This window comes from Cronobacter sp. 153480017-3, assembly GCF_053627815.1.
Genome location: NZ_JBSEYN010000004.1, coordinates 110,231 through 339,680, shown reverse-complemented (window position 1 = coordinate 339,680; position 229,450 = coordinate 110,231). Strand labels below are relative to the sequence as shown.

Here is a 229,450-nt window from a genome sequence, read left to right as displayed (position 1 = left end):
GTGTGACCCACGCCAGCGTGCGCGTGGGAGACGAAGTGACGGGTGAGATCGGGCCGGGACTTTTAGTGCTGTTAGGTGTCGAAAAAGACGACGACGAGCAGAAAGCGAACCGCCTGTGCGAGCGCGTGCTCGGCTACCGAATTTTTAGCGACGAACAGGGCAAAATGAACCTGAACGTGCAGCAGGCGGGCGGCAGCGTGCTGGTGGTATCGCAATTTACGTTACCGGCAGATACCGAAAAAGGCCTGCGCCCGAGCTTTTCGCGCGGTGCGCCGCCAGAGCAGGCGCAAGCCCTTTACGACTATTTTGTCAGCCGCTGCCGGGCCGCGGGCATGACCACCGAAACAGGACGTTTCGCCGCCGATATGCAGGTCTCACTGACGAATGACGGCCCCGTGACGTTCTGGTTGCAGATATGAACCAGATGCCATCGTGGCCGCGCACAACAAGAGAGAGTACCGCTATGTATCACCTTCGTGTACCCGAAACAGAAGAAGAACTTGAGCGCTACTACCAGTTCCGCTGGGAGATGTTACGCAAGCCGCTGCATCAGCCGAAAGGCTCAGAGCGGGACGCCTACGATGCGATGGCTCACCATCAGATGGTGGTGGATGAAGAGGGCAATCCTGTCGCCATCGGGCGGCTCTATATCAATGCCGATAACGAAGGCTCGATCCGCTTTATGGCGGTCGACCCGGCGGTGCAGGAGAAAGGTCTCGGTACGCTGGTGGCGATGACGCTGGAGTCGGTCGCGCGCCAGGAAGGCGTGAAGCGCGTGGTCTGTAGCGCGCGCGAGGATGCCGTGGAATTCTTCGCCAAGCTGGGGTTTGTGAATGAAGGCGAGATAACCACGCCGCAAACCACGCCGCTGCGCCACTTTCTGATGATTAAACCGATAGCCTCGCTGGATGATATTCTCCACCGCGCCGACTGGTGCGCGCAGTTGCAGCAGGCGTGGTATCAGCATATTCCGCTCAGCGAAAAGATGGGCGTGCGCATCCTGCAATATACCGGGCAGAAATTTATTACCACGATGCCGGAGACCGGCAACCAGAATCCGCACCATACGCTGTTCGCAGGCAGTCTGTTTTCCCTGGCGACGCTGACAGGCTGGGGGCTTATCTGGCTGATGCTGCGCGAGCGGCACCTGGGCGGGACGATTATTCTGGCCGACGCGCATATTCGTTACAGCCGACCGATTACCGGTAAGCCCGGCGCGGTGGCCGATTTAGGGTCGCTCAGCGGCGATCTTGACCGTCTGGCGCGCGGGCGTAAAGCGCGCGTGCAGCTGCAGGTGGAACTCACAGGCGACGAGACGCCCGGCGCGGTGTTTGAAGGCATTTATATTGTGTTGCCCGCCAAACCTTTCGGGCCACTGGAAGAGGGCGGCAACGAGGAGGAGTAGGCGTCAGGGCCGGGTGTTTTTTGATCCGGCGGGTGCGCTGCGCTTACCCGCCCTACGAGGGTTGATGCTGGTGGGTTTGGCGGGTGCGCTGCGCTTACCCACCCTACGGGAACTGGTGCTGGTGATTTTGGTGGGTGCGCTGCGCTTACCCGCCCTACGGGAACTGGTGCTGGTGGGTTTGGTGGGTGCGCTGCGCTTACCCACCCTACGATCCCTGACATTAAGGCGATAACGTAGGGCAGGTAAGCGCAGCGCACCTGCCGTCGCTTCCTACATGCCCTACACCATAAGGGCCATCAAGCCCCCGGCACCACGCCGTTCTGCATAATTTGCTGGACCTGCTGCCCGCTTTTCCCTGTTGCCTGCAACTGCCCGTTAACGCTCGGGCGCAGCGGCGCGTCTGCCGCCAGACTGCCGCTCGCGGTGAGCTGTAAATTACCGTCGCCCTCCAGCGGCACCTGCGGCCATCCCCAGTTATGCAACACGTTGACCGGCACCGCGCGACCATTCAGGCTCACCGTCGTCATTCTCTGCGGTAACTGAGAAATCGTCGCGGTGGCCTGCAACATGCCCTGGCCCGCAAATGCGCTCAGCTCGCTAATGGCGATGGTGGAAGGGTTCGCGTTCAGCGTCAGCGACGGGCGGCGCACATCGACGCGGTTAAACGTCGCGGCGGCGGCGTTCAGCGTGGCGTTGCCGCCCCAGATCCCCCATTCGCCGTTACGCGCCAGCTGCAGGTTATTGCCCCACGCGTCCAGCGCGGTGAGCTGGAACGGCCAGTCAGGATCGATGTCGATAATCAGATTGCGGCTGCCGGAGAGCTTTTTCACCGTCACGGTTTGCAGCCACGCGGGCAGCTTCTCCTGCCAGCGCTTTTTCCAGTCGGCAGGCAGCGTGTATTCAAGCCCCGCCAGGGCCAGCTCGTCGAGCGTCAGCGCGTTACCTGCCCGCTGCCAGACGCCGGAGGTTCGCACCATGCCGCCTTCCCAGCGCGAGCTAAACTGTCGCAGCGCCACGCCCTGCGCTGACAAATCGGCGTTCACGATAGGGTCGAGGAAATGCAGCGAGCCGTAAACCACCTCGCTGGCGTTCATCGACACCTTGCCGTCATCGCTCTGCCAGCTGCCGTTCACGAGCGTCAGATTGCGCAGGCTGATATCCAGATCGGTTGCCGCCCAGCTTGGCCCTTCAAGCCGCGCGTCGGTCACGTCAACGCGGCCAAGCGCAAGCGAGGGGAGCGTCGTCAGCGGTTGCAGCAGATCGCTTACCGATTTCGCGGTTTGCAGACGGATATCGCTTAAGCGCAGGTTATCCACCACCCAGCCGCCGTTCGCTAACCGACGCGCGTTACCGGTAAGCGCGCCGCGGGCGATATCGGCACCGAGATTGGTGATAGTCACTTCGTCATTGTTAATTTCGCCCTGCACCAGCACATTGCTGGCGGGCATGCCATTTAGCGTCAGCGAGCCTGCGCTCAGGGCGATGTCCGCTTTGCTGCCGAGGATTTTCCCGGCCTCCGGCAGCCACGGGCTGATACCGCCGCTAACGCGCTGCGCGCTGAGATCCCAGCCGGTTTTCGGGCTGTTAAACGCCATATCGCTTAGCTGAAGGCGGTCGGCACGAAACGGCAGCGGCGCGGTGGAAGGGGATAAATTCAGCGTGCCTTTGTAGAGCAAAATGGTATCGACGTGCATCGGCTCGGTGACCTGGCGGCTACTCAGCCCGATATCGACCTTTTGCGCCACCAGCGTGGCGGGCTGGCCGTTGCGCCCGAACGTCACATTTTTGAGCACCAGATGCGAAGGCGCGGAAAAGCTGTGGTCCATTTCATCAAAGGTGATGTGATAGCCGCTGTGCTGGTTCACCCAGCCGGTGAGCCAGCCCGCGCCCCAACGCGTCTGCAACAGCACGTAAAGCACGAGCAGAATCAGCAGAACGGCGGCGATCAGCGCAATGATGAGCTTTCCGAGAAATTTCATTGTCTTCCATCCTGTGAACTTCCGATGATGGATTTATGCACTATTCAGGCGAATTGCTCAAGGCGGGGATTGTCAACGGAGGTGTCAGCGATGGCGGCGTGGCGCCGCCATCGGCAGGGGATCAGTCGTTAGTCTGTTTTTCCGGCGGGAAAATCAGATTCAGCACAATGGCGGTGATGCCGCCCGCGGCGATGCCGGAGGAGAGCAGGTTTTTCACCCAGTCCGGCGCGAACTGCAGGATCAGCGGCTGCTGAGAAACGCCGAGGCCCACCGCCAGCGACAGCGCGATAATCATGATCGCGCGGCGGTTTAACGGCTCGCGGGAGACGATACGCACGCCGGACGCCGCAATGGTGCCGAACATCACAATCGTCGCGCCGCCCAGCACCGGCTCAGGGATATGCTGAACGAAACCGCTGACCGCCGGGAACAGGCCGAGCACAATCAGCATCAGCGCCACCACAAAGCCGACATAGCGGCTGGCGACGCCTGTTAACTGGATAACGCCGTTGTTTTGTCCGAAGCAGGAGTTCGGGAAGGTGTTGAACACGGCGGAGACAAACGAGTTCAGACCGTTCGCCAGCACGCCGCCTTTCAGGCGCTTCATATACAGCGGGCCGGAAACGGGCTGTTCGGAGACGTCAGAGGTGGCGGTGATATCGCCGATGGTTTCAAGCGACGTGATCATAAAGACCAGCATCAGCGGCAGCAGCAGGTTCCAGTCGATGCCAAGCCCGTAATGCAGCGGGGTGGGGATCATGATCAGCGCGCTCTGCGCAGGTGCCACGCTTTGCGGCAGCATGTCCATCGCCCAGGCCAGCAGATAACCCACCGCCATTGCAATCACCAGCGACGCGACGCGCAGGTACGGGTTACGCTGGCGGTTAAGCAGAATGATCACCGCCAGCACCGCGCCTGCCAGCAGCAGGTTTTTCGGCGCGCCGAAGGTGTGATCGCTCATCGCAGCATAGCCGCCGCCAATTGACGTCAGCCCGACCTGAATCAGCGACAGACCGATAATCATCACCACCACACCAGAAACCAGCGGCGTGATAATGCGGCGCGCCAGGTGCAGCACGCGGGAGATGACCATTTCGGTGCAGCTTGCCAGCATCAGAGTGCCGAACAGTGCGGCCATCATGGTTGGCACGTCCGCGCCGCCGGTCTTCAGCGCCGTCCCGCCCATAATGAGCGGTGCCACAAAGTTAAAGCTGGTGCCCTGAATGGAAAGCAGCCCGGAGCCGACCGGCCCCCACGCTTTAATCTGGATAATCGATGCCACACCGGAGGCAAACAGCGACATGCTGATGATGTGCTGGGTGTCCTGCGCGGGCAGCCCCAGAGCCTGACAAATCAGCAGCGCAGGCGTAATCACCGCAACGAACATCGCCAGAAGATGCTGGCAGGCGGCAAACAGCGTTTGCGGCAGCGGCGGCCGGTCTTCCAGGCGATAGATGAGTTCGCTATTTCGCGCGGGCGCAACCGATTGCGCGTTTTCAGACTCAGGGGTGTTAATGGACATCGACATAATCCCACGGTGGAAAAGCGGACATTCTAGCGAAGTGCATCACAAAAGCAAACGATTGCAAACGGCGAGCATACCCGTCTAAAAAAACGGAAATCCGTATCCACGACGCGATTTACCGCCATCAGTCTGTGCTGCCTGACAGATATTCATGACACGAACAAAGTTAATGTCTGCGCATCGTTACTGCTGACACGCATTAAAAAATGAAGTGAGTTTTAGGGCGAACAGGAAAAACCGCCTTTCCACTGGAAAGGCGGTAAAAAATTAAAGCCGTTCGATCTGTACCGTGACTGCGCCTGAAACACCGCCAGCGGTGACATTTTGGTTAGCCAGCTTAACCGGCTGGACGCCGAAGCTGACTTTACCTAAATGCGATAAAGTGATTTTGCTGACCTTTAACAAGTCATTATTAATAGCAAGAGGCGTGTCATCTTCTGCAAAAAAACCAATGCCCACACCGCTGGCTGCGTTCCCTGAGGACGCATATTGATTTGCTAAAGTTGTGCCTTCAGCATTATCAGCTTGCCCCATAAATTTCACCGCGATATGACCGTTTGAAACGGCATCGGCGCAGGCCCCGTCTTTATCAGCACCATTGATAAAAACGGAAATGGCCTGGGGAGCGGTAGCGTTATCTCCCTGCGATACCAGTTGTGACGCGTCAACCGTAAAAGAAACACTCTCCTGAGAAAGTGAAACTCTGCACCCTTGATTTACAGAAGAGAGTTTTCCGGTGACAAACAGTGAGGCGGGCACATCCTCAGACGAAACACTTGCCTGAGCCGCGCCTGCGAAGAGCAAGCCAGTAATCATTAATCCTGTGATTTTATTTAATTTCATGATTTTCTCCTTGACATGAATCTCAATAGGTAAATATGTATTTCAGTAAAAAATGGATTAAAGACGCTCTATCTGGAACGTAATATTGCCTGTGACGGAGCCGGAAGTAACCGTCTGGCCTTTCAGTTTTACTAACTGTATCCCAATGATGTTGGTGGAATCATTTGTCTTATCCGCAATGGTATAAGTTTCACGTACATCAATAGGCGTTTTATCACCCTTAAATAAACCAATACCTACACCAGAGGCGGCATTTCCACTTGTGTCAGTATTCGAAAAAACATTACCGTCAGCATTGTCAAAGCTGCCGGTAAATTTAACGGCAACTTTTCCGTTGTAAACTTCTTCACTGCATTGCGTAAAGTCAGCCGAACCCTTAACTGAAAAGGTGATGAGAGCGGGATCGGTGGCATTTTGCCCTTGTTCAATCAGGCTGCCGGATGTTGAGTTAAGAGTGATAACGTTTTTTGACAAAGTCACCTGGCAGGCTGCCGAAGTATTACTAACTTTGCCTGTGACAGCGAGGGTTGCGGATTGATCCTGTGTTTCTGCTATAGCATGAGCTGTACTTGCCAGCAGCAGAGCAGAAAGCGTTATTTTAAAAAATTTTTTTTCATGTTGTTCCCTTACAGTTGTTTATACAGATGGTAAACGTATTCAAATATTCGAAATTCAATGCCGGTCAGGCGTGAGATCCTCCATGTTTAACTTTTGAATTTAACATTTTGAAAATAAGTCATGTTTAATCATGTAAATATGTTAGGGTATTTACCTGGCTTCTAAGGCTGTACGGCATCAACGCTAACGTCGCCGATACATTGCAGTCATACGGATGTCTGCATAAATTATTCGCGTTCTTTTAAGTATGGGTGTTAAATTCTGGTAATAAGACGGCCACGGGACGAATCGCCTTAGATGATGCTTAGAATCTATGGCTCAACAATGCCCCTGAAATACTATCTTCAGCAGTAAGTCGGAAATCTTTAACCCTTGCTTCAGAGTGCCTTGCCCGGGGTGTCGTCTTTATACAAGAAGGTAGAGAGCGTTCCGGGAAAATCGCTTGCTCTTAATGCTTTAAGGCGGTGTATTTTCTTAATCTGCTGCCAGATTACTTACATTATACATTGGAAGTCAGGCACTTCCGGCCATCAGTTGTCAGCCAGTATAATTGTTTTATATGCTGCAGTTGCTGACCTAAAAATTAAACGAATTTATTAAGTGCAACCTTAAAAATGCAGTGCACCCCTGTAAGGGTGCCTGCATTATTATATTTTCAGAATAGTTTAAAACTTAACTACACTGCGCTGTAATTAAATCACAGACGTTCAATTTCAATCGTTAAGGAACCCGCTACGTCACCCGCAACGGCTTTCTGACCATTCAGTTTAACCATATTGATGGCCAGAATGTCGCCACCTACGTTAGACGTTGCAGCCATGGTGTCCTGGTTAATTTTGATTGGCGTGTGATCAACCGTAAACAGGCCGATGCCTACACCCGTCGCTGCGCCAGTGGAAACATTGCCATTGGCCAGTACGGTGCCATCAGCGTCATCTGCAGTACCGGTGAATTTATATGCCATTTTTCCCTGAGCAACCTGATCCTGGCATTCGCTACCGCCATTAATAGACAGACGAACGGTTTTCACACCGGCCGCATTGATCAGCGTTGCGTCGCCCTGGTTGACCAGGTCAGCTACATCGCTTTCAAGGTTAATGCTGTTGGTAGAAAGGTTTACGGAACACAGTTCGGAAACACTTTCTACAACTGTACCGGTTACGCTCAGTGTCGCGGAAACATCGTTCGGGTTAGTTTCAGCCTGAGCTGCGCCAACCATAAACAGTGCAGAAACGGCTAATCCTAATACAGACTTTTTCATAATTTTATATCCTTTAAAATTTTCAGATTGAAATAGGCGAAAAGCAATCCTGCACACAACGCGCAAGAATACTTTTCCATATTTCTGGTAAATAAATGCTATAGATTCATTGGCATAATTAAAGATAGTTTATACGCAAGGTGATTTGCGCTTTTACTTTACCTCCTGTCAGATTGTTACTGGTTTTTGCATAACGAACAGAAAGCGGTAATGGATAACTGTTTTGGTTAGGCAATGATAAATCCAACGGTGAATTAGGACGCATTACTGTGCCATTAAATAACATTTCAATACCGACATTCTCGGCATGACTATCTGGCGCTACGTTTTTGAATACGGTCGGGTTGTTCGCATCGGTTAAACCTTCAATATTGATGCTGGCCCTGCGTGTATTCATACACAATAAATTTACATTGACCGATTGCGCTGTTATTCCGCTATTAGACTTGAGCTCGCTGATTTTGACAGGCGGCAAGTCAATCTGAGGGTTCACCACCTGAATCATGCAGTGCGCTTTCGGTGAAATAAGGGCCATCGCCAGATTGACGACAAAAGAGTTGTCATTAAGCGTTATTAGAGAAGGAATACGAAAACTGAGTATGCCGCCCGACGTTATCGTCCCCGTTTTTATCGCTTCCAGCCGCAGTTTAATATCATCAGACGTAATCGTTTTATTACTTAAGTCACGCGTTTGCGCTGAAAAGGGCAATATCCACTCTCTGTGTGCGGATCCCGGTTTGTCATAGATCATCGTGATGCGAATACCCAGGCCTGGTAATGCCGTGGCATAGGTGTCTTGCCCATTTTGTCGGCCTGGCATCTTTCCATTAAGGAGCTGACTAATTTCAGCTTTGCACGCTGTGCTAATAATATCGTGCGATCCACTGAGTTCGGCCAGACTCGCTTCTTTTTTATAAATAACGCTGCCGACCGGCATCATTGTGATGTTGTCTGGCAACTGGACCGTAACAGGTATTGTCACATTCGAAGGATTTTGTTTCAGGTTACAGTCGCTGGCATATACTGGCGCTATCAGACCTTTTATTAACATGGCTATTGCGGCGCTTTTCGCCAGTCGAAAATAGATGTTCATAATCTTTACTGACAGTTGAGAGTGAGTAAAACAATCGGTAATGCTGGCGTCTGGTTTACCGGCATCTCAAAGGGAGTAGAACAGCTTTTATCTTCACCCCATTTAAAAGTTAATATGCCTTTATCCGGTACGGCGTTGAGATAAACCTGGCCTTTATCGCCTACGTAATAGGCGTTATCCATACCTTCAATACGCGCTCTTGTGCCAAAGGGCAGAACTTCACCTTTATAATTAATCGTAAATACCGCTTTTCGACCGCGGATAGCGGTAAATTCAGCCAATACAACGGCGTCTTTTGTAGGTACAAGTTGAGTTGACGTACTGGCGAAATCGATATCTTTACCTGCCTTTTGCGTATCAACGCTCAGGCTGTTGCGGTGGTAAGAACGTAAATCCGTAGCCAGCGCATAGCCACGTGAGTCAGTATGTAAATCCTGTCCACCTTCCAGCGGTACGTCTGGTACACCAGGTATAGATACCAGCGCCATACTGCCTGTGGAGTTACGCCCAAATGTCACGCCATGACGATGCCCTACCACGCTGCCCGAGGCATTCCAGGAAATATAATTATTTTGATCGGCGTTGTAAGTAACGTTTAGATCGCCGTAGTTGCCCTGGTAATCGAACCCGGCAGAGCCAGATTTTGTGCTCGATTCGCCATGTTTTGCCGCATACGAGAGTTGGGTGTTCCAGTGCATATCCTGGCTATCGCCAACTTTTCCGTTAATGCCCAACTGATTATTAAGGTCCCTTTCCAGGCCTGAGGTTGCCGTGTAATTGACCATTGGCTGCGTCGTCGGGAAGGTTTCGCTCAGAGGGATCGACAGCGTTAACGCCAGTTGTTTATCCCAACGGGTTTCACTCTCGCTACGAGACATACTGTAAGCTAACGAAAAGCTCACCGTTTTTAATGAACCATTCCAGCCGATTTGCCACATGCGAGACACAGAGTTATCCATGTTTTCGCTACGACTCAGCGTGGTATAGAAGCTATTGGTGTCATCAAGCGACTGGTTAATCGACAGATTATATTCCCGACGCCTGCGCGTATCAGCAAACAAATCTTCTGCTGTTGCCCAGTCGCTGAAAGAAAGGTAATCGCCAGTGTAATAGCGGTTATCTACCTGAATCTGTGTATCACTATCAGGAATGTAATTACGGTACGTCAGGCGTATCATTTTTCCGTCGGCTTCCTGTGAATTACCACGACGACCTTTACTCTCGGTGAGATCGGCTGCGATACCTCCCAGGCTTTTCATATCCATGCCCAGACCCAGGCTAAATGCCCGGTAGCGGTCATGATATTGCGCACCACCGTAGAGCGTCGTATTCAGCGGCAAGCCACGACTTATGACCGCTTGTATAACATCAGGTTTATGCTCAAACGAACTGGTACCGGACATATAACGCCCTGCCGACAGGTTGTACTTCATCTGTCCGGTTCGTAATAACTGCGGCACACTGGAATAAGCGAGGGTGTTATGTGTCTCCGAACCATCCGCTTCCGTTACGACAACGTCTAATTTTCCGCCGTCTGACACCGAGGCGAGATCGCTGATGACGAAGGGCCCCGGCGGCACAGAGCGCTGATAAATTACGTAACCATTTTCGCGTACCGTGACTCGTGCATTGCTTTTGGCGATACCGCGAATAATGGGCGCAAACCCATTGAGTTGGTCAGGCAGCATATCGTCATCGGAAGAAAGCTGTACGCCCCGAATCAGCAAGCTGTCGAAGACGTCGCCGGGTGTGCTGGAATCCCCAACGGTCAGTTCGCTTTTCAGTATATGGATCGCAGTTTCAACGTAATTGGTGATGCTCTGCCAGCCTTCGCTGTTACTGATCGCCGAGTTATTGCGATAACGCCACGCGCCAATGTTCACGCCATTTGTCAGGTTGGCGTAGGTGGAGTCTTCCGTACCCTCGCCTTTTTTAAGGTATTGCTGGCCCGATAGCTGATAATTACTAATAAGCGCCGGAATGCCATCGTCCCACTCTTCTTCAGGAACTCCCTGAACGCTTTCATCACGTAGTACTGTTTGGGGTAGGGTAATGTCCAGCTGCAGCTTTGAGAAATCGAAAGACGATTTAGCCCCTGGAACTTGCTCTTCCATAGGCACACAGGTGTTTTTGAGTTCGTTGTCTTCTGCTTTAGAACTAACCTTGCTCATATCCACCCCAAGCTTTTGGTACGCTTTGAAAGAAAGGCAGGCAACCAGCTGCTTATTTTTATCCGGCTCAAACCGCACGCTGCTCATCATTATCGGTTTTTCGTTCACGTTGATATGAACGCGATACGTTCCGGCGGGCTGATAGCCCTGACTCAATAAGCTTGTGTCGCTTAATGCGGCTTTCCCATCAATATTCTGCAGCAGACCAGGATCAAAATACTCTCCTGCTGTCACCGTTCGGCAAAAAATGGCTGACATGACAAACGAGGCGAGCCACTTTACTTTGCTACCACGCATAGCGCCCTTTCATTTATTCAAGGTGCTGAGAATAAGTTTGAGAGGTCACGCCAAAATCGTTAATACCATCCCACTCAACGCTGGAACCGCTCGCTGGAGTATGTTTGAGCGTGTATGACTTTTCTCCAAAAGGTGGGATCACTGTATTATTATCTACAACAGAAACCTTAATAGATTCTTTATCAGCAATAATTTTGCTTAATACCAGGTAATAAGGTGATGAGTTTTTAACAGATAATTTATTACCTGAGTGGCTCCAGTGAGCATTTTTTACGCCATCGCCAGGGTCGCCTTGCAGGCCTGCGGGCCGGTAGAAAAATTTAATGCGATTATTGATTGCCAGTACCATGCGGTTGGGTACTTTCGACTCTTCATCAGTTAATCCAGGTACGCCCTTTACATCCAGCCAGAAAAGGCTTTCGCGATCGGCTGGCAAACCATTACCCAGGTAAACGATACGAATAACGTTGTCGCTTTTGGGCGCCAGGCGAAACAGCGGTGGTGTCACCACAAAGGGCAAATCTTTTTTTACCGTACTGTCGCCGGCATCCAGCCAGGACTGCACTAAATAGGCGCGATCTTCATTACTGTGAATAGTGATGGATGCATCGCCATCTTTTTCACTATAAACCAAACGATCTGCGCTCAATGTCAGGGCAGCATGGCCCATTCCTGACCAGCAGCTTGCGGCAAGAATTGTCGTCAGGATCAATTTTCTCATTTTATAAAACCTAAAATACTTATAGTGAATGCAAACCCGATGATGAATAAACATCACCGGGCCTGATGGTTTAAAAATAACGTTTTACAGTGATTCTATCTGCATGGTTAATGATGACTGAACCTGGCCCGGTGTCGGGGTAGCACCGTTAAGTTTCACCATGCCTATATAAAACATGGTGCTCTCTTTACCGGTACCTATAACAGGACTACCGTTAGGCGTAATCACATTGCCTGCATAAGAGTAAATGCCAACGCCTAATCCTGTCGCTGCGGTAGAACCGGTTGCAGTGTTAACCAGTGCATTACCTTCTGCATCATCAACGATGCCGGTAAATGAGAGGTTCGGAGCTAACTGGCCATCTTTGGTGCAGTTGCCGATAAAGTTTGCTGTGATCGCGGTGAGTTGAGCTCCATCGACATGATGTCCCTGCAATGGCAAAGAATCGATATCACGGCTTCCCATATCGACAGTCGGCTGAACAAATTCAATTGTACAACCCACGGACGCATCTTTAACTGTGCCTGATACAGAAAGCGTCGCTGAAACATCATTTTCTGCAGCCTGAACCACTCCCGCTGCGAGAATGGCATTCAGCGCAAGCACTAATGCATATTTTTTCATAATAACCACTCCCTTATTGTAAATAGCCTGAAAATTCAGACCACATATCATCCTGAATTAAAATTTGTGCGCTGGCAGGAAGGCTATAAAGCCAATATTGATTCTGGGTAGTGATATCGCACAATTAATAGTGAGGTGAATTATTGGCAGTGCGGTCTTTTTGTTTCTTGACTAATTGTGCTTTGCCATTAAATCAGAGCGGGGATGTATTATTTGACTAATGAATGTGTTGTGTTACGTGGTTATGGATTTAATCTTTATTTTCTGAAAGCGGGCAGGCAAAATTCTCATTTTTATCTCTCTTTTCCCGCTTGCAGAATAATATAAATGAAGTGATACATATAATAGATATATGGTTATGCACTTATATAAGATTTTAAATGTGAATTATTAAAAAGTGATTTTATGCATTCAATGAATGCTCACAGGGCTTTTATTGAGAAAGAATAGGTTCCGTCTTGGCGGCAGCGACAACAAGCTGAAGGGGTAAACATATAAAATTCCAGAGCATAGAACCGAAAAACGGATAAAATTAGCGATGATAAAAGTACAAGTCACTTCAGGCGTTAGAATACCGCTCGGTTTCCGGCATCCAGCGCTCGATCAATGCTGCTGCCTGCTCGGGATAACGCTCATGAATATGTCGTGCGATTCGCTGCACTTCAGGAATAACTGCCTGATCGCGTAACAGATCCGCCACTTTGAATTCGGCATTGCCCGTCTGACGAGTACCGAGCAGTTCTCCAGGCCCGCGTATCTCGAGATCTTTTTGTGCTATCACAAAGCCATCGTTGCTGTCGCGAAGCACCTGCAGGCGAATCTGCGCTGTCTTCGAGAGCGGAGATTTGTAGAGCAATACACAATGCGAGGCCACCGCGCCGCGCCCGACGCGTCCGCGCAACTGATGAAGCTGCGCAAGGCCGAGTCGCTCCGGGTTTTCGATAATCATCAGGCTGGCGTTAGGGACATCCACGCCGACTTCAATAACGGTGGTCGCGACCAGAAGATGCATCTCGCCCTGCTTAAACGCCTGCATTACAGCCTGTTTTTCGGCAGGTTTCATACGGCCATGCACCAGTCCGACGTTGAGTTCAGGCAGCGTGGTTTTAAGCTCTTCCCAGGTCGCTTCCGCGGCCTGCGCTTCCAGCAGCTCCGACTCTTCAATCAGCGTACATACCCAGTATGCCTGACGGCCTTCTTCAAGGCAGGCGCTGCGTACGCGCTCAATAATATCGCCGCGACGTGTATCAGGAATGGCAACGGTGGTGACGGGTGTGCGGCCTGGCGGCAGTTCATCGATAACGGACGTATCCAGATCGGCATACGCCGTCATGGCCAGCGTGCGGGGTATTGGCGTGGCGGTCATGATCAGCTGATGCGGATGAAAGCCTTGCTGCTGTCCTTTTTCCCAGAGCGCCAGACGCTGATGCACGCCAAAGCGGTGCTGTTCATCAATGATGACCAACGCCAGGCCATTAAACTGTACCTGTTCCTGGAAAATCGCATGTGTGCCGACGACCATAGAAACCTGGCCGCTGGCGATGGCTTCCTGCTGCGCCTGGCGCGCTTTTCCTTTCTGCTTGCCCGCCAGCCAGCCCACTTCAATCCCGAGCGGCGCGAACCAGTTGCGGAAATTGTTGGCGTGTTGTTCGGCGAGCAGTTCCGTGGGCGCCATCAGCGCCACCTGCTTGCCGTTCGCGATCGCGCGCAACGCGGCAAGTGCTGCCACCAGCGTTTTGCCAGAGCCGACATCGCCCTGAACCAGCCGCATCATGGGAATATCCAGCGCCATATCGCGCTCGATTTCCGCCACCACGCGCGCCTGCGCGCCGGTGGGTTTGAACGGCAGCGAGGCGAGCAGCTGTTGCTTAAGCGCATCACGAGCCTCAAGCGGCTGTGCGTGGTAGCGCTGTGCGCCGGCGCGAAGCGCCAGCATGCTCAGGTTATGGGCCAGCAACTCTTCCAGAATTAAACGACGCTGCGCAGGGTGCTGGCCGCTCTCTAAATCTTCGAGCTTCATATCTGGCGGCGGGCGATGCAGCGTACGCAACGCTTCCGGTAGGCTCATTAGCCCCTGTGACAGCTCTGGCGGCAACAGCTCGGTAATGGCGCACGTTTCCAGCAGCTCCAGCGCCTGATCGGTCAGCTTACGCAGCGTTGCCTGACGCACCCCTTCAGTGGTTGGATAAACGGGCGTCAGGGTTTCCTGCATTTCCGGCGTGCTGACATCACCCTGAATACGGTACTCAGGGTGAATCATTTCCGCGCCATATTTACCGCGTTTTGCTTCGCCATAGGCCAGCACGCGGCGGCCCGTCGCCAGGCTGTTTTTCATCGCGGCGTTGAAATTGAAAAAGCGCATCGTCAGGATGCCGGTGCCGTCGCTGATCTGGCAGGTCATCATGCGGCGGCCGCCAAACGTGATATTGCAGTTCAGCACTTCGCCTTCCACCGTGGCGTATACGCCAGGCAGAAGATCACTGATGGGGTAAAGATGGGTGCGGTCTTCGTAGCGCAGGGGAAAATGGAGCAGCAGATCCTGAATAGTATGCAGGCCGATTTTTGCGAGCTTTGCGCTCTGGCTGGCGCCCACGCCGGTCAGTGAGCTTAGCGGTACGGCATCCAGCAAACGGCCGCGCATCGTTTACTCCGCAGCCTGCATAGTGGCCCACCAGTCCTGTGGCGCGTCGATTTCACCGTGCTCGTTCACGCGAGGATAGGGCAGGCCTTTACGCTTCGCCACTTTCGCCAGCACCGGGTAGCCGCCTTCAAACAGCAGGCGCTGCTGTTCTTTTTCAGGCAAAGTGCTGTTGGCGCGCTGGTACATGCCCGCGTTCTGCCGCTGGCGTTGCGCTTCATAAAGGATAAGCGCGGAGGCGACAGAAACGTTCAGCGACTGCACCATGCCTGTCATCGGAATGATAATGTCCTGATCCGCGAGGCTTAGCGCCTCTTCGGTAATACCGGTTTTTTCCTGGCCCATCAGGATGCAGGTCGGGCGCGTATAGTCGATTTCACGAAAATCGACCGCTTTATCAGAAAGGTGAGTCGCGAGAATCTGCATGCCTCGCGCTTTCAGGTGGTTCACCGCATCGCTAATATTGCGATGGGTTTTCACTTCCACCCAGCTGTTGCTGCCAGCGGCGGAAGAGGCCATGGTACGCATGCGGTTGCCAGGCCAGACGGCGTGGACTTCGTGCACACCCACCGCGTCTGCGGTGCGGATGATTGCCGAGACATTATGAGGCTTATGCACCTGCTCCATGCAGACCGTGAGATCGGGCTGACGCCGGGCCAGCATCTCGCAGATACGCGCGTAACGCTGAGAATTCATACAGTTAGTTTCTGTTACGGGTGACTTTAATCACGTCCGGCATCACGCGGATTTTACGCATGATATTCGCCAGATGTACGCGATCGCGCGCCGTGAGGCGAATGAAGGCGCTGTACACGCGGCCATCTTTCTCTTCGGTATTCAGGCTCTGAATATTTGAACCGGCAGTGTTAATCGCCGCCGTCAGGTTTGCCAGCGCGCCCTGGTGGTTAAACATATCCACCTTGATCTCGGTGATAAACTCCTGCTCGGTCTCTTTATCCCATTCGACCGCCATAAATTTCTCGGGCTCTTTCTGATAGCCACGGATGTTCCGGCAGGATTCATGATGGATAACGAGGCCTTTGCCCGGGCTGACATGTGCCACGATCGGGTCGCCTGGAATCGGACGACAACATTTCGCGAAGGTAATCAACACGCCATCCGCGCCTTTGATTGGCAGATGGCTGTGGCCGGATGCGGGCACGTTCGGCTGGTTGCTGGCGGTGGCTTCACCCTGCAACAGGTTTTTCGCGACCACCACGCTCATGGCGTTGCCGAGACCGATTTCCGCCAGCAGATCGTCAAGTGTTGCGAGCTTCATACGCTCAAGCTCACGCTGGATATGCTCCGGCGGAATTTCTGCAAGCTTGCGACTGCCGCCCAGTGCATGGTTCAGCAGACGGCGACCAAGGCTCACCGAGTCATCGCGCTTGAGGTTTTTCAGCATCTGGCGAATTTTAGCGCGCGCTTTGGAGCTGACGACAAAATTGAGCCAGGCGGCGTTCGGGCGAGCTCCCGGGGCAGTAATAATTTCTACCGTCTGACCGCTGGAGAGTGACTGAGACAGCGGATAGGGCTGGCGATCGACGCGTGCGCCGACGCAGGCGTGCCCGATATCGGTGTGCACCGCATAGGCGAAATCGACAGGCGTCGCACCCGCAGGCAACTCGACAATGCGCCCTTCCGGCGTGAAAACGTAAATCTCATCCGGGAAGAGATCGGATTTAACGCTCTCGATAAATTCAAAGGAACTGCCTGCGCTCTGCTGCAGCTCCAGCAGGCTCTGCATCCAGCGCTGGGCGCGGATCTGCGCGGTAGTGCTGCTCTCGCCGTGCTCTTTATAAGCCCAGTGCGCCGCAACCCCCATCTCCGCCATCTGATCCATATCCTCGGTGCGGATCTGCACTTCGACCGGTACGCCGTGCGGACCAATCATTGAGGTATGAAGCGACTGATAGCCGTTCGCCTTGGGGATAGCGATGTAATCTTTCATACGGCCGGGACGCGGCTTATAGAGGCTATGCATCTGACCAAGCACGCGGTAGCAGGTATCAACATCTTTCACGATCACGCGAAACGCGTAGATATCCATGATCGAGTGAAAACGCTGCTCTTTAAGCACCATTTTGCAGTAGATGGAGTAAAGATGTTTTTCGCGGCCGCTGACGCGGCTCGGAATTCCAGCTTCCTGCAAACGCCCTTCGATTTCAGAAAGGATCTTCTGAATCATCTCTTTACGGTTGCCGCGCGCAGCCTTAACGACCTCTTTAATAACGCGGTAACGGTTAGGGTAAAGCGCCTCGAATCCCAGCTCTTCCAGTTCGGTTTTCAGGTGATGAATACCGAGGCGGTGAGCGAGCGGGCTGTAGATTTCAAGAGTTTCACGGGCGATGCGGCGACGTTTATCCGGGCGCAGAGAGCCCAGCGTGCGCATATTATGGGTGCGGTCAGCGAGTTTGATCAGAATGACGCGGATATCCTGCACCATTGCCATGATCATTTTGCGAAAGTTTTCGGCCTGCGCCTCTTTCTTGTCGCGAAATTTCAGCTTATCAAGCTTCGATACCCCTTCCACCAGCTCGGCAACGCTTTTACCGAACAGCTGTTCCATGTCCTGGTAGGTAGCAGGTGTATCTTCAATCACATCATGCAGTAGCGCAGCCATGAGCGTTTCATAGTCGAGCTTCATCTCGGCCAGAATACAGGCCACGGCTACTGGATGAGTGATGTAAGGTTCGCCACTTGAACGTGTCTGTCCCTCGTGAGCATCACGTGCAACGAGATAGGCCTGCTGCAGACGCTTAATCTGGTCCGCAGGCAGGTATTGTTGAATCAGTTGATTCAGGCTTTCAAACAGATACAAGGGCTACCCGCACTAGTGATTAACGACGGCCTTCAGCGATAGCGGTAACGGCCTGCAGTTCTGCGGCTTCCTGCTCCTGCTGCTCCTGGCGCTCACGCACGTCGAGGATCTGGTTGTTAATCAGACCTTCTTCGATTTCACGCAGCGCAATAACGGTGGTTTTATCGTTTTCTTCCGGTACCAGCGGATCTTTACCGCCCACCTGCATCTGACGAGCGCGACGCGCGGCGACCAGCACCAGGTCAAAACGGTTACCAATTTTCTCTACAGCGTCCTGAACAGTTACGCGTGCCATATTTAAAAAGCTCCACAGGTGAAGAAATGACTGGGCATGATACTGAAACTACGCTCAGTCTGCCAATAGTTTGGTGATTAAAGCGTCATGTCGCTGCTTCTGGCGGCTCATACGCAGACGTTCGGCGCGCAGGATGATTTTTAAGTCAGCCAGCGCGGTATCAAAATCGTCATTCACGATAAGGTAATCGTACTCCGCATAGTGGCTCATTTCCGCCACGGCCTGCGCCATACGTTTTGCAATCACCTCTTCGCTATCCTGACCACGCCCACGCAGGCGGCGGTTCAGCTCTTCCTTAGACGGCGGCAGGATAAAAATGCTGCGCGCCTGAGGCATTTTTTCACGGATCTGCCGCGCGCCCTGCCAGTCGATATCCAGGAAAATATCGACGCCGGTTGCCAGTACCTGCTCAATCGCAGCGCGTGACGTGCCGTAATAGTTGCCAAACACTTCCGCATGTTCAAGAAACGCGTCTTCAGCAATCATCGCCCTAAACTGGTCGTGATTAACGAAATAGTAGTGCTCGCCATGAACTTCGCCAGGACGCGGATTGCGCGTGGTATGCGACACCGACACCTGAGAGTCATAAAGCGGTTGCGTCTTCAAAAAAGCCTGAATAAGGCTGGATTTACCCGCGCCACTGGGAGCGGAAACAATATAAAGCGTGCCTTGAGCCATGTGGTTTTACGTCTGTTGGTATGCGAAAAGAGGTGCGTATACCGCCTTATTATACACGTCGCGCTACGCTGGCGTAGTCTTTGTCGCAGGGTTCACGTCGCTTTGCGCATTTTTGCGAGGCAATATCCAGAAAAATTGTCTCGTTTATGCAATCAGCGAAAATCCCTGGAAAACCTCTCGTAAAACGTAACAACTCCCATCGCAGCCAGGCTACGTCATGTATTACCGTCCCGGCAGAAAAGCGAAGGGGGTGAAATGTGCGTATTACGATTTTCTTACTGCTTATCATTCTGGCATCCGCAGGCGCTTATGCGGCCTGTCCTGACTGGACGCCGCAGCAGGCACAACAGGAGGTCGCGGCGCTGGAAAACCAACTGACGCGCTGGGATGAAGCGTACTGGCTGCATGGCGAAAATAAGGTCAGCGACGCGGTATATGACAGCATGCGTCAAAGGCTTCGTGCATGGCAGACCTGTTTTGCGCTGCCAGTATTCAACGACGCGCCAGTAGCGCTTGCCGCAGGACGCACGCGCCATCCTGTCGCCCATACTGGTGTGCAAAAGCTCAAAGATGCCACTTCACTTTCGCAATGGATGCACGGCAAAACGGATCTGTGGGTACAACCAAAGGTAGATGGTGTGGCGGTTTCGCTGGTGTATCGGAAAGGCAAACTGCAACAGGTTATCAGTCGTGGCGATGGCGAGCGGGGCGAGGACTGGACGGCGCGGGCCCGACATATTCCGGCAATACCTTTGCAGGTAACAGGTGAGCTGGCTGACAGCGTGTTACAGGGCGAGCTTTTCCTGCGCCAGACAGGGCATCGTCAGCAGCAGGATGGTGGCATCAACGCACGAGGGCAGGTGGCGGGGGCAATGATGCGTAGTACGGTGTCATCAGTGCTAAACGATCTGGATCTGTTTATCTGGGCGTGGCCGGATGGCCCGAAAGCGATGGAGGCGCGGTTGTCCACGCTGGCGGAAGGTGGGTTCCCGCTGGCACAAGCCTGGAGTAAGCCGGTACATTCAGTTTCGGACGTTGCACGCCTGCGGGAGCAGTGGTTCAGCGAGCCGCTGCCGTTTGTAACCGATGGTGTCGTAATTCGCGAAGGCAGGGAGCCGCCCGGAAAAAGCTGGCGTCCGGGCGAAGGCTCATGGGTTGTGGCATGGAAATATCCGCCTGCGAAACAGATAACAGAAATTAAAGCGCTGCGTTTTGCTGTTGGTCGGACCGGCAAAATAAGCGTTGTGGCCCAACTGGAGCCGGTAACGCTTGATGATAAAAAGGTGTCTAAAGTGAGTATAGGTTCGCTGGCGCGCTGGGAAAAACTCGATCTGGCTGAAGGCGATCAGGTGGAAATCAGTCTTGCTGGTCAGGGAATTCCACGGCTGGATGCGGTTATCTGGCGGCCAACGCAGCGTATTAAGCCAGTGCCGCCAACCGCACGCTTCGATACGCTGAGCTGTCTGTATGGCACTACCGGTTGCGAAGAGCAGTTTATTTCACGTCTGGTCTGGCTTAGCGGAAAGCACGTATTTGATCTCGCGGGCATGGGTGAAGCAACGTGGCGTCAGTTATCAGAGCACCATCATTTTGAGCACCTCTTTTCCTGGCTTGCGCTCAGCGTTGATGCCTTAAAACAAACGCCGGGTTTTAGAGCGCAGCGCGCGGCACAGCTCTGGCATCAGTTCAACCTGACCCGTCAGCAGCCTTTTCAGCGCTGGGTAAAAGCGCTTGGTTTACCTTTACCCGCACGGGACTGGCAGGCGCTGACAGATGATAAATGGCAACAGCTACAGGCACGTGATGAGCGAAGCTGGCAGACGCTTCCTGGTGTTGGTGCCGAACGTGCGCGCCAGCTTGTCAGTTATATCCACCACCCGGATATCGCTGCGCTTGCCGAATGGCTGGCAGCTCAGCGAATTGACGGCTTCGCGTTGCCATAAATTACGGGTGCGACGATGCGGACAGCCTCTCAGTGTGTCCCGGCGCGGTAATGAAAAACCGGTAGCCCGAGGCGAAAGCGCAGCGCTAACAGACGAGCAGTAAAGCCGAACAGCAGAGTTGCTATCACCACAACATCGTGGCTTGAGACATAGTGCTCCAGGGTGATATACAGCACCGCGGCGGCGAAAGAGATGCCTGCGTACAGCTCTTTTTGAAAGACGAGCGGGATACGTTTACAGAACATGTCGCGTAATACGCCGCCAAAGACGCCCGTTACAACAGCGGCTATCGAGGCGATGATTGGGCCTTCGCCCATATCCAGTGCGATTTGCGCGCCGATAATGGAGAAAACGACAAGCCCCAGCGCGTCCAGCACCAGAAAAAGACGCCGCAGGTGAGGCATCACGGGCGCGGCAAACGTGGTGATCACCGCAGCAGCGGCGACGATCACGACATATTCAGGGTGTTTTACCCAGCCCAGCGGGTAGTGGCCAAGTAAGATATCCCGGACGGAACCGCCGCCAAGCGCGGTTGCCGTCGCGATGATAATGACGCCGAAAGTATCCATACGGCGACGGCCGGCCGCCAGAGCGCCGGTCATCGCCTCTGCGGTAATGCCAATTAAATAAAGTACATGCAGTAACATCGGTCCCCCCAAATCGGCTGCAAAGGGTAACGATTCGTGAAGGGCATCACGATTGAGATTTTCTAAGGCAAGCGCTTTCGGATTAGTTTTTTTAAGGCAAAATGAGAAGTGAGTAAAAGGCGAGAATGGATGTGGCTGTAAGGAAAAAAGGCCCTGACGGGCCTTTTAAAAGTTATTCGATGTTCTGAATCTGCTCGCGCATCTGCTCAATTAATACTTTGAGTTCGATGGCGGAATTGGTCACTTCAGCGTTAATTGACTTCGACGCCAGCGTGTTCGATTCGCGGTTAAATTCCTGCATCATGAAGTCCAGCCGACGACCGACGGCCTCTTTTTTCTTCAGGATGTTATAGGTTTCTTTAACGTGCGCTTCGAGGCGGTCGAGTTCTTCCGCGACATCAATACGCTGCGCCATCATCACCAGCTCTTGCTCCAGGCGGTTATTTTCAAGCTGCACCTGCGCTTCTTCGAGCTTCGACACCAGGCGCTCGCGCTGCCACTGAAGGATTTCTGGCATATGCGCTCGTACTTTAGCGACTTCAGCACTGACGCCTTCGAGACGTTGTTCGATAAGCGCTTTCAGCGCCTGGCCTTCGGTTTCGCGAGCGACGATGAAATCGTCAAGCGCGCCGTCGAGCGCGGCGAGAATGTCGGCGGCGATAGCATCAAGGTCCTGCTCCTGAGCAGCCATGACACCCGGCCAGCGCAGAATATCGACCGGGTTGATTTCGCCTTCATCGCTTTGCAGTTTTACCCAGTTAGCGGCAGAAACCAGCTGCTTCGCCAGTTTTTCGTTGAGGATAAGCTCACCCTGCGCGCTGGCATCGGGCTCAAAACGCAGGCTACACTCGATTTTACCGCGTGTCAGACGGGTACGGATGCGCTCACGCACCACGGGCTCAAGGCTGCGGAACTGCTCCGGCAGACGAAAATAGGTTTCCAGGTAGCGCTGGTTTACTGAACGCAGCTCCCAGGTGGCGCTGCCCCAGTCACCCTTAATTTCTCGCCGGGCGTAGGCGGTCATACTGCGGATCATAGAAGTACCCGTTTTCTGATGTGAATGAGGGGATTATAGCTACCGCAGGTCTGACAGGATAGGAATAAGCGCTTTCAGCCCGTATAATGCGCAGCCACATTCGTTAACAAGCCGGAGATATGCCCATGCGTCCAGCAGGCCGTAGCGCATCAGAAGTGCGCCCAGTTACCCTGACCCGTCATTACACTAAACACGCAGAAGGCTCCGTGCTGGTTGAGTTTGGCGATACTAAGGTGCTCTGCACCGCCTCCATTGAAGAAGGCGTGCCGCGCTTTCTTAAAGGCCAGGGGCAGGGCTGGATCACTGCCGAATATGGCATGCTGCCGCGCGCGACCCATACCCGTAACGCCCGTGAAGCGGCGAAAGGCAAACAGGGCGGGCGTACCCTTGAAATCCAGCGTCTGATTGCCCGTTCGCTGCGTGCGGCAGTGGATCTTAAAGCGCTTGGCGAGTTTACGATTACCCTCGACTGCGATGTTATTCAGGCTGACGGCGGCACCCGCACGGCGTCCATCACGGGAGCCTGCGTAGCGCTGGCTGATGCGCTGAACGCACTGGTCGCGGCAGGCAAGCTGAAAACCAACCCGATGAAAGGGATGGTGGCGGCGGTCTCCGTGGGCATCGTCAACGGTGAAGCGGTATGCGATCTGGAATATGTGGAAGATTCAGCGGCCGAAACCGATATGAACGTTGTCATGACCGAAGATGGCCGCATGATTGAAGTGCAGGGCACCGCGGAAGGTGAGCCCTTCACCCATGAGGAGTTGCTCGACTTGCTGGCGCTGGCCCGCGGGGGAATCGAGTCGATCGTGGCGTCGCAGAAGGCGGCGTTAGCAAACTGATTTTTAAGGCGACTGAAGAGTCGCCTTTTTTATGCCTGCAATATGCTATTTGAGGAGCAAAGCCATGAAACCGTATCAGCGCCAGTTTATTGAATTCGCCCTTAACAAACAGGTGCTTAAATTTGGTGAGTTCACGCTGAAATCCGGGCGCCAGAGCCCTTACTTTTTTAATGCCGGTTTATTTAATACCGGGCGCGATCTGGCGCTGCTGGGCCGTTTTTATGCTGAGGCGCTGGTCGATTCCGGCGTCGATTTCGATCTGCTGTTCGGTCCGGCTTATAAAGGCATTCCTATCGCCACCACGACTGCCGTCGCACTCGCAGAGCATCACGAACGCGACGTGCCGTACTGCTTTAACCGCAAAGAAGCCAAAGACCACGGTGAAGGCGGCAATCTGGTCGGCAGCCCCCTTCAGGGCCGCGTTATGCTGGTGGATGATGTGATTACCGCCGGTACTGCGATTCGTGAATCGATGGAGATTATCCAGGCGAACGGCGCGACGCTTGCTGGCGTGATGATTTCCCTCGACAGGCAGGAGCGCGGACGCGGCGAGCTTTCCGCTATTCAGGAAGTGGAGCGCGATTATGGCTGTCAGGTGATTGCGATTATTACGCTGAATGATCTCATCGCTTATCTGGCGGAAAAGCCGGAAATGGCCAACCATCTGGCTGCCGTAGAGGCATATCGCCAGCAGTACGGCGTCTGACAGAAACGAAAAAGGCCGGATATCCGGCCTTTTTCTTAATTTGCTGTGTCTTTATTGCAGTTGCGCTGCCAGTAACGGCCAGCGGGCTTCGAAATCCGCCGTCGGACTGTAGCGGAATTCGCTGCGTACAAAGCGCGACAGCATCCCTTCGCAAAACGCCAGCAGCTGGCTTGCCAGCAACGCTTCGTCAGTCGTATAGCCTTCGCCTTCGCGCATTTTTTTCTCGCGCAGCACCTGACGCAACTGGGCTTCAATACGCTCAAACAGCTGATTAATGCGCCCTTGCAGACGATCCTGTTCGAACATCAACGCATGACCGGTCAGAATGCGGGTCAGCCCTGGGTTGCGCTCACCGAAACCGAGGATAAGTAACACAATCAGACGCAGACGGTTAAGCGTCTCTTTTTCATCTTTCAGAATCAGATTAATGCGGGTGATCAGGCTGTCTTCGATAAACTCAATCAGGCTGTCGAACATGCGCGTTTTACTGGGGAAGTGGCGATACAGCGCCGCTTCGGAAACGCCAACGGAGGCCGCAAGTTTCGCGGTCGTAATGCGTTGGCTGCCATCGCTGGATTCAAGCATCTGCGCCAGAGACTGAAGTATTTCTTCGCGACGGTTCCTTTTCGCGGTTTGTTTTTCTGCCATGTTTTAAAATACCCCTGAAAAATAATCACTTGCCAGGCGAGCATCCACAAAGCGTCCGCAGGCTTTCGCCTGCGGTACTCATTTCGCTTTATTTAACTTAAGGAATGCGCGGTTACGCGGGCGGCTTATTTACGCCCGGAGTGCCCGAAGCCGCCTTCGCCGCGATCGGTGGCGGTAAAGTCTTCCACCAGATTAAATTCCGCCTGCACGACGGGTACAAACACCATTTGCGCGATGCGCTCGCCGGGTTCAATCGTGAAGCTCTGCTGGCCGCGGTTCCACACGGAAACCATCAGTTGCCCCTGGTAGTCAGAATCGATAAGCCCGACCAGGTTGCCCAGCACTACGCCATGTTTATGCCCAAGGCCCGAGCGCGGCAGAATAACAGCGGCAAGCGAGGGATCGGCGATATGAATCGCCAGACCGGTTGGCAGGAGCGTCGTCGCACCCGGCGCCAGTTCAACGGACTCGTCCAGGCAGGCGCGCAGATCGAGACCTGCTGAGCCAGAGGTGGCATACGTCGGCAGCGGGAATTGCTCGCCCACGCGCGGGTCCAGAATCTTAACGTCGATTTTTTTCATCATAACGGGTAACAATCTCGTCCAGTAAACGTTGGCCAAGGAGCGCCTTCCGCTCAAGCGGTAAGACTTTATCTCCCTCCTGCCAGAAAAGATGCAAAGCGTTGGTATCACTATTAAAGCCATGACCGGCTTGCGACACATCGTTCGCGCAAATCAGATCAAGGTTTTTGCGCTGGCGTTTTTGCCGCGCATATTCTTCCACATTATTTGTTTCGGCAGCAAACCCGACAACATAAGGGCGATTTTGCGAGAGCGCCGCGACGCCTGCGACAATATCGGGATTTTTCACCATTTTCAGCGTCAGCTCATCGCCCTGTTTTTTTATTTTTTCGGAAGAAATCGTCTCGGCCCGGTAGTCCGCCACGGCTGCGCAACCAATGAAAATCTGCTGCTGCTGGGCGCGCTGCTGCACGGCGGCTTCCATCTCCAGCGCGCTCTCGACGTCGATTCTCTCAACCCCTGGCGGCGTTGCCAGCGCGACAGGCCCTGCGACCAGCGTAACGCGCGCGCCGCGGGCGCTCGCCGCTGCTGCAATCGCGAACCCCATTTTGCCGGAGCTGTCGTTAGTGATGTAGCGCACCGGATCCAGCCGCTCACGGGTCGGGCCCGCGGTAATCATGATGTTGAGATGTTGCAGATCGTTGACAGGCGCGAAGTGCTTAACGGCGAGCTCCACAATCTCTAACGGATCGAGCATACGGCCTGGCCCCACATCGCCGCAGGCCTGGCTGCCGCTGTCCGGCCCCCAGATGCGCAGACCGCGCGAGGCGAGCCGCTCAATATTCTGCTGCGTCGCGATATTACGGTACATCTGCTGATTCATCGCCGGGACGACGGCGACAGGCGACGGCGTGGCGAGGCAAATTGTCGTCACTAGATCGTTTGCCATACCCGCGGCGACACGCGCGATGAGATCGGCGGTGGCAGGCGCAAGAATCACTAAATCCGCCCATTTGCCGAGTTCAATATGGCCCATCGCGGCTTCGGCAGCCGGGTCGAGCAGGCTGTCTGACACCGGGTAGCCGGAAACGGCCTGCAGGCTCAGCGGCGTTATGAACGCTTTTGCGGCTTCGGTCATTGCGACGCGCACTTCCGCGCCGCGCTCGCGCAGACGGCGTACCAGTTCCGGCGTTTTATACGCCGCAATGCCGCCGCTGACGCCCAGAACGATTTTTTTACCGGCAAGGCCCATGGTCTTCTCTTCCTGTCACTTTCTGGAAAGCGGGCATTTTATCACAATCCCAAAACCTGCGCGGCGGTATGAAATTTAAACTTTGCGAGACGTCGCGCAGGGATGAAAACCCGCTGTCGCCAGCCTCTGACCACAAGTGGATAATGGCGGCGCGACACAGGGCAGGGAAGACCATAGTGAAAATGGACAACGGGCCGCGGGAAAAGCTCATGCGTTATGGCGCGGCCGATTTAAGCGATGAAGAACTGCTGGCGATTTTCTTGCGTACCGGGACGCCGGGCATCGATGTCATGACGCTGGCAAAACGGCTGCTGGCGCATTTTGGTTCGCTCTACGGGCTGTTGTCGGCAGATATTCGGCCATTTCGGGATATTGGTGGCGTCGGCATGGCGAAATACGCGCAGCTTAAAGCCATCGGCGAACTGGCGCGTCGCTACTATCGCTCGCGCCCTTGTGAAGAGACGGCGCTGTTGAGCCCGACCATTACGCGCGACTTTCTGGAAAGCCAGCTTGCAGAGCAAGAGCGCGAGATGTTTCTGGTGATTTTTCTCGACAGCCAGAACCGCATCATCAGGCAGAATACGCTGTTCACCGGCACGCTCAGCCATGTGGAAGTGCATCCGCGTGAAATCGTCCGTGAAGCGGTGCGGCTCAACGCCGCCGGGATTATCCTGGCGCACAATCACCCTTCCGGGCGCGCCGAGCCCAGCCGGGCGGATAAAATGGTGACCGAGCGCATCGTGAAAAGCTGCCAGCTGGTGGACATTCGGGTACTTGACCATCTGGTCATTGGGCGTGGAGAATACGTTTCTTTCGCCGAACGTGGGTGGATATAAGCCAGACGTGGCGATCCTTAGCGATCTTTATCTGTTCGGGACTTGAGCAGACGGCCCCGGCAGCGTATACTACGCCACCTTTGAGAATCTCGGGTTTGGCATGTGGGCCTGGCAATGCGAGTTCCATTGAACCGCCAGACTGGGCCATCAGGCCTGACGAGGCTGCCAACACCCTATACGAAGCTCGAGCTAATTTGATTTTTGGAGAATAGACATGTCCCGAGTCTGCCAAGTAACTGGCAAGCGTCCGGTGACCGGTAACAACCGTTCCCACGCACTGAACGCGACTAAACGCCGTTTTCTGCCGAACCTGCACTCTCACCGTTTCTGGGTTGAGAGCGAAAAGCGTTTCGTTACTCTGCGCGTATCTGCTAAAGGTATGCGTGTAATTGATAAAAAAGGCATCGATGTAGTTCTTTCTGAACTGCGTGCCCGTGGCGAAAAGTACTAAGTACTTAGAGGAAATAAATCATGGCTAAAGGTATTCGCGAGAAAATCAAGCTGGTTTCTTCTGCTGGTACTGGTCACTTCTATACCACCACGAAGAACAAACGTACTAAGCCGGAAAAACTGGAACTGAAGAAATTCGATCCGGTTGTCCGTCAGCACGTTCTCTACAAAGAAGCTAAAATCAAATAAGATTTTTGTCTGATTTGTACAAAAACCCCGCTCCGGCGGGGTTTTTTGTTTTCCGAACCGCCCTCATATCTTCTGTTACCGCTCCCTGTTAATGAACTCACGCGAGAGACGCTATGCCTGAATTACCTGAGGTGGAAACCAGCCGTCGCGGGATTGAACCGCATCTGATTGGCGAAACAATATTGCACGCCGTTGTGCGTAATGGCCGCCTGCGCTGGCCGGTGTCCGACGAAATCCACGCGTTAAGCGATAAACCCATTCTCAGCGTGCAGCGTCGCGCCAAATACCTGCTGCTTGAACTGCCGGATGGCTGGATAATCATCCACCTTGGCATGTCCGGTAGCCTGCGCATCCTGCCGGAGGAGCGCCCGGCCGAGAAGCACGATCATGTTGACCTCGTGATGAGCAACGGCAAAGTGCTGCGCTACACCGACCCGCGCCGTTTCGGCGCCTGGCTGTGGACGCGTGAACTCGAAGGCCATAATGTGCTGGCGCATCTGGGGCCGGAGCCGCTAAGCGATGCCTTTAACGGCGCGTACCTGCGTGAAAAATGTGCGAAAAAGAAAGTCGCGATTAAGCCCTGGCTGATGGATAACAAGCTGGTGGTGGGTGTCGGCAACATCTACGCCAGTGAGTCGCTGTTTGCGGCCGGGATCCACCCCGATCGGCTGGCTTCGTCGCTGTCAGAAAAAGAGTGCGAACTGCTGGCGCAGGCGATCAAAGCGGTACTGTTACGATCGATTGAGCAGGGCGGCACCACGCTTCGCGATTTTCTGCAAAGCGACGGCAAACCGGGCTATTTCGCGCAGGAGTTGCAGGTCTACGGGCGCGAAGGCGAACCGTGCCGGGTGTGCGGCACGCCGATTCTGGCGGGGAAACATGCCCAGCGCCGCACCTACTGGTGCCGACGCTGTCAGAAGTGATTAACGCAGCTTTTCGAGCAGCGCCTGATGAACATGCGCAGGCAGGAAGTGGGAGACGTCGCCCTGGTGGCGCGCCACTTCCTTCACCAGACTTGATGAGATAAACGACCATTCCTTCGACGGCATCAGAAAAACGCTTTCAAGCGTTGGCATCAGATGACGATTCATATGCGCCAGCTGCATCTCATATTCGAAATCGCCCGCGGTACGTAAACCGCGCACCAGAACATTTGCCTGCTGTGTCTGTGCAAAGTTCGCCATCAGATCGCTAAAGCCGGTCACGCTGACATTTTGCAGATGCGCCGCGGCTTGCTGCGCCAGCGCTACGCGTTCATCCAGCGAAAACATCGTCTTTTTATGCGGGCTGGCCGCGACCGCCAGGATCAGCTCGTCAAACATGCTGGCCGCACGGGTGATGATATCGAGATGACCGTTGGTTATCGGGTCGAAAGTACCGGGGTAAATCGCGCGAGTGGTCATAGCGTTACTTTTCCGTAAAGCCGCGGTTCAGCGCCCACAGCTCGGTATATTTGTTGAAGGTGTACTGGGCGTTAACAACCGCCAGCAGCCAGCCCTGGCGGCCATCCAGCACGCCAGCGCGCAGGATAAGCGTCTTGCAGAATGCCGCCAGCGTGCGTCCGAAAATGCCAGGCACCGAAACCTTTTTACCTTGCTGATGGCGCTCCTGCGCCCAGGCGGTGGCGTAATTGAGCTGTTTGCGCTGGAAGCTCGCGAAATCGCGGCAGGTCAGGTGCAGCAGATCGCCGGAAAGTGTCACCACGCGTGCACCTGGCGCATCGAGCGATTCATGCACCTGATTGTCATTATAGCGATAGCGCTCGCGCGCATAGAGGCGGGTGACGCGATCGGGATACCAGCCGCTGTGGCGCATAAAGCGGCCCAGAAACAGATTGCGGCGGGCGATGCTGTACACCGCCTGCGGGTCGGGCTGCTTCAGCACCTGACGAATCGCCTGCGCCAGCTCGGGCGTTACGCGCTCGTCAGTATCGATCATCAAAATGTAGTCGCCGCTGGCGTATTGCTGGGCACGCTGACGCTGAATGCCGTAGCCCTGCCAGTCGCTTTCGGTAAAGACTTTTGCACCGGCGGCGGTAGCGACAGCGACCGTGTCATCACTGCTGCCGGAATCCAGCACCACAATTTCATCGGCCCAGGCCACGGAAGCGAGACAATCCGGCAGCAGCGACGCCGCGTTTTTGGCGATCATCACCACCGAGAGGCGTGCGCGCATCAGTGGCTCCGCTGCGGAAGGTAAGGCTGCAGTAACTGCAACAGGCGCTGTAGCGCGCCCTGATTCTGGTGCAGCACTTCCACCGCGTGGCGGCCATACCAGAGGCGATAATCTTCGTCAGTCAGCAGTGTGGCGATCTCTTTTACCAGCGAATCGGCGTCGGTCACGGTGATAAGCCCGTCGGCTTCCTGCAATTTGGCGCAGATATCTTTGAAGTTAAAGGTATGCGGACCCATCAGCACCGGAATGGCGTGCGCGGCAGGCTCCAGCGGGTTGTGGCCGCCGCGTTCGACAAGGCTGCCGCCGACAAACGCCAGATCGGCGATGCCATACAGGAGCATCAGTTCGCCCATCGTATCGCCAATCACCACCTGCGTGCTGCCGGAGGGAATTTCGCCGGTACTGCGCATCGTAAAGCTAAAGCCTGCTTTCTGTACCATATCGCGCGCGTCTTTGAAGCGCTCCGGATGGCGCGGCACCAGAATCAGCAGGAGATCGGGAAACGTTTCCAGCAGCTGGCGATGCGCCTGCAGAATAATCGCTTCTTCACCATCATGGGTGCTGGTGGCGATCCAGACCTGGCGGCGCGGTGCCCACTGGCGACGCAGCGTAATCGCGCGTGCCGCAAGCTCAGGCGTTACGGAGATATCGAATTTCAGGCTGCCGGTAACCGCCAGCTGGTTGCGTTTCAGACCCAGCGCGGTAAAACGGCTGGCGTCTTCATCGTTTTGCGCGGCGATGAGCGTAATTTTCGCAAGCAGGCGGCGCATAAACCCGCCAAGCTTTTGATAGCCTTTAGCGGAGCGTTCGGAAAGGCGGGCATTGGCGATAACCAGCGGAATTTTGCGCTGATGCAGCGCGGAAATCATATTCGGCCACAGCTCGGTTTCCATGACGATCACCAGTTTCGGGCGCACGGTTTCCAGAAAACGGTTCATGGCGCAGGGCAAATCGTAAGGCAGATAAACGTGATGCACGTCTTTGCCGAACGCCGACTGTACGCGCTCAGAGCCTGTTGGCGTCATCGTGGTAACGGTAATGGGCAGTGACGGATAGCGGTGGCGCAGCGCGCGCACCAGCGGAATGGCCGCAAGGGTTTCGCCCACCGACACCGAGTGCAGCAGGATACCGTCCGGCAACACTTTTCCCTGACAAAAGCCATAGCGCTCCCCCCATCGTTTGCGATAGGCAGGGGCTTTACGGCTGCGGAGTAAAAGCCGCACCCAGACAAAAGGCTGTATCAGGTAGAGCAGAGCGGTATACAACGATTCCAAGCTAATATCCGTTATTTTCTTTATCGGCGGGCAAATTCTAAGCATTTCACCGGGGTAAAGCTATTGTTTTGGCGCCAACAGGAGAGTTTTGCCTGCGTGAAGTATACAGATAAGCCTGGAGAGGAAGAAGCGGGCGGCGGCCACCGCCCGCAGTGTCAGGATCTGACAGGAAAACGATCAGTGCGCAGGCGGTGCTACTGCATCCAGATGGTAGGTAATACGTTCCGAAAGACCACGAATATCGCCGCCCGTAATGAAAAAGCTGTCATCGGTTTGATTCGGGTTCGTTACAGTAAATCCGAGCGCTTTGTTAATCAGTGTCGCCAGTTGGTAGTGGTTACGCGGGGGTTGCGTGGTGAGCGCATTCAACCGATAAGCCGGATCGTTGCTGAAATAGATAAAAGGCACCTGCGCAATAGGCATCTCTACCACTGAGTGACCAAACAAGCCGCCATCGCCCACACGTTCACCGTGATCCGAAGTAATGAAGACCAGAACGGGTAGCTTCGATTTTGCCATCACGGTGCGGATAGCTGATGCCAGTTCTTTATCGTAATAGCGTACCGCGTCGTCGTACTCGTTTTTCTTTTGCGCGACATCATCGCTAAGCTTCGGTGTGGAGAATTTCGCAAAACCCTGCGGAATGTTTCTTTCATAGGGAATATGCGGCGCGCGACTGTTAAGCACCATCAAAAATGGCTTCGTGTAATCCACAGGTGAGGCTTCTACAGAGGGCGTCAGTACGCGATCGGCACCGACATCCGGCGCCGGGCGGATCTGCGTATCTTCCCAGTGATCAATATTATGAATACCGATCCAGTTGCTCAGGCCTTCCAGCCCTTGCGCGGAAATAAATGCCGTCTGATAGCCTTGCTTTTTCGCATTGGCGAACAGATTTGCTGCTTTTGATTTGTAAGCAAAATAGTTATCCGGCTCGCGCAGGTTATTCACCAGCATGGGAATAGCAACACGTGTCGACACCGCATTGGAAATCAGAATGCTTGAGGAGCCCTGATACTGTTTCATCAGTGCGGAAAGCTCTGGTGTGGTATCACGTTCGTAACCCAGGGCGCTGACATGATGAGGGTTCAGACTTTCGCCAATTGCCAGAATGACGGAATATTTACCTTGCTGATAACCCGGTACCGGCGTCACCTGATACGGCTCGTAATGCGCTATTTGCTGATTTTCGCCGGAAATCGCCTCCGGAATGAGACGAATCGAGCTAAAGCTCATCGCAGAGAGGCCGTTACGTAGCAAAGAGTGGCGCAGATCCGGGTTAAATTTATACATCTGCCCGTTAATCGCTTTGTAAAACTGCCCGCCAAACATCACTACAATAATCAGCAGGCAAGGCAAGGCTTGCCACTTTTTCCATTCCGGTGCCAGGCGGCGTGCTGCAAAGAGCGAGAACAGCACGGCTACCAGCATAATAAGAAAATAAATCCCTAACGAACTGAGGCTGTCGCTAATGCCGCTGGCGATATCTTTGGTTTCGACGAAAGCGAGCCAGACTTCGCTTGGACCATAAAATTGCCCGTAGAAGGTGTAATAAATCGCCTCGCTGATTTGCACGATAAAGGTTACTGCGAGCAGCAACCGCGTAACGAAAAAGCGGGCGCTGGCAGCCGCCAGTAACGCAATAATGAGGTATAACGCCATATCATCCGCTTTAGGGCGATAGACATTATCTTTCATCAGGATGGCGATTTCAGAGAGTGAAAACAGAACAAGAATTATCGCTGCCAGTACCAGCGTGCGCACGATATTACGCGGCGACACCGGACGAGCTCCAGAAAGAATAGAGAGCATGAAAAAGAACCTTAGGCCGTCATTACATCTTTTTGGTTAAAGGGCGAATGGCTTTACCGAACGCAAAGCGAAGCGCACGTAAGGCCGTGGGGCGCTGGTGAACGCCTTTCTGCCAGATCTCCTCAAACAGGCTGTACCAACGCGCCGCAACAGCCTGACGAGAATAAACCTCAAGGCGTTTCTCACCCTGCTCCAGCATACGCCGGAAGAGCTCAGGATCATTTTTCAGACGCATAATGGCGTTGAAAGCCTCGTCCGGCGTTTTGGCAATCAGGTAGTCCAGCTCGCTTTCGCGGATAGCGTTGAAGGAGGGTTCGTCATCGCAAATCATGACGGTTTTTCCGAGCCAGCCGTTAATCAGTTTACTGGCAGGCTTACGCGCCAGTTTATGATCGTGTGATTTCCTGAAGCTAAGGCACACGTCCACATCGCGATAATCGGTCCAGTTATTGAACGAGATACGCAGCTTAATGCCCTGTTCCGCAAGACGCTGTTTGAAGGCATCGCTGCCAAATTCCGCCGGGAAGCTATCGACACGGCCAAAATAAGCGACCGTGCGGACGTCATTATCGGTGCGTTCGCGTGGTTGTACGCCAGGCTGTGGCCAGTACGGCACAAAAACTCTGTTTCCGCGATTTTTGAATTGCGGATTTTGCTCTACAACATAGTCTGAGCCGATAACCGGCGGGCGGTCAGCACGTGCAACAACGGTGAGCCCTTTCCAGGGTTTTACGCGCGAGCCGAAATCGTCGTTATGCATTAAATTGATGGCATCGGGGCGGCACTCAGAGCCAAACGACACCTCTACCCGCTCGGGATAGTAATAATTCAGCGTCAGGGCCGTCTGGAAAGTCCAGCCGCCGCGCCCACCGCAGTAAAAGCGCTCGGGAATGGTGTCCGGGTTGACGCGGGCATCGACAAGCGACTGAAAATCGGGGTAGTTTTTAGCGATAAAATCGCTACGTGAAACGGCATGTAGTTTAATTTTATTCATCAGGAAATTGTCGTAACTAATTTTTTAAGACGGAAGTAGCGACGACCCAGACGCCAGCGCTGTTTAAAGCCGCGCGCGTTCTTCCAGATCATCTCCCAGATGCCCCGATCGAAAAGCTCGCGCGTGATTTCGCGTTTCTTCGCAGGATCTTCAATATTATTAATGCTATGTAAGATCCCAAGCCCTTCTTTGGCTATCTGCCAGTGACACGCCGGAACACGTTTCACCTGTTCGGGATAACGTTCATTAATGGCATTCAGCATCTCAAGAATTTTCATGTAGTGACGAGCTGAACGCATGCGCGTGTCATCGGTGCCCGGCGTATGGGAAACCGAGGCGGCGTGGATCAGGTAGTCATACAGCGTTTCGTCGATATATTGCACCCGCTGCGCCGTCAGCAACACTTCGGTGGTCCACGGAATATCCTGATGACGCAGGCCATGTTCGAAGCGGAAACCATGGCGTTTGATGAAGTCGTGACGATAAATATTCAGCCAGGTGACATGCAGGAATTTGCGTGAGTTCAGCGCCATTTGCAGCCAGGCAGGTCCATCCAGCACGCCGGTAGACGTCAGTCGATCCGAGGGGAAAATCTTCTTCGCCGGACGACCGTCATCATAAATGTATGTACCGTTACAGGTCGCGACATCCAGATTATTTTGCGTGGCGATATCGAGCAGGCGCGGATAAAGCGTCGGGTAGATAACGTCGTCGATATCCGGAAACGCCAGGTATTGGCCTTGCGCCAGTGCCAGTCCGGTATTACGCGCGGCGGATACGCCCTGATTTTCCTGTTTTACATGCTGAAAACGCGGAAATTGCGCGCGGTAGCTTTCGGTGATTTCAGCGGAGCGGTCGGTCGACCCGTCGTCCACGACGATGAGCTCAACGCTCTCCAGTTGCTGGCTTTTAATGCTGTCAAAAAAGGCGCTCAGGAACTTCTCGCCGTTATAAACCGCGACAATGATACTCAGAAGGGGGGTATCAGACATGCTTTCTCCGTGGGATACCGGGTCTTACAGATAAACACTTTTCACCTGGCGTAACGGCGTTTCGACAGCATGTGATGTCAGAAGTTCGCCAGGCCATTGCGCCGGTGGCTGCCTATTATCTATGAAGCGATAAAGAAAGCTACCGGCGCGAGCCTGCGTTTAAGAAGGGTTAGTTGACGCTTCTGGCGGCGTGCGCAGGGCACAAATCCCAATTAACAGCCCTGTCAGCATCATATACTGCTCCAGATAATGGTCTTTAAGGTTATGGTCAACCAGGGTACGGGAGAAGAAACCAATCGTAAACAAGAGCAAGAAAAGCCCTGGCATCGTATTACCGTGGCGGTATTCACGCCAGCCGATATACCAGCACATGACCAGCAATATCAGCCAGCCTGCGATGCCCGCGATACCATTCTGTAACCCGAATTCAATAAGCCCATAATGACTGTGCGGGATATCAATACGCTGATTATTAGTATCGTGACGTAAAAGGTAATTAAACGCCTCTTTACGCGGCCCCATGCCGAACGGATGTTCTGCGACCAATTTCCAGCCCTGATGGAAAAAGCTGGCGCGACAGCCATTGGAATGATTGATCGGCTTGCCTAAGTCATTAACGGGATGTTTTCCGGTGGCTCTGTTGTAACAGAAGCTGTTGAAGGAGGCATTCCAGCCCGTCTCGGCGTCATCTTCCAGACTGCCCCAGCGCGGGTCGGTTTTCCATGAAGTCACCACCAGCGCGCCTGCCACCACGACGATAGCCAGGAAAATGCTACCCACTCTAATCACATTGCTACGCCGCATCTTATGCAGGCTTAGCAGGAGAAAAGTCGAAAAGAGGCTGCCCACAAGGCCGATCGTGCCCCAGCGGGTGTCGACCAGTGCGGTGCATAGCAGATTGGCAAGCAACATCAAAACCAGAACCGGCGATTTTAGCGTCATAAAGCGCTGATGCAGCAGACTGCGCGTCAGTAACTCCGCCAGCAAGAAGCCGGTTATCATATTGACCTGGAAGCTCATGCGGGTGCGGTTAAACACAATTCGCGTCTCGCCCCAGTGAATGACTCCGTCACGCCAGTACAGATAAAGCGAGTCCAGTAAATGGATCAGGATAACGCCCCAGAAACACAGGATCACCGCCGTGAACAGCCTGGCGGCAGTAAGTGAAGGAAATCTGTCCTGTAAAACCGGCATCAGCAGGATGCCCGAGGTAAAAAGTAAAACGGGTCTGACCCATTGCCCGTCCCAGGTTCCGATCATTTCTTTAATATCAGGCGCAACAATAAAACCGTTGATTAAAATAAAGAACGTCAGTAACCAGATGAACAGCATCACCGGTTTGATTTTAGGTATGTTTAAATGCTGACGAGCTGAAGACGACGTAAAAAACAGGCCAACAGTGAGCGCAATAGAAAGATAGATAAAGACGTTGCGATGGAAAGGTAACATTCCATTCGGAATAGGCCATACAAAGCAAAGCGCCAGTACGGATACGAACAAAAGCCCGGACAAAGCATTACGTTTAGTGTTCATAAAAATTAACAACTTGTAAGGACAGTTTGCTTAACATGTGGTCTTAAAAATTCAGAAATATCTCGTAAGACTCTGCGAAAAAACAATAAATTGCACGGCAAAGTAGCACAGATAATATCTATAAAGAAGGATAATGTTTGTAAGTATTCATAAAGCCAAAGGTATAATTGTGCTGCCGGACACGCTGGCTAATAACAGGAAGATTATGCATATCGTTCATACCGAAGCAGACGGCGGAAAGGGTGGTCAGCCGCTGCGCATTATTAACGAATCTCTCGGCATGCAGGCGCGCGGCCATCAGGTCACTATTGTCTGTCCTGAAGAGGTACCGCTGAACACGCTGGCGCGGGACGCCGGCCTGACGGTCGTCAATCTGCCTGTCGGTCGTAAAAAAATTCCCAATCTGCTGCGCCTGCGAGCGTGGCTGAAACATGAGGCGGGGCATATTGACGTTATCAATAGCCACAACTCCGTTGACACCTGGCTTGTCGCGCTGGCCAGCGCGACGCTGCGTAACCCGCCGCCGCTGGTGCGTACCCGTCACGCTTCCGGCAAGCCGCGAAATAACCGTGGGACGCGATGGTTGTTTGGCACCGCCTGCGCGCATGTGGTGACGACAGGTGAAGCGTTGCGCCATCAGCTTGAAGAGATCGGCGTGCCGCTTTCTCACAGCACTTCTGTGCCAAGCGGCGTCGATACCGCGCGGTTTAAGCCGGGTGATAAACACGCGGCGCGTCAGGATTGCGGACTGAGTGAAGACGATTTCTGGCTTGGCGTGGTCTCGCATTTGCGTCCAAACAAAGGCCATAGCGTGTTGTTACAGGCGCTGGCGCAAATCGATAATCCGCATATCCGGCTGGCGATTGTTGGCGAAGGGCCGCACCGCGCCGCGCTGGAGCAGGAAATCGCCGCGCTGGGGATGCAAACACGTGTGGTAATGGCCGGGCATCAGCGCGAGCCGCAGAAGTGGTTTCCGGCGTTTGATATTGCACTGAGCCCGTCGCACGATATGGAAGGCGTGCCGCAGGGCGTTTTGCAGTCGCTGGCGTCGCGCGTTGCGACCATCGCCACGGACGCAGGCGGCACGGCGGATGCCGTCATTGATAATCAAACCGGATTATTAGTCGGCCAGCGGGACGCGCAGGCGTTAAAAGCCGCTATCATGCGGCTCTATGACGACGCGGCGCTGCGCGAGCGGCTGGCGCAGCAGGGTTATGAGTACCTGTGCAGCCATTTCACGCGTGACTGTATGCTGGATGCGATGGAGCAGGTGTTCCGAAACGCCAGCCGTCAGGCCAGCAGTTCACGATAAAGCGCATTGAGTTCCTGGGCCATTCTTTCCAGCGTCCAGGGCTCTGCGGTGCGTCGCGCGGCGCTGATATAATCTTTCCCGGCGGCGCGCCCTGTCAGCCACTGACCAATCGCCTCGCTATAGCCGGGCGCATCAAGCGCATCACGCACCCAGCCATTCTCGCCCTCCTGCACCCATTCCGCTGCGCCGCAGCCGTGGCTCGTTAACAGCGGCAGGCCGCAGGCGAGCGCTTCCACGCAGACATTAGGGAACGGATCGTAGAGCGTCGGCAAAATCAGGGCATCAGCGCTGCCATACACCGTTTTGATATCCGCGATCGGGCCGAGAAATTTGACACGCGCCGCGACGCCAAGCTTGTGCGCCAGCGCTTCGAAACGGCGCGCGTGTTTATCGCGTCCGGCCACCAGCAGCCAGACGGTGGGGTGGTCAACTATCGCTTTCAGCGCTACCGCAACGCCTTTACGGGCAAATCCGGAACCGACGTAAGCGAGTACCGGCGCATCATCCGGAACACCCAGCTCGCTTCGAAGTGAGTGCTCACGTACTGAGGGGTGAAACACTGACGTATCAACACCGTTATAAATTACCGTCAGTTGATTATCCGCCAGTCCGAAACGGCGGGCGATATCGTCGCGCACCATTCGGGAGTTACAAATCACTTTGCGAAGTTTCGGATGCATAAACATCTCGCGCTCCGCTTTGAGAATGTAACGATGATACGCGCTAAAGGACTGCGCCCAGCGTGCCAGCGGCGACTGAATGCGATGGTATTGTTCAAGCCAGGCGGCGTGCACACCATCGCCAGCGCGGAAAATCGTGGCACCCGGGATACGCTCGTGACTTTGCACGATATCAAATGCCGCAAACTGCGCGGCGGCGGCGGCGGCAAAACCGGCCTCACGCGCTTTACGATTGCGAAACGGCGGATCGACCGTCAGCGTCTGCCAGCCCGCGCCGCTTTCCCACTGGCGGGCAATCAGCGTGACATCCAGCTCGCCGCTTTGCGACAGCACATTCAGCGCGCGCGAAACAAAGCGCTCCGCGCCGCCGTTAGGGTTCCAGGTCTGTCTGACGATGGCCAGTTTCATGCAGGCGTTTCCAGCAGCAGAGTATCGATAGCGCTCAGCACCTGTTGAGGCGTAATGGCGGTGATGCAGTCAGAGACGCCGCTGTCGCCGCAGCCTGCTTTACCGCAGGGCTGACAGGTAAAGCCTGCGGTGATAACGCGATGCGATACGCCCCAGGGCGACCACTTAATGGCGCCGGTCGGCCCGAAAATCGCGACGGTGGGCGTGCCGACGGCGCTTGCCAGATGCATCGGCATTGAATCGACGCCGAAGTAAATCCGGGCGTGTTTCATCAGCGCGCCAAGCTGTTTCAGATTCAGCTGGCCGCTCAGATCAAATACTGGCTGTGTCAGCGCAGCGCGAAGTTTATCCATATACTCTGTTTCTTCGCGGGACGGCGCGGCGGAGAGGATAACCGGCAGCCCACGGCTCGCCAGTGCATCGACGGTAGCGGCCAGCGCGCGGGTATCCCAGGATTTAAACATCCAGCGCGAGGTGGGATGCACCAGAATGTAGTCGCCGCTTTTCAGGCCAAACGAGGCCAGTTTATCCTGGATAAACGCTTCTGCTTCGTCGCCGGGCACAAACAACGTGCGTTTGTCGTCGCTGGTGGCCGGATGAATACCGATACGACGCAGCGCGTCGAGGTTCACTTCCACCATATGACGCGTGTTGTCCTGAATCGCCGGATAGAGCGTGGTGAACGATTTTACCCAGCGGCGGCGCGCGAAGCCGCTGCGTTTGTCCGGGCGAAAGCCCACAGAGACGCGGGGTTTCAGCAGGCGCGCCAGACGAGCACCGTGCCAGTGTTCGGTCAGGTTAATCAGCACGTCATACTGGCGGGCTTTGAGAGTTTTCACCAGTCCGCGGTAAAGCTGAAACTGCTTAAGAAGCCCCTGCTTGCGCCAGTTGCGGCCAATGGTATGCACCTGGTCGATATGCGGATGGCTGGTCAGCATCGCCTGGGTGTCGTCATACACCAGCGCATCCACTTCTGCCTGCGGGTACGCTTTTTTCAGCACCGTAAAGCAGGGAGAGGTCAACAATACGTCGCCGTGGTGGCGCAGCTTAATGATCAGAACGCGCTTTGGCGGGCGTTCAGGCGTGAATAAGTCAGGCATGGGCACTCTCTGAAACGGATGTTTCCCCGCAAAGCCAGGGACGCAGTTGTTCAAAAACGGTAGCGGCGGGCAGATCGGCAAGCTTCAGCGAATCCACCGGACGACAGACAAACTGGTTTTTCCCGTAGCCCCCAATCAGGCCAGGATCGGTCGGCCCGTAGAGCGTGACGTTCGGGCGATCGAGCGCGGCGGTGAGATGGCTCAGGCCGGTATCTACCGACACCACAAACCGCGCGCCCGCCAGCTGGTGGGCCACTTGCTCAAGCGTCAGGCGTGGGAGCACCTGCACATAATTAAAACCTTCAGCAAGCCGTTTGGCCCGCGCTTCTTCGTGCGGCGCGCCCCACGGCAGACGAATCTGCAGACCCGTCGGGCCCAGCAGTGCGATAAGCTCGCGCCAGTGCGCTTCCGGCCAGTGTTTTTCATCGCGCGTGGTGGCGTGCAGGAACACGACATAACGCCCGGCGTCGTCCGCAGCCTGGCGCAAAAAGTGCTGCGCGATGGCGTAATCGCCCTGCGCGGCGGGTTTTGCATAGCCGAGGCTTTTCGCAAAGAGTTCGCGGGTGCGTTCCACCGCGTGCTGCGCTTTCGCAATATGGTGACGGCGGTGATAGAAAAGACTGGCAAGCGGCTCGCGCGCGGTCTGCCAGTCCATACCATGCTTAACGCCGCGTGCCAGGCGCGTCACCAGGGCGGCGCTTTTGACCAGCCCCTGCGCGTCGATCACCGCGTCATAATTCACGGCTCGCAGCGCGTCGCGAAAGGCCCGGCGCTCGGCTTTGACCGGCGCGGAAAACCACGCCTTGCGCCAGCGGCGGATCGCCACCGGCAGCACGCGTTCAACCGCCGGATGCCATGAAGGGATCTGCGCGAAGCCTTCTTCCACGACCCAGTCGAATCGGATATCCGGCATCGCCTGCATGGCGTCGGTTAACGCGGGCAGCGTATGAAGCACATCGCCCATTGAGGAGGTTTTCACAACAAGCACCCGCATCCGTCAGGCTTCCTCGTTCAGCAGCAGTTCGTTGAGCGTCTCCAGAACGCGGGCAGGCGTAATGTCGATAAGACTCTGGTGGTAGCCCTCAGCGGCGTCGCCTTTACGCACTTTATGGTAGCCGGTGATGAGACGAATCACTTTGGCCTTATGCGACAGCGGCGGCGTGAAATCCGGGCTGCTCGGGCCGTAGAGCGCGACCAGCGGGCGATCGAGCGCGGCGGCCACATGCATCAGGCCGGAATCATTGGTCACCACGGCTTTACAGGCGGCAATCAGCACCACGGCCTGCTCAAGCTGGGTCTCGCCCGCGAGATTGCGGCACCACGCCTGCTGTTCAACACTGAGCGCCGCGAGGATTTCATTGCCCGCTTCGTGATCTTTCGCCGAGCCAAACAGCGCCACCTGATAACCTTCGTCAATCAGCTGTTTTGCCAGCTCTGCGTAGTGATAATGCGGCCAGCGTTTCGCCGGGCCAAACTCCGCGCCAGGGCAGAAGCCGATTATCGGGCGCTCGGCGGAAAGCGCGAACTGCGCGCAGGTCTGGCTTTTTTCCGCGTCCGTGACCAGCAGTTGCGGCCAGAGTAAGGGCTGCGGCAAATCTTTTGCCGACTGCATCACGCCCTTATCGTAGGCCAGCGCGACATAACGCTCGACCATCAGCGGCCATGCCTGTTTATCCAGCACACGAACATCGTTAAGCAGGCCGTAGCGCATCTCGCCGCGCCAGCCGGTGCGGTGCGGGATACCTGCGAAAAACGGCACCAGCGCCGATTTGAATGAGTTTGGCAGCACGTACGCGCGATCGTAGCGGCGTTCACGCAGGCTATGGCCCAGACGACGGCGCTCGCCAAGCCCCAGCGCGCCGTGGCCGAGCGGCATGGGGATCGCCTCATTCACCTCCGGCATACGCGACAGCAGTGGACGGCACCACGCGGGTGCCATCACATCAATCACCGCCTGCGGATAACGTGCCCGGAGCGTGCGATAGAGACTTTGCGACATCATCATGTCGCCCACCCATGACGGGCCGATCACCAGTATTTTCATGCATCAGCCTGCTTATGCGTCGCGGTTCAGCCAGGCCATATATTCCGCGACCCCTTCGGCAACGGTTTTAAACGGCTTGTCGTAGCCCGCAGCGCGCAGGTTAGTGAGATCGGCCTGAGTAAACGCCTGATAGCGGCCTTTGAGTTTTTCCGGGAACGGGATGTATTCGATGCTGCCTTTTTTATGGAAGGCCAGCGCGGCATCCGCCACGGCCTGGAACGACTCCGCACGGCCGGTGCCGCAGTTGAAAATGCCGGATACGCCGTTCTGCCAGAACCACAGGTTTACTGCGGCCACGTCGCCCACGTAGATGAAGTCGCGCTTGAAGTTTTCGCTGCCTTCAAACAGTTTCGGGCTTTCGCCGTTGTTCAGTTGCGTATTGAGGTGGAACGCCACGCTCGCCATGCTGCCTTTATGGCCTTCGCGCGGTCCGTAGACGTTAAAGTAACGGAAGCCGGTGATCTGCGAGTTCGCTTCCGGCAGGATCTGGCGAACATATTCATCGAACAGGAATTTCGAGTAGCCGTATACGTTCAGCGGCTTCTCATATTCGCGTGATTCGATAAAGTCAGAGGTGCGCCCGCCGTAGGTGGCGGCGGAAGAGGCGTACAGGAACGGAATTTCGCGCTCCAGGCAGTAGTGCAGCAGCTCTTTGGAGTACTGATAGTTGTTGTCCATCATGTACTTGCCGTCCCACTCGGTAGTGGATGAGCAGGCGCCTTCGTGGAACACGGCTTCAACCTCGCCGAACTCCTCGCCAGACATGATCTGCACCTGGAAATCTTCTTTATCCATGTAATCGGCGATATTCAGATCCACCAGGTTGACGAACTTGGTGCCGTCTTTCAGGTTGTCCACCACCAGAATGTCGGTATAGCCGATGTCGTTCAGAGCCTTAACAATGTTGCTGCCGATAAAACCCGCGCCGCCGGTAACGATAATCATAAGCCTGTCCTTCAGAATGTGAGCCGGGAAAAATCTCCGGCGTGAATAGTATCAATCATACCATCACATTGGTTGCCCTACAGCCATTGGCCGTTTCAGCCGTAGCAAGTTTGCCCGTCTCGCGTGATTTATGCTGCAAAACAAAGAATCGGTGCTTCGTCATCTCGTCTCTGCCCATAGCTTTGGGTAATAATATGTGCCGAACTGGCTCATGTCTGGAGAATTGCAATGCGAGGGGATTTTTACCAACAGCTTTCCGCCGATTTAGAAACGGCGCGCGCCGAAGGCTTGTTTAAGGAAGAACGAATCATCACCTCCGCCCAGCAGGCGGATATCCAGGTGGCAGACGGCAGCCACGTCATCAACTTTTGCGCCAACAACTATCTTGGTCTGGCGAATCACCCTGAGCTTATCGCTGCGGCGAAGCAGGGCATGGACACTCACGGCTTCGGCATGGCCTCGGTGCGCTTTATCTGCGGCACCCAGGACAGCCACAAGCTGCTCGAAAATAAGCTGGCCGCGTTTCTCGGCATGGAAGACGCCATTCTTTACTCTTCCTGCTTTGATGCTAACGGCGGGCTGTTTGAAACGCTGCTCGGCCCGGAAGACGCGATTATCTCCGATGCGCTGAACCATGCTTCCATCATCGACGGCGTGCGCCTGTGTAAAGCAAAGCGTTTCCGTTACGCCAATAACGATATGCAGGAGCTGGAAGCGCGTCTGAAAGAGGCCCGTGAAGCGGGCGCGCGCCATATTCTTATCGCGACAGACGGCGTGTTCTCGATGGACGGCGTGATCGCCAACCTGAAAGGCGTGTGCGATCTGGCGGATAAATATGACGCGCTGGTCATGGTGGATGATTCCCACGCGGTCGGTTTTGTCGGCGAAAACGGGCGCGGTTCACATGAATATTGTGACGTGATGGGCCGCGTGGACATTATCACCGGCACGCTGGGCAAAGCGCTTGGCGGCGCGTCCGGCGGCTATACTGCGGCGCGCAAAGAGGTCGTCGAATGGCTGCGCCAGCGCTCACGTCCGTATCTCTTCTCTAATTCCCTGGCACCGGCGATTGTCGCGGCGTCCATTAAGGTGCTGGAGATGGTGGAATCCGGCGCTGATCTGCGTGCGCGTCTGTGGTCCAACGCGCGTCTGTTCCGCGAGAAGATGACGGCGGCGGGCTTTACGCTGGCGGGCGCCGATCACGCCATTATCCCGGTAATGCTGGGCGATGCCGTTATCGCGCAGGAATTCGCCCGCGAGCTGCAAAAAGAGGGCATTTACGTGACCGGCTTCTTCTATCCGGTGGTGCCGAAAGGCCAGGCGCGTATTCGCACCCAGATGTCGGCGGCGCATACTCCTGAACAAATTGAACGTGCGGTCGATGCGTTTACCCGCATCGGTAAACAGTTAGGCGTGATTGCCTGAGGGCGTGAAATGAAAGCATTATCAAAACTGAAACCGGCAGAAGGCATCTGGATGACCGATGTGCCGGAGCCAGAAGTGGGTCATAACGATCTGCTGATCAAAATTCGCAAAACCGCGATTTGCGGCACCGATGTGCACATTTACAACTGGGATGAATGGTCGCAGAAGACCATTCCGGTGCCGATGGTCGTCGGGCATGAATATGTCGGCGAAGTGGTCGGCATTGGCCAAGAAGTGAAAGGCTTTAAAATCGGCGATCGCGTCAGCGGCGAAGGCCATATTACCTGCGGCCACTGCCGTAACTGCCGCGGCGGGCGCACGCATCTGTGCCGCAACACCGTTGGCGTGGGCGTCAACCGTCCGGGCTGTTTCGCGGAATATCTGGTGATCCCGGCGTTCAACGCGTTCAAAATCCCGGACAATATCTCTGACGATCTGGCTTCCATCTTTGACCCGTTCGGCAACGCCGTCCACACCGCGCTCTCGTTTGATCTGGTCGGTGAAGATGTGCTGGTTTCTGGCGCAGGCCCGATCGGCATCATGGCGGCAGCAGTGGCGAAACACGTCGGCGCGCGTAATGTCGTGATTACCGATGTGAATGAGTATCGCTTATCGCTGGCGCGCAAAATGGGCGTAACCCGCGCGGTGAACGTCGCGAACGAAAGCCTGCAGAACGTGATGAACGAACTGGGCATGACCGAAGGCTTCGATGTGGGCCTTGAGATGTCCGGCGCGCCGCCGGCGTTCCGCACCATGCTGGACACCATGAACCACGGCGGGCGTATTGCGATGCTTGGCATTCCGCCCTCCGATATGTCCATCGACTGGAACAAAGTCATTTTCAAAGGGCTCTTCATCAAAGGTATTTATGGCCGCGAGATGTTTGAAACCTGGTACAAAATGGCCGCGCTCATTCAGTCTGGCCTCGATCTGTCGCCGATTATCACGCACCGCTTCGCCATCGACGATTTCCAGAAAGGCTTCGACGCTATGCGTTCCGGCCAGTCCGGGAAGGTGATCCTGAGCTGGGATTAATCATTACTGGCGGCGCCTATCTCTGGCGCCGCTACTATTTTCAGCGATTTGACTTTATAAAAGCGAATTGCTACCGTCTGCCTCGATTTTTATAATTCCCTTTTTTACACGCAATATCACGTCAATACCTGGCTCTCTTTGTAAAAGAGCGGTGGGCTTTTTTTTGCATGTATTTAAAAGTGTCGTCAGAAAAAATAAAATACAATCCGCGTCTTCATGTCTATTCTGTTAGAACAAAAGTCCACGAAATAGGGCCTGCGTATTTCGAGCGTTTTGTTGTTGGTAATTTCTCTGCTAATCGTTATCTACGTCACGCAAGCCCGTTATTGTTGAGCCAATCTCTTATCGCTGCAGGCCCGTGTACGCGCCCTTTATCGCCATGACAGGCTGTTCGTCAGCGTAGACAGAAAAAAATATCGTGGCTGATTCTGGACTTACGCCACATTTGCGCACTTTTTCTTTATCGTTTTTGCCTGCCGAGCCTATATTGTTTGTTCAGGCCTGGTTAAATGTTGTGAATCACTATGCTTAAACTCTCCGTTTGCGTTCTGACCTGCAACTCTGCGCGCTTGCTGCGTGAAGTGTTACCACCATTGTTGATTATCGCTGATGAAATGGTGGTGCTGGATTCCGGCAGCCATGACGACACCGTGGCGATTTGTCATGAATATGGCATTACGCCGCATTTTCACCCTTATGCTATGCACGGCCAGCAGATGAATCATGCGATTAGCCTTGCCTCGCATGACTGGGTGCTCTGTATGGACAGCGATGAAATCCTCGATGATGAAACCGTCGATTTTATTCTGGCGCTGAAAGCAGGTGACGAACCGCGCCCTGATCAGGCCTGGCGAATTTCCCGCTACTGGCATGTACTTGGCGAGCCTGTACGCACCATTTATCCCATCTCATCGCCCGATTTCCCAGTCCGGCTTTTTAACCGTCGTTCGGCGCGATTTAACGATCGCCCTGTGGATGACAAAGTGGAAGGGCAGTTACAGACGGTAAAAATTCCCGGCTATGTTCGTCACGATACGTTTTACTCGTTGCATGAAGTTTTTAATAAATTAAACAGTTATACGACGCGGCTGGTGAAATATAAAAAAGTGCGTCCGTCGCTGCTTCGCGGTGTGATAAGCGCGATCGGCGCGTTTTTTAAATGGTATCTGTTTAGCGGTGCCTGGCGACAGGGCAGGGTAGGGCTGGTAACGGGCTTATATGCCACGTTTTACAGCTTCCTCAAATACTTCAAAGCCTGGTATGCGCACGGCGATAAAAAAAAGGTGCCGGTAAAAAAACATTCTGACTCACCGCTCCCTCGCTAATAAAAAACCCGCCTTCCGGCGGGTTTTTTATTCAGGACTGTTTGCCCCATCCTTGCCATTGATGACGCAAATAACTCACCAGCGGGCTCTGGCTGACGCTTTCGCCGATCACCGTAAAGAAACGCGTGGCATAGACCGGCTCAGGCTGGCGTTTCGGCTTGCAAAGCTTCACACCACGGAACGGGTTACGCGGCGCGGTCGGCACGGTCTGTGAAGGCGGCGCGACGTTTGGTCTTGATGTATCCACCTGCGGCTCGTTCAGCAGGCTGCTCGCGCGCACCAGCGTAATGTCGGGCGGCAGACTGTAGAGCATTTGCTGGAGCACGCGTACCGTTGACGGGTGAGGGTGCCCGATAGCAATCGCCGAGCCATTACGGCGCGCCAGCGCGACCGCGCGGTTAAACTGATAACGAATATCCGCGTCGTTCTGGGTGTCGTCCAGAAAGACTTTACGCTTGATGACTTTCACGCCGGTGCCTGCGGCGGCGCGCATGGCCTGGCTGTTACCGATGGTCATGCTATCGAGGAAAAAGAGATTGTAGTGCGCGAGCGACGCCATCACTTTCTGCATACCTGGAAGACTTGATGTCATCGCGCTGCCCATATGGTTATTCATGCCGATGGCGTAAGGCACGCTGTTTACCGCTTCGCGAATAATACGCGCGATTTCATCAGCGCTCATATCCGGGCGCAGCGTGTCTTTTTCCAGCGGCTGTTTGCTGAGCGGCGCCATCGGCAGGTGGATGAGCACGTCATGTCCCTGATTATGGGCTTTAGTCGCCATTTCGCGGGCGTGCGGCGCATTAGGCAGCACGGCGACGGAGACTTCGGCAGGCATCGCCAGCACCTGGTTTTCGGTGCTCGGGCGATAGCCGAAATCATCAATCACGATAGCGAGTTTGCCGGCAAGGGCGGGAGCGGCGAGTGCCAGCGAACCGGCGAGAACAAAAACAAGACGACGCAACTGAAGCAAAACTTATCTTCCCAACCACGGTTGTGGATTGACCGCCTGACCCTGACGGCGAATTTCAAAATAGAGTGAAGGACGACCCTGACCGCCGCTGTTACCCACCAGCGCGATGGGCTGACCGGCGCGGACCTGCGCGCCCACGTTCACCAGCGCGCTCTGGTTGTAACCGTAAAGGCTCATGTCGCCTTTGCCGTGCTCAACCACCACGACCAGACCATAACCCTGCAGCCAGTCGGCAAGGATAACGCGCCCGTCGGCGATGGCTTTCACCTCGGTGCCTTCGCTGGCACCGATAACGATGCCTTTCCAACGTAGTTCACCTTGCAGCTGTTCGCCATAACGGTGTAGCAACGGACCGCGTACCGGCCAGAATGCCTGACCGTTCGGCGAGCCGAGCCCGCCGGTGCGCGCCATCAGTGAACGCTCGCTGTCGGAAGGTTTATAGGTGGTGCCTTTGCGTGAGGCTTCTTTCTGACGGGAGCGAACCTGCTCGGCTTCACGCGCCTCGCGTTCGGCGCGCGCTTTGGCCGCCGCTTCCGCACGGGCGATGCGATCGCGCAGGCGCGATTCGTTGGCGCGCAGCTCGCTTAGCTGCTGCTGCCCTTCCTGAATGGAAGAATCCAGCGCACCGAGGGTTTTCTTACGTTCGTTACGGGCCTGCTCCAGCTTCGCCTGTTGCGCCTGCTGCTCGTAAAGCAGTGTCTGCTGCTGCGTCTGCTTCTCTTCAAGCTCCGCTTTTTGCGTGGCGACTTCTTCGCGGGTTTGCTTGAGCTGGGCAATGGTTTCCTGTCGCGCTTCGTTGAGATAGCCGAAATAAACCTGTAAACGCTGGCCGCGCTGGCTCTCTTCGCCGCTCAGGATCAGCTGAAGGCCGCTGTGTTGCCCCTGACGGAACGCCGCATCAAGCTGAGCCGCCAGGTTACGTTCCTGGGCTGCTTTCTGCTTCTCAAGCTTTGCGATGGAGTCGTTCATCTGGACTATCTGACGGTTAAGCTCCGCCAGCGTATTCTGGGTTTCGCGCAGCTTGCGGCTGGCGGCGGCGATCGCCTGCTCCTGGCTTTTCAGCTGGGCGAGCAGTTTCGCGCGCTGCTGCTGTTGCTGGCGCACGGCGCGCTCTTTGGCGGCGATATCATCCTGGATGGATTTAAGCTGATCGCGGTCATCCGCGTGGGCGGAAAGCGGGCATAACAATACGCCAGCGCTGAGCGCGCTGGCGTAAAGCAGGGGCTTAAGTGAGAACCGAAACGGCCTGTTGCCCCATGTCATTGAAAAAATCGCCTTTCCCCTCATGGGGAGGGATTATTCCACGATGAACAGCGGCTTGCCAGTCATCTCTTGCGGGATTTCCATCCCCATCAGCGTCAGCAGGGTCGGCGCGATATCAGAGAGCTTGCCGCCGTCCACGGCTTTCACGGCTTTATTGCCCACGTAAATCAGCGGCACCGGCAGGTTAGTGTGCGCGGTGTGCGCCTGGCCTGTTGCCGGATCGCGCATCTGCTCGGCGTTGCCGTGGTCAGCGGTGATAAGCATCTGACCGCCTGCGGCCTCAACGGCGCGGGTTACCTGCGCGATGCAGTTATCCAGCGCTTCCACCGCCGCGACAGCCGCGTCAAAGACGCCGGTATGGCCGACCATATCGCCGTTCGGGTAGTTGCAGATAATGGCGTCATATTTGCCGCTGTTAATCGCGCCGACCAGTTTTTCGGTAAGCTCAGCGGAGCTCATTTCCGGCTGCAGATCGTAGGTCGCGACTTTCGGCGAATTAATCAGAATGCGGTCTTCGCCCGGGAACGGCTCTTCCACGCCGCCGTTAAAGAAGAAGGTCACATGCGCGTATTTCTCGGTTTCGGAGATGCGCAGCTGGGTTTTGTCATGTTTCGCCATCCATTCACCGAAGGTGTTCAGCAGCGAGGCCGGCGGGTAAGCGCAGGCGGTGCGGATATCCGCTGCATATTCCGTCAGCATGACAAAATCCGCGAACTTCACGACTTTCTTACGGCTAAAGCCTTCGAAATCGCGGTTTACAAACGCGCGGGTTATCTGACGCGCACGGTCGGCGCGGAAGTTCATGAAAATCAGCGCGTCGCCATCTTCCATTGCGGCAGACGCTTCGCCTTCACCACGAATCACAGTCGCTTTAACGAATTCATCGTTTTCATCACGCGCGTAGGCGGCTTCAAGGCCGGCCACCGCGTTTTGCGCTTCATATTCGCCTTTCGCCAGCGTCAGCAAGTCATACGCCTGCTCCACGCGGTCCCAGCGGTTGTCGCGATCCATCGCGAAATAGCGACCAATGATAGAGGCGATGCGGCCTTTACCGACTTCGGCAAATTTCGCCGCGAATTTCTCAAGCGACGCTTTTGCGCTGCGCGGCGGCGTATCACGGCCGTCCAGGAATGCGTGCAGGTAGATTTTCTCTGCGCCGCGAGCGGCGGCCAGTTCAATCATCGCCAGGATATGATCTTCATGGCTGTGTACGCCGCCCGGCGACGCCAGACCCATAATGTGTACGGCTTTGCCTGCAGCGACGGCTTTATCCACAGCGGCAGTCAGCACCGGGTTTTCAAAGAAAGTGCGCTCTTTGATTTCCACATCCAGACGCGTGAGATCCTGATACACGATGCGACCGGCACCCAGGTTGACATGACCGACTTCCGAGTTGCCCATCTGACGGTCCGGCAGGCCGACTTCAAGGCCAGAGGCATCAATTAAGGTGTGCGGACGGTTGGCCCACAGGCTGTCCATCACAGGCGTTTTGGCGGCGGAAATAGCGTTATCCTGGCTATCTTCACGGTAGCCATAGCCATCCAGAATCACTAATACGACAGGTTTTTTAGTAAGCGACATTGCAGAACCTCATGCGTCAAAGACGAAAAAATTGGCGTAATTTTACTACACCGCCTGAGGGCAAATAGCCGCAGAAGATCAAAGAACAGGCCGGAGCGTGCAAGCGTGACGGCGCATTTCATTCTTTTTTTCGTAACGCGCCGCAGAAAACACACAACCTGCCTTGTACTGGCTGTAATTGACACAGCGCGCAGGTATACTCCACACCTGGTTTTTTTACTGAGTCGGGAGTTTGACCCCCCCATGCAAGAAATTATGCAATTCGTTGGCCGCCACCCCATACTTAGTATCGCGTGGATTGCGTTACTCGCGGCGGTGATTTACACCACTTTCAAAAGCCTGACCTCTAAAGTGAAGGTGATTACGCGTGGTGAAGCGACGCGTCTTATCAACAAAGAAGATGCCGTGGTAGTGGATATCCGCCAGCGCGACGACTTCCGCAAAGGCCATATCGCCAGCGCCATGAACGTGCTGCCTGCCGATATCAAAGCCAACAACGTGGGCGAACTGGACAAGCATAAAGCGAAGCCGGTTATCGTGGTTGACGGCAACGGCCTGACGGCACAGGAATCAGCGACGGCGCTGACGAACGCCGGGTTTGAACAGGTGTATGTGCTGAAAGAAGGCGTCGCTGGCTGGAGTGGTGAAAACCTGCCGCTGGTGCGTGGTAAATAATTTTCATAAGAGGTAACGACATGGCTAATATCGAAATGTATACCAAAGCAACCTGCCCGTATTGCCATCGTGCGAAGGCCCTGCTGAACAGCAAAGGTGCCGCTTTCCTCGAGCTGCCCATTGACGGCGACACCGCCAAACGGGAAGAAATGATTCAGCGTAGTGGCCGCACCACTGTACCGCAGATCTTTATCGACGGTCAGCACATTGGCGGCTGCGACGACCTGCATGCACTGGATGCGCGCGGCGGACTCGATCCTCTGCTGCGCTAGTGCGCTTAAGCCGTGACGGCACATTTAAGGACATTACATACAAAGGGTTTTCGCTCATGTCAGAACAAAACAACACTGAAATGAATTTTCAGCTTCTGCGCATCTACACCAAAGACATCTCTTTTGAAGCACCGAATGCGCCGCACGTGTTTCAGAAAGACTGGCAGCCGGAAGTGAAACTGGATCTGGATACTGCCTCCAGCCAGCTCGCTGACGATGTCTACGAAGTGGTATTGCGCGTGACGGTCACCGCGTCGCTGGGCGAAGAGACCGCTTTCCTTTGCGAAGTGCAGCAGGCAGGTATTTTCAATATTTCCGGCATCGAAGGCACCCAGATGGCGCACTGCCTCGGGGCTTACTGCCCGAACAGCCTGTTCCCGTACGCTCGCGAATGCATCACCAACCTGGTTTCCCGCGGCACTTTCCCGCAGCTGAACCTTGCGCCGGTTAACTTCGACGCGCTGTTCATGAACTATCTGCAGCAGCAGGCTGCTGAAGGTGCGCCAAACCATCAGGATGCCTGATGAACACCATTAATGCGTCAATGACAGTCATCGGTGCCGGCTCCTACGGCACCGCTCTTGCCATCACACTGGCAAGAAACGGCCATCACGTCGTGCTGTGGGGTCATGACCCTGCGCATATCGCGACGCTACAGGCTGACCGCTGCAATGCGGCTTTCCTTCCCGATGTGCCTTTCCCGGATACACTTCATCTTGAGAGCGATTTAGCCACAGCGCTTGCCGCCAGCCGTAATATTCTGGTGGTGGTGCCAAGCCATGTGTTTGGCCAGGTGCTGCGCCAGATTAAACCGCTGATGCGCCCCGATGCCCGCGTGGTCTGGGCGACCAAAGGCCTTGAAGCGGAGACGGGCAGGCTGTTGCAGGATGTGGCGCGTGAGGCGCTGGGCGATGAGATTCCGCTTGCGGTTATCTCCGGGCCGACGTTCGCCAAAGAGCTGGCGGCAGGGCTGCCAACGGCGATTTCACTGGCGGCGACGGACGAGACATTCGCAGACGATCTCCAGCAGCTTCTGCACTGTGGCAAAAGTTTTCGCGTTTACAGCAACCCGGATTTCATCGGCGTGCAGCTTGGCGGCGCGGTGAAAAACGTTATCGCTATCGGTGCCGGGATGTCTGACGGTATCGGCTTCGGCGCGAACGCCCGTACCGCACTGATTACGCGCGGGCTTGCGGAGATGTCTCGCCTGGGCGCAGCGCTCGGCGCGGACCCGACCACCTTCATGGGCATGGCGGGCCTTGGCGATCTGGTGTTGACCTGTACTGACAACCAGTCGCGCAACCGCCGTTTCGGCATGATGCTCGGCCAGGGCGCTGATGTGCAGAGCGCGCAGGAGAAGATCGGTCAGGTGGTGGAAGGCTATCGCAACACCAAAGAGGTGCGCGAGCTGGCGGCGCGTGTTGGCGTGGAAATGCCAATAACCGAGGAAATTTATCAGGTACTCTATTGCGGAAAAAATGCGCGCGAGGCAGCATTAACGCTGCTGGGCCGTACCCGCAAGGATGAGCGAAGCAGCCAGTAAGGACGAGCGCCCGTAATGATTGATGCGTGCCGACAAACCGTTTTGTCGGCCGCTGTTTGTTTGTCTGGAGAAAGCAATGCCGTGTGAAGAACTGGATCTGGTGTGGAAGAATATTAAAGCCGAAGCCCGTCAGCTGGCCGATTGTGAGCCGATGCTGGCCAGTTTTTACCATGCGACATTACTTAAGCACGAAAATCTGGGCAGCGCGTTAAGTTACATGCTGGCGAACAAGCTGGCGTCGCCGATTATGCCTGCCATCGCCATTCGTGAAGTGGTGGAAGAGGCGTACCGGGCAGACCCGGAAATGATCGCCTCCGCCGCGTGCGATATTCAGGCCGTCCGCACCCGCGATCCTGCGGTGGATAAATACTCCACGCCGCTGCTCTATCTCAAAGGTTTTCATGCCCTGCAGGCCTATCGCATCGGCCACTGGCTCTGGAAACAGGGGCGTCAGGCGCTGGCGATTTTCCTGCAAAATCAGGTGTCGGTCTCTTTTCAGGTTGATATTCATCCGGCGGCGACCATTGGCCGCGGGATCATGCTCGATCATGCGACCGGCATTGTGATCGGCGAAACCGCCGTGGTGGAAGATGACGTTTCTATTCTGCAGTCGGTTACGCTGGGCGGTACCGGTAAAACCAGCGGCGATCGCCACCCGAAAATCCGCGAAGGCGTGATGATTGGCGCGGGCGCGAAAATTCTTGGCAATATCGAGGTCGGGCGCGGCGCGAAAATCGGCGCGGGCTCGGTGGTGCTTCAGCCGGTGCCGCCGCACACCACGGCGGCGGGCGTCCCGGCGCGTATTGTCGGTAAGCCTGAGAGCGATAAACCGTCGATGGATATGGATCAGCATTTCAACGGCATCAACCACGGGTTTGAGTACGGCGATGGCATCTGAGCCTGCAAGGTTTGCATTAAAAAGCCGCGCGGTGCGCGGCTTTGTTGTTTCTGACGGTGGCGTTTAGCTGCGCAATACCGCGCCTGGATAACCAAGCTGCCGCCAGGCCTCGTACACCACGACGGAAACCGCGTTGGAGAGGTTCATGCTGCGGCTGTCCGGCATCATCGGGATGCGGATCTTCTGATCTTGTGGCAGTACGTCCAGAATTGAGGCGGGCAGACCGCGGGTTTCCGGGCCGAACATCAGATAATCGCCGTCCTGATAGCTGACCGCGCTGTGCGCGGGCGTGCCTTTGGTGGTGAGCGCAAACAGGCGCTGCGGCTTTTCCGCTTCCAGAAACGCGGCATAGTCGGCATGGCGCATCACGGCGGTAAATTCGTGGTAATCCAGCCCGGCGCGGCGCAGGCGCTTATCATCCCAGGTAAAACCCATCGGCTCAATAATATGCAGGCGAAAGCCCGTATTGGCGCAAAGACGGATGATATTACCGGTGTTGGGCGGAATTTCAGGTTCAAACAGGACGATATTCAGCATACGGCTCCCCTTGTGCAGAGGCGCGCAGAATAACAGAATTGCCGGTGGGTAAACACTGCGGGCGCAGGAGAAACAATGCCCTCCCGCAGAGGGAGGGCGACCTCAGGAGCGGTGATAAAGCGGCAACCAGAGCGTCAGGCGCAGGCCGCCCAGCGGACTGTCGTCTGCCTTCACCCAGCCGCGATGCTGCTGAACGGCGGTTTCTACGATAGCGAGGCCGAGACCCGTACCACCGGATTCGCGGTCGCGCGCCTCGTCAGTGCGATAGAACGGCCGGAAAATCTGTTCCCGATCGGCCTGGCTGACGCCCGGACCGTCATCATCGACATTAATCGTAATCCCTTCTTTATCCACGGCAAAACTCACGGAAATCTTGCTGTGCGAGTAGCGCAGCGCGTTGCGTACGATATTTTCCAGCGCGCTTTCCAGTGCGTTCGGGTTGCCATAAAGCAGCCACGGGCCCGGCGGATACGTCACTTCAAATGATTTACCCATCTGCTCGGCTTCAAACGCGGCGTTATCAAGGACTTCGCCCCAGATCTGGTTCGCTTTCATGGTCTCGCTCACCAGCGCGTTTTTCTGCTGGTTACGCGACATCACCAGCAGATCGTTAATCATGCTGTCGAGCCGGTGCGCCTCGGTTTCGATGCGCTCAAGCTCTTTGCTCTCTCCGCTGCGGCGGCGCAGCAGCGCGGTACCCAGTTGCAGACGCGTAAGCGGTGTGCGCAGTTCGTGGGAGATATCAGAAAGCAGTCGTTGCTGAGTCGTCATCATCCGCTCAAGCGCCGTCACCATCTGGTTAAAACTCGCGCCTGCGGCGATAAACTCCTGCGGCCCGGCTTCCAGCTCCGGGTGCTGGCGCAGGTTGCCCTGAGCCACTTCATCGGCGGCGTTTTTAAGCTTACGCGCCGGGCGCGCCAGGCTCCACGCCAGCCACAGCAGCAGCGGCGAGCTGACCAGCATCGTGACAATCAGCAGTAGCAGCGGGCGGTCGAACAGCAGGTTGATAAAATCGGACTGCGAATTGCTCGCCGGGCGGATCAGGTAAAGCTGGTAATTATCTTCACCGTCGCGCACGGAAAACGGCCCGACCAGCTCCACGCGGCCATATTTTTTCTTCTGCGGATGATCGGAGTTATCAGACTGGCCGATAAAGTTGCGAATGATCTGCATTTCATTGCGCTCAGCGCCGATCACGCGCCCTTCGCTGGTAACCAGCAGCAATCGCTGCCCCGGCGGTGCCCATTTGTCGATAGCGCGGAACAGCCGCCGCCACCACATCAGATCGTTGGGCGGGTCGCTCGCAAGCTCAGCTTCGACGTGCTGCTCAATCATCGTGCCCTGACGCTGCTCGCTCTCCAGCAATTCCGTCATCTGACGGCTGTCGAGCTTAGGCAGCATCAGGACCAGCATTAACACCAGCGCCAGCGTCAGCCAGAAAATGGCGAAGATGCGGGCGGTAAGACTGCCTATCATGAAGCGGAAACCATCAGATAGCCGCGTCCGCGCAGGGTTTTAAACCACGGATGGCCGTCTTTGCGCTCCGGCAATTTACGACGCAGGTTAGAAATGTGCATATCGATCGCGCGATCGAACGGCGTAAGGCGTTTGCCGAGCACTTCCTGGCTTAAATGTTCGCGCGATACCACCTGGCCCAGATGCTGCGCGAGCAAATAGAGCAGGGTGAATTCGGTACCGGTGAGCTCCAGCGTCTGTCCATCGAAGCTCGCTTCCTGGCGGCCCGGGTTTAAGCAGAGCGCGTCCACTTCCAGCGTTGGCGAGCCGTTATCGCTGTTCTGCTGCTGTTCGCTCCAGTGCGAGCGGCGCAAAATGGCGCGAATACGGGCCACGAGTTCGCGGTCGTTAAACGGTTTTGGCAGGTAATCATCCGCGCCCAGCTCAAGGCCGAGTACGCGATCCAGCTCGCTGCCGCGCGCGGTCAACATAATGACGGGTGTCTGGTGTGTCTGGCGAAGCTCTTTCAAAGTATCAATGCCGTTTTTCTTCGGCATCATCACGTCGAGCAAAAGCAGGTCGATGCTGTCATCCAGGAGGTCAAGCGCCTGTTCGCCATCATGGGCTACGAGGACGTTAAACCCTTCCATGTCGAGCAATTCCTTTAACAGGGACGTCAGCTCGCGGTCATCATCAACTAACAGGATTTTATTCATTTTCAGTACCTCCGAGGCAGAAATTACGTCATCAAGGCGCGCTAATCCATGACTTTACGTTGTTTTACACCCCCTGACGCATGTTTGCAGCCCGAATCGTAGACTGGATTTCGTTGAACCGCAGCACATAAGTTTCCAGGAGTCAGTGATGCGCAAAGTTACCGCCGCCGTCATGGCCTCAACGCTGGCTGTCGGTGCGTTAACCAGCCAGGCAGCACAGGTCCCGACGGACGAAAGCTGGCATCCGGCGGACATGCTGACGCAGCGCAACAGTGTGCAGAGCCATATGTTTGACGGTATTAACTTAACAGAGCATCAGCGCCAGCAAATGCGCGATTTGATGCAGCGAGCGCGGCATGAGCAGCCCCCTGTTAATGTTAGCGAAATGGAGGCCATGCACAGGCTGGTCACCGCAGAAAATTTTGATGAAAACGCTGTGCGCGCTCAGGCGGAAAAAATGGCCCAGGAGCAAGTGGCTCGTCAGGTTGAAATGGCGAAGGTAAGAAACCAGATGTATCGCCTGTTAACGCCCGAGCAGCAAGCGGTTTTAAACAAGAAACACCAGCAACGCATGGAACAGTTCCGTGAGGTTGCGCAGATGCAGCGCCAGTCCGCGCTGCCGCTTTTAAGTAGCAGTACCCGTAGTAGTAACCAGTAACAACCCTGTTTTCCTTGCCATAGACACCATCCCTGTCTTCCCCCACATGATGTGGGGGTTTTTTTTGCCCTTTTTTCACGGTGCTGTAACGTTCACTGCCTTCATGCGTCAGACGAATTTCATCAAACTCCAGCGAACGGTTAGTTATACTGGCAACATGCCTTCGCAGGAGTCGTTATGAATCATGATTATGGCCGTCTGGTGAGCCGGGCGGCGCTGGCCGCAACGCTTGTGGCAACATTACTGCTGATCATTAAAATTTTCGCCTGGTGGTATACCGGCTCTGTCAGCATTCTTGCCGCTCTGGTGGATTCGCTGGTGGATATCGCCGCGTCGCTGACCAATCTTTTAGTGGTGCGCTATTCGCTTCAGCCTGCCGATGAAGAACATACGTTTGGTCACGGAAAAGCGGAATCGCTGGCGGCGCTCGCGCAAAGCATGTTTATTTCCGGCTCGGCGCTGTTTCTTTTCCTGACCGGCATTCAGCATCTGATTACGCCAGAGCCGATGCGCGCGCCGCTGGTCGGCATTGTCGTGACGGTGGCCGCGCTTATTACCACGCTGATGTTAGTCACATTTCAGCGCTGGGTGGTGCGTAAAACCCGCAGCCAGGCGGTGCGGGCGGATATGCTTCATTATCAGTCTGATGTTATGATGAACGGCGCTATTCTGGTGGCGCTGGCCCTCTCCTGGTATGGCCTGCATCGCGCCGACGCGCTGTTCGCGCTCGGGATTGGCGTCTGGATTCTATATAGTGCGTTACGGATGGGCTATGAAGCGATACAGTCGCTGCTCGACCGGGCTCTGCCCGATGACGAGCGCCAGGCGATAATCGACATTGTCGCCGCCTGGCCTGGCGTTCGTGGCGCACACGATCTGCGTACGCGGCAGTCAGGGCCGACCCGCTTTATCCAGCTTCATCTCGAAATGGAAGACAACCTGCCGCTGGTTCAGGCGCATCTTATCGCCGAACAGGTGGAGCAGGCGATCCTGTCCCGGTTTCCGGGGTCGGACGTCATTATTCATCAGGACCCATGCTCAGTCGTTCCGCGTTTCCAGCAAGGGCAATTTGAGCACTAAGCATTCGTTGTAAAGGCGTGGTTCGGTCAGGCATTTTTTGTATATATCACCCCCACGCGGGCTGACCTGAATCAATTCAGCAGGAAGCTGTTGATATACTATTTGCAGCAATAGTCGATCACCTGTCGCGCTTGCGCAGGCGGTTTCCGGCGAAAGTATTCCTTTTGCATTCTACGTTCAGAGGTAGTCATGATTAAGAAAATCGGTGTGTTGACGAGTGGCGGTGATGCGCCAGGCATGAACGCCGCCATCCGCGGTGTTGTCCGCGCGGCGCTGACGGAAGGTCTGGAAGTGTTCGGCGTTTACGACGGCTATCTTGGCCTGTATGAAGACCGCATGATCCAGCTCGACCGCTACAGCGTTTCCGACATGATCAACCGCGGCGGCACCTTCCTCGGTTCCGCGCGCTTCCCGGAATTCCGCGAAGAACATATCCGTGCCGTGGCTATCGAGAACATGAAGAAACGCGGTATCGACGCGCTGGTGGTCATCGGCGGCGACGGCTCCTACATGGGTGCTAAACGCCTGACCGAAATGGGCTTCCCGTGCATCGGCCTGCCGGGCACCATCGATAACGACGTCGCAGGCACCGATTACACCATCGGTTACTTCACCGCGCTGCACACCGTGGTTGAGGCGATTGACCGTCTGCGCGACACCTCTTCTTCCCACCAGCGTATTTCCATTGTGGAAGTGATGGGTCGTTACTGCGGCGACCTGACCCTGGCGGCCGCCATCGCGGGCGGTTGCGAATTTATCGTTCTGCCGGAAGTGGAGTTCAACCGCGAAGATCTGGTGGCAGAAATCAAAGCCGGCATCGCAAAAGGTAAAAAACACGCTATCGTTGCGATCACCGAGCACATCTGCGACATCGACGAGCTGGCGAAATACATCGAAACCGAAACCAAACGCGAAACCCGCGCGACGGTGCTCGGCCATATCCAGCGCGGCGGCTCGCCGGTGCCTTATGACCGCATCCTGGCATCCCGCATGGGCGCTTACGCCATCGAACTGCTGCTGCAGGGCCACGGCGGCCGTTGCGTCGGCATCCAGAACGAAAAAATGGTGCATCACGACATCATCGACGCTATCGAAAACATGAAGCGTCCGTTCAAAGGCGACTGGCTGGAGTGCGCGAAAAAGCTCTACTAAGCCTCTCGGTAAACGCCCGGTATGCTAACGCGCCTGGGCGTTTCTTTTGCCTGTGTTATTCCCCTTAGTTATAGCCAATTTTTTTTTATTCTTTAATCCGCGCCACGCTTTCTGGCACGCTGCTTTTATCGAAATTCACATCTGAAAATTTAAAAGAGAGCGTGCGATGAACAAGTGGGGCGTGGGCATTACTTTACTGTTGGCTTCGGCAAGCGTACTGGCGAAAGACGTGCAGTTGTTAAACGTCTCTTACGATCCGACGCGCGAATTCTATGAGCAGTACAACAAAGCGTTCAGCGCGCACTGGAAAAAAGAGACCGGCGATAACGTCGTGGTCCGCCAGTCGCATGGCGGCTCCGGCAAGCAGGCGACCTCGGTCATTAACGGTATCAAAGCGGATGTCGTGACGCTGGCGCTGGCCTATGACGTGGACGCGATCGCCGAGCGCGGCCGTATCGATAAAAACTGGATCAAACGCCTGCCGGACAACTCCGCGCCGTATACCTCCACCATCGTGTTCCTTGTTCGCAAAGGCAATCCGAAGCAAATCAAAGACTGGAACGATCTGGTGAAGCCGGGCGTGTCGGTCATCACGCCGAACCCGAAAAGCTCCGGCGGCGCGCGCTGGAACTATCTGGCGGCCTGGGGCTACGCGCTGCATCACAACAACGACGATCAGGCCAAAGCGCAGGAATTCGTCAAGGCGCTGTATAAAAACGTCGAAGTGCTCGATTCCGGCGCACGCGGCGCGACCAACACCTTTGTTGAGCGCGGCATCGGCGATGTGCTGATCGCCTGGGAAAACGAGGCGCTGCTGGCCGCCAACGAGCTTGGCAAAGACAAATTTGAAATCGTGACGCCGAGTGAATCCATCCTCGCCGAGCCGACTGTTTCGGTCGTCGATAAAGTGGCGCAGGAGAAGGGCACCCAGGCGGTGGCGGAAGCCTACCTGAAATACCTCTACTCGCCGGAAGGCCAGGAGATCGCCGCGAAAAACTTCTATCGCCCGCGCGATGCGCAAGTCGCCGCGAAATATGAAAGCACCTTCCCGAAACTGAAACTGTTCACCATTGATGACGTGTTCGGCGGCTGGACCAAAGCGCAGCAAACGCACTTTGCGAACGGCGGCACGTTCGATCAGATAAGCCAGCGTTAAATACCCCGGCCACACGGATGTGGCCAGCTTTCCTCCGTAATAAACCCCCGCTTCGTCCCGTTTTACGCTACCCTTTGCGTTTTCAGCGTTAACAGGGGAGACGCATGAAACGAGCGCTATTGATCACCGTCGCGCTTATCGCAGTACTGGCATTAACCACGCTGGTAGCGTGGCGATATCTCTTTCCACACGATCCGGACGCGTTAAGACATATCGTTATGCAGCAGTGTCTGCCCGGCGAGCGAGAACGCCAGGAGCCGGCCCCTTGCGCCCAGGTTAATCTCCCGGCAGGTTATGTCGTCCTGAAAGATATCAACGGTCCGCTGCAATATCTGCTGATGCCGACGTGGAAAATCAACGGCATCGAAAGCCCGCTCCTGCTTTCCGATAACACGCCCAACTTTTTCTGGCAGGCATGGCAGGCGCGCCGCTGGATGAGCGAAAAACGCGGTAGCCCGGTGCCCGACAGCGCGGTTTCACTGACCATCAACTCCAGGATGGGCCGCTCTCAGAATCATTTTCACATCCATATTTCCTGCCTGCGACCGGACGTGCGTGCGCAGCTTGATGCTGCGATGAACGTCATCGGCAGCCGCTGGCAGCCGTTTCCGGGCAGTCTGCGCGGTCACGACTATTTAGCGCGCCGTGTTTCCGGTGAAGAGCTGTCACGCCGCTCGCCGTTCATGATGCTGGCGGAAGAGGTGCCGCAAGCGCGTGAGCACATGGGGCGCTATTCGCTGGCGCTGGCGCCGCTTAAAGATGGCGCGTTTGTCCTGCTCGCCACGCAGCGTCAGTTATTGCCGTTCAATCTGGCGCACAGCGAAGAGCTTCAGGATCACGACTGCGCGCTGCTTCACGAAGGCACGCCATAACATTTACTTAACGGCAGGTGCGCCGTAGACTTGCTGAAAATTTCATCAGGAGACAGGTATGTCCGTCTGGCTTGCGCACCCGCTGCTCTTACCTTCACTTATTATTCTGCTGACCATCGTGCTCTGGGCGACGTCCCTGCTGCCGGAATTCATCACGGCGCTGCTCTTTTTCGCGGTGGCGATGATAGCCAAAATCGCGCCGCCGGAAGTCCTGTTCGGCGGTTTTGCGTCGTCGGCGTTCTGGCTGGTGTTCAGCGGTTTCGTGCTGGGCGTGGCTATCCGTAAAACGGGGCTTGCGGACCGGGCAGCGCGGGCGCTGTCGGCGCGGCTGACCGATTCCTGGTGGCAAATGGTAGCGAGCGTGGTGCTGCTCAGCTATGCGCTGGCGTTCGTCATGCCGTCGAACATGGGGCGCATCGCGCTGCTGATGCCCGTCGTGGCGGCGATGGCGAAACGCGCCGGTATCGAAGAAAACACCCGCGGCTGGTACGGCCTGGCGCTGGCGGTGGGCTTTGGCACGTTCCAGCTCTCTGCCACCATTTTGCCCGCCAACGTGCCGAACCTGGTGATGAGCGGCGCGGCGGAAGGCTCCTTCGGCATCCATCTCAACTATCTGCCGTATCTGCTGCTGCACACGCCGGTGCTGGGGCTGCTCAAGGGCGCGGTGCTGATTGCGCTTATCTGCTGGTTCTTCCCCGGCAAGCCGCAGCCGCCGCGCGAGCTGCCCGCCGCGACGCCGATGAGCCGCGCGGAAAAGCGCCTCGGCTGGCTGCTGCTGGTGGTACTGGCGCTGTGGGTTACAGAAAGCTGGCACGGGATTGGCCCGGCGTGGACGGGGCTTGCGGCGGCGGTTATCACGCTTCTGCCGCGCGTCGGGTTTATCACTGGCGATGAGTTCGCAAGCGGCGTCAACATGCGCACCTGCATCTACGTGGCGGGCATTCTGGGGCTTGCGACCACCGTGACCCACACGGGCATCGGCAACGCGGTCGGCGCGGCGCTGATGCAGGTCATGCCGCTCGATCCGGCGCGCCCCTTTACCAGTTTTGCCGCGCTTACCGGTATCACGACGGCGCTTAACTTTATCATGACGGCCAACGGCGTTCCGGCGCTCTACACTACGCTTGCGGAGAGCTTTTCGCGCAGCACTGGTTTTCCGCTGCTCTCGACCATCATGATTCAGGTGCTGGGATATTCCACGCCGCTATTGCCATACCAGGCGTCGCCCATCGTGGTGGCGATGGCGCTCGGCAACGTTCCGGCGCGCGCGGGCATGAAGCTCTGTCTGGCGCTGGCGATAGTCACCTTTCTTTTCCTGTTGCCGCTCGATTACGGCTGGTTCCGGCTGCTGGGTAAACTCTGAAGCAACACGACGCGGAGGCCATTATGGCGACGATGCATTTTGCGGTCTGGTATTCCACGACGGACGACGTACAGGCGCTGCGGGAGGCGCTGCCCGCGCCCGGCTGCGAGCGCCATTTTTTGCAGGATTTCGGCTTCGCGCAGGGGTACGCCGACGACGCGATCGCGCTCTGGTACGGCGCGACGCCTGGCGAAAAAGGGTCGATACACCCGCACAACCCGGCGCTCGACCCGCACTTCGCGTTTTTAACCCGCGCGGCGGGGGAGCAACTGTGTGAGCGCGGCGTCAGCGAGATCCGCTTCCTGTACGCGCTGCCCGATGTGGACTACTACGGCGAGACCGAATCCTCGCCGCTGCTCGTCTTTCTCGGCAATATTCTCTGCTGCCCGCCGCCTGGGTTTCAGCTGCCGCGATAGGTGGAATAGCCGTACTGGCTCAGCAGCAGCGGCACATGGTAGTGCTCGTCGGTGTTATCGATATGGAACACCACCGGCACTTCCGGGAAGAAGCTGGACTGCTTGTGTGAGGCAAAGTAATCGCCGGTTTCAAAAATCACGCGGTAGTCGCCTGCGGCAGCGGGCGCGTCCGGCCAGAGCGCCTTAATGCGGCCATCTTTATCGGTCGTCGCCTGGTTCAGTGGCTCCCACGCATTCCCCTGTTTTTTCTCCAGTTTTACCACCACGCCCGGCGCGGGCTTGCCGGTCTGTTCGTTCAGTACATGCACGCTCAGTAAATTCGCCGGCGCGGCAAGTGCGAGGCCCGGCAGGGCGAAAAGGGCTGCGGCGGCAAGCGTTTGAAAACGGTTCATCATCATTCCTCCTTAAGTGGTTGTGCACTCATCCTGCCACCCGCGCGGGCGAAAACGCCTGACGCGAAGATGACAGTTTTGTCATCCTGCGCATCGCTGCTGGGCAGCGCCCGCGTTCTTTGCGAGACTGTCGCCATGAAACTGCTGCTGATTGAAGACAACGACAAAACCCGCGCGTGGCTCGAAAAAGGGCTGCGGGAGGCGGGGCTGGTGGTGGACGCCGTCGCCGACGGGCGCGATGGCCTGCACCTGGCCCTGGAGCAAGACTACGCGCTGATTATCCTCGATATCATGCTGCCGGGGCTCGACGGCTGGCAGGTGTTGCGCGCGCTGCGCACCGCCAAAGCCACGCCGGTGCTCTGCCTGACGGCCAGAGATGCGGTAAGCGATCGCGTGAAAGGGCTGGAGCTGGGGGCCGATGATTATCTGGTGAAGCCCTTTTCCTTCGCTGAACTGCTGGCGCGCGTGCGGGCGCAATTGCGCCGCCATGCGCCTGCCGCCGCGACGCTACAGGTGGCGGATCTGACGCTTGATACCGCGCGTCACGCCGCCAGCCGCGGCGGCGAGCGGATCGCGCTGACCCGCCAGGAATTTACGCTGCTGTGGCTGCTGGCAAGCCGCGTCGGGGAAATTTTACCGCGCACGCTGATCGCCAGCGAAGTCTGGGGGATTAACTTTGACAGCGAAACCAACGTGGTGGATGTCGCCATCCGTCGCCTGCGCAAAAAAATCGACGATCCGTTCCCGCTCAAGCTGATAGAAACCGTACGCGGCATGGGTTACCGCCTCAATGCACCGGAGCAGAGCGATGCGTAGTCCGTCGTTAACGCTGCGCCTGACGCTCATCTTCACGCTGCTGGTGGCGTTCGCCTGCGGCGTCACAGGTATATCGCTCTACCGCTCGTTAAGCGCCGAGCTTCTCTGGCGCGATGACCAGACGCTGCTGAACCGCGCCTCACAGCTGCGCCAGCTGCTGACGGACGGCGCCGAGCCGCGCCAGCTGCCGCTCTATTTCAACCGGATGCTGGATACGCGCCAGGATCTGCTAATGATAAAACGCGCGGAGGGCGAGACGCTGGTGAACATCAACCAGGCGGGCGTCGCGCTGCCGACGCTTGCGCCGGTGCCGCCGGGGCGCGGCGTGAACGCGCAGGCGCTACACCGCTGGCAGCGGCCTGACGGCGTCTCTATCAGCGCGCTGGCGCTGACGGCGAGCGATGCGCGCGGCCCGCTCATCATCACCGTGGCGCGCGTGGCGCAGGAGCGCGCGCAGATGCTGGCCCAGTATCGCCGGGAGAGCCTGATGGTGTGCCTGCTGGCGACGCTCGCCGCCGCGCTGCTCAGCCCGTGGCTTATCCGCCGTGGCCTGCGCGCCATCGCCCGTCTCAGCGAGGCCACCGCGCGCACCGGCAGCGAGACGCTGCAACAGCCGCTCAGCCTGGAAACCTTACCGCGCGAGCTGCTGCCGCTCGGCGAGGCGCTCAATACCATGCGTCACCGTCTGGCGGAGGATTTTGCGCGGCTGACGCGCTTTGCTGACGATCTCGCCCACGAACTGCGCACGCCGGTTAACATTTTGCTGGGGCAAAATCAGGTCGCGCTGCAACGCCCGCGCAGCGTTCAGGAGTATCAGAGCCTGCTTGCCGGAAATATCGAAGAGCTGGAGCAGATGACCCGGCTGATTGAAAACATTCTGTTTCTCGCCCGCGCCGATCATCAAAACATCGCGCTGAAGCGCGAAAGGCTGGCGCTTGAGCCGTTTATCCATCAGCTGACCGATTTTCTGGAGCCGCTGGCGGAAGAGCAGGCGATAACGTTTAACGTTCAGGCTCAGGGTGATATTTTCGCCGATCGTCTGCTCCTCCAGCGAGCACTCACTAACCTTCTGACCAACGCGCTGCGCCACGCGCCTGCTGGCAGCGAGGTGCGGATTACCGCCGTTCAGGAGGCCGGAGAAACCGTGCTCAGCGTCGCCAACCAGGGCGCGCCGATTGCGGAGGCGGAAAAGCTATTTCTGCGTTTCTGGCGCGGGGATAACGCACGCCACACGCCCGGCACCGGGCTTGGGCTGGCGCTTACAGAGGCGATCGCGCGCCTGCACGGCGGGGAAACGGCAGTAGATCATGGGGCGGGCTGGAACCGCTTTCGTCTGCGGTTCCCGGCGGCCTGATTCAGGCGAGCTTCAGCGCCGCCATCATGCCGATAATATTGGTCGCCGAATGCAGGACGATGGGTGCCAGCAGGCTGCCGGTGTGAATACGCACCTGGCAGAGAATTATCGAGAAAACAAACAGCCAGACGAAGGTGGTGGGCATCTGGTACTGCGCGTGGCCGATGGCGAAAAACAGCGACGTGCCGACCATCGCGACCGTCTGGCCGGTTTTTCCCCAGCCGATGCCCGCATTCAGCAAAAAGCCGCGGCAAATAACTTCTTCAACGACAGGGGCCAGCAGGCAGATGCAGATAGCCGTCAGCGCAAGATTAAAGGATGACATCTGTGAAAGCGTCGCGCTCCACGGCTCTTGTCTGCCGAACAGCCCGTGAATAAAAGAGAGCGCCAGCAGCGCCAGCCCTGGCCATACCAGCGACTGCACGCTCAGCCCGCCCGCAGGCAGCAGGCCGAAGCGCTTCTGGTAACGCTGCCAGCAAAACAGCGCGAACGGCAGCCAGAACACGAAATAGAGCAGCGGCGTGGCGAGCCCGGCGCGGTAAATGCTCATATAGCCCGGCAGCATCGACACCACCATTGGCAGCATAAACCAGGCCAGCCCGACGGTAATACAGAGCAGGGTATGTTGAAGTCGGTCGGCGGGCGCGTTCATCGGGACGTCCTTGTGGCTAAGGAAAGGGGGCGGGCCATTCCCGCTGCCGCGGATTATACCTGGCCTTTCCCCGCCGATAAGCTTTTTTGTGGTGGCTGAAGCGGAACCCGGAAAGCGAAAAAAGGCGTGCTTCAGGCGTTCAGCCGCGCCAGCCCTGCCTTCGCCGGTGGATAATCGCCGCACTGCGTATAACAGGCCTGCGCGTCCGCCGTCATGCCGGAGATTTCCAGGATCACCCCGATGTTGTACCAGGCCTTAAAGCTGGTCACGCCCGCTTTGCTGCTCTGCGGCATGCGGGTGCAGTGTAAGAAGGTGTCTACCGCCGCCTGTAGCTGGCCGTTGTTCATCAAAATCAGCGCTTTAAGAAACAGGAAATCGGCGGAGGTATACCAGCGTTCGTAATCAAGAATGCTCATGGCCGCCGCGTAATCGCCCTGATTAATCAGCGCATAGCCCAGCGTTTCGACCATCTCTTCGACATACTCCAGCGCCACGTTCGGTTCATAGCTCAGCGCCTTGCGAAACGACTCTGCCGCCGGGGCATAGTCGCGTTTGAGAAAATGGCTTTTGCCTAGCTGAAACCAGAGATACGGATCGTCCGGCTGCGTCTGCAACGCCCGTTCCAGCAGGCGGATGTTACGGGTAATTTTATCCGTCTCCTGCAACACCGCTTTTTTGTAGCCGACATGATCGAGCGTCACGGGCACCGGGAACATGTCGCCCGGCGCGTGGCCCTCGCGCGGCGTCACCTGCTCGTGGATCACGCCCTGATAGTGATAACGCGCCTTCGGGAACAGGCGCGACACCCGCTCGCGCAGGGTGGTGACGCCCTCGCCTTCGTCAATATAGTTAATTCGCTCCACGCGCCCCACGCCCTCCGGGTGCGCGTGGATAAGCGCCTGTAGCGCCGGAATATCCACCGCTGTTATGGATTCATCGGCATCAATCACCAGCACCCACTCGTGACGGGCGTAAGCCAGCGAGGCGTTGCGCGCCGCCGCGAAATCATCCACCCACGCGAAGTCATACACCTTGTCGGTAAAGCGTTGTGCGACGGCTCTGGTGTCGTCCTGCGAGCCGGTATCGACAATCACGATATCGTCGAAATGCGCGGCGACGGAGGCGAGGGTATCGGCAAGATGCTTTGCCTCGTTTTTCACGATCATGCAGATGGAAATCATAGCGTCAGGTTCAGGCGGCTTCGGGGGAATTCACGATACCAGAGGTATCGGCGGCGGGCGGCAATTTTTTAGCGGCGCCTGCCAGCGCGTCAGCGCCGTCTATTATTAACTCTCCGTTATAAAAAAAGCCGCGCGGCATCGTAGCGGCAACACTCTTTTCACTTTGACAATACTGGAGGCCTGGCATGAGCAACCACGGCGATGAAACACACCACGGGCATCTGCGCGATGCAGGCGACCCGCCGCCGCAATATGTCCCGCTGAGGCTGACGGTGAATGGCGAAACCCGGCAGCTGGAGGTCGACACCCGCACCACGCTGCTGGACGCGCTGCGCGAACATCTGGCGCTGACGGGCACCAAGAAAGGCTGCGATCACGGCCAGTGCGGCGCGTGTACGGTCATCATTGACGGACGGCGCGTGAATTCGTGTCTGACGCTGGCGGTGATGCATCAGGATGCCGACGTCACCACCATTGAGGGGCTCGGCTCGCCGGAAAACCTGCACCCGATGCAGGCGGCGTTTGTAGAGCATGACGGTTTTCAGTGCGGCTACTGCACGCCGGGGCAGATCTGCTCCTCGGTCGCGATGCTTAAAGAAATCGAAGCGGGCATCCCAAGCCATGTGACGCACGATTTAGTTTCACCGCCGGAAATGACCGCCGACGAGATCCGCGAGCGCATGAGCGGCAATATCTGCCGCTGCGGCGCGTATGCCAACATTCTTGCTGCGATCGAAGATGTCGCCGGGAGTGAATCCTCATGAAAGCTTTCACTTACGAGCGCGCCGCGACGCCCGCAGAGGCGGCGGCCAGCGCGCAGCGCACGCCGGGCGCAAAATTCATCGCGGGTGGCACTAACCTGCTCGATCTGATGAAACTGGAGATAGAAACGCCGGTACATCTGATAGACGTTAACGGTCTCGCGCTGGATACAATTGAGCCGACAGAAAACGGCGGTTTGCGGATTGGCGCGCTGGTGCGCAACACCGATCTGGCGGCAGATGAACGCGTGCGGCGCGACTACGCCGTGCTCTCACGCGCGCTGCTGGCCGGGGCGTCCGGGCAGTTACGCAACCGGGCGACGACCGCCGGGAATCTCTTGCAGCGCACCCGCTGCCCCTATTTCTACGATACCAACCAGGCGTGCAATAAGCGTAAGCCTGGCAGCGGCTGCGCCGCCATGCAGGGTTACAGCCGCCAGTTAGCTGTGGTAGGCGCGAGCGACGCCTGTATCGCCACGCACCCGAGCGATATGGCGGTCGCCATGCGCTTGCTGGACGCGGTGGTGGAAACCATCAACCCGAACGGTCAGGCGCGCCGTATTCCGGTCGCGGAATTCTACCGTGCGCCTGGCGATACGCCGCATCTGGAAACGGCGCTTGAGCCCGGCGAATTCATTACGGCCGTCACCCTGCCGCCGCCGGTGGGTGGAACGCATATCTACCGCAAAGTGCGCGACCGCGCCTCTTACGCGTTTGCGCTGGTGTCGGTGGCGGCGATTGTGCAGCCGGACGGCACCGGGCGCGTGGCGGTGGGCGGCGTGGCGCATAAACCCTGGCGGCTCGATGCCGCAGATGCGCAGGTGCCTCACGGCGCGCAGGCGGTGTATGACGCGCTATTCGCCGATGCGCAGCCGACCGCGGAAAACGCATTCAAGCTGGTGCTGGCGAAACGCACCATCGCCTCGGTACTGACGCAAGCGAGGGCAGGCTGATGAAATTTGAAAAACCGGCAACAGAAAACCCGATCGACCAGCAGAAAGTGGTCGGACGGCCGCGCGATCGTATCGACGGCCCGCTGAAAACCTCAGGCCAGGCCACTTACGCCTATGAGTGGCACGATGAAGCGCCGAACGCCGCTTATGGTCACGTGGTAGGCTCCGCCATCGCCAAAGGGCGCATCGTCGCGATGAATATCCAGGCGGCACAACAGGCACCCGGCGTGCTGGCCGTAGTGACGGCGGAAAACGCCGCCCTGCCCGGTAAGGGCGATATGAACGCGGCAACACTGCTGGGCGGCCCGGACATTGAGCACTATCACCAGGCTATCGCGCTGGTGGTAGCGGAAACGTTCGAACAGGCGCGCGCGGCCGCCGGGCTTATCGCCGTGGAATATGAAGAAGCGCCGGGCCATTACGATCTGGCAAAGCAAAAACCGTCGGTGACCACGCCGCCGGACGATACGCCCGATAAAATCGTTGGCGATTTTAATAGCGCTTTTGAAAGCGCCGCCGTGCAGCTCGATGCCACATACACCACGCCCGATCAAAGCCATATGGCGATGGAGCCGCACGCGTCCATGGCCGCGTGGGAGGGCGATAAACTCACGCTCTGGACGTCCAGCCAGATGATTAACTGGTGGCGCGGCGATCTCGCTAAAACGCTCGATATTCCTGTTGAAAACATCCGCGTGCGTTCGCCGTTTATCGGCGGCGGCTTTGGCAGCAAACTCTTTTTGCGCAGCGACGCGGTGCTGGCGACGCTCGGCGCCCGCGCAACGCAACGCCCTGTGAAAGTGATGTTGCCGCGCCCCTTTATTCCCAACAACACCACGCACCGCCCGGCCACGATCCAACGGGTGCGCATCGGCGCGCACAACGACGGGCGCATCACGGCCATCGCCCATGAAAGCTGGTCCGGCAACCTGCAGGGCGGCCCGACGGAGACGGCGACCAACCAGACGGAGCTGCTCTACGCGGGCGCAAACCGCCACACCGGGCTGCGGCTGGCGGAGCTGGATCTGCCCGAGGGCAACTCCATGCGCGCGCCTGGCGAAGCGCCGGGCATGATGGTGCTGGAGATCGCGATGGATGAGATGGCCGAAAAACTCGGCATCGATCCGGTGGAGTTTCGCATTATCAACGACACGCAAGTGGACCCGGCGCACCCGGAGCGCTTTTTCTCGCGCCGTCAGTTGGTGGAATGTCTTCGTACCGGGGCGGCGCACTTCGGCTGGCATCAGCGCAACCCACAACCGGCGCAGGTGCGCGAAGGCGACTGGTTGATTGGGCTCGGTATGGCGGCGGGGTTTCGTAATAACCTGGTGACCAAATCGGGCGCACGCGTGCATCTGGACGCGCAGGGCCATGTCACCGTGGAAACGGACATGACGGATATCGGTACCGGCAGCTATACCATCATCGCGCAAACCGCCGCTGAAATGATGGGCGTGCCGCTGGAGCGCGTGACGGTGCGCCTGGGCGATTCCGATTACCCCATCTCTTCCGGCTCAGGCGGGCAGTGGGGCGCGAACAGCTCCACGGCGGGCGTGTACGCGGCGTGCGTCAAACTGCGCGAAGCGGTCGCCAATAAGCTCGGTTTTGACCCGAACCGCGTTGAATTTTTTGATGGCAATGTGCAGGGCGACGGGCGCATCGCGGCGCTCGCCGATGCCGCCGCTGACGGCACGCTGACGGTTGAAGACACCATGGAATATGGCGATCTCGATAAACAGTTCCAGCAGTCCACGTTCGCCGGACATTTTGTGGAAGTGGCGGTCGAGGCCAACACCGGCGAAGTGCGCGTGCGCCGGATGCTGGCGGTCTGCGCCGCCGGGCGCATTCTCAACCCGAAAACCGCGCGCAGCCAGGTGATCGGCGCGATGACGATGGGGCTTGGCGGGGCGCTGATGGAAGAGCTGTTCGTCGATACGCGGCGCGGCTTTTTCGTTAATCACGACATGGCGCTCTATGAGGTGCCGGTTCACGCCGATATCCCGACGCAGGAGGTGATTTTCCTGGAAGACACCGACCCGGTGTCGTCGCCGATGAAAGCCAAAGGCGTGGGCGAGCTCGGCCTGTGCGGCGTCAGCGCCGCCATCGCGAACGCGATTTACAACGCCACCGGCGTGCGCGTGCGCGATTATCCCATCACGCTGGATAAGCTGCTTGAAGGGCTGCCAGAGATGGCATAAGGACGTGACGGCTGGCGGCTGCGCGTCGCCAGCCGCACCCGATCGCCGTTTAACAGAAGGATGAAAAAAGGTGCTGCAACAACCCCTGCTGACAGAACAGGCGCGGCCTGAGGCGGCGTTTCTGACCGACGACAGCACCGCGATTTTACGCTTTGCGGCGCAGGCGCTGCGCGCTGGCATGGCCGCCGCGCTGGTCACGCTGGTGGAGATCCGCGGCGGCTCGTCACGGGCGCTCGGCGCGCAGATGGCCGTGCGCGACGACGGCGCGTATTGCGGCTTTGTCTCCGGCGGTTGCGTGGAGGCGGCCGCCGCTTTCGAGGCGCTGGAGGCGATAGCCTGCGGCGAGGACCGCATGGTGAAATATGGCGAAGGCTCGCCCTATTTCGATATTGTGCTGCCGTGCGGCGGCGGCATTACGCTCGCGATTCACCCGCTACGTGAGGCGACGCCGCTGCTGGCGGTGCTGAATGCCCTTTCGCAGCGCAAAGCGGCCGGGCTGCGTTATCACCCTTCCACCCAGACGCTGCAAAGCGTGCTCCCGGTACAAAAGACCGGCTGGCGCGACGACGTCTTTGACGTGCGCTACACGCCCTGCACGCAGGTCATTATTTTCGGCCGCTCCGTGGAGGCTGAGGCCACCGCCACTATCGCGCAGGCGGCAGGTTACGACGTGCTGATGAATGACGGCGTCAATCCGCAGACTGCTTGTGCGCAGATGGATGCCGATACCGCCGTCATCGTGCTTTTTCACGATCTTGATCGCGAGTTACCGGTACTTGAGGCGGCGCTTTCTGACGCGCCGTTTTACATCGGCGCGCTCGGCAGCCAGCGCACCCATGCCGCACGCACCGTGGCACTGCGCGAGCGGGGCTTTAGCGAGCAGGATATCGCCCGCATTAAAGCGCCGATCGGGATTTTCCCGAAAGCCCGCGACGCGCAGTCGCTGGCGCTGTCGATTCTTGCTGATGTTGCGGCGGCGCGACTCAACCGTGAGGCCGCAGGCTGATGCCCGAAACCCAGCCGGTCATCATTATTCTCGCTGCGGGAAAGGGTGCGCGCTTTCGCGCGGGTGGCGGGACAACGCACAAGCTGGAGGCGCTGCTGGCGGGTAAGCCGGTGCTGCAACACGTACTGGCGGCGGCGCAAGCTTCTGGCCTGCCGTGGCATCTGGTCAGGCCGGAAGGTGGCACTGACGGCATGGGCGAGTCCATCGCGCTCGGTGTGAAAGCCACGCCAGACGCCGCAGGCTGGCTGATTCTGCCGGGCGATCTGCCGCTTATAACGGCCGCGTCGCTGCAACGAGTGGCGCAGGCGCTGAATGAAAAGCCCGTCGTGGTGCCGTACTATCAGCAGCGTCACGGCCACCCGGTTGGCTTCCGGCGTGAGTATTTTGATTCTCTTGCCCGGCTTACTGGCGATGAGGGCGCCAAAGCGGTTGTGCAGGCGGCAAGAGCGCGCGCAGATGTGTTGACGCTTACGTTAAACGACCCGGGCATCGTGCAGGATATCGATGTGCCTGAGGATTTAGCAGCGGCGGAACACGATAAAAATAACGCCATACAGATTTTACGAACACGCTGGTGAAATGCGTAAAATCTGACGGCGTTTCGCGCTTACGCGGCCAGCTTATTTAACGCGTCAAGGGTTTCCTGAGAGAGCGTTAACTCCGTGGCTTTGCTGTTTTCATGGAAATGCGCGACTGATGACGTACCCGGAATTAATAAAATATTCTCGGACCGGTTCAACAGCCAGGCGAGCGCTACCTGCATCGGTGTCGCCGATAATTGCGTTGCGATAGTCTCAAGCGTTGAGGACTGCAACGGTGAGAATCCGCCTAACGGGAAAAACGGCACATAAGCAATCCCGGCGGCGGCCAGTTCATCAATTAACGCCTCATCGCGACGGTGAACGATGTTATACATATTCTGCACGCAGCTTATCGGCGTTATCTGCCGCGCCTGCGCAACCTGTTTCTGCGTGACGTTACTTAAGCCGATATGTTTAATCAGCCCCTGTTCTTTTAATTTCACCAGGGCTGTGAGCGGCGCTTCGATAGATCCTTCCGCCGGGCCGTGGACATCAAACATCACGCGAAAATTGACGACATCCAGCGCGTCGAGCTTCAGGTTGCGCAAATTATCGTGAACGGCTTGCGTTAATTCTTCAGCCGAAAATGCCGGGTTCCACGAGGCATCATTTCCGCGTGTCGCACCGACTTTAGTTACAATCGTCAGGTCGTCGCGGTAAGGGTATAACGCTTCGCAAATCAGTTGATTCGTAATGTGCGGCCCGTAAAAATCGCTGGTATCAATATGATTAACGCCCGCCTCAACGGCCGCGCGTAATACGCTGAGGGCTGCATTTTTATCTTTCGGCGGGCCAAATACGCCTGGGCCTGCGAGCTGCATCGCGCCATATCCAAACCGTCTGACTTCACGGCTGCCAAGTTTATAGGTACCGCTTTTTTCAATACTGTTCATGACGACCTGCTTGCTGTATGGGTGTGAAGGAAGTATTAGTATATGAAGCATCCTTCAGTTTAAGAATTCGCATTCCATGAAGACCTCCGCAGCACCGCTCAGCCCGCGTAAAACCCCGATCCAGCGCCGTTCCGTGGCGACGGTGGAGGCGCTTCATACGGCAACCATTCAGGTTTTAGTGACCGAAGGGCTAAGCCGTTGCACCACCACGCGCGTGGCCAGCCGCGCAGGGATGTCGGTCGGGAGCCTTTATCAGTATTACCCTAACCGCGACGCGCTGCTTTCCGGCGTGCTGGAATTACACTTAACCAAAATTGCCGATGCGCTTGAAGCCGCGTGTATTTCCGTGCGTGGCAAACCCGTCGGGGAAATGGCCTGTACGATGGTGCAGGCTTTTCTGAGCCTGAAATTAGCCAATCCTGATGAATCAAAAGCGCTGTATGGCGTGGCGGCAGAGCGTGATGGTGCCCGGCTAATGGGCGTGATGTATGAGCGAATGGTGAATGATATTGCGCAAACACTTATTACCGCCCCGGATAATACCTTCCCCGACCCGGTATTCACCGCCCATCTGGCGCTGGGCGTCATTACCGGGCCGACTAAGGCGTTTCTCGAAGGGTTTATTCCACACGACTATACCGGGCAATTTCAGGTGCATTTGTCGCGGTTGTTAGGGGGTTATTTGAAGGGATGACATGAATCATTAATTATGAAAGTGTATTAATTTATGGTTGATATCAAAACTATGAATACCTACTGCATTTTTTAATCTTCATTAAAGATAACTTAATTAAATAACAACTCCTTTTTACTTCTTGTGTCGTATAGCGGTAAATAACCGTTATTGCTGTCGTGTTCTATTCAATGACCCAATGAAAAGCTTTATGTCATCGATCTGATTTAATAAAGGAGTTCATTATGGCTGTCCCGGCACATTTATGCCTTTATGACGCCTCAGGCGCATTAATTTACGGTGGCTCAGAGGTGATGGGCCGCGAGGGAAGTATAGAGATTCAAGGGGTTAGTCAAAATGAGTATATATCTTATGCCAACTTATATTATTAAGATTTGGCCTAAATTAATTGCTATTACTGTTGCGCCACTTGGCTTTGTTATTATGGCATTTATGGCCGTATTTCGCTTAAGCTTTAGCGATTATGCTTATAGTGGATACTACCGAAGTTTTACTGATTTGGTTTTAATCGCATCCGTAGATTCCGCTGTAGCTGGTTTTATTTTTGCTCTTTTTTATATCTTTTTATTAAGATGGCTCCATTTGTCTGGAGATATTTGCTGGGGTTTTGCTTTTATTATATCCTGGCAGGTGGGTTTTGTTGTTTTTACGATGTCAGACATGGTGATACATTTGAAAAATATTGTTGAGCACTTATTGTTTATGGATAATTTTCATCTGAGCTATGCTCATGTTGAACCTCCGGTAGAAGGACAAACTATTGCGGTACGGGATTTTATCATTATCGTGGTGTTTTTTATTGGCAATGCAGTAGCCTCTGGATCACTGGCTTTTATTTTTTCCGGAGTTTTTAGCGTAATGAAGAAGAGTTATAGCTCGTAAATTTTTAATTAATATTCAAATATCAACTTTCTCAACTGTGCTTATCGCTGTGACGGGCAATATAATTAATAAAACACATGACGCGATGTTATCTAAATCGTTATGGAGTGTCGAGCCAGCATAGATGGCTATGCAAGATTGTGAATACTTCAGAAATACAGGCGATCAGCAAAAAAGATATGTCTTAGTCATTTATCTTGAACGTTGTAAAGCTCTTATGACTTTTTGTTATAGTTTTTTCTGATGACGATTTTATCTTTAACCTTGCATAATATAAAAATATTTTGACGTGTTAAGGGATAAGGGAGTGTTCATGAGCAGTCGAAAAAAATCAGGCCATATATTATGCGGATTGAATCCACTGTGGGGGAGTGTGGTGGCAACAAGCCTGAGGAGGTTTTATGGTTTCAGCAAACGCTCAGTGAGTCCGGCTATTAAGAACTAACCGGGCGAGATGTTAAGATTACTGGCCAGTGTGACAAAGATACCATTGACGGCATCCGTTGGTTTCAGAATATGCTCTCTATGAAGCCTACCGGTATGATTCACCCCGGAGACGTCTGGCTTCAGGAAGCGATAAATAATGTTGTTTTACAGCCCTGGAGTAAAACTGTCGGGGCGGTACAGCTAAGTGTGCCTGAAGGCCAGGTTACCTTTGATGCTGAAGGGAATGATTATGTCTTTCCGGATTATGCTCCCAAGAAAGCGCCTAAAAGAACGGGCTTTTTTTCCCGGATATTACATTGGCCTGGTGAGGTATCTGGAGTCACACTAGGGCGCGGTTATGACATGAAAATGCGGACTGCCGGCGAGATTTTTTCAACATTGCGAAGTATTGGTCTAGAAGAATATCGCGCAGTGATTGCGTCAAATGCTGCATACCTTAGCGGAAGGCAGGCAAAGCTTTTTGTCGAAACCACATGGCAGTTATTTGGGGAGATAAGCTATGCTCAGCAAATTGAATTATTCAAGCGTTCTTATTTAGAGAAAAAGAATTACGCAAAATACTTTTACGTCAAAACAGCAACAACAAAACCGAACGCACCATCATGGGATGATCTCGATCAGAAAATTAAAGATGTTCTTGTTGATATTTTTTATCAGGGCACACGATATCCAGCCAGCTTAGTCGAGGCGGCATTAGCGGGCAAAACAGCACTTATAAAGTTCATTCAGGAGGATTCAGCTCTGATACGTTATGAACCTACAAGGCAAAGAATCAGGTATTTACAATGAAAAAAACATTGATAACGTTTATTTTAATGACCTTAATTCCGTCAGCTTACAGTACTGAGAAATTAGACATTACAGCTGGCCCGGAAATTGATAACTGTTGGCGTGATAATGCTGACCGAGGAAAGGCTTCTGAATGCTTACGCGCTTTTAGTGACAAAAGTAACAAAGAAATGGATGAATTAATTGCCAAAACAGTCAGGCAAATTAAGGAGAACAATAGTGGTCCTGTTTTCAAAGGTGAGGATCCTCAACAGACCATTGGTGACGTCTTCAGTAACCTTTTCCTTGACTCGCAAAATTCCTGGAAGGAGTATCGTAAGAGTCTCTGTTTAGGCGTTGGTTCGCAAATTGGGAAAGATGCCTACGACTACTGGCCTTACATTTACCAGTGCCAAATCAACCTAAATAAAAGGCATGTTGAAGAGATTAAAATGATTCGTGCAGATGAAAAGTAAAGGGCTTAATAAATTGATCACGATTGTGTGCTAAGTGAATTTTTAAACTTCAGCTGGTTTAAGCGAGTTTAAGCCAGCTAATTCATTCATTTGAAGACATGATGTTATCGTAATAGTGATTGAAGGACATGCTCCCTACCTAAAAAATGGAGTAACGTCCGCTTTGAGCCCTGAGCGGTTTGATCACTTTCATGCTAAAAAGTTTTATCTACAAAATGCTCAATTGATGCTTTTGTTTTGTACTTTCATCATGTTAGCAAGAAAATAGGTTGATGTTCACTCTGGTTAGGGCGCAGTAATAAAAAAATCTGACCTGTTCTCCGTTGATTAATGCACAACGTATAGAGTTTTTTAGACTTTCTCGGATGGGTGCGGAGCAACTTTGGCGGAAGATCACAGGAGTCGAACCTGCCCGGGACCGCTGGCGGCCCCAACTGGATTTGAAGTCCAGCCGCCTCACCGGAGACGACGATCTTCCGCGCCTGCATTGCTACATGGAGGCCGGCGCATTATAGGCGCGTTTCAGACGCTTACCAATACCCCCGCCACACTCTTTTTTCGCCCTTCCGATGCCCGTTATGCGGTTTTGCTTAAGTGTTTTTCCGTTGTTACGGGCCACAAGAATTATTCATTCGTTGCATCAGCAGGTTATCGCGATCACAGAAAGTAAGAATCATAAATAAATAACCAGAAAACAGAATTTCTGGCGGTTCCGAACGGCGCTAAAAACTTAAGTGAAATTTCGCGTATCGCCGGAGGACCACCGAATGAGTGAGCAAGCGCTTTCCGTGAAGGAGAAGATTGGCTACGGCATGGGAGATGCCGCAAGCCATATTGTTTTTGATAACGTCATGCTTTACATGATGTTTTTCTACACCGACATCTTCGGCATTCCCGCCGGGTTTGTCGGCACGATGTTTTTACTGGCCCGCGCGCTTGATGCCATCTCCGATCCGGCGATGGGACTTATCGCCGACCGCACCCGCAGCCGTTGGGGCAAATTCCGCCCGTGGGTGCTATTTGGCGCGCTGCCATTCGGCGTGGTGTGCGTGTTCGCCTACAGCACGCCGGAGCTCAGTCTTAGCGGCAAAATGATCTACGCCGCTGTCACTTATACGCTGCTCACGTTGATGTACACGGTCGTGAACATTCCTTACTGCGCGCTGGGTGGCGTGATTACCAGCGATCCGCAGCAGCGTATTTCGCTGCAATCCTGGCGCTTTGTGCTGGCGACGGCGGGCGGCATGCTATCGACGGTACTGATGATGCCGCTGGTGAATTTTTTCGGCGGCGAAGATAAAGCGTTCGGCTTTCAGGCAGGGATTGCGGTGCTTGCCGCCGTGGCGTTTCTGATGCTCGCGTTTTGCTTCTTCACCACTAAAGAACGCGTCGAGGCGCCGCCGAATACTTCCACCATGCGTGAAGACCTGCGCGATATCCTGCAAAACGATCAGTGGCGCGTCGTGGGCGTGCTGACCATTCTCAATATCCTCGCCGTCTGCGTGCGTGGCGGGGCAATGATGTATTACGTCACCTGGATTATGGGCGATGCCGCGCTCTTCTCCTGGTTCCTCGGCCTTTACTGCGTCGGCAATCTTTTTGGCAGCGCGCTTGCCAAACCGCTGACGGACTGGAAGTGCAAGGTCAGTGTTTTCTGGTGGACTAACGCCGCGCTGGCCGTGCTGAGTATCGCCATGTTCTTCGTGCCAATGAGCGCCACCGTCGTTATGTTCGTTTTTATCTTCGTTATTGGCGTCCTGCATCAGCTGGTGACACCCATTCAGTGGGTCATGATGTCCGATACGGTCGATTATGGCGAATGGCGCAACGGTAAACGTCTCACCGGGATTAGCTTCGCAGGCACGCTGTTTGTGCTGAAGCTCGGCCTGGCGCTGGGCGGCGCGCTGATTGGCTGGATGCTGGCAGGTGGCGGCTATGACGCCGCCGCGAAAACCCAGAACAGCACCACGCTCACCATCATCGTTTCGCTCTTCACGCTCGCGCCGGGCATCTGCTACGTGCTGAGCGCCATCATCGCGAAGCGTTACTACACGCTGAAAACACCATTTTTGAAAAACATTCTTGCGGAGCTGGCGAAGAGCGCGCGTCATAACCAGCGGGAATTTGAAACATTGCCGGTCAGTAAGACATTCCAGAAATCGAAGGGGTAAGCCATGAAAATCAATGACGGAAACTGGCTGATTCAGCCGGGTTTAAGCCTGCTGCATCCCGTTCAGGTATTCGATGTTGAGCAGCGCGACGGCGAAATGGTGGTTTATGCCGCGCCGCGCGACGTGCGCGAACGCGCCGGACAGCTCGATACACCGCTTTTTACCCTGCGATTTTTCTCGCCGCAGGAGGGAATCATTGGCGTGCGTATCGAACATTTTCAGGGCGTGCCAGACCGCGGCCCGCGTTATCCGCTCAATGCGCAAGCGCAGGTGCCTGTTGAGCTACGTGACACGGACCGCTACGCGGAGCTGCAAAGCGGCGCGCTCAGCGTGCGGGTGACCAAAGGCGAGAACTGGGCGCTCGATTTTCTGCGCGACGGCGAGCGCATTACCGGCAGCCAGGTGAAGAACAACGGCTATGTGCAGGATAGCAACACCGGCGGCAGCTACATGTTCGAGCGGCTGGATCTCGGCGTCGGCGAAACGGTTTATGGGCTCGGCGAGCGGTTTACCGCTCTGGTCAAAAACGGCCAGACGGTGGAAACCTGGAACCGCGACGGCGGCACCAGCACAGAGCAGGCCTATAAAAATATTCCCTTTTACCTGACCAACCGTGGTTATGGCGTGCTGGTGAACCACCCGGAGTGCGTCTCTTTTGAAGTCGCCTCGGAGAAAGTCTCGAAAGTGCAGTTCAGCGTGGCGGGTGAATATCTGGAATATTTCGTTATCGACGGCCCGACGCCAAAAGCGGTGCTGGACCGTTATACCCGCTTTACTGGGCGTCCGGCGCTGCCGCCCGCCTGGTCGTTCGGACTGTGGCTGACCACCTCGTTTACCACTAACTATGACGAAGAGACCGTGAACCGGTTTATCGACGGCATGGCGGAGCGCGAACTGCCGCTGCATGTCTTTCACTTCGACTGCTTCTGGATGAAAGCCTTCCAGTGGTGCGATTTCGAGTGGGACCCGGCGACATTCCCGGACCCTGAAGGCATGCTTAAACGCCTGAAGGCGCGCGGCCTGAAAATCTGCGTCTGGATAAATCCTTACATCGGCCAGAAATCACCACTGTTTCGCGAAGGCATGGAGAAGGGCTACCTGCTGAAGCGGCCTGATGGTGCCGTGTGGCAGTGGGACAAATGGCAGCCAGGGCAGGGGATTGTTGATTTCACCAACCCGGCGGCGTGTGACTGGTACGCAGGCCACCTGAAACGGCTGGTCGGGATGGGCGTTGACTGCTTCAAAACCGATTTCGGCGAGCGCATACCCACCGATGTGGTGTGGCATAGCGGCGCTGATCCGCAAAAAATGCACAATCACTATGCCTTCATTTATAACGAGCTGGTCTGGAATGTGCTGAAAGGCACCGTGGGCGAGCAAGACGCGGTGCTGTTTGCCCGCTCGGCGTCCGTCGGCGCGCAGCAGTTCCCGGTGCACTGGGGCGGCGACTGTTACGCCAACTATGAATCGATGGCGGAAAGCCTGCGCGGCGGCCTCTCCATTGGCCTTTCCGGCTTCGGCTTCTGGAGCCATGACATCGGCGGATTCGAAAACACCGCGCCTGCGCATGTCTACAAACGCTGGTGCGCGTTTGGGCTGCTCTCCAGCCACAGCCGCCTGCATGGCAGCAAATCGTATCGCGTGCCGTGGGCGTATGACGACGAAGCCTGCGATGTGGTGCGTCACTTTACACAACTGAAGTGCCGCCTGATGCCTTATCTGTATCGCCAGTCGGTGTTAGCGCACGAGCGCGGTACGCCCGTCATGCGCGCCATGATGCTGGAGTTTCCGGACGACCCGGCCTGCGACTACCTCGACCGCCAGTATATGCTTGGCGACAGCGTGCTGGTCGCGCCGGTTTTCAGCGAGTCGGGCGACGTGGCGTTTTATCTGCCGCCAGGGCGCTGGACGCATCTGTGGCATAACGATGAGCTGGACGGTGGGCGCTGGCACAGGCAGCGTCACGATTTTCTGAGCCTGCCGGTGTATGTGCGCGACAATACGCTGCTGGCGCTCGGGAATAACGATCAGAGGCCCGATTACGTGTGGCATGAGGGCACGGCGTTCCAGCTGTTTAACCTGGCGGACGGCGCTGAAGCGCGCTGTGAGGTGCCTGCCGCGAATGGCGAGACGACCTTTACGCTGTGCGTGAAGCGCGAGGGCAAACGGATTACGGTCGAAGGGAGCGGTCACGCGACCGGCTGGACACTCTGCCTGCGTAATATTCAGCAGGTTACGAGCGTTGATGGCGGTAACAGCGTGGGCAGCGAATGGGGTGTTGTGGTGACGCCGGAGCGTGAGGCGCGAGCGTTTATCATCACGCTCTGAGAAACAAAAACGCCGCCAGCAGGCGGCGTTTTCTCTAAGGCTGCGTTACTGGCCCGCTTCCTGCCAGGCGCGCTCAATCTCTTCCGCCAGGATTTTCACGCCCGCCTCGATTTTCTCCGGCTCCGGCACATAATTCATGCGCATGCACTGGTGGGTGTGCGGCCACGGCTTATCCAGCCCCGGGAAGAAGAAATCGCCCGGCACCATCAGCACGCCGCGTTTTTTCAGGCGCTGATAGAGGAGCTCGGTGGTGATCGGCAAATCTTTAAACCAGAGCCACAGGAAAATCGCGCCTTCAGGCTTGTGAATGAGGCAGCGCTCCGGCGACAGATAACGGCGAATGATGGCAATCGTCTCCTGAACGCGCTGCTGATAGAAGGGTTTTATCACCTCCTGAGACAGACGCAGCAGATCGTTGCGCTTAATCATCTCGCAGGCCATCGCAGGCCCGATGCCGCCCGGCGCCAGACTGATTATTCCGTTCATGTTGCTGATGGCCGAGATCACTTTTTCATTGCCAATGATAATGCCGCAGCGGCTGCCCGGCAGGCCGAGCTTGGAGAGGCTCATGCACAGAATGATATTCGGGTTCCAGAGCGGGCGCGCCTCGCTAAAGATAATGCCCGGGAATGGCAGGCCGTAAGCGTTATCGATCACCAGCGGAATGTTGTGCTGGTTGGCGAGCGCGTCGAGCTTAATCAGCTCGTCGTCGGTGATCACGTTGCCGGTCGGGTTGGTTGGGCGCGATACGCAGATCATGCCGGTTTCCGGGCCGATATGCAGATGCTCGAAATCCACATGATATTTAAACTGGCCTTCCGGCAGCAGTTCGATATTCGGGCGCGCGGAGACGAACAAGTCTTCCTCAAGCCCGGAATCCGCATAGCCGATGTATTCAGGCGCCAGCGGGAACAGCACTTTTTTCGACGTGCCATCCACCTGGCGGCCGGCAAACAGGTTAAACAAGTAGAAAAATGCGCTCTGGCTGCCATTTGTCAGCGCAATATTCTGTGGTTCGACATCCCAGCCAAACTCTTTTCGCAACATGCCCGCCAGGGCTACCAGGAGCTCACTTTTTCCGCGCGGGCCATCATAATTGCAAAGCGCATCAGTCACTTTGCCGCTTTCAAGCATCGATGCCAGCAGTTCCTGGAAATAGTGGTTCATCGCCGGGATTTGCGCCGGGTTTCCGCCGCCAAGCATGATAGCGCCGGGGGTGCGTAATCCGTCGTTGAGATCTTCCATGAGGCGCGTAATGCCTGCATGGCGGGTAAATTTGTCGCCGAAAAGTGAAAACGTCATAGCGGTCTGTCTGTCGCATTCTTTTAAAAAGAGGCTAACCATAGCGCTACAGGATGGCGGGTGCAAATCGGCGGGCAGGTGCTTTTCTGATGCAAAATGTTTCGATGCTGACAGCACGTAGCATTATATGCTGGATAACGAGGCGGCGCGCCCGAAGACACGCCGCCTGGTGATTACTGCTGGCCAGCCCAGACGACCATAACGGTATCGTCACCCTGCTGGCGGATAAACCCATAGCCCTGTTTCAGTGACAGCGTCGTCTGCTTGCCGCCGCCGATGGCCGGGTGACGCGCGCGAAACTGCCCGAGCTTTTGCCAGTGCGCGAGCGTCGCCGCGCTTTTACCGTTGAGATCCTGCCAGTTCATATCGGATCGTGTGCCCTGGAGTGGATCGGAGCCGGTTGGCCCGAAAGGCCGCTCACTTTCGTCGCCGTAAAAAATCTGTACCGCGCCGGGTGTGAGCAAAAGTAATTCTGCCGCCCGCGGCCCGCCTTCGCGAAACAGCCGGGTATCGTGCGAGGAGAGGTAGCTCAGCGCATTGAACCCCTGGAGTTTTTCCGCCATCTGCTGCCAGACCATATCGATATTCGCGAAGCAGTCGGCGGCTTTCGCGGCCTGCTCCTGGTAATCGAAATTAATCATCGCGTCGAAACCGTGGCGGTAGTAATCGCTCTGCATCACGCCGTGACCCCAGGCCTCGCCGGTCATCCAGAACGGCGCGTCATCAAGCTTTTTATCCGGGTTTTTGGCTTTCCATTCGACGAGCGCCGCGCTGGCCTCGTTTTTCAGCTGTTGCCAGGCGGCCAGTTCAACATGTTTTGCCGTATCCACGCGGAAACCGTCGATACCGTAATCGCGCACCCACTGGCTGAGCCAGCGTGTCAGGTAATCGCGTGGGGTGGCACCGTCGATAAGCTGCGCCGCGGTATCCGGCTTGTGCTGGTAAAAGTTTGGCAGGCCGGAGGGCTGTGTCGATTCTGTTTTCAGGTCCGGTAAAAAGGTGAGCGAGAGCGTGAGATCGTCAAAGCCGGGGCTGTCGTAATCGCCGATATCCGTGCGGATCCACGTTTTACCCCACCATTTTTCCCAGGCGGCTTTATCGCTGAAATTAATATAGTCATTGAAGCTGTGCCAGTTCTGCCCTGCGCCAGGGCGCCAGTCGGTCCAGTTTTCACCAAGCGTCTTTTTCAGCTCGTCGCCTTTGAGGTAGAGCGCGCCAAACTGGAATTGCTGCATATCGGCGAGCGTGGCGTAGCCCGTGTGGTTCATCACCACGTCGAATAAAACACGAATGCCGCGTCGGTGCGCTTCATCGACCAGACGGCGTAAGTCGTCCGGCGTGCCCATGTTGGCATCCAGTTTCGTCCAGTCCTGCGGGTAGTACCCGTGGTAGGCATAATGTGGGAAATCGCCTTTGGTACCGCCGCCGACCCAGCCGTGGATCTGCTCCAGCGGCGAGCTTATCCATAGCGCGTTGACGCCGAGCGTTTGCAGATAATCCAGTTTGCTGGTCAGCCCTTTGAGATCGCCGCCGTGAAACGTGCCAATCTCCTGCATGCCGTCTTTATGGCGGCCATAGCTGTTGTCATTGGTCGGGTCGCCGTTCACAAAGCGATCGGTCAGGACGAAATAGACGGTGGCGTTATGCCAGTTGAACGCGGCCTGCGAAGGGGATTCTGCGCGCTCCAGCAGCAGAAGCCCGTTGCTGCCGGGCGCGGGCGTCAACGTGATTTGCCCCTGCGTGACCGTGGCGGTATTGCCGCTGTAGAAGTCGCGCACCACGCTGCCTTCCGGGAACGTCTCTTTAACGGAGACCGTGAGCGGTTTGCCGTCCCATTTCGGGCACTGGCGTGTCACTTCCGCGACCGCCTTTTGCGCTTCCTGCTCGACGCTTAACATCAGGGTCGGCGTGCCGGATCGCGTGTCTATCTGTACCTTGTAATTGCCGTCGCGAAAGCGTCGCCATTCGGGGGCCGGGTCAACGCATGGCGTCAGTGAGAGCATCTGATTCAGTTTGACAGGCCCGGCAGGTTGCCAGCAGGCGTTGTCCATCGTCAGGCGCAGCGGCTGCGTGCCTTTCGCCAGCGGCCCCTGGCTTATAAACACGCCGGGGGTTTTTTCCTGAAACGCAGGCAGGTCGGGAGCGGACCACTGCGCGAGCGCGATGCACGGCAGCAGCAATAGTGCGAGAGGGGAGAGGTTCATTATATGCATCCTGTGCGATTTTTGTTCAGTGTCGCATGGCGATATAAGGAATTCCTCATCCTTAAGCGGCAGTGAAAGGGGAGGAAACGGGAGGCTGAGCCGCGTCGTTTCAACGCCAGCATTAAATGCTAAAAATGGCATTTTTTAATGTTTATTTTCAGCGAGTTAAACTGCCTGCAAGCGCCGCGAATTCAGAATCGACTTATTTCTTTAGATGATCCAAAACGGTATTTTTGATAGGATTTAAGATTACTTTCTTAAATCCAATTAAATAATAAGGTGTTGGAATGCTTAAATCCGACCAGGAGACCTGATGATATCGACTTCAATTCGACGATTAGGGGCGGCGTTGTGTATGTTAGCCACCCTGGCATTTTCGGGTGAAGTGCTGGCAACGCAGCACACAACGAAAAAGAGCCACACAGTACACGTTACAAAGACAAGCGGTAAAAAACTGGCAAGCAGTAAAAAAGAGTATTCTCGCAATAGTGTAATAAGTGGTTCACTGCCTGATTTGCGAAAATACCCTTCCGGAACACCACGGAAAAAAGCGTTTCTCCGGACCGTCATGCCTTACATTACCAGCCAGAATGCGGCTATTTCCGCTGAGCGTAACTGGCTTATTTCAAAGCAGTATGACGCCCAGTGGTCGCCTGCTGAACGCGCGCGCCTGAAAGATATCGCGAAGCGCTACAAGGTAAAATGGAATGGCAACACGCGCCGCGTACCGTGGAATACGCTGTTTGAGCGCGTAGATATTATTCCTGCCAGCATGGTCGCGACCATGGCGGCGGCGGAAAGCGGCTGGGGAACCTCGAAACTTGCCCGTAATAACAACAACTTGTTTGGCATGAAATGCGCCAGCAAGCGTTGTAATAACGAACCAGGCAAAGTGAAAGGGTATTCTCACTTTAACTCCGTTAAAGAATCCGTTAATGCCTATGCGGTGAATCTGAATACGCATCCGGCTTATGCTTCTTTCCGCAAATCGCGTCTGCAACTGCGTAAAGCGGATCAGGAAGTGACGGCCAGTAATATGATCCATAAGCTGAAAGGCTATTCCACTAAAGGGAAAAGCTATAACAATTATCTGTTTGCCATGTATCAGGATAATCAGCACCTGCTGGCAACCAATTAATTAACAGCTGTGATGGCTCAGGCACAAAAAACGTCTTCTTCGGAAGACGTTTTTTATTGCTTTGCGCAGCGTTGTATCCAGACACTATTAACGCCTGCCAGCATAAGCGTCGCTTAACGTTTTTACGTTAAACTGCCGCGCACGCTATATCATCACCTCACTGAATCTGTCGCGATACTCCTTCGGCGTGGTGTCATACTCTTTCCTGAATACCGAATAGAAATATTGCAGCGACGGATAGCCGCACATCTGTGAAATTTCGTTAATGCTCAATGAGGTAGAAATCAGCAGGCTGCGCGCTTTTTCCAGCTTCTCCGCATGGATCACGGCGTGAATAGTTTCGCCGACTTCTTCTTTAAAGCGCTTCTCCAGGTTAGAACGGGAAATCCCTACAGCATCAAGCACCTGTTCGACTTTGATCCCTTTACAGGCGTGATTGCGAATGTAGTGCATCGCCTGAATGACGGCGGGATCGTGCAGCGAGCGGTAATCCGTAGAGCGCCGCTCCACTACACGCGCGGGCGGCACCAGAACACGCTGGAGCGGCAGGTTTTCATTATCCAGCAGGCGATGCAGCAGCTTCGCGGCCTGATATCCCATCTGGCGCGTGCCTTGCGCCACAGAAGAGAGCGCCACCCGGGAGAGATAGCGGGTCAGCTCTTCGTTATCAATGCCGATAACGCACAGTTTCTCCGGCACCGGAATATGTAAATGCTCGCATACCTGAAGCAGATGGCGGGCACGGGCATCCGTCACGGCGATAATGCCGGTCTGCGGCGGCAACGTCTGGAGCCAATCAGAAAGCCGGTTCTGGGCGTGTTGCCAGTTCTCCGGCGCGGTCTCCAGCCCCTGATAAATCACGCCACGGTATTTCTCACGCGCGACCAGTTCGCTAAACGCATGCTCGCGCTCGGCGGCCCAGCGCTTGCCGCTGGACGAGGGGAGTCCATAAAAGGCAAAGCGGTGAACGCCTTTCTCTTTGAGATGTAAAAACGCGCTTTCGACCAGCGCGTAGTTGTCTGTCGCGATGTAGTGCACTGGCGGGTAGTGCTCGGGCCGGTGATAAGAGCCGCCGACGCCGACGATCGGCACCTCGACATCTTTTAGCAACTGCTCGATTTCCGGGTCGTCAAAATCGGCGATGACTCCATCGCCCAGCCACTCTTTAATATTCTCAATCCGGGTGCGGAAATCCTCTTCCATGAAGATATCCCACTCTGATTGTGAAGCCTGCAAGTACTCACCAACGCCTTCAACCACCTGACGGTCATAAGCTTTGTTGGCATTGAACAGCAGCGTAATGCGATGACGCTTTTCAAACATAGTGTCAGTATCCGGCCTTGAACCTGTTGTTTGAATAACACATATCCCGCGAGGCAGGATAACCGCGCACCTGCAATGTGATCCATTGCAGGTTATGTTTATGCGCGTCGGCGCGTCGCGGAATCCATCCAGACCGCCAGCAGCAAAATGGCCCCTTTGACGATGTATTGCCAGAAGGTGGGCACGTCCATCATGCTCATGCCGTTATCAAGTGATGCCATAATAAATGCGCCCATCACCGCGCCCGCGACGCTCCCGACGCCGCCCGCAAGGCTTGTGCCGCCGATAACGCAGGCGGCGATGGCGTCCAGTTCGGCGATATTCCCGGCCGAAGGTGACCCGGCTCCGAGGCGCGAGCTTAAAATGAGCCCGGCGATCGCGACCATCACACCGTTTATCGCAAACACTGCAAGTTTAGTACGCTCCACGTTAATGCCGGAAAGCCGTGCGGCGTCGATATTGCCGCCGATGGCGTATATGCGGCGACCAAACGCCGTATGGAGCGCCATAAACATGCCTGCCAGCAGAAGGAACGTGAGGATGAGCACTGGTGTGGGCACGCCGCGATAATCATTCAGCAGCCAGATGGCACCCAGCACAATCACCGCCGTCAGCGCCTGCTTGCTGACAACGGCACTGGAAGGCGTTGAGGTCAACCCGAGCGCCTGACGACGCATCCGACCGCGCCACTGCCAGAAAATAAACAGCGCCAGCCCGAGCGCGCCGATTGCAAAGCCGACGCCGCCCGGCAGATAGCTCTGGCCAATCTGCGACATCGCAGGGCTTGTGGGCGACACCGTCGTGCCGTTGGTGATGCCTATCAGCACGCCGCGAAACGCGAGCATTCCCGCCAGGGTGACAATAAACGACGGGACTTTGCGGTAAGCGACCCACCAGCCGTTCCATGCGCCCAGCAGCAGGCCGAGCAGTAACGTGACGACAATCGTCAGCGGCAGCGGCCAGCCCAGCCAGACGTCAAAAATCGCCGCTGCCCCGCCCAGCAGACCCATCATTGAACCGACAGAAAGATCGATTTCTGCGGAAATAATAACGAAGACCATCCCGACCGCCAGAATGCCGGTAATCGCGGTCTGGCGCAGCAGGTTTGAGATATTACGGGCGCTCAGGTACGCGCCGTCGGTCATGAAAGTGAAGAACAGCATAATGACCACGATGGCCGCGATCATCACAAAAACCTGAACGTTAATTTTATTCAGCGCGCGGAATGAGACCGGCGAAGAGGCCGATGGCGCGGCCAGCTTGATTTCAGACGGGTTGCTTTTCGACATGGCGATCGCTCCTCAGGGCGGCTTCCATCACCTGTTCTTGTGTGAGATGGCGGTTAACGAGATTGGCTTTGAGTCGGCCTTCATGCATCACCAGCACCCGGTCGCTCAGACCGAGCACTTCCGGCAGTTCCGATGAGATAACAATGACGGCGATACCCTGCTGCATCAGCTGGTGAATGAGTTTGTAGATTTCATATTTGGCACCGATATCAATGCCGCGCGTGGGTTCATCGAGGATAAGAATGCGTGGATTAAGCAGCAGGCAGCGCGCGAGAATCGCTTTTTGCTGATTGCCGCCGCTCAGGCGGCCTATCGCCAGCATCGGCGACGCGGTTTTCACTTTCAGGCGCTGTAGCGAATCAAGAATGCACTGCTGTTCCGCCGCTGCATCCAGCGCACTGAGCGGCCCGCTGAACTCATCCAGCGCGGCGAGCGTAATGTTCTGCCCAACCGCCATCACCGGCACAATGCCATCTTTTTTGCGATCCTCCGGCACCATCGCGATCCCGTGGGCGATGGCCTGTTGGCAGTTGCGAAGCGACACCGGCTTGCCGTCGATAAAAATGTCGCCCTGCCAGCGTCCAGGCCAGACGCCGAACAGGCACTGCATCGCCTCGGTACGCCCGGCACCGACCAGCCCCGCAATGCCAAGAATTTCACCACGACGCAGCGAAAATGAGAGATCGCTGACGCGCTTGATATGGCGGTTCACCGGGTGCCAGGCCGTCAGGTTTTCCACACGCAGGATTTCATCACCAGGCGTATGAGGCTCGCTCGGGTAGAGGGCCGTCAGTTCGCGGCCTACCATCATGGAGATGATCTCTTCTTCACTCATTTGCGCAGCCGGGCGTGTGCCGACCGGTTTGCCATCCCTGATGACGCAAATGGTGTCGGATATCGCTTTTACTTCGTTTAGTTTGTGGGAGATGTAAATGCAGGCGATATCGTGCTGCTGAAGATCGCGAATGATATCCAGCAACAGCGCAGTCTCCTGCTCGGTGAGTGATGCCGTAGGCTCATCCAGCACCAGCAGACGCACCTGTTTATTCAGTGCTTTCGCGATCTCCACCAGTTGCTGCTGGCCAAGGCCGAGATCGCCCGTTCGGGTATGCGGAGAAACAAACAGGCTCACCTGCGCCAGCAGTTTTTCGCAGCGCACCGTCATGGCGTCGTAATCCAGCACGCCGTGGCGCGTGATTTCCGCACCGAGGAAGATGTTCTCCAGCACCGTCAGATTTTTTACCAGCGCCAGTTCCTGGTGAATAATCGCTATCCCTTTGCGCTCGGTATCACGGATATGGGCTGGCTTGAGCGGCTCACCGGCAAACGTGATTTCGCCTTCATAGCTGCCCCAGGGATAGATCCCGCACAGCACTTTCATCAGCGTTGATTTGCCGGAGCCGTTTTCACCGCACAGCGACATCACCTCGCCTGGTGCCAGCGCGAGCGACACGTTATCGACCGCTTTAACGGCGCCGAAGGCTTTGGTGATATTTTTCATTTCGAGTAAATAAGGCATAACAAGTCCGCCTGCACTGGTCGGAGGGCGTCACTGGCGTTTACGGCGAACCGTAAACGCCGTGGGATTACAGTTCGCTCTTCTTATGGAAGCCGTCTTTAATGACGGTGGATTCAATATTGGATTTATCCACCTTGATGGGGGTTAACAGGCGCGCAGGCACTTCTTTCAGCCCGTTATTAAGTGTGGCGTCGGATTTAGGCTGCTTATCGTTGCCAAGCTCCACCGCGACTTCTGCGGCCGTATTAGCAAGCTGAGTGATCGGTTTATAGACCGTCATGGTCTGTGTGCCAGCGATGATGCGCTTGATTCCGGCAAGGTCGGCATCCTGACCAGAAATAGCCACTTTCCCGGCAAGGCCTTGCGCGCTCAGCGCCTGAATAGCACCGCCTGCGGTCGCGTCATTAGAGGCCACCACAGCATCGATTTTGTTATTGTTCGCGGTCAGCGCGTTTTCCATAATTTTCAGCGCATTTTCTGGTAGCCAGCCATCTACCCACTGATCGCCGACGACTTTTATTTTCCCACTATCAATAAACGGCTTAAGAACTTTCATCTGGCCATCACGGAACAGGCGCGCATTATTATCGACCGGCGAGCCGCCCATCAGGAAATAATTCCCTTGCGGCACCTTGTCGACCAGGCTTTGCGCCTGGAGTTCGCCTACCTTCTCATTATCGAAAGAAATATAGAAATCGATATCGGCATTATTGATCATACGATCATAGGCCAGCACTTTAATTCCTTCTCGCTTTGCCTCGGCGACAACGTTACTTAATACCTGCCCGTTGTAGGGAATAATGACCAGCACATCAACGCCGCGGTTGATCATGTTTTCAATCTGCGACATTTGGGTTTCTTCATTGCCGTTCGCCGACTGCACAAACACTTTGGCACCCAGTGACTCTGCTTTACTGACGAAAATGTCGCGATCTTTCTGCCAGCGCTCAAGGCGCAGGTCGTCGATCGCCATGCCAATTTTGACGTCTTTTGCGATGCCGCTGAAGCTGGTCAACACCAGCGACGCGCACAGGGTAAGAATAAGCTGCTTTATTTTCATGATTTTTATACCTGTTCCAGTGTTACGAATGGGCTTAATTCATCGGGGACGAAACGGACATTCATACTTACGGACGCAGGAATTTTTAGCGCGGAAAGGCTGGCGATCAATTACAGATTTTAATCTTCGGGTTACGTTTTTTTGTTTATTTCTGATTTTATGACGCCGATCGGATTTCTAATGTTAAATCCAAAACTTTCACAAATAAAATGGAATTTATCGCGCAATGCAATATTGAAAGGAACTAACTTGGTTTTTGCGAGCCAGCGCACATTTGTGCATTCTCTTAATCGCAGTGTGAAATAACGTAATTGAGCAAAGGGAAAGTAAATTCCAGGATTAATTTATTCTCGCTGGAACAGCCCTGATTACGGAGTTAATTATGCCGACTTATTTCGACCAACTTGAACGTGTGCGTTATGAAGGCCCGAAAACCACGAATCCCCTGGCATTCCGCCATTACAATCCTGACGAGTTGGTTGCCGGCAAGCGTATGGAAGACCATCTGCGTTTCGCTGCCTGCTACTGGCACACGTTCTGCTGGAACGGCTCGGATATGTTTGGTGTTGGCGCGTTTGAACGCCCGTGGCAGCAAGCAGGCGACGCGCTGAGCCTCGCGAAACGCAAAGCCGACGTGGCCTTTGAGTTTTTCCACAAGCTCAACGTGCCTTACTACTGCTTCCATGACGTTGACGTATCGCCGGAAGGCGCGTCGCTTAAGGAGTACCTGAATAACTTCACCCAGATGGTAGAAGTGCTGGCGCAGAAGCAACAGGAGAGCGGCGTGAAGCTGCTGTGGGGCACCGCCAACTGCTTTACCCACCCGCGCTACGGCGCAGGCGCCGCCACCAACCCAGACCCGGAAGTCTTCTCCTGGGCAGCCACGCAGGTGGTCACCGCCATGAACGCGACACATCAACTGGGCGGTGAAAACTATGTGCTGTGGGGCGGGCGTGAAGGCTACGAAACGCTGCTCAATACCGATTTGCGCCAGGAGCGTGAACAGCTTGGCCGCTTTATGCAGATGGTGGTCGAGCATAAACACAAAACCGGTTTTCGCGGTACGCTGCTTATCGAGCCGAAACCGCAGGAACCGACCAAACATCAGTATGACTACGACGCGGCGACCGTGTATGGCTTCCTGAAACAGTTCGGCCTTGAGAAAGAGATTAAGCTTAACATCGAGGCCAACCACGCTACGCTTGCGGGCCACTCTTTCCACCATGAGATTGCCAGCGCCATCGCGCTTGGTCTGTTTGGCTCGGTGGATGCGAATCGCGGCGATCCGCAACTCGGCTGGGATACCGATCAGTTCCCGAACAGTGTCGAAGAGAACGCCCTGGTGATGTATGAAATCCTCAAAGCGGGTGGCTTCACGACCGGTGGGCTGAATTTTGACGCCAAAGTGCGCCGTCAGAGCACCGATAAATATGATCTGTTCTATGGTCATATCGGTGCGATGGATACGATGGCGCTGTCGCTGAAAGTCGCGGCGAAAATGCTCGAAGAGGGCGAGCTGGATAAACGCGTCGCCCGCCGTTATGCCGGCTGGAACGGCGAGCTTGGTCAGCAGATCCTCAAAGGGCAGATGTCACTGGCTGAACTGGCACAGTACGCCGAGCAGCATAATCTGGCGCCGCAGCATCAGAGCGGACACCAGGAACAGCTGGAAAACCTGGTCAATTATTATCTGTTTGATAAGTAAACGCATTGCGCTGCCTTCGGGCGGCGTTCTGCACGGGAGCGGCTATGTATATCGGGATCGACCTTGGGACTTCAGGGGTAAAAGTTATTCTGCTGGATGAGCAGGGAGCACTTGTCGCTTCGCACAGCGAAGCGTTGCAGGTCGCTCGTCCGCATCCGTTGTGGTCGGAGCAAGATCCCGAAAGCTGGTGGCAGGCGACTGACCGGGCTATGCAAGCGCTGGGCGCGCAGCACAGCCTGCGAGACGTGAAAGCGATTGGCTTGAGCGGACAGATGCATGGCGCGACGCTGCTTGATAAACACCAGCGGATTTTACGCCCGGCAATACTCTGGAATGACGGGCGAAGCGCGCAGGAGTGCGCCATCCTTGAAGAAAACGTCCCCGATTCGCGTGAAATTACCGGCAATCTTATGATGCCCGGCTTCACCGCGCCAAAACTACTGTGGGTGGCGCGTCACGAGCCGGACATTTTCAGGCAAACCGACAAAGTGCTGCTCCCTAAAGATTACCTGCGGCTGCGTATGACCGGTGTATTCGCGAGCGACATGTCCGATGCGGCCGGCACGATGTGGCTGAACGTGGCACAGCGCGACTGGAGCGATGCCATGCTGGCGGCGTGCCATCTGCAACGCGAGCATATGCCAGCGCTGTTTGAAGGCAGTGAAATTACGGGCGAGCTGAAAGATGACGTTGCCCGGGCGTGGGGCATGAATGCGGTGCCGGTGGTGGCAGGCGGCGGCGATAACGCCGCGGGTGCGGTGGGCGTTGGTCTTGCCGAACCGGGCCAGGCGATGCTGTCGCTTGGCACATCCGGCGTTTACTTTGCGGTCAGCGACGGCTTTCGGGCAAACCCTGAAAGCGCGGTGCACAGTTTCTGCCATGCCTTACCGGCGCGCTGGCATTTGATGTCAGTGATGCTGAGCGCCGCGTCGTGCCTCGACTGGGCGGCAAGGCTTACCGGCGCGGGAAGCGTACCGGCGCTGCTTACCGCGGCGCAAAGCGCGCGTGAAGACGCAGGCGCTGTCTGGTTCCTGCCGTATCTCTCCGGTGAGCGCACGCCCCACAACAATCCGCTGGCGAAGGGGGTGTTTTTTGGGCTGACGCACGAGCATGGGCCTGCCGAACTGGCGCGCGGGGTGCTGGAAGGCGTGGGTTATGCGCTGGCAGACGGCATGGATGTTGTGCATGCGTGCGGGGTGACACCACAAAGCGTTACGCTGATTGGTGGCGGCGCGCGCAGCGCGTACTGGCGGCAAATGCTGGCGGATATCAGCGGCGTGCCACTGGATTACCGGACCGGCGGCGATGTCGGCCCGGCGCTCGGCGCGGCAAGACTTGCGCAGATTGCGCTCTCACCGCAGCGTGTGCTAACCGATCTACTTCCACCGCTTGCGCTGGAACAGCAGCATCAGCCGGATGCGGTGCGCCATCAGCGTTATGGCGAGCAGCGTGAAACCTTCCGTAAGCTCTACCAGCAGCTACTGCCGTTGATGTCATAACCAAAAACGGGTGTTCAGAAAGCCGTCCTGAAACACCCGTTTTTTGTCCTTTTCTGGTCTGCCCGGCGTCACTCATGCCTGTGAGAATAGGGTTCAACCCCACTCGAACAGGTGTCCTGAAATGACGCGTACCGCACTGATCAATATCGATACTCAACAGTCCTTCTTTCACCGCAGCTACTGGCGTGAAGACGATTTTCCAGCGTTTTGCGAGGCTATCAACACGCTTATTGCGGGCTGTGAAGCGCGCAATATCCCGGTTGTCGATATCTTTCATGTCGATGAGGACGAACTGTTTACGCTTGAATCGGGCTTTGTAACGCCGATGCCTTTCCTGCGCCATAACGCCGCCGTGACATTCCATAAGCATGTCCATAACGCATTTACCGACACCGGGCTGGATTTATGGCTACGCCAAAGAGATATTAACCACCTGATTATCTGCGGTATCCGTACCGAACAGTGCTGCGAAACCACAACGCGGGTCGCCTCTGATCTGGGTTATCGGGTGACGTTTGTCAGCGAAGCGACGCTGACGTTTCCGATGACCTGGAAAGGTGTGACGCTGGACGTGGACGCATTACGCCACCGTACCGAAACGGTGCTGGCGGGGCGTTTTGCGACGATTAGCAGCGTGGCGCAATGTCTGGAGTCTTTGGGATGACCATTCCTGTCTGGTTTGTGGTGTTGCCTGGCGTCATGGCGCTCGATTTAACAGGCCCGGCGGAGACGCTCGCGCTTGCGGGTGACGCCTTCAGCCTCAATTACATCGGGCCTGAAGAGCGAGTCGTGATGTCGACCGGCTTACAGGTGGCGGGTATCGCGCCGCTGCCGGAAACATTGCCGCCAGGCAGCCTGCTCGTCTTGCCGGGTGTCGCTGATTCCAGTCGCTGGTTTTCTACGCCGCAGGCGCTGGCCGCCCGCAACTGGCTGATGCGGCTTCAGCCGCTGATCCACAGCCAGCAGCTTACGCTTATCTGCGTCTGCTCGGGCTCGCTGCTGGCGGCGAAAGCCGGTCTGCTGCATGGCGTTGAATGCACCACGCACCATGACGTACTGGCGCGCCTGAAAGCGGCCGCTCCCGGCGCGCAGGTGCGCGATAACCGCATTTTTGTGGAAGATCGGGGCATCTGGACCAGCGCCGGCATTACGTCCGGCATCGATTTAAGCCTGCACCTGATCCATCGCCTGTGCGGGCCGCGCGCGGCGCTTGACGTGGCGCGTGAAATGGTGGTCTGGTTTCGCCGCTCCGGCGACGATCCGCAGCTCTCGCCGTGGCTGCGTTACCGGAATCATTTACACCCCGCCGTGCATCGCGCGCAGGATTTGCTGGCAGCAAATCCGCAGGCGGCATGGAGCCTGACGGAGATTGCCGCGCGTGTACACGTCAGCCCGCGTCATCTCACACGACTGTTTAAAGAGCATCTGGGGATCAGCGTTCGTGATTATCTGGAACAGCTACGCGTGGCGTTTGCCAGCCAGTGTTTATTGCAGGGGCAGGGCGCGGAGCAGGCGGCCGTCGCTGCCGGGTTTTCATCCGCCCGGCAGTTTCAGCGCGCCCGATCGCGTGCCGTTAACTGACGAGTCGATGGCGGTCGACGCGCTGCAACAGCGCGGCCAGCGCCAGGCTACCCGCCAGCGTCATACTGAAAATCCAGGCGATATCCAGCGCCGGCCATGCCGTAAATTCAATATGCCGCGTGCGCAGAAAATGAATGATCAGCGCATGGAAGCCGTAAATGCCCAGCGAATAACGTGCGATAAACGCGAGCGGCGCAATGTCGCGGTTGAGTGTATTTTTCGCCAGTACCAGCAGGCTTAACGCGGCGATCAGCACCAGCGGGCCGCAGTAAAGATAAAAGGTGTCGGCGAAGTTGCCGTGGCTTTGCAGCGCCTGATGGGTGCCGCTCGCAATCGACACGGTACTGACCGCCAGCACGATACCCGCCAGCAGGCTTACGGGGCGCTGCTCCGTTTCCATCATCCCGATGGCACGGCCCATCAACCCATACAGCACGTAATAAAACGTATCGCCATTGATATAGAGATTCACCGGCAGCCACTGCACGCCGTCGAACTTTTGCGCCACGGTATTGGGATTTGCCACCACACCCAGCAGGACGATAAGCGCCAGCGCCGTCCGGCCATCGAGACGCTTTACGCTTATCAGCGGCGACAACAGATAAATGACGATAATGGCGAAGAAAAACCATAAATGGTAGAAAACGGGCTTTTGTAACAACAGTTTAAGCGAAAGCTCACCATTAATTGGCGTCAGTAGCGCGATATAGGCGAGCGCCATGGCGCTGTAAAAAACCAGGCAGAGCGCGATGCGCAGAAAATGCCGCTGCCCGGCGCTGCGTTCGCCGAAAAACAGGTACCCTGAAATCATAAAAAACAGCGGTACGCTGACGCGCGACGCAGAGTTCAGCAGGTTGGCGAAATCCCAGTTTAGCGGGCTGACCATTGAAGGATTAGTAATATACCAGGTCGTCGTGTGGATCATGATGACCATCAGACAGGCTATCGCGCGCAGATTGTCTATCCAGTGAATTTTTTGCTGCATCAGTTCCTCTGTACCATCTTTAATTATCAGCAGTGTGACTTCCTGATTCTGGATCCTGCTCCACGGAACAATCTGAGTTTCAGGGCGGCCCGTTGTCAGCCTTAGGGCGATTTCGCAGAATGCACGCCCTTTGTCCGCTGCGGTCACCCGCGCTTTGGTCGTCATTTTAACATGGAGATAACAAACTATGACGAGGCTGTTGCCCCGCACGCTTTGGCTGGTGCTGTTCACAGGCGCGCTGGCCGGTTGCAGTCACGAGGACGCGCATCCGCAGCATGCGCAAAAAGGACGTGTCAGCGCGCCGCACTCGCTGGAAATGGAGCAGCAGTGTAAAGCAAAAGCCGCTCATCGCTACAATACCGATGCGCAGAACATCACCGTCAACGGTTTCGAGGCGTATCAGGGAAGCTATGAAATGCGCGGCTATACGGCGCGTGAAGAGGGCTTTACCTGCTCTTTCGACGCGAACGGTCAATTTTTACACCTTTCCATGCGTTAATGGCGCAACCGCGCGTCAACCGCCCGCTTTTGGTCGTGGATTGAGGCTGTATATCTGGCGGTCAACGGGTATACTGACCGCTTCCAAATAAACCCACTCGTATCGCGTGCGAAATCATATGCAAAAGTTTGATACCAGGACCTTTCAGGGCCTGATCCTGACCTTACAGGATTACTGGGCTCGTCAGGGCTGCACCATCGTTCAACCTCTGGACATGGAAGTCGGCGCCGGCACCTCCCACCCGATGACCTGCCTGCGGGCGCTGGGCCCGGAGCCGATCGCGGCCGCTTATGTTCAGCCTTCCCGCCGCCCGACCGATGGCCGCTACGGCGAAAACCCCAACCGTTTACAGCACTACTACCAGTTCCAGGTGATCATCAAGCCGTCGCCGGACAATATTCAGGAGCTGTACCTGGGGTCGCTTAAAGAGCTGGGTATGGACCCGACCATTCATGATATTCGCTTCGTCGAAGACAACTGGGAAAACCCGACGCTCGGCGCCTGGGGCCTCGGCTGGGAAGTGTGGCTGAACGGCATGGAAGTAACGCAGTTCACTTACTTCCAGCAGGTCGGCGGCCTGGAGTGCAAACCGGTGACCGGTGAAATCACTTACGGCCTCGAGCGTCTCGCCATGTACATTCAGGGCGTGGACAGCGTTTATGACCTGGTCTGGAGCGATGGCCCGCTTGGCAAAACCACTTACGGCGACGTGTTCCATCAGAACGAAGTGGAGCAATCCACCTATAACTTCGAATACGCCGACGTGGATTTCCTGTTCACCTGCTTTGAGCAGTACGAAAAAGAAGCTCAACAGCTGCTGGCGCTGGAAAACCCCCTGCCGCTGCCTGCTTATGAACGTATTCTGAAAGCCGCCCACAGCTTCAACCTGCTGGACGCGCGCAAGGCTATCTCGGTGACCGAGCGCCAGCGCTACATTTTGCGTATCCGCACGCTGACCAAAGCCGTGGCCGAAGCCTACTACGCCTCCCGCGAGGCGCTGGGCTTCCCGATGTGCAACAGAAATAAATAAGAGGCTGCCATGTCTGAGAAAACTTTTCTGGTGGAGATTGGCACTGAAGAGCTGCCACCAAAAGCCCTGCGCAGCCTGGCGGAATCCTTCGCTGCGAACTTTACTGCTGAACTGGACGCGGCGGGCCTGACCCACGGCATCGTGAGCTGGTTTGCGGCGCCGCGTCGTCTGGCGCTGAAAGTGGCGAATCTGGCGGCGTCTCAGCCGGATCGCGAAGTCGAAAAACGTGGCCCGGCGGTCTCTGCGGCGTTTGACGCAGAGGGCAACCCGAGCAAAGCGGCGGAAGGCTGGGCGCGCGGCTGCGGCATTACTGTCGATCAGGCGGAGCGTCTGGTCACCGACAAAGGCGAGTGGCTGATGTATCGCGCCCATGTGAAAGGCGAAAGCGCGCAGGCGCTGCTGCCGAGCATGGTGAGCACCGCGCTGTCTAAATTGCCGATTCCGAAACTGATGCGCTGGGGCGCGTCCGACGTGCAGTTCGTACGCCCGGTTCATACCATAACGCTGCTGCTGGACGATGAAGTGCTGCCGGCGACTATTCTTGGTATTCAGTCCGACCGCGTGATCCGTGGTCATCGCTTTATGGGCGAGCCGGAATTCACTATCGACCACGCCGATCAGTACCCGCAGATCCTGCTGGAGCGCGGCAAAGTCATCGCCGACTATAACGCGCGTAAAGCCAAAATTCAGCAGGACGCCGAAGCCGCAGCGGCGAAAATTGGCGGCAATGCCGATCTGAGCGACAGCCTGCTTGAAGAAGTCACCTCGCTGGTGGAATGGCCGGTGGTACTGACCGCGAAATTCGAAGAGAAATTCCTGGCGGTGCCGGCGGAAGCGCTGGTCTATACCATGAAAGGCGACCAGAAATATTTCCCGGTCTACGGCACCGACGGCAAGCTGCTGCCGAACTTTATCTTTGTGGCGAATATCGAGTCCAAAGATCCGCGCCAGATTATCTCCGGTAACGAAAAAGTGGTGCGTCCGCGTCTGGCGGATGCGGAATTCTTCTTCAACACCGACCGCAAAAAACGTCTGGAAGATCACCTGCCGCGTCTCGAAACCGTGCTGTTCCAGCAACAGCTCGGCACGCTGCGCGACAAAACCGACCGCATTCAGGCGCTCTCCGGCTGGATTGCGAGCCAGATCGGCGCGGATGTGAACCACGCGACGCGCGCGGGTCTGCTTTCCAAATGCGATCTGATGACCAATATGGTGTTTGAGTTTACCGACACCCAGGGCGTCATGGGCATGCACTACGCGCGTCATGATGGCGAGTCTGAAGACGTTGCGGTAGCGCTGAACGAGCAGTACATGCCGCGCTTTGCAGGCGATGCGCTGCCGTCAAGCCTGGTGGCGTGCGCCGTTGCGATTGCCGATAAAATGGATACGCTGGCCGGGATTTTCGGTATCGGTCAGCATCCGAAAGGCGATAAAGACCCGTTCGCGCTGCGCCGCGCTGCCCTTGGCGTGCTGCGTATCATCGTTGAGAAAAACCTGCCGCTCGATCTGCAAACCCTGACGGAAGAAGCGGTGCGCCTGTACGGCAGCAAGCTGACCAACGCGAAAGTGGTGGATGATGTCGTGGACTTTATGCTGGGCCGCTTCCGCGCCTGGTATCAGGATGAAGGCTACAGCGTCGACACCATTCAGGCGGTGCTGGCGAATCGTCCGACCCGCCCGGCGGATTTCGATGCCCGCATGAAGGCGGTATCGCACTTCCGTTCGCTCGATGAAGCCGTGGCGCTGGCCGCAGCGAACAAACGCGTTTCCAACATTCTCGCGAAAGCCACCGAGCCGCTGAACGATGAAGTTCATGCGTCGGTGCTGAAAGAAGATCCGGAAATTCGTCTGGCGCTGCAGGTAGCTGTAATGCGCGACAAGCTGCAGCCGCTGTTCGCGGAAGGCCGCTACCAGGAAGCGCTGGTCGAACTGGCGCAGCTGCGCGAGCCGGTGGATGAGTTCTTCGAAAAAGTGATGGTTAATGCGGACGATGCGCAGGTGCGTATTAATCGTCTGACGCTACTGTCAAAATTACGTGCACTGTTCCTGCAAGTGGCGGATATTTCCCTGCTGCAGTAACGTGTTCCGTTAATAATAAAAAACCCGCCGTTGGCGGGTTTTTTTATAGCGATTTTCGCTACGTTGAATTCTTATTTTATTATCATAATACAAAAAGCGAAGGGTTATTACGCGGTCACGTAATTATTAATAAGACGGTTGCGGATAATATAGCGCGCGGGTGCTCAGGCTGGCTGGCTTGGGCATGATGCAAAGGCTGGTCAGATGAATGCCCCCCTAAGTTAATTCCATTTAACCTCGGGGGAGGCTGCAATCAAGACCCAACAGCCTGATTGTAGCCTCTTCCCTATAAGGAGGCAATTATGCCAATAAAATCCCGATATGCTTTTTTAAGCATATTAGCGCTGTGTATTACGGTGCTGTGTTTCGCCTTAATAATGCGTGACCGCTTATGTGAATTCACTATTAAAGAGGGAAGCCGGGAAATACGGGCAATCCTTGCTTACGAACCAGGGAAGTAGCCTTTGGATGGGGGAGCAATCCCCCACCCACTGGTCAGGAGGGCGGGTTGGCCTGCACGCACCCAAATGTATTCTGAAAAGCAACGCCCCCGCATTGGCGGGGGCGTTTTGTTTGCGAAAAAAAGTGTACTGGCTTGCGTTTCATTCCATGAGTTGTTTACTGAGCATGGGATTCGCCTGAATCAGGCGCATCAGCTTCAGTTCGGTGCTGGAGGGTTTCACACGGCGGGATTCCCACTCCTGAACCATGGCCACACTGACACCCATCACACGAGCCAAATCATCTGTTTTCAGGCCCGTTCTTTTGCGTAACAGTTCAAATTCTGTAAACACGTTAGGTTTCTGCGTCAGGGTAACCGTATCAGAGGCATCTTTCTTTAATACAATTTGTTCGAGGCTGCTGAGCAACTCAAACATAGGGTCTTTAGATTCCATTTTGGACTCCTAATCACACAGCGGGATCGTGAACGTCTAAGAAGCTTCTTAATCATAGTTCGGAAAAAACCAAACTGTGGGCAGGGTAGTATAAGATTTTGCGCTTGTTGACTGGCGAGCGCCGGTTGTGGCGGTTCGGTGGTGGAATATCTCGTCCTAATTGATTGATATTAGGATTAATCTTAAGAAAGTATAGTTTTGTAAAAGATCATGGCGCGATCCTTTATCCCCTGCGCGATCCCGCCATAAGCCCGGCGTTTTAGAACGCGCGCACCGCTCTTCTGACGCTCATATACAGGGTTCCAGTCATGCGATGGGAAAGCACTCATGTCGGTTTCTGAAAAGCACCGAATCACATTCTGGCAGCTTAAAAAGGCAGCGTAAAATACGCCCGGCGCTTGAGGCTTTTTGCCTCCGGCAATCAGCAAAGTTACCGCTATAGCGGATGGCAGAAAGAAGAAAGCCCCGAAGGTCAATTTTCATTAACCAACGAGGCTGTCTCCATACTGAACATATGCAGATTAGCCTCTTACCCGTCGCAAGACAAGGAAAAGAAGCTGATGAAACTACCGCGAAATGCGCTTATCTGGTGCGTATTAATCGTTTGTACCACGCTATTAATATTCACGCTCCTTATTCGGAAATCGCTGTGCGAAATCCGTTATAAGGACAGATATCGGGAGGCCGCTGCGTTTCTGGCTTACGAATCCGGTAAGTAGCGTCTGGAGGGCGGGGGAAACCCCGCCTTTTCAGGCCAGGCGAGTCTATGGGGCGGTATGGCTGTGAGCGTCTTTATTAAGGGGCGTCAGCGCAGGCTGGCGGCCCTTTTTTACGCACGGCGCGCTGCCTTTCGCATAATCGCTTTTGCAGCGCAATAAAGGGTATCCTGCGCGGCGCGTCTGAACTATCCTTGTGGGCGTTGAAGCACACTGGCAGTGGTGTGCGCGTTGATGAGTGAAAGGAGCAAAAAAATGGCGACAGGTAAGTCCTGCTCTCGCTGGTTCGCGCCGCTGGCGGCGTTGTTAATGGTATTCAGCCTGAGCGGGTGTTTTGATAAAGAGGGCGACCAGCGCAAAGCGTTCGTCGATTTTCTGCAAAACACGGTAATGCGTAGCGGCGAACGTTTGCCGACGCTGACCGCCGATCAGAAAAAACAGTTCGGTCCGTTCGTTTCCGACTATGCCATCCTTTACAGCTACTCTCAGCAGGTGAACCAGGCGATGGACGCCGGCATCCGCCCGGTAGTGGATGGCGTAAACAGCATTCGCGTGCCGCAGGATTACATGACCCAGCGTGAAGCGCTGCGCCAGGCCAACGGTTCGCTGGGCGTAATGAGCCAGCAACTGCAGAATGCGAAAATGCAGGCGGACAGCTCTCACGCGTCGCTTAAGCAGGCAGATGATCTGAAGCCGGTATTTGATAAAGCTTATGAAAAAGTGGTAACCGGCCCGGCTAACGCGCTGCAGCCGCTGATCCCGGCCGCGCAGACGTTCACTCAGCAACTGGTGCAGGTCGGTGATTTCATCGCGCAGCAGGGCACGCAGGTGGGCTTTGCGGCTAACGGCATCCAGTTCCCGACGTCGCAGCAGGCGAGCCAGTATAACGCGCTGATAGGCCCGCTCGCCGCGCAACATCAGGCCTTCACCCAGGCTTACACGGCCGCGACCAACGCGATGCAGTGAAAAAAAACGGCTCTTATGAGCCGTTTTTTATTGTGACGCTAAACCACTTCTCCGGAGGTGGTTTTTACTTCACCGCCTTCGGATTCACGCAGTTCTGCGACACGTCGCCATTAAGCGCGTTGATAAGGTTATCGACCGCGCAGGCGGCCATGTTGTAGCGCGTCTCGTGAGTGGCGGAGCCGATATGCGGCAGCGCCACTACGTTCTTCATCGTCAGCAGTGGAGAGTCTTTCGAAAGCGGCTCCTGCTCGAACACATCCAGCCCGGCCGCGTGGATCTCACCGCTTTGCAGCGCGGCAATCAACGCGTTTTCATCCACCACCGGCCCGCGGCCTGCGTTGATGAAAATCGCCGATTTCTTCATTTTGCGGAACTGTTCTGCGCCAATCATGTGATGCGTCTCGTCGGTGAGCGGCAGAATGACGCACACGAAATCCGATTCGGCGAGCAGCGTATCCAGGTCACAGTAGCGCGCGTTAAAGCGCTCTTCCGCCTCGCTGTGATGGCGACGGGCGTTGTAGAGAATCGGCATGTTAAAGCCGAAATGCGCGCGCTGCGCCAGCGCGAGACCAATACGACCCATGCCGACGATGCCCAGCGTTTTGTGGTGAACGTCGCAGCCGAACCAGTCCGGGCCGATGCTGCCGGTCCATTCGCCCGCTTTAACCCGCTCCGCCACTTCGAGTGCGCGGCGCGCGGTCGTCAGCACCAGCGTCATCAGCGTATCGGCGACCGTTTCAGTCAGCACGGTAGGCGTGTGCATCAGCGCTATCTTTTTTGCGCTCAGCGCGTCCACGTCGAAATTGTCATACCCCACGGAAACCGTCGAGGCGGCGCGAAGCGCGGGCATTTTCTCAAGCAGCGCCGCGTCTACCTTTTCGCTCGAACCCAGCAGCCCCTGCGCCTCGCTAAATGCGCTGGCATGAGCCTCAATGGTCTCCGGGCTCAGATCTGGCACGCGGGTCACGTTGAAGTGGCTCTCCAGGCGGGCAAGCAAATCGTCAGGCAGGGATTTGTAGAGAATGACGGACGGCTTCATGCAGGTCTCCAGCTTTTGAACAAAACAGAAAGAATAGACAAGCGGACGGCATCACGCCGCCCGCAGCGTGTTACGCGTGGCGCGCGCCCACCGGCAGCTGTTGGCTGGTGGCCGGTTTGACTATCAAAGTGAGCCACACCGAGGCGAAAAGCGCCACCCCCATAAAAATGTATGAGGCAGACGGGTTGCCGGTTGCGCCGTTAAGATAGCCGACCACCCAGGAGCCGACGAACGAGCCGAGCGCGCCCATGCTGTTGATAAGCGCCATCGCGCCGCCGGCCACATTCTTCGGCAACATCTCCGGGATAATCGCAAAGAACGGGCCATACGGGGCATACATCGCGGCACCGGCAATCACCAGCAGGGTGTAAGACGCCCAGAAATGGTTCGCGCCGAGCGCCCAGGAGCCGATAAACGCCAGCCCGCCAATCAGCAGCAGCGGCCAGACGAACAGCTTGCGGTTCTGCATCTTATCGGAGGCCCAGGAGACGATAATCATGGCGATGGTCGCGGCGAGATAGGGCACCGCGGAGAGCCAGCCCACTTCCACCATGCCCATGTTTTCACTGCCGCTGCGGATGATCGACGGCAGCCACAGCACAAAGCCGTAAACGCCGATGCTCCATGCGAAATACTGCGCGCACAGCAGGATAACGTTACGTGAGCGGAAGGCTTCGCCGTAATTGCGCACCGCTTTAATGCCTTCCTGCTCTTTATTCAGTTGCGCCTGCAGCGCCGCTTTCTCGTCATCCGCCAGCCACTTCACCTGCGACGGTTTATCCTTCACCAGCGCCCACCAGCAGAACGCCCAGACAACCGCCGGGATGCCTTCGATAATGAACATTTCACGCCAGCCGAACGCCTGAATGAGATAGCCCGAAACCACCGACATCCACAGCACGGTGGCCGGGTTACCGAGGATCAGGAACGTGTTGGCGCGCGAACGCTCAGACTTCGTAAACCAGTTGCTGATGTAAATCAGCATGGCGGGCATGACGGCGGCTTCCACCACGCCAAGGATAAAGCGGATCGCCGCCAGCATCGGGATATTGCTGACCACCCCGGTCAGCGACGCGCAGCCGCCCCACAGAATCAGGCAGATGAAAATGAGTTTACGCACGCTGCGGCGCTCGGCGTAAATCGCGCCAGGGATCTGGAAAAAGAAGTAGCCGAGAAAGAACAGGGCACCCAGCAGCGATGAAATGCCTTTGGTAATGCCGAGATCGTCATTAATACCAGCCGCCGAAGCGAAACTGAAGTTTGCGCGATCGAGGTACGCCAGGCTGTACGTGATAAACACGACCGGCATGATGTACCACCAGCGTTTTGGAGCGTTAGTCGGACTTTTCATCGTATTCCCTCTATGGTTGAGGTGGATGCGTCTCGTCGGTGTAGGGGACGACGGAAGCTGTTCATACTAGTGATGTTTGGGTGAGGTTTTCCTCATGCCCGCCCTCTCTCAAAGGAGAGAGGGAAAACTCGTCTTGTGATGTATCGCCTTAAAAAACCTGAAGACTTATGACTCGCCAAGCTGCGCGCGAGTCGGCAGCCCTTCGCTGTCGCCCTGAACCTGGATGGCCAGCGCGCCGATTTTGTTACCGCGGGTCGCCGCCTCGCGCAGCGTTTTACCTTCCAGCAGCGCGCTTATCACGCCCACCGCAAAGCCATCGCCCGCGCCTACCGTATCGACTACGTTTTCGACCTTCACCGCCGCCACCGTACCCTGCTCGCCGCTGGCGCTCTGATACCAGGCGCCGTCAGCGCCTGTTTTGATAACGACCGCTTTCACGCCGCGCGTCAGGTAGAAATCGGCAATCCCTTCCGGGCTGTGCTGGCCGGTCAGGATCTGGCCTTCTTTCAGACCTGGCAGCACCCAGTCCGCCATGCAGGCGAGCTGGTTGAGTTTCTCTGTCATCTCCGCCTCGCTTTTCCACAGCACCGGGCGCAGATTCGGATCGAAGGAGATCGTCTTGCCCTGGGTTTTCATGGCGCGCGCCGCGTGATCCAGCAGTTCATACGACGTCGGGGAAAGCGCTGCTGCGACGCCGCTCAGGTGCAGGTGACGGGCGCTGTAAAACAGCGGGGCGTTAAAATCTTCGCCGCTCAGATGGCTTGCGGCGGAGCCTTTGCGGAAATACTCCACGCTGGGATCGGTTCCATCGGTAACTTTCGATTTCAGCTGAAAACCGGTCGGGTAGCGGTCGTCGATCGTCACGCCGCGCGTGGCGATGCCCTCTTTTTCGAGCTGATTCAGGACGAAGCGGCCAAACGAATCGTTGCCGACGCGGCTCACCCAGCTCACCTGTAATCCGAGACGCGCGAGACCGGTGGAGACATTCAGCTCCGCCCCCGCGACGCGTTTAAAAAAGTGTTCTACCTGCGCCAGATCGCCGGGCTCGGTCGCGACAAACATCGCCATCGCTTCGCCGATGGTAATCACATCCAGTGGCTGTTCCATGTTCACTCCTCGCGCAGCAGGTTGACGTAATGGCGGGTGACGGCGGTCAGGTCGCGCCCTTCCAGCGGAAACTCAATGCCGCGCGGCGCGTCCGGCGGCAGCATATTCAGTAGCGTGCGCCAACGCGGTCCGGCGTCATCCAGCGCGATGGCGCGATAGTGGTAGTGATGCGCGGTGGCGGCTTTGACATGGATATAGCTGACGCCTGCGCAAAGCGCGCGGGCGGCTTCTTCCGGCGCATCGTCCACCCACAGCCAGTTGGCCATGTCGAACGTCAGGCGGACGGGAAGATTGAGCGTTTTGCTGGCGGCGAGAAAGCGGCGCATCGGTTCCAGGCGGCCACATTCGGTCTGATCGTTTTCCACGACCAGCGCGACGTCGCTTAGCGCCAGAAGACCCGCCAGCGGCTCCGCCTGGTGCGGATGGCTGAAATGCCCAAGTGAGAGCTTGAGCCAGCGGGCGTTGAGTTCGTGAGCTTCTGCCAGCAGCGAAGGCAGGCGCGCGTTGATTTTACCGTCGTGTTCAAACAGCGGTTCGGGTGCTGAATAGCAGGCTTTCAGGTGATGAGAGGCGATCGCCTGCGCCAGCGCGGGCAGGGTGTCGATCTCCACGGGATCGAGCAGTTCGCGGCGGATCTCCACGCCGTCAGCGCCTGCGCCTGCGATGATCGGCAGTACGGCCTGCTGGCCGCCGAGGGCTTTGATTTTGTCGTTACCGTAAGCCGCGGTGACGACGATAATTTCTCTCTCCATTAACTTCTCCGGAGTGATTACATCTGCATAACATAATTAATACGCTAGATGGAACCGGTTCCAAAGAGAAGTCCAGGATGGTGAATTTATGATCGGGGTCACGAACCGTCGTTCAGCGCGCCGTCGAGCCGCGCACGATAAGCTCGCCGGAGAAAACCTGCTCCCGTACCGCCTGCGCCTGGCCCTCGATGCGCCTGACGACTTGCTCCAGCGCGGCGTAGCCAATCTGCCAGGTCGGCTGTTTCAGCGTGGTGATCCCGACGCCCGCCAGCTCCGCCCACTCCAGCTCGTCAAAGCCGAGCAGGCCGATGTCGGCGCCCCAGTTCAGCCCGATACGCTTAAGCGAGCGCGCCACCTGGAGCGTCAGCGCGCCATTGGCGGAAATGACCGCTTTGCGCATTCCGCGAAAACGAGTGTGGAAGTGGCGCAGGGTGTTGTCGAGATGATCCGCCTCGTGCAACGGCGTTTCGGCATTTTCCGCGACGACGCCAGGGTAGCGGGCGGCGGTAGCGCGAAAAGCGGTCAGGCGCTCGCGGCGGGTATTTACCGTCCCGAGCGGCTCGCTTAAGAACAACAGCGCCTCAAAGCCCTGTTCGATAAGATGTTCCGTGGCGGTGGTCGCCGCCTGGGTGTTGTCGAGCCCGACGACATCGCAGGCGAAATCGGGGATTTTACGGTCAATCAGCACCATCGGCAGCGCCGACTGTTGCAGCCGGTTCAGCCCCTCTTCGCGCATGCCGACCGCGTTCACCACGATGCCTTCCACCTGATAGCTATGCAGGAGATCCAGATAATGCAGCTCCTGATCGAGCTCGTTATTGGTGTTACAGACCAGCGGCGTAAAGCCTTTCTCCCGACAGGCCGCCTCAATGCCGCTTAATACATTGACCGAATAGGGGTTGGTGATATCGGCGATGATCAGGCCGATTAACCGTGTACGCCCACGCTTCAGGCCGCGCGCCATCTGGTTAGGTCGGTAATCGAGCTGTGCGATGGCCTGCTCAATGCGCGCCAGCAAAGCGTCGGAAAGCAGATGTTTTTCGCCGTTCAGGTAGCGGGAAACGCTGGTTTTTCCGGTTTTCGCGGCGCGGGCGACGTCGCTAATGGTGGGGCGTGGCGCTTTGGTGGTCATGAGGCTTCCTTCTCAGGCTAAAACACCGGCGGGGCAGGTGACTGTTTTTATTATTAGATTATTTCGGTGGCTGTCGTAAAGCAGGCGTTTGCGTGACGGGCATAACTGGCACCCGTGATTTTCCGGCTCTCAATGTGTGGCATTGTTATTTATTATGTTATAACGTATCAATTTATAATTAACACAGGAGAGTGACAGAGATGAAGAAGTTAGCCTTATTACTGGGAATGGGGCTTCTGCTGGCAAGCGCTCAAAGCGCGGCGCACGGACATCACCACGGCAAGTCGTTGACGGAGGCGGAACGCCAGGCGAGCGAAGGGGTGTTCAACGATAAAGATGTCAAAGACCGCGCGCTTAGCGACTGGGACGGCGTCTGGCAGTCGATCTATCCGTATCTTATGAGCGGCGATCTCGATCCGGTGCTGGCGAAAAAAGCGAAGGAAGGCGGTAAAACCGTTGAAGAGTATCGCGCGTATTACAAAAAAGGGTACGCCACGGATGTTGAAATGATCGGCATTGAAAACAACGTGATGGAGTTTCACGTTGGGCAAACCGTGAACGCCTGCGCGTATAAATATAACGGCTATAAGATTTTGCAGTACGCCTCCGGCAAAAAAGGCGTGCGCTACCTGTTTGAATGCACCGACAGCGCGTCAAAAGCGCCGAAGTTTGTGCAGTTCAGCGATCACACCATCGCGCCGCGTAAATCCGCGCACTATCACATTTACATGGGAAACACATCCCATGAGGCGCTGCTGAAAGAGATGGATAACTGGCCAACGTACTATCCGTACCAGTTAAGCAAAGCGCAGGTGGTGGATGAAATGCTGCACCACTAAGGTGTGAAGCAGCCTCATCGGGCTTTCCCGATGAGGCTGTCGCCCGTTACTGCAGCGGGCTTAAGGTGATTTCCACGCGACGGTTCTGCGCTTTACCTTCTTCGGTGCTGTTGCTGGCGACCGGGTTCGCCGGGCCCATGCCGCTGGTGCGGATGCGGTTAGCGGCAACGCCCTGAGTGATGAGCGCGCTGGCGACGCTTTCCGCGCGCTGCTGCGACAGCTTCATGTTCAGCGCCTGTCCGCCGGTGCTGTCGGTGTAGCCCACCACGTTTACCGCGGTTTTCGGGTACTCTTTCAGCACCATCGCCACGCCGGTCAGCGTATTCGCGCCCGCCGGTTTCAGATTCGCCTGGCTGCTGTCGAAGGTCACGTTGTTCGGCATATTCAGGATGATGTTATCGCCGCTGCGGGTGACGCTCACGCCGGTGCCCTGCATTTTCTGACGCAGTTTCGCTTCCTGCACGTCCATGTAGTAACCCACGCCGCCGCCGAGCGCTGCGCCCGCCGCCGCGCCAATCAACGCGCCTTTGCCGCGATCTTTTTTCGACGAAGAAAGCACGCCGACGCCCGCGCCCACCAGCGAGCCAATGCCCGCGCCAATGCCGGATTTACCCGCTTCGCGTTCGCCGGTGTAAGGGTTTGTGGTGCAGCCTGAAAGGGCCAGTGCGCCGCTGACCATCGCGGCCACAAAAATGATGCGTTTTTTCATCGCATATCCTTATTCAATTTAATTCTGGTTCGCCTGGAGTGGCGGAGGTTGATTATGACGGGGGAATGTGATGAAAATTCCGGGAAGTGTTCTGATTTTTTATCCATAACGAATCGAGCGGCGACAAAGTAGCCATACTCACGCCGCCTCATCTGCAAACGCCAGTCAGGAGCCCGTTTTGGCTAACCCATCTGCTTTAAAACGCATCATTACCGCCGCCCACTGGGGGCCCATGGTTGTCGAGACCGACGGTGAAACCGTGCTCTCTTCTCAGGGCGCGCTGCCGACGCGCCACCCGAATTCCCTGCAAACCGCCGTACCGGACCAGGTGCACAGCAAAGCGCGCGTGCGCTATCCGATGGCGCGTAAAGGGTTTCTCGCCTCGCCGGATAGCCCGCAGGGCGTGCGCGGGCAGGATGAGTTTGTGCGTATCAGCTGGGACGAGGCGCTGCGTCTGATTGACCAGCAGCACCGGCGCATTCGCGAAAGCTACGGCCCGTCGTCGATTTTCGCAGGCTCCTACGGCTGGCGCTCCAACGGCGTATTGCATAAAGCCGCCACGCTGCTGCAACGCTATATGAGCCTCGCGGGCGGCTACACCGGTCATCTGGGCGATTACTCCACGGGGGCCGCGCAGGTGATCATGCCGTATGTGGTGGGCGGCAACGAAGTCTATCAACAGCAGACCAGCTGGCCGCTGGTGCTGGAGCACAGCGATGTCGTAGTGCTGTGGAGCGCTAACCCGCTCAACACGCTGAAAATCGCCTGGAACGCCTCTGACGAGCAGGGCATCGGCTATTTCGAGAAGCTCAAAGAGAGCGGAAAAAAGCTTATCTGCATCAACCCGATGCGCCCGGAAACCGCCGATTTCTTCGGCGATCGCATGGAATGGATTGCCCCGCACATGGGCACCGACGTGGCGCTGATGCTCGGCATCGCCCATACGCTGGTGGAAAACGGCTGGCAGGATGACGATTTCCTTAACGCCTGCACGCACGGCTACGCGCAGTTTGCGGCCTACCTGACCGGCGAGCGCGACGGCACGCCGAAAGACGCCGACTGGGCGGCGGCGATTTGCGGCGTCGATGCCGCAACCATCCGCGAGCTGGCGCACCTGTTCAGCCAGAACCGCACCATGCTGATGGCGGGCTGGGGCATGCAGCGCCAGCAGTATGGCGAGCAGAAACACTGGATGCTGGTGACACTCGCGGCGATGCTCGGCCAGATTGGCCTGCCGGGCGGCGGCTTCGGGCTCTCTTATCACTTCGCCAACGGCGGCAACCCGACGCGACGCGCAGCCGTGCTGGCCTCAATGCAGGGCAGCGTGGAAGGCGGCGTTGACGCGGTCGATAAAATCCCGGTGGCGCGCATTGTCGAGGCGCTGGAAAACCCCGGCGGCGAATACCCGCACAACGGACAGCAGCGCATTTTCCCGGATATTCGTTTTATCTGGTGGGCGGGCGGCGCTAACTTTACGCACCACCAGGAGACGCACCGACTGATTAAGGCGTGGCAGAAACCGGAGCTGGTGGTGATTTCCGAATGCTTCTGGACGGCGGCGGCGAAGCACGCCGATATCGTGCTGCCGGTGACCACCTCGTTTGAGCGCAACGACATGACCATGACCGGCGACTACAGCAACCAGCATATGGTGCCGATGAAGCAGGTTGTGCCGCCGCAGTATGAGGCGCGTAACGATTTCGATATCTTCGCTGAACTGTCGGAGCGCTGGGAAACCGGCGGGCGGGCGCGTTTCACCGAAGGCAAAAGCGAGCTGGAGTGGCTCGAAACCTTCTACAACATCGCCCGCGAGCGTGGCGCAGCGCAGCAGGTGACGCTGCCGGATTTCGCCGATTTCTGGGAGGCGAATCAGATAATCGAGATGCCGGAGAACCCGAAAAATGCCGAGTTTGTGCGTTTTGGCGCGTTTCGTGACGATCCGGCGGCCAACCCGCTCAGCACGCCGAGCGGGAAAATCGAGATCTACTCAGAGCGCATTGCCCGCTTCGGCTATGCCGACTGCCCGCCGCACCCGACCTGGCTTGAGCCAGACGAGTGGCACGGCAACGCGCAGCCGGACGAGCTGCAACTGCTCTCATCGCACCCGGCGCACCGTCTGCACAGCCAGCTTAACTATTCATCGCTTCGCGAGCGCTATGCCGTGGCCGGGCGCGAGCCGGTGACGCTGCATCCGGACGATGCCCGCAAGCGCGGCATCGCCCACGGCGATCTGGTGCGGGTGTGGAACGCCCGTGGCCAGGTGCTGGCGGGTGCCGTGGTCACGGACGGCATTAAGCCTGGCGTGATTTGTCTGCATCAGGGCGCGTGGCCCGATTTTGACTGGAACCAGCAGGGGCTTTGTAAAAACGGCGCGGTGAACGTGCTGACGCGCGATATCCCGACCTCGCGGCTCGGCAACGGCTGCGCGGCGAACTCCTCGCTGGTGCGCGTCGAGAAATACCGCGGGCCCGCGCCGGACGTTACGGCGTTTGATCCGCCTGCCAGCGCATAATCCAGGTCGGGTGGCCGGTCTCTTCCTGCCACGCGCTCTCTTCAATACGAAACCCCCGGGCGTGATAGAAATTCACCGCCCGGGTGTTTTTCTGGTAGACCTCAAGATTCAGGGTATCGTACTGCGACTGCACATGCGTCAGCAGGGCGGTGCCGATGCCTGTTCCCTCGCAGTCAGGCGCCACAAACAGCGCGCCGATAAAATTTTCATGCATCACGCTGATAAACCCGCGAAGCGTACCGCCGTTTTCGTCCACCCACGTGCAGGCACCGGGCAGATAGACGTCACGCACAACGGGCAGACTGGCGCGCCAGTAATCAGGCTGAATGAACGGATGTCCGGCGGTGGTGCTCGCAAGCCACAGCGAAAGGATGGCGTCGCGGTCAGAAGGCCGCTGCGCGCGGATCATGACCGGTTCTCCGGGTGGCAGCCGCAGCCGGCGAGATGATCGTTCACCAGCCCGCAGGCCTGCATGAAGGAGTAACAAATCGTCGGGCCGACAAACTTAAAGCCGCGTTTTTTCAGCGCTTTCGAGAGCGCCTGCGCCTCGGGCGTCGTCACCGGCACCTGCGCGAGCGTCTGCGGGGAGTTCACTTTCGGCGCGCCCCCGACGAATGACCAGACAAATGCTGAAAAATCTTCCCCCTGCGCCTGCATGGCGAGATACGCCCGGGCGTTGGCGATAATGGCTTCGATTTTACCGCGATGGCGAATAATACCTGGCTCCTGTACCAGCGCGTCGACGTCTTCTGGCCCCATCTGCGCCACCACGGCGGGCTCAAAACCATGAAAACAGCGGCGGTAGTGCTCGCGTTTTTTCAGCACGGTAATCCACGACAACCCCGCCTGCTGGCCTTCGAGACAGATCATCTCAAACAGCGTGTGGTTGTCTTTCTGAGGTTCTCCCCACTCTTCATCGTGGTAGGCGAGATAAAGTGGATCCTGAGTGACCCATCCGCAACGTTCCATCCTGCATTCCCCTCGTTTTAACAGGCACCCTGGCGATTTTCGAAAGCGGCTTGACGTGGCAAATAAAGAGACAATAGTTAATTCAGGGTTACTCGCACATCCGCTAATAACGCCAATAAAAACTGCCGGAACCGGCTCTCTTCTGGAGTCGCTTTGATGATGATAACTATCTCTGAACGCCATGCGTTACGACGCGCGGCGGTGCTGTTGTGGTCTCTGGTTTTTACCCAGGCGGCACACGCCTGGCAACAGGAATATATCGCTGTTGACCCCCAAAGTAACACTTCTGAACGTTATACGTGGGACAGCGATCGCACACCGAGTTATGACGAGATCCTGGCCGAGCGCGTAGCGCAGACGCAGCGCGACGAGGCGGCGATGCCGGCAGGCCTGAACCTGTCATGGCCGCTGCCGGTGGTCGCTCGCCCGGTGGCGGGCTGGCGGCGCGAAGCCGACGGCCTGCCTTTACAGGATAACGGTGCCAGCGCGGATAACGCCTACTGGCATGCGAGCGTTGGCTCACTCGGCTGGCGGCTCGATTCGCGTCTCGGCACGCTGCGCCCGTGGGCGCAGGTGAGCTATAACCAGCAGCATGGCGATCCGCTATGGAGTATGCAGCCGCTGCTGCCTGGCAGTCAGTACGGCTCGTGGATGGATGTTTCGGTCGGCGCGGATATGCCGATTAACAAGCATCTCGCGGCATGGGCGTCGTTCTCTCAGGCGGAAGGGCGGCTTAGCGACAACGACGCGCAAATGTACAATCTCGGGCTCAGCGCCACCTTTTAGGGCGTGCTATTCGCGCCCGTTCAAGGCCATCCATGCCTTCGCCGCGGCAGTTCATTCCGCCTCTGCGGCAACTCATACCGTTTTCCCCCGAAAAAGTAGGGGTTTCGCTATCGTTGCAGGTAGTGAAGCTTTCTTCTTATCAGTGGGACAACAACCATGAGTATTTCCATCCATTCGCGTACCCGGTGGCTCACCCTGGTGGGCACGATTATTACCCAGTTCGCGCTGGGTTCGGTCTATACCTGGAGCCTGTTTAACAGCGCTCTGTCGCAAAAGCTTGATGAGCCGGTAAGCCAGGTGGCGTTCTCCTTCGGGCTACTGAGCCTGGGGCTGGCGCTGTCGTCGTCGGTCGCCGGTAAACTGCAGGAGCGTTTCGGCGTGAAACGCGTGACGATCGCCTCTGGCGTGCTGCTGGGGTTAGGGCTGGTGCTCACCTCTCACGCCAGCAACCTGATGATGCTCTGGCTGAGCGCGGGCGTGCTGGTGGGGCTCGCGGACGGCGCCGGTTATCTGCTGACGCTCTCTAACTGCGTGAAGTGGTTCCCGGAGCGCAAAGGGCTTATCTCCGCGTTTTCTATCGGCGCGTATGGTCTCGGGAGCCTCGGTTTTAAATTTATCGACAGCCATCTACTGGCGTCCGTCGGGCTTGAGCGCACGTTTGTTATCTGGGGCGGCATGGTGATGGTGATGATTATCGGCGGCGCGCTGCTGATGAAAGACGCGCCGAATCAGCCTGCGCGCACCGGCAACAGCGCGGGCGAAGGCGATTACAGCCTGGCCGAATCGATGCGTAAACCGCAGTACTGGATGCTGGCGCTGATGTTCCTGACCGCCTGCATGAGCGGCCTGTATGTGATTGGCGTGGCGAAAGATATCGCGCAGGGCATGGTGCGCCTTGACGCCGCCACCGCCGCGAACGCGGTTACCGTGATTTCCATTGCCAACCTGACCGGCCGCCTGGTGCTCGGCATTCTCTCTGACAAAATGCCGCGCATTCGCGTCATTACGCTCGGCCAGGTGGTCTCGCTGGTGGGGATGGCCGCGCTGCTTTTCGCGCCGCTCAATGAAATGACCTTCTTCGCGGCTATCGCCTGCGTGGCGTTTAATTTCGGCGGCACCATCACGGTCTATCCGTCGCTGGTCAGCGATTTCTTCGGCCTGAACAATCTGGCGAAAAACTACGGCGTGATTTATCTGGGTTTTGGGATCGGCAGCATCTGCGGATCGATTATCGCCTCGCTGTTCGGCGGCTTTTACGTCACCTTCTGCGTTATCTTCGCGCTGCTGATTGTCTCGCTGGCTATCTCCACCACCATTCGCCAGCCGCGCCGCGAGGCCTGGGAACACGCCCGCGCCTGATGTCCTTTTGCCGCCGCGCTCTGCGGCGGCACTTTCCCCGAATGTTCTCACTTTCTCCCCAGTTCGCTCAGACGTTCTATGCTTACTAGCTGTGATTGCCAACACAAAGGAGAACAAGATGTCCTTAGAAAAAGTGGTTTATCGCGCAAAAGCGAAAGCGACGGGCGGCCGTGATGGCCGTGCGACGTCCGATGACGGCGTGCTGGACGTGAAACTCGGCGTGCCGAAAGAGATGGGCGGCCAGGGCGGTCAGGTGACCAACCCGGAACAGCTTTTCGCCGCGGGCTATTCGGCCTGCTTCCTGGGCGCGCTGAAACATGTCGCCTCCCAGGAGAAAAAGAAAGTCCCGCAGGATGCCTTTATTGAAGGTCAGGTAGGGATTGGGCCGCTGCCGACCGGTTTTGGGATCGAAGCCCAGCTGGATATTCATCTGCCGGGCATGGACCGTGCAGAAGCCGAAGCGCTGGTGCAGAAAGCCCACATCGTGTGCCCGTACTCCAATGCGACCCGTGGCAACATTGACGTTAAACTGAACGTCATCACCGACTAACCGGTTGTCCCGTTCCGTAAAATGCGGTTCCGGCCTCATATTTTTGTAAATAGGAGCCGGGCCGCTCTAAATGCCCGCACTTTTTCCCGTCGCTGTGGTCTACTACCCCGCGCCTGAGATAAGAATCGCCTGATTCCCTCAGCGTTGTCACGTATACATTATTTTTTCATTTTTTGGGGAACGGGTTTCACACCTGTTTGCCGGGCGGCTTGCATGAAATACATCCTCTCGATGACCCAACAGAAACTCAGCGTTCTGCTGGCGGTTTACATCGGTCTGTTTTTTAACTGTGCGGTTTTATATCGTCGTTTCGACGGGTATGCGCAGAATCTTTCCTGGGTTAATGGCGTGTCGATGGTCGTTGAACTGGTGGCCACGGTGCTCGTCACCTTCTTCCTGCTGCGTGTGTTGTCGCTACTGGGGCGGCGCGTCTGGCGCGTGCTGGCGTCACTGGTGGTGCTGTTCTCTGCCGCGGCAAGTTATTACATGACGTTTATGAACGTGGTGATTGGCTACGGGATTATCGCGTCGGTAATGACGACCGATATCGATCTCTCGAAAGAAGTGGTCGGCTGGCAGTTCATCGCGTGGATGATTCTTGTGTGCATCGTGCCGCTGACGCTTATCTGGGGCAACCGTTGCCGCGATACGCTGCTGCGTCAGCTACGTACCCGCGATCAGCGCCTGAAAAGCGCGGCGGTGGTGATTGTGGCGGGCCTGCTGGTCTGGGCACCGATTCGCCTGCTGGATTTGCAGCAGAAAAATGAAGAGCGCACGTCTGGGGTTGATATGCCAAGCTACGGCGGCGTGGTAGCAAACTCCTATCTGCCGTCAAACTGGCTTTCCGCGCTGGGGCTGTATGCCTGGGCGCAGGTCGATGAATCCAGCGATAACAAATCGCTGCTGAACCCGGCCAAAAAGTTTACCTGGCAGGCTCCGCAGGGTATCGATGACACTTACGTTGTGTTTATCATCGGCGAAACCACGCGCTGGGATCATATGGGCCTGCTTGGCTACGACCGTAACACCACGCCGAAACTCGCCCAGGAGAAAAACCTGGCTGCGTTCCGTGGTGAATCGTGCGATACGGCGACCAAACTCTCGCTGCGCTGCATGTTTGTTCGTGAAGGCGGCGCGGATGACAATCCGCAGCGCACGCTGAAAGAACAGAACGTATTCGCGGTGCTTAAACAGCTGGGCTTTAGCTCGGATCTGTACGCGATGCAGAGCGAAATGTGGTTCTACAGCAACACGATGGCGGACAACATCGCCTACCGCGAGCAGATCGGTGCTGAGCCGCGCAACCGCGGTAAGCAGGTGGATGACATGCTGCTGGTGGAGGAGATGAAAAACTCGCTGGCGGGGCACGATAAGGGCAAACACCTTATCATTCTGCATACCAAAGGCTCTCACTATAACTATGTGCAGCGTTATCCAAGAAGCTATGCGCGCTGGCAGCCGGAGTGCATGGGCGTCGATTCAGACTGTAGCCGTCAGGAGTTGATTAACGCCTATGATAACTCGGTGCTGTACGTCGACAGCTTTATCTCCGATGTGATCGACCAGGTTCGCAATAAGAAAGCGATTGTGTTCTACGCCGCGGATCATGGCGAATCGATCAATGAGAAAGAGCACCTGCACGGCACGCCGCGCAATGTCGCGCCGCCGGAACAGTTCCGCGTGCCGATGATGGTCTGGATGTCCGACAGCTATCTGGCCGATCCGCAGCACGCGCAGGCGTTCGCGCAGCTTAAACTGCAGGCAGAGCAGAAGCGCCCGCATCGCCATGTTGAGCTGTTCGATACCATTATGGGCTGCCTCGGCTATCAGTCGCCGGACGGCGGCATCAACCAGAATAACAACTGGTGTCATGTCCCTTCTGCCGCAAAATAGCCATATCGCTGGCTTTTCAGCCGATCGACAGGCTTTTTTAAAGTAAGGGATTGACGGGAATTAGGGTGCGCAGTAATATGCGCCCCGCATTCGGTGATTGGCGCAGCCTGGTAGCGCACTTCGTTCGGGACGAAGGGGTCGGAGGTTCGAATCCTCTATCACCGACCAAATTTAGAAAAGCCCTGCTCATTGAGCAGGGCTTTTTGCTTTCCGGCGTCTGAGAGGATGAGAACCTCCGGGGGCAGGGAGGTTCGACCCGAGCGCAGCGAGAGAGCGTTGCGCAAGCAACGACCCGTAGGGCGAAGCCGCAAAGCGGCGAGTTATCCTCTGGCACCGACCAAATTTAGAAAAGCCCTGCTCATTGAGCAGGGCTTTTTGCTTTCCGGCGTCCGGCCCTCAGGGCTGCACCTGCGCCATTAATGCTTTCAGCTCGTCGATACGCGCCTTATTCATATTGATTTCGCACTGGGTGGATAGAACCCAATAGTTGGGGGTTTTAGCACTAATCTGTGAACTGGCCACCTGACAAAACAGGGCCTTATGTTTTTCCCATGCCGCCTGATCGTTTTTCAGCGCATTGGCTGTATCTACAACGATTTGTGAATCTTCATCCTCGTAATCCGCATTAGCCTCCAGCCAGTCTTCCGACTGTACCTGCTTCAGCGCCGCCGCCAGCGTCTGTTGTAGCGCCTGCTCCGTTTGCTTGCGCTGCCTCTCAAGACATCGCGTTCCGGCGGCATAATCCGCACTCTTCGCACATATCTTTGCTGCCTCTCCATAAATGATGGACGAGGCAGCAACGCAGGTGGTCGGTTGCAACAGAAAGGGCAGAAAAAAAATTAACTTATAACCCATTGATATATTGCAACCTTTTTAAGTTTCTTCCGTGCGAGTTCATCTGAGCGCGATCTGTTTTCAGATATAAACGCACCGATTTCAGATCGTCGAGTAAAATCAACCGGGCAAATTCACCTGCTGACTCACATCCCTGATACAAACTATCGATGTATATATCTTTTAATCTGACACGCATCTTTTCCCAGCTTATGGCAGACATCATTCTCGCTTTGCGTCCATTAAAGATCCTTTTCGCCTCGGAAATATAAAATTGTATGGCAATTTCAAACAGTCTTAGCTGTTGCTGGTGCGTAATTTCACCGAAAAGCGGCCCATAAACTTTCACGAAACTGGCAGCCTCTCGTCCTTTCAGAAAAGCAGCTTTAGATGCCAGAATGGACTTGTATTCTTCTATCCCTGCCTGTCTTAGCGTTGCAAAAATTTCACCTGAGCTTCGCTTTCCCATATCGTAGCCACGTCCAAGCGTAACGCCAGAAGCAGCAGAATGCGGCCAGTGTAAGATGCGTGAGAACCAGGGATAAGGGTGCGGACGGAAAGGATCGGTGGCTGTAATATAATCCGTCCCTTCATTGTCAAAAGTAAATTGTGCTTCCCGTACATGTAGCGGCCCGGAAGTAATCCGTGGACGCCACTCGGGTTGGCTGGCATTTTTTAATGCTTCAATGAACCATTGATCAAATGGCTGTACCAGGCCTGATCGGGACAGTGTTAACAGACGTTGATACCAGATAATGGCTTCTTTGGTTTCGTTGTTGCATATGCCGTCCACTTTTAAGGAACGCCCTGTCGCTGTCTGATAGCCAGCTTTCATCATCAATTCTTGTAGCGCTTTTACGTCATCAGCATAATTTACGCCGCAAACGCCTACCGATGATTGCAAGCGCAGCACGCGTGGCTCATGAAAATTCCTTTTCATATACCTCAATACCTTTTGTCAGTTCGTAAGGGTTTCCATTTTTTGTCGACACGGCAGAGATGTGGCGAATGTCTCAGGCGTGACGCGTTAAAGAAACCAGAGCTGAAATCGTATTAAAGAGGCCCCCCATAAAACCGTAAGCGGCCAAAGGTTATTGCTTTTCACTCCCACATTCAGACTCTGTTCCAGGGAATACCTGAATAAAGTCTTCACCCGCTTAATTCGTTAATCTTATTTAGCTTCGATTTTCCCGCGCGAACGCGATTCTGTGACATATTTCATTGAAAATAGTTATGAAACATCCCGCATACTTTCCGCTCTGCTTATATATTGCCTCAGCATTTTTTGCTGCATGGCTAACAAATCGCGCCATAAACCGTTCATAAGTTCGCCACAGGGCCAGAAATTTTGCATTAAGCGGATAAAACATAAGCGCTGGATGTTACAAAATATCAAGATGATTATTCTGCGAGTGGCGGCGTAGCATAAATTTCCGTGCTGAAAACATGCCCATGAGGTTTTTTTAATCTTTGTTTGCCGTTTCTCAACCCGGTTGTAAATCCCGGATAGCTGTATTGACGTTTGCGTGTTCTGTTGACAGATTGTAGGGCGTGAGGGTCATTTTACGGACAATCTGTACTGCAACTCAGTCTCCCTTGCGAAAGGAATCCCCAGCCTCACACTTAACGATCGGACCGGGCAAAAAATAAAAAAGGTCTGACGGAAAACACAACACCTATCACATTGGAGCAGAAGAATGAGTATTTCCTTGAAGAAGTCAGGGATGCTGAAGTTTGGTCTGAGCCTGGTGGCTATGACCGTCGCCGCAAGCGTACAAGCCAAAACCCTGGTTTACTGTTCAGAAGGCTCGCCGGAAGGCTTTAACCCACAGCTCTTCACCTCTGGTACTACCTACGACGCAAGCTCTGTGCCTATTTACAACCGTCTGGTTGAATTTAAAACCGGCACTACGGAAATTATTCCGGGCCTCGCGGAGAAATGGGACGTCAGCGAAGATGGCAAAACCTATACTTTCCATCTGCGTAAGGGCGTGAAATGGCAGGACAATAAAGATTTCAAACCGACGCGCGAATTTAACGCCGATGACGTCGTGTTCTCGTTTGATCGTCAGAAAAACGATCAAAACCCGTACCACAAAGTCTCTGGCGGCAGCTACGAATATTTCGAAGGCATGGGCCTGCCGACGCTGATTAGCGAAGTGAAAAAAGTCGACGACAATACCGTTCAGTTCGTGCTGACGCGCCCGGAAGCGCCGTTCCTGGCCGATATGGCGATGGACTTCGCGTCGATTCTTTCTAAAGAATACGCAGACAACATGTTGAAAGCCGGTACGCCGGAGAAAGTCGACCTGAACCCGATCGGCACCGGTCCGTTCCAGCTTCAGCAATACCAGAAAGATTCCCGCATTCTGTATAAAGCGTTCCCGGGCTTCTGGGGCACCAAACCGAAGATTGACCGTCTGGTCTTCTCCATTACGCCGGATGCGTCCGTTCGTTATGCCAAACTGCAGAAAAACGAGTGCCAGGTGATGCCGTACCCGAACCCGGCGGACATCGCGCGCATGAAGCAGGACAAGAGCATCAACCTGATGGAGCAGGCGGGCCTGAACGTGGGCTATCTCTCCTTCAACACCGAGAAGAAGCCGTTTGACGACGTGAAAGTGCGTCAGGCGCTGACCTACGCGGTGAACAAAGACGCCATCATCAAAGCGGTTTACCAGGGTGCTGGCGTTGCCGCGAAAAACCTGATCCCGCCGACCATGTGGGGCTATAACGACGACGTGAAGGATTACACCTATGACGTCGAGAAAGCCAAAGCGCTACTGAAAGAAGCGGGCCAGGATAAGGGCTTCACCGTTGAGCTGTGGGCGATGCCGGTACAGCGTCCGTATAACCCGAACGCGCGCCGTATGGCCGAGATGATCCAGGCTGACTGGGCGAAAATCGGCGTTCAGGCGAAAATCGTGACCTACGAGTGGGGCGAATACCTGAAACGCGCCAAAGCAGGCGAACACCAGGCGGTGATGATGGGCTGGACCGGCGACAACGGGGATCCGGATAACTTCTTCGCTACCCTGTTTAGCTGCGACGCCGCGAAAGATGGCTCCAACTACTCCCGCTGGTGCTACAAGCCGTTTGAAGATCTGATCCAACCGGCGCGCGCGACCGATGACCACAACAAACGTATCGAGCTTTACAAACAGGCTCAGGTCGTGATGCACGATCAGGCGCCGGCGCTTATCGTCGCGCACTCCACCGTGTATGAGCCGGTGCGTAAAGAAGTCAAAGGCTACGTGGTCGATCCGCTGGGCAAACACCACTTCGAAAACGTCTCCGTTGAATAATTAAAACCGTCAGGGGCGCCTGAGCGCCCCGTGTCCGGCGACGCTGCGCTTATATCGGTCTACACTTGCAGACCGGGCAAGCGCAGCACACCCGGCAGCAGTGCTTTATTCCCTCGCTGAAAGGAGAGGGAATGAGATTTGTGAGCAATACAGACCACATCCCCTGGTTGTGCGTCATTACAGAGAATCCGGGTTATGTTGCAGTTCATCCTCCGACGTCTGGGGCTTGTTATCCCGACGTTTATCGGTATCACCCTTCTCACTTTTGCCTTCGTCCATATGATCCCCGGCGACCCGGTGATGATCATGGCGGGCGAACGTGGTATTTCCCCTGAGCGTCACGCGCAGCTGCTAGCCGAGCTGGGCCTTGATAAGCCGCTCTGGGAGCAGTATCTCCACTATATCTGGGGTGTGCTGCACGGCGATTTAGGCCTGTCGCTTAAAAGCCGCCTCCCGGTGTGGGACGAGTTCGTGCCGCGCTTTAAAGCGACGCTAGAGCTTGGCGTCTGCGCGATGATTTTCGCGGTTGCCGTGGGCATTCCGGTGGGCGTGCTGGCGGCCGTTAAACGCGGCTCCATCTTCGATCACACGGCAGTCGGCCTGGCGCTGACCGGCTACTCCATGCCTATCTTCTGGTGGGGCATGATGCTGATCATGCTGGTCTCGGTGCAGCTAAACCTGACGCCGGTCTCCGGGCGCGTCAGCGATATGGTGTTCCTTGACGATACTAACCCGCTGACTGGCTTTATGCTTATCGACACCGCCATCTGGGGCGAAGAGGGCAACTTTATCGACGCGCTGGCGCATATGATCCTGCCCGCCGTGGTGCTCGGCACCATTCCGCTGGCGGTGATCGTGCGTATGACCCGCTCGGCGATGCTGGAAGTGCTCGGCGAGGATTATATCCGCACCGCGCGCGCCAAAGGCCTGACCCGTATGCGCGTCATCATCATTCACGCGCTGCGTAACGCCATGCTGCCGGTCGTGACGGTGATTGGGCTTCAGGTAGGCACGCTGCTCGCGGGCGCTATCCTGACGGAAACTATCTTCTCCTGGCCCGGCCTCGGCCGCTGGCTTATCGACGCGCTCCAGCGCCGCGATTATCCGGTGGTGCAGGGCGGCGTGCTGCTGGTGGCGACGATGATTATTCTCGTCAACCTGCTGGTCGATCTGCTCTATGGCGTGGTGAACCCGCGTATTCGTCATAAGAAATAAGGGGCCATCATGACGCAAATGACTGAAAACAAAGTGGTGGCCGCACCGGTGCCGATGACGCCGATGCAGGAATTCTGGCACTACTTCAAACGGAACAAGGGCGCGGTCGTCGGGCTGGTGTATGTCGTCATCATGATCCTGATAGCCGTCTTCGCCAACTTTATCGCGCCGCACAATCCGGCAGAGCAGTTCCGCGATGCGCTGCTGGCCCCGCCGGTCTGGCAGGATGGCGGCAGCTGGGCGCATATTCTCGGCACCGACGATGTGGGCCGCGATGTGATGTCGCGCCTGATGTACGGCGCGCGCCTGTCGCTGCTGGTCGGCTGTCTGGTGGTGGTGCTGTCGCTGGTGATGGGCATTGTGCTCGGCCTGGTGGCGGGCTATTTCGGCGGCATCGTCGATACCATCATTATGCGTATCGTCGATATCATGCTGGCGCTGCCGAGCCTGCTGCTGGCGCTGGTGCTGGTGGCGATTTTCGGCCCGTCAATCGTTAACGCTTCACTCGCACTGACCTTCGTGGCGCTGCCGCACTACGTGCGCTTAACGCGCGCGGCGGTGCTGGTGGAGGTGAGCCGCGACTACGTGACCGCCTCCCGCGTGGCGGGCGCCGGCGCGATGCGCCAGATGTTCGTCAACATCTTCCCTAACTGCCTTGCGCCGCTGATTGTTCAGGCGTCGCTCGGTTTCTCGAATGCCATTCTCGATATGGCCGCACTGGGCTTTCTCGGCATGGGCGCGCAGCCGCCGACACCGGAGTGGGGCACCATGCTCTCCGACGTGTTGCAGTTCGCGCAAAGTGCCTGGTGGGTCGTGACCTTCCCTGGTCTCGCTATCCTGCTGACGGTGCTGGCATTTAACCTGATGGGTGACGGCCTGCGTGACGCGCTCGACCCCAAACTCAAGCAGTAAAGAGGCACGAGATGGCGTTACTGAATGTAGATAAATTATCGGTGCACTTCGGCGACGAAGGCACCCCGTTCCGCGCCGTAGACCGCGTGAGCTACAGCGTGAATCAGGGCGAAGTGGTCGGCATCGTGGGTGAATCGGGTTCCGGTAAATCGGTCAGCTCGCTGGCGATTATGGGCCTTATCGATTTCCCTGGCCGCGTGATGGCGGACAAACTGGAATTTAACGGCCAGGATTTACAGCGGATTTCGGAAAAAGAGCGCCGGAACCTGGTGGGCGCCGAAGTGGCGATGATCTTCCAGGATCCGATGACCAGCCTGAACCCCTGCTACACCGTGGGTTTCCAGATTATGGAGGCTATCAAAGTGCACCAGGGCGGCAATAAAAAGACCCGCCGCCAGCGCGCGATTGATCTGCTAAACCAGGTTGGTATCCCGGACCCTGCGTCACGTCTGGATGTCTATCCGCACCAGCTTTCCGGCGGGATGAGCCAGCGCGTGATGATAGCCATGGCTATCGCCTGTCGTCCGAAGCTGCTGATAGCCGATGAACCGACCACCGCGCTGGATGTGACCATCCAGGCGCAGATCATTGAACTGCTGCTGGAGCTTCAGCAAAAAGAGAACATGGCGCTGATTCTTATCACCCATGACCTCGCGCTGGTGGCCGAAGCGGCGCACAAAATCATCGTGATGTACGCAGGCCAGGTGGTGGAAACCGGCGAAGCGCGGGATATCTTCCGCGCGCCGCGTCACCCGTATACCCAGGCGCTGCTGCGCGCCCTGCCGGAATTCGCGCAGGATAAGGCGCGTCTGGCGTCGCTGCCAGGCGTGGTGCCGGGGAAATATGACCGCCCGACGGGCTGTCTGCTCAACCCGCGCTGCCCCTACGCGACTGAACGCTGCCGCGTGGAAGAACCGGCGTTAAACCTGGTGGACAATGGCCGCCAGTCGAAATGCCACTACCCCCTCGATGATGCCGGGAGGCCAACCAATTATGAGCACGCATGAGGCCACTCTGCAGCAACCGCTGTTGCAGGCTATCGACCTGAAAAAACATTACCCCGTGAAGAAGGGGCTCTTCGCGCCGGAGCGTCTGGTGAAAGCGCTGGATGGCGTGTCGTTTACGCTTGAGCGCGGTAAAACGCTGGCGGTGGTGGGCGAGTCCGGCTGTGGGAAATCCACGCTGGGCCGTCTGCTCACCATGATTGAAACGCCGACCGGCGGCGAGCTGTACTACCAGGGGCAGGATCTGCTGAAACCGGACGAAACGGCGGAGAAACTGCGCCGCCAGAAAATCCAGATCGTGTTCCAGAACCCGTACGGCTCGCTGAACCCGCGCAAAAAAGTGGGGCAAATCCTTGAGGAGCCGCTGCTTATCAATACCCGTCTCAGTAAAGAGGCGCGCCGCGAGAAAGCGCTGGCGATGATGGCGAAAGTGGGGTTGAAAACCGAGCATTACGATCGCTACCCGCATATGTTCTCCGGCGGTCAGCGCCAGCGTATCGCCATCGCGCGCGGGCTGATGCTCGACCCGGATGTGGTGATCGCCGATGAACCGGTCTCGGCGCTGGATGTATCAGTGCGCGCGCAGGTGCTGAACCTGATGATGGATTTGCAGCAGGATCTGGGGCTGTCGTATGTGTTTATCTCCCACGATTTGTCGGTGGTGGAGCATATCGCCGATGAAGTGATGGTGATGTATCTCGGCCGCTGCGTGGAGAAGGGCACCAAAGACCAGATTTTCTCGAACCCGCGTCATCCGTATACCCAGGCGCTGCTCTCCGCGACGCCGCGCCTGAATCCGGACGACCGCCGCGAGCGCATCAAGCTTACCGGCGAACTGCCAAGCCCGCTGAACCCGCCGCCGGGGTGCGCCTTCAGCGCTCGCTGCCGTCGCCGTTTTGGCCCGTGTACGCAGATCCAGCCGCAGTTGAAGGAATATAATGGCCAGCTGGTCGCCTGTTTCGCCGTCGATCAGGATGAAACCGGCGAGCCGCGCATTCCTTAACGATGAAGCAAAACGTAAAAAGCCGACGCAGAGCGTCGGCTTTTTTATGGGCGTTACGGTGCAAGGCGGTGGATGCGCTACGCTTATCCCCCCTACGAAACACGGGCCCGCCTGTGTAGGGCGGGTAAGCCTCGCGCACCCGCCGCGCTAAAAAGAAAAGCCGACGCTTACGCATCGGCTTTTTTAACATGGCCCGAAAAATTATTGCGGGTAAGGTACCCAGTCGCCGCCGCTTAAGCGCACCCACGGTTTGCCCTGATACTGCACCACCACGGCGTTGGCGTTCTCGGAAACCGGCGCGCTCTGCGGCAGATTGCTGGTCAGCTTCTGCCAGTCCACGTTATCGGCCACGAAGTCTTTGCCATCGAGTACTCTCACCACAAGCTCAGAAATCGCGAGGAAACTGCTCGGCTGATCGATATCGATAGCCGGGCCCTGATGCGGTGCCTTCATGCCGATAAACTTAATGCCCACCGGCACATGGGTGATAGACGGGCTCGGGATATCGCGCAGGCCAGACACCTGCATCTTATCGCCCTGCAGCGCCGCGCCGTGCTCCGGCACCACCACTACCATCACTTTGCGGTTCTCTTTCTCAAGCTGCGTCAGGAACGCATCCAGCTCGTCAAACAGCTTCTGCGCGCGCGCTTTGTAATCGGCGGTTTTGCTGTTGCCCGGATAGTGGTTGCCGTCGTGCAGCGGCAGCAAGTTATAGAACGTGGCGCTGCGATCGCCGCTGCCCTCGCTCTTCACGGTTTGCTGCCAGCGGTTCAGCACCGCCGTATCGTCATACACCGGCGAGCCGTCAAACGACAACAGATTCACCGGCAGGCCGGATTGATCCATCAGCGGCTCCTGCATATTGCCGTTTTCGCGCACTTCTTTCAGGAAGTCACCGAACACGCCGTTATGGTCCATCATCAGGTGGCGCTTAAAGCCAAGCTTCGCCAGGTTATCGAACAGGTAGCACTGCTCGCCTGCGGGTTGGTAGAGATTTTTATGCGACGGCTGCCCGCAGCTCGCGCGCAGCAGGCGGATAGCGGCCGGGCCGCTGTATGACGTGCCGGAGTTAAAATTCTTAAACACGATGTCGAAATGCGACCAGAGCGGATGCGACATCAAACCTGTGGCCTCCACGTCAGACCAGGCCAGCGAACAGATATTAATGACAAGCAGATCGAACGGCTGCGCATCTGCCGGCAGGCTCGCCGGGAAGGGAGTCTGACGTTTGGATTCGCTGGTGTAAAAGCTGTTCAGCCAGTCGTTAATGCTCTGGTTGCTCGCAGGCGCGGTTTGCAGCGGAATATCGCCCGCCACCACCGTACCGGCGGCGTTCGCGACGGTCGGGGCCGCGCCGCCACCGGTCGTGGTAACCGTCGCCGCCGTGGTATTCCCGGCAGGCCACAGCGAGACGACCGGGCCGGTTACGGTCAGCACGTTAAGCCAGATCATAATCGCCACCACAAATACCGTTACCCGCACCCACTGTGAGAGGAACATCCAGGCGACCAGCAGCACAAAGGCGGCGCCAATCATCTGCCAGTTAATAAAGCGTGCCACCAGATCCAGCACATAACTGGTGCTGAAGCCCGCCACCTGCGAGCCCTGACTCATAATGCTCTGCGGGCCAGGCAGCCAGGTATCATGCCAGAACAGGCCGATACCGACAGGTATGGCTATCCAGTGGCGCAGGCGATGCAGGCGCAGGTTCGGAATAGGGAACAGCAGAAACGCCATAAACACCAGGTTGGCGAGCGGGTGGAAATTCAGATAGCCCGTCCAGAGCAGGCCGAATTTCAGCAGAAAATAGTAGTTCCAGCCGGAAAGGCCGCGCCAGTTTTGCCAGCCTGAGCGGGCAAGGGGAGCGGAGTGAACGTGATTAGTCATGTTTTAAATTTGCCTTGACGGTAGAGCGGCGGCGCAACGTACCAGCGGGTTTAACAAATCGTGGGCGAAACAGCAGCGGGCGCAGCGTTTTCATCATGCGACGCTTGCCCACACACAGCGCGTATCCCAGCGGGATAAAAATCAGCGCGCACAGCGCAATAAGCTGAAGAATATCGCTAATCGACATCATAACGCGCGCTCCTGTGCGGTGTCGTTAAGCAGCGTAACGGGCGTCGGCACACGGCGCGTGACCGTTTTTGGCGTGTCGGCGAGCAGCGCGGCCGTTTCCCTTGCCTTACGGGTCATCTCAAGCGGCGCAGCCCATTGTTCCGGACGCATCGCGCTCATCTGCATGATCTCCGCCGCTATCTGTTTATCTTCATGCCACACCATACGGTTGGAAAACAGCTCGCTTATCGGCAGCGGGAAAATATGGCTCAGCGCAGTGTCGAGATCGGTAATGCGGCAGAACGATAAAAACAGCACCAGCCGGTTTTCGCCGAGCGTTACGATATCACCCATGCGGCCCGGTCGGCAGAGCGTCAGCGCCTGTTCGACACGAATGCCCGGCACCGGACGCAGCGCGACCAGAATCCCTTTATTATCCTGCGGAATCAGTACGTTATTCATCAACGCGCCGACGGCGGTGCAGAAGATATCCCACGGCTGATAGCCGCGCATTTTCAGCGGCTGCATCGCCTCCAGCAGCATATCCACATCTTCCGGCACAAAGCGGGTGAATGGCTGATTCTGCACGCTTTCAATCAGCGTCAGGCAGCGCGAGAGCGGGGCGTTCCACGGGATCACCATATTCGCGCCGCAGCCCAGCAGCAGCCGTTCGTCGGTGGCGCGCACGCTGGCTTTGTTTTCGCGCACGAGGATTTTCAGCGCGCTGCCGCGCTGACGGCGCAGGGCGTGTACATGACGCGCCAGCCCTTCAATCTGGTTATTTTGCGTGAGGGAGAAAATCACCGTCGCGGCCTGCGCCTGACGCGCCTCGTTAAACAGCGAATCGTTGTCCTCAAAGAGCGTCCAGTTTTCCGACAGCGGCGGCGCGCCTTCGAGCACCGCGATATGGCTCAGCACGCGGCGTTCGTCGCTGCGCGCCTGGAATGAGACCTCCTGGCGTGGCACCAGCGACAGGCGGTCATTAATGAATGTCACTGGCAACTGCTGACGCGCGCTCACGCCTTTATCGTTAAACCAGAATGCCACGTCATACAGCCAGGCGTCGCCCTGATAGCGCAGCGTGGCAAGCCCGGAGAGCTGCTGATATTCGGTCATCAGCATGGAAGTTTGCTGGTCGGCCTGCGCGCCGGAATTAATAATCAGCAATGTGCAGTGATGTTCCTGCGCCCAGCTTTGGCTTTTTCTTATCCAGGCTTTAATATGAGCGGGCGCTACGCCTTGCCAGGCGTTTTCCGCACACAGCAGCACAATGAAATAGTTTTCAGGTTCGAAACTGCAAAGCAGATCGTGATGCAGGCGATGAAGCGCATTTTGATTTTTCGGCATGGTAAACAGGCGTACTTCATCCGGGCCTTGCGGTGCAGCCGGCAGCGGCGTAATCACGGCTTCCGGCGCGGCGTCCATCGTAATTACAGCCACTTTGGTTTCGGGGGGTTGCGCAAGCAGCGTCTGGTTGACGAATGTAATGGCATCGCTGTGGCGGTCGCAATTTATCCAGGCTGTTCCGCCTGCGGAAATATGGCGCAGTTCATCCCAGAGCGAATCAATGCCAATTGAAAAAACAAGAGCCATGGCGCCCTCAATATATAAAGAGTATGAGTGTCAGTTTACTAGCGAAAGCCAGGAAATAAACCTAACATTGAAATTAAAGAACATGATCATTAGCATGCAAACCGGGATTGCGTAGATTCACTGTTTTCGTTTGCTGGCTTTAGTGATATTGCTCTAAGGAAAAATAGAATATATGCCTGAGAATGACGCTAAGGCCGCACGCCAGCCCGATCGTGGCTATACCTTCCAGAATGATTTTGAAGCGCTCAGCCGGGTGTTTTCACTTCCAGATCTCGACTACACCGATATATCACAACGTGAACAACTCGCGACGGCAATTGCGCGCTGGCCCCTGCTGGCAGAATTAGCGCGTCGTGACGCAGGAGCGCAAGGATGACCGTTCTGGCATTACAGGGCGTGCGCGGCGGCGTGGGGACAACCTCATTAACGGCGGCGCTCGGTTGGGCACTGCATCAGCTGGGCGAATCGGTGCTGGTGATTGATGCCTCGCCTGATAACCTGCTGCGCCTCTCTTTTAATATCGATTTCGACCACGCTGACGGCTGGGCGCGCGCGCTGCTGGACGATAAACCCTGGCAGTCCACCGCCTGGCGTTACGCACCGGGTCTGGACGTGCTGCCGTATGGCGCGCTGCGTCAGACGGAGCGGGAAAACGACGTGACGCCAGCGCTCGGCGCATTCGCGCAACATCTGCACATACTCAAGGCGAGCGGCCAGTGGCGCTGGATATTGCTGGATCTGCCGTGCGGCTTTGACGCCGTGACCCGCAGCCTGTTGCAGGTGGCGGACCGCACGCTTTGCGTGGTGCAGCCCGACGCCAACTGTCACGCCCGCTTACATCAGCAGGCGCTGCCGAGCGGCTGCGATCTGCTGGCGAATTTTCGCCTGATTTCAAGCCAGATACAGAACGACATCTGGCAGCTCTGGCTGCAAACGCAGCGTAACCTGGTGCCGGTCGCGGTGCATCGCGACGAGGCGATGATGGAGAGCCTGGCCGCCAAACAGCCGGTGGGGGAATACCGCCCGGATTCGCTGGTGGCCGAAGAGATTGTCACGCTGGCGAACTGGTGCCTGCTGCATTACAGGAGTGAGGGCGCATGATAAGCCTCTCCGCGCTGGTGCTCGCGCCGCCGGTTCGCGCGCGGCTGCGCGAGCGTTATATCACGTATCGCCGCAACGGCGCGCCGCCGTTCAGCGCGGCGCTGGGCTGTTTCTGGCTGACGCTCGCCTGGCTCTTTTTGCCGCTGGAAAACCCGCGCTGGCAGGCGATCCGCGCGCAGCACGCGCTGCTGTTCCCGCATATTCATCCCGACCGCCCGCGTCCGCTCGATACCGTGCGTTATCTGCTCCAGGCGTTGTGGCTGGTGGCGCTGCGTCCCTGGCGCGCCGTCGGTACGCCGCGCTGGCGGCCTGTTTCGAAACTGCAGGTCTGGCGCGAGCGTTTTAACCTCTGGCTGGAGACGCTCCCGCAACGCTTCAGCGATGAAACCGACCACCTTAACGAGCAGAAAGAGCTGGGCCACATTAACGAACGACTGCGACGCGTCGTGCTGGGCGTGGTGGTTATTTTCTCGCTGGTGCTGGCGCTTATCTGTGTGACGCAGCCGTTCAACCCGCTCTCGCAGTTTATTTTCCTGCTGCTGCTCTGGGGCGTGGCGCTGCTGGTGCGCCGTATGCCGGGCCGCTTCTCGGCGCTGATGCTGATTGTGCTGTCGCTGACCGTCTCCTGCCGTTACATCTGGTGGCGCTACACCTCGACGCTGAACTGGAACGATCCGGTCAGCCTGGTGTGTGGTCTGGTGCTGCTGGTGGCGGAAACCTACGCGTGGGTGGTGCTGGTGCTTGGCTACTTCCAGGTGATCTGGCCGCTTAACCGCCAGCCGGTGCCGCTGCCGAAAGATCTTAAAGTGTGGCCTTCCGTCGATATTTTCGTGCCGACCTATAACGAAGATCTGCACGTGGTGAAAAACACCATTTACGCCTCGCTTGGCATCGACTGGCCGAAAGACAAGCTCAAAATCTGGATACTGGATGATGGCAACCGCGAGGAGTTTCGCCGCTTCGCGCAATCCGTTGGCGTGGAGTATGTGGCGCGTCCGACGCACGAGCACGCCAAAGCGGGCAACATTAACAACGCGCTGAAGCTCGCGAAAGGGGAGTTCGTGTCGATTTTCGACTGCGACCACGTCCCGACGCGCTCTTTCCTGCAACTGACGCTCGGCTGGTTCCTGAAAGATAAAAAACTCGCGATGATGCAGACGCCGCACCACTTCTTCTCGCCGGACCCGTTTGAGCGCAACCTCGGGCGTTTTCGTAAAACGCCGAACGAAGGAACGCTGTTTTACGGGCTGGTGCAGGACGGTAACGACATGTGGGACGCGACCTTTTTCTGCGGCTCCTGCGCTGTGATCCGCCGCGGCCCGCTGGATGAAATCGGCGGCATCGCGGTAGAAACCGTCACCGAAGACGCCCACACGTCGCTGCGTCTGCACCGGCGCGGCTACACCTCCGCCTATATGCGTATTCCGCAGGCGGCGGGGCTCGCGACGGAAAGCCTGTCGGCGCATATCGGCCAGCGCATCCGCTGGGCGCGCGGCATGGTGCAGATTTTCCGTCTCGATAACCCGCTCTTTGGTAAAGGGCTTAAGCTCGGCCAGCGGCTGTGCTACGTCAACGCGATGCTGCACTTCCTCTCCGGCGTGCCGCGGCTTATCTTCCTGACCGCGCCGCTGGCGTTCCTGTTGCTGCACGCCTACATCATCTACGCGCCCGCGCTGATGATTGCGCTGTTTGTGCTGCCGCACATGGCGCACGCGAGCCTGACGAACTCCAAAATTCAGGGCAAATATCGCCACTCGTTCTGGAGTGAAATCTACGAAACGGTGCTCGCCTGGTACATTACGCGGCCCACGATGGTGGCGCTGTTCAACCCGCATAAAGGGAAATTTAACGTCACCGCCAAAGGCGGGCTGGTGGAAGAAGAGTACGTGGACTGGGTGATTTCACGTCCGTATCTGATGCTGGTGTTGATCAACCTGCTCGGCGTGCTGGTCGGCGTCTGGCGTTATTTCTACGGTCCGGCCAATGAAATGCTGACGGTTATCGTGAGTATCGTGTGGGTCTTCTACAACCTGATTATCCTCGGCGGCGCGGTGGCGGTGTCGGTGGAAAGTAAACAGGTGCGCCGCTCCCATCGTGTCGAGATGGTGATGCCGGCGGCGATTGCCCGTGAAGACGGTCACCTCTTCTCCTGTACGGTGCAGGATTACTCCGACGGTGGCCTCGGCATTAAGGTGCACGGCGGGGCGCAGTGGTTACAGGGGCAAAAAGTGAACCTGCTGATGAAACGCGGCGCGCAGGAGTATGTCTTCCCGGCGAAAGTGGTACGCGTCTTCGGCGACGAAATCGGCCTTAACCTCGACGGCCTGACCACGCGCCAGCACATCGATTTTGTACAGTGTACCTTCGCGCGCGCCGACACCTGGGCGCTCTGGCAGGACAGTTTCCCGGAAGACAAACCGCTGGAAAGCATGCTCGATATCCTCAAGCTCGGTTTCAGAGGCTATCGCCACCTGGCGGAATTCGCGCCAGCGTCACTTAAAATTGTCTTTCGCACCCTTACCACGCTGGTTTCCTGGATAGTGTCGTTTATCCCCCGTCGTCCGGAGCGGACGGCGCTGGGGGAGCGTGCGCTCCCGGTTATGGCTCAACAATGATGAATATGCGATGAAAAGAAAACTCTCCTGGATGTGCGCTGTGGCAGTGGGAATGAGCCTGTTGCCCGGTGCCTACGGCGCGCCTGAAGCCACTAACGATCCGAACGCCACCGCCGCGCCGACTGCGCCTGTGGTCGCGCCTGCGACTGAAGGCGTTATGACCGCCACGCCTGCGCGCACCGAGGCGTTAACGCCCGCCACGCCGCCTGTCGCGGGCACCGAGCCTGCGCCTGCGACGGAAGGCGCGGTGCTCGGCCAGGTGATGCCGGGCGTGGAAGGCGCTGGCGCGCCCGTGGTTCAGGACGGCGCGCCCGCGCGCGACGTTACGCTGAGTTTCGCCAGCATCGCGCCGCCGCCAGGCAGCATGGTTCTGAAAGGCACCCGCCCGGACGGTTTTGTCGAGTTCGGGATGCGCAGCGATGAAATTATCTCGAAAGCGACGCTGAACCTGACCTACACCCCGTCGCCGTCGCTGCTGCCGGTGCAGTCACAGCTGAAGGTTTACCTGAACGATGAGCTGATGGATGTGCTGCCGGTGACCAAAGAGCAGCTCGGCAAGAAAACCACCGCCCAGGTGCCTATCGATCCGCTGTACGTCAGCGATTTCAACCGCGTGCGCCTGGAGTTTGTCGGCCACTATCGCGACGTCTGCGAAAACCAGGCCAGCAACACGCTGTGGATGGATATCGGACGCAACAGCGCCCTGAATCTCACCTTCCAGACGCTGCAGCTGCAAAACGATCTGTCGCACTTCCCGGTGCCGTTTTTTGATTCGCGCGATAACCGTCCGCTGGAGCTGCCGATGGTCTTCGCCGCCGCGCCGGATCTTGCGACCCAGCAGGCCGCGAGTATTGTCTCTTCGTGGTTTGGCTCCCGCTCCGGCTGGCGCGGTCAGCGCTTCCCGGTGCTCTATAACCAGCTCCCCACGCGCCATGCGATCGTCTTCGCCACCAACGATAAACGCCCGGACTTCCTGCGCGACCTGCCGCCAGCCAAAGGCCCGATGGTGCGCATGATGAGCCACCCGCAAAGCCCGTGGGTGAAACTGCTGGTGATTGAAGGACGCGACGATAAAGATTTACTCCAGGCCGCCAAAGGCATCGCGCAGGGCAGTTTGCTGTTCCGTGGCGACAGCGTCGAAGTGGGCGAGGTCAAACCGCTGCTGGCCCGCCAGCCTTACGATGCGCCGAACTGGGTGCGTACCGATCGCGCCGTGACGTTTGGCGAGCTGAAAGGCTATGAAGAGCAGTTACAGGCGACCGGCCTTGAGCCGAGCCCGATTTCGCTGACGCTTAACCTGCCGCCGGATCTCTATCTGCTGCGCAGCAACGGCATCGATATGCGTCTGAATTATCGTTATACGTCGCCCGCCACGCGCGATAACTCGCGCATGGATATCAGCCTGAACAACCAGTTCCTGCAATCTTTCAACCTGCTGCCGAAAGATGAAACCAACCGTCTGCTGCTGCGTCTGCCGCTGTTGCAGGGGCTGCTGGACGGCAAAACCGAAGTGACGCTGCCGACGCTGCGCCTCGGCGCGGCGAACCAGCTGCGGTTTGATTTCAACTATACCAACCCGCTGCCAGGCGGCACGCTGGACAACTGCGTGACCTTCCAGACGGTGCCGAACCGCGTAGTGATAGGCGATGATTCCACGCTGGATTTCTCCAACTATCATCACTTTATCGCGATGCCGGATCTGCGCTCTTTCGCCAACGCGGGTTTCCCGTTCAGCCGGATGGCGGATCTCTCCGATACGCTTATCGTGATGCCGAAACAGCCGAACCCGGCGCAGCTCACGACGCTTTTGGACACCGCAGGCACTATCGGCGCGCAGACCGGTTTCCCGGCGGTTAACCTCACCATCACCAACGAGGGCGGCGACATGCAGAATAAAGACGCCGACATTCTGGTGATCGGTACGCTGCCCGCGTCGCTGAAAGATGAAAAACGCATCGATATGCTGGTGAACGCCACGCAAAGCTGGGTGAAAACCCCGACGCGCGACGTGACGCTTATCGATACCGACGACCGCGACCGTCAGCCGCAGGTGCAAACGGAAATCACCTCTTCCGGGCCAATGGCCGCAGTCGTGGGCTTCCAGTCGCCGTATCACGATCAGCGCAGCGTCGTCGCGCTGCTGGCCGACAGCCCGCGCGGTTATGAGCTGCTCAACGACGCGCTCAACGACAGCGGTAAACGCGCCGCGATGTATGGCTCGGTCTCGATTATTCGTGAATCGGGCGTGAACAGCCTGCGCGTGGGTGATGTTTACTACGTGGGCCACCTGCCGTGGTTCGATCGTATCTGGTATGCGCTGGCGAACCACCCGATCCTGCTGGCGATTTTCGCGGCCATCAGCGTCGTGCTGCTGGCGTGGGTGCTGTGGCGTCTGCTGCGTATCCTGAGCCGCCGCCGTCTTGATCCGGGCAACCATGAGTAACGCGTCATGAAGAATCTGTGCAGATGGCTTGCGGCGGGGCTGCTGCTGGCGACCGTTTCAGCCCATGCCGCCTGTGGCTGGGCTGACTGGGACCGCTTCAAAGGCGGCTACATCAGCGAAGAAGGACGCGTGATTGACCCAAGCGATCCACGCAAAATCACGACGTCCGAAGGGCAGAGCTACGCGCTGTTCTTCGCCCTCGCGGCCAACGACCGCGAGGCGTTCGATAACATTCTTCAGTGGACGGAAAATAATCTTGCGCAAGGCTCGCTGAAAAACACGCTGCCCGCCTGGCTGTGGGGCATGAAAGGGCCGGACGAATGGACGGTGCTCGACACCAATTCCGCTTCCGACGCCGATCTGTGGATAGCCTGGAGCCTGCTTGAAGCGGGACGCTTGTGGAAAGAGCCGCGCTACAGCGACACCGGCAAAGCGCTGCTGGACCGCATCGCCAAAGAAGAAGTGGTGAACGTGCCCGCGCTTGGCGACATGCTGCTGCCGGGTAAAGTGAGCTTTGCCGAGCCGACGCTCTGGCGCTTTAACCCGAGCTATATGCCGCCGCAGCTGGCGCGCTATTTCACCCGTTACGGCAAACCCTGGACGACCATCCGCGATACCAACCTGCGCCTGCTGCTGGAAACGGCCCCGCAGGGCTTTTCGCCGGACTGGGTGAGCTATGAGGCGAAGAAAGGCTGGGTGATGAAACCTGCGGCACCGCAAAAACCGCTGATTGGCAGCTACGACGCCATTCGCGTTTATCTGTGGGTCGGCATGATGAACCCGGCGGATGAACAGCAGGCGCCGCTGCTCAAAAAACTCAGCCCGATGGAAACCGCCACAATCAAAGCGGGCGTGCCGCCGGAAAAAGTACGTGTTATCGACGGTAAAACCCAGGGCAACGGGCCGGTGGGCTTCTCCGCCGCGCTGCTGCCGTTCCTGCAAAACCGCGATATCCAGGCGCTGCAACGCCAGCGCGTGGCGGACAACTATCCGCAGCAGGACGCCTACTTTAGCTATGTATTAACCCTGTTTGGCCAGGGATGGGATGAACACCGTTTCCGCTTCACCGTTGACGGTGAGCTGCAACCCGCCTGGGGAGAGTCATGCACAAGTTCGCGTTAAGTATCACCGCGCTGGCGCTCGGCGTCGCCCTCAGCGGGCCGGCGCAGGCGCAGACGGATATCCGACAGCAGTTGCTCGAACAGGTGCGGCTTGGCGAAACGGCCAAACGGGATGATCTGGTGCGCCAGTCGCTCTACCGTCTTGAGCTGATGAACCCGGACGATCCGGATTTTATCGCCGCCAAAATGCGTTATCTGCTGCGTCAGGGCGATAACGCGGGCGCGCAACAGCAGTTTGCGCGCTTAGGCAAGCTCGCTCCGCAATCTTCAGCGTATCAACAGGCACGCATCACGCTTGCGCTGGCCTCCCCGGAAGGGCGTCAGCAACTGCAACAGGCGCGTCTGCTCGGCACGACAGGGCATACGCAGGAAGCGCTGGCGGCGTATCAAAAACTGTTTAACGGCGCGCCGCCGGATGGCGATCTGGCCGTTGAATACTGGGCGCTGGTCGCAAAAGATCCGGCGCGGCGTGACGAGGCCATCCGCCAGATGCAGGCGCTAAACGACCGCGCGCCGGGCAATGACCAGCTACGCACGCAGCTTGCGCTACAGCTCTTTTCCGCCAACCGCCAGCAGGAGGGTTTCAGCGTGCTGGAGCAGATGGCGAAATCGGGCGGCGGGCGCGAAACGGCGGCAGACCTCTGGTATCAGCAGATTCAGGGTATGCCCGCAAGCGACGACAGTGTCGCCGCGCTGGAGCGTTTCTTACAGGTGTTCAGCAGCGGTGATACCGCCGATAAAGCCAAAGGGCTGCTCGCTGAACAGCAAACTAAACTCGCCGATCCGGCTTATCGCGCCAGAATGCAGGGCATCGCGCGCGTTGAGCAGGGCCAGGGCGCCAAAGCCGTTTCGGAACTGACCAGCGCCGTAAAAGCGAACCCGAATGACAGCGAAGCGCTGGGCGCGCTGGCGCAGGCGTATTCTCAGCAGGGCAACCGCGCGCGCGCCGTGCCGCTGCTGGAGCAGGCGCTCAAACAGGATCCGAACAGCCCCAACAGCGGTCGCTGGCAGAGCCTGTTACAGGTGAACCGCTACTGGCTGTTAATACAGCAGGGCGACGCGGCGCTGAAAGCCAACAATCTGGCGCAGGCGCAGCAGAAATATCAGCAGGCCGCGACGGTGGATAACACCGACAGCTACGCGGTGCTTGGCCTGGGCGACGTCGCCGTGGCGAAGAAAGACGACGCGGCGGCCGAGCGCTATTACCGGCAGGCGCTGCGCATGGATAACACCAACAGCAACGCGGTGCGGGGGCTTGCGAATCTTTACCGTCGTCAGTCGCCGGAGCGCGCCGAAGCGTTTATCGCCACGCTCTCCGCCAGCCAGCGGCGCAGCATTGACGATATCGAACGCAGTATGACGAACGATCGCCTTGAGCAGCAGGCCGCCGCGCTGGAGGCCGAAGGGCGCTTCGCCGACGCCGCCGCAGTGCAGCGCCAGCGTCTGGCGCTCGACCCGGACAGTGTCTGGATAACCTACCGGCTGGCAAACGATCTGGCTTCCGCCGGTCAGCGCCGCGACGCTGATACCGTGATGGGCCAACTGGCGCAGCGTAAGCCGAGCGACCCGGAGCAGGTATATGCCTACGGGCTTTATCTCTCCGGCAGCGATCGTCAGCGCGCCGCACTAAGCCACCTCAATACGCTGGCGCGCGACAAATGGACGCCGAATATTCTTGAGCTGTCGCAGCGTTTACAGACCAATGAACTGATGGAGACGGCCAACCGTCTGCGCGACAGCGGTCAGGAGGCGCAGGCCATCGCGCTGTTACGCCAGCAGCCGCCTTCAGACCGTATCGATTTAACGCTGGCCGACTGGGCGCAGCAGCGCGGCGATAACGCCACGGCGCGCGCGCAGTACCAGACGGTATTAACACGCTCGCCCGCCAGCGAAGAGGCGCGGCTGGGGCTTGCGGAAGTGCTGATTGCGCAAGGCGATAACGCGGCGGCGCGCGAGCAGCTCGCGGCGCTGCAAACGCCTGCCGCAGGCGGTGAACCGCGCTCGCCGGGCACGCAGCGGCGCATTGCCAATGCCGAAGCGGCGCTTGGCGACACGGCGCGTGCGCAGCAGGTTTTCGCGGTGCTTGCCGCTACTGCGAAAACGCAGCCGCCTTCGCAGGAAAGCGCGCTGGTACTGCGCGACGCGGCGCGCTTTCAGCGTCAGAACGGGCAGCCGCAGCAGGCGTTGCAGACGTATCGCGATGCGATGGTCGCCTCCGGCATCACCCCGACGCGGCCCGGTGATAACGACGCCTTCACGCGGCTTACCCGCAACGACGCCAGCGACGACTGGCTGAAACGCAGCGTGCGCGGCGATGCGGCGGATCTCTATCGCCAGCAGGACTTAAACGTCACGCTCCAGCACGACTACTGGGGCTCCAGCGGTACGCCGGGGTATTCGGATCTGAAAGCGAACACCACGATGTTGCAGGTGGATGCGCCGCTGCGCGACGGCCGGCTGTTCCTGCGTACCGACGCGGTGAACATGAATCCGGGCAGCTTTAGCGGCAACAGTTATAGCGAAACCTGGGGCACCTGCGCCGAAACGCCCTGTTACGGCAACGCGAAACAGCGCGCCTCCGGCGTGAGCGTGGCGGCGGGCTGGCGCAACGACACCTGGGATATGGATATCGGCACCACGCCGATAGGCTTTGATGTTGTCGATGTGGTGGGCGGCTTAAGCTACAGCAGCGATCTGGGGCCGATTGGCTACACGCTGAACGCGCATCGACGTCCGATTTCGAGCTCCATGCTGGCTTTTGGCGGGCAGCGCGACGCGCCTTCTAATACCGGCACGACGTGGGGCGGCGTGCGCGCCACCGGCGGCGGGGCGAGCCTCAGCTACGATCGCGGCGAGGCGCACGGCGTCTGGGCCAGTCTTAACGCCGATCAGCTCACCGGCAAAAATGTCGCTGATAACTGGCGGGTGCGCTGGATGAGCGGCTATTACTACAAGCTGATTAACGAAAATAATCAGCGCCTCACCATTGGGCTCAACAACATGGTGTGGCACTATGAGAAAGATTTGAGCGGTTATTCTTTAGGCCAGGGCGGCTACTACAGCCCGCAGGAGTACGTCTCTTTCGCGGTGCCGGTCGCCTGGCGGATGAGAACGGAAAACTGGTCGTGGGAGCTTGGGGCGTCAGGCTCGTGGTCGCACTCCCGCACGAAGACCGAGCGCCGCTATCCGCTGTCGGGGCTTATCCCGACGCCTGTGATAAACGCGCAAAATCCGGCGTTAAGCCGTTACGCCGACAAGGACGCGCTGGAAGAAGGCAGCAGCAGCAGCGGCTGGGGTTATACCGCCAACGCGCTGATTGAAAGACGCATTACTTCAAACTGGTCGGTGGGTGCCGCCATTGATATTCAGCAGGCGAAGGATTACACGCCGAGCAATTTCTCGCTGTTTATCCGCTACTCGCAGGGCGGCTGGCAGGGCGATATGGATATGCCGCCGCAGACGCTGACACCGTACGCCGACCGGTAATAAGATTAATGCGCGTTCGGCCCGCCCGCGCGGTTAAATTCCACAACAATGCAGTATACTCCCGCCCGCAATGATAATTATGAGTGATTATCATGCGGGCAGTGGCATCAGTGGAGAATCAAGTTGCGAGTCAGTCGTTCCCTCACGATAAAACAGATGGCGATGGTTTCGGCCGTTTCCGTCTTTTTTCTTTTTATTTTCAGCGTCGTTTTGCTGTTTCATTTCGTGCAGTCGCATCGCTACCACACCGCCATGCAGATGGAGAGCATCGCCCGCTCGGTGCGCCAGCCGCTCTCTGCGGCCATTCTGAAAGCCAATATTCCGGAAGCGGAGGCGATCCTTCGCGAAATTAAACCCGCCGGCGTGATTAGCCGCGCGGATGTCGTGTTGCCTAACCAGTTCCAGGCGTTGCGCATGCGCTTTACGCCTGAGCGCCCGATTCCGGTGACGCTCGCCCGCGTCTTTGAGCTGCCGGTGCAGATCTCCCTGCCGCTCTATTCGCTGGAGCGGCCCGCCAACCCGCAGCCGCTCGCCTATCTGGTGTTGCAGGCCGACTCCTGGCGGATGTACCGCTTTATCATCAATGCGATTTCGACCCTGCTGACCACCTTCCTGCTGCTGGCGCTGATCCTCTCGGTGGCGATCACCTGGTGCATCAACCGCCTGATCCTGCACCCGCTGCGTGATATCACACGCACGCTGAACGCGCTGGACGCGCATGAACTGGCGCATCATCAGCTCACTATTCCGCGTCTGCATAAGGATGATGAGATCGGTATGCTGGTGCGCACTTATAACCGCAACCAGCAGGCGCTTGCACAACAGCTCGACGAGGCGCGCACCAGCGGCACTCGTTTCCCGCTCACCGGTTTGCCGAACCAGGCGTTGCTCGTCGCACTGCTTGAGCAGGCCGTCGCGAGCGGCGGTGCGACCGCGTTGCTGTATGTGGCTTGTGAGCCGCTGCGTGATATTGATGAATCGCAGCGCGAGGCGCTCCAGCGCGCGCGCGTTGAGAAGCTACGCTCGGTACTGACGCCGCGGATGGTGCTGGCGCAGATAAGCCAGGACGATTTCGCGATTATCGCGCACGGCGTAAAAACGCCGGAACACGCGGTGACGCTGACGCAACAGCTGCTGGCGGCCCTTAACGAACCGCCGGAGTCGGACAGCGGCGCGCCAGCGTGCGCGGCAAGTATTGGTGTGGCGATGTTCGATGGCCGCCAGAGCGCCTCGACGCTTTATCAGAGCGCGATTTCCGCCGCGCTGGACGCCCGGCGCAGCGGCGTCAATCAGGTGGCGTTTTTCGGCGAATCCCCGGTGAGCGCGCAGGAAAGCGCGATGCAAAATGCGCTGGCGCGCCGCCAGTACGCCGTCTGGCTGCAGCCGCAGGTGGATATGCGCAACGGCAATATTGTGGGTGCCGAAGCGCTGCTGCGCGAGCGCCAGCCGGATGGCGAGTGGACGTTACCGGTAGGGCTTATTGATAACATTGAGTCGAGCGGGCTTATCGTTACCGTGGGCGACTGGGTGCTGGACGAGGCGTGTCAGTTACTGGCGCGCTGGCAGGCGCACGGCATTATGCTGCCGCTGTCGGTGAATGTGTCGTCATTGCAGTTGTTAAAACGCGATCTAGTACAAACGATGCTGCAACGACTGGAACGCTACGCCATTGCGCCCGGCACGCTGATTCTGGAGATGACGGAAAGCCAGCGTATTGACGATACCGAAGCCGCCATCGCCATTCTGCGCCCCCTGCGCGAGGCGGGCGTGCGCATCGCGCTGGACGATTTCGGCATGGGGTATTCGAGCCTTAGCCAGCTACAGAAAATGAAAGCGCTGCCAGTGGACAGCCTCAAAATCGATAAGAGCTTTATTGATAACCTGCCGGACGATGACAGCGTGGTCGCGGCCATCATCAGCATGGCGAAAAAGCTTAACCTTGAACTGGTGGCGGAAGGCATTCAGAACGAGGCACAGCGTGACTGGCTGTTAAACGCGGGCGTGACGGTGGGCCAGGGGTATCTTTTCGGCAAGGCGGCGACGCCTGCGGCGTTTGAAGACGCGTGGCTGACAGCGCCGTGACGTCGCTGCAAAAGGTGTAAGGCATCATGAGCTGACGCGTTTCAGCTCATAAATCTTAACATTTATGTTTCCAATTTGATGCTCTGATATATCTGACATGTTTTACGGGTGTTACTTTTAGCGCTGCAGGCGGGATTTTAACACACAATTCCTGTGGTTATTGCCTTCAAGGACACCCCTATGAAACGCTCTCTTTTCAAAAGCCTCTATTTTCAGGTCTTGACTGCAATAGCCATCGGGATATTGCTCGGTCACTTCTACCCGGAGCTTGGCGCACAGATGAAGCCACTGGGCGACGCCTTCGTGAAGCTGATTAAAATGATTATCGCGCCGGTGATTTTCTGTACCGTCGTGACCGGCATCGCGGGTATGGAAAGCATGAAGGCGGTAGGGCGTACGGGCGCGGTCGCGCTGCTCTATTTCGAAATCGTCAGTACCATTGCGCTAATTATCGGTCTGGTGATTGTGAACCTTGTCCAGCCGGGCGCGGGCATGAACGTTGACCCGGCGACACTCGACGCTAAAGCCGTCGCGGTATACGCCGAGCAGGCGCAGCAGCAGGGCATCGTCGCCTTCCTGATGGATGTTATCCCTTCAAGCGTGATCGGCGCGTTCGCCAGCGGCAACATTCTGCAGGTACTGCTGTTCGCGGTACTGTTTGGGTTTGCGCTGCACCGTCTGGGCCGCAACGGTCAGCTGATTTTCAACGTCATTGAAAGCTTCTCGCAGGTCATTTTCGGCATCATCAATATGATCATGCGTCTCGCGCCCATCGGCGCGTTCGGCGCGATGGCGTTCACCATCGGTAAATATGGCGTCGGCACGCTGGTACAGCTCGGCCAACTGATCGTCTGCTTCTACATCACCTGTATTCTGTTCGTGGTGGTTGTGCTGGGCAGCATCGCTCGCGCCACTGGCTTTAACATTTTCAAATTCATTCGCTATATCCGTGAAGAGCTGCTGATCGTGCTTGGCACGTCGTCTTCGGAATCCGCGCTGCCGCGTATGCTCGATAAAATGGAAAAGCTGGGCTGTCGCAAATCGGTGGTGGGGCTGGTTATCCCGACCGGCTACTCGTTTAACCTCGACGGCACCTCCATTTACCTGACGATGGCGGCGGTGTTTATCGCCCAGGCGACCAACAGCCATATGGATATTTTCCATCAGATAACGCTGCTGGTAGTGCTGTTGCTGTCCTCAAAAGGCGCGGCAGGCGTGACGGGCAGCGGATTTATCGTGCTGGCGGCGACCATTTCCGCCGTGGGCCATCTGCCGGTGGCCGGGCTTGCGCTCATTCTCGGTATCGACCGCTTTATGTCGGAAGCGCGTGCGTTAACCAACCTGGTTGGTAACGGCGTGGCGACGATTGTGGTTGCGAAGTGGGTGAAAGAGCTCGATGAAAAACAGCTTAATGACACGCTGAATAACAAGAATTCTGCCGCTAAAACGCAGCAAATCTCCTCCTGATCTCACTCTTTAGCCCGCCGCTGCTTGCTCTGGCGGCGGGTGCCTGCGCATAATTAACGTTTATTTCACTCTATTGCGCGACATTTCCGCTTTTTTGCGGTCTAACGAAAAGTTTAAGCGCTATCTTTGGCGACGGGCCACAGCAGCCTTTTGTCGCCATTTGACTGTTTTTAACCAGGAATGTTGATCAGGGGTACACATGCAGGGCACAAGAATTCGACTTATCGCTGGCGGTTTACTGATGGCCGCCGCCAGCCTCGTGCAGGCAGAACCGCTCCAGCCCGACCCGGCCTGGCAACAGGGCACGCTGAGCAATGGGTTTCAGTGGCAAATCCTCTCCACGCCGCAGCGCCCGAGCGACCGCATTGAAATTCGCCTGACCGTTAACACCGGGTCGCTGGCTGAAAACACCCAGCAGAGCGGCTATACCCGTTTTCTGCCGCGTCTGGCGCTCACCCAGAGCGGGAGCCTACAGGCGGTGCAGGCGCGTTCTCTCTGGCAGCAGAGCATCGATCCGAAACGCCCGATGCCGCCGGTCGTGGTTTCTTACGATTACACGCTGTTTAACCTGAGCCTGCCGAATAACCGCAACGACCTGCTGAAAGAAGCGCTGACATATCTCTCCGATACCGCCGGGCGGGTCGCCATTACGCCGGAAAGCATCACCAAAGCCCTGCAAACCCAGGATATGGTCGCCACCTGGCCGGACACGCAGGATGGCTGGTGGCGTCAGCGCCTGAAAGGCTCGACGCTGCTGGGCCACGATCCGTCCGTCGACCTGAAACAGCCGGTAGACGCCAAACAGCTCGACGCTTACTACAAGAAGTGGTACACCCCGGACGCCATGACGCTTATCGTGGTCGGCAACGTTGACAGCCGCGCGGTGGCGGAGCAGATCAACAAAGCCTTTGGCGAGCTGAAAGGCAAGCGTGAGACTCCGGCCCCGGTGCCGACGCTGTCGCCGCTGCGTCGCGAGCCGGTCGCTATCATGACCGACAGCGTGCGCCAGGATCGTCTCTCCATTATGTGGGATAACCCGTGGCAGCCGATCCGCGAATCTTCTGCGCTGCAGCGCTACTGGCGTGCGGATCTGGCGCGCGAGGCGCTGTTCTGGCACGTTCAGCAGAACCTGAGCAAGAACAACATCAAAGATATCGGCATCGGCTTTGACTGCCGCGTGCTGTTCCAGCGCGCCCAGTGCGCCATTAACGTTGAATCGCCGAATGATAAGCTCGACAGCAACCTGGCGCTTATCGCCCGCGAGCTGGCGAACGTGCGCGAAAACGGCCTGTCGGTGGATGAATTCAACGCGCTGATTGCCCAGAAAAAACTGGAGCTACAGAAGCTGTTCGCCACCTATGCGCGCACCGATACCGATGTGCTTATCAACCAGCGGATGCGTTCGCTGCAAAATCAGGTGGTAGATATCGCGCCGGAGCAGTACCAGAACCTGCGTCAGAGCTTCCTTAATAACCTGACCGCCGCGGAGCTGAACCAGGATTTACGCCAGCAACTCTCGCAGGAGATGGCGCTTATTCTGCTGCAACCGAAGGGTGAGGAAGAGTACAGCGTGAAGGCGCTTCAGGAGACCTGGAACCGCATTATGACGCCTGTCGCCGCCGCGCCTGCACCAGATGACGCGCGCCCGGATGTCACCGACATTCCGCCTCCCGCTGACAAAAGCAATTAATCATCACCCGGCTCCGGCCGGGTTTTTTATGCGCGGCGGAAATAAAAAGCCCGGCGCGCAGGCCGGGCTCGTCGAAGACGTCAGGTTTAGCGCGGCATCGCCTCGCGCGGGATTATCGCGCCGCGATACTGAATCACGGTGCTGGCGGTCAGATGGCCGCGTTTTGCCGCCGCATCGGCGCTGCCGCCGGTGAGACGCACCGCCAGATAACCGGCGCTGAACGAGTCGCCTGCGGCGGTGGTGTCGATGACGCTCTCTTTCGGTAATTTCACCGCAGGTACCTCGCACAGCGCTTCGCCCGCCACCGCGACAAGGCACGATTCGGCACCACGCTTAATCACCACTTCACGCACGCCCGCCGCCTGGGTGCGCGCAATGACCTCATCAACCGGCTTCTCGCCCCACAGCGCGTCTTCATCATCCAGCGTCAGGAAGGCGATATCGGTGCAGCTCAGCATCTGCTGGTAAACCTGCTGCGTCTCTTCACGGCTCGCCCACAGGCGCGGGCGGTAGTTATTATCGAAAATCACTTTACCGCCGTTGGCGCGGCAGGTTTTCAGCAGGCCGAGCAGTTTTTCACGGCTGTGCGGGCTTAAAATCGCCAGGCTAATGCCGCTCAGGTAGAGATAATCAAAGTGCGCCAGCTGCGCGCAGATGGCGTCGGCCTCGTCGCTCTCCAGCCAGAACTTCGCGGCGGCCTCGTTGCGCCAGTACCAGAAGGTGCGCTCGCCGCGCTCGTCGGTTTCGATGTAGTAGAGCCCTGGCAGACGGTTATCCATACGCTGCGTGAGTTCGGTGTGCACGTTTTCGGCCTGCCAGGCATCGAGCATCTGCTGGCTGAACGGGTCTTTGCCAAGCGCGGTGACATAATGCACCGACAGCGCCTGCGGGCTTACCTGACGGGCGATATAGACCGCGGTGTTGAGCGTATCCCCGCCAAAGCCGCGGTTCATCTGCGCGCCTTTTTCCGACAGTTCAATCATGCATTCGCCAATCACGGCAATCTTGTGCTCTGACATAGTGACTCACCTGAAAACGAGAAGATGGGCATTAGTGTGTGCCGCCGCGATCGCGCAGTCAAATCTTTTAAAACGCTGTTCCATTATTTTTTGAGCTGTGCCCCTGTTTCTGAAGAAAAGCATTATTCTTTATAACCCTACGGGTCGGACAACTGTGCATAAAGTTCTCAACCGCAGCGCCGATAATTCCAGGACGAGTCCGGTAAACCCTCACATCACAGGACCCTTTACCATGAATTTAAAACAGGTCACTCACCGGCTGGCGCTGCCGTCGGCGAGTGTCGAAAGCCTGCAAGAGCGGCGTTACTGGCTGCAATGCGAGCGCACCTACACCTATCAGCCGATTTACCGCACCGACGGGCGTCTGCTGGCGGTTGAGTTGCTGACTATCGTCACGCACCCGAGCGATCCCTCGCGCCGCATCGCGCCCGACCGCTATTTCGCGGGGCTGCCGGTACGCTATCGCGTGGACGTCATTGAAGAGCAGCTACAGGTGCTGTCATCGCGCGCGCCGTTTTTCACAGAAAATAACATTCTCGCCTCCGTGAACGTGGATGGCCCGACGCTCATGGCGATGCGCGACATGCCGAAAATCCGCGCGTTAACGGAAGCGTTGCCGTGGGTGCGCTTTGAACTGGTAGAGCACATCAGCCTGCCGCAAGACTCGACGTTCGCGAGTTTCTGCGAATTTGGCCCGCTGTGGCTGGACGATTTCGGCACCGGCATGGCGAATTTCTCAGCGCTCAACGAAGTCCGTTATGACTACATCAAAGTGGCGCGCGATCTGTTCATCATGCTGCGTCAGAGCAGCGAAGGCCGCAATCTGTTCACCATGCTGCTGCAACTGATGAATCACTACTGCGAAGGCGTGATTGTTGAAGGCGTGGAAACGCTGGAAGAGTGGCAGGATGTGCAACAGTCGCCTGCGCTGGCCGCGCAAGGCTATTTTCTCTCGCGCCCGGTGTCTTTCGAAACGCTGGAAACGGTAATACTCAGACTCTCCTGATGAGCTTTGCGCTTTCGTCAACTATCTTTAGTTGAGGCAGGCATCATCAGGACGAGGTGTGAGGATGACAAAAACAACCAAAATTATCAGCGTGGTAGCAGGGGTTTTCTTGTTGCTGGTCGTGGTCGCCATCATCATTATCGCGACGTTTGACTGGAATCGGCTTAAGCCGACCATCAACCAGAAGGTCTCCACGGAGCTTAACCGCCCCTTTGCCATACGTGGCGATCTGGGCGTGGTGTGGGAGCGTAATAAAGACGAACCCGGCTGGCGAAGCTGGGTGCCCTGGCCGCACGTACATGCTGAAGATGTTGTGCTCGGCAACCCGCCGGATATTCCGCAAGTCACCATGATCCATCTGCCTCGCGTTGAGGCGACGCTCGCCCCGCTGGCGCTGCTCACCAAAACGGTTTACCTACCGTGGATTAAATTCCAGAAGCCGGACGCACAGCTGATTCGTTTGTCGGAAAAGACCAATAACTGGACGTTCGACATGAAGCAGAGCGAAGGCGAAGCGGCGCAGCAGCCGTCCTCCTGGTCTTTCCGGCTCGACAATATTCTCTTCGATCAGGGTCGCGTGCGGGTGGACGATAACGTCAGCCGCGCCGATGTGGAGATCCTCATCGATCCGCTTGGCAAACCGCTGCCGTTTAACGAAGTGACCGGTGACAAAGACAAAAAAGGGAACGATAAGGTTGGCGACTATGTCTTCGGCCTCAAGGCGCGCGGCACCTATAACGATCAGCCGCTGCGCGGCAGCGGGAAAATCGGCGGGATGCTGGCGCTGAAAAGTGAAGGCACGCCGTTCCCGGTGCAGGCCGATTTGCGCTCCGGCGACACCCGCGTGGCGTTTGTCGGGACGGTTAACGATCCGATGAACATGGGCGGCGTCGATTTACAGCTGAAATTCGCGGGGAATTCGCTGGGCGATCTCTATGAGCTGACCGGCGTGCTGCTGCCCGATACGCCACCGTTTGAAACGGATGGCCGGCTGGTCGCTAAAATCAACAGCGACAAAGGCTCAGTCTATGATTATCGCGGTTTTAACGGGCGCATTGGCGAGAGCGATATTCACGGCTCGCTGACCTACAGCCAGCGCAAACCGCGACCGAAACTGGAAGGGGATCTGGAATCGCGCCAGCTGCGGCTTGCCGACCTCGGCCCGCTGATTGGCGTCGATTCCGGTGCCGGGGCGGAGAAGAGCAAAAATTCCGAGCAGAAAAAAGGCGAAAAACCGGCGCAGCCGGGCGATAAAGTGCTGCCGCACGACACCTTTGAAACCAACAAATGGGACGTGATGGATGCCGATGTGCGCTTTAAAGGCCGTCGTATCGAACACAGCACGCGCCTGCCGATTAGCGATCTCACCACCCACATTGTGCTCAACAACGGCGATTTGCATCTCAAGCCGCTGAAATTCGGCATGGCGGGCGGCACTATCGACGCCAATATCCATCTCGACGGCGACAAGCAACCGATGCAGGGCGCGGCGGAAATTCAGGCGCGACGGCTGAAGCTCAAAGAGCTGATGCCGGACGTCGAGCTGATGCAGCGCACGCTTGGCGAGCTGAACGGCGATGCGAAACTGCGCGGCACCGGTAACTCGGTAGCGTCGCTGCTTGGCACCAGTAACGGCAACCTGAAGCTGTTGATGAACGACGGCGTTATCAGCCGTAACCTGATGGAAATTCTGGGGCTGAACGTGGGTAACTTTATCGTCGGGCAGATTTTTGGCGACGACGAAGTGCGGGTCAACTGCGCGGCGGCGAACCTGAACCTGACCAACGGCGTGGCGCGCCCGGAGATTTTCGCGTTTGATACTGAAAACGCGCTGATTAACATCACCGGCACCACCAGTTTCGCCGACGAGCGGCTGGATCTCACCATTAATCCGGAAAGCAAAGGGGTGCGCATTGTGACGCTGCGCTCGCCGCTGTACGTGCGCGGCACCTTTAAAGATCCGGATTACGGCGTGAAGCCGGGGCCGTTGATTGCGCGTGGCGCGGTCGCGGCAGCGCTCGCAACGCTGGTGACGCCCGCCGCGGCGCTGCTGGCGCTGATTTCGCCATCCGAAGGCAGCGAGAACCAGTGCAGCGCGATTCTGGGGCAGATGAAGAAGTAACAGGGTTTCATGGGCCGGTGGGTGCGCTGCGCTTACCCACCCTACTCAAGAAGATAAACGCCTCAGTTTGTAGGGCGGGTAAGCATAGCGCACCCGCCATAACGTAAAGGTGGGTGCGCTGGCGCTTACCCACCCTACTGAAGAAGATATACGCCTCAGTTTGTAGGGCGGCAAGCATAGCGCACCCGCCGCCAGGCGGATGCCGTCAAATCACCCGCCATTTTCGCTCTCAAATCCAAAAACAAAAAAGGCCGCCCGCGGGCAGCCTTTTCGTTAAATGCACACCATCACAGCGACTGGTGGCGCGTCTCTTTGGTGGCAATCAGCGCGATAAGCGTCAGTGCCGCCATCGCCGCCAGATAAATCCCTACATAAAACAGCCCGTAATTCGCCTGCAGCCAGGTGGCGATATACGGTGCCACCGACGCGCCGAGAATCGACGACACGTTGTAGGAGAACGAGGCACCGGTGTAGCGCACTTCGGTCGGGAACAGCTCCGGCAGCAGCGCGCCCATTGGGCCGAACGTCAGCCCCATCAGACTCAGGCCGATCAACAGATACGCCATTACCATCGCCTCACTGCCGGAGCCCAGCAGCGGTGGGAACACAAACAGCGCGAACAGCAGAATCAGCGTGGTGATAACAATCATGCTCTTACGACGCCCGAAACGATCCGCCAGCAGGCCCGCCACCGGCACCATCAGGCCAAAGCCAATCACTGCCATCATCAGCATCCACAGCACGTCGTTACGCGGGAAGCCCAGCCCGCCCTGCGCCGCTGGCGTGGTGCTGAAGGTCATTGAGTAGACCGTCATGATGTAAAACAGCGTATAGGTGGCGAGCATAATGAACGTGCCGAGTATGGTCACGCGCATATGTTTCGTCAGCAGCGTGCCGAGCGGTACTTTCACCTGTTTCTTCGCTTTGGCGATTTTGGCGAATACCGGCGTTTCATGCAGCGACACGCGCACATACAGGCCAATCAACACCAGCACGGCGGAGAAGATAAACGGCACGCGCCAGCCCCAGCTCATAAACTGTTCGTCGGTGAGCAGCCACGACAGCAGCAGGAACGTGCCGTTAGCGAAGAAGAAGCCGATAGGCGCGCCGAGCTGCGGGAAAGAGCCATACAGCGCGCGTTTATGCGCCGGGGCGTTCTCGGTCGCGAGCAGCGCCGCGCCGCCCCATTCACCGCCAAGGCCCAGACCCTGGCCAAAGCGCGCCAGCGCCAGCAGCAGCGGAGCCATAATGCCGATAGATTCATAGCCCGGCAGCAGGCCAATCAGCACCGTGGAAATCCCCATGGTCAGCAGCGAGGCCACGAGCGTCACCTTACGGCCCACACGGTCGCCGAAATGGCCAAACACGGCCGAGCCTATCGGGCGCGCCACAAAGGCGATGGCAAACGTCGCCAGCGACTGTAGCGTGGCGGCGGTCGGGTCGCCCTGCGGGAAGAAAATGTGCGGGAACACAATCACCGCCGCGGTGGCGTAAATGTAGAAATCGAAGAACTCAATGGCGGTGCCGATGAGCGAGGCGATGACGACCTTACTGCGCGAGTTGACGGGCGCGGCGTCGTGTTCGTTGTCGATGCTGGTGGCGATGGTTGCTTGCATAGAATTTTCTTATTGTAGTCACGTCGAAACCCCATATTAGCCACAGCAAAAACGACATTTCAATTCAGCCGGCACCGCGAAAGTGCGCAAAAACCAGGCAAAAAGCGGATAGTTTTAGCGCCAGCTTATTCTCTTCTATGAAATGCTTCACAGAATTTCATATTCAGTCGATAAAACTGGTTTTAGGTTAAATAAAAGTTACACCCTGGATTTTTATACTGAAAGGGAGGCGGCGGGCTGAAAAAATGCGTTTTTCCAGGCCCGCACGGAGGGATTACGCGGGGTTTTTACCCGGCATTTGCGGATCGTCTTTGTACTGTGCCGTCGCAATCCAGGCGGAGCAGAACAGCGTCAGGCGTGCAAAGAAATAGAAAAACGCCATCAGCCCCAGCACCGAGCCGAATGCCGCGCCGGACGGCGATTTCACGAGCGACGGCAGCGTATAGGTCATAATGATTTTGATAACCTCAAAGCCAATCGCCGCAATCACGGTGCCGCGCAGCAGCGCTTTGCGACGCGGCCGGTGGCGCGGCAGACGCCAGAAGATCCAGAAGAAAAGCAGATAGTTGGCACAGAAAGAGACGGCAAGGCCAATCAGATGCCAGACCGGCTTCAGCCAGCCGATGGCGTCCAGATGCAGCAGCCGGATAATCGTCTCCTGGGCGGAACCTGCGACGGACGTAATCGACATCGTGATGACCAGCGCCACCAGCAGCCCAATCAGGGAGATAAAATCGCGCAGGTATTTCACCCAGAATTTCTCTTTGTCGTCTTCCGCGCCGCGCTCCCAGTCGTCACGGAACTGCGCGCGGATCGCTTCTCGCAGGTAGCCCATCCAGTTCACACCGGAGTAGAGCGCTACGGCAAAGCCCACAATCCCGACCGTGGTGCGCTGCTCCACCGCGGCGTTAATGCTGCTGCTGAGCGTTTTGGCGAGCGTCGGGTCACTGACGCTTTGCAGAATTTTATTAAAAATGTCCTGAAGCAGGGTCGGGTGCGAGGCGAGCACAAAGCCTGCGACCGCAAACGACACCATCAGCACCGGGATCATCGATAAAAACGAAAAGTAGGTGATCGCGGCACCAAACTGGTTGCCCATACGTTCGTTAAACCGCTCAAAGGCGCGAAGCAGATGCGCGACTGCGGGACGGCGCTCTACTTTTTCCACCTTTTGTTTCACCGTACCGATAACGCCCTCGGCGGGTTTATCGTCGGCGTTTTTCTCCTCGGGGCGCGTATCCAACTGCGGGACAGGCTGATATTTCAGATCTTCGGTCGGGCGTTTAGCAGGCTGCTCCGGCGTGGTCATTAGCGTTGATTCCTTTTATTTTTTACAACTTGCTTCCAAGTATAGCCCGCGGCTAGTCAACGTAACCTTTCATGACGGTCGCCAGCCACTCCATAAACAGGTGAACGCGCCGTGAGAGGTGCCGACGGTGCGGATAAATCAGCGAGACCGGCATCGGCGCGGCGCGGTATTGCGGCAGCACTTCCACGAGTTTGCCGCTGCGCAGCGCCTCACGCACGCCGATGCGCGGCACCTGAATAATGCCCAGCCCGGCGAAACAGGCGGCCTGGTAGGTTTCGGTGCTGTTGACCGTCAATACGCCACCGGTTGGTATCCACTCACTACCGCTTTCACGCCCGATTTCAAAGCCCGCCGGACGCGTGCCGAGCGTTGGCGTGTAATGCACCAGCGCGTGCGAAGCGAGATCGTCGAGCGTTTCAGGAATGCCGAAGCGCGCAAGATAATCCGGGCTGGCGCAGTTGACCTGGCTTAATTTGCCAAGCGGGCGCGCCACCAGCCCGGAATCTTTCAGCTGGCCGACGCGTACCACGCAGTCGAAGCCTTCGCGCACCACATCCACCAGCCGGTCGCTGCTGCTCAGCTCAAGGGCGATGCCGGGGTAGTGGTGAAGAAACTCCGGCAGACGCGGGATCACCACGTTTTGCGCCACCGCGACCGGCATATCGACACGCAGCCGCCCGCTGACGCTCGCCGGATCGTGCAGAAACAAGCCGTCGAGTTCGTCGAGATTCGCGAGCAGATCGCGCGCGCGCTCGTAATAGACCTGGCCGTCCTGGGTGAGATGCACCCGTCGCGTCGTGCGGTGCAGCAGGCGCGTGCCGAGCGCGCTTTCCAGCGCCTGCACCTGCCGCGATACGCTGCCTTTCGGCAGGCTCAGCGTCTCGGCGGCGCGGGTAAAGCTCTCCAGTTCCGCCACTCGCACGAATAAACGCATTGCGTGAATTTTATCCATCGCTGCCCCTCATTGTTGTTATATATGAAACAGTAAAGCGTATTTTGCGATCTTTATCGTTCTGTTGTCAGCTAATAAGCTCTTTTTTAATCATCACCCAGACCCTGACGAGGTATTTATGACGCAACGTATCGCAATCATCACCGGTGGCAGCCGCGGGCTTGGTAAAAACGCAGCGCTGAAGCTCGCAGAGCGCGGAATTGGCATTTTGCTGACGTACCAGCGTCGGCGTGAAGACGCCGAGGCCGTTGTGCGTGAAATTGAACAAAAAGGCGTGAAAGCGGCAGCACTGGCGCTGAACGTCGCCGATAGCGCGTCCTTCCCGGCATTCGTTGCGCAGGTGAAGGCGCAACTGCAACAGACCTGGCAGCGCGATAGTTTTGATTATTTAATCAACAACGCGGGTATCGGGATTTATGCGCCGTTTGGCGAGTTCAGCGAGGCGCAGTTTGACGAGTTAGTGAACATTCACTTCAAGGGGCCGTTCTTTCTGACGCAGCAACTGCTGCCGCTGATTAATAACGGCGGACGCATCCTGAACGTCTCCAGCGGGCTGACGCGTTTTGCGCTGCCGGGCTATTCCGCATATGCCTCAATGAAAGGCGCGATGGAAGTGCTGACGCGCTATCAGGCCAAAGAGCTTGGCAGCCGGAATATCGCGGTGAATATTATCGCGCCAGGCGCGATTGAGACGGACTTCGGCGGCGGACGGGTGCGTGATAACGAAGAGCTTAACCGTTTTATCGCCTCGCAGACGGCGCTCGGGCGCGTGGGGCTGCCGGATGATATCGGCGCGGCGATAGCGGCTATTATCGGCGACGAGCTTGGCTGGATGAACGCGCAGCGGATTGAAGTTTCCGGCGGGATGTTCCTGTAAAGCGTTGCCTTGCCCGGCGCAACCGGGCAAGGCGTTCTGGCAGGTTACTCTTTCTGAAAGTGCGTCACGCGAATGCGGTACGGCTGCTGTTTTTTATCAAGCGTACCGCTGATGCCCACCAGTTCATCCGGGCTGACCTCTTTGCCCTGAAAAACCGCATGCGGAATCATCACGTCGATATCACCGCCTTTATCGCGGAACTGATAGACGTCATCGCCTTTTTTCTTGATCAGATAGCCACGCAGCGTCACGGAGGCGCCGTCGTGCATCTCTTTCGCCTGCTTCACGTCGATCGAGCGGGCGTCCGTAATGCCGCGGTAGCCCTCTTTAAGCTGATGCGGCGGCGGCGGGGCTTCATCGTTCTTGAAGCCGCCTTTCTCTTCTGCCAGTGCAGGCAGGGCCAGTAACGCGGAAAGCGTGGCGATAATCACTGTTTTTTTCATACGTCTCCCTGTGTTGTTGCAGGTTTATGTTCTTTAAGCCTGGCACAAGGAAGCAAAAACGTCTTTCGGCGGAGTCGCATGTGGGGGCAGACGGCGGGTGCGCTGTGCTTACCCGCCCTACGGGCTGAAACCGGCGTATCTATTTTTGCGTCATGGCGGGTGCGCTACGCTTACCCGCCCTACGGGTTAAAATCGGCGTATCTATTTTTGCGTCATGGCGGGTGCGCTGTGCTTACCCGCCCTACGGGAGGCAGGTGGTCAGACGGCAGGTGAAAACCGGCGTATATATTTGTGCGTAGGGTGGGTAAGCGCCAGCGCACCCACCGTGCGTCAGAATTAACTCTCCGGTGAAGAGTCGCGTGCCAGCAGGCCAAACAGCCAGTCGTCATGCCAGCGACCGCCGATAAAGTAACTTTCCCGCAGCGTGCCCTCCTGAATAAATCCCGCTTTTTCCAGCGTCTTTTTCGAGGCAATATTGCCGCCGGTGACGGTCGCCACCAGACGCCGCAGGCCGCAACCCTCAAAAGCGAGGCGGCAGATGGCGCGCAGCGATTCATAGCCGTAGCCCTGGCCCTGAAAGGCGCTCGCCAGCAGAAACCCGACTTCAGCAATCCCTTCACCGCGCATCACAAAGCCCGTCACGCCGACCGGCTGCCCGCTGTGCCTCTCGCTAATCAGTAAACAGAGCCAGCGGGTGCTTGCGGGCGTCCAGGGCGGCAGGCGCGACGCGAAATCCTGCATCCGCTGCGCGTCAGAGCGCGGGTCGGCCACGAAACGCATCACCGTATCGTCACGTTGCAGGCTTAAAAAGAACGGCCAGTCGTCGGGCGTGAGGGGCCGGTAATCGAGGCGTGTGGAATTAAACGTCAACAACGCGTCGTTAAAGGGCGTGTCGGGATGCATACAATCTCCGTGCGGTAAGTACAGCAAACAGTGTTGCCTGAAAAACGCGCCGCTGTCATTCGCGCCGCCATTTACCTGCTAATTCAGGCAGGAAAAGGCGATTTTTCACGCAAAAACCGACGTGTCACTTTTTTTCCGGCTATTTTCAGCTATGTTGTCTCACTGCCCGTCAGCGCAGATAAAAAAATTCAGAAATAACAAGATACTTAAGTGAAATTTCGCCCGCTCCGCCCACCTTTATGACGGGGCGTTGAGCGCAAAAGGATGCAACATGGCCCGCTTCACACAGCCTCTGGTAAGAGAAACATTTGAAACTGCGCTTACGGTGATCCGCCAGGCGTCGGTTGAAATCCTGGTTTTGCTTGGCGTTAACGTTGCGGAGGGCAAAGATCCGCAGTGGTTCTTACAACAGCTCGACCAGGCGCGTCTGAATCTCGGCAACTGGGCGACGGTCGCCCGCCGGCTGAACCTTAACGACGCCGATATGTCGCAGTTCACGTTGCAGCTGCGCCACTTGCAACAGCTGGTGCCGCAGTATGAGAGCGGCCAGGACGTGACGGAGAACCAGCTTCTCGCGGCGCTGCGTTTTGTGACGTGCCTTGAGAAAGTGCGTAACCAGCAGCCGAAACTGGGCTATTCCACTGAGATGAATGTCGATAAAACGGCGATGCAGCCCGATGCGCTGCGCCAGTTGCGCGCGCTCGATTTCACCCTGCGCGGCATGGTGCGCGAAGCCTGGCCGGACGAGCAGCAGCGCGTCAATCAGCTCAAACAGTTGTGCGGCGGCGATAAAGTGCGCCGCTGGCTGAAGATGGGCGACAAGGGCGACATCCTGAGCGGTATGTTATTCAGCGAGCTGGCGATGCTGGTGGTCGATAAAAAGCTCTTCGCCCGCCACTATGACAAACTCTTCCAGGGCGCGACATCGCTGACGCTGTTTGTCGAGCCACGCAAAACGCTGCAAACCCTGCTGGATGATATCCGCGAAATCCGCAACGTCGCCGCGCTCGGCAAACCGCTTTCCGGCGCGCAGGAAGTGATGCTGGATAACTATTTCAACGCCATCAGCGCTCCGCTGCATAAAGCCTGTGGCGAAGGGCGCACGCGCGTGAACCCGGCGGCGCTGATGAAAGCCGATGACGCACAGCTGAAAGCGTTTATCGATCATGCCGCGAAGAAAAACAGCGTGGTCGGCGGGGATATTTTTGACGTTCGCGATGCCATCGAAAGCCCGAGCCGTCGTCAGGACGGCAAAAAGCAGGAGACGCGCCAGCTGGTGATGGGCGCGGTCTGGGGCGCAGTAGGCCTCGGCGCTATCGCGATGGTGGTCGGCGCGCTGTTTGTCGCAAGCGATGCGCTTAAACCCCCTGCGGCAGAGGAGGTGACCGCGCCTGTCGCGACCGCCATGGCCGCAGAGCCTGAGAACAACGACGACAGCCCGCGTCATAAGCTCAGCAAAATGGGCATCACGTGGGATGAAGAGAACCTGCGCGCGGCTATCGATCGCGATGACAAACTGGTTACGCGCCTCTTTCTCGAGGCCGGAATGAACTGGAAAGTGGCCTGGACCGAGCAGGCGCTCGCGAAAAATCATGAAGAGACGCTGGAAACGCTGCTGCGCTATCGCCTCCAGATGGATGAGAAAAAACCGTGCCGCCGGATGATCACGACGTTAAGCCACGCGCTGTCGCAGGGCGAGAAAATGACGTCCATGCGTAAAGAGTATTTGCAGACGTTTTGCACCGTGCCCGCGGTCGTGGAGCGCCAGAAGCATGAACTTGAGCAGGCGCAACTGCGCGCGCAGGCGAACCCGAATGATGAAACGAAGAAATGGGTGAAAATCCGCGAGGCGATTTACCAGACGATCCGGTAAATTCGCGGCGGTAAAAGCGCGGCAGCAAAAAGGGGAAGCAGACGCTTCCCCTTGTTTTTAGGCGCGGCGATGGGTGCTTAGCGCATCGTCACAAACTCTTCCGCGGCGGTCGGGTGGATGGCGACGGTGTTGTCGAAGTCTTTTTTGGTCGCGCCCATTTTCAGCGCCACCGCAAAGCCCTGCAGCATTTCGTCCATGCCGAAACCGATGCCGTGAATGCCGACGATTTTCTCCTCTGGCCCGACGCAGACCAGCTTCATGCGGCACGGCTGGCGGTGCGTGGTGACAGCGGTGTACATCGCGGTAAACGACGATTTGTAGATTTTCACGTTCGCATCGCCATACTGCTCGCGCGCCTGCGGCTCGGTAAGCCCGACGGTGCCGATGGGCGGATGGCTGAAGACGACGGTCGGGATGTTGTTGTAATCCAGATGCTCATCCGGCTTGTTGTTAAACAGGCGCTCGGAGAGGCGACGGCCCGCCGCGACCGCGACCGGCGTCAGCTCGACCGCGCCGGTATTATCGCCGACCGCGTAGATGCCCGGCACGTTCGTGTTCTGGTATTTATCAACGACGATATAGCCTTTTTCGTTGGTTTTAACGCCCGTGGCCGCCAGGTTGAAATTATCGGTTTCCGGCTCGCGGCCAATCGCCCAGATCAGCGCGTCGACCGTTTCTGAACGGCCATCTTCCAGGTGCAGCGTCAGGCTGCCATCGCTGTTTTTCTCCACGGCTTTCGGCGTCGCATGCGTGTGAAGCTGCGGGCCTTCGGCCTGCATCACTTCCACCAGCGTTTCCGAAAGCATCGGATCGAACGTGCGCAGCGGCGCGTGTTTACGCACAAACAGGTGCGTCTTCGCGCCCAGCGCGTTGATAACACCCGCCAGTTCAACGGCGATATAGCCCGCGCCCACGACCGCCACGCGTTGCGGCATCGCCGACAGCGCGAAGAAACCATCGGAGTCGATACCGTATTCCGCGCCCGGAATATCCGGGTGGCTCGGACGACCGCCGGTCGCGATCAGGATGTGATCGGCGGTGATCCGCTCGCCGTTGACTTCAACGGTGTGCGCGTCCACAAAACGAGCGAAGCCCTGGATCACATCGACATTATTCTTGCCCAGCACATTGTCATACGACGTATGAATGCGGTCGATATAAGCGGTACGGCTCGCCACCAGCTTCTGCCAGTCGAAATGGTTCACCGTGGTGTCAAAGCCGTAATCCGGGCCATACAGATGGATCGCCTCGGCGATTTGCGCGGCGTGCCACATGATTTTTTTCGGTACGCAGCCCACGTTGACGCAGGTGCCGCCCAGCGCTTTGGCTTCAATCAGGGCGCATTTCTGGCCGTACATGGCCGCACGGTTGACAGAAGCGATACCGCCACTGCCGCCGCCGATGGCGAGGTAGTCGTAGTGTCTGGTCATGGCTGTTACCTTTTAATGATTCGAATTAACGCGATTGTAGTCCTGACGAACAGGGGTTCCACCTATAGCTGCGATTACTCCGGCACGACCCATTTCAGCGTCGTGTGGCCGGTGCCCGCCGGCACCAGCGCTTTGTGCAGCCACGGCAACAGCGTCGCCATTTGCTGTTCCAGCTTCCACGGCGGGTTGATGACAATCATGCCCGAGGCGGTCATGCCGCGCTGATCGCTGTCCGGGCGCACCGCCAGCTCGATTTGCAGAATGCGGCGAATGCCAGTGGCTTCCAGATCGTTCATCATACGCTTGATTTGATTGCGCAAAACGACCGGATACCAGAGTGCGTAGACGCCGGTTGCAAAGCGTTTGTAGCCTTCGCTGATGCCCTGAACCACCGCCTGGTAGTCGGTTTTGATTTCGTACGGCGGGTCGATAAGGATCAGGCCGCGGCGCGAGGCGGGCGGCAGTTTCGATTTCAGCTGCTGATAGCCGTCGGCGCGCTCAACGCGGGCGCGTTCATCTTTCTGAAATTCGCCGCGCAGCAGCGGGAAATCGCTCGGGTGCAGCTCGGTCAGTTGCAGGCTGTCCTGCGGGCGCAGCAGCTGGCGCGCGATGAGCGGCGAGCCGGGGTAGTAGCGCAGCTGGCCGCTGCGGTTGAAGTGCGACACGGCGCTGATGTAAGGCGCAAGCTCGGCGGGCAGATCGTCCCGCTGCCAGATGCGTGCGATGCCTTCCAGATATTCTCCCGTGCGCTCGGCGTGTTCGCCGCTCAGCAGATAGCGCCCGGCGCCCGCGTGGGTATCCAGATACAGAAACGGTTTTTCCTTCTCTTTGAGCGACTCAATGATCAGGCTCTGGACGGTGTGTTTGAGGACATCGGCGTGGTTGCCGGCGTGGAAGCTGTGGCGGTAACTGAGCATGGAGGATGGGTTTCCAAAAGGCGTAAATGAACATCGATTTTGAACAGTATACCGGAAAGTGACCGCTTACGGGATGTGCTGTCGTGCCCCTTAAAGCCCAGCGCCAGCCATTGAAATTAACTACACTAAACCCCATGCTACAAGACATTGTCGCTGCAAGATGCGCTTAACAACACTAATCAGGACGCGCTTATGACCAATCCATTACTGACGCCTTTTGAACTGCCGCCGTTTTCCTCCATTAAACCCGAGCACGTGGTGCCTGCCGTTACGAAGGCGCTGGAAGATTGCCGTGCGCAGGTGGAGGCGGTAGTCGGCCGCGGCGCGCCTTACAGCTGGGAATCGCTCTGTCAGCCGCTGGCTGAAACCGACGACCGACTGGGCCGTATTTTCTCGCCGATAAGCCACCTGAACTCCGTGAAAAACAGCCCGGAACTGCGAGAAGCGTATGAACAGACGCTGCCGCTGCTCTCGGAATACAGCACCTGGGTGGGCCAGCACGAAGGGCTTTACCAGGCCTATCGCGATTTACGCGACGGCGAGAACTACGCGAAGCTCGACACGGCCCAGAAGAAAGCGGTTGATAACGCGCTGCGCGATTTCGAGCTTTCCGGTATTGGCCTGCCGAAAGAGAAGCAAAAACGCTACGGCGAAATCGCCGCGCGCCTCTCTGAGCTTGGCTCGCTCTACAGCAACAACGTGCTGGACGCGACCCAGGGCTGGACGAAGCTGATTACCGACGAAGCTGAGCTTTCCGGGATGCCGGAAAGCGCGCTGGCGGCCGCGAAAGCGATGGCGGAAGCCAAAGAGCAGGAGGGCTTCCTGCTGACGCTGGATATCCCAAGCTACCTGCCGGTGATGACCTACTGCGACAACCAGGCGCTTCGCGAAGAGATGTATCGCGCCTACAGCACGCGCGCCTCTGACCAGGGGCCGAACGCGGGCAAATGGGACAACACGCCGGTGATGGAAGAGATCCTGGCGCTGCGTCACGAACTGGCGCAACTGCTCGGCTTTGACAGCTACGCCGACAAATCGCTCGCCACCAAAATGGCGGAAAACCCGCAGCAGGTGCTGGATTTCTTAACCGATCTGGCCAAACGCGCCCGCCCGCAGGGTGAAAAAGAGCTCGCCCAGCTGCGCGCCTTCGCCAAAGAACACTTCAGCGTCGACGAGCTGCAACCGTGGGACATTGCGTACTACAGCGAAAAACAGAAACAGCATCTCTACAGCATCAGCGATGAGCAACTGCGCCCGTATTTCCCGGAAAACAAAGCGGTTAACGGCCTGTTTGAAGTGGTAAAACGCATTTACGGCATCAGCGCCAAAGAGCGCAAAGATATCGACGTCTGGCACCCGGACGTGCGCTTCTTCGAGCTGTATGACGAGAGCGGCGAGCTGCGCGGCAGCTTCTACCTTGACCTCTACGCGCGTGAGAACAAGCGCGGCGGGGCGTGGATGGACGACTGCGTCGGCCAGATGCGCAAAGCGGACGGCTCGCTGCAAAAACCGGTCGCCTACCTCACCTGTAACTTTAACCGCCCGGTGAGCGGGAAACCGGCGCTGTTCACCCATGACGAAGTGATCACGCTGTTCCATGAATTTGGTCACGGTCTGCACCATATGCTGACCCGCATCGAAACCCCAGGGGTGGCGGGCATCAGCGGCGTGCCGTGGGATGCCGTCGAGCTGCCGAGCCAGTTTATGGAAAACTGGTGCTGGGAGCCGGAGGCGCTGGCGTTTATCTCCGGTCACTATGAAACCGGCGAGCCGCTGCCGCAGGAACTGCTGGATAAAATGCTGGCCGCGAAAAACTACCAGGCGGCGATGTTCATCCTGCGCCAGCTGGAGTTCGGCCTGTTCGATTTCCGTCTGCATGCGCAGTTCAGCCCGGAGCAGGGCGCGAAAGTGCTGGAGACGCTCGCGGAGATCAAAAAACAGGTCGCCGTGGTGCCAGGCCCGGCCTGGGGCCGCTTCCCACACGCGTTCAGCCATATCTTCGCGGGCGGCTACGCGGCGGGCTACTACAGCTACCTGTGGGCCGACGTGCTGGCGGCGGATGCCTATTCCCGTTTCGAAGAAGAGGGGATTTTCAACCGCGAAACCGGCCAGTCGTTCCTTGATAACATCCTGACGCGCGGCGGCTCCGAAGAACCGATGGAGCTGTTTAAACGCTTCCGCGGCCGTGAACCGCAGCTTGACGCGATGCTGGAACACTACGGCATCCAGGGCTGACGACACGCGTGAACATTTGTCTGATTGATGAAACAGGCGCCGGAGACGGCGCCTTATCTGTTCTGGCGGCCCGCTGGGGATTGACGCATGATGCCGATAACCCGATGGCGCTGGTGATGACGCCCGCGCATCTTGAACTGCGCAAGCGCGACGAGCCAAAGCTTGGCGGGATTTTTGTCGATTTCGTCGAGGGCACGATGGCGCACCGGCGTAAATTCGGCGGCGGTCGCGGCGAGGCGGTGGCGAAAGCGGTCGGTATTAAGGGTAGTTATCTGCCGCAGGTGGTGGACGCCACGGCGGGGCTCGGGCGCGACGCGTTCGTGCTGGCGTCGGTCGGGTGTCACGTGCGGATGCTGGAGCGCAACCCGGTTGTCGCAGCGCTGCTGGACGACGGTCTCGCGCGCGGCTATCAGGATGCGGAAATCGGGCCGTGGCTGCGCGAGCGGTTACAGCTCATTCACGCCTCCAGCCTGACGGCGCTTGAGGCGATAACGCCGCGCCCGGATGTGGTCTATCTCGATCCGATGTTTCCGCACAAGCAGAAAAGCGCGCTGGTGAAAAAAGAGATGCGGGTGTTTCAGTCGCTGGTGGGGCCGGATCTCGACGCCGACGGGCTGCTGGCACCGGCCCGCAGGCTCGCCATCAAGCGCGTGGTTGTCAAACGCCCGGATTACGCGCCGCCGCTTGGCGACGTTGCGACGCCAAACGCCGTGGTGACGAAAGGCCACCGGTTTGATATCTACACGGGCACGCCAGCCTGACAGCCCCTTGCTTCAGTGTGGCGCTGCCGGACGGCAGCGCCTTTTGCATCGTAAAAACGCCTGTAGGGCGGGTAAGCGTTGCGCACCCGCCGCTACTTACGCCTCTTCGTCGTCGCGCAGCGGGACGATCAGCATATCGATGTGAACGGTGTTAATGAGCTGGCGGGCGGAAGACATCAGCTTGCTCCAGAAATCCTGATGGTGACCGCATACCACCAGATCCACATCGTATTTCTTGATGGCGTCGACCAGCACCTGGCCCAGATCGCCGCTGCCGCTCAGGGTTTCGGTAATCGGATAGCCCGCGTTGGTGGAAAGCTCGGTCAGCGCGTGGTGCGTCTCTTCAGAGATGCGCTTCTGCATGTCGCCCAGGTTAACGTCAATTAACCCGGTGTAAAGATCGGAATAATTCACATCGACATGAATCAGAGAAATTTTCGCGTTGTAGGGACGCGCCATGGATACCGCTTTATCTACCAGTACCTTGCTCTCAGGGGACAGATCGACCGCGATAAGAATATGTTTATAAGCCATAGTGTTACTCCTTCCATAAGATGTCGATGACCAGTGGACTGGATGGCGCGTGGCTACCTGCGGCGTCATCCCCGTGCCCGCGTCCTGCGTACCACAATCGCGGGAACTCATTCCGGCGTAAAGACTTAGTGCTAAAGCTAATTTCACCTTATAGCGCCCTGGTACATCCGTCAATCCGCCGGGGTCGCATACATTGAAGCGGAAAATAGGTCAGCAAGCGTTGATAAGGATTAACGATGTGGTAAAAAAATTACCGGATCTCCTACACTATTAAAAAAGCCGTTCGGGTGAATAAATGTGAACCTGATCGACTTTTACGCACGCTTCACAGAACAGTCTTTCAGGTATTGGAGAGCCATTGCTTTCCAGGCGAGTCGTCGGGGGGAAGGTATGATCAGCACCGTCGCGCTGTTTTGGGCCTTATTCTTGGTTTGCGTTATTAACATGGCGCGCTATTTCTCATCGTTACGCGCGCTGCTGGTGGTGCTCAGAGGATGCGATCCGCTCCTGTATCAGTATGTGGATGGCGGCGGTTTTTTTACCGCGCATGGTCAGCCCAGCAAGCAGATCCGCCTTGTGTGGTATATCTACTGGCAACGTTATCTCGATCATCATGACGACGAATTTATTCGCCGCTGCGAACGCGTGCGCCGCCAGTTTATTCTGACCAGCGCTTTATGCGGTCTGGTGATTATTAGCCTTATCGGGCTGATGATTTGGCATTAAAAAAGCGGGCCAGTTTCCTGACCCGCTTCTTAACGTTCACGCAAATTCGCTTACACGAAACGCAACGCAATCCAGTACAGCACGCCTGAGAGCATGATGGAGGCCGGCAGAGTGAAGACCCAGGCCATCAGAATGCTGGTGACGGTTTTGCGCTGCAGACCGCCGCCGTCGACGATCATAGTGCCCGCGACCGACGATGACAGCACGTGTGTCGTGGACACCGGCATACCGGTGTAGCTCGCGATACCGATAGACACGGCCGCCGTCATCTGCGCCGACATGCCCTGTGCGTAGGTCATGCCTTTCTTACCGATTTTCTCACCGATGGTGGTCGCCACGCGGCGCCAGCCAATCATCGTACCGACGCCAAGCGCCAGTGCGACCGCCATGATTATCCATACCGGCGCGTACTCGATGGTGCTGAGCATATCGGCTTTCAGGTTTTTCAGCAGACGCTGATCGTCCGCGCTGGTGTCTTTGAGCTTCGCCACCTTATCGGTGGTGTCAGAGATACACAGCATGATGCGGCGCAGGTGGCTGCGCTGCTCAACGGTCAGTTTGTCGTAGCTGTCGATGTTGTTAAGCATCCCTTTAGCGCGATCCAGCGCCACGATGGCGCGGCTGGCGTCGCAGTGGAACTCTTTCGGATTATCCGTCGGGTTCACCTGCTCCGGCGTTGGGATCACCGGGTCTATGCCCGCCACCTGACGCAGCGCCGCCGGGTGCTGCTGGAAGTACGTTTCAACGTTGCTGATAGCATCGCGGGTGCGGGTGATGTCATAGCCGGAGGCGTTCATATTCACCACAAAACCCGCCGGTGCCACGCCAATCAGCACCAGCATAATCAGGCCAATGCCTTTCTGACCGTCGTTCGCGCCGTGCGAGAAACTCACGCCGATAGCGGAGAGGATCAGCGCGATACGTGTCCAGAATGGCGGCTTTTTCTTGCCGTCTTTCTTTTCACGCTCTGCAGGCGTCAGATGGATACGGGCGCGTTTTTTGGTGCCGCTCCAGTAACGACGCAGCAAGAACACCAGCCCGCCCGCGAACACCAGACCGACAATCGGCGACACAATCAGCGAGCCGAAAATGTTCAGCACTTTCGGGATATTCAGCGCATCCACAACGGACGTGCCGGTCATCAGGGCGTTGGTGAGACCAATCCCGATGATAGAGCCGATAAGCGTATGGGAGCTGGACGCCGGCAGACCGAGATACCAGGTGCCAAGGTTCCAGACAATCGCGGCCAGCAGCATGGAGAAAACCATCGCCAGGCCATGCGCGGAGCCCACATTCAGCAGCAAATCAGTCGGCAGCATATGCACAATCGCATAGGCTACGCTTAAGCCGCCAAGCAGAACACCGAGGAAGTTAAAGAGAGCCGCCATAGCCACCGCAAGCTGCGATCGCATAGCGCGTGTGTAGATAACCGTTGCGACTGCGTTTGCCGTATCATGGAAGCCGTTGATAGCTTCATAAAACAGTACAAATCCCAGAGCAAGCAATAGTAACAGGCCAGTGTGTAAATCCAGCCCGGCAAACAAATGTAGCATAGGACGTTACGCCATTTTGAGGACATGAACGCGGCGCATTATCTAAGACAACGGCGGCGTGGGCAAAGTGAAATATAGACTTTTTTTAATCGCCGTCACTGAAGTGTCAATTTCACTAAAGAGATTACCTTTTAAATTCAATTTATTAGAATTTGTAACAGGGTTTTGTCTGGTGCGACCAGAGAGGAAACTTTACAATTCGCGGCCTTAACGGCAATGAGGAAGGGTTGTGGAACAGTTTGATGCCATCATCGTAGGGGCAGGCGCGGCAGGATTATTCTGCGCGGCGCTGGCAGGGCAGGCGGGCCGCCGGGTATTAGTGCTGGATAACGGCAAAAAACCGGGGCGCAAAATCCTGATGTCCGGCGGCGGGCGCTGCAATTTTACCAACCTCTACGTTGAGCCCGGCGCTTACCTCAGCGCCAATCCGCACTTCTGCAAATCGGCGCTGGCGCGCTACACCCAGTGGGATTTTATCGATCTGGTGGGCAAGCACGGCATCGCCTGGCATGAGAAAACCCTCGGCCAGCTCTTCTGCGATGACTCGGCGGAGCAAATCGTCACGATGCTGATGGCGGAGTGCGACAAAGGCGGCGTCACCGTGCGGCTACGCAGCGAAGTGCTGGCGATTGCGCGCGACGACAGCGGTTATACCCTGACGCTTAATGGCGGCACCGTGACTACGCCGAAGCTGGTTATCGCCAGCGGCGGCCTGTCGATGCCGGGCCTCGGCGCCACGCCGTTTGGCTATAAAGTGGCGGAGCAATTCGGTCTGAAAGTGCTGCCAACCCGCGCGGGCCTGGTGCCGTTCACGCTGCATAAGCCGCTGCTTGAGCAGATCCAGACGCTCTCCGGCGTGTCGGTGCCGGCGGTCGTCACCGCCGATAACGGCACGGTCTTTCGCGAAAGCATTCTCTTTACCCATCGCGGGCTCTCCGGCCCGGCAATTTTGCAAATCTCCAGCTACTGGCAGCCGGGTGAGTGGGTCACCGTTAACCTGCTGCCGGATACGGATGCCGCCGCGTTTATCGATGAACAGCGTGCCGCGCACCCGAATCAGAGCCTGAAAAACACGCTCGCCATGCTGCTGCCGAAGCGGCTGGTGGAGTGCCTGCAAAGCCTCGGGCAAATTCCGGACGTCACGCTGAAACAGCTCAACAGCCGCCAGCAGCAGGAATTGCTGGAGACGCTCCACGGCTGGCGCGTCCAGCCCAACGGCACCGAAGGCTACCGCACCGCGGAGGTGACGCTCGGCGGCGTTGATACCCACGAGCTTTCGTCGCGCACCATGGAAGCGCGCAACGTGCCAGGACTCTATTTTATCGGCGAAGTGGTGGATGTGACCGGCTGGCTTGGCGGTTATAACTTCCAGTGGGCGTGGAGCTCCGCCTGGGCCTGCGCCCAGGCGCTCGCTGAATAACGCCTCAGCAGAGAGTCCGGGGCGTGAAAACCCCGGATGTCGCGCAGGGCTTGCGCCTGCGCATCGGCACCGTGCGGTACGCCGCAGCGGCTTAATATCATGACGAAGCGAGACAGGATTCGCCTCTTTTCACGTGACTAGTGGGGATGGGCGCGTTTTTCTGCGTCGGTGACTTCGCTTTCAAACCGGGCCAGCTCCTGGCGTTTACAGGCAAGCCAGGCGTCGCTGAACGGCGCGCCCAGTTGCTCCTGTAACCACTTCGCCTCCTGAAAACGCGCCAGCGCGTCCGGCCAGAAAAGCGGCAGGGCGGGCAGCTCCGCGATTGCGCCTGGTTCGGGCAGCGTTAACGGACGATCAAGGCCATAAAGAATGCCCGCGAGGGCCGCCGCCGCCACGAGATACGGGTTGGCGTCGGCGCTCGCGAGCCGGTATTCGATGCGCTGACGCGCGGGATCCGCGCAGGGCAGGCGCAGCGCCGCCGAGCGATCGTTATAGCCCCACGACGAAAACAGCGGTTCGTTCAGGCTTTTACGCAGCCGCCGGAAGGCGTTGGCACCGGGCGTGACCAGCGCGACGCTTGCGGGCATCAGCGCCAGCAGGCCGCTCAGGCTGCGGCGCATCATCACGTTCGGGGTGTCGGTATCACCGGCGAAAAGGTTATTACCCTGCGCGTCGTTCAGGCTGATGTGCACATGCAGGCCGCTGCCGGCAAGCTCAGCGCGTGGTTTGGCCATAAAGCTTGCCAGATAGCCCTGTTTTTCCGCGACCTGATGCACCAGTCGCCGGGCCGCCAGCACCCGGTCGCACATCTCCACCACGCGCGGGGTGTGATTAAAATTGAGTTCGAACTGGCCCGCTTCCGCTTCCGCCACAATGCCGCAGAGCGGCAAACCCTGACGCCGCGCCTCGGTTTCCATCGCCTCCAGCAGCGCGCTGTCGCGCCCTGGCATATCGATATCAAAGCAGCGCGATGTCGGCGGCGCGCCGTCCACGGCCTGCAAATAAAACTCCACTTCCGGGGCTATCACCGGATAGATGCCGCGCGCGTGAAACTGCGCCAGAAGGCGCTCCAGCACAACGCGCGGCTCCAGCGCGCAGCCTGCGCCGTCCGGCTCCTGCATGGCGAGCAGCAACTGGGCGTGATGCGCTGGATCGCTTGCACAAGGGCGCAGCGTGCCGCTGACCGGCAGGCAGAGCCTGTCCGGCTCGCGCTGCGCGAGGGCGCTTTCAACGACATGCCCTTCCATATCCATGGCGTAGACCGACAGCGGAAAATAGCAGCCCTGGGCGAGCGAGCGCAGGCTCTCAGCGCTGATGCGCTTGCCGCGCCGACAGCCGTTCAGATCGTGCAGATAAATATCGACATGGCGGGTATGCGGATATTCCCGCAGGTAAGCATCGGCTTCCTGGCGAAAGGACATAAGTGCGCCCTGCGGCGTGCCCGCCAGCATCCAGGTATTCAGCAGTGTAGAAAACATAATCGGTTCCTGACCAGAAGGCGCTGCGGTCGGGCTCGGGGTTTTAAACCAGGGAGTGAGTGCAAAGGAGAACATAGGTCACGCTTCTTGTGGGCCGCTCGGGCGATGGTCAAAGGCTAGCGCTTTCCAGCGTGCAGCGGAGTAAAAATCCCGTAAAAAGAAAGGGCTGGCGTATAAAAATGGCGTTTATTCGGTGTGGGATGAAGGGGTTATGACGGTCAATGAAAGAGGAGTAACAAACGAATGTAGTGAGAGTCGATAGTCTGTTTTATCGCCAGTCGTTAACGTTGCGGCCTGTCAGAGGAAGCACATACGGAGCGCACTTCCTGACCGGGTAAGGAGCAACAACACGATACGGTAACGATCGCGATGCGTTTTTTATTAATGATACTTTTTTATTGTACCTCACTGCTTGCAGCGCCGGCGTTCAGCGCCGTACTGCCTGCGTCCTGGCATTATCATGATGCTGATAATGACTATTCCTGGCACCTCACAGAGACGGCACCGCCGCACCCGCTGCTTAAACGCGCGCTGTTAAATCGCTATATCAGCTGGAAAGGCACCCGCTATCACTTTGGCGGTACGACGCGCCACGGCGTTGATTGCTCGGCGCTGATGCAGCATCTGTTTGCCGAATCGGTGAGCGTGTCGCTGCCGCGCACCACCTTGCAGCAACTTAAAAAGGGCACAGCGGTAAGAAAAACGGCGCTGCAACCGGGCGATCTGGTGTTTTTCAGTACCGGCCCGCAACAGCGCCATGTGGGAGTGTATATCGGCGATAATCAGTTTATTCACGCCTCGAAAGAGAAAGGCGTGACCATCTCCAGCCTCACTAACGAATACTGGCGCGCGCGTTATCTCGCCGCGCGCCGCGTAGTGTAATGGCCTACCCCGGCAGCCGGGTTTTCGGACGGCCCGGGCCAAGCAGCACGGCGAGCTTACTGCCGCCGTGCGTGGTTTCCATCCAGATCTTACAGACGCTGGTGAGCGGCACCGACAACAGCATGCCGACCGGCCCAAGTAACCACCCCCAGAACAGCAGCGAGAGGAACACCACCATCGTGGACATCCCGAGGCGGTGGCCCATCATGCGCGGCTCGACGATATTGCCCAGAATCATATGCACCAGCGAGAACAGCACCCCCACCATCACCACCTCATACACGCCATTAAACAGCAGTGCCTGAATCATGGGCGGGATTGCCGAGAGCACCGCGCCGATATTGGGAATGTAGTTGAGCAGAAACCCGAGCACGCCCCACATCAGCGCGAACTGGATATCGAGCAGCGTCAGGCCGAGCCAGATGATCACGCCGGTCCACAGGCTGATGAGCGTTTTCAGCGCCAGATAGTGGCTGACGCCTTTTAACGCGCGGTGCAGCCCGGCGATATGCAGTTGCGGATTTGAGAGCGCAAAGCGCAGCTTATAAGGCACGTGGCGCACTTCGAACAGCATAAAAACGACGGTCATCACCAGCAGCACGACGCTAGCCATCGCGCCGGAGAGTTGCGTCATCAGCGTCGTGGCGAAGGTCATCATCTTGTCGGAATCCATGCGTTGCAGCATACGCTCCGGCGAAAGATGCAGGTGCATAAACGGCACCATTTCCTGAAGATGCAGCAGTTTTCGCGTCAGTTCCTTATTATATTTCGGCATTAACGCGACAAATTCATTAAACGACGCCGCCAGCACGCCCAGCAGAAGCGTCAGGCCTATCAGCATCACAAACACGACGATAGTAATCGCGACAGGGCGGCGAAAACCGCGGCGCATAAACCAGGTCACCAGCGGGTTGAGCACAATCGCCAGAAACAGCGCCAGCAGAAGCGGAACAATCATATCCGCGGCGGCGTGAATACCGGCCAGAATAATCACCAGCGCCGCCAGCTTTTGCAGCATATGCAGGCCGACTTTATCTTGTTGGGGTTGGGGTCGTTGTGGACCAATCATAACCAATTCCTTTGATGAGGGCTTTCTTAGTGTAGTGTGCAATGGGCATTGCGCCGCAGGGAGGAAGTCTGAAACGCGGGCGTTTCCGTTGAAGGAAATTTCAGGTTTATACTGACGCTACCGCTGTTGCCAAAAAAGTGAAATGTCATGCCGGATGTAAGCGCCGAACCCGCATTAAGCGGCTTACGGCTGAACCTGAAAATCGTCTCCATCGTTATCTTCAATTTCGCTACCTTTCTGACCATCGGCCTGCCGCTCGCGGTACTGCCGGGCTATGTCCATGATGTGATGGGGTTTAGCCCGTTCTGGGCGGGGCTGGTTATCAGCCTTCAGTATATCGCCACGCTGATAAGCCGTCCTCATGCGGGGCGTTATGCCGATCTCTGGGGGCCGAAAACCGTGGTGATCGTCGGGATGTCCGGCTGTCTGCTGAGCGGCGCGAGCTATTTTCTGGCGTGGTGGGGGGCCGGCGCGCCGCTGGTGTCGCTGGCGCTATTGTGTCTCGGGCGCGTGGTGCTGGGCTTTGGGCAAAGCTGCGCGGGAACCGGCTCGACGCTCTGGGGCGTCGGCGTGGTCGGCTCGACGCACATCGGTAAAGTGATCTCCTGGAACGGCGTGGTCACCTACGGCGCGATGGCCGTGGGCGCGCCGCTCGGTGCCCTGCTGTACCGCCAGGGCGGCCTGCCGCTGGTGGCGGGCGTCATTATGGGCGTTGCGCTGCTTGGCATTGTGTTAGCGCTGCCGCGCCCGGCCGTGAAGGCGAGCAAGGGTAAACCGCTGCCGTTTCGCGCGGTGCTCGGCAAGGTCTGGCCGTTCGGCATGGCGCTGGCGCTCACCACTTCTGGTTTCGGGGTGATCGCCACGTTTATTACGCTATTCTATCAGGCGAAGGGCTGGGACGGCGCGGCGTTCGCCCTGACGCTGTTCAGCGGCGCGTTTGTCGGCACACGCTTGTTATTCCCTAACGCGATTAACCGGCTGGGCGGCATTAACGTGACGCTTATCTGCGGCGTGGTGGAAACGGTCGGGTTGCTGATGGTTGGGCTGGCGGTGGAGCCATGGATGGCGAAAGCGGGGACGTTTCTCGCAGGCGCAGGGTTCTCGCTGGTTTTCCCGGCGCTTGGCGTCGTGGCGGTGAAAGCGGTGCCCCAGAGTAATCAGGGCGCGGCGCTCGCCACCTATACGCTGTTTATGGATCTGTCGCTCGGGATAACCGGCCCGGCGGCGGGCGTGCTGATGGCCTGGGCGGGCGTACCGGCGATCTATCTGGCGGCGGCGGGGCTGGTGCTGCTCGCCATTCTCTTGAGCGTACAGCTAAAAAAACGGCCCGCCCCGTAAAGGGCAGGCCGCGTTTTAAGCGTCATTTTTACTGCGGATTACTTCACCACGATGGTGTTGATGATGTTCTCTGCGGTGCTCTGCGCCTGCTGCTGGTTATCGGCAGGCAGCGTGATTTGCAGGGTCAGCAGTTTGTCATCGACATTGCCCAGCACCACGGATGAGTAAGCGGTCTGGCCTTTGGCAGAGATGACGGTGTCGAGCTGCTGCATCTTCTGGCCTTTGATTTCAATCGCTTTATTGGTCACGACCTGCAGTTGCGGGTCGCGGGCGCGCTGCTGATCTTCCAGACGCTTCGCCAGCACTTCCAGCGATTCCTGGCTTTTCTCGCCGACGATAACGATCACGGCTTTCTGGCCGGTCTGGTCAGAGTAGACGTGCATATTGTTCGCCTGGGTGCCTACTTTACCGCTCTGATCGGTCATATCCGACGGCAGGGAGAAGCTCAGTTTACCGTCCAGCAGGCTGACCGGCTGGCCGGAGGCTTCGCTCTGTGAGGCACCGGCGCTGGCCGGCGCGTTGCTGTCTTTGTTATCGCAGGCGGCAAGCCCCATCACCAGCAGGCCAATACCGACATATTTCACCAGATTGCGCATTCGCTTATTCCTTTACAAGAGACGGTCAACACGACCCATCCCTGCATCTTAACACAAGAAATTCCGTGAACCTTTAACCGCGCTGCAGCACGTGGAAATCGGATTTATCCGCCAGCTTTTTCAACAGCATATTCAGCAGCACGCCGTACATCGGCAGGAAGAACACCAGGCTGATAAGCACCTTGAAGGTGTAGTCCACCAGCGCGATTTCCATCCAGTGTTCGGCCATGAACGGGTCCGGGCTGCGCCAGAAGGCGATAAAGAAGAACGACAGCGTATCGCTGACGTTGCCGAGCAGCAGCGACGCGCCCGGCGCCAGCCACCAGCGCGGGCTTTGGCGCAGGCGGTTAAACACATGCACGTCGAGGATCTGCCCGAGCGCATAGGCCATAAAGCTGGCGGTCGCGATGCGCGCGACGAACAGATTGAAGTGCGACAGCGCGCCAAACCCTTGCCAGCTCCCCATATAAAACAGCGAGGAGATCACGTAGGAGACCAGCAGCGCAGGCACCATCACGGCGAAAATAATGCGACGAGCCAGCGGCGCGCCAAAAATGCGCACGGTCAGATCGGTGGCAAGGAAAATAAACGGAAAGCTAAACGCGCCCCAGGTGGTATGAAAACCAAAAATGGAGACGGGCAGCTGCACCAGATAGTTGCTGGAGGTGATCACCAGCAAATGAAACAACGAAAGCCAGACGAGCGCGTTGCGGCGCTGACCAGGAGTAAAGGGCGTCATATTGTGACCTTTTTGTTAGTTGGGGTGAGGGAACCCAGTTCATCTTCATGCTAAGGCAGACGCAGCGCGTTTGCGCAAAAGCCGCCGCATAATACTGCTTTGTCTCGCCAATGCAATGGTTAATTTTAACGCAATCGTTCACATGAGTTGCGTCACAAAAAACGGGGGGTAAACTAAGGCGGTTTTTGACAACGCCGAGACAAGCATGACCGATCTGTTCGCCAACCCTGACCACACCCTGGACGCCCTCGGGCTGCGCTGCCCTGAGCCGGTAATGATGGTGCGTAAAACCGTGCGTAATATGCAGCCCGGCGAAACGCTGCTGATCGTGGCCGATGATCCGGCGACGACGCGCGATATTCCTGGATTCTGCCGCTTTATGGAACACGAGCTGGTAGCCTCGCAAACTGAAACGCTGCCGTATCGTTATCTGCTGCGTAAAAATCAATAATTCCTGCCGTAAGCCGCGCGCATGCGGCTTTCTGAACTCACGTCACATTCTTTTTAAACCTTTGTTTCAAAGTTGTTGCTTTTGTGAGGCGCTTCACCCTGCCTTTACAGGACGTCGTCTAGTTTATAACCGACAAATCAAAACACCGTTTTATAACTAGCCTGTCCTTATCCTCTGGAGCGACCCGATGAAAAAGCGATTTATCCCGGCGCTGGCCGGTCTTTGCCTCTCCACCGCGTCACTGCTGTTGGCGCCCGCTCTCCATGCGCAAGTGATTAAAGCGGCCGATGTTCACCCGCAGGGCTACCCGAACGTTGTCGCCGTGCAAAACATGGGTGAAAAGTTAAAACAACAAACCAACGGCGATCTGGAAATTAAAACGTTTCCGGGCGGCGTGCTGGGCGATGAAAAGCAGATGATAGAGCAGGCGCAGATGGGCGCAATCGACATGATCCGCGTTTCAATGGCACCGGTTGCCGCGATTTTGCCGGAGATCGAGGTTTTTACACTGCCTTACGTGTTTCGTGACGAAGACCATATGCACAAGGTCATCGATGGCGATATCGGCAAACAAATCGGCGATAAACTCACCAGCAACCCGAAATCGCGGCTGGTCTTTTTAGGCTGGATGGACTCCGGCACCCGCAATTTGATCACCAAAAATCCGGTCGTGAAGCCGGACGATCTCAAGGGCATGAAAATCCGCGTACAGGGTAGCCCGGTCGCCATCGGCACGCTGAAAGCGATGGGCGCGAATGCGGTGGCGATGGGCGTGAGCGAAGTTTACAGCGGCCTGCAAACCGGCGTTATCGACGGCGCGGAAAATAACCCGCCGACCTATATCGCGCACAACTACCTGCCGGTCGCGAAGCACTACACCCTGAGCGGCCACTTCATCATCCCCGAAATGCTGCTCTACTCGAAAGTGAAATGGGACAAGCTAAAACCTGAGCAGCAACAGAAAATCCTGACGCTCGCCCGCGAGGCGCAAATGGAACAGCGCGAGCTGTGGAATGCCTATAACAAACAGGCGCTCGACAAAATGAAAGCGGGCGGCGTGCAGTTCCACGACATCGATAAAGCGTTTTTCGTTAACGCGACCGCGCCGGTGCGCGACCAGTATGGCGCGAAGCATCAGGATCTGATGAAAGCCATCGCCGACGTCAAATAACGTCTAACGCCGGGCTGGCCCCGGCACCTCATCCGCTGCGGAGTGTTTATGTCCCGATTCTTTCTGATCTGGATGGATCGCCTGTACCTGCTCGCCATGATGGTGGCCGGGTTCGCGCTGTTGATCATGACGGTCGTGATCCCGATAGGGATTTTCTCGCGTTACGTGCTCAACCGGGGTGAGTCCTGGCCTGAGCCGGTCGCCATTATCTGTATGGTGACGTTTACCTTTATCGGCGCGGCGGTGGGCTACCGCGCAGGCTCGCATATTGCGGTGAACATGCTGACCGATCGCCTGCCGCCGTTCGCGCAGCGGGTCTGCGCGCGCGTGGTCGATCTGCTGATGCTCATCATTTCCGTGGTGATGTTTTACTACAGCGCCCTGTTGTGTATGGAGCTGTGGGAACAGCCCGTCGCGGAATTTCCGGTGCTTACATCAGGAGAAAGTTATCTGCCGCTGCCCATCGGCTCGGCGGTGATGATTCTGTTCGTCATCGAGCGGCTGCTGTGGGGTTCTCAGGAGAACCGCCCGGTCGTGCTCATTGGCAACCATAGCTAGCGGGGAACGTTATGGACGCATTTATCTTACTGGCCACGCTGGCGGCGCTGCTGGCGCTCGGGATGCCGGTCGCTTTCGCGGTGGGCCTGAGCGCCATCGTGGGCGCGCTCTGGATAGATCTGCCGCTGGAGGCGCTGATGATCCAGATAACCAGCGGCGTTAACAAATTCACGCTGCTGGCGATCCCGTTTTTTATCCTGGCGGGCGCGATTATGGCCGAAGGCGGCATCGCCCGACGGCTGGTGAACTTCGCCTATCTGTTTGTGGGGTTTATCCGCGGCGGGCTGTCGCTGGTAAATATTGTCGCCTCGACGTTTTTCGGCGCGATTTCCGGCTCGTCGGTGGCGGATACCGCATCTATCGGCAGCGTGATGATCCCGGAGATGGAAAAGAAAGGCTACCCGCGCGAATACGCCGCGGCGGTCACGGCGAGCGGCTCGGTGCAGGCGATTCTTATTCCGCCCAGCCATAACTCGGTTATCTATTCGCTGGCGGCGGGCGGCACCGTGTCTATCGCGACGCTGTTTATCGCGGGCGTGTTGCCGGGGCTGCTGCTGGGGCTGAGCCTGATGGTGCTCTGCATCGCGTTTGCGCGGCGGCGCGGCTACCCGAAAGGCGAGCGGATCCCGCTCAGGCAGGCGCTGAAAATTTTCATCGATGCGCTGTGGGGGCTGATGACGGTCGTGATTATTCTGGGCGGCATTCTGACCGGCGTGTTTACCGCGACGGAATCGGCGGCGGTGGCGTGCCTGTGGGCGTTTTTCGTGACGATGTTTATCTACCGCGATTACCAATGGAGCGAACTGCCGAAGCTGATGTTCCGCACCGTGAAAACGGTGACGATCGTGATGATCTTAATCGGCTTTGCGGCAGCGTTCGGCGCGGTGATGACCTATATGCAACTGCCGACACGCATTACAGAATTCTTCACGACGCTGTCGGATAACAAATACGTCATCCTGATGTACCTCAACATTATGCTGCTGTTGATTGGCACGCTGATGGACATGGCGCCGATCATTTTGATCCTGACGCCGGTGCTGTTGCCGGTCGCTAACCAACTCGGCATCGATCCGGTGCATTTCGGGATGATCATGATGGTGAACCTTGGGATCGGGCTGATTACGCCGCCGGTGGGTTCGGTGCTGTTTGTGGCGAGCGCCGTCAGTAAGAAGAATATCGAAACCGTGGTGCGCGCCATGCTGCCGTTTTATGGCGTGTTGCTTATTGTGCTGGCGATGGTGACTTACATTCCGGCCATTTCGCTCTGGCTGCCGCGAGTGTTAGGGATGATGTAAGGGCGGTGGCGGGTGTTCAGGTTGAGGTGGCGGGTGTTGAGGTGGCGGGTGCACTTCGTTTACCCGCCCTACGAATATTCCGGCCGCTGTAATGTAGGGTGGGTAAGCGCCGTTGAGATGGCGGGTGCACGTTGTTTACCCGCCCTACGAGTATTCGGGCCGCTGTAATGTAGGGTGGGTAAGCGAAGCGCACCCACCGTATCAACCTTCCGCCCTGAACGTAGGGTGGGTAAGCGAAGCGCACCCACCATGTTCCATGTTCCCCGTCAGCCGCGTTTACGCAACAGCCTTAACGCATTGGCGGTCACCAGCACCGTCGCACCCGTATCGGCCAGCACGGCCAGCCACAGGCCGGTCAACCCGAGCAGCGTCGTCACCAGGAAAACGGCCTTTAACCCCAGCGCAATCGCGATGTTCTGACGAATATTACGGTGCGTGGCGCGGGCAAGCGCGATCATCTCCGGCAGCGCCGCCAGCCGGTTGTGCGTTAGCGCCGCGTCGGCGGCCTCCAGCGCCACATCGGTGCCGCTGCCCATCGCAATACCGATGGTCGCGGCTTTCATCGCAGGCGCGTCGTTAATACCGTCGCCGACCACCGCCAGCGGCGCGCGGGCGTTAAGCGCATTGACCGCTGTCACCTTATCCGCAGGCAGCAGCCCGGCGCGATATTCCATACCTACCTCTGCGGCAATTGCCGCCGCCGCGCGCGGGTTATCTCCGGTCAGCATCACACTCCCCACGCCGAGCGCCCGGAGTTTTTCCACCGCGTCGCGCGCGTCGGCGCGCTGCGTATCGCGTAGTGCCAGCGTGCCGAGAAGCCGATCGCTTGCGGTCACGACGATCACCGTCTGGCCCTGCGCTTCCTGCTCGCGGATGCGCGCCTGCCAGTCTGCCGGAAGCGCAATGGACACCTTATCCGGCGCGCTGATGCGAAGCAGGCGGCCCTCCACCTGCGCTTCAACACCCGCACCCGCCAGCGTGCGCTGCGCACCGGCGCGAAGCGTCGCCACGCCGCGCGTGGTCGCCTCGCGCACCACCGCCTGCGCCAGCGGATGCGTGCTGCCCTGCTCAACGGCTGCGGCGTACGCCAGCAGCGCTTCCGCTTCCAGCCCGTCGACCGGATCGACCGCCGTGACCTGCGGCGTGCCCGCCGTCAGCGTGCCGGTTTTATCAAAAGCGATTTGCTCAACGCGCCCCAGCGCCTCCAGCGCGGCACCGCCTTTAATCAGCGCGCCAAAGCGCGTGGCGGCTGCAAGGCCTGATGTGATCGCCGCAGGCGTTGAGATCACCAGCGCGCACGGGCAGCCAATCAGCAGCAGCGCCAGCGCTTTGTAAATCCACGGCAGCCACGGCGCGGCAAACAGCAATGGCGGAATAAGCGCCGTCAACAGCGCCGCCGCCATAATGACCGGGGTATAGATGCGGCTGAAGCGATCGATAAAGCGCTCAATCGGCGCGCGTTTCGATTCTGCCTCTTCAATCAGATGCAGAATGCGGTCAATGGCGCTGTCGCCGGGGCGCGACGTGACTTCGAGCGACACCAGACGATCGACGCTGGTCGCGCCGGCAGGGACTTTTTCGCCTGGCTGGCGCTCAACCGGCAGCGATTCGCCGGTCAGCGCGCTCTCATCGAAACTCGCCGCCGCGGCGAGCAGTTTGCCGTCTGCCGGAAGCCTGCCGCCTGCGGCCACTTCAATCACATCGCCGGGCTGGAGGTCGCTTATCGCCACGGTTTCGCGCGCCTCGCCGCGCAAACGCACCGCCGTTTCCGGGCGTAACGCCACCAGCGCGCTGACGCCGCTGCGCGCACGATTCGCCGCCCATCCTTCCAGCCGCTCGCCGACTAAAAAGAGCAGCAGCACCATTGCCGCTTCTTCACTGGCCCCGATAATCAGCGCGCCGGTGGCGGCCACGCTCATCAGCGTTTCGATGGCGAACGGATTGCCGCTGCGGATAAGGCGCCACGCCTGACGCGCGACCGGGAACAGCCCGACCAGCGTGGTGACGGTGAACGCGATGCGTCCCGCCAGCGGATGCACCTGCTCCAGCGCCCAGCTCAGCGCCATAAAGACGGCGATCACGATAATCGGCAGGTTTTCACGTAAGCCGGAAGGCGTCGCGGGCGCGGCGGCATTTGCCTCGCGCAGTGTATAACCGGCGGCGCGTACCGCCTGTTCAATGGCCTCGCGTTGTGAGGCGGGGGCGTCCACCACCAGTTTTTCGGTCGCGAACACCACGTGAACCTGACGCACCTCCGGCACCTGACGCACGGCGTTCTCCACTTTGCGGGCGCAGGCGGCGCAGTCCATACCGGCGACCTGCCAGCGTAGCGCGCCTGCGGCTTCCTGCACCGGTTGCGGGTTTTCGCAAGAGTCGCTTTCGCAACAGGCTGCTTTGCTGATGGCCGGTTTTTGCGGTGCTGAAATCGGCGTCATTTTCGCGAACTGCGGCGTGGCGCGAGGCTTTTCAGAAGGGGTGCGCATGGCGTCCTCCGGTAATGATAATTTTCTCATTACCAGAGCTTACACTCTGGAGTCGACTCCAGAGTCAAGGAGATTTTGGGCGGAATTTCACCGCCCGTCGTTATCGTTTACAGGTACAGCGAGCGGACAATCATAAAGTGGCCCGCGAAATAGCAGGCGGCGGCAATGGCGCTGTCGGCAGTAAAGCGCTTACGGTAGTGGCTGCCGAGCCAGACGACCGCATTCAGCAGCAGCAGCACCGCGCCGACGAAGCCGGAGAAGCTGGTGTCGGTCGGGCGGAAGAAATAGAGCTCGCCCGCAAGCCACACCATTACCAGCGTCATGCCGATATAGGTACAAATCGGCCAGCGGAGATCGCCAAGGCGCGTCCAGATGGTCGCGATCAGCGCCGCGCCTATCACCAGCAGCGCCAGCGGCAACGGCCAGAAAAAGGAGAGCGTCATCTGGCTCGCGAACCAGACGGTATAAAGCAGGTGCGACAGGAAAAATGCCCCGAAGGCATACAGCAACTGCTGGCGCGGCAGCAGCGTCAACGCATCACCCGCGAGCGTCGCCACCAGGCCTGCCAGCACCAGGTAGCCTGTCGGGCTGGCGAGCGGCGCCTGCCAGCCGAGCAGCAGTAACAGCAGCAGCGTTAAAGGTTTAAAGATCCAGCGTTGCCAGGTGGCACCGCGGTAAGATGCATCGACATACAGCCAACCGGATAAAAAGACAGCAATAAACGACCAAAGCATGATAAGTCCCTGATTCAGTTATTGTAACGTGCGCATACCGCGCACGGCCCTTGATTTGAGTCTAGTGGTCAGACGGGCGAGATGACAACGCCTGGCGCTGCGGGGTATTCTTAAAAAGAGTTGAGCCGCCGGGATCTGTCATGAGTAAGCCACCGCTTTTTTTCATTATTATCATCGCGTTAATCGTCGCGGCCGCTTCATTTCGCTATGTGCAGCAGCGGCGCGAGAAAACAGAAAATGACGCGGCCCCGGTCACGCAGCAGAACGTGGTGGTGGCCAGCAAGCGGGAAAAACCCGTAAACGGGCGGCGTTCGCGCGAACAGCAGGTCGCGCCGCCTGCGCAAACCGTGCGGTATGAGGCGACGTTTCGCCCGCAGGAAGGCGGGGCGGAGATGCGGTTTCGGCTGGATGAGGCCCATTACCACCAATTGACGGTGGGCGATGAGGGCCAGCTGGTGTATCAGGGAACGCGTTTTCTGGAGTTTGTGCCTGCGCCCGCGCGTTAAGGCGGCATGGCGGGTGCGCTTCGCTTACCCGCCCTACGGAAATGATGCGCCTGTGCGTTAACCTGGCATGGCGGGTGCGCGTCGCTTACCCGCCCTACGGAAATGATGCGCCCGCGCGTTAACGTGGCATGGCGGGTGCGCTTCGCTTACCCGCCCTACGGAAATGATGCGCCTGTGCGTTAACCTGGCATGGCGGGTGCGCTTCGCTTACCCGCCCTACGGAAATGATGCGCCCGCGCGTTAACCTGGCGTGGCGGGTGCGCTTCGCTTACCCGCCCTGGGAAATTACCTGCCGCGTTTGTTAGCGCGGCTTCTTCTGATTTTTCTGCCAGGCGATCAGCTCAAACACACCGAAGATAAAAATACGCGCCTGCTGGAAACGGCTTAACGGCGGGGCGTCTTTCGGCTGCGTGGCGCGCAGCAGCGATAATTGCAGAATATGCATGATTATCATGAAAAATAGCGCCACGTTGACGAAAATATTCAGCGGGCGCGGAAACGGCTGGATCACGTTCAGCAGCAGAAAGCCCCACACGCCCAGCATCAGCAGGCGTCCCAGATTAATCAGCATCTTGCTCTCCTTGTGATTCGCGCAGATAAAGCCGGTACGCCACCTGACCCGCCACTTTCTCGCGATGCAGTTGCCAGTTTGCAGGCACCGGCGGCAGGCCGTTTTCCACTTCGCTTTCAACGTAAATCAGCGCCTGCGGCGCCAGCCAGCCGCGCGTCTCCAGCAGGTTCAGCGTCTCTTCCAGCAGCCCTTTACGAAACGGCGGATCGACAAACACGATGTCGTGCGGCTCGCCGTTCTGGTTCAGAAAATTAAGTGTGTTAGTGTTCACTACCTTTGCTGCGCTGGATTTGAGCGTAGCAAGGTTTTTCTGAAGCTGCTGCGCGACGCTGCGTTCCATCTCTAAAAGCGTGGCGTCGGCGGCGTAGCGGGAGAGCGCCTCCAGGCCCAGCGCGCCGCTGCCGGCGAAGCAGTCCAGACAGCGCGCGCCCACCAGATACGGCGCCAGCCAGTTAAATAAGGTTTCGCGCACGCGGTCGGTGGTGGGGCGCAGACCGGGGCTGTCAGGCACCGGCAGTTTTCTGCCGCGCCACTGTCCGCCAATAATGCGGATCTGGCCGCTACCCGAGGAGGTTGGTTTCTTCATTATGCTCACACGCTTTTCTGTTCAGGCTGCTATTCTAGCGGCGCAAACGGGCGGGCGAAACCTCCGTGCGGCGGTATGCCGCCCCGGCGGGAAAGTGGTAGACTCACTTATTCATTCGCAATTTTTTCAGTACCCTGAGCCAGACGACGGGACTGCGCCATGTATTAACCGCGAGGAGTGCATTCGCCAATGGCAAAAGAGAAGAAACGTGGCTTTTTTTCCTGGCTGGGTTTTGGCCAGAAAGAGCAGGCAGAAACGGAAGCCGAACAACAAGAACAACACGTAACAGAACAACCCGCGGCGACAGAAGCGCGAGTTGAGCCTGACTCGCAGACGCAAACGACCGCGCAGGAGACCACGCACTCCCTGGCCGAGTCTGAAAAATTCGCCGATGACGTCGTGGCCGTCAGCGAAAGCGTGGTTCATGAAGAAAAAGAGGCCGCGCAGCCGGAAACCATTGAGACGCCGGTTCAGCCAGAACCCGAGCCGGAAGCCGTAAAACCAACGGTTGCACAAGCGGAAGAGTGGCTGCCGGAGCAGGAAGAAAACCTCACGCCGGTAGCGCTTGCGCCTGAAGTTGTCGCTGAACCACAGCCAGACGCGGCCCCGGAAACGATCGTTGAAGAAGACGTCATTGAAGATGCGGCTGTTGAAGAAAAAGCCGTCGAGCCTGCGGTGGAAGCGCCGCACGATGCACACGAGATTGCTGAAGACGCGCCGATTAGCGAAGAAGAATTAGTCGCGCTGGCGGCTGACCCGGAAGCGGCGCTGGAAACCGAGCCGGAAGAGGAAGAAACCGCGCCGGTCGCGGAGCAGGAAAAACCCACTAAAGAGGGTTTCTTCGCGCGCCTTAAACGCAGCCTGCTGAAAACCAAAGAAAATCTCGGTTCCGGATTTATCAGTCTGTTCCGCGGCAAAAAAATCGACGACGATCTGTTCGAGGAGCTCGAAGAGCAGTTGCTGATTGCCGATGTGGGCGTGGACACCACGCGTAAAATCATCGCCAACCTCACCGAAGGCGCGAGCCGCAAGCAGTTGCGCGATGCCGAGGCGCTCTACGGCCTGCTGAAAGAAGAGATGGGCGAGATCCTGGCGAAAGTGGACGAGCCGTTGAATGTCGAAGGCAAAACGCCGTTTGTTATCCTGATGGTTGGCGTCAACGGCGTGGGTAAAACCACCACTATCGGTAAACTGGCGCGTCAGTTTGAGCAACAGGGCAAATCGGTGATGCTGGCGGCGGGCGATACCTTCCGCGCCGCCGCGGTGGAGCAGCTCCAGGTCTGGGGGCAGCGCAACAACATTCCGGTTATCGCGCAGCACACCGGCGCGGATTCCGCCTCCGTGATTTTCGACGCCATCCAGGCGGCGAAAGCGCGCGGCGTAGATGTGCTGATTGCCGATACCGCCGGGCGTTTGCAGAATAAATCGCACCTGATGGAAGAGCTGAAAAAAATCGTCCGCGTGATGAAAAAGCTCGACGAGAACGCGCCGCATGAAGTGATGCTGACTATCGACGCCAGCACCGGGCAGAACGCCGTAAGCCAGGCGAAGCTGTTCCACGAGGCGGTAGGGCTGACCGGCATTACGCTCACTAAGCTTGACGGCACCGCCAAAGGCGGCGTGATCTTCTCAGTGGCCGATCAGTTTGGTATTCCGATTCGCTACATTGGTGTGGGCGAACGTATTGAAGATTTGCGTCCGTTTAACGCGGGCGACTTTATTGAGGCACTTTTTGCCCGAGAGGATTAACCATGATTCGCTTTGAACATGTCAGCAAAGCCTATCTCGGTGGGAGACAAGCGCTGCAGGGGGTGACGTTCCACCTGCGGCCTGGCGAGATGTCATTTCTTACCGGCCACTCCGGCGCCGGTAAGAGTACGCTGCTGAAGCTGATTTGCGGTATCGAACGGCCGAGCGCCGGGAAAATCTGGTTTGGCGGCCATGAGATAAGCCGTCTGAAAAACCGTGAAGTGCCGTTCCTGCGTCGTCAGATCGGCATGATTTTCCAGGATCACCATCTGCTGATGGACAGAACGGTCTACGATAATGTGGCGATCCCGCTGATTATCGCGGGTGCCAGCGGCGAAGATATTCGCCGTCGCGTATCGGCGGCGCTGGATAAGGTCGGTCTGCTGGACAAAGCGAAAAACTTCCCGATTCAGCTTTCCGGCGGCGAACAGCAGCGCGTGGGCATCGCCCGCGCCGTGGTCAATAAACCGGCCGTGCTGCTGGCGGATGAACCGACGGGCAACCTGGATGACGCCCTCTCGGAAGGCATTCTGCGTCTTTTCGAAGAATTTAACCGCGTCGGGGTGACGGTATTAATGGCGACGCACGACACCGGGCTTATCTCACGGCGCAGCTACCCGGTGCTCACCCTGAGCGAAGGGCATTTGCATGGAGGCCGTGTTGGTGAATAAACGTGACGCGCTGAATGAAATCCGGCGCTTTAGCAACAAACTGGATAATTTCCGTAAACAGCGTTCTTCCGGTGAAACAGGACGGCCTGTGCAGAAGCGAAATAAAGGCTCCAACACCAAAGGCAAATCGCGTCAGGGCGGCATCAATGAACAGGTGCGTTACGCCTGGCAGGGCGCGCTTGCCGATCTGAAAAGCAAACCGCTCGCCACGTTTTTAACGGTGATGGTGATTGCCATTTCGCTGACGCTGCCGAGCGTCTGCTACATGGTTTATAAGAACGTTAGCGAGGCGGCGACGCAATATTATCCGTCGCCGCAGATTACGGTCTATCTCGATAAAACGCTCGACGATAACGCCGCGCAGCAGGTGGTGGGGCAGCTCCAGGCCGAGCCGGGCGTGGCGAAGGTCAATTACCTCTCGCGTGACGAGGCGCTTGGCGAATTCCGCAACTGGTCGGGCTTTGGCGGCGCGCTGGATATGCTGGAAGAAAACCCGCTGCCCGCCGTGGTGGTGGTCGAGCCGAAGCTCGATTTCCAGAGCAGCGAAGCGCTCAACACGCTGCGTGACCGCGTGGCGAAGCTTCAGGGCGTAGACGAAGTGCGCATGGATGACAGCTGGTTTGCGCGGCTGTCGGCGCTCACCGGGCTGGTCGGGCGCGTCGCGGCGATGATAGGCGTACTGATGGTCGCGGCCGTGTTCCTGGTTATCGGCAACAGCGTGCGCCTGAGCATTTTTGCGCGCCGTGACACCATCAACGTGCAGAAACTCATTGGCGCGACGGATGGTTTTATCCTGCGTCCCTTCCTGTACGGCGGCGCGCTGCTCGGGTTTACCGGCGCATTACTTTCACTGATTCTGTCAGAAATCCTGGTGATGCGGTTATCCGCCGCCGTGACGGATGTGGCGAAAGTTTTTGGCACCACCTTTGAAATCAGCGGGTTATCCTTCGATGAGTGTCTGTTGCTGCTGCTGGTCTGTTCCATGATCGGCTGGGCGGCCGCCTGGCTTGCCACCGTGCAACATTTACGTCACTTTACCCCCGAGTAAAAAATATTTGTTATAATCATCCCCTGCTACGAGTTCCCGTCAGCAGGGGATGCGTACCGTGAACTTCCGCTTCTCCTGCCCACGCTTTTTCATAGCAATGTCACATTTTGTGCGTAATTTATTCACAAGCCTTACGTGAACTTGTGGATAAATTCACGGTCTGATAAAAGAGTGGCTGATATTCTCGTTGCTCAAACATGCTGGCCCGTTTGTTGCCTGATGGGGACGAACGCCAGTCCGATGTCGATTGAGAGGATTTGAATGACCAAAGAAATGCAAACTTTAGCTTTAGCCCCGGTCGGTAACCTGGATTCCTATATCCGGGCGGCCAACGCCTGGCCGATGTTGTCGGCAGACGAAGAGCGGGCACTGGCTGAAAAGCTGCATTACCAGGGCGATCTGGAAGCAGCGAAAAAGCTGATCCTGTCTCACCTGCGTTTTGTTGTTCATATCGCTCGTAACTACGCGGGCTATGGCCTGCCGCAGGCGGACCTGATCCAGGAAGGCAACATCGGCCTGATGAAAGCGGTGCGTCGCTTCAATCCGGAAGTGGGCGTGCGTCTGGTCTCTTTCGCCGTGCACTGGATCAAAGCTGAAATCCACGAATATGTGCTGCGTAACTGGCGCATCGTGAAAGTCGCCACCACCAAAGCGCAGCGTAAGCTGTTCTTTAACCTGCGTAAAACCAAGCAGCGTCTGGGCTGGTTTAACCAGGACGAAGTGGAAATGGTGGCCCGCGAGCTGGGCGTTTCCAGCAAAGACGTGCGTGAAATGGAATCGCGTATGGCCGCGCAGGACATGACCTTTGACATGTCCCCGGACGACGACGCGGGTGACAGCCAGCCGATGGCTCCGGTGCTGTTCCTTCAGGATAAGTCTTCTAACTTTGCCGACGGCATTGAAGATGACAACTGGGAAGAACACGCCGCCGACAAACTGACCGACGCCATGCAGGGTCTCGACGAGCGCAGCCAGCAGATTATTCGCGCGCGCTGGCTGGATGAAGACAACAAAAGCACGTTGCAGGAACTGGCCAACCGCTACGGCGTCTCAGCCGAACGCGTGCGTCAGCTTGAAAAAAACGCGATGAAAAAGCTGCGTGCCGCGATAGAAGCGTAAGCCGCGTCAGCCTGATGACACACCCCGCCTTAAGCGGGGTGTTTTGTTTTATGCGCGGCGTAAAAGCGCCGGGTAAGCCGCTTCAATACATGCCAGCAGGGCTTTAAATGCGCCCTCCATTTTCTCCTCCGCCACGCAGGCGAATCCCATCAGCAGGCCGCGACGCCGGTTTTCCGTCAGGTAATAGCGCGACAGCGGGCGCACCAGAATATCGCGCGCGTTGGCAAGACGGGCTATCTCCACATCGTCCGCGTCATCCGGCAGATTCAGCACCAGATGCAGCCCGGCGTTATCGCTGAAATCCGACAGCGCCTCCGGCCCCAGATAGCGCGTAATCAGCGTTGTCAGACACGCTCTGCGACGGCCATACAGCAGCCGCATCCGCCGGATGTGGGCACTGTAATGCCCGGCCTCGATAAACTCTGCCAGTGCCGCCTGGATAATCGAATGGCCGCCGCGATAAAGCTCGGCATGCGCGGTTTTCATCTCGTGTGCCAGCGCGCGCGGCAGTACCACATAGCCGATGCGCAGGCCCGGATAGAGCGTTTTGCTGAAGGTGCCGATGTAAATCACCGGCGGGTCCGCCACCAGCCCCTGCAATGCCGGGATCGGCTGGCCGGAAAAGCGAAATTCGCTGTCGTAGTCGTCTTCCACGATCCAGCTGCCGGTCTGGCGCGCCAGCGTTAACAGGCGCTGACGCCGCTCAAGGCTCATGACCGCGCCCAGCGGATACTGGTGCGACGGCGTGACGAAAATCAGCCGCGGCGGTGTTCCGGCGCTCTCCGGCGGCACCATGCCCGCGCGGTCGACCGTCACCGGCGTAATGTTTACCTCATTCATCTGCAACACATGGCGGATGCCCCAGTACGAGGGCTCTTCCACCCACGCCGTATCACCGCCGTCGCACAGCATACGCGCCACCAGGTCGATAGCCTGATGAATGCCCTCGGTGATCAACACCTGATCCGCCGTGCAGTGAACCGATCGCGACACCCGCAGATAATCCACCAGCGCGCGCTGTAGCTCCGGCGTGCCGCCCTGACAGCTGTAGGTGAGGCGCTGCGGGCTGGGACGGCGGCTGATCCGCGCCTGAATTTTGCTGAAAAGCTGATGCGGAAAGGCGTGTACGTCCGGCACGCCGGGGATAAACGCGCCCCACTGTTTCGGGCTGGCGCTGACCTGCCCGAGCAGCGTTTTCCCGCGCGAGGAGAACTCCGCATGCGCAACGCGATCGTGCTGCCCCTGGGCCACCGGCGGCGCAGATAACAGGCTGTCCGGCAGCATTCCGGCGACGAACGTGCCGCTGCCGGCGCGAGAGGTCACATATCCTTCTGCGAGCAATTGTTCATAAACTGTTAACACAGTGTTGCGAGAAAGGCCAAGCTGCTGGGCGAGATCCCGCGAGGCGGGCAGGCGGCTTTGCGCAGGCAGGCTGCCGTCAAGAATAGTCAGGCGCAGCGCGTTATAAAGCCGCTTATGCAGGCGTTCATCGCGCTGTTCGCCGAGGCGAAGCAATAAGAGATCGCACACTAAAGAATGCAATTGGATCCCTCATTTATTCGAAACTGGTACTCGATTATAGGGCCATAGCCTGGGTAAATAAACGTCACTGTTTCAGGTTTGTTGCTAAAAAGTGACGTTTATCAGCAGGAGAATGCGGGTGAAAAATTCAGAATTGAACCAACGTCGTCAGAGCGCCACCCCACGTGGCGTCGGCGTCATGTGCGGCTTCTATGCCGAAAAAGCCGACAACGCCACCCTGTGGGACGTGGAAGGCAACGAGATTATCGACTTCGCAGCGGGGATTGCGGTGCTGAACACCGGCCATCGCCATCCGCGCGTGGTGGAGGCCATCGAAAACCAGCTGCGCGCCTTTACGCACACGGCGTACCAGATAGTCCCTTACGAAAGCTATGTGGCGCTTGCGGAGCGCATCAACGCCTGCGCGCCGATTGACGGCCCGGCGAAAACCGCGTTCTTCACCACCGGCGCGGAAGCGGTGGAAAACGCCGTGAAAATCGCGCGCGCGTATACCCGTCGCCCTGGCTTAATCACCTTCGGCGGCGGCTTTCACGGGCGCACGTTTATGACGATGGCGCTCACCGGCAAAGTGGCACCGTACAAAATCGGCTTCGGCCCGTTCCCGGGCTCGGTGTTCCACGCGCAATACCCGAACGCGCTGCACGGCGTGTCGGTGGACGACGCGATGGCGAGCCTTGAGCGTATTTTCAAAGCCGATATCGCGCCGGATCAGGTGGCGGCCATTGTGCTGGAGCCGGTACAGGGCGAAGGCGGTTTCAACGTCGCGCCGCCAGCGTTTATGGAGGCTCTGCGCGCGCTGTGCGACGAGCACGGCATTCTGCTGATTGCCGATGAGGTGCAGAGCGGCTTTGCGCGCACCGGCAAACTGTTCGCGATGGAGCATTACGGCGTGAAGCCGGATCTGCTGACCATGGCGAAAAGCCTCGCGGGCGGGATGCCGCTCTCGGGCGTGGTCGGGCGCGCGGAGGTGATGGACGCGCCTGCGCCGGGCGGCCTTGGCGGCACCTACGCCGGTAACCCGCTGGCGGTCGCGGCAGCGCACGCGGTGCTGGATGTGATTGAGCAGGAAAATCTCTGTCAGCGCGCGAACGAGCTGGGCCAGCATCTGCAAGAGGTGCTCAACCAGGCACGCACCTACTGCCCGGCGATTGCCGAAGTCCGCGGGCAGGGCTCGATGGTGGCGGTGGAGTTTAACGATCCGCAGACCGGCAAGCCGTCGCCTGAGTTTACGCAGCAGGTGCTCACGCGCGCCCGTGAAGAGGGGCTGCTGCTGCTGAGCTGTGGCGTTTACGGCAACGTTATCCGTTTCCTTTACCCGCTGACCATCCCGGATGCGCAGTTCAGCAAAGCGCTGGAGATCCTTTCCCGCGCGCTGGGGCGCTAACGGCGAGGCGGCTTAAACGGCGGGTGCGCACGGCTTACCCGCCCTACATCAGGCCCGTAGGGCGGGTAAGCGCAGCGCACCCGCCATGTGAGGCAAAAAACAGGCCGTAGGGCGGGTAAGCGCAGCGCACCCGCCATGTAAGGCAGACCAAACCCTGCCGTAAAACGAACAGGAATTACCCCGAGGGCGCCCGCCTTATGGCCTGGCCGCCGCGCAGCAGCGGGCCATAACGGCGCGTCTTTGGGGTGACCTGCGAAGGAGCGCGCTTCGGGAGGCTGACAGGCCCGAAGCTTAAATATCTCACTTGCTAACACAACAACACACCGTGAACACAACCGCTTCCGGTGGTGATAGCCGCCGGATATTTAAGGAAGAACTATGTCTGAAAACACCACTTCCGCCTCACTGTGGGCGTCCCGAGAGCGGGCAGCGTCATCCCCTAAATCCCTGAGCTTCGTTGAAGGCGTCGCGATGATCGTCGGCACCAACATCGGCGCGGGCGTACTCTCCATCGCCTATGCCTCCAGCAAAGCGGGCTTTATGCCGCTTCTCTTCTGGCTCGCCCTTGTCGGCGTATTGACCACTATCACCATGCTGTATGTCGCGGAAGCGACGCTACGCACCCGCGCGCATTTACAGTTAAGCGGCCTCGCCGGGCGCTATGTCGGGCGCATCGGCGCCTGGCTGATGTTCGCGTCGGTGTGCGTTAACAGCGTCGGCGCGCTCACCGCCTACATGACCGGCAGCGGCAAACTGCTAAGCTCGCTTATCGGCGTCTCGCCCGCCATCGGCAGCCTGATCTTCTTTATTCCGGCAGCAGGCATTCTCTGGCTCGGGCTGAAGGCTATCGGGCGCGGCGAGAAATTTATCAGTATCGGCATGGTGGTGATGATTGCGGTGCTGGTGGTCGCCACGCTTTTGCATGAATCGACACAGATGCAATGGCTGCTGGATGGCGACTGGCGCTACATGGTGCCGGTGTTTAACGTCACCGCCTTCTGCTTCGCGGCGCAGTACATTGTGCCGGAGATGGCGCGCGGGTTTGCTGATAAACCCGAAAAGCTGCCGAAAGCGATTATCGTCGGGATGGTCATTACCTTTACGCTGCTGGCGCTGGTGCCGCTGTCGGTTATCGCACTGAGCGGGCTTGATAACATCTCTGAAGTGGCGACCATCTCCTGGGGCCGGGCGCTCGGCGAGTGGGCGTTCTTTTCCGCCAATATTTTCGCGCTGTGCGCGATGCTCACTTCTTACTGGGGGCTTGGCGGCAGTTTCCTGACCAATATATTCGACAAATTCCGTCTCGGTGACGACGCGCAGCCGCTTAAACGCCTCGGCGTGCTGGCGGTCGTGGCGCTGCCGCCGTTCGCGCTGGCCTACAGCGGGCTGGTCTCTTTTGTGAACGCGCTCTACTTTGCGGGCGTCTTCAGCGGCGTGATCCTCTCCATTATGCCTATTCTTATTTTGCGCGGCGCGCGCCGTCGCGGGGAGATAACGCCCCGCTGGCAGTGTAGCTGGAGCACGCACCCGCTCATCCAGGGGCTGATTGTCCTGCTCTATGTCGCCAGCGCGATTTACGCGGTGCTCTCTGCCTTCGGTTATCTGCCCGCGGGCTGGTAAAACCCGATAACCCGCCGCGTGGCAGGCGCGGCGGACGTTTTTTCGCCACTTCCCACCATAATTGACGTGAAAAATAGTGATTCCAAATTCATAAAAATGGGGTATGTTTTTAGCAGAGTATGCTGCTTTTTACCGGGCAGCAGGGCTTAAAACTAATATTAAATGCTGCGCTGATAAGCGAAGCGGAAATAAAGTAGCGAAAAACAACAACATCACAACTGCAATAACCACAAGAATGGGGAACCTCAGGATGAAAATGAAGGGCAAAGCGTTACTGGCAGGCGCAATTGCGCTGGCGATGAGCAGCATGGCGATGGCGGAAGATATTAAAATTGCCGTTGTGGGCGCCATGTCTGGCCCGGTAGCGCAGTATGGCGACCAGGAATTTACCGGCGCCGAGCAGGCGGTGGCGGATATCAACGCCAAAGGCGGCATCAAAGGCAACAAGCTGGTTATCACCAAATATGACGACGCCTGCGACCCGAAACAAGCGGTGGCGGTCGCGAACAAAGTGGTGAATGACGGCGTGAAATATGTCATCGGCCACCTGTGCTCCTCTTCCACCCAGCCGGCGTCTGATATTTATGAAGACGAAGGCATTCTGATGATCACGCCAGCGGCGACGGCACCGGAGCTGACTGCGCGCGGCTATCAGTTGATCCTGCGCACCACCGGTCTCGATTCCGACCAGGGCCCGACCGCAGCGAAATACATTCTTGATAAAGTGAAGCCGAAGCGCATCGCTATCATTCATGACAAACAGCAGTACGGCGAAGGCCTGGCCCGCGCGGTGCAGGACGGCCTGAAAAAAGGCGGCGCGAACGTGGTCTTCTTTGACGGTATCACTGCGGGCGAAAAAGATTTCTCCACGCTGGTGGCGCGTCTGAAGAAAGAAAACATCGATTTCGTTTACTACGGCGGTTATCACCCGGAAATGGGCCAGATCCTGCGCCAGGCGCGTTCCGCTGGCCTGAAAACCCAGTTTATGGGGCCGGAAGGCGTGGCGAACGTGTCGCTGTCTAATATCGCGGGCGATTCCGCCGAAGGCATGTTGGTCACCAAACCGAAGAACTACGATCAGGTTCCGGCGAACAAACCGATTGTGGACGCCATCAAGGCGAAGAAACAGGATCCGAGCGGCGCGTTCGTGTGGACCACCTACGCCGCGCTGCAGTCGCTGGCCGCAGGCCTGAACCAGAGCGACGATCCGGCGGCCATCGCCAAATACCTGAAAGCGAATTCCGTCGATACCGTGATGGGCCCGCTCTCCTGGGATTCAAAAGGCGATCTGAAAGGGTTTGAGTTCGGCGTGTTTACCTGGCATGCGAACGGTACCGCGACCGACGCCAAATAATTTTTCGGGCGTCTTTCGCACTACAGTTTTGTAGGGCAGGTAAGCGAAGCGCACCAACCTTACAGGTAAACCCGGCGGGTGCGCAGGCTTACCCGCCCTACAGCCGGAGATTGAAGGGGTTGTAGGGCAGGTAAGCGAAGCGCACCTGCCTTACAGGTAAACCCGGCGGGTGCGCGGGCTTACCCGCCCTACAACGGGGGCCTGAAGGAAATGTAGGGTGGGTAAGCGAAGCGCACCCACCTTATTACGCCACACCTTTTAACAACAGCAACCTGGCCTCACGGCTCCAGCCGCTTCACCCAGCCATCCTGCTGCGCCGCAAATCCCAGCGTCTGCATAAACGCATTCATCACGTTGTAATCTTCCACGCCAATATCCATCACCCACCACTCCGTCATCGACGGGTTATCGCGGATCGTCTCTTCAATCAGGTAATGCCCGACGCCGCGCCGGCGCGTCACTTCGCGCACCCGCAGGGAGTCCATCGCGCCTTCAGTGCCGCGCAGCGTCACGCGCACCGCGCCCAGCAGCCGGTCGTTAAAACGCGCGGCGTAAATTCGGTGGTTCTCATCAAGACGTAACGATTCAGAAGGATATTCCGGCCAGATTTTCGCGAGGTCGATTTTGTCCTGTTCGCTCAGGGTATGCAGACGAAGAATGGTGAGTTTCATAATAGCCTTTCCGCCAGGGATGAATCTCTGAGTTTACCCGATTTTTCAGGGCCGCTGGACGCTCCGGTGAGATCTATTCGGTAGCTGATTAGTTTTTGTCTTATTCATTAGGTAGCGTGAAAGCGCGGGGAATGAAATTTAACCAGCAGATAACGCTGAATGGCAGCGTTTTATCTGGCTAATAATGCCGATATTTTATGCTGACCGTTGCGCTTTTTTTTGTTTATCTCGGGTATATTTCAGAATATTATCTTTGCTTAATAGACTGAAAAATAGATGTTTTAATTATAGTTTCGCTAAAAACCACGCTAACTCATTAAAGAGACAGGTAAAAGTAGCGTTGTCTATTAAAACGACAGAATATTTTTTAACCATAATAAAACTAATCAGCAACACACACATCACGAACGGGGATTCTGAGAATGAACAGCAACGCAAAGCGCTGGCTTGCGGGGATGGTTGCGCTGGCGCTATCTCAGGCAGTCAATGCGATGACCGTCAATACGGCGGTGGGAAGTGGCGTTAGCAGTGCCGCGCCTGCCGCGCTAACAGGTAACCGACACGCTTTCAGCGCGAATGTCATAAACGGGCCGCTGAACTGGGATGAAAAAAGCGATCTGAAAGGATTTGTCTCTGAGGTTTTTGAGCGGCAGACCAACGGGTCGTTAACCGTTCTGCGTAACGAGTCGTAGTCAAGCACACCCGATATTCATCCCGCCTGCTGGCGCGTTGTCCGGCAGGATTTAATAAGGTTACGTTATGTCCGAGCAGTTTCTCTATTTTCTGCAGCAGATGTTTAACGGCGTCACGCTGGGCAGTACTTACGCGCTGATCGCCATCGGTTACACCATGGTTTACGGCATTATCGGCATGATCAACTTCGCCCACGGCGAGGTGTATATGATTGGCAGCTACGTGTCATTTATGATCATCGCCGCGCTAATGATGATGGGCATTGACGCCAGCTGGCTGCTGGTTGGTGCCGCATTTATCGGCGCGATTGTCGTCTCCAGCGCCTACGGCTGGAGCATCGAGCGCGTGGCGTATCGCCCCGTGCGCAGCTCCAAACGCCTGATTGCGCTGATCTCCGCCATCGGGATGTCTATCTTCCTGCAAAACTACGTCAGCCTGACGCAGGGCTCGCGCGACGTCGCACTCCCGAGCCTCTTTAACGGCCAGTGGACCATCGGCAGCAGCGAAAACTTCGCGGCCAGCATCACCACCATGCAGCTGGTTATCTGGGTCGTGACCTTTATCGCGATGCTCGCGCTCACGCTGTTTATCCGTTACTCCCGCATGGGTCGCGCCTGCCGCGCCTGCGCTGAAGATCTGAAAATGGCGAGCCTGCTTGGCATCAACACCGACCGCGTTATCGCGCTGACCTTTGTGATTGGCGCGGCGATGGCGGCGGTGGCGGGCGTGCTGCTCGGCCAGTTCTATGGCGTGATTAACCCCTACATCGGCTTTATGGCCGGGATGAAAGCCTTCACCGCGGCGGTGCTGGGCGGCATCGGCAGTATTCCGGGCGCGATGATTGGCGGCCTGATTCTGGGCGTCACCGAATCGCTCTGCTCGGCGTACCTGAGCACGGAATATAAAGATGTGGTGTCGTTTGCCCTGTTGATCGGCGTCTTGCTGGTGATGCCGACCGGTATTCTGGGTCGCCCGGAGGTAGAAAAAGTATGAAACCGATGCATTTTATGGCGGCGCTGCTGGCCGCCGCCATGTTCTTCCTGCTGGCCGGGATTTTTATGGGCGTTCAGCTGGAGCTGGACGGTACGCGTCTTGTGGTCGATACCGCCGACAGCATTCGCTGGGAGTGGATTGCCATCGGCACCGGCGTGGTCTTTTTATTCCAGCTTTTACGTCCGCTGTTCCAGAAGGGCCTGAAAAACGTCTCCGGGCCGAAATTTATTCTGCCGGCGATTGACGGCTCGACGGTGAAACAGAAGCTGTTCCTGCTGGCGCTGCTCGTTGTTGCCGTGGCGTGGCCGTTTATGGTGTCGCGCGGAACGGTGGATATCGCCACGCTGACCATGATTTACGTGATTCTGGGCCTCGGCCTGAACGTGGTGGTGGGGCTTTCCGGCCTGCTGGTGCTCGGCTATGGCGGTTTTTATGCCATCGGCGCTTATACCTTCGCGCTGCTGAACCACTACTACGGGCTGGGCTTCTGGACCTGTCTGCCGCTGGCGGGCCTGGTGGCTGCCGCCGCCGGTTTCCTGCTCGGCTTCCCGGTGCTGCGCCTGCGCGGTGACTATCTGGCGATCGTGACCTTAGGCTTTGGCGAAATCGTGCGTATTCTGCTGCTGAATAACACGGAGATTACCGGCGGCCCGAACGGCATCAGCCAGATCCCGAAACCGACCTTCTTCGGCCTGGAATTCAGCCGCACCGCGCGCGAAGGCGGCTGGGATACCTTCAGTAATTTCTTTGGCGTGAAATATGACCCGAGCGACCGCGTGATTTGGCTCTATCTGGTGGCGTTGCTGCTGGTGGTGTTCTCGCTGTTTGTCATTAACCGCCTGCTGCGTATGCCGCTCGGCCGCGCCTGGGAAGCGCTACGTGAGGATGAGATCGCCTGCCGTTCGCTCGGCCTGAACCCGACGCGCATCAAGCTGACCGCGTTTACCATCAGCGCCGCGTTCGCGGGTTTCGCCGGAACGCTGTTCGCGGCGCGCCAGGGTTTTGTCAGCCCGGAATCGTTCACTTTCGCGGAATCGGCATTCGTGCTGGCGATTGTGGTGCTGGGCGGCATGGGCTCGCAGTTCGCGGTGATCCTGGCGGCTATCCTGCTGGTGGTCTCGCGCGAGCTGATGCGTGATTTGAACGAATACAGCATGCTGGTGCTGGGCGGCCTGATGGTGCTGATGATGATCTGGCGTCCGCAAGGATTGCTGCCCATGACGCGCCCGCAGCTGAAACTGAAAAATGGTGTGAGCAGTAAAGGAGAGCAGGCATGAGTCAGCCTTTATTATCCGTCAGCGGCCTGATGATGCGCTTTGGCGGCCTGCTTGCCGTCAACAATGTCTCTCTTGAGCTGCGCGAGCGTGAAATCGTCTCGCTGATTGGCCCGAACGGGGCCGGTAAAACCACGGTGTTTAACTGCCTGACGGGTTTTTATAAACCGACCGGCGGCACCATTATGCTGCGCGACCAGCATCTCGAAGGCCTGCCAGGCCAGCAGATCGCCCGGATGGGCGTGGTGCGCACCTTCCAGCACGTACGTCTGTTCCGTGAAATGACGGTGATTGAAAACCTGCTGGTGGCGCAACATCAGCAGTTAAAATCCGGGCTGTTTTCGGGCCTGCTGAAAACCCCGGCGTTTCGCCGCGCGCACAGCGAAGCGCTCGATCGCGCCGCCACCTGGCTTGAGCGTATCAATCTCTTGCAGCACGCCAACCGGCAGGCGGGCAACCTGGCGTATGGCGACCAGCGCCGTCTGGAGATTGCCCGCTGCATGGTGACGCAGCCTGCGATCCTGATGCTCGACGAACCGGCGGCGGGCCTGAACCCGAAAGAGACCAAAGAGCTGGACGAGCTTATCGTGGAGCTGCGCAACCATCACAACACGACCATTCTGCTGATTGAGCACGACATGAAACTGGTGATGGGCATTTCGGACCGTATTTACGTGGTAAACCAGGGGACGCCGCTTGCCAACGGCACGCCGGAGCAGATCCGCAACAACCCTGACGTGATTCGCGCATACCTGGGTGAGGCATAAGATGGAAAACGTGATGTTATCTTTTGACAGGGTGAGCGCGCACTACGGCAAAATCCAGGCGCTGCATGAGGTCAGCCTGCATATCCGCCAGGGCGAAATCGTCACCCTGATCGGCGCGAACGGCGCCGGTAAAACCACGCTGCTCGGCACGCTGTGCGGCGATCCGCGCGCGAGCACCGGGAAAATCGTCTTTGATGGTAAAGACATTACCGACTGGCAGACCGCGAAAATCATGCGCGAGGCGGTGGCGATTGTGCCGGAAGGCCGCCGGGTCTTTTCCCGCATGACGGTGGAGGAGAACCTGGCGATGGGCGGCTTCTTTGCCGATCGCACGCAGTATCAGGAGCGCATTCAGCGCGTGTACGATCTCTTCCCGCGCCTGCACGAGCGCCGCATCCAGCGCGCCGGTACGATGTCCGGCGGCGAACAGCAGATGCTGGCGATTGGTCGCGCGCTGATGAGCCAGCCGCGTCTGCTGCTGCTTGACGAGCCGTCGCTTGGCCTGGCACCCATTATCATCCAGCAGATTTTCGACACCATCGAACAGCTGCGCAAAGAAGGGATGACGATTTTCCTGGTCGAGCAGAACGCCAACCAGGCGCTGAAGCTCGCCGATCGCGGCTATGTGCTGGAGAACGGTCACGTGGTGCTGGAAGACACCGGCGAGGCGCTGCTCGCCAACGAAGCGGTGCGCAGCGCGTATCTGGGCGGTTGATTCACCTGTACGGCCCGGCGGCGTAATGCATGCCGGGCACACGCCATATTTAAGCCGGGCAAGGCATTTTCGCCGCCCGGCTTTTGTTTTATGTACGTCTTAGTTGTACAATTAACTTGTACCTTAAAGGAGGGCGTATGCGTACCATGAACTATAGCGAAGCGAGACAACAGTTGGCTTCTGCGCTGGAATCAGCGGCGGCCGGTAGGCCAGTCACCATTACCCGCCGTGGCCATAAATCAGCGGTGATCATTAGCGCAGAAGAATTCGAGCGTTATCAGGCCGCGAAGCTGGACGCGGAATTTGCGGAGATCATGGCTGTGCACGGTAATGAAATCAGGGAGCTTGCGGATAAATAATGACGATTCATTTTATCTCAGCGGAAGAGATAGTCCGTTTCCATGACCGTCTGTTGCAGGTCACGCCGGGCGTTACCGGTATGCCTGATCCAGGGCGGGCCGAAGCGCTGATGTACCGCGTGCTCAATAAATATGAGTATGAGGGCGTTAACGATATCTGGCTGCTGGCCGCCATGCATTTGCTGGCGATTGCGCGCGGCCATATTTTTAACGACGGTAACAAACGTACGGCGCTATTCATTACACTGTTGTTTCTTAAGCGAAACGGTATTGATGTGGCGGCAAATCCGGCTTTTGTTGAGATGACCGTCAACGCGGCGGCAGGGCGTCTGACGCTGGAAGAGATTGCTGCCCAGCTTCGCGCTTAACTCACGTCATCAGACCATCACCGGCGCGTCATTTCTCTGCCGCTTTCGCGTCACCATCTTGTCATTATCCAGTTATTTTTCTGTCATACGCGCATGTCATGTTAGCTCGCGAGCATAAAACGCGTGATTTCGCGCATCTCAAACGACGCATAATCAGAGAGATAACAGACATGACAGCTTCGTTACGACGTACAGCAATTTGTGTGGCTCTGGGATGGGCGCTGAGCAGCCAGGCGATGGCCGCCACTACCATTCCGTTCTGGCATTCGATGGAAGGCGAACTGGGTAAAGAGGTGAATTCACTGGCGCAGCGGTTTAACGAGGCGCACCCGGAGTACAAAATCGAGCCGGTCTACAAAGGTAACTACGAGCAGAGCCTCGCGGCCGGGATCGCCGCTTTCCGTACCGGCAACGCGCCCGCGATTTTGCAGGTTTACGAAGTAGGTACCGCCACCATGATGGCGTCCAAAGCCATTAAGCCTGTGTACGAAGTGTTCAACGATGCTGGCATTAAATTCGATGAGTCGCAGTTTGTGCCGACGGTTGCCGGTTACTACACCGACGCGAAAAGCGGCCATCTGCTCTCCCAGCCGTTCAATAGCTCCACGCCTGTGCTCTATTACAACAAAGACGCGTTCAAAAAAGCGGGCTTAGACCCTGAGCAGCCGCCGAAAACCTGGCAGGATCTCGCAGCCTATACCGCGAAGCTGAAAGCCTCTGGCATGAAGTGCGGCTACGCCAGCGGCTGGCAGGGCTGGATCCAGATTGAAAACTTCAGCGCCTGGCATGGCCTGCCGGTCGCCACCAAAAACAACGGCTTTGACGGCGCTGACGCGGTGCTGGAATTCAACAAGCCGGAGCAGGTGAAACATATCGCCCTGCTTGAAGAACTGAACAAGAAGGGCGATTTCAGCTATTTCGGGCGCAAGGATGAGTCTACCGAGAAGTTCTACAACGGCGATTGCGCTATCACCACGGCCTCTTCCGGTTCGCTCGCAGATATCCGCCACTACGCCAAATTCAATTACGGCGTGGGTATGATGCCCTACGACGCCGACGTGAAAGGCGCGCCGCAGAACGCCATTATCGGCGGGGCGAGCCTGTGGGTGATGCAGGGCAAAAATAAAGAGATGTACAAAGGCGTGGCGGAGTTCCTGAACTTCCTCGCGCAGCCGGAAATCGCGGCCGAATGGCACCAGAAAACCGGTTATCTGCCTATCACCAAAGCTGCTTACGATCTGACCCGTCAGCAGGGCTTCTATGAGAAGAACCCGGGCGCGGATATCGCGACGCGTCAGATGCTGAACAAGCCGCCGTTGCCGTTCACCAAAGGGCTGCGTCTGGGCAATATGCCGCAGATCCGCACCGTGGTTGACGAGGAGCTGGAAAGCGTCTGGACCGGCAAGAAAACTCCGCAGCAGGCGCTGGATTCCGCCGTTGAGCGTGGTAATCAGCTGTTGCGCCGTTTCGAGCAGTCAACGAAATCGTAACGCTGTAAGCGCGCTGGCGCGGCGGGTGTCGTTTCGAACGGCGGGTGCGCTTCGCTTACCCGCCCTACACGGGACCAGAAATCGTACCGCTGGTAGCGGGCTGGCGCGGCGGGTGTTGTTTCGGGCGGCGGGTGCGCTGCGCTTACCCGCCCTACACAGCACCAGATTAGTAGGCCGGGTAAGGCGCAGCCGCACCCGGCATTTTTCAGGAAAGCGTTTCTTTATGTCATCATCCCGTCCGGTGTTTCGTTCAGGCTGGCTGCCGTATGCATTACTGGCGCCGCAGCTGATTATCACCGTCATCTTTTTTATCTGGCCTGCGGGCGAGGCGCTCTGGTACTCCGTACAGAGCATCGATCCGTTCGGGCTTTCCAGCCAGTTTGTCGGGCTCGCGAATTTTACCCAGCTGTTTCACGACAGCTACTACCTGGATTCCTTCTGGACCACCATAAAATTCAGCGCGCTGGTGACCATCAGCGGCCTGCTGATATCGCTGTTTTTCGCGGCGCTTGTGGATTACGTGGTGCGCGGCAGCCGTTTTTACCAGACGCTGATGCTGCTGCCTTACGCCGTCGCGCCCGCCATCGCCGCCGTGCTGTGGATTTTCCTCTTTAACCCCGGACGCGGGCTTATTACCCATGTGCTTGAGCAGATGGGTTACTACTGGAACCACTCGCAAAACAGCGGCCAGGCAATGTTCCTGGTGGTCTTCGCCTCAGTCTGGAAGCAGATCAGCTACAACTTTCTGTTTTTCTTCGCCGCGTTGCAGTCGATCCCGCGCTCGCTGGTGGAGGCCGCCGCCATCGACGGCGCAGGCCCGGTGCGCCGCTTCTTTAAACTGTCGCTGCCGCTTATCGCGCCGGTGAGCTTTTTCCTGCTGGTGGTAAATCTGGTCTATGCCTTTTTCGACACCTTCCCGGTTATCGACGCCGCCACCGCGGGCGGGCCGGTGCAGGCTACCACTACGCTGATTTACAAGATTTACCGCGAAGGGTTCGCCGGGCTCGATCTCTCCACCTCCGCCGCGCAGTCGGTGGTGCTGATGGTGCTGGTGATCATCCTCACCGTGGTGCAGTTCCGCTATGTGGAAAGTAAGGTGCGTTACCAATGATTGAAAACCGCCCGGGGCTGACAATTTTCAGCCATACCCTTTTGATCCTCGGCATCGCCGCCATTCTCTTTCCGCTCTATGTGGCGTTTGTCGCGGCGACGCTCGATAACCAGGCCGTGTTCGCCACGCCGATGACGCTTATCCCCGGTACGCACCTGTGGGAAAACCTGAAAGATATTTGGATTAACGGCGTCGGGGCTAACAGCGCGCCGTTCTGGCTGATGCTGCTGAACAGTTTCATCATGGCGTTCAGCATTACCGTCGGGAAAATCGCGGTGTCGATGCTCTCGGCGTTCGCTATCGTCTGGTTTCGCTTTCCGCTGCGTAACCTCTTCTTCTGGATGATTTTTATTACGCTGATGCTGCCGGTGGAAGTGCGCATTTTCCCGACGGTGGAAGTGATAGCCAACCTGAAGATGATGGACAGTTACACCGGCCTGACGCTGCCGCTGATGGCGTCCGCCACCGCCACCTTTCTGTTCCGCCAGTTCTTTATGACGCTGCCTGACGAACTGATGGAAGCGGCGCGTATCGACGGCGCGTCGCCGATGCGGTTTTTCCGCGATATCGTGCTGCCGCTCTCGAAAACCAACCTCGCGGCGCTGTTCGTCATTACGTTTATCTACGGCTGGAACCAGTATCTCTGGCCGCTGCTGATTATCAGCGATCCGTCGCTCGGCACGGCGGTGGCGGGCATTAAAGGCATGATTTCGGTGGGCGAGGGCAGCACGCAGTGGAATCAGGTGATGGCGGCGATGCTGCTGACGCTTATCCCGCCGGTGGTGATTGTTTTAGTGATGCAGCGCGCGTTTGTTCGCGGGCTGGTGGATAGCGAGAAATAAGATGGCAGGACTCAAATTACAGGCAGTCACCAAAAGCTGGGACAACGGCAAAACGCAGGTTATTCAGCCGCTGACGGTGGACGTCGCAGATGGCGAATTTATCGTGATGGTCGGTCCGTCCGGCTGCGGCAAATCGACGCTGTTGCGTATGGTGGCCGGGCTTGAGCGCGTGAGTAGCGGCGATATCTGGATAGACCGCCAGCGCGTCACCGAGATGGAGCCGAAAGAGCGCGGCATCGCGATGGTCTTCCAGAACTACGCGCTCTACCCGCATATGAATGTCGAAGAGAACATGGCCTGGGGCCTGAAAATTCGCGGCATGGGCAAAGCGCACATCGCCGAGCGCGTTAAAGAAGCGGCGCGCATTCTGGAGCTCGACGGGCTGTTAAAACGCCGCCCGCGTGAGCTCTCCGGCGGCCAGCGCCAGCGCGTGGCGATGGGCCGCGCCATCGTGCGCGATCCGGCGGTGTTCCTCTTCGATGAGCCGCTGTCAAACCTCGACGCCAAACTGCGCGTGCAGATGCGCCTTGAGCTGCAACAGCTTCACCGCCGCCTGCGCACCACCTCGCTGTATGTAACGCACGATCAGGTCGAAGCGATGACGCTCGCCCAGCGCGTGATGGTGATGAACAAAGGCGTGGCGGAGCAGATAGGCACGCCGGTGGACGTCTACGAAAAACCCGCCAGCCGCTTTGTGGCGAGCTTTATCGGCAGCCCGGCGATGAACCTGCTGGAAGGGCGAGTGAATGCCGAAGGCACCCATTTTGACGTTGACGGCGGGCTTTCCCTGCCGCTCGGGCGGCTGCATAAAACGCTCGCCGGGCGCAAGGTGACGCTGGGTATCCGCCCGGAACATATTGCGCTAAGCTCACAGGCCGCAGGCGGCGTGCCGCTGCCGCTCGATACGCTGGAGATGCTGGGCGCGGATAACCTCGCGCATGGCCGCTGGGGCAGCCAGAAAGTGGTGGCGCGCCTGGCGCATCAGGAGCGTCCGCAGCCGGGCAGCCAGCTGTGGCTGCACCTGCCGGAAAATCATCTGCACTTTTTTGACGGTGAAACAGGACAACGTTTATGAGCAACTGGCCATATCCTCCCATCGTCGCCCACCGCGGCGGCGGCCGACTGGCGCCGGAAAACACGCTGGCGGCGATTGAAACCGGCGCGCGCCTGGGCCACGCCATGATTGAATTTGACGTCAAACTCACGAAAGACGGCCAGATTTTCCTGCTGCATGACGACACGCTGGAGCGCACCAGCAACGGCTGGGGTGTGGCGGGCGAACTGAACTGGGATGAGCTGCTGAAAGTGGACGCCGGTAGCTGGTTTAGCAGCGCGTTTAAAGGCGAGAAACTGGCGCTGCTGAGCGACGTGGCGCAGCGCTGCCGCGAGCACCGCATGATGGCGAATATCGAAATCAAACCGACGACCGGCACCGATGCCGACACCGGGCGCGTGGTGGCGCTGGCCGCGCGCGCACTCTGGCGCGACATGACCGCGCCGCTGCTCTCGTCGTTTTCCATCGAGGCGCTGGAAGCGGCACAGCAGGCCGTGCCGGAACTGCCGCGCGGGCTGCTGCTGGACGAATGGCGCGACGACTGGCAGGCGCTGACCACGCGTCTCGGCTGCGTCTCCATTCACCTGAACCATAAGCTTTTGGATCAGGCGCGCGTCATGCAACTGAAAGACGCCGGTTTGCGTATTCTGGTTTATACCGTGAATTCGCCCCGGCGCGCGCTGGAGTTGCTCGCCTGGGGCGTGGACTGCATCTGTACCGATGCGATTGATGAGATCGGGCCGGATTTTCGCGCTTAAGGCGCGACGCTACCCTGCGTATTCAGCGTGGTGCCGTTCTGGCGCAGCATATCGCCATTCTGACGTTGTTCAATCATGTGCGTCTGCTGTGTGCTGTTCAGCGTCGCGCCGTTGCTGTTGAGCATGTGCTGCGAACTTCCGCTGCTGCTGTTGAGCATGCCGCCATTGGTGTTCGGCAGCACCTGTTCTCTCTGCGGGTTCAGCATTCCCGGCTGGTTCTGCTGAATACGCTCGACGTTGTTGTTCATCTGGGTCTGCAACTGCTGCTGTTGCAAGCGGCTTTGCGTCTGGATCTGCTGATTGAGCATCCCCTTCTGCTGAAGCTGCTGGCTTTGCATTTGCGTCTGCAAACGCTGCTGGCTGGGGTTCACATACCCCGGCTGGTTTGGGTTGTTGATGACGTTGATCGGTTGGGCAAGCGCCGCCAGCGGAAGCGCTGCGGCAATCAGTAAATAGCGTTTCATGGTGTTTCCCTCCCCTGTGGAAGATCTTTTCAGTTTACCTCCTCTGTGCCGGCACGATGATCTTTTAAGAGTTGTGAACCAGACTTATTGCGGGGAGCGTCCCGGATAATAAGCGGAGAACAATAATGATGATGCAGTGGAAAACCGTACGCCAGAGCGTGATAGCGGCGCTGGCGGTCACCTTTTGTTTAACGGCGGGGGCTGCGCCGCCGCCGGTTTCAGCCCCTGCGCCAGCGCCGGTCTCTTATGGCGTGGAAGAAGATGTCTTCCATCCGGTGCGGGCCGAACACGGCATGGTCGCCTCGGTGGACGCGGCAGCGACGCAGGTGGGCGTCGATGTGCTAAAGCAGGGCGGTAACGCGGTGGATGCGGCGGTCGCGGTGGGCTTCGCGCTGGCGGTGACGCATCCGCAGGCCGGTAATCTTGGCGGCGGCGGCTTTATGATGCTGCGCACTAAAGATGACAAAGTGACGGCGATCGATTTTCGCGAAATGGCGCCGGAGAAAGCCACGCGCGATATGTTCCTCGACGCGCAGGGCAACGCCGACAGCAAAAAATCGCTCACGTCGCATCTCGCCTCCGGTACGCCGGGCAGCGTCGCAGGCTTTGCGCTGGCGCTGCAAAAATATGGCACGATGCCGCTCGATAAAGTCATTCAGCCCGCCATTGCACTTGCGCGCGACGGCTTTACGGTCAACGACGCGCTCGCTATCGATTTAAAAACCTACGGCGTGGAGACGCTCCCGAACCACCCGGCCAGCAAGGCGATTTTCTGGAAGCAGGACGGTAATCCCTACCAGAAGGGCGACAAACTGGTGCAGGCGAATCTTGCAAAGAGCCTGGAGCTTATCGCTAAAGATGGCCCGGACGCCTTCTATAAGGGCCCGATTGCCGACCAGATAGCCGATGAGATGGCGAAAAACGGCGGGCTTATCACCAAAGCCGATCTGGCGAATTACAAAGCGGTGGAGCGCACGCCTGTGAGCGGCGACTACCGCGGTTATCAGGTCTATTCGATGCCGCCGCCGTCGTCGGGCGGGATCCACATCGTGCAGATCCTCAATATTCTTGAGAATTTCGACCTGCATAAATATGGCTTCGGCAGCGCCGACGCGATGCAGATTATGGCCGAGGCGGAAAAATACGCCTACGCCGACCGCTCCGAGTATCTGGGCGATCCGGATTTCGTGAAGGTGCCGTGGCAGGCGCTGACCAGCAAGGCCTACGCGAAATCGCTGGCGCAGCAAATTGATATCAATAAAGCGCGGCCGTCGAAGGAGATTAAACCGGGCAATCTCGCGCCTTATGAGAGTAACCAGACCACGCATTTTTCGGTCGTCGATAAAGACGGCAATGCGGTGGCGGTGACTTATACGCTTAACACGACCTTCGGCAGCGGCATTGTGGCGGGCGACACCGGCATTCTGATGAATAACCAGATGGATGATTTCTCCGCCAAACCGGGCACGCCAAACGTCTATGGCCTGGTAGGCGGCGATGCGAACGCGGTGGGGCCGAAGAAACGCCCGCTGTCGTCGATGTCGCCGACGATTGTCGTCAAAGACGGTAAGACATGGCTGGTAACCGGCAGCCCCGGCGGCAGCCGCATTATCACCACCGTATTGCAGATGGTGGTGAACACGATTGATTACGGCATGAACGTGGCGGAAGCCACCAACGCGCCGCGATTCCATCACCAGTGGCTACCGGATGAGCTGCGGGTGGAGAAGGGCTTTAGCCCGGATACGCTGAAGCTGTTGCGTGAGAAAGGGCAGAACGTGGCGGTGAAAGAGGCGATGGGCAGCACCCAGAGCATTATGATTGGCCCGGACGGGGCGCTTTACGGCGCGTCCGACCCGCGCAGCGTCGATGATTTAACGGCGGGGTATTAAGGTAGCGCCGTGTCGCGCCCTGTAAATGGTGAGGGCGTCATGTAAATGGTGGGTGACCCACCCTACAAATTTGCATATCCCCGTGTAGGGCGGGTAAGCCATGCGCACCCGCCATGTTGTGTCCTGTAAACGGCGCAGGAACCGTTAACCCGCCTTCATCCGCGCCATAAAATACGCGTCCACATACTCGCCGTTGCGCAGGCCGTAACGCTTGCCGGTGCCCTCTGTCTCAAACCCGAATTTACGGTACACCGCCAGCGCCGGCGCATTATCGACAAACACCGTCAGTTCGATTCGCTCGATGCGCAGCCAGTTATCGCACAGATTAACCATTTCGCGCATCAGCGCCGACGCCACGCCGCGGTTACGCCAGCCAGGGTGAACGCTCATCCCGAAGGTCGCCACATGGCTGCGGCGCGGGTTTTGCTCCACCGTTAAGGCCAGATGCCCGACGACCTCGCCATCCATACACGCCACCAACTGACGACGCCCCGGCTGCGGCGCGCCGAGCCGCTCACGCCACATCGCGAGCGACGGATGCGGAATTTGCAGCGTGTTGTAGATGACTTCCGACATCGTGTGGATCTGCTGCAACGCCTGCGCATCTTCTGCTTCCGCATGTCTTACGACGATTTCATTCATGACGTGCTCCCTGTGGTCGACGGTTGAAAGGCGAGGGCGCGTGGTTTACCCGCCCTACGAAATAATCTTCAACATCAAGGGTTTTTTCCTGCGGGTCAATTCCTAAATTTTTTTCAAAAAAGGCTGGACACATGCGAATGATAATGATTATTATTGTCATGCGTTCAGGGGGAACCCCAACGGATCATCCTGAAAGCACGACATTGCTCACATTGCTTCCAGTATTTCTTAGCCAGCCGGGTGCTGGCTTTTTTTTTGCCTGGTAATCTATGGTTAATGCCATCTGTTACTCTTAAAAAGGACCGGGCAATGACGATAAATTGCGCTTTTATTGGTTTTGGCAAAAGCACCACCCGCTACCATCTTCCCTACGTTTTACACCGCAAAGCGACGTTTCACGTCGCGCATATCTTCCGCCGTCACCCCAAACCGGAGCTGGAAAGCCACCCGCGTTATCAGCACATTCACTTTACGAGCGATCTGGATGACATCCTGAACGATGACTCGGTAAAACTGGTGGTGATCTGCACGCATGCCGACAGCCACTTTGACTATGCGAAGCGTGCGCTGGAAGCCGGGAAAAACGTGCTGGTGGAGAAACCATTCACGACAAGCGTCGCGGATGCGCGTCTGCTGCTGGATCTGGCGAGGAGCAAAGGGCTTGTGGTCACGCCGTATCAGAACCGCCGCTTTGATTCGTGTTTTCTTACCGCACGTAAAGTGATTGAGAGCGGCAAGCTGGGCGAGATTGTCGAAATTGAAAGCCATTTCGACTACTACCGGCCTGAAGCGGAAACCAAACCGGGACTGCCGGAAGACGGCATGTTTTTCGGGCTCGGCGTGCATACGATGGATCAGATTATCTCGCTGTTTGGCCGCCCCGATCACGTCAGCTATGACATCCGCAGCCTGCGCAACAAAGCGAACCCGGACGATACCTTTGAGGCGCAGCTGTTTTATGGCGATCTGAAAGCCATCGTCAAAACCAGCCACTACGTCAAAATCGACTACCCGAAATTTATCGTTCACGGCAAAAAGGGCTCGTTTATCAAATATGGTATCGACCAGCAGGAGACCAGCCTGAAAGCCGGAATTATGCCGGGCGAACCCGGCTTTGCGGCGGATGAGAGCATCGGACATCTGGAGTATGTCAACGCGCAGGGCGAAACGGTGCGCGAAGAGATTAAACCGGAGGTGGGCGACTATGGCCGCGTCTATGACGCGCTCTATGATACGCTCGTCAACGGCGTGCCAAATTACGTCAGAGAATCTGATGTGCTCACGAACCTTGAGATCCTCGAACGCGGTTTCGAGCAGGCGTCTCCCGCTACCGTAACCCTTGCGAAATAAGGCCTGTCGGCTCCTCTGTTCTTGTTCACAAAATTTGAACAGAGGAGTCAATTTTCACCCTCTATGATCGCGGACGTAACAGGTCCACACTTACCCCATCAAATCGCTAAGGGGGTACACGATGATCTATTTACGCAAAGCACAAGACCGCGGCCACGCCAACCACGGCTGGCTGGATTCCTGGCACACCTTCTCGTTCGCTAACTATTACGACCCAAATTTCATGGGCTTTTCCGCCCTGCGGGTGATTAACGACGACGTGATCGACGCAGGCCAGGGGTTCGGTACGCACCCGCATAAAGACATGGAAATCCTGACCTACGTGCTGGAAGGCGCGGTGGAACATCAGGACAGCATGGGCAACAAAGAGCAGGTGCCTGCCGGGGAATTCCAGATAATGAGCGCCGGGACCGGCGTGCGCCACTCGGAGTACAACCCGAGCGCCACCGAGCGTCTGCGCCTGTACCAGATCTGGATTATTCCGTCTGAAAACGGCATTGAGCCGCGCTACGAGCAGCGCCGCTTTGACGCCGCCCAGGGCCGCCAGCTGGTTCTGTCGCCGGATGCCCGCGACGGCTCGCTGAAAGTGCATCAGGATATGGAACTGTCGCGCTGGGCATTGCTGAATGGCGAAGACGGTGAGTATGCGCCCGCCGCTGGTCGCCGCGTCTGGATCCAGGTTGTGAAGGGCGATGTGACCATTAACGGCACCCGCGCGACCACCAGCGACGGTCTGGCCATCTGGGATGAAGCGACGCTTGCAATCCACGCCGACAGCGACAGCGAAATCCTGCTGTTCGATCTGCCGCCGGTCTGATAAATCCTGAACCTCTCTCGCAACCTTCCTCTAAACAGGGGAAGGTTGTTGCGCGTCCGTGATAAACTGGTTATTACCCATGACCTTATCCCCCCTTCAGGACGATGAAAAAGAGAAGACCGGTACTTCAGGATGTGGCCGATCGCGTCGGCGTGACCAAAATGACCATCAGCCGCTACCTGCGCAACCCCGAGCAAGTCTCGCTGGCGCTGCGCAGTAAAATCGCGGCGGCGCTGGATGAGCTTGGCTACATTCCCAACCGCGCGCCGGATATTCTCTCCAATGCAACCAGCCGCGCCATCGGCGTGCTGCTGCCTTCTCTGACCAACCAGGTTTTCGCCGAAGTCTTACGCGGTATCGAAAGCGTCATTGACGCGCACGGCTACCAGACCATGCTCGCCCACTACGGCTACAAGCCGGAGCTGGAAGAGGAGCGCCTGGAATCGATGCTCTCCTGGAATATCGACGGCCTGATTTTAACCGAGCGCAACCACACGCCGCGCACCCTCAAGATGATTGAAGTGGCGGGCATTCCGGTGGTGGAGCTGATGGACAGCGTCTCGCCGTGTCTGGATATCGCCGTGGGGTTTGATAACTTCGACGCCGCCCGCCAGATGACGGCGGCCATCATCGCGCGCGGCCACCGCCACGTGGCGTATCTCGGCGCGCGTCTCGACGAGCGCACCATCATGAAACAGAAGGGCTACGAGCAGGCGATGCTCGACGCGGGCCTCACGCCTTACAGCGTGATGGTGGAGCACTCTTCGTCTTTCTCGACCGGCAGCGAACTGCTGCGCCAGGCGCGCCGGGAGTATCCGCAACTCGACAGTATCTTCTGCACCAATGACGATCTCGCGATTGGCGCCGCGTTCGAGTGCCAGCGTCTGGGGTTGCGCATTCCTGACGATATGGCGATTGCCGGTTTTCACGGCCACGATATCGGCCAGGTGATGGAGCCGCAGCTCGCCAGCGTGCTCACGCCGCGCGAGCGTATGGGACGCATCGGCGCGGAGCGTTTGCTGGCGCGCATTCGTGGCGAAACCGTTACGCCGCAAATGCTCGATCTCGGTTTTACCCTCTCGCCAGGCGGCTCGATTTAATCCCACAAATTTGAACTGGCTCACACTTATTCATGCTGAGCACCTGCGGAAATTGCTAATTTTCAGTGTGAGCCAGACAATGTTACCGTTAACAGTTACCCGTAACATTATCCGTAATGCCTTTGCCAGGGGAGTACTGCAATGAGCACGACCAATCATGATCACCATATTTATATCCTGATGGGCGTTTCCGGCAGCGGGAAATCCGTTGTCGCCAGCGAAGTCGCGCATCGTCTGAAAGCCGCGTTTCTCGATGGCGACTTTCTGCATCCGCGCCGCAATATTATGAAAATGGCGGCGGGCGATCCGCTTAACGATGACGACCGCACGCCGTGGTTGCAGGCGCTCAACGACGCCGCTTTCGCCATGCAGCGCACCAACAAAGTGTCGCTCATCGTCTGCTCGGCGCTGAAAAAACGCTATCGCGATATTCTGCGCAGCGGCAACCCGAACCTCTCTTTCATCTGGCTGAAAGGCGATTATGAAGTGATCGAAAGCCGCCTGCGCGCGCGCAAAGGGCACTTCTTTAAGCCGCAAATGCTGGTGACGCAGTTCGAGGCGCTGGAAGCCCCGCAGGAAGACGAAAAAGATGTGCTGATTGTGGATATCAACCCGTCGCTCGACGACGTTATCGACAGCACGATCGCGCTTATCAACAAAGGCGAGTAAGTCGTGAATACATTAACCCTCGTTTTAACGGCAGTAGGGTCCGTTTTGCTTCTGCTGTTCCTGGTGATGAAGGCGCGCATGCACGCCTTTGTCGCGCTGATGGTGGTTTCCATCGGGGCCGGGCTTTTCTCCGGCATGCCGCTCGATAAAATCGCCGCCACGATGGAAAAAGGCATGGGCGGCACGCTCGGCTTTCTGGCGGTGGTAGTGGCGCTGGGCGCAATGTTCGGCAAAATTCTGCATGAAACCGGCGCGGTCGATCAGATTGCCGTCAAAATGCTGAAATCTTTTGGCCACAGCCGCGCGCATTACGCCATTGGGCTCGCGGGCCTGATTTGCGCGCTGCCGCTGTTTTTCGAAGTGGCGATTGTGCTCTTGATTAGCGTTGCGTTCTCTATGGCGCGCCACACCGGCACCAATCTTGTGAAGCTTGTGATCCCGCTGTTTGCGGGCGTCGCGGCCGCCGCGGCGTTTCTGCTGCCGGGGCCTGCGCCAATGCTGCTCGCCTCGCAGATGCATGCCGATTTCGGCTGGATGATTTTAATTGGTCTGTGCGCGGCCATCCCCGGCATGCTGATCGCCGGGCCGCTTTTCGGTAATTTCATCAGCCGTTATGTCGAGCTCTATACGCCTGACGACATCAGCGAGCCGCACCTCGGCGAAGGCAAGCTGCCGTCTTTCGGCTTCAGCCTCTCGCTCATTCTGCTGCCGCTGGTGCTGGTGGGCCTGAAAACCATCGCCGCGCGTTTTACCGAGCAAGGTTCGACGCTCTACGAATGGCTGCAGTTTATCGGCCATCCGTTTACCGCGATCCTGGTCGCCTGTCTGGTGGCGATATACGGCCTGGCGCGCCGTCAGGGCATGGAAAAAGAGAAAGTCATGGCGATCTGCGGCCAGGCGCTGCAACCGGCGGGCATTATTCTGCTGGTGATTGGCGCAGGCGGCGTGTTCAAACAGGTGCTGGTGGATTCTGGCGTTGGCCCGGCGCTCGGCGGTGCGCTGACCGGCATGGGCCTGCCGATTGCGCTGACCTGCTTTGTGCTGGCTGCCGCGGTGCGCATTATTCAGGGCTCCGCGACCGTCGCCTGCCTGACGGCGGTAGGCCTGGTAATGCCGGTTATCGAACAACTGCACTTCTCCGGCGCGCAGCTTGCCGCGCTGTCTATCTGCATCGCAGGCGGCTCGATTGTGGTAAGCCACGTCAACGACGCCGGTTTCTGGCTGTTCGGTAAGTTCACCGGCGCCACCGAAGCGCAAACGCTGAAAACCTGGACGATGATGGAAACGCTGCTCGGCACCACCGGCGCGATTGTCGGGATGATTGCATTTACGCTGCTTTCCTGAATCATCAACAAAAAAGGCTTCCCGTAGGAAGCCTTTTTTATTTTTCGCTGTTTTCGGAAAAGTAGTACTTTCTCGTCAGATAGAGATTTTGAATGTCAGGATTGTACAGACTCTGATAGGTAATATTTTCTTTATCCAGACCGTCCAGTCCTTTAGTGCCGCCAATCATTTCAGGCCATTCATCGCGGCTGGAAATATCCACGACAAAGGGTTGTAAATAGCCATCAAGACAGCCTTTGCTCGGGGCGTCAATTTCAGCACTCAGCGCGCTCAGGTAATCATCTTTGTGGGTTCTGGACCAGTCTATAGAAAAACCCGCACGGTAAGAGAGTTCCATATAGAACAGCAAAAGCGTTCTGCCATTACCGTCAAGAAAAGGATGCGCCAGCGCCAGGACGCCCATCACTTCCCCCGGCCGTTTCCTGAACCGCTTACTGTCAGAGGCTAATTGCAATGCATAATCGACGGCACGTTTAATCTCTTTCGGATGCGCAAAAACCGTATGGCGGGGATTTTCCGCGCTTCCTTTAAATATGGCGAGATCGGGGGCAAGCTCATGGCGATCGTGACCTGCCCAGGGATAGAAGCCTGAAAAAAGGATCTCGTGAACCTTTAAAATAGCAGCGTAATCAAGGGTGGCTTGCTCAGCCAGAAACTGGAGCGCTTCTTCGATTCCCAGTTCAAAAACGAAATGCTCGGATTGCTTAACGTCAGCAGGGTTTTTCAACCCGAAGGTATTTTGTAAGTAACCCGCCGTTTCGAAGTCACCAAAAGGATCGAAGATCACGCACGCACTTTCCTTGTAGACTGACGCTTTTCTTCCAGATAATCCGCCTGCAGTGACAGGCTTTCGGCTTTAGTCAGCACGCCTTTTCTTTTGAGATTAACAAGCAGTTGCTCGACGTTATCAAGAACCACCGTATCGCCAGCGAGACGGGTAATCGCCGTCGCCATACGGCTCGTACTGTCACAACTGGCTGAAATATTATGAACAGCAGCAAGGTGGCGAACCTTGCTGGCAACGCTGGGAGACGCATTTTTCGGCATAAAAATTACCTCCGGTATTGTACAAATTTTAGCACATCGCGTTTGGGGTTCCTAACCCTTCATCCACGCCCGGATGCCATCCAGGAACATCTGGGTGGCGAGCATCACCAGCACCAGCCCCATCAGGCGCTCCAGCGCGTTGACGCCTTTCTCGCCGAGCAGCCGTAAAAAGAGCGAAGACTGCAACAGGATGACAAATGTGCCGCCCCAGGCGAGCAGCAGCGCGATGACTAAATGCCCCATCTGGTTCGGGTACTGGTGCGACAGCAGCATCAGCGTCGCGAGCAGCGTTGGGCCTGCGACCAGCGGGATCGCCAGCGGCACGATAAACGGTTCTTCACCGGCGGGAAGGCCAGTGCTGTTGCCTTCGTGGCTCGGGAAAATCATCTTGATAGCGATAAGGAACAGAATAATGCCGCCGGAGATAGAGACGGTTTCGGCGCGCAGATTCAGGAACGCCAGGATCTTCTCGCCCGCGAACAGGAAAATAAGCATCAGCAGCAGCGCGATAAACAGCTCGCGTACCATAATCGCCCGACGGCGTTTCGGCTCGGTATGCTTGAGCACCGACATAAAAATCGGCAGGTTGCCCAGCGGATCCATAATCAGGATCAGCAGGACGGCGGCGGAGAGAATGTCATTCATAAAAGCGTCCTGATAACGGTAAACGTGACGCCTGATTAGCTCTGTTTCTGATGTTCAGGCGATCATTGATTAATTTCACTTGCCACTTTAGCTGCATTTTGTATGGTGAAAGTATCTCCGGGGTTCTCCCGGCACGCACACAAAGCACATCTCGCAGGAACACGGGTTATGAAAAATGTTGGTTTTATCGGCTGGCGCGGTATGGTCGGCTCTGTACTCATGCAACGCATGGTGGAAGAGCGCGATTTTGACGCCATTCGTCCTGTCTTTTTCTCTACTTCCCAGCTTGGCCAGCCCGCGCCCACCTTTGGCGCACAGGGCGGCGGCACGCTTCAGGATGCTTACAATCTGGAAGCGCTGAAGGCGCTGGACATTATCGTGACCTGCCAGGGCGGCGATTATACCAACGAAATCTATCCAAAGCTCCGTGAAAGCGGCTGGCAGGGCTACTGGATTGACGCGGCGTCCTCGCTGCGTATGAAAGATGACGCCATTATCATTCTCGACCCGGTTAACCAGCATGTGATCACCGACGGGCTGAATAAAGGCGTGAAAACCTTTGTTGGCGGCAACTGCACTGTTAGCCTGATGCTGATGTCGCTGGGCGGCCTGTTTGCGGAAAACCTGGTGGAGTGGGTGTCTGTCGCCACATACCAGGCGGCGTCCGGCGGCGGCGCGCGCCATATGCGCGAACTGCTGACCCAGATGGGCCTGCTGCAACAGCACGTGGCGGCGGAACTCGCCGACCCGGCTTCCGCCATTCTCGATATCGAACGCAAAGTCACGCAGCTTACCCGCAGCGGCGAACTGCCGGTGGATAATTTCGGCGTACCGCTGGCGGGCGGGCTTATCCCGTGGATCGACAAACAGCTCGATAACGGCCAGAGCCGCGAAGAGTGGAAAGGCCAGGCGGAGACCAACAAAATCCTCGGCACGTCATCAACCATTCCTGTAGATGGCCTGTGCGTGCGTATCGGCGCGCTGCGCTGCCACAGTCAGGCGTTTACGCTGAAGCTGAAAAAAGATGTCTCGATTGCCACCATTGAATCGCTGCTGGCGGGCCATAACGACTGGGTGAAAGTGGTGCCGAACGACCGCGATATTACCGTACGTGAATTAACGCCTGCGGCGGTCACCGGCACGCTCAGCACGCCGGTCGGACGCCTGCGTAAGCTCAACATGGGGCCGGAGTATCTCTCGGCGTTTACCGTCGGCGATCAGCTTCTGTGGGGCGCTGCCGAGCCGCTGCGGCGTATGCTGCGTCAGCTGGCGTAAATAACCTTAATAAAAGAGCGCTCCGGCGCTCTTTTTTAATGTCCGTCACTAAAGAAAAGACGAATGTTTCATATTTTCTGAGGGGGAACAGAATCCCCTGGCTATGCTTAGCATAAGACGAGTCCTACTCGTCATACTTCCAGGTGGAACGGCACAGCCGCAGGAATGCTTCAGGCTCTGCCCGTTCAGGTCATTAAGAGTGTCGCTACCGGACGCGAAGGCGTAAGGCTGGAATGGGGCGACACCAAATAAACAGGATGATAACCATGTCTGATCGTGTCTCAAGAGACGTGATTAATGCGCTGATTGCGGGCCATTTTTCGGATCCTTTCTCCGTTCTGGGCATGCACACCACCGACGCCGGGATCGAAGTCCGTGCGCTGCTTCCCGACGCTACTGAAGTCTGGGTCATCGAACCCAAGACCGGGCGTAAAGTGGGCAAGCTTGAGTGTCTGGATTCTCGCGGTTTTTTCAGCGGCGTGATGCCGCGTCGTAAAAATCCTTTTCGCTATCAACTGGCCGTGGTCTGGCACGGGCAGCAAAATCTGATTGATGACCCGTATCGCTTCGGGCCGCTGCTTCAGGAGCTGGATGTCTGGCTGCTTTCCGAAGGCACACATTTACGTCCTTATGAAACGCTCGGCGCGCACCCGGATACGATGGACGGCGTCACCGGCACGCGCTTTTCCGTCTGGGCACCCAACGCGCAGCGTGTCTCCGTGGTGGGGCAGTTCAACTACTGGGATGGCCGCCGCCACCCGATGCGTCTGCGTAAAGAGAGCGGCATCTGGGAACTCTTCATCCCCGGCGCGCACAACGGTCAGCTCTACAAATATGAAATGATCGACGCGAACGGCCATTTGCGCATGAAATCCGACCCGTATGCGTTTGAGGCGCAGATGCGCCCGGATACCGCGTCGCTTATCTGCGGCCTGCCGGAAAAAGTCGAGCCGAACACGGCGCGTCAGGATGCTAACCGCTTCGATGCGCCGATCTCGATTTACGAAGTGCATCTGGGTTCATGGCGTCGCCATACCGATAACAATTTCTGGCTAAGCTACCGCGAGCTGGCTGACCAGCTGATCCCGTATGTAAAGTGGATGGGCTTTACCCATATCGAACTGTTGCCGGTTAACGAACACCCGTTCGACGGCAGCTGGGGCTATCAGCCGACCGGGCTGTACGCGCCGACGCGCCGTTTCGGCACGCGCGAAGAGTTCCGCTATTTCATCAACGCCGCGCACGCCGCGGGGCTGAACGTTATTCTCGACTGGGTGCCGGGCCACTTCCCGTCCGATGATTTCGCGCTGGCGAATTTTGACGGCACGGCGCTCTATGAGCACAGCGACCCGCGCGAAGGCTATCACCAGGACTGGAACACGCTTATCTACAACTATGGCCGCCGCGAAGTGAGCAACTTCCTGGTGGGCAACGCGCTCTACTGGACGGAGCGTTTCGGTATCGACGCGCTGCGTGTGGACGCCGTCGCCTCAATGATTTATCGCGACTACAGCCGCAAAGAAGGCGAGTGGATCCCGAACCAGTACGGCGGGCGCGAAAACCTGGAGGCGATGGAGTTTCTGCGCAACACCAACCGCATTATCGGCGAGCAGGTCAACGGCGCGGTGACGATGGCGGAAGAGTCCACCGATTTCCCTGGCGTCTCACGGCCGCCGGAATCGGGCGGGCTTGGCTTCTGGTACAAGTGGAATCTGGGCTGGATGCACGACACGCTCGATTACATGAAGCTCGATCCGGTCTACCGCCAGTACCATCACCACAAAATGACCTTCGGGATGATTTACAACTACACCGAAAACTTTGTCCTGCCGCTGTCGCATGACGAAGTGGTGCATGGCAAAAAATCGATTCTCGACCGTATGCCTGGCGACGCCTGGCAGAAATTCGCCAACCTGCGCGCCTACTACGCGTGGATGTGGGGCTTCCCGGGTAAAAAACTGCTGTTCATGGGCAACGAGTTTGCGCAGGGGCGCGAGTGGAACCACGACGCCAGCCTCGACTGGCATCTGCTGGAAGGCGACGACAACTGGCACCACGGCGTGCAAAGACTGGTGCGCGATCTCAATTCCACATATCGCCACCACAAAGCGCTGCATGAACTTGATTTCGATCCTTATGGCTTCGAATGGTTAGTGGTAGAGGATAACCAGAACTCGGTATTTATCTTCGTGCGTCGCGATTCGCAGGGCAATGAAATCATTGTCGCCAGTAACTTCACGCCGGTAGTGCGCCATAACTATCGCTTTGGCATTAACCAGCCGGGCGAGTGGCGCGAAATCCTGAATACGGATTCGCAGCACTATCATGGCAGCAACGCCGGGAACGGCGGCAAGGTGCGCAGCGAGGCCATCGCCAGCCATGGGCGCGACAACTCGCTCTCCCTGACGCTGCCGCCGCTTGCCACTATCTGGCTGGTCAGAGAGGCAGATGATGCAGCTTAACGCAGGCCATTCCGCTCCGCCTGGCGCCTGGTTTGACGGCGCGGGCGTGAATTTCACGCTGTTTTCCGCGCATGCGGAAAAGGTGGAGCTGTGCCTGTTTGATGCAAGCGGCAACGAAACGCGTTACGCGCTGCCTGCGCGTAGCGGCGACGTCTGGCACGGTTATCTGCCGGGCGCGCGTTTTGGCCTGCGCTATGGCTACCGCGTGCATGGCCCGTGGAACCCGGCGCAGGGCCACCGCTTTAACCCGGCGAAACTGCTGCTCGATCCATGCGCTCGCGGCGTGGAGGGCGATGTTATCGACGATCCGCGCCTGTACGGCGGCATCGACACGCCGGACCCGCGTGACAACCGCGACGCGATGCCGAAATCGGTCGTGATGGATGACCGCTACGACTGGGAAGACGACGCGCCGCCCAACATCGCCTGGGGCGAGACGGTGATTTACGAGGCGCACGTGCGCGGTTTGACGCGCCTGCACCCGGACATTCCGCCTGCCCTGCGCGGTACCTATGCGGCGCTCGGCCACCCGGCGATGATCGCCTGGTTCCAGCGGCTCGGCATTACGGCGCTGGAGTTACAACCTGTTGCGAAATTCTGTAGCGAGCCTCGGCTGCAACGTCTCGGCCTCGCTAACTACTGGGGCTACAACCCGCTGGCGCTGTGGGCCATTGAGACGCGTTACGCCTCGCAGCCCGCGCCGCAGGCGGCGCTCAATGAATTTCGCGACGCCGTCAAAGCGCTGCATAAAGCGGGTATCGAGGTCATTCTCGATGTGGTGCTTAACCACAGCGCCGAACTGGATCTCGAAGGACCGACCTTCTCCCTGCGCGGAATTGATAACCGTAGCTATTATTGGATACAGGACGACGGCGATTATCACAACTGGACCGGCTGCGGTAACACGCTGAACCTGAGCCATCCGGCGGTGGTGGATTATGCCCTGGGCTGCCTGAAATTCTGGGTGGAGCAGTGCCACGTTGACGGTTTCCGGTTCGATCTGGCGACGGTCATGGGCCGCACGCCGGAATTTCGTCAGGATGCGCCGCTTTTTGAGGCGATGCGCCGCGACCGGTCGCTGTCCGCGGCGAAGCTTATCGTTGAGCCGTGGGATATCGGCCCCGGCGGCTATCAGGTGGGCAACTATCCGCCGCCGTTCGCCGAGTGGAACGACCGCTTTCGCGACGATATGCGCCGCTTCTGGCTGCGAAGCGAGCTGGATGTGGGCGAAGTCGCTACGCGCGTCGCCGCGTCGGCGGATGTATACCGCAGAAACGGCCGTGAGCCGTGGGCGTGCGTCAATCTGGTGACGGCGCATGACGGTTTTACGCTGCGCGACTGCGTGTCGTTTAACGGCAAGCATAACGAAGCGAACGGCGAGGATAACCGCGACGGCGCGTGGGAAAACCACAGCAATAATCACGGTTATGAGGGCCTGGGCGGCGGGCAGAGCGTTCAGGACGCGCGGCGTGCGACCACGCATGCGCTGCTGGCCTCGCTGCTGCTGTCGCAGGGCACGCCGATGCTGCTGGCGGGCGATGAACAGGGCCACAGCCAGCATGGCAATAACAACGCGTATTGCCAGGATAACGAACTGACCTGGTTTGACTGGTCGCAGGCGGACGAAGGGCTTGTCGCGTATACCGCGGCGCTGATTCGCCTGCGCAGACAGATCCCGGCGCTCACCGCGTCACGGTGGTGGGAAGAGAACGACGGCAACGTCCGCTGGCTGAACGCCGCAGGCGCGCCGATGCGACCCGAGGAGTGGCACAGCGGCGCACGCCAGCTGCAAATCCTCTTGTCCGATCGCTGGCTTGTTACCCTTAACGGCCGCGATGAAGTAAGCGAGATCGTATTACCTGAAGGGGAATGGCGCGCCGTTCCTCCATTTGCCGGAGAGGATAATCCGGTTGTCATGGCTGTATGGCATGGGCCTGCGCACGGTGTGTGCGTCTTCCGGAAGTCATAAACAGGAGTTCGTCATGGTCAGGCTTGAAAAGAAAGATCCGTTGATGCTGGCAAGGCAGTTGCCGTTGAAATCCGTGGCGCTGATTCTGGCTGGGGGCCGCGGCACGCGGTTGAAAGACTTGACCGCGACCCGCGCCAAGCCCGCCGTTCATTTCGGCGGTAAATTCCGCATTATCGATTTCGCGCTGTCGAACTGCATTAACTCGGGCATTCGGCGCATTGGGGTGATTACGCAGTATCAGTCGCACACGCTGGTGCAGCACATCCAGCGCGGCTGGTCGTTCTTCAGTGAAGAGATGAATGAATTCGTCGACCTTCTGCCCGCCCAGCAGCGCGTACACGGCGAAACCTGGTATCGCGGCACCGCAGACGCCGTGACCCAGAACCTCGACATCATTCGCCGCTACAAAGCGGAGTATGTGGTCATCCTCGCGGGCGATCACATCTACAAGCAGGACTACTCGCGCATGCTTATCGACCATGTCGAAAAAGGCGCGCGCTGCACCGTGGCCTGCCTGCCGGTGCCGGTGGCGGAAGCACGTGCATTTGGGGTGATGGCGGTGGATGAAAACAGCAAAGTCATCGACTTCGTGGAAAAACCCGCCAACCCGCCTTCAATGCCAGGCGACGATACTAAAGCGCTCGCCAGTATGGGCATCTATATTTTTGATGCCGACTATCTTTATGAGTTGCTGGAAGAGGATGACAAAAACGAATCCTCCAGCCATGACTTCGGGAAAGACATTATCCCGAAAGTGACGTACAGCGGCGAAGCCTACGCGCATCCGTTCCCGCTTTCATGCGTGCAGTCCGACCCGAACGCCGAGCCGTACTGGCGCGACGTGGGAACGCTTGAGGCGTACTGGAAGGCGAATCTCGATCTCGCCTCGGTGACGCCGGAGCTGGATATGTATGACCAGGACTGGCCGATTCGTACGCACATGGAGTCGTTGCCGCCTGCCAAGTTCGTGCAGGACCGCTCCGGCAGCCACGGCATGACGCTGAACTCGCTGGTCTCCGGTGGCTGCATAATTTCCGGATCGGTGGTGGTGCAGTCAGTGCTGTTCCCGCGCGTGCGCGTGAACTCGTTTTGCAATATTGATTCTGCGGTGCTGCTGCCTGATGTCTGGGTTGGCCGCTCCTGCCGCCTGCGTCGCTGCATCATCGACCGGGCCTGTGTTATCCCTGAAGGAATGGTGATTGGCGAAAACGCCGAAGAGGATGCTCGCCGTTTCTACCGCTCCGAAGAGGGAATTGTTTTGGTGACCCGCGACATGCTGGCGCGTTTGTCAGCCTGAGTCGCACAAGGATTATGTGCGCACGGACGAGAATTTCCGCGCGCGATGGTTTCGCGTTCGGCGCGCCTGTTGCGCTGTGACTTTCAACGGGAGAGATAATGCAGGTCTTACATGTATGTTCTGAACTTTTTCCGCTACTGAAAACGGGTGGTCTGGCGGATGTCCTTGGCGCGTTGCCTGCTGCGCAGATTGCCGAAGGGGTGGATACGCGCGTGCTACTGCCAGGCTTCCCCGATCTCCGTCGCGGGGTCGCGGATGCCAAAGTGATTACGCGTCGTGACACCTTCGCCGGGCGTATCTCTTTGTTATACGGACACTTCAACGGCGTCGGCATCTATCTTATCGATGCGCCGCATCTCTATGATCGTCCGGGCAGCCCTTATCACGACACCAACCTTTACGCCTACGCCGACAACGTGATTCGCTTCGCCCTGCTGGGCTGGGTGGGCAGCGAGATGGCGGCCGGGCTGGATCCGTTCTGGCGGCCTGACATCGTTCACGCGCATGACTGGCATGCGGGCCTGACGCCTGCGTATCTGGCGGCGCGCGGGCGTCCGGCGAAATCCGTGTTTACGGTGCATAACCTCGCCTATAAAGGCATGTTTTATGCGCATCACATGGATGAAATCGGATTGCCATGGTCGATGTTTAATATGAATGGGCTGGAGTTCAACGGCGAGATTTCGTTCCTCAAGGCGGGCCTCTACTATGCCGATCACATTACGGCGGTGAGCCCGACCTACGCGCGCGAAATCACCGAGCCGCAGTTCGCCTATGGCCTCGAAGGGTTACTCAAACAGCGCCACAGCGAAGGGCGGCTGTCGGGCATCCTGAACGGCGTGGATGAAAATATCTGGAACCCGGCGCACGACTTATTGCTGGCCTCGCGCTATACCCGCGATACGCTGGAAGAGAAAGCGGAAAACAAACGACAGTTGCAGATTGCGATGGGCCTGAAGGTGAATGACAAAGTGCCGCTGTTTGCGGTGGTCAGCCGCCTCACCAGCCAGAAAGGGCTGGATCTGGTGCTGGAGGCGCTGCCGGGCCTGCTGGAGCAGGGCGGACAACTGGCGCTGCTGGGCGCAGGCGATCCGGTGCTTCAGGAAGGCTTCCTCGCCGCCGCGGCGGAACATCCGGGCCAGGTCGGCGTGCAGATTGGCTATCACGAGGCGTTCTCGCACCGCATTATGGGCGGGGCGGATGTGATTTTAGTGCCGAGCCGCTTTGAGCCGTGCGGGTTAACGCAGCTCTACGGCCTGAAATATGGCACGCTGCCGCTGGTGCGTCGCACCGGTGGGCTTGCGGATACCGTTTCCGACAGCTCGCTGGAGAACCTGGCGGACGGCATCGCCAGCGGTTTTGTCTTTGAAGACAGCAACGCCTGGTCGCTGCTGCGGGCTATCCGGCGCGCTTTCGTATTGTGGTCCCGTCCGTCTCTCTGGCGTTTTGTACAGCGTCAGGCGATGGGGATGGACTTTAGCTGGCAGGTCGCGGCGAAATCCTACCGCGAACTTTATCAACGCTTGTTGTAAAGGAACACGTCGATGAATGAACCCTTTAGCTATGCGTCGCCAACCCTGAGCGTGGAGGCGTTAAAGCACTCTATCGCTTACAAGCTGATGTTCACCATCGGTAAAGATCCGGCCATCGCTAACAAACATGAGTGGCTGAACGCCACGCTGTTTGCGGTGCGCGATCGCATGGTGGAGCGCTGGCTGCGCTCTACTCGCGCGCAACTCTCACAGGAAGTGCGACAGGTTTACTATCTGTCGATGGAGTTTCTGATTGGCCGCACGCTCTCAAACGCCCTGTTGTCGCTTGGCATCTATGAAGATGTGCGGGACGCGCTGGAGGGGATGGGCCTGAGCCTGGAAGAACTCATCGACGAAGAAAACGACCCCGGTCTTGGCAACGGCGGCCTCGGGCGCCTTGCCGCCTGTTTCCTGGATTCGCTGGCGACGCTCGGCCTGCCGGGCCGCGGCTATGGCATTCGCTACGACTACGGCATGTTTAAGCAAAACATCGTTGATGGTCGCCAGAAAGAATCGCCGGATTACTGGCTGGAATATGGCAACCCGTGGGAGTTCCAGCGCCACAATACGCGTTATAAAGTGCGCTTCGGCGGGCGTATTCAGCAGGAAGGCAAAAAGACCCGCTGGGTGGAAACTGAAGAGATTATCGCGGTTGCCTCTGACCAGATCGTTCCCGGCTACGACACCGATGCCACTAACACACTGCGGCTCTGGAGTGCCCAGGCCAGTAGCGCGATTAACCTCGGTAAGTTTAACCAGGGCGACTACTTTGCGGCGGTGGAAGATAAAAACCACTCCGAGAACGTGTCGCGCGTGCTTTATCCGGACGATTCCACCTATTCCGGGCGCGAGCTTCGTCTGCGTCAGGAGTATTTCCTGGTCTCGGCGACGGTGCAGGACATTTTAAACCGCCACTACATGCTGCATAAAACCTACGCCAACCTGGCGCAGAAAGTGGCGATTCACCTGAACGACACCCACCCGGTATTGTCGATTCCGGAGCTGATGCGCCTGCTTATCGACGAGCATAAGTTCAGCTGGGACGAAGCGTTCGAAGTAACCTGTCAGGTATTCTCCTACACCAACCATACGCTGATGAGCGAGGCGCTGGAGACCTGGCCTGTGGATATGCTCGGCAAGATCCTGCCGCGCCATCTGCAGATCATTTTTGAAATTAATGATTACTTCCTGCGTACCATTCAGGAGCAATACCCGAACGATACCGGGCTCTTAAGCCGCGTGTCGATTATCGACGAGTCGGGCGGGCGTCGCGTGCGTATGGCCTGGCTTGCGGTCATTATCAGCCACAAAGTAAATGGCGTGTCTGAACTGCACTCGAACCTGATGGTCCAGTCGCTGTTTGCCGATTTCGCCAACATCTTCCCGATGCGCTTTTTGAACGTCACTAACGGCGTGACGCCGCGCCGCTGGCTGGCGCTGGCGAACCCGTCGCTCTCCGACGTGCTGGATGAGAATATCGGGCGCACCTGGCGCACCGATCTCAGCCAGCTGAGCGAACTGGAACAGCACATCGACTACCCGACGGTGAACCAGCAGGTGCGCGAAGCCAAGCTTGAGAACAAAAAACGCCTGGCGATTTACATCGCGCAGCATCTCAATGTCGTGGTCAATCCGAAAGCGCTCTTTGACGTGCAGATCAAGCGTATTCACGAGTACAAGCGTCAGCTCATGAACGTGCTGCACGTCATTACGCGCTATAACCGCATAAAAGCCGATCCGGATCTGGAGTGGGTGCCGCGCGTGAATATTTTCGCCGGTAAAGCTGCCTCGGCGTATTACATGGCGAAGCATATTATTCACCTGATCAACGATGTGGCAAAAGTGATCAACAACGACGCGGACGTGAAGGATCGCCTGAAAGTGGTGTTTATCCCGAACTACAGCGTCAGCCTTGCGCAGCTCATCATTCCGGCAGCCGATCTCTCGGAGCAGATTTCTCTCGCGGGTACTGAGGCGTCCGGCACCAGTAACATGAAGTTTGCGCTCAACGGCGCGCTGACCATCGGCACGCTCGATGGCGCGAACGTAGAGATGCAGGAGCATGTCGGCGAAGAGAACATTTTCATCTTCGGTAACACAGCGGATGAAGTGGAAGCGCTGCGTCGCGCAGGCTATAACCCGCGCGATTACTACGAGAAGGATGAAGAGTTACGCCAGGTACTGACCCAGATAGCGACCGGAGTGTTCAGCCCTGAAGAGCCGGGCCGCTACCGCGATCTGGTGGATTCGCTGATTAACTTTGGCGATCACTATCAGGTGCTGGCGGATTACCGCAGCTACGTGGATTGTCAGGAGAAGGTGGACGAGCTTTATCTGCAGCCGGAAGTATGGACAACCCGCGCGATGCATAACATCGCGAACATGGGCTACTTCTCCTCAGACCGCACCATTCAGGAGTACGCGGAAAATATCTGGCACATCACGCCTGTACGCCTGTAAGATCGACGCGTTATCAACACAACCAGAGTGGCGACGCTCTGGTTTTTTTATGGGTGCGAAAGGCAAGGATGACGAAGAAAACAACATGGGCGGGCGCGCTGCTCGTCTCGCTGGCAGGCGCGCCACTACTGGCTCAGGTATACGGCGCGGTGGCGGATTTCGCGCTTTCAGGCGTGATGCGCACATATGCCTCAGCGAACATCGGTATCGCCGTACTGCTGATGCTGCAAGGCGTGTCGCTGGCGCTGCTTGGCAAACACCAGGCGACACGACGCCCCGACAGCGCGCGGGTGTTCTGGGCGGTGCTTGTCTGGTATCTGCTGTGTGCCGCCGTGTTCAGTACCAGGGCGGGGTTTTTGCCAGACGTGCCGCGGGGGGCGCTATTCTTTGCCGGCTGGCTCCCGAGCGCATACGTCTGGCTGCTCGCGAAGGACGTTTTCTTTGTATGGCCGCTGTGGCTGCCCGCCGCCGCGCAGGCTGTTGTGCTTGCCGGATTTTATTACGGACGCCGCCGCGCCCGTCACGCGTGATAGGGTGTGTCCAGCCGCGTGTGGCTTACGCCTGTGGCACCCACCACGCAGTTGCGGCCCGCGCGTTTGGCCTGATAAAGCGCCTCGTCGGCCTGGTTTTTCAGCGTCTCTCCACTGGCGTCGTCACCTGTTATCGTGGCGGTGCCAGCGCTAATCGTCAGTACTTTCTCCACCATCGGCGTCGCCGGATGCGCCAGCCGGGCTTGCTGAATCGCCTGAAGCGCGCGCATCGCCACCTGTTCAGCAGCATATGCGTTCGCACCCGGCAGAATAATGGCAAACTCTTCGCCGCCGTAGCGCGCCACTCTGTCAGATTTGTGCAGCGGCAGATGATGCAGAATTTCACCCACCGCTTTCAGGCACTCATCGCCCGCGACATGGCCCAGCGTGTCGTTGTAGCTTTTAAAATAGTCGATATCGCACATCACCAGTGACACCGACGCGCCGGTTGCCTGCGCGCGCGTCATACATTGTTCCAGATAAATATCGAACTGGCGACGATTAGGCAGCCCGGTTAAGCCATCCAGCAGCGCCAGATCCTGAAGAATATGATTAGAGCGCGTGAGATCGTCACGCAGCACAATAAGTTCGCGCTGATAGCGCAGGCTGGCGCGGATCTGGCGCAAGACCAGCACGCCGAATACCAACACCACACCAAGCAGCACGGCGTTAAGCGCCAGTGTCGGAATATTGTTACGCCACCAGGCGGCGCGAAGCTCATCGACGTCATAACCGGCCGACACCACCAGCGGATAACGCGCAAGCGTGGCGTAACCGAAAATGCGTGGCACGCCGTCGATCGCCGATTTCCAGGCGCCGCCACCGGTCGGGGCGATTTTCAGCATCCGCGTAAACAGCGGGCTGGAGGAGAGGGTGCGGTTAATATAGGAATCGGGGAAAGGGCGCACATACAGTACCGTGCTGTCGGTGAAGGTGATCCCCAACGTGTCGCCTGGCCCCATTTCGTAATAGCCATAAAACTGGCGGAAATAGTCGAGTTTCACCGTTGCCAGTAACACGCCGCGAAAGCGACCTTCCGGGGTATTCAGCCGCATCGAAACTGGCACAACCAGTTCCCCCGTAGCGCGGCTGCGGATCACATGGCCGATGCGTATGCCGGTGTCGCTGTGCTGGCTGTGCCAGACGAAATAGTCGCGGTCGGCGCTGTTCGCCTGCGCCGGAAAGCCGCTCGCCGAGGTGGCGAGCCAGTCGCCGCGGGTGTCGTAGACAAACAACCCCTGCAGTTGCGTCAGCTGGCGCTGTTGTTGGGCGAGCAGGCCGCGCGGGCCGTTCCATTCGGCAGGCTGCAGGAAAATATCGTCCGCACGCCGCGAGAGATCATCCAGCGTCAACTGAACCTGGAAAAACGTATCCTCTGCCTGCCGCGCCAGCGAAATCGCCTGGTTACGCGCCTGACGCTCTGTCTCCTCGACACTGTGCCGCCACGATTGCCACAGCGATCCGCCGCTGACCGCCATCACCAGCAGCGAAATCAGCAGTAAAAAAGCCAGCATTACGGCATCCGGCGAACGGGATGTTGCCTTGCGCAAGCGGCGCTCTCCTGAGAGGGGGTTTAATAACCCATAGTAATACGATGTTATTAATTGTAGCGACAGAAATACACGTTAATGCGGGGAGTTAGCAGATAAAAAGACGCGGCCGCGCAGGAGAAGACACGGCCGCGAAAGGGGAAGGGGTTACGACGCCAGCGACAGCTTCACATTGGCTTTTTTGCCGACGTTTTCAGTGAGCCACTGCGCCACGCGCGACTGTTCTTCACCGTTCAGCCACATGCCGAGTTTGGTACGACGCCAGATGGCATCATCCAGACGGCGCACCCATTCGTGCTCGACCAGATAGCGCAGTTCCGCTTCGTAAAACTCATGGCCGAAGTGTTCGCCAAGCGCGTGGATATCTGCAGCATCGCCCAGAATCAGCTCGCTGTTGCTGCCGTAGGTACGCGCGTAGTGGCGCGCCAGCGTTTCACTGATGAACGGGTAACGACGACGCAGCTGTGCGGCGTAGTCGTCGCGCTCGCCCTGGAAAGCGCCACCCGGCAGCACGGCGTTGCGGGTCCACGCCGGGCCGATATTGCTGTAATAGGACGACAGTTTTTCCATCGCGTGTTCGGCAAGCTTACGGTACGTCGTGAGTTTACCGCCGAAGACCGACAGCAGCGGCGCTTTGCCGTTCTCATCGTGAATATCGAGCGTGTAATCACGCGTGATCGCCTGCGGCGAATCCGATTCGTCATCGCACAGCGGACGCACGCCGGAATAGGTCCAGACCACGTCATCACGGGCAAGCTGTTTTTTGAAGTGCGCGTTATAGACTTTGAGCAGATAGCTGATTTCGGATTCGTCGATCGCCACTTCTTTCGGGTCGCCTTTATATTCGACGTCGGTAGTGCCGATTATCGAGAACTCATCCATCCACGGGATAACAAACACGATACGCTTATCTTCGTTTTGCAGGATGTAAGCCTGTTTCTGGTTATGCACGCGCGGCACCACGATATGGCTGCCTTTGATCAGGCGGATACCATAAGGCGATTTCAGTTTCAGGCCGTCATCGAAGAAGTTTTTCACCCACGGGCCGGTGGCGTTCACTAAGCCGCGCGCCTGCCAGGTATAGGTTTCGCCGGTATCGATATCTTCCGCTTCCACGATCCACCTGCCGTTTTCGCGACGCGCGGAGGTGGCGCGGGTGCGAGTCAGCACTTCGCCGCCTTTTTTAACGACCATCTGGGCGTTCGCCAGCACCAGACGCGCGTCGTCGACCCAGCAGTCGGAATATTCGAAACCGCGCACGATTTCCGGCTTCAGCACGGAATCCGAACCAAAACGCAAACCGGTGGAACCCGGCAGACTGGTGCGTTTGCCGAGGTGATCGTACATAAACAGACCGGTGCGGATCATCCACGCCGGGCGAAGATGCGGGCGGTGCGGCAGACGAAAGCGCATCGGGAACGCGATGTGCGGCGCCATTTTCAGCAGCACTTCACGTTCTGCCAGCGCTTCGCTGACCAGACGGAACTCGTAATGTTCCAGATAGCGCAGCCCGCCGTGGATCAACTTGGAGCTGGCGGAAGAAGTGGCGCACGCCAGATCCTGCGCTTCCAGCATCAGCACAGAGAGTCCACGCCCTGCGGCGTCTGCCGCGATACCGGCACCGTTGATGCCCCCACCTATCACAATCAGATCTTTGGTTTCCATGCTGCTGCCCTCACGCACTTTCGTTAAAGCT

Annotated in this window: 206 protein-coding genes, 2 tRNA genes, 1 other RNA gene and 1 pseudogene (1 of these 210 only partly in view); 120 read left to right on the top strand and 90 right to left on the bottom strand. The window is 57.4% G+C overall.

The features are described from left to right. Positions 1-419 carry the 3' portion of a D-aminoacyl-tRNA deacylase gene (dtd, locus tag ACUW6V_RS12350; RefSeq protein WP_004387705.1) on the top strand. The gene continues 19 nt to the left of window position 1, outside the view, so the window shows 419 of its 438 coding nt (coding positions 20-438); its start codon lies beyond the left edge, outside the window; the stop codon is at positions 417-419. Positions 420-463: 44 nt separating this feature from the next. Beyond that, entirely contained in the window at positions 464-1,405 is a 942-nt protein-coding gene (gene fabY, locus ACUW6V_RS12345; protein WP_007853129.1) for a fatty acid biosynthesis protein FabY, read from the top strand. A gap of 296 nt (positions 1,406-1,701) precedes the next feature. On the opposite strand, the gene ACUW6V_RS12340 is transcribed toward fabY, so the two are convergent. From ACUW6V_RS12340 to gmk, 14 genes are all read right to left on the bottom strand, one after another. After that, positions 1,702-3,384 (bottom strand): AsmA family protein, encoded by a 1,683-nt coding sequence (locus tag ACUW6V_RS12340; RefSeq protein WP_454038413.1) that lies wholly within the window; start codon positions 3,382-3,384, stop codon positions 1,702-1,704. Positions 3,385-3,505: 121 nt separating this feature from the next. Beyond that, positions 3,506-4,906, bottom strand: coding sequence for a nucleobase:cation symporter-2 family protein (locus tag ACUW6V_RS12335; RefSeq protein WP_454038412.1), 1,401 nt, complete (start codon positions 4,904-4,906; stop codon positions 3,506-3,508). 270 nt (positions 4,907-5,176) lie between these two features. Then, positions 5,177-5,752, bottom strand: coding sequence for a fimbrial protein (locus ACUW6V_RS12330; protein ID WP_012126226.1), 576 nt, complete (start codon positions 5,750-5,752; stop codon positions 5,177-5,179). 57 nt (positions 5,753-5,809) lie between these two features. Beyond that, positions 5,810-6,307 (bottom strand): fimbrial protein, encoded by a 498-nt coding sequence (locus tag ACUW6V_RS12325; protein WP_265093493.1) that lies wholly within the window; start codon positions 6,305-6,307, stop codon positions 5,810-5,812. Positions 6,308-7,067: 760 nt separating this feature from the next. Next, positions 7,068-7,631 carry a fimbrial protein gene (locus ACUW6V_RS12320; protein WP_105503917.1) on the bottom strand — a complete coding sequence of 188 codons (564 nt, stop codon included), beginning with the start codon at positions 7,629-7,631 and terminating at the stop codon, positions 7,068-7,070. 118 nt (positions 7,632-7,749) lie between these two features. After that, positions 7,750-8,724 carry a fimbrial protein gene (locus ACUW6V_RS12315; RefSeq protein WP_105601566.1) on the bottom strand — a complete coding sequence of 325 codons (975 nt, stop codon included), beginning with the start codon at positions 8,722-8,724 and terminating at the stop codon, positions 7,750-7,752. 5 nt (positions 8,725-8,729) lie between these two features. Further along, on the bottom strand, positions 8,730-11,192 hold the full coding sequence (locus tag ACUW6V_RS12310) for a fimbria/pilus outer membrane usher protein (RefSeq protein WP_454038411.1): 2,463 nt from the start codon (positions 11,190-11,192) through the stop codon (positions 8,730-8,732). Between the two features lie 13 nt (positions 11,193-11,205). Next, positions 11,206-11,913: a fimbrial biogenesis chaperone gene (locus ACUW6V_RS12305; RefSeq protein WP_029039178.1), complete on the bottom strand. Its 708-nt coding sequence runs from the start codon at positions 11,911-11,913 to the stop codon at positions 11,206-11,208. A gap of 84 nt (positions 11,914-11,997) precedes the next feature. Next, the gene (locus ACUW6V_RS12300) at positions 11,998-12,537 is read right to left on the bottom strand and encodes a fimbrial protein (RefSeq protein ID WP_454038410.1); all 540 of its coding nucleotides are present in this window, start codon (positions 12,535-12,537) and stop codon (positions 11,998-12,000) included. Positions 12,538-13,096: 559 nt separating this feature from the next. Further along, entirely contained in the window at positions 13,097-15,178 is a 2,082-nt protein-coding gene (gene recG, locus ACUW6V_RS12295) for an ATP-dependent DNA helicase RecG (protein WP_088277372.1), read from the bottom strand. Positions 15,179-15,181: 3 nt separating this feature from the next. Further along, entirely contained in the window at positions 15,182-15,871 is a 690-nt protein-coding gene (trmH, locus tag ACUW6V_RS12290) for a tRNA (guanosine(18)-2'-O)-methyltransferase TrmH (protein WP_012126234.1), read from the bottom strand. Positions 15,872-15,875: 4 nt separating this feature from the next. Continuing rightward, positions 15,876-17,996, bottom strand: a complete 2,121-nt coding sequence (gene spoT / locus ACUW6V_RS12285; RefSeq protein WP_004387718.1) for a bifunctional GTP diphosphokinase/guanosine-3',5'-bis pyrophosphate 3'-pyrophosphohydrolase — start codon at positions 17,994-17,996, stop codon at positions 15,876-15,878. Positions 17,997-18,015: 19 nt separating this feature from the next. Next, complete coding sequence (gene rpoZ, locus ACUW6V_RS12280; RefSeq protein WP_000135058.1) at positions 18,016-18,291, bottom strand: DNA-directed RNA polymerase subunit omega; 276 nt, start codon at positions 18,289-18,291, stop codon at positions 18,016-18,018. 54 nt (positions 18,292-18,345) lie between these two features. Next, positions 18,346-18,969 carry a guanylate kinase gene (gmk, locus tag ACUW6V_RS12275; protein ID WP_004387719.1) on the bottom strand — a complete coding sequence of 208 codons (624 nt, stop codon included), beginning with the start codon at positions 18,967-18,969 and terminating at the stop codon, positions 18,346-18,348. 257 nt (positions 18,970-19,226) lie between these two features. On the opposite strand from gmk, the gene ligB reads away from it, so the two are divergent. Then, positions 19,227-20,912 (top strand): NAD-dependent DNA ligase LigB, encoded by a 1,686-nt coding sequence (gene ligB, locus ACUW6V_RS12270; RefSeq protein ID WP_454038409.1) that lies wholly within the window; start codon positions 19,227-19,229, stop codon positions 20,910-20,912. Positions 20,913-20,941: 29 nt separating this feature from the next. Here the strand turns inward: ligB and ACUW6V_RS12265 are convergent, their stop codons facing one another. Together ACUW6V_RS12265 and ACUW6V_RS12260 are read right to left on the bottom strand one after the other, a co-directional pair. After that, positions 20,942-21,559 (bottom strand): trimeric intracellular cation channel family protein, encoded by a 618-nt coding sequence (locus tag ACUW6V_RS12265; protein ID WP_012126236.1) that lies wholly within the window; start codon positions 21,557-21,559, stop codon positions 20,942-20,944. A gap of 172 nt (positions 21,560-21,731) precedes the next feature. After that, positions 21,732-22,595, bottom strand: coding sequence for a YicC/YloC family endoribonuclease (locus ACUW6V_RS12260; protein WP_004388465.1), 864 nt, complete (start codon positions 22,593-22,595; stop codon positions 21,732-21,734). Between the two features lie 125 nt (positions 22,596-22,720). Here ACUW6V_RS12260 and rph point away from each other — a divergent pair, with 125 nt between their 5' ends. Continuing rightward, entirely contained in the window at positions 22,721-23,437 is a 717-nt protein-coding gene (gene rph, locus ACUW6V_RS12255; RefSeq protein ID WP_004388466.1) for a ribonuclease PH, read from the top strand. A 64-nt stretch (positions 23,438-23,501) separates the two neighbouring features. After that, complete coding sequence (pyrE, locus tag ACUW6V_RS12250) at positions 23,502-24,143, top strand: orotate phosphoribosyltransferase (RefSeq protein ID WP_004388467.1); 642 nt, start codon at positions 23,502-23,504, stop codon at positions 24,141-24,143. Positions 24,144-24,194: 51 nt separating this feature from the next. Here the strand turns inward: pyrE and slmA are convergent, their stop codons facing one another. The 3 genes from slmA to coaBC all read right to left on the bottom strand — a co-directional run bounded on the left by slmA (position 24,195) and on the right by coaBC (position 26,564). Continuing rightward, positions 24,195-24,791, bottom strand: coding sequence for a nucleoid occlusion factor SlmA (slmA, locus tag ACUW6V_RS12245; RefSeq protein WP_032987662.1), 597 nt, complete (start codon positions 24,789-24,791; stop codon positions 24,195-24,197). A 125-nt stretch (positions 24,792-24,916) separates the two neighbouring features. Continuing rightward, positions 24,917-25,375: a dUTP diphosphatase gene (gene dut, locus ACUW6V_RS12240; RefSeq protein WP_014727790.1), complete on the bottom strand. Its 459-nt coding sequence runs from the start codon at positions 25,373-25,375 to the stop codon at positions 24,917-24,919. Next, on the bottom strand, positions 25,353-26,564 hold the full coding sequence (gene coaBC / locus ACUW6V_RS12235; RefSeq protein WP_104676757.1) for a bifunctional phosphopantothenoylcysteine decarboxylase/phosphopantothenate--cysteine ligase CoaBC: 1,212 nt from the start codon (positions 26,562-26,564) through the stop codon (positions 25,353-25,355). Before coaBC ends, dut begins: the two co-directional genes overlap by 23 nt. 182 nt (positions 26,565-26,746) lie before the next feature. Between coaBC and radC the strand changes: the two genes are divergently transcribed. The 4 genes from radC (at position 26,747) to mutM (ending at position 28,962) form a co-directional block, all read left to right on the top strand. Continuing rightward, positions 26,747-27,400, top strand: a complete 654-nt coding sequence (radC, locus tag ACUW6V_RS12230; RefSeq protein ID WP_032987726.1) for a RadC family protein — start codon at positions 26,747-26,749, stop codon at positions 27,398-27,400. A gap of 214 nt (positions 27,401-27,614) precedes the next feature. Beyond that, entirely contained in the window at positions 27,615-27,851 is a 237-nt protein-coding gene (rpmB, locus tag ACUW6V_RS12225) for a 50S ribosomal protein L28 (protein ID WP_004388471.1), read from the top strand. Between the two features lie 20 nt (positions 27,852-27,871). Beyond that, positions 27,872-28,039, top strand: coding sequence for a 50S ribosomal protein L33 (gene rpmG / locus ACUW6V_RS12220; RefSeq protein WP_003024094.1), 168 nt, complete (start codon positions 27,872-27,874; stop codon positions 28,037-28,039). 113 nt (positions 28,040-28,152) lie between these two features. Then, the gene (gene mutM / locus ACUW6V_RS12215) at positions 28,153-28,962 is read left to right on the top strand and encodes a bifunctional DNA-formamidopyrimidine glycosylase/DNA-(apurinic or apyrimidinic site) lyase (RefSeq protein ID WP_454038408.1); all 810 of its coding nucleotides are present in this window, start codon (positions 28,153-28,155) and stop codon (positions 28,960-28,962) included. On the opposite strand, the gene coaD is transcribed toward mutM, so the two are convergent. The 7 genes from coaD to ACUW6V_RS12180 form a co-directional block, all read right to left on the bottom strand. Further along, a complete protein-coding gene (coaD, locus tag ACUW6V_RS12210; RefSeq protein WP_004388473.1) occupies positions 28,963-29,442 on the bottom strand; it encodes a pantetheine-phosphate adenylyltransferase in 480 nt (159 codons plus the stop codon). A 4-nt stretch (positions 29,443-29,446) separates the two neighbouring features. Next, complete coding sequence (locus ACUW6V_RS12205; protein WP_014727793.1) at positions 29,447-30,214, bottom strand: glycosyltransferase family 2 protein; 768 nt, start codon at positions 30,212-30,214, stop codon at positions 29,447-29,449. Beyond that, on the bottom strand, positions 30,214-31,488 hold the full coding sequence (gene waaA, locus ACUW6V_RS12200; protein WP_007894819.1) for a lipid IV(A) 3-deoxy-D-manno-octulosonic acid transferase: 1,275 nt from the start codon (positions 31,486-31,488) through the stop codon (positions 30,214-30,216). Before waaA ends, ACUW6V_RS12205 begins: the two co-directional genes overlap by 1 nt. Before the next feature lie 177 nt (positions 31,489-31,665). Continuing rightward, positions 31,666-33,300 carry a sulfatase-like hydrolase/transferase gene (locus tag ACUW6V_RS12195; RefSeq protein WP_007894817.1) on the bottom strand — a complete coding sequence of 545 codons (1,635 nt, stop codon included), beginning with the start codon at positions 33,298-33,300 and terminating at the stop codon, positions 31,666-31,668. A gap of 22 nt (positions 33,301-33,322) precedes the next feature. Next, entirely contained in the window at positions 33,323-34,294 is a 972-nt protein-coding gene (locus ACUW6V_RS12190; RefSeq protein WP_454038407.1) for a glycosyltransferase, read from the bottom strand. After that, positions 34,294-35,286 (bottom strand): glycosyltransferase, encoded by a 993-nt coding sequence (locus tag ACUW6V_RS12185; protein WP_007894811.1) that lies wholly within the window; start codon positions 35,284-35,286, stop codon positions 34,294-34,296. The genes ACUW6V_RS12190 and ACUW6V_RS12185 overlap by 1 nt, the downstream gene beginning before the upstream one ends. A gap of 159 nt (positions 35,287-35,445) precedes the next feature. Further along, positions 35,446-36,735, bottom strand: coding sequence for an O-antigen ligase family protein (locus ACUW6V_RS12180; protein ID WP_007894810.1), 1,290 nt, complete (start codon positions 36,733-36,735; stop codon positions 35,446-35,448). A gap of 289 nt (positions 36,736-37,024) precedes the next feature. On the opposite strand from ACUW6V_RS12180, the gene ACUW6V_RS12175 reads away from it, so the two are divergent. After that, complete coding sequence (locus tag ACUW6V_RS12175; RefSeq protein WP_454038406.1) at positions 37,025-38,131, top strand: glycosyltransferase family 4 protein; 1,107 nt, start codon at positions 37,025-37,027, stop codon at positions 38,129-38,131. Here ACUW6V_RS12175 and ACUW6V_RS12170 read toward each other — a convergent pair. The 5 genes from ACUW6V_RS12170 to rfaD are packed head-to-tail and all read right to left on the bottom strand — an operon-like array spanning position 38,110 to position 43,308. Next, complete coding sequence (locus tag ACUW6V_RS12170; RefSeq protein ID WP_148736737.1) at positions 38,110-39,219, bottom strand: glycosyltransferase family 4 protein; 1,110 nt, start codon at positions 39,217-39,219, stop codon at positions 38,110-38,112. The two genes, ACUW6V_RS12175 and ACUW6V_RS12170, sit on opposite strands and share 22 nt — an antisense overlap. Next, the gene (rfaQ, locus tag ACUW6V_RS12165; RefSeq protein ID WP_104673369.1) at positions 39,216-40,319 is read right to left on the bottom strand and encodes a putative lipopolysaccharide heptosyltransferase III; all 1,104 of its coding nucleotides are present in this window, start codon (positions 40,317-40,319) and stop codon (positions 39,216-39,218) included. Before rfaQ ends, ACUW6V_RS12170 begins: the two co-directional genes overlap by 4 nt. Continuing rightward, positions 40,312-41,313, bottom strand: coding sequence for a lipopolysaccharide heptosyltransferase RfaC (gene rfaC / locus ACUW6V_RS12160; protein ID WP_007895436.1), 1,002 nt, complete (start codon positions 41,311-41,313; stop codon positions 40,312-40,314). The genes rfaQ and rfaC overlap by 8 nt, the downstream gene beginning before the upstream one ends. Positions 41,314-41,316: 3 nt before the next feature. Further along, positions 41,317-42,363: an ADP-heptose--LPS heptosyltransferase RfaF gene (gene rfaF, locus ACUW6V_RS12155; RefSeq protein ID WP_007895439.1), complete on the bottom strand. Its 1,047-nt coding sequence runs from the start codon at positions 42,361-42,363 to the stop codon at positions 41,317-41,319. A gap of 12 nt (positions 42,364-42,375) precedes the next feature. Continuing rightward, positions 42,376-43,308, bottom strand: a complete 933-nt coding sequence (gene rfaD / locus ACUW6V_RS12150) for an ADP-glyceromanno-heptose 6-epimerase (protein WP_004388484.1) — start codon at positions 43,306-43,308, stop codon at positions 42,376-42,378. Positions 43,309-43,536: 228 nt separating this feature from the next. Between rfaD and kbl the strand changes: the two genes are divergently transcribed. From kbl to ACUW6V_RS12135, 3 genes are all read left to right on the top strand, one after another. After that, positions 43,537-44,733 (top strand): glycine C-acetyltransferase, encoded by a 1,197-nt coding sequence (gene kbl / locus ACUW6V_RS12145; RefSeq protein ID WP_007895441.1) that lies wholly within the window; start codon positions 43,537-43,539, stop codon positions 44,731-44,733. A gap of 9 nt (positions 44,734-44,742) precedes the next feature. Further along, positions 44,743-45,768 (top strand): L-threonine 3-dehydrogenase, encoded by a 1,026-nt coding sequence (gene tdh, locus ACUW6V_RS12140; RefSeq protein ID WP_454038405.1) that lies wholly within the window; start codon positions 44,743-44,745, stop codon positions 45,766-45,768. A 524-nt stretch (positions 45,769-46,292) separates the two neighbouring features. Beyond that, positions 46,293-47,093, top strand: coding sequence for a glycosyltransferase family 2 protein (locus ACUW6V_RS12135; protein WP_004388487.1), 801 nt, complete (start codon positions 46,293-46,295; stop codon positions 47,091-47,093). Positions 47,094-47,124: 31 nt separating this feature from the next. Here ACUW6V_RS12135 and ACUW6V_RS12130 read toward each other — a convergent pair whose 3' ends face one another. Genes ACUW6V_RS12130 through gpmM form a run of 3 tightly spaced genes read right to left on the bottom strand, consistent with a single transcriptional unit; the run spans position 47,125 to position 50,910 of the window. Then, a complete protein-coding gene (locus tag ACUW6V_RS12130; protein WP_454038404.1) occupies positions 47,125-48,066 on the bottom strand; it encodes a divergent polysaccharide deacetylase family protein in 942 nt (313 codons plus the stop codon). A gap of 3 nt (positions 48,067-48,069) precedes the next feature. Beyond that, the gene (gene envC, locus ACUW6V_RS12125) at positions 48,070-49,329 is read right to left on the bottom strand and encodes a murein hydrolase activator EnvC (RefSeq protein ID WP_454038403.1); all 1,260 of its coding nucleotides are present in this window, start codon (positions 49,327-49,329) and stop codon (positions 48,070-48,072) included. 33 nt (positions 49,330-49,362) lie between these two features. Continuing rightward, positions 49,363-50,910, bottom strand: coding sequence for a 2,3-bisphosphoglycerate-independent phosphoglycerate mutase (gpmM, locus tag ACUW6V_RS12120; protein ID WP_097570958.1), 1,548 nt, complete (start codon positions 50,908-50,910; stop codon positions 49,363-49,365). 243 nt (positions 50,911-51,153) lie between these two features. Between gpmM and ACUW6V_RS12115 the strand changes: the two genes are divergently transcribed. The 5 genes from ACUW6V_RS12115 (at position 51,154) to cysE (ending at position 54,298) form a co-directional block, all read left to right on the top strand. Further along, complete coding sequence (locus ACUW6V_RS12115) at positions 51,154-51,585, top strand: rhodanese-like domain-containing protein (protein ID WP_004388491.1); 432 nt, start codon at positions 51,154-51,156, stop codon at positions 51,583-51,585. A gap of 20 nt (positions 51,586-51,605) precedes the next feature. Next, entirely contained in the window at positions 51,606-51,857 is a 252-nt protein-coding gene (gene grxC, locus ACUW6V_RS12110) for a glutaredoxin 3 (RefSeq protein WP_004388492.1), read from the top strand. A gap of 56 nt (positions 51,858-51,913) precedes the next feature. Next, positions 51,914-52,381, top strand: a complete 468-nt coding sequence (secB, locus tag ACUW6V_RS12105) for a protein-export chaperone SecB (RefSeq protein WP_004388493.1) — start codon at positions 51,914-51,916, stop codon at positions 52,379-52,381. After that, entirely contained in the window at positions 52,381-53,400 is a 1,020-nt protein-coding gene (gpsA, locus tag ACUW6V_RS12100; RefSeq protein WP_004388494.1) for an NAD(P)H-dependent glycerol-3-phosphate dehydrogenase, read from the top strand. The genes secB and gpsA overlap by 1 nt, the downstream gene beginning before the upstream one ends. Positions 53,401-53,476: 76 nt before the next feature. Beyond that, entirely contained in the window at positions 53,477-54,298 is an 822-nt protein-coding gene (gene cysE / locus ACUW6V_RS12095) for a serine O-acetyltransferase (protein WP_004388495.1), read from the top strand. Between the two features lie 63 nt (positions 54,299-54,361). Here cysE and trmL read toward each other — a convergent pair whose 3' ends face one another. The 3 genes from trmL to cpxR form a co-directional block, all read right to left on the bottom strand. Continuing rightward, positions 54,362-54,835: a tRNA (uridine(34)/cytosine(34)/5-carboxymethylaminomethyluridine(34)-2'-O)-methyltransferase TrmL gene (trmL, locus tag ACUW6V_RS12090; RefSeq protein WP_454038402.1), complete on the bottom strand. Its 474-nt coding sequence runs from the start codon at positions 54,833-54,835 to the stop codon at positions 54,362-54,364. A gap of 102 nt (positions 54,836-54,937) precedes the next feature. Next, the gene (gene cpxA / locus ACUW6V_RS12085) at positions 54,938-56,311 is read right to left on the bottom strand and encodes an envelope stress sensor histidine kinase CpxA (RefSeq protein WP_007797501.1); all 1,374 of its coding nucleotides are present in this window, start codon (positions 56,309-56,311) and stop codon (positions 54,938-54,940) included. Beyond that, on the bottom strand, positions 56,308-57,006 hold the full coding sequence (cpxR, locus tag ACUW6V_RS12080) for an envelope stress response regulator transcription factor CpxR (RefSeq protein ID WP_007895453.1): 699 nt from the start codon (positions 57,004-57,006) through the stop codon (positions 56,308-56,310). Before cpxR ends, cpxA begins: the two co-directional genes overlap by 4 nt. A gap of 148 nt (positions 57,007-57,154) precedes the next feature. Here cpxR and cpxP point away from each other — a divergent pair, with 148 nt between their 5' ends. The 7 genes from cpxP to ACUW6V_RS12045 all read left to right on the top strand — a co-directional run bounded on the left by cpxP (position 57,155) and on the right by ACUW6V_RS12045 (position 63,703). Next, positions 57,155-57,664: a cell-envelope stress modulator CpxP gene (cpxP, locus tag ACUW6V_RS12075; protein ID WP_032987644.1), complete on the top strand. Its 510-nt coding sequence runs from the start codon at positions 57,155-57,157 to the stop codon at positions 57,662-57,664. A 177-nt stretch (positions 57,665-57,841) separates the two neighbouring features. Next, a complete protein-coding gene (gene fieF / locus ACUW6V_RS12070) occupies positions 57,842-58,744 on the top strand; it encodes a CDF family cation-efflux transporter FieF (protein WP_004388499.1) in 903 nt (300 codons plus the stop codon). Positions 58,745-58,933: 189 nt separating this feature from the next. Further along, entirely contained in the window at positions 58,934-59,896 is a 963-nt protein-coding gene (gene pfkA, locus ACUW6V_RS12065) for a 6-phosphofructokinase (RefSeq protein WP_004388500.1), read from the top strand. Between the two features lie 166 nt (positions 59,897-60,062). After that, positions 60,063-61,052, top strand: a complete 990-nt coding sequence (locus ACUW6V_RS12060; protein WP_105622861.1) for a sulfate ABC transporter substrate-binding protein — start codon at positions 60,063-60,065, stop codon at positions 61,050-61,052. A 104-nt stretch (positions 61,053-61,156) separates the two neighbouring features. Beyond that, entirely contained in the window at positions 61,157-61,924 is a 768-nt protein-coding gene (locus tag ACUW6V_RS12055) for a CDP-diacylglycerol diphosphatase (RefSeq protein WP_097584582.1), read from the top strand. A gap of 58 nt (positions 61,925-61,982) precedes the next feature. Continuing rightward, on the top strand, positions 61,983-63,287 hold the full coding sequence (locus ACUW6V_RS12050) for an SLC13 family permease (protein WP_007895485.1): 1,305 nt from the start codon (positions 61,983-61,985) through the stop codon (positions 63,285-63,287). A 23-nt stretch (positions 63,288-63,310) separates the two neighbouring features. After that, a complete protein-coding gene (locus tag ACUW6V_RS12045; RefSeq protein WP_007853015.1) occupies positions 63,311-63,703 on the top strand; it encodes a hypothetical protein in 393 nt (130 codons plus the stop codon). Here ACUW6V_RS12045 and uraH read toward each other — a convergent pair. Beyond that, a complete protein-coding gene (gene uraH / locus ACUW6V_RS12040) occupies positions 63,688-64,098 on the bottom strand; it encodes a hydroxyisourate hydrolase (RefSeq protein WP_007779416.1) in 411 nt (136 codons plus the stop codon). The genes ACUW6V_RS12045 and uraH overlap by 16 nt on opposite strands. Before the next feature lie 132 nt (positions 64,099-64,230). Here uraH and hprR point away from each other — a divergent pair, with 132 nt between their 5' ends. Together hprR and ACUW6V_RS12030 are read left to right on the top strand one after the other, a co-directional pair. Further along, complete coding sequence (hprR, locus tag ACUW6V_RS12035) at positions 64,231-64,911, top strand: response regulator transcription factor HprR (RefSeq protein ID WP_032970957.1); 681 nt, start codon at positions 64,231-64,233, stop codon at positions 64,909-64,911. Then, positions 64,904-66,265, top strand: a complete 1,362-nt coding sequence (locus ACUW6V_RS12030; RefSeq protein WP_454038401.1) for a heavy metal sensor histidine kinase — start codon at positions 64,904-64,906, stop codon at positions 66,263-66,265. The genes hprR and ACUW6V_RS12030 overlap by 8 nt, the downstream gene beginning before the upstream one ends. A 1-nt stretch (position 66,266) precedes the next feature. Here the strand turns inward: ACUW6V_RS12030 and ACUW6V_RS12025 are convergent, their stop codons facing one another. Both ACUW6V_RS12025 and ACUW6V_RS12020 read right to left on the bottom strand, forming a co-directional pair. Beyond that, entirely contained in the window at positions 66,267-66,917 is a 651-nt protein-coding gene (locus ACUW6V_RS12025) for a CPBP family intramembrane glutamic endopeptidase (protein WP_161574824.1), read from the bottom strand. Between the two features lie 131 nt (positions 66,918-67,048). After that, positions 67,049-68,098 (bottom strand): glycosyltransferase, encoded by a 1,050-nt coding sequence (locus ACUW6V_RS12020; RefSeq protein ID WP_454038400.1) that lies wholly within the window; start codon positions 68,096-68,098, stop codon positions 67,049-67,051. A 185-nt stretch (positions 68,099-68,283) separates the two neighbouring features. Between ACUW6V_RS12020 and paoA the strand changes: the two genes are divergently transcribed. From paoA to ACUW6V_RS11995, 5 genes are all read left to right on the top strand, one after another. After that, positions 68,284-68,862 carry an aldehyde dehydrogenase iron-sulfur subunit PaoA gene (gene paoA / locus ACUW6V_RS12015; protein ID WP_063265716.1) on the top strand — a complete coding sequence of 193 codons (579 nt, stop codon included), beginning with the start codon at positions 68,284-68,286 and terminating at the stop codon, positions 68,860-68,862. Further along, positions 68,859-69,812: an FAD binding domain-containing protein gene (locus ACUW6V_RS12010; protein ID WP_004386527.1), complete on the top strand. Its 954-nt coding sequence runs from the start codon at positions 68,859-68,861 to the stop codon at positions 69,810-69,812. Before paoA ends, ACUW6V_RS12010 begins: the two co-directional genes overlap by 4 nt. Beyond that, positions 69,812-72,010 carry an aldehyde oxidoreductase molybdenum-binding subunit PaoC gene (paoC, locus tag ACUW6V_RS12005; RefSeq protein WP_454038399.1) on the top strand — a complete coding sequence of 733 codons (2,199 nt, stop codon included), beginning with the start codon at positions 69,812-69,814 and terminating at the stop codon, positions 72,008-72,010. The genes ACUW6V_RS12010 and paoC overlap by 1 nt, the downstream gene beginning before the upstream one ends. Positions 72,011-72,080: 70 nt before the next feature. Then, positions 72,081-73,016 carry an XdhC family protein gene (locus ACUW6V_RS12000; protein WP_032987620.1) on the top strand — a complete coding sequence of 312 codons (936 nt, stop codon included), beginning with the start codon at positions 72,081-72,083 and terminating at the stop codon, positions 73,014-73,016. Then, entirely contained in the window at positions 73,016-73,594 is a 579-nt protein-coding gene (locus ACUW6V_RS11995; RefSeq protein WP_454038398.1) for a nucleotidyltransferase family protein, read from the top strand. Before ACUW6V_RS12000 ends, ACUW6V_RS11995 begins: the two co-directional genes overlap by 1 nt. 29 nt (positions 73,595-73,623) lie before the next feature. On the opposite strand, the gene ACUW6V_RS11990 is transcribed toward ACUW6V_RS11995, so the two are convergent. Beyond that, positions 73,624-74,490 (bottom strand): aldo/keto reductase family oxidoreductase, encoded by an 867-nt coding sequence (locus tag ACUW6V_RS11990; protein WP_097649611.1) that lies wholly within the window; start codon positions 74,488-74,490, stop codon positions 73,624-73,626. A 76-nt stretch (positions 74,491-74,566) separates the two neighbouring features. Here ACUW6V_RS11990 and ACUW6V_RS11985 point away from each other — a divergent pair, with 76 nt between their 5' ends. The 4 genes from ACUW6V_RS11985 to ACUW6V_RS11970 all read left to right on the top strand — a co-directional run bounded on the left by ACUW6V_RS11985 (position 74,567) and on the right by ACUW6V_RS11970 (position 77,757). Continuing rightward, positions 74,567-75,184: a TetR/AcrR family transcriptional regulator gene (locus ACUW6V_RS11985; RefSeq protein ID WP_454038397.1), complete on the top strand. Its 618-nt coding sequence runs from the start codon at positions 74,567-74,569 to the stop codon at positions 75,182-75,184. Between the two features lie 336 nt (positions 75,185-75,520). Then, entirely contained in the window at positions 75,521-76,066 is a 546-nt protein-coding gene (locus ACUW6V_RS11980) for a hypothetical protein (RefSeq protein ID WP_454038396.1), read from the top strand. A 525-nt stretch (positions 76,067-76,591) separates the two neighbouring features. Beyond that, positions 76,592-77,302 carry a peptidoglycan-binding protein gene (locus ACUW6V_RS11975; protein ID WP_454038395.1) on the top strand — a complete coding sequence of 237 codons (711 nt, stop codon included), beginning with the start codon at positions 76,592-76,594 and terminating at the stop codon, positions 77,300-77,302. Continuing rightward, on the top strand, positions 77,299-77,757 hold the full coding sequence (locus tag ACUW6V_RS11970; protein ID WP_454038394.1) for a DUF1311 domain-containing protein: 459 nt from the start codon (positions 77,299-77,301) through the stop codon (positions 77,755-77,757). Before ACUW6V_RS11975 ends, ACUW6V_RS11970 begins: the two co-directional genes overlap by 4 nt. Positions 77,758-78,140: 383 nt before the next feature. Here ACUW6V_RS11970 and ACUW6V_RS11965 read toward each other — a convergent pair. Beyond that, a tRNA-Sec gene (locus ACUW6V_RS11965) sits at positions 78,141-78,235 on the bottom strand. Positions 78,236-78,524: 289 nt separating this feature from the next. Between ACUW6V_RS11965 and ACUW6V_RS11960 the strand changes: the two genes are divergently transcribed. Next, positions 78,525-79,928 carry a glycoside-pentoside-hexuronide family transporter gene (locus ACUW6V_RS11960; protein WP_454038393.1) on the top strand — a complete coding sequence of 468 codons (1,404 nt, stop codon included), beginning with the start codon at positions 78,525-78,527 and terminating at the stop codon, positions 79,926-79,928. Positions 79,929-79,931: 3 nt separating this feature from the next. Beyond that, complete coding sequence (gene yicI, locus ACUW6V_RS11955) at positions 79,932-82,256, top strand: alpha-xylosidase (RefSeq protein WP_454038392.1); 2,325 nt, start codon at positions 79,932-79,934, stop codon at positions 82,254-82,256. 45 nt (positions 82,257-82,301) lie between these two features. Here the strand turns inward: yicI and avtA are convergent, their stop codons facing one another. Further along, a complete protein-coding gene (avtA, locus tag ACUW6V_RS11950; protein WP_041460656.1) occupies positions 82,302-83,558 on the bottom strand; it encodes a valine--pyruvate transaminase in 1,257 nt (418 codons plus the stop codon). A gap of 173 nt (positions 83,559-83,731) precedes the next feature. Further along, complete coding sequence (locus tag ACUW6V_RS11945; RefSeq protein WP_454038391.1) at positions 83,732-85,762, bottom strand: alpha-amylase; 2,031 nt, start codon at positions 85,760-85,762, stop codon at positions 83,732-83,734. 313 nt (positions 85,763-86,075) lie between these two features. On the opposite strand from ACUW6V_RS11945, the gene ACUW6V_RS11940 reads away from it, so the two are divergent. Continuing rightward, entirely contained in the window at positions 86,076-86,900 is an 825-nt protein-coding gene (locus ACUW6V_RS11940) for a protein bax (RefSeq protein WP_071601437.1), read from the top strand. Between the two features lie 144 nt (positions 86,901-87,044). On the opposite strand, the gene xylR is transcribed toward ACUW6V_RS11940, so the two are convergent. The 4 genes from xylR to xylF all read right to left on the bottom strand — a co-directional run bounded on the left by xylR (position 87,045) and on the right by xylF (position 92,091). Next, positions 87,045-88,223 carry a D-xylose utilization transcriptional activator XylR gene (gene xylR / locus ACUW6V_RS11935; protein WP_004387589.1) on the bottom strand — a complete coding sequence of 393 codons (1,179 nt, stop codon included), beginning with the start codon at positions 88,221-88,223 and terminating at the stop codon, positions 87,045-87,047. Between the two features lie 98 nt (positions 88,224-88,321). After that, on the bottom strand, positions 88,322-89,512 hold the full coding sequence (gene xylH / locus ACUW6V_RS11930) for a xylose ABC transporter permease XylH (RefSeq protein WP_085661511.1): 1,191 nt from the start codon (positions 89,510-89,512) through the stop codon (positions 88,322-88,324). Further along, positions 89,490-91,031 (bottom strand): xylose ABC transporter ATP-binding protein, encoded by a 1,542-nt coding sequence (locus tag ACUW6V_RS11925; RefSeq protein WP_454038390.1) that lies wholly within the window; start codon positions 91,029-91,031, stop codon positions 89,490-89,492. The genes xylH and ACUW6V_RS11925 overlap by 23 nt, the downstream gene beginning before the upstream one ends. 67 nt (positions 91,032-91,098) lie before the next feature. After that, a complete protein-coding gene (xylF, locus tag ACUW6V_RS11920) occupies positions 91,099-92,091 on the bottom strand; it encodes a D-xylose ABC transporter substrate-binding protein (protein ID WP_004387592.1) in 993 nt (330 codons plus the stop codon). Between the two features lie 382 nt (positions 92,092-92,473). On the opposite strand from xylF, the gene xylA reads away from it, so the two are divergent. The 4 genes from xylA (at position 92,474) to ACUW6V_RS11900 (ending at position 96,876) form a co-directional block, all read left to right on the top strand. Continuing rightward, positions 92,474-93,796: a xylose isomerase gene (gene xylA, locus ACUW6V_RS11915; protein ID WP_454038389.1), complete on the top strand. Its 1,323-nt coding sequence runs from the start codon at positions 92,474-92,476 to the stop codon at positions 93,794-93,796. A 44-nt stretch (positions 93,797-93,840) separates the two neighbouring features. Next, positions 93,841-95,295 (top strand): xylulokinase, encoded by a 1,455-nt coding sequence (gene xylB, locus ACUW6V_RS11910; RefSeq protein ID WP_454038388.1) that lies wholly within the window; start codon positions 93,841-93,843, stop codon positions 95,293-95,295. 121 nt (positions 95,296-95,416) lie between these two features. Further along, positions 95,417-95,959 carry an isochorismatase family protein gene (locus ACUW6V_RS11905; protein ID WP_007779341.1) on the top strand — a complete coding sequence of 181 codons (543 nt, stop codon included), beginning with the start codon at positions 95,417-95,419 and terminating at the stop codon, positions 95,957-95,959. Continuing rightward, positions 95,956-96,876: a GlxA family transcriptional regulator gene (locus ACUW6V_RS11900; RefSeq protein ID WP_454038387.1), complete on the top strand. Its 921-nt coding sequence runs from the start codon at positions 95,956-95,958 to the stop codon at positions 96,874-96,876. Before ACUW6V_RS11905 ends, ACUW6V_RS11900 begins: the two co-directional genes overlap by 4 nt. Here ACUW6V_RS11900 and ACUW6V_RS11895 read toward each other — a convergent pair. After that, complete coding sequence (locus tag ACUW6V_RS11895; protein WP_454038386.1) at positions 96,869-97,861, bottom strand: acyltransferase; 993 nt, start codon at positions 97,859-97,861, stop codon at positions 96,869-96,871. The two genes, ACUW6V_RS11900 and ACUW6V_RS11895, sit on opposite strands and share 8 nt — an antisense overlap. 187 nt (positions 97,862-98,048) lie before the next feature. Between ACUW6V_RS11895 and ACUW6V_RS11890 the strand changes: the two genes are divergently transcribed. From ACUW6V_RS11890 to ACUW6V_RS11875, 4 genes are all read left to right on the top strand, one after another. Further along, positions 98,049-98,360 (top strand): YsaB family lipoprotein, encoded by a 312-nt coding sequence (locus tag ACUW6V_RS11890; protein WP_032987601.1) that lies wholly within the window; start codon positions 98,049-98,051, stop codon positions 98,358-98,360. Between the two features lie 118 nt (positions 98,361-98,478). Continuing rightward, complete coding sequence (glyQ, locus tag ACUW6V_RS11885) at positions 98,479-99,390, top strand: glycine--tRNA ligase subunit alpha (RefSeq protein ID WP_004387598.1); 912 nt, start codon at positions 98,479-98,481, stop codon at positions 99,388-99,390. A 9-nt stretch (positions 99,391-99,399) separates the two neighbouring features. Further along, positions 99,400-101,469 carry a glycine--tRNA ligase subunit beta gene (gene glyS / locus ACUW6V_RS11880; protein ID WP_454038385.1) on the top strand — a complete coding sequence of 690 codons (2,070 nt, stop codon included), beginning with the start codon at positions 99,400-99,402 and terminating at the stop codon, positions 101,467-101,469. Between the two features lie 302 nt (positions 101,470-101,771). Beyond that, positions 101,772-101,930: a Hok/Gef family protein gene (locus ACUW6V_RS11875; RefSeq protein WP_015387147.1), complete on the top strand. Its 159-nt coding sequence runs from the start codon at positions 101,772-101,774 to the stop codon at positions 101,928-101,930. A 141-nt stretch (positions 101,931-102,071) separates the two neighbouring features. Here ACUW6V_RS11875 and ACUW6V_RS11870 read toward each other — a convergent pair whose 3' ends face one another. After that, positions 102,072-102,365: an HTH-type transcriptional regulator gene (locus ACUW6V_RS11870; RefSeq protein ID WP_004387600.1), complete on the bottom strand. Its 294-nt coding sequence runs from the start codon at positions 102,363-102,365 to the stop codon at positions 102,072-102,074. 445 nt (positions 102,366-102,810) lie between these two features. Here ACUW6V_RS11870 and ACUW6V_RS11865 point away from each other — a divergent pair. The 3 genes and pseudogenes from ACUW6V_RS11865 to ACUW6V_RS11855 form a co-directional block, all read left to right on the top strand. Continuing rightward, a pseudogene (locus ACUW6V_RS11865) lies at positions 102,811-102,969 on the top strand (DUF5431 family protein); the annotation flags it as partial. Further along, positions 102,926-103,084: a type I toxin-antitoxin system Hok family toxin gene (locus ACUW6V_RS11860; RefSeq protein WP_004387602.1), complete on the top strand. Its 159-nt coding sequence runs from the start codon at positions 102,926-102,928 to the stop codon at positions 103,082-103,084. The pseudogene ACUW6V_RS11865 and the gene ACUW6V_RS11860, both read left to right, overlap by 44 nt. 252 nt (positions 103,085-103,336) lie before the next feature. Beyond that, positions 103,337-104,047, top strand: a complete 711-nt coding sequence (locus ACUW6V_RS11855) for a DUF3053 domain-containing protein (protein WP_105608633.1) — start codon at positions 103,337-103,339, stop codon at positions 104,045-104,047. A gap of 64 nt (positions 104,048-104,111) precedes the next feature. Here the strand turns inward: ACUW6V_RS11855 and ghrB are convergent, their stop codons facing one another. The 5 genes from ghrB to ACUW6V_RS11830 all read right to left on the bottom strand — a co-directional run bounded on the left by ghrB (position 104,112) and on the right by ACUW6V_RS11830 (position 109,428). Next, entirely contained in the window at positions 104,112-105,086 is a 975-nt protein-coding gene (gene ghrB / locus ACUW6V_RS11850) for a glyoxylate/hydroxypyruvate reductase GhrB (protein ID WP_004387605.1), read from the bottom strand. A gap of 70 nt (positions 105,087-105,156) precedes the next feature. Further along, positions 105,157-106,437, bottom strand: a complete 1,281-nt coding sequence (locus tag ACUW6V_RS11845; RefSeq protein WP_014727840.1) for an MFS transporter — start codon at positions 106,435-106,437, stop codon at positions 105,157-105,159. A 165-nt stretch (positions 106,438-106,602) separates the two neighbouring features. Continuing rightward, on the bottom strand, positions 106,603-107,544 hold the full coding sequence (locus ACUW6V_RS11840) for a sugar kinase (protein ID WP_454038384.1): 942 nt from the start codon (positions 107,542-107,544) through the stop codon (positions 106,603-106,605). Between the two features lie 2 nt (positions 107,545-107,546). Beyond that, positions 107,547-108,296: a sugar phosphate isomerase/epimerase family protein gene (locus ACUW6V_RS11835; RefSeq protein WP_054625518.1), complete on the bottom strand. Its 750-nt coding sequence runs from the start codon at positions 108,294-108,296 to the stop codon at positions 107,547-107,549. A gap of 112 nt (positions 108,297-108,408) precedes the next feature. Next, complete coding sequence (locus tag ACUW6V_RS11830) at positions 108,409-109,428, bottom strand: LacI family DNA-binding transcriptional regulator (RefSeq protein ID WP_454038383.1); 1,020 nt, start codon at positions 109,426-109,428, stop codon at positions 108,409-108,411. A 200-nt stretch (positions 109,429-109,628) separates the two neighbouring features. On the opposite strand from ACUW6V_RS11830, the gene zinT reads away from it, so the two are divergent. After that, complete coding sequence (gene zinT / locus ACUW6V_RS11825; protein ID WP_097577969.1) at positions 109,629-110,267, top strand: metal-binding protein ZinT; 639 nt, start codon at positions 109,629-109,631, stop codon at positions 110,265-110,267. A gap of 46 nt (positions 110,268-110,313) precedes the next feature. Here zinT and ACUW6V_RS11820 read toward each other — a convergent pair whose 3' ends face one another. Continuing rightward, positions 110,314-110,976, bottom strand: coding sequence for an OmpA family lipoprotein (locus ACUW6V_RS11820; RefSeq protein WP_004387610.1), 663 nt, complete (start codon positions 110,974-110,976; stop codon positions 110,314-110,316). A gap of 178 nt (positions 110,977-111,154) precedes the next feature. Here ACUW6V_RS11820 and ACUW6V_RS11815 point away from each other — a divergent pair, with 178 nt between their 5' ends. Beyond that, a complete protein-coding gene (locus ACUW6V_RS11815) occupies positions 111,155-113,488 on the top strand; it encodes a molybdopterin guanine dinucleotide-containing S/N-oxide reductase (protein WP_054625516.1) in 2,334 nt (777 codons plus the stop codon). On the opposite strand, the gene ACUW6V_RS11810 is transcribed toward ACUW6V_RS11815, so the two are convergent. Both ACUW6V_RS11810 and ACUW6V_RS11805 read right to left on the bottom strand, forming a co-directional pair. Further along, the gene (locus ACUW6V_RS11810; RefSeq protein ID WP_007895598.1) at positions 113,457-113,897 is read right to left on the bottom strand and encodes an N-acetyltransferase; all 441 of its coding nucleotides are present in this window, start codon (positions 113,895-113,897) and stop codon (positions 113,457-113,459) included. The two genes, ACUW6V_RS11815 and ACUW6V_RS11810, sit on opposite strands and share 32 nt — an antisense overlap. Further along, a complete protein-coding gene (locus ACUW6V_RS11805; RefSeq protein ID WP_054625515.1) occupies positions 113,894-114,457 on the bottom strand; it encodes a DNA-3-methyladenine glycosylase I in 564 nt (187 codons plus the stop codon). Before ACUW6V_RS11805 ends, ACUW6V_RS11810 begins: the two co-directional genes overlap by 4 nt. A 156-nt stretch (positions 114,458-114,613) precedes the next feature. Here ACUW6V_RS11805 and ACUW6V_RS11800 point away from each other — a divergent pair, with 156 nt between their 5' ends. The 6 genes from ACUW6V_RS11800 to ACUW6V_RS11775 all read left to right on the top strand — a co-directional run bounded on the left by ACUW6V_RS11800 (position 114,614) and on the right by ACUW6V_RS11775 (position 119,385). Next, entirely contained in the window at positions 114,614-115,243 is a 630-nt protein-coding gene (locus ACUW6V_RS11800; RefSeq protein WP_454038382.1) for a lipase, read from the top strand. A gap of 156 nt (positions 115,244-115,399) precedes the next feature. After that, positions 115,400-116,602 carry an L-lactate MFS transporter gene (locus tag ACUW6V_RS11795; protein ID WP_097641523.1) on the top strand — a complete coding sequence of 401 codons (1,203 nt, stop codon included), beginning with the start codon at positions 115,400-115,402 and terminating at the stop codon, positions 116,600-116,602. A 118-nt stretch (positions 116,603-116,720) separates the two neighbouring features. Continuing rightward, positions 116,721-117,152: an organic hydroperoxide resistance protein gene (locus ACUW6V_RS11790; protein WP_004387614.1), complete on the top strand. Its 432-nt coding sequence runs from the start codon at positions 116,721-116,723 to the stop codon at positions 117,150-117,152. A 213-nt stretch (positions 117,153-117,365) separates the two neighbouring features. Continuing rightward, on the top strand, positions 117,366-119,045 hold the full coding sequence (eptB, locus tag ACUW6V_RS11785) for a kdo(2)-lipid A phosphoethanolamine 7''-transferase (protein WP_004387615.1): 1,680 nt from the start codon (positions 117,366-117,368) through the stop codon (positions 119,043-119,045). A gap of 91 nt (positions 119,046-119,136) precedes the next feature. After that, positions 119,137-119,213: transfer RNA gene (locus ACUW6V_RS11780), tRNA-Pro, on the top strand. Positions 119,214-119,249: 36 nt separating this feature from the next. Beyond that, a non-coding RNA gene (locus ACUW6V_RS11775) (RtT sRNA) lies at positions 119,250-119,385 on the top strand. Positions 119,386-119,441: 56 nt separating this feature from the next. Here ACUW6V_RS11775 and ACUW6V_RS11770 read toward each other — a convergent pair. Beyond that, positions 119,442-119,900 (bottom strand): lysozyme inhibitor LprI family protein, encoded by a 459-nt coding sequence (locus tag ACUW6V_RS11770; RefSeq protein WP_454038381.1) that lies wholly within the window; start codon positions 119,898-119,900, stop codon positions 119,442-119,444. Continuing rightward, entirely contained in the window at positions 119,890-120,819 is a 930-nt protein-coding gene (locus ACUW6V_RS11765; protein ID WP_454038380.1) for a peptidoglycan-binding protein, read from the bottom strand. Before ACUW6V_RS11765 ends, ACUW6V_RS11770 begins: the two co-directional genes overlap by 11 nt. A gap of 757 nt (positions 120,820-121,576) precedes the next feature. Between ACUW6V_RS11765 and dppA the strand changes: the two genes are divergently transcribed. The 5 genes from dppA to dppF all read left to right on the top strand — a co-directional run bounded on the left by dppA (position 121,577) and on the right by dppF (position 127,318). Next, on the top strand, positions 121,577-123,184 hold the full coding sequence (dppA, locus tag ACUW6V_RS11760) for a dipeptide ABC transporter periplasmic-binding protein DppA (RefSeq protein WP_012126310.1): 1,608 nt from the start codon (positions 121,577-121,579) through the stop codon (positions 123,182-123,184). A 195-nt stretch (positions 123,185-123,379) separates the two neighbouring features. Continuing rightward, the gene (dppB, locus tag ACUW6V_RS11755; protein WP_007895616.1) at positions 123,380-124,399 is read left to right on the top strand and encodes a dipeptide ABC transporter permease DppB; all 1,020 of its coding nucleotides are present in this window, start codon (positions 123,380-123,382) and stop codon (positions 124,397-124,399) included. A gap of 9 nt (positions 124,400-124,408) precedes the next feature. After that, a complete protein-coding gene (dppC, locus tag ACUW6V_RS11750) occupies positions 124,409-125,311 on the top strand; it encodes a dipeptide ABC transporter permease DppC (RefSeq protein ID WP_007895619.1) in 903 nt (300 codons plus the stop codon). 11 nt (positions 125,312-125,322) lie between these two features. Continuing rightward, positions 125,323-126,318 (top strand): dipeptide ABC transporter ATP-binding protein, encoded by a 996-nt coding sequence (gene dppD, locus ACUW6V_RS11745; RefSeq protein WP_004387621.1) that lies wholly within the window; start codon positions 125,323-125,325, stop codon positions 126,316-126,318. Beyond that, entirely contained in the window at positions 126,305-127,318 is a 1,014-nt protein-coding gene (gene dppF, locus ACUW6V_RS11740) for a dipeptide ABC transporter ATP-binding subunit DppF (protein WP_007797331.1), read from the top strand. Before dppD ends, dppF begins: the two co-directional genes overlap by 14 nt. Positions 127,319-127,519: 201 nt before the next feature. Here dppF and bcsG read toward each other — a convergent pair whose 3' ends face one another. The 3 genes from bcsG to bcsE are packed head-to-tail and all read right to left on the bottom strand — an operon-like array spanning position 127,520 to position 130,966. Beyond that, a complete protein-coding gene (gene bcsG / locus ACUW6V_RS11735) occupies positions 127,520-129,205 on the bottom strand; it encodes a cellulose biosynthesis protein BcsG (protein ID WP_454038379.1) in 1,686 nt (561 codons plus the stop codon). Beyond that, complete coding sequence (gene bcsF, locus ACUW6V_RS11730; protein ID WP_004387623.1) at positions 129,198-129,395, bottom strand: cellulose biosynthesis protein BcsF; 198 nt, start codon at positions 129,393-129,395, stop codon at positions 129,198-129,200. Before bcsF ends, bcsG begins: the two co-directional genes overlap by 8 nt. Then, on the bottom strand, positions 129,392-130,966 hold the full coding sequence (gene bcsE / locus ACUW6V_RS11725) for a cellulose biosynthesis protein BcsE (protein ID WP_454038378.1): 1,575 nt from the start codon (positions 130,964-130,966) through the stop codon (positions 129,392-129,394). Before bcsE ends, bcsF begins: the two co-directional genes overlap by 4 nt. A 172-nt stretch (positions 130,967-131,138) precedes the next feature. Here bcsE and bcsR point away from each other — a divergent pair, with 172 nt between their 5' ends. From bcsR to ACUW6V_RS11680, 9 genes are all read left to right on the top strand, one after another. After that, positions 131,139-131,342 (top strand): cellulose biosynthesis protein BcsR, encoded by a 204-nt coding sequence (bcsR, locus tag ACUW6V_RS11720; RefSeq protein WP_004387626.1) that lies wholly within the window; start codon positions 131,139-131,141, stop codon positions 131,340-131,342. Continuing rightward, a complete protein-coding gene (bcsQ, locus tag ACUW6V_RS11715) occupies positions 131,339-132,067 on the top strand; it encodes a cellulose biosynthesis protein BcsQ (protein ID WP_097577966.1) in 729 nt (242 codons plus the stop codon). The genes bcsR and bcsQ overlap by 4 nt, the downstream gene beginning before the upstream one ends. Then, the gene (bcsA, locus tag ACUW6V_RS11710; RefSeq protein WP_454038377.1) at positions 132,064-134,682 is read left to right on the top strand and encodes a UDP-forming cellulose synthase catalytic subunit; all 2,619 of its coding nucleotides are present in this window, start codon (positions 132,064-132,066) and stop codon (positions 134,680-134,682) included. Before bcsQ ends, bcsA begins: the two co-directional genes overlap by 4 nt. 10 nt (positions 134,683-134,692) lie before the next feature. Then, positions 134,693-137,125 carry a cellulose biosynthesis cyclic di-GMP-binding regulatory protein BcsB gene (gene bcsB, locus ACUW6V_RS11705; protein ID WP_085045660.1) on the top strand — a complete coding sequence of 811 codons (2,433 nt, stop codon included), beginning with the start codon at positions 134,693-134,695 and terminating at the stop codon, positions 137,123-137,125. A 6-nt stretch (positions 137,126-137,131) separates the two neighbouring features. Further along, complete coding sequence (gene bcsZ, locus ACUW6V_RS11700; RefSeq protein ID WP_007852866.1) at positions 137,132-138,247, top strand: cellulose synthase complex periplasmic endoglucanase BcsZ; 1,116 nt, start codon at positions 137,132-137,134, stop codon at positions 138,245-138,247. Then, positions 138,229-141,732: a cellulose synthase complex outer membrane protein BcsC gene (gene bcsC, locus ACUW6V_RS11695; RefSeq protein ID WP_454038376.1), complete on the top strand. Its 3,504-nt coding sequence runs from the start codon at positions 138,229-138,231 to the stop codon at positions 141,730-141,732. The genes bcsZ and bcsC overlap by 19 nt, the downstream gene beginning before the upstream one ends. A gap of 123 nt (positions 141,733-141,855) precedes the next feature. Next, positions 141,856-143,814, top strand: coding sequence for a sensor domain-containing phosphodiesterase (locus tag ACUW6V_RS11690; RefSeq protein ID WP_454038375.1), 1,959 nt, complete (start codon positions 141,856-141,858; stop codon positions 143,812-143,814). A 180-nt stretch (positions 143,815-143,994) separates the two neighbouring features. Next, the gene (locus tag ACUW6V_RS11685) at positions 143,995-145,281 is read left to right on the top strand and encodes a dicarboxylate/amino acid:cation symporter (protein ID WP_004387635.1); all 1,287 of its coding nucleotides are present in this window, start codon (positions 143,995-143,997) and stop codon (positions 145,279-145,281) included. A 199-nt stretch (positions 145,282-145,480) separates the two neighbouring features. Next, positions 145,481-146,971 carry a M16 family metallopeptidase gene (locus tag ACUW6V_RS11680; protein ID WP_004387636.1) on the top strand — a complete coding sequence of 497 codons (1,491 nt, stop codon included), beginning with the start codon at positions 145,481-145,483 and terminating at the stop codon, positions 146,969-146,971. 86 nt (positions 146,972-147,057) lie between these two features. Here ACUW6V_RS11680 and kdgK read toward each other — a convergent pair whose 3' ends face one another. Next, a complete protein-coding gene (kdgK, locus tag ACUW6V_RS11675) occupies positions 147,058-147,990 on the bottom strand; it encodes a 2-dehydro-3-deoxygluconokinase (RefSeq protein WP_454038374.1) in 933 nt (310 codons plus the stop codon). A gap of 232 nt (positions 147,991-148,222) precedes the next feature. Here kdgK and pdeH point away from each other — a divergent pair, with 232 nt between their 5' ends. Beyond that, positions 148,223-148,996 (top strand): cyclic-guanylate-specific phosphodiesterase, encoded by a 774-nt coding sequence (gene pdeH, locus ACUW6V_RS11670; protein WP_104671940.1) that lies wholly within the window; start codon positions 148,223-148,225, stop codon positions 148,994-148,996. Between the two features lie 64 nt (positions 148,997-149,060). After that, positions 149,061-151,118, top strand: coding sequence for an AsmA family protein (locus ACUW6V_RS11665; protein ID WP_012126324.1), 2,058 nt, complete (start codon positions 149,061-149,063; stop codon positions 151,116-151,118). Between the two features lie 287 nt (positions 151,119-151,405). On the opposite strand, the gene ACUW6V_RS11660 is transcribed toward ACUW6V_RS11665, so the two are convergent. The 3 genes from ACUW6V_RS11660 to ACUW6V_RS11650 form a co-directional block, all read right to left on the bottom strand. After that, positions 151,406-152,734, bottom strand: coding sequence for an MFS transporter (locus tag ACUW6V_RS11660; protein WP_012126325.1), 1,329 nt, complete (start codon positions 152,732-152,734; stop codon positions 151,406-151,408). Between the two features lie 274 nt (positions 152,735-153,008). Continuing rightward, on the bottom strand, positions 153,009-154,043 hold the full coding sequence (yhjD, locus tag ACUW6V_RS11655) for an inner membrane protein YhjD (protein WP_004388300.1): 1,035 nt from the start codon (positions 154,041-154,043) through the stop codon (positions 153,009-153,011). A gap of 52 nt (positions 154,044-154,095) precedes the next feature. After that, a complete protein-coding gene (locus tag ACUW6V_RS11650) occupies positions 154,096-154,995 on the bottom strand; it encodes a LysR family transcriptional regulator (protein WP_007892707.1) in 900 nt (299 codons plus the stop codon). 118 nt (positions 154,996-155,113) lie between these two features. On the opposite strand from ACUW6V_RS11650, the gene ACUW6V_RS11645 reads away from it, so the two are divergent. Continuing rightward, positions 155,114-155,872 carry an SDR family NAD(P)-dependent oxidoreductase gene (locus tag ACUW6V_RS11645; protein WP_085046819.1) on the top strand — a complete coding sequence of 253 codons (759 nt, stop codon included), beginning with the start codon at positions 155,114-155,116 and terminating at the stop codon, positions 155,870-155,872. A gap of 44 nt (positions 155,873-155,916) precedes the next feature. On the opposite strand, the gene ACUW6V_RS11640 is transcribed toward ACUW6V_RS11645, so the two are convergent. Continuing rightward, complete coding sequence (locus tag ACUW6V_RS11640) at positions 155,917-156,315, bottom strand: YdeI family stress tolerance OB fold protein (RefSeq protein ID WP_007797247.1); 399 nt, start codon at positions 156,313-156,315, stop codon at positions 155,917-155,919. Positions 156,316-156,651: 336 nt separating this feature from the next. Further along, on the bottom strand, positions 156,652-157,218 hold the full coding sequence (locus tag ACUW6V_RS11635; protein ID WP_454038373.1) for a GNAT family N-acetyltransferase: 567 nt from the start codon (positions 157,216-157,218) through the stop codon (positions 156,652-156,654). Positions 157,219-157,251: 33 nt separating this feature from the next. On the opposite strand from ACUW6V_RS11635, the gene ACUW6V_RS11630 reads away from it, so the two are divergent. Both ACUW6V_RS11630 and ACUW6V_RS11625 read left to right on the top strand, forming a co-directional pair. Then, entirely contained in the window at positions 157,252-157,416 is a 165-nt protein-coding gene (locus ACUW6V_RS11630; RefSeq protein ID WP_162140774.1) for a hypothetical protein, read from the top strand. A gap of 73 nt (positions 157,417-157,489) precedes the next feature. Continuing rightward, complete coding sequence (locus tag ACUW6V_RS11625; protein ID WP_004388306.1) at positions 157,490-159,091, top strand: STY4199 family HEPN domain-containing protein; 1,602 nt, start codon at positions 157,490-157,492, stop codon at positions 159,089-159,091. A gap of 77 nt (positions 159,092-159,168) precedes the next feature. On the opposite strand, the gene gorA is transcribed toward ACUW6V_RS11625, so the two are convergent. Together gorA and ACUW6V_RS11615 are read right to left on the bottom strand one after the other, a co-directional pair. Then, a complete protein-coding gene (gene gorA, locus ACUW6V_RS11620; RefSeq protein ID WP_069681910.1) occupies positions 159,169-160,521 on the bottom strand; it encodes a glutathione-disulfide reductase in 1,353 nt (450 codons plus the stop codon). A gap of 74 nt (positions 160,522-160,595) precedes the next feature. Beyond that, positions 160,596-161,438, bottom strand: a complete 843-nt coding sequence (locus ACUW6V_RS11615) for a 23S rRNA (adenine(2030)-N(6))-methyltransferase RlmJ (RefSeq protein WP_004388308.1) — start codon at positions 161,436-161,438, stop codon at positions 160,596-160,598. A 192-nt stretch (positions 161,439-161,630) separates the two neighbouring features. Here ACUW6V_RS11615 and prlC point away from each other — a divergent pair, with 192 nt between their 5' ends. Together prlC and rsmJ are read left to right on the top strand one after the other, a co-directional pair. Then, positions 161,631-163,673 (top strand): oligopeptidase A, encoded by a 2,043-nt coding sequence (gene prlC, locus ACUW6V_RS11610; protein WP_063265751.1) that lies wholly within the window; start codon positions 161,631-161,633, stop codon positions 163,671-163,673. An 8-nt stretch (positions 163,674-163,681) separates the two neighbouring features. After that, positions 163,682-164,434 carry a 16S rRNA (guanine(1516)-N(2))-methyltransferase RsmJ gene (rsmJ, locus tag ACUW6V_RS11605; protein WP_004388309.1) on the top strand — a complete coding sequence of 251 codons (753 nt, stop codon included), beginning with the start codon at positions 163,682-163,684 and terminating at the stop codon, positions 164,432-164,434. A gap of 96 nt (positions 164,435-164,530) precedes the next feature. On the opposite strand, the gene uspA is transcribed toward rsmJ, so the two are convergent. Further along, positions 164,531-164,968 (bottom strand): universal stress protein UspA, encoded by a 438-nt coding sequence (gene uspA, locus ACUW6V_RS11600; protein ID WP_004388310.1) that lies wholly within the window; start codon positions 164,966-164,968, stop codon positions 164,531-164,533. Positions 164,969-165,358: 390 nt separating this feature from the next. On the opposite strand from uspA, the gene uspB reads away from it, so the two are divergent. After that, positions 165,359-165,694, top strand: coding sequence for a universal stress protein UspB (gene uspB / locus ACUW6V_RS11595; protein WP_004388311.1), 336 nt, complete (start codon positions 165,359-165,361; stop codon positions 165,692-165,694). A gap of 50 nt (positions 165,695-165,744) precedes the next feature. Here the strand turns inward: uspB and pitA are convergent, their stop codons facing one another. Next, positions 165,745-167,247 carry an inorganic phosphate transporter PitA gene (pitA, locus tag ACUW6V_RS11590; RefSeq protein WP_004388312.1) on the bottom strand — a complete coding sequence of 501 codons (1,503 nt, stop codon included), beginning with the start codon at positions 167,245-167,247 and terminating at the stop codon, positions 165,745-165,747. A gap of 229 nt (positions 167,248-167,476) precedes the next feature. On the opposite strand from pitA, the gene ACUW6V_RS11585 reads away from it, so the two are divergent. Continuing rightward, the gene (locus tag ACUW6V_RS11585) at positions 167,477-168,667 is read left to right on the top strand and encodes a BaiN/RdsA family NAD(P)/FAD-dependent oxidoreductase (protein ID WP_015387156.1); all 1,191 of its coding nucleotides are present in this window, start codon (positions 167,477-167,479) and stop codon (positions 168,665-168,667) included. 137 nt (positions 168,668-168,804) lie between these two features. Here the strand turns inward: ACUW6V_RS11585 and ACUW6V_RS11580 are convergent, their stop codons facing one another. Then, positions 168,805-170,220, bottom strand: coding sequence for a glutamine synthetase family protein (locus ACUW6V_RS11580; RefSeq protein ID WP_454038372.1), 1,416 nt, complete (start codon positions 170,218-170,220; stop codon positions 168,805-168,807). Between the two features lie 294 nt (positions 170,221-170,514). Here ACUW6V_RS11580 and ACUW6V_RS11575 point away from each other — a divergent pair, with 294 nt between their 5' ends. After that, the gene (locus ACUW6V_RS11575) at positions 170,515-171,027 is read left to right on the top strand and encodes an NlpC/P60 family protein (protein WP_015387158.1); all 513 of its coding nucleotides are present in this window, start codon (positions 170,515-170,517) and stop codon (positions 171,025-171,027) included. A 4-nt stretch (positions 171,028-171,031) separates the two neighbouring features. Here the strand turns inward: ACUW6V_RS11575 and ACUW6V_RS11570 are convergent, their stop codons facing one another. After that, positions 171,032-172,096 (bottom strand): AI-2E family transporter, encoded by a 1,065-nt coding sequence (locus ACUW6V_RS11570; RefSeq protein WP_014727870.1) that lies wholly within the window; start codon positions 172,094-172,096, stop codon positions 171,032-171,034. 147 nt (positions 172,097-172,243) lie between these two features. Here ACUW6V_RS11570 and ACUW6V_RS11565 point away from each other — a divergent pair, with 147 nt between their 5' ends. Further along, the gene (locus ACUW6V_RS11565) at positions 172,244-173,434 is read left to right on the top strand and encodes an MFS transporter (RefSeq protein WP_012126342.1); all 1,191 of its coding nucleotides are present in this window, start codon (positions 172,244-172,246) and stop codon (positions 173,432-173,434) included. A 38-nt stretch (positions 173,435-173,472) separates the two neighbouring features. Here ACUW6V_RS11565 and ACUW6V_RS11560 read toward each other — a convergent pair whose 3' ends face one another. Both ACUW6V_RS11560 and ACUW6V_RS11555 read right to left on the bottom strand, forming a co-directional pair. Further along, on the bottom strand, positions 173,473-174,030 hold the full coding sequence (locus ACUW6V_RS11560; protein WP_004386825.1) for a DcrB family lipoprotein: 558 nt from the start codon (positions 174,028-174,030) through the stop codon (positions 173,473-173,475). Between the two features lie 73 nt (positions 174,031-174,103). Then, positions 174,104-174,769: a 7-cyano-7-deazaguanine/7-aminomethyl-7-deazaguanine transporter gene (locus tag ACUW6V_RS11555; RefSeq protein WP_085045398.1), complete on the bottom strand. Its 666-nt coding sequence runs from the start codon at positions 174,767-174,769 to the stop codon at positions 174,104-174,106. A gap of 205 nt (positions 174,770-174,974) precedes the next feature. Here ACUW6V_RS11555 and tusA point away from each other — a divergent pair, with 205 nt between their 5' ends. From tusA to ACUW6V_RS11535, 4 genes are all read left to right on the top strand, one after another. Beyond that, the gene (gene tusA / locus ACUW6V_RS11550) at positions 174,975-175,220 is read left to right on the top strand and encodes a sulfurtransferase TusA (protein WP_004386827.1); all 246 of its coding nucleotides are present in this window, start codon (positions 174,975-174,977) and stop codon (positions 175,218-175,220) included. Between the two features lie 187 nt (positions 175,221-175,407). Next, positions 175,408-176,391, top strand: coding sequence for a TRAP transporter substrate-binding protein (locus ACUW6V_RS11545; protein ID WP_087600453.1), 984 nt, complete (start codon positions 175,408-175,410; stop codon positions 176,389-176,391). Between the two features lie 48 nt (positions 176,392-176,439). Further along, positions 176,440-176,949: a TRAP transporter small permease gene (locus ACUW6V_RS11540; protein WP_088277248.1), complete on the top strand. Its 510-nt coding sequence runs from the start codon at positions 176,440-176,442 to the stop codon at positions 176,947-176,949. An 11-nt stretch (positions 176,950-176,960) separates the two neighbouring features. Then, positions 176,961-178,247 (top strand): TRAP transporter large permease, encoded by a 1,287-nt coding sequence (locus ACUW6V_RS11535; protein ID WP_171963903.1) that lies wholly within the window; start codon positions 176,961-176,963, stop codon positions 178,245-178,247. 266 nt (positions 178,248-178,513) lie between these two features. On the opposite strand, the gene zntA is transcribed toward ACUW6V_RS11535, so the two are convergent. After that, positions 178,514-180,730, bottom strand: a complete 2,217-nt coding sequence (gene zntA, locus ACUW6V_RS11530; protein WP_454038371.1) for a Zn(II)/Cd(II)/Pb(II) translocating P-type ATPase ZntA — start codon at positions 180,728-180,730, stop codon at positions 178,514-178,516. 107 nt (positions 180,731-180,837) lie between these two features. Next, positions 180,838-181,464 (bottom strand): lysoplasmalogenase, encoded by a 627-nt coding sequence (locus ACUW6V_RS11525; RefSeq protein WP_004384836.1) that lies wholly within the window; start codon positions 181,462-181,464, stop codon positions 180,838-180,840. Between the two features lie 140 nt (positions 181,465-181,604). Here ACUW6V_RS11525 and ACUW6V_RS11520 point away from each other — a divergent pair, with 140 nt between their 5' ends. After that, the gene (locus ACUW6V_RS11520; RefSeq protein ID WP_014727876.1) at positions 181,605-181,970 is read left to right on the top strand and encodes a DUF2500 domain-containing protein; all 366 of its coding nucleotides are present in this window, start codon (positions 181,605-181,607) and stop codon (positions 181,968-181,970) included. 301 nt (positions 181,971-182,271) lie between these two features. On the opposite strand, the gene ACUW6V_RS11515 is transcribed toward ACUW6V_RS11520, so the two are convergent. Both ACUW6V_RS11515 and rsmD read right to left on the bottom strand, forming a co-directional pair. Next, positions 182,272-182,541 (bottom strand): DUF1145 family protein, encoded by a 270-nt coding sequence (locus ACUW6V_RS11515; RefSeq protein WP_007871727.1) that lies wholly within the window; start codon positions 182,539-182,541, stop codon positions 182,272-182,274. Continuing rightward, complete coding sequence (gene rsmD, locus ACUW6V_RS11510) at positions 182,531-183,127, bottom strand: 16S rRNA (guanine(966)-N(2))-methyltransferase (protein WP_325763957.1); 597 nt, start codon at positions 183,125-183,127, stop codon at positions 182,531-182,533. The genes ACUW6V_RS11515 and rsmD overlap by 11 nt, the downstream gene beginning before the upstream one ends. Positions 183,128-183,316: 189 nt before the next feature. Between rsmD and ftsY the strand changes: the two genes are divergently transcribed. From ftsY to rpoH, 4 genes are all read left to right on the top strand, one after another. After that, positions 183,317-184,876 carry a signal recognition particle-docking protein FtsY gene (ftsY, locus tag ACUW6V_RS11505; protein WP_454038370.1) on the top strand — a complete coding sequence of 520 codons (1,560 nt, stop codon included), beginning with the start codon at positions 183,317-183,319 and terminating at the stop codon, positions 184,874-184,876. 2 nt (positions 184,877-184,878) lie between these two features. After that, entirely contained in the window at positions 184,879-185,547 is a 669-nt protein-coding gene (ftsE, locus tag ACUW6V_RS11500) for a cell division ATP-binding protein FtsE (RefSeq protein WP_004384842.1), read from the top strand. After that, on the top strand, positions 185,540-186,595 hold the full coding sequence (gene ftsX, locus ACUW6V_RS11495) for a permease-like cell division protein FtsX (protein WP_004384843.1): 1,056 nt from the start codon (positions 185,540-185,542) through the stop codon (positions 186,593-186,595). The genes ftsE and ftsX overlap by 8 nt, the downstream gene beginning before the upstream one ends. Before the next feature lie 261 nt (positions 186,596-186,856). Then, complete coding sequence (gene rpoH, locus ACUW6V_RS11490) at positions 186,857-187,714, top strand: RNA polymerase sigma factor RpoH (RefSeq protein WP_004384844.1); 858 nt, start codon at positions 186,857-186,859, stop codon at positions 187,712-187,714. Positions 187,715-187,762: 48 nt separating this feature from the next. On the opposite strand, the gene pdxR is transcribed toward rpoH, so the two are convergent. Beyond that, a complete protein-coding gene (gene pdxR, locus ACUW6V_RS11485; RefSeq protein WP_454038369.1) occupies positions 187,763-189,256 on the bottom strand; it encodes a MocR-like pyridoxine biosynthesis transcription factor PdxR in 1,494 nt (497 codons plus the stop codon). 118 nt (positions 189,257-189,374) lie between these two features. Between pdxR and ACUW6V_RS11480 the strand changes: the two genes are divergently transcribed. From ACUW6V_RS11480 to livJ, 3 genes are all read left to right on the top strand, one after another. Continuing rightward, positions 189,375-190,640, top strand: a complete 1,266-nt coding sequence (locus tag ACUW6V_RS11480; protein ID WP_015387162.1) for a 4-aminobutyrate--2-oxoglutarate transaminase — start codon at positions 189,375-189,377, stop codon at positions 190,638-190,640. Between the two features lie 378 nt (positions 190,641-191,018). After that, positions 191,019-192,260: an aromatic amino acid transport family protein gene (locus ACUW6V_RS11475; RefSeq protein WP_054625491.1), complete on the top strand. Its 1,242-nt coding sequence runs from the start codon at positions 191,019-191,021 to the stop codon at positions 192,258-192,260. Between the two features lie 250 nt (positions 192,261-192,510). After that, complete coding sequence (livJ, locus tag ACUW6V_RS11470) at positions 192,511-193,614, top strand: branched chain amino acid ABC transporter substrate-binding protein LivJ (protein WP_004384848.1); 1,104 nt, start codon at positions 192,511-192,513, stop codon at positions 193,612-193,614. A 278-nt stretch (positions 193,615-193,892) separates the two neighbouring features. On the opposite strand, the gene panM is transcribed toward livJ, so the two are convergent. Then, positions 193,893-194,285, bottom strand: a complete 393-nt coding sequence (gene panM, locus ACUW6V_RS11465; protein WP_004384849.1) for an aspartate 1-decarboxylase autocleavage activator PanM — start codon at positions 194,283-194,285, stop codon at positions 193,893-193,895. A gap of 422 nt (positions 194,286-194,707) precedes the next feature. Here panM and ACUW6V_RS11460 point away from each other — a divergent pair, with 422 nt between their 5' ends. The 12 genes from ACUW6V_RS11460 (at position 194,708) to ugpQ (ending at position 204,709) form a co-directional block, all read left to right on the top strand. After that, on the top strand, positions 194,708-194,977 hold the full coding sequence (locus ACUW6V_RS11460; protein ID WP_007871700.1) for a hypothetical protein: 270 nt from the start codon (positions 194,708-194,710) through the stop codon (positions 194,975-194,977). Between the two features lie 67 nt (positions 194,978-195,044). Beyond that, positions 195,045-195,971 (top strand): high-affinity branched-chain amino acid ABC transporter permease LivH, encoded by a 927-nt coding sequence (gene livH, locus ACUW6V_RS11455; RefSeq protein WP_004384851.1) that lies wholly within the window; start codon positions 195,045-195,047, stop codon positions 195,969-195,971. Next, complete coding sequence (locus ACUW6V_RS11450) at positions 195,968-197,248, top strand: high-affinity branched-chain amino acid ABC transporter permease LivM (RefSeq protein WP_105578581.1); 1,281 nt, start codon at positions 195,968-195,970, stop codon at positions 197,246-197,248. The genes livH and ACUW6V_RS11450 overlap by 4 nt, the downstream gene beginning before the upstream one ends. Continuing rightward, positions 197,245-198,012 (top strand): high-affinity branched-chain amino acid ABC transporter ATP-binding protein LivG, encoded by a 768-nt coding sequence (livG, locus tag ACUW6V_RS11445; protein WP_007778908.1) that lies wholly within the window; start codon positions 197,245-197,247, stop codon positions 198,010-198,012. Before ACUW6V_RS11450 ends, livG begins: the two co-directional genes overlap by 4 nt. Position 198,013: 1 nt before the next feature. Then, positions 198,014-198,727 (top strand): high-affinity branched-chain amino acid ABC transporter ATP-binding protein LivF, encoded by a 714-nt coding sequence (gene livF / locus ACUW6V_RS11440; RefSeq protein WP_063265758.1) that lies wholly within the window; start codon positions 198,014-198,016, stop codon positions 198,725-198,727. Positions 198,728-198,864: 137 nt separating this feature from the next. After that, positions 198,865-199,086 carry a type II toxin-antitoxin system Phd/YefM family antitoxin gene (locus ACUW6V_RS11435; RefSeq protein WP_012126355.1) on the top strand — a complete coding sequence of 74 codons (222 nt, stop codon included), beginning with the start codon at positions 198,865-198,867 and terminating at the stop codon, positions 199,084-199,086. Further along, positions 199,086-199,454: a type II toxin-antitoxin system death-on-curing family toxin gene (locus tag ACUW6V_RS11430; RefSeq protein WP_097584468.1), complete on the top strand. Its 369-nt coding sequence runs from the start codon at positions 199,086-199,088 to the stop codon at positions 199,452-199,454. The genes ACUW6V_RS11435 and ACUW6V_RS11430 overlap by 1 nt, the downstream gene beginning before the upstream one ends. Before the next feature lie 170 nt (positions 199,455-199,624). Next, on the top strand, positions 199,625-200,944 hold the full coding sequence (gene ugpB, locus ACUW6V_RS11425; protein WP_454038368.1) for a sn-glycerol-3-phosphate ABC transporter substrate-binding protein UgpB: 1,320 nt from the start codon (positions 199,625-199,627) through the stop codon (positions 200,942-200,944). A 223-nt stretch (positions 200,945-201,167) separates the two neighbouring features. Further along, complete coding sequence (gene ugpA / locus ACUW6V_RS11420; RefSeq protein WP_004388002.1) at positions 201,168-202,055, top strand: sn-glycerol-3-phosphate ABC transporter permease UgpA; 888 nt, start codon at positions 201,168-201,170, stop codon at positions 202,053-202,055. Next, a complete protein-coding gene (gene ugpE / locus ACUW6V_RS11415) occupies positions 202,052-202,897 on the top strand; it encodes a sn-glycerol-3-phosphate ABC transporter permease UgpE (protein WP_007852757.1) in 846 nt (281 codons plus the stop codon). The genes ugpA and ugpE overlap by 4 nt, the downstream gene beginning before the upstream one ends. Position 202,898: 1 nt before the next feature. Continuing rightward, on the top strand, positions 202,899-203,972 hold the full coding sequence (locus tag ACUW6V_RS11410; protein WP_004388004.1) for a sn-glycerol-3-phosphate import ATP-binding protein UgpC: 1,074 nt from the start codon (positions 202,899-202,901) through the stop codon (positions 203,970-203,972). After that, positions 203,969-204,709: a glycerophosphodiester phosphodiesterase gene (ugpQ, locus tag ACUW6V_RS11405; protein WP_454038367.1), complete on the top strand. Its 741-nt coding sequence runs from the start codon at positions 203,969-203,971 to the stop codon at positions 204,707-204,709. The genes ACUW6V_RS11410 and ugpQ overlap by 4 nt, the downstream gene beginning before the upstream one ends. On the opposite strand, the gene ACUW6V_RS11400 is transcribed toward ugpQ, so the two are convergent. Then, a complete protein-coding gene (locus tag ACUW6V_RS11400; protein WP_007796830.1) occupies positions 204,706-205,173 on the bottom strand; it encodes a DUF2756 family protein in 468 nt (155 codons plus the stop codon). The two genes, ugpQ and ACUW6V_RS11400, sit on opposite strands and share 4 nt — an antisense overlap. Positions 205,174-205,298: 125 nt before the next feature. On the opposite strand from ACUW6V_RS11400, the gene ggt reads away from it, so the two are divergent. After that, a complete protein-coding gene (gene ggt / locus ACUW6V_RS11395) occupies positions 205,299-207,065 on the top strand; it encodes a gamma-glutamyltransferase (RefSeq protein WP_151451079.1) in 1,767 nt (588 codons plus the stop codon). Positions 207,066-207,209: 144 nt separating this feature from the next. On the opposite strand, the gene yhhY is transcribed toward ggt, so the two are convergent. After that, positions 207,210-207,707, bottom strand: a complete 498-nt coding sequence (yhhY, locus tag ACUW6V_RS11390; RefSeq protein WP_004388009.1) for an N-acetyltransferase — start codon at positions 207,705-207,707, stop codon at positions 207,210-207,212. Positions 207,708-208,016: 309 nt separating this feature from the next. On the opposite strand from yhhY, the gene ACUW6V_RS11385 reads away from it, so the two are divergent. The 5 genes from ACUW6V_RS11385 (at position 208,017) to gntU (ending at position 212,987) form a co-directional block, all read left to right on the top strand. Further along, complete coding sequence (locus tag ACUW6V_RS11385; RefSeq protein WP_454038366.1) at positions 208,017-209,057, top strand: oxidoreductase; 1,041 nt, start codon at positions 208,017-208,019, stop codon at positions 209,055-209,057. Between the two features lie 121 nt (positions 209,058-209,178). After that, on the top strand, positions 209,179-209,874 hold the full coding sequence (locus ACUW6V_RS11380) for a pirin family protein (RefSeq protein WP_004388011.1): 696 nt from the start codon (positions 209,179-209,181) through the stop codon (positions 209,872-209,874). Between the two features lie 104 nt (positions 209,875-209,978). Then, complete coding sequence (gene gntR / locus ACUW6V_RS11375) at positions 209,979-210,974, top strand: gluconate operon transcriptional repressor GntR (RefSeq protein WP_007765042.1); 996 nt, start codon at positions 209,979-209,981, stop codon at positions 210,972-210,974. A gap of 141 nt (positions 210,975-211,115) precedes the next feature. Further along, entirely contained in the window at positions 211,116-211,643 is a 528-nt protein-coding gene (gntK, locus tag ACUW6V_RS11370; RefSeq protein WP_007899862.1) for a gluconokinase, read from the top strand. Positions 211,644-211,646: 3 nt separating this feature from the next. Continuing rightward, the gene (gene gntU / locus ACUW6V_RS11365; protein ID WP_014727889.1) at positions 211,647-212,987 is read left to right on the top strand and encodes a gluconate transporter; all 1,341 of its coding nucleotides are present in this window, start codon (positions 211,647-211,649) and stop codon (positions 212,985-212,987) included. 37 nt (positions 212,988-213,024) lie between these two features. On the opposite strand, the gene ACUW6V_RS11360 is transcribed toward gntU, so the two are convergent. From ACUW6V_RS11360 to ACUW6V_RS11350, 3 genes are read right to left on the bottom strand one after another with little or no spacing between them, the layout of a single operon-like run. After that, positions 213,025-213,774, bottom strand: a complete 750-nt coding sequence (locus ACUW6V_RS11360; RefSeq protein WP_454038365.1) for a Fic/DOC family protein — start codon at positions 213,772-213,774, stop codon at positions 213,025-213,027. Beyond that, positions 213,771-214,034 carry a hypothetical protein gene (locus ACUW6V_RS11355; RefSeq protein WP_029464281.1) on the bottom strand — a complete coding sequence of 88 codons (264 nt, stop codon included), beginning with the start codon at positions 214,032-214,034 and terminating at the stop codon, positions 213,771-213,773. The genes ACUW6V_RS11360 and ACUW6V_RS11355 overlap by 4 nt, the downstream gene beginning before the upstream one ends. A gap of 51 nt (positions 214,035-214,085) precedes the next feature. After that, on the bottom strand, positions 214,086-214,679 hold the full coding sequence (locus tag ACUW6V_RS11350) for a YhgN family NAAT transporter (protein ID WP_004388017.1): 594 nt from the start codon (positions 214,677-214,679) through the stop codon (positions 214,086-214,088). 168 nt (positions 214,680-214,847) lie between these two features. Between ACUW6V_RS11350 and asd the strand changes: the two genes are divergently transcribed. From asd to ACUW6V_RS11315, 7 genes are all read left to right on the top strand, one after another. Beyond that, entirely contained in the window at positions 214,848-215,954 is a 1,107-nt protein-coding gene (gene asd / locus ACUW6V_RS11345; protein ID WP_007871679.1) for an aspartate-semialdehyde dehydrogenase, read from the top strand. A 266-nt stretch (positions 215,955-216,220) separates the two neighbouring features. Next, on the top strand, positions 216,221-218,416 hold the full coding sequence (glgB, locus tag ACUW6V_RS11340; protein WP_004388018.1) for a 1,4-alpha-glucan branching enzyme: 2,196 nt from the start codon (positions 216,221-216,223) through the stop codon (positions 218,414-218,416). Next, positions 218,403-220,385 (top strand): glycogen debranching protein GlgX, encoded by a 1,983-nt coding sequence (glgX, locus tag ACUW6V_RS11335; RefSeq protein ID WP_454038364.1) that lies wholly within the window; start codon positions 218,403-218,405, stop codon positions 220,383-220,385. The genes glgB and glgX overlap by 14 nt, the downstream gene beginning before the upstream one ends. 13 nt (positions 220,386-220,398) lie before the next feature. Then, positions 220,399-221,682, top strand: coding sequence for a glucose-1-phosphate adenylyltransferase (gene glgC / locus ACUW6V_RS11330; RefSeq protein ID WP_004388020.1), 1,284 nt, complete (start codon positions 220,399-220,401; stop codon positions 221,680-221,682). Between the two features lie 98 nt (positions 221,683-221,780). Next, positions 221,781-223,214: a glycogen synthase GlgA gene (gene glgA / locus ACUW6V_RS11325; RefSeq protein ID WP_004388021.1), complete on the top strand. Its 1,434-nt coding sequence runs from the start codon at positions 221,781-221,783 to the stop codon at positions 223,212-223,214. A 12-nt stretch (positions 223,215-223,226) separates the two neighbouring features. Beyond that, positions 223,227-225,674, top strand: a complete 2,448-nt coding sequence (glgP, locus tag ACUW6V_RS11320; protein ID WP_012126372.1) for a glycogen phosphorylase — start codon at positions 223,227-223,229, stop codon at positions 225,672-225,674. 68 nt (positions 225,675-225,742) lie between these two features. Beyond that, positions 225,743-226,204, top strand: coding sequence for a hypothetical protein (locus ACUW6V_RS11315; RefSeq protein ID WP_454038363.1), 462 nt, complete (start codon positions 225,743-225,745; stop codon positions 226,202-226,204). Here ACUW6V_RS11315 and ACUW6V_RS11310 read toward each other — a convergent pair. Continuing rightward, positions 226,195-227,718, bottom strand: a complete 1,524-nt coding sequence (locus tag ACUW6V_RS11310) for a sensor domain-containing diguanylate cyclase (protein ID WP_454038362.1) — start codon at positions 227,716-227,718, stop codon at positions 226,195-226,197. The genes ACUW6V_RS11315 and ACUW6V_RS11310 overlap by 10 nt on opposite strands. Positions 227,719-227,901: 183 nt before the next feature. Next, on the bottom strand, positions 227,902-229,419 hold the full coding sequence (gene glpD, locus ACUW6V_RS11305) for a glycerol-3-phosphate dehydrogenase (protein ID WP_088277228.1): 1,518 nt from the start codon (positions 229,417-229,419) through the stop codon (positions 227,902-227,904). Positions 229,420-229,450 lie beyond the last annotated feature (31 nt).

Coding starts and splice junctions, on each gene's coding strand:
- rsmD (WP_325763957.1), bottom strand. CDS start 183,127: ATGAAGAAACCAACCTCCTCGGGTAGCGGCCAGATCCGCATTATTGGC.
- ACUW6V_RS11975 (WP_454038395.1), top strand. CDS start 76,592: ATGAAGCCTACCGGTATGATTCACCCCGGAGACGTCTGGCTTCAGGAA.
- ACUW6V_RS11525 (WP_004384836.1), bottom strand. CDS start 181,464: ATGCTTTGGTCGTTTATTGCTGTCTTTTTATCCGGTTGGCTGTATGTC.
- ACUW6V_RS11560 (WP_004386825.1), bottom strand. CDS start 174,030: ATGCGCAATCTGGTGAAATATGTCGGTATTGGCCTGCTGGTGATGGGG.
- ACUW6V_RS11685 (WP_004387635.1), top strand. CDS start 143,995: ATGAAACGCTCTCTTTTCAAAAGCCTCTATTTTCAGGTCTTGACTGCA.
- radC (WP_032987726.1), top strand. CDS start 26,747: ATGGACAACGGGCCGCGGGAAAAGCTCATGCGTTATGGCGCGGCCGAT.
- bcsF (WP_004387623.1), bottom strand. CDS start 129,395: ATGATGTCGATTAGCGATATTCTTCAGCTTATTGCGCTGTGCGCGCTG.
- ACUW6V_RS12310 (WP_454038411.1), bottom strand. CDS start 11,192: ATGCGTGGTAGCAAAGTAAAGTGGCTCGCCTCGTTTGTCATGTCAGCC.
- rpoZ (WP_000135058.1), bottom strand. CDS start 18,291: ATGGCACGCGTAACTGTTCAGGACGCTGTAGAGAAAATTGGTAACCGT.
- ACUW6V_RS11660 (WP_012126325.1), bottom strand. CDS start 152,734: ATGCAAGCAACCATCGCCACCAGCATCGACAACGAACACGACGCCGCG.
- glpD (WP_088277228.1), bottom strand. CDS start 229,419: ATGGAAACCAAAGATCTGATTGTGATAGGTGGGGGCATCAACGGTGCC.
- ACUW6V_RS11555 (WP_085045398.1), bottom strand. CDS start 174,769: ATGACGCCCTTTACTCCTGGTCAGCGCCGCAACGCGCTCGTCTGGCTT.
- bcsB (WP_085045660.1), top strand. CDS start 134,693: ATGAAAAGAAAACTCTCCTGGATGTGCGCTGTGGCAGTGGGAATGAGC.
- ACUW6V_RS12010 (WP_004386527.1), top strand. CDS start 68,859: ATGAAAGCTTTCACTTACGAGCGCGCCGCGACGCCCGCAGAGGCGGCG.
- ACUW6V_RS12330 (WP_012126226.1), bottom strand. CDS start 5,752: ATGAAATTAAATAAAATCACAGGATTAATGATTACTGGCTTGCTCTTC.
- rfaF (WP_007895439.1), bottom strand. CDS start 42,363: ATGAAAATACTGGTGATCGGCCCGTCATGGGTGGGCGACATGATGATG.
- pyrE (WP_004388467.1), top strand. CDS start 23,502: ATGAAACCGTATCAGCGCCAGTTTATTGAATTCGCCCTTAACAAACAG.
- dut (WP_014727790.1), bottom strand. CDS start 25,375: ATGATGAAAAAAATCGACGTTAAGATTCTGGACCCGCGCGTGGGCGAG.
- panM (WP_004384849.1), bottom strand. CDS start 194,285: ATGAAACTCACCATTCTTCGTCTGCATACCCTGAGCGAACAGGACAAA.
- bcsA (WP_454038377.1), top strand. CDS start 132,064: ATGATAAGCCTCTCCGCGCTGGTGCTCGCGCCGCCGGTTCGCGCGCGG.
- ACUW6V_RS11315 (WP_454038363.1), top strand. CDS start 225,743: ATGACGAAGAAAACAACATGGGCGGGCGCGCTGCTCGTCTCGCTGGCA.
- livG (WP_007778908.1), top strand. CDS start 197,245: ATGAGTCAGCCTTTATTATCCGTCAGCGGCCTGATGATGCGCTTTGGC.
- ACUW6V_RS12115 (WP_004388491.1), top strand. CDS start 51,154: ATGCAAGAAATTATGCAATTCGTTGGCCGCCACCCCATACTTAGTATC.
- ACUW6V_RS12340 (WP_454038413.1), bottom strand. CDS start 3,384: ATGAAATTTCTCGGAAAGCTCATCATTGCGCTGATCGCCGCCGTTCTG.
- rfaD (WP_004388484.1), bottom strand. CDS start 43,308: ATGATTATCGTTACCGGCGGCGCGGGTTTTATCGGCAGCAACATTGTT.
- gorA (WP_069681910.1), bottom strand. CDS start 160,521: ATGACCAGACACTACGACTACCTCGCCATCGGCGGCGGCAGTGGCGGT.
- pdeH (WP_104671940.1), top strand. CDS start 148,223: ATGAATTTAAAACAGGTCACTCACCGGCTGGCGCTGCCGTCGGCGAGT.
- ACUW6V_RS12305 (WP_029039178.1), bottom strand. CDS start 11,913: ATGAGAAAATTGATCCTGACGACAATTCTTGCCGCAAGCTGCTGGTCA.
- gmk (WP_004387719.1), bottom strand. CDS start 18,969: ATGGCTCAAGGCACGCTTTATATTGTTTCCGCTCCCAGTGGCGCGGGT.
- glgP (WP_012126372.1), top strand. CDS start 223,227: ATGAATGAACCCTTTAGCTATGCGTCGCCAACCCTGAGCGTGGAGGCG.
- ACUW6V_RS11460 (WP_007871700.1), top strand. CDS start 194,708: ATGAACAGCAACGCAAAGCGCTGGCTTGCGGGGATGGTTGCGCTGGCG.
- pitA (WP_004388312.1), bottom strand. CDS start 167,247: ATGCTACATTTGTTTGCCGGGCTGGATTTACACACTGGCCTGTTACTA.
- ACUW6V_RS12180 (WP_007894810.1), bottom strand. CDS start 36,735: ATGTTACCTTTCCATCGCAACGTCTTTATCTATCTTTCTATTGCGCTC.
- ACUW6V_RS11870 (WP_004387600.1), bottom strand. CDS start 102,365: ATGGAATCTAAAGACCCTATGTTTGAGTTGCTCAGCAGCCTCGAACAA.
- xylA (WP_454038389.1), top strand. CDS start 92,474: ATGCCGACTTATTTCGACCAACTTGAACGTGTGCGTTATGAAGGCCCG.
- ACUW6V_RS12315 (WP_105601566.1), bottom strand. CDS start 8,724: ATGAACATCTATTTTCGACTGGCGAAAAGCGCCGCAATAGCCATGTTA.
- ACUW6V_RS11905 (WP_007779341.1), top strand. CDS start 95,417: ATGACGCGTACCGCACTGATCAATATCGATACTCAACAGTCCTTCTTT.
- grxC (WP_004388492.1), top strand. CDS start 51,606: ATGGCTAATATCGAAATGTATACCAAAGCAACCTGCCCGTATTGCCAT.
- ACUW6V_RS12175 (WP_454038406.1), top strand. CDS start 37,025: ATGCATATCGTTCATACCGAAGCAGACGGCGGAAAGGGTGGTCAGCCG.
- ACUW6V_RS11805 (WP_054625515.1), bottom strand. CDS start 114,457: ATGGAACGTTGCGGATGGGTCACTCAGGATCCACTTTATCTCGCCTAC.
- ACUW6V_RS12170 (WP_148736737.1), bottom strand. CDS start 39,219: ATGAAACTGGCCATCGTCAGACAGACCTGGAACCCTAACGGCGGCGCG.
- yhjD (WP_004388300.1), bottom strand. CDS start 154,043: ATGACCACGCCGGAGCAGCCTGCTAAACGCCCGACCGAAGATCTGAAA.
- ggt (WP_151451079.1), top strand. CDS start 205,299: ATGATGATGCAGTGGAAAACCGTACGCCAGAGCGTGATAGCGGCGCTG.
- ftsY (WP_454038370.1), top strand. CDS start 183,317: ATGGCAAAAGAGAAGAAACGTGGCTTTTTTTCCTGGCTGGGTTTTGGC.
- tdh (WP_454038405.1), top strand. CDS start 44,743: ATGAAAGCATTATCAAAACTGAAACCGGCAGAAGGCATCTGGATGACC.
- trmH (WP_012126234.1), bottom strand. CDS start 15,871: ATGAATTCTCAGCGTTACGCGCGTATCTGCGAGATGCTGGCCCGGCGT.
- ACUW6V_RS11770 (WP_454038381.1), bottom strand. CDS start 119,900: ATGGGTTATAAGTTAATTTTTTTTCTGCCCTTTCTGTTGCAACCGACC.
- mutM (WP_454038408.1), top strand. CDS start 28,153: ATGCCTGAATTACCTGAGGTGGAAACCAGCCGTCGCGGGATTGAACCG.
- rpoH (WP_004384844.1), top strand. CDS start 186,857: ATGACCAAAGAAATGCAAACTTTAGCTTTAGCCCCGGTCGGTAACCTG.
- ACUW6V_RS11565 (WP_012126342.1), top strand. CDS start 172,244: ATGCCGGATGTAAGCGCCGAACCCGCATTAAGCGGCTTACGGCTGAAC.
- ACUW6V_RS12300 (WP_454038410.1), bottom strand. CDS start 12,537: ATGAAAAAATATGCATTAGTGCTTGCGCTGAATGCCATTCTCGCAGCG.
- ACUW6V_RS11810 (WP_007895598.1), bottom strand. CDS start 113,897: ATGATCCGCGCGCAGCGGCCTTCTGACCGCGACGCCATCCTTTCGCTG.
- ACUW6V_RS12320 (WP_105503917.1), bottom strand. CDS start 7,631: ATGAAAAAGTCTGTATTAGGATTAGCCGTTTCTGCACTGTTTATGGTT.
- ACUW6V_RS11680 (WP_004387636.1), top strand. CDS start 145,481: ATGCAGGGCACAAGAATTCGACTTATCGCTGGCGGTTTACTGATGGCC.
- gntK (WP_007899862.1), top strand. CDS start 211,116: ATGAGCACGACCAATCATGATCACCATATTTATATCCTGATGGGCGTT.
- ACUW6V_RS11520 (WP_014727876.1), top strand. CDS start 181,605: ATGAGTAAGCCACCGCTTTTTTTCATTATTATCATCGCGTTAATCGTC.
- ACUW6V_RS12185 (WP_007894811.1), bottom strand. CDS start 35,286: ATGTCTGATACCCCCCTTCTGAGTATCATTGTCGCGGTTTATAACGGC.
- ACUW6V_RS12055 (WP_097584582.1), top strand. CDS start 61,157: ATGAAACGAGCGCTATTGATCACCGTCGCGCTTATCGCAGTACTGGCA.
- dppC (WP_007895619.1), top strand. CDS start 124,409: ATGACGCAAATGACTGAAAACAAAGTGGTGGCCGCACCGGTGCCGATG.
- paoA (WP_063265716.1), top strand. CDS start 68,284: ATGAGCAACCACGGCGATGAAACACACCACGGGCATCTGCGCGATGCA.
- ACUW6V_RS11895 (WP_454038386.1), bottom strand. CDS start 97,861: ATGCAGCAAAAAATTCACTGGATAGACAATCTGCGCGCGATAGCCTGT.
- coaBC (WP_104676757.1), bottom strand. CDS start 26,564: ATGGGCCTTGCCGGTAAAAAAATCGTTCTGGGCGTCAGCGGCGGCATT.
- ACUW6V_RS11925 (WP_454038390.1), bottom strand. CDS start 91,031: ATGCCTTATTTACTCGAAATGAAAAATATCACCAAAGCCTTCGGCGCC.
- cysE (WP_004388495.1), top strand. CDS start 53,477: ATGCCGTGTGAAGAACTGGATCTGGTGTGGAAGAATATTAAAGCCGAA.
- glgC (WP_004388020.1), top strand. CDS start 220,399: ATGGTCAGGCTTGAAAAGAAAGATCCGTTGATGCTGGCAAGGCAGTTG.
- yhhY (WP_004388009.1), bottom strand. CDS start 207,707: ATGAATGAAATCGTCGTAAGACATGCGGAAGCAGAAGATGCGCAGGCG.
- dppA (WP_012126310.1), top strand. CDS start 121,577: ATGAGTATTTCCTTGAAGAAGTCAGGGATGCTGAAGTTTGGTCTGAGC.
- yicI (WP_454038392.1), top strand. CDS start 79,932: ATGAAAATCAATGACGGAAACTGGCTGATTCAGCCGGGTTTAAGCCTG.
- ACUW6V_RS11840 (WP_454038384.1), bottom strand. CDS start 107,544: ATGGAACAGCCACTGGATGTGATTACCATCGGCGAAGCGATGGCGATG.
- ACUW6V_RS11855 (WP_105608633.1), top strand. CDS start 103,337: ATGGCGACAGGTAAGTCCTGCTCTCGCTGGTTCGCGCCGCTGGCGGCG.
- rph (WP_004388466.1), top strand. CDS start 22,721: ATGCGTCCAGCAGGCCGTAGCGCATCAGAAGTGCGCCCAGTTACCCTG.
- ACUW6V_RS12020 (WP_454038400.1), bottom strand. CDS start 68,098: ATGATTTCCATCTGCATGATCGTGAAAAACGAGGCAAAGCATCTTGCC.
- ACUW6V_RS11540 (WP_088277248.1), top strand. CDS start 176,440: ATGTCCCGATTCTTTCTGATCTGGATGGATCGCCTGTACCTGCTCGCC.
- ACUW6V_RS11625 (WP_004388306.1), top strand. CDS start 157,490: ATGGCCCGCTTCACACAGCCTCTGGTAAGAGAAACATTTGAAACTGCG.
- uspA (WP_004388310.1), bottom strand. CDS start 164,968: ATGGCTTATAAACATATTCTTATCGCGGTCGATCTGTCCCCTGAGAGC.
- rfaC (WP_007895436.1), bottom strand. CDS start 41,313: ATGCGGGTGCTTGTTGTGAAAACCTCCTCAATGGGCGATGTGCTTCAT.
- secB (WP_004388493.1), top strand. CDS start 51,914: ATGTCAGAACAAAACAACACTGAAATGAATTTTCAGCTTCTGCGCATC.
- ACUW6V_RS12030 (WP_454038401.1), top strand. CDS start 64,904: ATGCGTAGTCCGTCGTTAACGCTGCGCCTGACGCTCATCTTCACGCTG.
- ACUW6V_RS11400 (WP_007796830.1), bottom strand. CDS start 205,173: ATGAAACGCTATTTACTGATTGCCGCAGCGCTTCCGCTGGCGGCGCTT.
- livJ (WP_004384848.1), top strand. CDS start 192,511: ATGAAAATGAAGGGCAAAGCGTTACTGGCAGGCGCAATTGCGCTGGCG.
- glyQ (WP_004387598.1), top strand. CDS start 98,479: ATGCAAAAGTTTGATACCAGGACCTTTCAGGGCCTGATCCTGACCTTA.
- xylH (WP_085661511.1), bottom strand. CDS start 89,512: ATGTCGAAAAGCAACCCGTCTGAAATCAAGCTGGCCGCGCCATCGGCC.
- ghrB (WP_004387605.1), bottom strand. CDS start 105,086: ATGAAGCCGTCCGTCATTCTCTACAAATCCCTGCCTGACGATTTGCTT.
- ACUW6V_RS11475 (WP_054625491.1), top strand. CDS start 191,019: ATGTCTGAAAACACCACTTCCGCCTCACTGTGGGCGTCCCGAGAGCGG.
- ACUW6V_RS11435 (WP_012126355.1), top strand. CDS start 198,865: ATGCGTACCATGAACTATAGCGAAGCGAGACAACAGTTGGCTTCTGCG.
- ACUW6V_RS11875 (WP_015387147.1), top strand. CDS start 101,772: ATGCCAATAAAATCCCGATATGCTTTTTTAAGCATATTAGCGCTGTGT.
- ACUW6V_RS11515 (WP_007871727.1), bottom strand. CDS start 182,541: ATGCTGATTAATCTGGGACGCCTGCTGATGCTGGGCGTGTGGGGCTTT.
- slmA (WP_032987662.1), bottom strand. CDS start 24,791: ATGGCAGAAAAACAAACCGCGAAAAGGAACCGTCGCGAAGAAATACTT.
- ACUW6V_RS11985 (WP_454038397.1), top strand. CDS start 74,567: ATGAAGACCTCCGCAGCACCGCTCAGCCCGCGTAAAACCCCGATCCAG.
- ACUW6V_RS11900 (WP_454038387.1), top strand. CDS start 95,956: ATGACCATTCCTGTCTGGTTTGTGGTGTTGCCTGGCGTCATGGCGCTC.
- ACUW6V_RS11980 (WP_454038396.1), top strand. CDS start 75,521: ATGAGTATATATCTTATGCCAACTTATATTATTAAGATTTGGCCTAAA.
- dppD (WP_004387621.1), top strand. CDS start 125,323: ATGGCGTTACTGAATGTAGATAAATTATCGGTGCACTTCGGCGACGAA.
- bcsZ (WP_007852866.1), top strand. CDS start 137,132: ATGAAGAATCTGTGCAGATGGCTTGCGGCGGGGCTGCTGCTGGCGACC.
- xylB (WP_454038388.1), top strand. CDS start 93,841: ATGTATATCGGGATCGACCTTGGGACTTCAGGGGTAAAAGTTATTCTG.
- ACUW6V_RS12050 (WP_007895485.1), top strand. CDS start 61,983: ATGTCCGTCTGGCTTGCGCACCCGCTGCTCTTACCTTCACTTATTATT.
- ACUW6V_RS11570 (WP_014727870.1), bottom strand. CDS start 172,096: ATGATTGGTCCACAACGACCCCAACCCCAACAAGATAAAGTCGGCCTG.
- ACUW6V_RS11845 (WP_014727840.1), bottom strand. CDS start 106,437: ATGAAAAGTCCGACTAACGCTCCAAAACGCTGGTGGTACATCATGCCG.
- fieF (WP_004388499.1), top strand. CDS start 57,842: ATGAATCATGATTATGGCCGTCTGGTGAGCCGGGCGGCGCTGGCCGCA.
- ACUW6V_RS11890 (WP_032987601.1), top strand. CDS start 98,049: ATGACGAGGCTGTTGCCCCGCACGCTTTGGCTGGTGCTGTTCACAGGC.
- ACUW6V_RS11575 (WP_015387158.1), top strand. CDS start 170,515: ATGCGTTTTTTATTAATGATACTTTTTTATTGTACCTCACTGCTTGCA.
- bcsC (WP_454038376.1), top strand. CDS start 138,229: ATGCACAAGTTCGCGTTAAGTATCACCGCGCTGGCGCTCGGCGTCGCC.
- bcsQ (WP_097577966.1), top strand. CDS start 131,339: ATGACCGTTCTGGCATTACAGGGCGTGCGCGGCGGCGTGGGGACAACC.
- ACUW6V_RS11800 (WP_454038382.1), top strand. CDS start 114,614: ATGATGATAACTATCTCTGAACGCCATGCGTTACGACGCGCGGCGGTG.
- ACUW6V_RS11535 (WP_171963903.1), top strand. CDS start 176,961: ATGGACGCATTTATCTTACTGGCCACGCTGGCGGCGCTGCTGGCGCTC.
- ACUW6V_RS11355 (WP_029464281.1), bottom strand. CDS start 214,034: ATGCCGAAAAATGCGTCTCCCAGCGTTGCCAGCAAGGTTCGCCACCTT.
- ACUW6V_RS11665 (WP_012126324.1), top strand. CDS start 149,061: ATGACAAAAACAACCAAAATTATCAGCGTGGTAGCAGGGGTTTTCTTG.
- ACUW6V_RS11385 (WP_454038366.1), top strand. CDS start 208,017: ATGACGATAAATTGCGCTTTTATTGGTTTTGGCAAAAGCACCACCCGC.
- ugpQ (WP_454038367.1), top strand. CDS start 203,969: ATGAGCAACTGGCCATATCCTCCCATCGTCGCCCACCGCGGCGGCGGC.
- cpxP (WP_032987644.1), top strand. CDS start 57,155: ATGCGCAAAGTTACCGCCGCCGTCATGGCCTCAACGCTGGCTGTCGGT.
- ACUW6V_RS11350 (WP_004388017.1), bottom strand. CDS start 214,679: ATGAATGACATTCTCTCCGCCGCCGTCCTGCTGATCCTGATTATGGAT.
- rpmG (WP_003024094.1), top strand. CDS start 27,872: ATGGCTAAAGGTATTCGCGAGAAAATCAAGCTGGTTTCTTCTGCTGGT.
- ACUW6V_RS12190 (WP_454038407.1), bottom strand. CDS start 34,294: ATGAATAAAATTAAACTACATGCCGTTTCACGTAGCGATTTTATCGCT.
- glyS (WP_454038385.1), top strand. CDS start 99,400: ATGTCTGAGAAAACTTTTCTGGTGGAGATTGGCACTGAAGAGCTGCCA.
- avtA (WP_041460656.1), bottom strand. CDS start 83,558: ATGACGTTTTCACTTTTCGGCGACAAATTTACCCGCCATGCAGGCATT.
- bcsE (WP_454038378.1), bottom strand. CDS start 130,966: ATGGCTCTTGTTTTTTCAATTGGCATTGATTCGCTCTGGGATGAACTG.
- ACUW6V_RS11580 (WP_454038372.1), bottom strand. CDS start 170,220: ATGTTCTCCTTTGCACTCACTCCCTGGTTTAAAACCCCGAGCCCGACC.
- pfkA (WP_004388500.1), top strand. CDS start 58,934: ATGATTAAGAAAATCGGTGTGTTGACGAGTGGCGGTGATGCGCCAGGC.
- ACUW6V_RS12135 (WP_004388487.1), top strand. CDS start 46,293: ATGCTTAAACTCTCCGTTTGCGTTCTGACCTGCAACTCTGCGCGCTTG.
- ugpA (WP_004388002.1), top strand. CDS start 201,168: ATGTCATCATCCCGTCCGGTGTTTCGTTCAGGCTGGCTGCCGTATGCA.
- ACUW6V_RS11765 (WP_454038380.1), bottom strand. CDS start 120,819: ATGAAAAGGAATTTTCATGAGCCACGCGTGCTGCGCTTGCAATCATCG.
- ACUW6V_RS11970 (WP_454038394.1), top strand. CDS start 77,299: ATGAAAAAAACATTGATAACGTTTATTTTAATGACCTTAATTCCGTCA.
- ACUW6V_RS11645 (WP_085046819.1), top strand. CDS start 155,114: ATGACGCAACGTATCGCAATCATCACCGGTGGCAGCCGCGGGCTTGGT.
- ACUW6V_RS11820 (WP_004387610.1), bottom strand. CDS start 110,976: ATGAAAAAACGCATCATTTTTGTGGCCGCGATGGTCAGCGGCGCACTG.
- cpxR (WP_007895453.1), bottom strand. CDS start 57,006: ATGAATAAAATCCTGTTAGTTGATGATGACCGCGAGCTGACGTCCCTG.
- kdgK (WP_454038374.1), bottom strand. CDS start 147,990: ATGTCAGAGCACAAGATTGCCGTGATTGGCGAATGCATGATTGAACTG.
- ACUW6V_RS11860 (WP_004387602.1), top strand. CDS start 102,926: ATGAAACTACCGCGAAATGCGCTTATCTGGTGCGTATTAATCGTTTGT.
- ACUW6V_RS11940 (WP_071601437.1), top strand. CDS start 86,076: ATGATATCGACTTCAATTCGACGATTAGGGGCGGCGTTGTGTATGTTA.
- ACUW6V_RS11450 (WP_105578581.1), top strand. CDS start 195,968: ATGAAACCGATGCATTTTATGGCGGCGCTGCTGGCCGCCGCCATGTTC.
- livF (WP_063265758.1), top strand. CDS start 198,014: ATGGAAAACGTGATGTTATCTTTTGACAGGGTGAGCGCGCACTACGGC.
- ACUW6V_RS12260 (WP_004388465.1), bottom strand. CDS start 22,595: ATGATCCGCAGTATGACCGCCTACGCCCGGCGAGAAATTAAGGGTGAC.
- asd (WP_007871679.1), top strand. CDS start 214,848: ATGAAAAATGTTGGTTTTATCGGCTGGCGCGGTATGGTCGGCTCTGTA.
- ACUW6V_RS11795 (WP_097641523.1), top strand. CDS start 115,400: ATGAGTATTTCCATCCATTCGCGTACCCGGTGGCTCACCCTGGTGGGC.
- gpmM (WP_097570958.1), bottom strand. CDS start 50,910: ATGTCGCTTACTAAAAAACCTGTCGTATTAGTGATTCTGGATGGCTAT.
- rfaQ (WP_104673369.1), bottom strand. CDS start 40,319: ATGCCTGACTTATTCACGCCTGAACGCCCGCCAAAGCGCGTTCTGATC.
- hprR (WP_032970957.1), top strand. CDS start 64,231: ATGAAACTGCTGCTGATTGAAGACAACGACAAAACCCGCGCGTGGCTC.
- ACUW6V_RS12060 (WP_105622861.1), top strand. CDS start 60,063: ATGAACAAGTGGGGCGTGGGCATTACTTTACTGTTGGCTTCGGCAAGC.
- xylR (WP_004387589.1), bottom strand. CDS start 88,223: ATGTTTGAAAAGCGTCATCGCATTACGCTGCTGTTCAATGCCAACAAA.
- ACUW6V_RS11830 (WP_454038383.1), bottom strand. CDS start 109,428: ATGACCACCAAAGCGCCACGCCCCACCATTAGCGACGTCGCCCGCGCC.
- rpmB (WP_004388471.1), top strand. CDS start 27,615: ATGTCCCGAGTCTGCCAAGTAACTGGCAAGCGTCCGGTGACCGGTAAC.
- zinT (WP_097577969.1), top strand. CDS start 109,629: ATGAAGAAGTTAGCCTTATTACTGGGAATGGGGCTTCTGCTGGCAAGC.
- ACUW6V_RS11430 (WP_097584468.1), top strand. CDS start 199,086: ATGACGATTCATTTTATCTCAGCGGAAGAGATAGTCCGTTTCCATGAC.
- ACUW6V_RS12195 (WP_007894817.1), bottom strand. CDS start 33,300: ATGCTCTCTATTCTTTCTGGAGCTCGTCCGGTGTCGCCGCGTAATATC.
- ACUW6V_RS12335 (WP_454038412.1), bottom strand. CDS start 4,906: ATGTCCATTAACACCCCTGAGTCTGAAAACGCGCAATCGGTTGCGCCC.
- paoC (WP_454038399.1), top strand. CDS start 69,812: ATGAAATTTGAAAAACCGGCAACAGAAAACCCGATCGACCAGCAGAAA.
- ACUW6V_RS11990 (WP_097649611.1), bottom strand. CDS start 74,490: ATGAACAGTATTGAAAAAAGCGGTACCTATAAACTTGGCAGCCGTGAA.
- tusA (WP_004386827.1), top strand. CDS start 174,975: ATGACCGATCTGTTCGCCAACCCTGACCACACCCTGGACGCCCTCGGG.
- bcsR (WP_004387626.1), top strand. CDS start 131,139: ATGCCTGAGAATGACGCTAAGGCCGCACGCCAGCCCGATCGTGGCTAT.
- xylF (WP_004387592.1), bottom strand. CDS start 92,091: ATGAAAATAAAGCAGCTTATTCTTACCCTGTGCGCGTCGCTGGTGTTG.
- ACUW6V_RS11410 (WP_004388004.1), top strand. CDS start 202,899: ATGGCAGGACTCAAATTACAGGCAGTCACCAAAAGCTGGGACAACGGC.
- ACUW6V_RS11790 (WP_004387614.1), top strand. CDS start 116,721: ATGTCCTTAGAAAAAGTGGTTTATCGCGCAAAAGCGAAAGCGACGGGC.
- gpsA (WP_004388494.1), top strand. CDS start 52,381: ATGAACACCATTAATGCGTCAATGACAGTCATCGGTGCCGGCTCCTAC.
- ACUW6V_RS11545 (WP_087600453.1), top strand. CDS start 175,408: ATGAAAAAGCGATTTATCCCGGCGCTGGCCGGTCTTTGCCTCTCCACC.
- ACUW6V_RS11960 (WP_454038393.1), top strand. CDS start 78,525: ATGAGTGAGCAAGCGCTTTCCGTGAAGGAGAAGATTGGCTACGGCATG.
- ACUW6V_RS12045 (WP_007853015.1), top strand. CDS start 63,311: ATGGCGACGATGCATTTTGCGGTCTGGTATTCCACGACGGACGACGTA.
- prlC (WP_063265751.1), top strand. CDS start 161,631: ATGACCAATCCATTACTGACGCCTTTTGAACTGCCGCCGTTTTCCTCC.
- ACUW6V_RS11615 (WP_004388308.1), bottom strand. CDS start 161,438: ATGCTCAGTTACCGCCACAGCTTCCACGCCGGCAACCACGCCGATGTC.
- ACUW6V_RS11635 (WP_454038373.1), bottom strand. CDS start 157,218: ATGCATCCCGACACGCCCTTTAACGACGCGTTGTTGACGTTTAATTCC.
- ACUW6V_RS12205 (WP_014727793.1), bottom strand. CDS start 30,214: ATGCGCGCACGCCTCTCGGTGGTGATGATCGCCAAAAACGCGGCGTCG.
- ACUW6V_RS12265 (WP_012126236.1), bottom strand. CDS start 21,559: ATGTTACTGCATGTACTTTATTTAATTGGCATTACCGCAGAGGCGATG.
- dppF (WP_007797331.1), top strand. CDS start 126,305: ATGAGCACGCATGAGGCCACTCTGCAGCAACCGCTGTTGCAGGCTATC.
- ACUW6V_RS11380 (WP_004388011.1), top strand. CDS start 209,179: ATGATCTATTTACGCAAAGCACAAGACCGCGGCCACGCCAACCACGGC.
- coaD (WP_004388473.1), bottom strand. CDS start 29,442: ATGACCACTCGCGCGATTTACCCCGGTACTTTCGACCCGATAACCAAC.
- recG (WP_088277372.1), bottom strand. CDS start 15,178: ATGCGCGGCCGTTTGCTGGATGCCGTACCGCTAAGCTCACTGACCGGC.
- cpxA (WP_007797501.1), bottom strand. CDS start 56,311: ATGATAGGCAGTCTTACCGCCCGCATCTTCGCCATTTTCTGGCTGACG.
- eptB (WP_004387615.1), top strand. CDS start 117,366: ATGAAATACATCCTCTCGATGACCCAACAGAAACTCAGCGTTCTGCTG.
- livH (WP_004384851.1), top strand. CDS start 195,045: ATGTCCGAGCAGTTTCTCTATTTTCTGCAGCAGATGTTTAACGGCGTC.
- ACUW6V_RS12025 (WP_161574824.1), bottom strand. CDS start 66,917: ATGAACGCGCCCGCCGACCGACTTCAACATACCCTGCTCTGTATTACC.
- glgB (WP_004388018.1), top strand. CDS start 216,221: ATGTCTGATCGTGTCTCAAGAGACGTGATTAATGCGCTGATTGCGGGC.
- fabY (WP_007853129.1), top strand. CDS start 464: ATGTATCACCTTCGTGTACCCGAAACAGAAGAAGAACTTGAGCGCTAC.
- zntA (WP_454038371.1), bottom strand. CDS start 180,730: ATGCGCACCCCTTCTGAAAAGCCTCGCGCCACGCCGCAGTTCGCGAAA.
- dppB (WP_007895616.1), top strand. CDS start 123,380: ATGTTGCAGTTCATCCTCCGACGTCTGGGGCTTGTTATCCCGACGTTT.
- ACUW6V_RS11640 (WP_007797247.1), bottom strand. CDS start 156,315: ATGAAAAAAACAGTGATTATCGCCACGCTTTCCGCGTTACTGGCCCTG.
- glgA (WP_004388021.1), top strand. CDS start 221,781: ATGCAGGTCTTACATGTATGTTCTGAACTTTTTCCGCTACTGAAAACG.
- ACUW6V_RS11995 (WP_454038398.1), top strand. CDS start 73,016: ATGCCCGAAACCCAGCCGGTCATCATTATTCTCGCTGCGGGAAAGGGT.
- trmL (WP_454038402.1), bottom strand. CDS start 54,835: ATGCTGAATATCGTCCTGTTTGAACCTGAAATTCCGCCCAACACCGGT.
- ACUW6V_RS11945 (WP_454038391.1), bottom strand. CDS start 85,762: ATGAACCTCTCCCCTCTCGCACTATTGCTGCTGCCGTGCATCGCGCTC.
- uraH (WP_007779416.1), bottom strand. CDS start 64,098: ATGATGAACCGTTTTCAAACGCTTGCCGCCGCAGCCCTTTTCGCCCTG.
- bcsG (WP_454038379.1), bottom strand. CDS start 129,205: ATGACTAATCACGTTCACTCCGCTCCCCTTGCCCGCTCAGGCTGGCAA.
- kbl (WP_007895441.1), top strand. CDS start 43,537: ATGCGAGGGGATTTTTACCAACAGCTTTCCGCCGATTTAGAAACGGCG.
- ACUW6V_RS11650 (WP_007892707.1), bottom strand. CDS start 154,995: ATGGATAAAATTCACGCAATGCGTTTATTCGTGCGAGTGGCGGAACTG.
- envC (WP_454038403.1), bottom strand. CDS start 49,329: ATGACATGGGGCAACAGGCCGTTTCGGTTCTCACTTAAGCCCCTGCTT.
- ugpE (WP_007852757.1), top strand. CDS start 202,052: ATGATTGAAAACCGCCCGGGGCTGACAATTTTCAGCCATACCCTTTTG.
- ACUW6V_RS11310 (WP_454038362.1), bottom strand. CDS start 227,718: ATGCTGGCTTTTTTACTGCTGATTTCGCTGCTGGTGATGGCGGTCAGC.
- gntR (WP_007765042.1), top strand. CDS start 209,979: ATGAAAAAGAGAAGACCGGTACTTCAGGATGTGGCCGATCGCGTCGGC.
- ugpB (WP_454038368.1), top strand. CDS start 199,625: ATGACAGCTTCGTTACGACGTACAGCAATTTGTGTGGCTCTGGGATGG.
- ACUW6V_RS11835 (WP_054625518.1), bottom strand. CDS start 108,296: ATGGAGAGAGAAATTATCGTCGTCACCGCGGCTTACGGTAACGACAAA.
- ftsE (WP_004384842.1), top strand. CDS start 184,879: ATGATTCGCTTTGAACATGTCAGCAAAGCCTATCTCGGTGGGAGACAA.
- uspB (WP_004388311.1), top strand. CDS start 165,359: ATGATCAGCACCGTCGCGCTGTTTTGGGCCTTATTCTTGGTTTGCGTT.
- glgX (WP_454038364.1), top strand. CDS start 218,403: ATGATGCAGCTTAACGCAGGCCATTCCGCTCCGCCTGGCGCCTGGTTT.